Annotated in this window: 211 protein-coding genes, 1 tRNA gene, 7 pseudogenes and 1 riboswitch (2 of these 220 only partly in view); of the genes and pseudogenes, 140 read left to right on the top strand and 79 right to left on the bottom strand. The window is 57.7% G+C overall.

Annotation, left to right across the window (positions count from 1 at the left end):
- The 16 genes and pseudogenes from ACOYW2_RS14085 to ACOYW2_RS14010 all read right to left on the bottom strand — a co-directional run.
- On the bottom strand, positions 1-516 hold the 5' end (the start) of the coding sequence (locus ACOYW2_RS14085; protein ID WP_482415808.1) for a 2-isopropylmalate synthase. Its footprint begins 1,023 nt before the window's first position; 516 of the gene's 1,539 nt are visible here — the first part of the coding sequence; the start codon lies at positions 514-516; the stop codon falls past the left edge of the window.
- Between the two features lie 236 nt (positions 517-752).
- Complete coding sequence (gene cimA, locus ACOYW2_RS14080; RefSeq protein ID WP_482415809.1) at positions 753-2,333, bottom strand: citramalate synthase; 1,581 nt, start codon at positions 2,331-2,333, stop codon at positions 753-755.
- A 129-nt stretch (positions 2,334-2,462) separates the two neighbouring features.
- Complete coding sequence (gene ilvN, locus ACOYW2_RS14075) at positions 2,463-2,948, bottom strand: acetolactate synthase small subunit (protein ID WP_482415810.1); 486 nt, start codon at positions 2,946-2,948, stop codon at positions 2,463-2,465.
- Between the two features lie 113 nt (positions 2,949-3,061).
- Positions 3,062-4,216: a thiamine pyrophosphate-dependent enzyme gene (locus ACOYW2_RS14070; protein ID WP_482423455.1), complete on the bottom strand. Its 1,155-nt coding sequence runs from the start codon at positions 4,214-4,216 to the stop codon at positions 3,062-3,064.
- 235 nt (positions 4,217-4,451) lie between these two features.
- A pseudogene (locus ACOYW2_RS14065) lies at positions 4,452-4,718 on the bottom strand (thiamine pyrophosphate-binding protein); the annotation flags it as partial.
- Between the two features lie 152 nt (positions 4,719-4,870).
- On the bottom strand, positions 4,871-6,538 hold the full coding sequence (gene ilvD / locus ACOYW2_RS14060; protein ID WP_482770831.1) for a dihydroxy-acid dehydratase: 1,668 nt from the start codon (positions 6,536-6,538) through the stop codon (positions 4,871-4,873).
- 536 nt (positions 6,539-7,074) lie between these two features.
- A complete protein-coding gene (larB, locus tag ACOYW2_RS14055; RefSeq protein WP_482770830.1) occupies positions 7,075-7,839 on the bottom strand; it encodes a nickel pincer cofactor biosynthesis protein LarB in 765 nt (254 codons plus the stop codon).
- Between the two features lie 54 nt (positions 7,840-7,893).
- Entirely contained in the window at positions 7,894-8,934 is a 1,041-nt protein-coding gene (locus tag ACOYW2_RS14050) for a response regulator (protein WP_482770829.1), read from the bottom strand.
- A 34-nt stretch (positions 8,935-8,968) separates the two neighbouring features.
- The gene (locus ACOYW2_RS14045; RefSeq protein ID WP_482770828.1) at positions 8,969-12,313 is read right to left on the bottom strand and encodes a hybrid sensor histidine kinase/response regulator; all 3,345 of its coding nucleotides are present in this window, start codon (positions 12,311-12,313) and stop codon (positions 8,969-8,971) included.
- A gap of 223 nt (positions 12,314-12,536) precedes the next feature.
- On the bottom strand, positions 12,537-14,237 hold the full coding sequence (locus ACOYW2_RS14040; RefSeq protein ID WP_482770827.1) for an N-acetylmuramoyl-L-alanine amidase: 1,701 nt from the start codon (positions 14,235-14,237) through the stop codon (positions 12,537-12,539).
- 337 nt (positions 14,238-14,574) lie between these two features.
- Positions 14,575-16,926 carry a DNA mismatch repair protein MutS gene (mutS, locus tag ACOYW2_RS14035; protein WP_482770826.1) on the bottom strand — a complete coding sequence of 784 codons (2,352 nt, stop codon included), beginning with the start codon at positions 16,924-16,926 and terminating at the stop codon, positions 14,575-14,577.
- 185 nt (positions 16,927-17,111) lie between these two features.
- Entirely contained in the window at positions 17,112-17,513 is a 402-nt protein-coding gene (locus tag ACOYW2_RS14030) for a hypothetical protein (protein WP_482770825.1), read from the bottom strand.
- 221 nt (positions 17,514-17,734) lie between these two features.
- Positions 17,735-18,475, bottom strand: coding sequence for a UPF0280 family protein (locus ACOYW2_RS14025; RefSeq protein ID WP_482770824.1), 741 nt, complete (start codon positions 18,473-18,475; stop codon positions 17,735-17,737).
- Between the two features lie 7 nt (positions 18,476-18,482).
- Positions 18,483-19,646: a deoxyguanosinetriphosphate triphosphohydrolase family protein gene (locus tag ACOYW2_RS14020; protein WP_482770823.1), complete on the bottom strand. Its 1,164-nt coding sequence runs from the start codon at positions 19,644-19,646 to the stop codon at positions 18,483-18,485.
- Between the two features lie 77 nt (positions 19,647-19,723).
- Entirely contained in the window at positions 19,724-20,572 is an 849-nt protein-coding gene (locus tag ACOYW2_RS14015) for a P-loop NTPase (RefSeq protein ID WP_482423445.1), read from the bottom strand.
- A 209-nt stretch (positions 20,573-20,781) separates the two neighbouring features.
- On the bottom strand, positions 20,782-20,997 hold the full coding sequence (locus ACOYW2_RS14010) for a hypothetical protein (protein WP_482770822.1): 216 nt from the start codon (positions 20,995-20,997) through the stop codon (positions 20,782-20,784).
- Positions 20,998-21,045: 48 nt separating this feature from the next.
- On the opposite strand from ACOYW2_RS14010, the gene ACOYW2_RS14005 reads away from it, so the two are divergent.
- From ACOYW2_RS14005 to ACOYW2_RS13995, 3 genes are read left to right on the top strand one after another with little or no spacing between them, the layout of a single operon-like run.
- A complete protein-coding gene (locus ACOYW2_RS14005; RefSeq protein WP_482770821.1) occupies positions 21,046-21,558 on the top strand; it encodes a hypothetical protein in 513 nt (170 codons plus the stop codon).
- Positions 21,491-22,231, top strand: a complete 741-nt coding sequence (locus ACOYW2_RS14000; protein ID WP_482770820.1) for a tRNA nucleotidyltransferase/poly(A) polymerase-related protein — start codon at positions 21,491-21,493, stop codon at positions 22,229-22,231. The genes ACOYW2_RS14005 and ACOYW2_RS14000 overlap by 68 nt, the downstream gene beginning before the upstream one ends.
- 12 nt (positions 22,232-22,243) lie before the next feature.
- Positions 22,244-22,384 carry a hypothetical protein gene (locus ACOYW2_RS13995; protein ID WP_482423442.1) on the top strand — a complete coding sequence of 47 codons (141 nt, stop codon included), beginning with the start codon at positions 22,244-22,246 and terminating at the stop codon, positions 22,382-22,384.
- A 480-nt stretch (positions 22,385-22,864) separates the two neighbouring features.
- Here ACOYW2_RS13995 and ACOYW2_RS13990 read toward each other — a convergent pair whose 3' ends face one another.
- The 3 genes and pseudogenes from ACOYW2_RS13990 to ACOYW2_RS13980 all read right to left on the bottom strand — a co-directional run.
- Positions 22,865-23,311 carry a methyltransferase family protein gene (locus ACOYW2_RS13990; RefSeq protein WP_482770819.1) on the bottom strand — a complete coding sequence of 149 codons (447 nt, stop codon included), beginning with the start codon at positions 23,309-23,311 and terminating at the stop codon, positions 22,865-22,867.
- Positions 23,312-23,707: 396 nt separating this feature from the next.
- Positions 23,708-24,703, bottom strand: a complete 996-nt coding sequence (locus ACOYW2_RS13985) for a P-loop domain-containing protein (RefSeq protein WP_482770818.1) — start codon at positions 24,701-24,703, stop codon at positions 23,708-23,710.
- 5 nt (positions 24,704-24,708) lie between these two features.
- Positions 24,709-25,077, bottom strand: a pseudogene (locus ACOYW2_RS13980) (ABC-ATPase domain-containing protein); the annotation flags it as partial.
- Positions 25,078-25,622: 545 nt separating this feature from the next.
- Here ACOYW2_RS13980 and ACOYW2_RS13975 point away from each other — a divergent pair.
- From ACOYW2_RS13975 to ACOYW2_RS13955, 5 genes are all read left to right on the top strand, one after another.
- Positions 25,623-27,911, top strand: coding sequence for an efflux RND transporter permease subunit (locus tag ACOYW2_RS13975; RefSeq protein ID WP_482771029.1), 2,289 nt, complete (start codon positions 25,623-25,625; stop codon positions 27,909-27,911).
- The gene (locus tag ACOYW2_RS13970) at positions 27,911-29,323 is read left to right on the top strand and encodes a DUF1302 family protein (RefSeq protein ID WP_482770817.1); all 1,413 of its coding nucleotides are present in this window, start codon (positions 27,911-27,913) and stop codon (positions 29,321-29,323) included. Before ACOYW2_RS13975 ends, ACOYW2_RS13970 begins: the two co-directional genes overlap by 1 nt.
- 143 nt (positions 29,324-29,466) lie before the next feature.
- Positions 29,467-30,213 (top strand): outer membrane lipoprotein-sorting protein, encoded by a 747-nt coding sequence (locus ACOYW2_RS13965; RefSeq protein WP_482770816.1) that lies wholly within the window; start codon positions 29,467-29,469, stop codon positions 30,211-30,213.
- Between the two features lie 129 nt (positions 30,214-30,342).
- Positions 30,343-31,014 carry a TetR/AcrR family transcriptional regulator gene (locus tag ACOYW2_RS13960; RefSeq protein WP_180142099.1) on the top strand — a complete coding sequence of 224 codons (672 nt, stop codon included), beginning with the start codon at positions 30,343-30,345 and terminating at the stop codon, positions 31,012-31,014.
- A 135-nt stretch (positions 31,015-31,149) separates the two neighbouring features.
- Positions 31,150-31,785 (top strand): YkgJ family cysteine cluster protein, encoded by a 636-nt coding sequence (locus ACOYW2_RS13955; protein ID WP_482770815.1) that lies wholly within the window; start codon positions 31,150-31,152, stop codon positions 31,783-31,785.
- An 81-nt stretch (positions 31,786-31,866) separates the two neighbouring features.
- Here ACOYW2_RS13955 and ACOYW2_RS13950 read toward each other — a convergent pair whose 3' ends face one another.
- Positions 31,867-32,406, bottom strand: coding sequence for a Pycsar system effector family protein (locus ACOYW2_RS13950; RefSeq protein WP_482770814.1), 540 nt, complete (start codon positions 32,404-32,406; stop codon positions 31,867-31,869).
- A 323-nt stretch (positions 32,407-32,729) separates the two neighbouring features.
- Between ACOYW2_RS13950 and ACOYW2_RS13945 the strand changes: the two genes are divergently transcribed.
- The 3 genes from ACOYW2_RS13945 (at position 32,730) to ACOYW2_RS13935 (ending at position 37,355) form a co-directional block, all read left to right on the top strand.
- Positions 32,730-34,139, top strand: coding sequence for a mannose-1-phosphate guanylyltransferase/mannose-6-phosphate isomerase (locus ACOYW2_RS13945; RefSeq protein ID WP_482770813.1), 1,410 nt, complete (start codon positions 32,730-32,732; stop codon positions 34,137-34,139).
- A 77-nt stretch (positions 34,140-34,216) separates the two neighbouring features.
- Positions 34,217-34,786, top strand: coding sequence for a YqgE/AlgH family protein (locus ACOYW2_RS13940; protein ID WP_482415831.1), 570 nt, complete (start codon positions 34,217-34,219; stop codon positions 34,784-34,786).
- Between the two features lie 523 nt (positions 34,787-35,309).
- Positions 35,310-37,355: a methyl-accepting chemotaxis protein gene (locus ACOYW2_RS13935; RefSeq protein WP_482770812.1), complete on the top strand. Its 2,046-nt coding sequence runs from the start codon at positions 35,310-35,312 to the stop codon at positions 37,353-37,355.
- Between the two features lie 180 nt (positions 37,356-37,535).
- Here the strand turns inward: ACOYW2_RS13935 and ACOYW2_RS13930 are convergent, their stop codons facing one another.
- Positions 37,536-38,117: a TetR/AcrR family transcriptional regulator gene (locus ACOYW2_RS13930; RefSeq protein WP_482423430.1), complete on the bottom strand. Its 582-nt coding sequence runs from the start codon at positions 38,115-38,117 to the stop codon at positions 37,536-37,538.
- A 186-nt stretch (positions 38,118-38,303) separates the two neighbouring features.
- Here ACOYW2_RS13930 and ACOYW2_RS13925 point away from each other — a divergent pair, with 186 nt between their 5' ends.
- The 5 genes from ACOYW2_RS13925 to ACOYW2_RS13905 all read left to right on the top strand — a co-directional run bounded on the left by ACOYW2_RS13925 (position 38,304) and on the right by ACOYW2_RS13905 (position 43,542).
- Positions 38,304-38,756 carry a pyridoxamine 5'-phosphate oxidase family protein gene (locus ACOYW2_RS13925; RefSeq protein WP_482770811.1) on the top strand — a complete coding sequence of 151 codons (453 nt, stop codon included), beginning with the start codon at positions 38,304-38,306 and terminating at the stop codon, positions 38,754-38,756.
- Complete coding sequence (locus ACOYW2_RS13920; protein WP_482770810.1) at positions 38,753-40,258, top strand: PEP/pyruvate-binding domain-containing protein; 1,506 nt, start codon at positions 38,753-38,755, stop codon at positions 40,256-40,258. Before ACOYW2_RS13925 ends, ACOYW2_RS13920 begins: the two co-directional genes overlap by 4 nt.
- Positions 40,158-40,964 (top strand): PEP-utilizing enzyme, encoded by an 807-nt coding sequence (locus tag ACOYW2_RS13915; protein ID WP_482770809.1) that lies wholly within the window; start codon positions 40,158-40,160, stop codon positions 40,962-40,964. The genes ACOYW2_RS13920 and ACOYW2_RS13915 overlap by 101 nt, the downstream gene beginning before the upstream one ends.
- 91 nt (positions 40,965-41,055) lie before the next feature.
- A complete protein-coding gene (locus tag ACOYW2_RS13910) occupies positions 41,056-42,693 on the top strand; it encodes an ABC-F family ATP-binding cassette domain-containing protein (protein ID WP_482770808.1) in 1,638 nt (545 codons plus the stop codon).
- 120 nt (positions 42,694-42,813) lie between these two features.
- Positions 42,814-43,542, top strand: coding sequence for a ParB/RepB/Spo0J family partition protein (locus tag ACOYW2_RS13905; protein WP_180142080.1), 729 nt, complete (start codon positions 42,814-42,816; stop codon positions 43,540-43,542).
- Positions 43,543-43,756: 214 nt separating this feature from the next.
- Here the strand turns inward: ACOYW2_RS13905 and ACOYW2_RS13900 are convergent, their stop codons facing one another.
- The 4 genes from ACOYW2_RS13900 to ACOYW2_RS13885 form a co-directional block, all read right to left on the bottom strand.
- The gene (locus tag ACOYW2_RS13900; RefSeq protein ID WP_482770807.1) at positions 43,757-44,368 is read right to left on the bottom strand and encodes a hypothetical protein; all 612 of its coding nucleotides are present in this window, start codon (positions 44,366-44,368) and stop codon (positions 43,757-43,759) included.
- Between the two features lie 384 nt (positions 44,369-44,752).
- On the bottom strand, positions 44,753-45,289 hold the full coding sequence (locus ACOYW2_RS13895) for a tetratricopeptide repeat protein (RefSeq protein ID WP_482771028.1): 537 nt from the start codon (positions 45,287-45,289) through the stop codon (positions 44,753-44,755).
- Positions 45,235-46,611, bottom strand: coding sequence for a tetratricopeptide repeat protein (locus tag ACOYW2_RS13890; protein ID WP_482770806.1), 1,377 nt, complete (start codon positions 46,609-46,611; stop codon positions 45,235-45,237). Before ACOYW2_RS13890 ends, ACOYW2_RS13895 begins: the two co-directional genes overlap by 55 nt.
- 31 nt (positions 46,612-46,642) lie before the next feature.
- Positions 46,643-47,602, bottom strand: a complete 960-nt coding sequence (locus ACOYW2_RS13885) for a sigma-70 family RNA polymerase sigma factor (protein WP_482770805.1) — start codon at positions 47,600-47,602, stop codon at positions 46,643-46,645.
- A 545-nt stretch (positions 47,603-48,147) separates the two neighbouring features.
- Between ACOYW2_RS13885 and ACOYW2_RS13880 the strand changes: the two genes are divergently transcribed.
- Positions 48,148-48,224 (top strand) — tRNA-Arg (locus tag ACOYW2_RS13880).
- A 351-nt stretch (positions 48,225-48,575) separates the two neighbouring features.
- On the opposite strand, the gene ACOYW2_RS13875 is transcribed toward ACOYW2_RS13880, so the two are convergent.
- From ACOYW2_RS13875 to ACOYW2_RS13860, 4 genes are all read right to left on the bottom strand, one after another.
- On the bottom strand, positions 48,576-49,691 hold the full coding sequence (locus tag ACOYW2_RS13875; protein WP_482770804.1) for a hypothetical protein: 1,116 nt from the start codon (positions 49,689-49,691) through the stop codon (positions 48,576-48,578).
- A 465-nt stretch (positions 49,692-50,156) separates the two neighbouring features.
- Positions 50,157-50,918, bottom strand: coding sequence for a hypothetical protein (locus tag ACOYW2_RS13870; protein WP_482770803.1), 762 nt, complete (start codon positions 50,916-50,918; stop codon positions 50,157-50,159).
- 253 nt (positions 50,919-51,171) lie between these two features.
- A complete protein-coding gene (locus ACOYW2_RS13865; RefSeq protein WP_482770802.1) occupies positions 51,172-52,095 on the bottom strand; it encodes a DMT family transporter in 924 nt (307 codons plus the stop codon).
- A gap of 99 nt (positions 52,096-52,194) precedes the next feature.
- Complete coding sequence (locus tag ACOYW2_RS13860) at positions 52,195-53,019, bottom strand: helix-turn-helix domain-containing protein (protein ID WP_482770801.1); 825 nt, start codon at positions 53,017-53,019, stop codon at positions 52,195-52,197.
- A 278-nt stretch (positions 53,020-53,297) separates the two neighbouring features.
- On the opposite strand from ACOYW2_RS13860, the gene ACOYW2_RS13855 reads away from it, so the two are divergent.
- The 13 genes and pseudogenes from ACOYW2_RS13855 to tsaA all read left to right on the top strand — a co-directional run bounded on the left by ACOYW2_RS13855 (position 53,298) and on the right by tsaA (position 69,957).
- The gene (locus ACOYW2_RS13855; protein ID WP_482423417.1) at positions 53,298-53,855 is read left to right on the top strand and encodes a DUF4136 domain-containing protein; all 558 of its coding nucleotides are present in this window, start codon (positions 53,298-53,300) and stop codon (positions 53,853-53,855) included.
- Positions 53,856-54,325: 470 nt separating this feature from the next.
- On the top strand, positions 54,326-54,883 hold the full coding sequence (locus tag ACOYW2_RS13850; protein ID WP_482770800.1) for an acetate uptake transporter: 558 nt from the start codon (positions 54,326-54,328) through the stop codon (positions 54,881-54,883).
- Between the two features lie 243 nt (positions 54,884-55,126).
- Positions 55,127-56,503, top strand: a complete 1,377-nt coding sequence (locus tag ACOYW2_RS13845; RefSeq protein WP_482415846.1) for an aspartate kinase — start codon at positions 55,127-55,129, stop codon at positions 56,501-56,503.
- A 342-nt stretch (positions 56,504-56,845) separates the two neighbouring features.
- A pseudogene (locus tag ACOYW2_RS13840) lies at positions 56,846-57,496 on the top strand (tetratricopeptide repeat protein); the annotation flags it as partial.
- Positions 57,497-58,163: 667 nt separating this feature from the next.
- Positions 58,164-62,948 carry an alpha-2-macroglobulin family protein gene (locus ACOYW2_RS13835; RefSeq protein WP_482770799.1) on the top strand — a complete coding sequence of 1,595 codons (4,785 nt, stop codon included), beginning with the start codon at positions 58,164-58,166 and terminating at the stop codon, positions 62,946-62,948.
- Between the two features lie 593 nt (positions 62,949-63,541).
- Positions 63,542-64,042, top strand: a complete 501-nt coding sequence (locus ACOYW2_RS13830; RefSeq protein ID WP_482415849.1) for a GspH/FimT family pseudopilin — start codon at positions 63,542-63,544, stop codon at positions 64,040-64,042.
- A 22-nt stretch (positions 64,043-64,064) separates the two neighbouring features.
- Positions 64,065-64,760 (top strand): prepilin-type N-terminal cleavage/methylation domain-containing protein, encoded by a 696-nt coding sequence (locus tag ACOYW2_RS13825; RefSeq protein WP_482770798.1) that lies wholly within the window; start codon positions 64,065-64,067, stop codon positions 64,758-64,760.
- 4 nt (positions 64,761-64,764) lie between these two features.
- Complete coding sequence (locus ACOYW2_RS13820) at positions 64,765-65,154, top strand: prepilin-type N-terminal cleavage/methylation domain-containing protein (RefSeq protein WP_482770797.1); 390 nt, start codon at positions 64,765-64,767, stop codon at positions 65,152-65,154.
- A gap of 68 nt (positions 65,155-65,222) precedes the next feature.
- Positions 65,223-65,864: a pilus assembly PilX N-terminal domain-containing protein gene (locus ACOYW2_RS13815; protein ID WP_482770796.1), complete on the top strand. Its 642-nt coding sequence runs from the start codon at positions 65,223-65,225 to the stop codon at positions 65,862-65,864.
- A gap of 90 nt (positions 65,865-65,954) precedes the next feature.
- Positions 65,955-66,248 (top strand): hypothetical protein, encoded by a 294-nt coding sequence (locus tag ACOYW2_RS13810; RefSeq protein ID WP_482770795.1) that lies wholly within the window; start codon positions 65,955-65,957, stop codon positions 66,246-66,248.
- A gap of 163 nt (positions 66,249-66,411) precedes the next feature.
- Entirely contained in the window at positions 66,412-68,811 is a 2,400-nt protein-coding gene (locus ACOYW2_RS13805; RefSeq protein ID WP_482770794.1) for a pilus assembly protein, read from the top strand.
- A gap of 17 nt (positions 68,812-68,828) precedes the next feature.
- Positions 68,829-69,182, top strand: a complete 354-nt coding sequence (locus tag ACOYW2_RS13800) for a hypothetical protein (protein ID WP_180142010.1) — start codon at positions 68,829-68,831, stop codon at positions 69,180-69,182.
- A 202-nt stretch (positions 69,183-69,384) separates the two neighbouring features.
- The gene (gene tsaA, locus ACOYW2_RS13795) at positions 69,385-69,957 is read left to right on the top strand and encodes a tRNA (N6-threonylcarbamoyladenosine(37)-N6)-methyltransferase TrmO (protein WP_482770793.1); all 573 of its coding nucleotides are present in this window, start codon (positions 69,385-69,387) and stop codon (positions 69,955-69,957) included.
- Between the two features lie 351 nt (positions 69,958-70,308).
- Here tsaA and ACOYW2_RS13790 read toward each other — a convergent pair whose 3' ends face one another.
- The 9 genes from ACOYW2_RS13790 to ACOYW2_RS13750 form a co-directional block, all read right to left on the bottom strand.
- Complete coding sequence (locus ACOYW2_RS13790; RefSeq protein WP_482415856.1) at positions 70,309-70,944, bottom strand: ABC transporter ATP-binding protein; 636 nt, start codon at positions 70,942-70,944, stop codon at positions 70,309-70,311.
- On the bottom strand, positions 70,941-71,708 hold the full coding sequence (locus tag ACOYW2_RS13785) for an ABC transporter permease (RefSeq protein WP_180142006.1): 768 nt from the start codon (positions 71,706-71,708) through the stop codon (positions 70,941-70,943). The genes ACOYW2_RS13790 and ACOYW2_RS13785 overlap by 4 nt, the downstream gene beginning before the upstream one ends.
- The gene (locus tag ACOYW2_RS13780; RefSeq protein WP_482770792.1) at positions 71,705-72,724 is read right to left on the bottom strand and encodes an ABC transporter substrate-binding protein; all 1,020 of its coding nucleotides are present in this window, start codon (positions 72,722-72,724) and stop codon (positions 71,705-71,707) included. Before ACOYW2_RS13780 ends, ACOYW2_RS13785 begins: the two co-directional genes overlap by 4 nt.
- A 3-nt stretch (positions 72,725-72,727) precedes the next feature.
- Positions 72,728-73,765, bottom strand: a complete 1,038-nt coding sequence (locus ACOYW2_RS13775; protein ID WP_482770791.1) for a methyltransferase domain-containing protein — start codon at positions 73,763-73,765, stop codon at positions 72,728-72,730.
- Between the two features lies 1 nt (position 73,766).
- Complete coding sequence (locus ACOYW2_RS13770; protein WP_482771027.1) at positions 73,767-75,842, bottom strand: TonB-dependent receptor; 2,076 nt, start codon at positions 75,840-75,842, stop codon at positions 73,767-73,769.
- Between the two features lie 5 nt (positions 75,843-75,847).
- Positions 75,848-76,990 carry a hypothetical protein gene (locus ACOYW2_RS13765; RefSeq protein WP_482770790.1) on the bottom strand — a complete coding sequence of 381 codons (1,143 nt, stop codon included), beginning with the start codon at positions 76,988-76,990 and terminating at the stop codon, positions 75,848-75,850.
- Positions 76,991-77,073: 83 nt separating this feature from the next.
- On the bottom strand, positions 77,074-78,387 hold the full coding sequence (locus tag ACOYW2_RS13760) for an FAD-dependent oxidoreductase (protein ID WP_482770789.1): 1,314 nt from the start codon (positions 78,385-78,387) through the stop codon (positions 77,074-77,076).
- Between the two features lie 31 nt (positions 78,388-78,418).
- The gene (locus tag ACOYW2_RS13755) at positions 78,419-79,372 is read right to left on the bottom strand and encodes a hypothetical protein (protein WP_482770788.1); all 954 of its coding nucleotides are present in this window, start codon (positions 79,370-79,372) and stop codon (positions 78,419-78,421) included.
- Positions 79,359-80,015: a DUF6064 family protein gene (locus ACOYW2_RS13750; RefSeq protein ID WP_482423394.1), complete on the bottom strand. Its 657-nt coding sequence runs from the start codon at positions 80,013-80,015 to the stop codon at positions 79,359-79,361. Before ACOYW2_RS13750 ends, ACOYW2_RS13755 begins: the two co-directional genes overlap by 14 nt.
- A gap of 656 nt (positions 80,016-80,671) precedes the next feature.
- Here ACOYW2_RS13750 and ACOYW2_RS13745 point away from each other — a divergent pair.
- Both ACOYW2_RS13745 and ACOYW2_RS13740 read left to right on the top strand, forming a co-directional pair.
- The gene (locus tag ACOYW2_RS13745; protein WP_482770787.1) at positions 80,672-81,421 is read left to right on the top strand and encodes a DUF4197 domain-containing protein; all 750 of its coding nucleotides are present in this window, start codon (positions 80,672-80,674) and stop codon (positions 81,419-81,421) included.
- Between the two features lie 125 nt (positions 81,422-81,546).
- Positions 81,547-82,029 (top strand): hypothetical protein, encoded by a 483-nt coding sequence (locus ACOYW2_RS13740; RefSeq protein WP_482770786.1) that lies wholly within the window; start codon positions 81,547-81,549, stop codon positions 82,027-82,029.
- A gap of 72 nt (positions 82,030-82,101) precedes the next feature.
- Here ACOYW2_RS13740 and ACOYW2_RS13735 read toward each other — a convergent pair whose 3' ends face one another.
- Together ACOYW2_RS13735 and ACOYW2_RS13730 are read right to left on the bottom strand one after the other, a co-directional pair.
- Positions 82,102-82,647 carry a phosphoribosyltransferase family protein gene (locus ACOYW2_RS13735; protein WP_482770785.1) on the bottom strand — a complete coding sequence of 182 codons (546 nt, stop codon included), beginning with the start codon at positions 82,645-82,647 and terminating at the stop codon, positions 82,102-82,104.
- Between the two features lie 278 nt (positions 82,648-82,925).
- Complete coding sequence (locus ACOYW2_RS13730) at positions 82,926-83,975, bottom strand: hypothetical protein (RefSeq protein ID WP_482770784.1); 1,050 nt, start codon at positions 83,973-83,975, stop codon at positions 82,926-82,928.
- A gap of 112 nt (positions 83,976-84,087) precedes the next feature.
- Positions 84,088-84,186: riboswitch (purine riboswitch) on the bottom strand.
- A 334-nt stretch (positions 84,187-84,520) separates the two neighbouring features.
- Between ACOYW2_RS13730 and pbpC the strand changes: the two genes are divergently transcribed.
- The 5 genes from pbpC to ACOYW2_RS13705 all read left to right on the top strand — a co-directional run bounded on the left by pbpC (position 84,521) and on the right by ACOYW2_RS13705 (position 89,546).
- The gene (pbpC, locus tag ACOYW2_RS13725) at positions 84,521-86,626 is read left to right on the top strand and encodes a penicillin-binding protein 1C (RefSeq protein WP_482770783.1); all 2,106 of its coding nucleotides are present in this window, start codon (positions 84,521-84,523) and stop codon (positions 86,624-86,626) included.
- Positions 86,623-86,883 carry a hypothetical protein gene (locus tag ACOYW2_RS13720; protein ID WP_482770782.1) on the top strand — a complete coding sequence of 87 codons (261 nt, stop codon included), beginning with the start codon at positions 86,623-86,625 and terminating at the stop codon, positions 86,881-86,883. The genes pbpC and ACOYW2_RS13720 overlap by 4 nt, the downstream gene beginning before the upstream one ends.
- A 126-nt stretch (positions 86,884-87,009) precedes the next feature.
- Positions 87,010-88,227 carry an alkaline phosphatase gene (locus tag ACOYW2_RS13715; protein WP_482770781.1) on the top strand — a complete coding sequence of 406 codons (1,218 nt, stop codon included), beginning with the start codon at positions 87,010-87,012 and terminating at the stop codon, positions 88,225-88,227.
- Positions 88,193-88,456 carry a hypothetical protein gene (locus ACOYW2_RS13710; RefSeq protein ID WP_482770780.1) on the top strand — a complete coding sequence of 88 codons (264 nt, stop codon included), beginning with the start codon at positions 88,193-88,195 and terminating at the stop codon, positions 88,454-88,456. Before ACOYW2_RS13715 ends, ACOYW2_RS13710 begins: the two co-directional genes overlap by 35 nt.
- Before the next feature lie 43 nt (positions 88,457-88,499).
- A complete protein-coding gene (locus ACOYW2_RS13705) occupies positions 88,500-89,546 on the top strand; it encodes a CehA/McbA family metallohydrolase (protein ID WP_482770779.1) in 1,047 nt (348 codons plus the stop codon).
- Here the strand turns inward: ACOYW2_RS13705 and ACOYW2_RS13700 are convergent.
- Both ACOYW2_RS13700 and ACOYW2_RS13695 read right to left on the bottom strand, forming a co-directional pair.
- A complete protein-coding gene (locus ACOYW2_RS13700; RefSeq protein ID WP_482771026.1) occupies positions 89,509-90,519 on the bottom strand; it encodes an MATE family efflux transporter in 1,011 nt (336 codons plus the stop codon). The genes ACOYW2_RS13705 and ACOYW2_RS13700 overlap by 38 nt on opposite strands.
- 11 nt (positions 90,520-90,530) lie before the next feature.
- Positions 90,531-90,854, bottom strand: a complete 324-nt coding sequence (locus tag ACOYW2_RS13695; RefSeq protein WP_482770778.1) for an MATE family efflux transporter — start codon at positions 90,852-90,854, stop codon at positions 90,531-90,533.
- A 618-nt stretch (positions 90,855-91,472) separates the two neighbouring features.
- Here ACOYW2_RS13695 and ACOYW2_RS13690 point away from each other — a divergent pair.
- From ACOYW2_RS13690 to ACOYW2_RS13680, 3 genes and pseudogenes are all read left to right on the top strand, one after another.
- Positions 91,473-92,782: pseudogene (locus ACOYW2_RS13690) on the top strand ((Fe-S)-binding protein).
- A gap of 439 nt (positions 92,783-93,221) precedes the next feature.
- A complete protein-coding gene (locus ACOYW2_RS13685) occupies positions 93,222-93,659 on the top strand; it encodes a DsrE family protein (protein ID WP_482770777.1) in 438 nt (145 codons plus the stop codon).
- A 52-nt stretch (positions 93,660-93,711) separates the two neighbouring features.
- Positions 93,712-94,620: an Ntn hydrolase family protein gene (locus ACOYW2_RS13680; RefSeq protein WP_482770776.1), complete on the top strand. Its 909-nt coding sequence runs from the start codon at positions 93,712-93,714 to the stop codon at positions 94,618-94,620.
- A gap of 128 nt (positions 94,621-94,748) precedes the next feature.
- Here the strand turns inward: ACOYW2_RS13680 and ACOYW2_RS13675 are convergent, their stop codons facing one another.
- The 3 genes from ACOYW2_RS13675 to ACOYW2_RS13665 form a co-directional block, all read right to left on the bottom strand.
- On the bottom strand, positions 94,749-97,568 hold the full coding sequence (locus ACOYW2_RS13675) for a hypothetical protein (protein ID WP_482770775.1): 2,820 nt from the start codon (positions 97,566-97,568) through the stop codon (positions 94,749-94,751).
- Between the two features lies 1 nt (position 97,569).
- Positions 97,570-98,697, bottom strand: coding sequence for a hypothetical protein (locus ACOYW2_RS13670; protein WP_482770774.1), 1,128 nt, complete (start codon positions 98,695-98,697; stop codon positions 97,570-97,572).
- Positions 98,698-99,523: 826 nt separating this feature from the next.
- The gene (locus ACOYW2_RS13665; RefSeq protein ID WP_482770773.1) at positions 99,524-101,041 is read right to left on the bottom strand and encodes a hypothetical protein; all 1,518 of its coding nucleotides are present in this window, start codon (positions 101,039-101,041) and stop codon (positions 99,524-99,526) included.
- Positions 101,042-101,880: 839 nt separating this feature from the next.
- Between ACOYW2_RS13665 and ACOYW2_RS13660 the strand changes: the two genes are divergently transcribed.
- Positions 101,881-102,510 carry a methyltransferase family protein gene (locus tag ACOYW2_RS13660; RefSeq protein WP_482770772.1) on the top strand — a complete coding sequence of 210 codons (630 nt, stop codon included), beginning with the start codon at positions 101,881-101,883 and terminating at the stop codon, positions 102,508-102,510.
- A gap of 128 nt (positions 102,511-102,638) precedes the next feature.
- Entirely contained in the window at positions 102,639-103,277 is a 639-nt protein-coding gene (locus tag ACOYW2_RS13655) for a DUF6125 family protein (RefSeq protein ID WP_482770771.1), read from the top strand.
- Here the strand turns inward: ACOYW2_RS13655 and ACOYW2_RS13650 are convergent.
- Positions 103,188-104,129, bottom strand: coding sequence for a YceI family protein (locus ACOYW2_RS13650; RefSeq protein WP_482770770.1), 942 nt, complete (start codon positions 104,127-104,129; stop codon positions 103,188-103,190). The two genes, ACOYW2_RS13655 and ACOYW2_RS13650, sit on opposite strands and share 90 nt — an antisense overlap.
- A 617-nt stretch (positions 104,130-104,746) precedes the next feature.
- Here ACOYW2_RS13650 and ACOYW2_RS13645 point away from each other — a divergent pair.
- The 5 genes from ACOYW2_RS13645 (at position 104,747) to ACOYW2_RS13625 (ending at position 113,152) form a co-directional block, all read left to right on the top strand.
- Positions 104,747-105,916: an efflux RND transporter periplasmic adaptor subunit gene (locus tag ACOYW2_RS13645; protein ID WP_482770769.1), complete on the top strand. Its 1,170-nt coding sequence runs from the start codon at positions 104,747-104,749 to the stop codon at positions 105,914-105,916.
- Between the two features lie 176 nt (positions 105,917-106,092).
- Positions 106,093-109,146, top strand: a complete 3,054-nt coding sequence (locus tag ACOYW2_RS13640) for an efflux RND transporter permease subunit (protein WP_482770768.1) — start codon at positions 106,093-106,095, stop codon at positions 109,144-109,146.
- Between the two features lie 24 nt (positions 109,147-109,170).
- Positions 109,171-111,150, top strand: a complete 1,980-nt coding sequence (locus tag ACOYW2_RS13635; RefSeq protein WP_482770767.1) for a TolC family protein — start codon at positions 109,171-109,173, stop codon at positions 111,148-111,150.
- Entirely contained in the window at positions 111,093-111,533 is a 441-nt protein-coding gene (locus ACOYW2_RS13630) for a TolC family protein (RefSeq protein ID WP_482423372.1), read from the top strand. The genes ACOYW2_RS13635 and ACOYW2_RS13630 overlap by 58 nt, the downstream gene beginning before the upstream one ends.
- Before the next feature lie 23 nt (positions 111,534-111,556).
- Positions 111,557-113,152 carry a cation:proton antiporter domain-containing protein gene (locus ACOYW2_RS13625; RefSeq protein WP_482415882.1) on the top strand — a complete coding sequence of 532 codons (1,596 nt, stop codon included), beginning with the start codon at positions 111,557-111,559 and terminating at the stop codon, positions 113,150-113,152.
- Positions 113,153-113,204: 52 nt separating this feature from the next.
- Here the strand turns inward: ACOYW2_RS13625 and ACOYW2_RS13620 are convergent, their stop codons facing one another.
- The gene (locus tag ACOYW2_RS13620; RefSeq protein ID WP_482415883.1) at positions 113,205-113,618 is read right to left on the bottom strand and encodes a winged helix-turn-helix transcriptional regulator; all 414 of its coding nucleotides are present in this window, start codon (positions 113,616-113,618) and stop codon (positions 113,205-113,207) included.
- 161 nt (positions 113,619-113,779) lie between these two features.
- Between ACOYW2_RS13620 and ACOYW2_RS13615 the strand changes: the two genes are divergently transcribed.
- Positions 113,780-114,418, top strand: a complete 639-nt coding sequence (locus tag ACOYW2_RS13615) for a flavodoxin family protein (protein ID WP_482770766.1) — start codon at positions 113,780-113,782, stop codon at positions 114,416-114,418.
- Positions 114,419-114,676: 258 nt separating this feature from the next.
- On the opposite strand, the gene ACOYW2_RS13610 is transcribed toward ACOYW2_RS13615, so the two are convergent.
- The 9 genes from ACOYW2_RS13610 to ACOYW2_RS13570 form a co-directional block, all read right to left on the bottom strand.
- Entirely contained in the window at positions 114,677-115,546 is an 870-nt protein-coding gene (locus tag ACOYW2_RS13610; protein ID WP_482415885.1) for a DMT family transporter, read from the bottom strand.
- A 251-nt stretch (positions 115,547-115,797) separates the two neighbouring features.
- Positions 115,798-116,118, bottom strand: coding sequence for a DoxX family protein (locus tag ACOYW2_RS13605; protein ID WP_482770765.1), 321 nt, complete (start codon positions 116,116-116,118; stop codon positions 115,798-115,800).
- Positions 116,119-116,153: 35 nt separating this feature from the next.
- Positions 116,154-116,372, bottom strand: a complete 219-nt coding sequence (locus ACOYW2_RS13600; protein WP_482423369.1) for a hypothetical protein — start codon at positions 116,370-116,372, stop codon at positions 116,154-116,156.
- The gene (locus tag ACOYW2_RS13595; RefSeq protein ID WP_482770764.1) at positions 116,369-116,890 is read right to left on the bottom strand and encodes a 4Fe-4S binding protein; all 522 of its coding nucleotides are present in this window, start codon (positions 116,888-116,890) and stop codon (positions 116,369-116,371) included. The genes ACOYW2_RS13600 and ACOYW2_RS13595 overlap by 4 nt, the downstream gene beginning before the upstream one ends.
- A gap of 39 nt (positions 116,891-116,929) precedes the next feature.
- Positions 116,930-117,532 (bottom strand): FMN-binding protein, encoded by a 603-nt coding sequence (locus ACOYW2_RS13590; RefSeq protein WP_482770763.1) that lies wholly within the window; start codon positions 117,530-117,532, stop codon positions 116,930-116,932.
- A gap of 13 nt (positions 117,533-117,545) precedes the next feature.
- A complete protein-coding gene (locus ACOYW2_RS13585; protein ID WP_482770762.1) occupies positions 117,546-117,842 on the bottom strand; it encodes a hypothetical protein in 297 nt (98 codons plus the stop codon).
- Positions 117,843-117,899: 57 nt separating this feature from the next.
- On the bottom strand, positions 117,900-118,673 hold the full coding sequence (locus ACOYW2_RS13580) for a 4Fe-4S dicluster domain-containing protein (RefSeq protein ID WP_482770761.1): 774 nt from the start codon (positions 118,671-118,673) through the stop codon (positions 117,900-117,902).
- The gene (locus ACOYW2_RS13575) at positions 118,624-119,616 is read right to left on the bottom strand and encodes a hypothetical protein (RefSeq protein WP_482770760.1); all 993 of its coding nucleotides are present in this window, start codon (positions 119,614-119,616) and stop codon (positions 118,624-118,626) included. Before ACOYW2_RS13575 ends, ACOYW2_RS13580 begins: the two co-directional genes overlap by 50 nt.
- Complete coding sequence (locus tag ACOYW2_RS13570) at positions 119,606-120,406, bottom strand: tetratricopeptide repeat protein (RefSeq protein ID WP_482770759.1); 801 nt, start codon at positions 120,404-120,406, stop codon at positions 119,606-119,608. The genes ACOYW2_RS13575 and ACOYW2_RS13570 overlap by 11 nt, the downstream gene beginning before the upstream one ends.
- Positions 120,407-120,780: 374 nt before the next feature.
- Here ACOYW2_RS13570 and ACOYW2_RS13565 point away from each other — a divergent pair, with 374 nt between their 5' ends.
- The 13 genes and pseudogenes from ACOYW2_RS13565 (at position 120,781) to ACOYW2_RS13505 (ending at position 134,618) form a co-directional block, all read left to right on the top strand.
- Positions 120,781-122,430: a sigma-54 interaction domain-containing protein gene (locus tag ACOYW2_RS13565; protein WP_482770758.1), complete on the top strand. Its 1,650-nt coding sequence runs from the start codon at positions 120,781-120,783 to the stop codon at positions 122,428-122,430.
- 292 nt (positions 122,431-122,722) lie between these two features.
- On the top strand, positions 122,723-123,442 hold the full coding sequence (locus ACOYW2_RS13560; RefSeq protein WP_482770757.1) for a TetR/AcrR family transcriptional regulator: 720 nt from the start codon (positions 122,723-122,725) through the stop codon (positions 123,440-123,442).
- Positions 123,439-124,599 carry an ADP-forming succinate--CoA ligase subunit beta gene (gene sucC, locus ACOYW2_RS13555; RefSeq protein ID WP_482770756.1) on the top strand — a complete coding sequence of 387 codons (1,161 nt, stop codon included), beginning with the start codon at positions 123,439-123,441 and terminating at the stop codon, positions 124,597-124,599. Before ACOYW2_RS13560 ends, sucC begins: the two co-directional genes overlap by 4 nt.
- Before the next feature lie 27 nt (positions 124,600-124,626).
- A complete protein-coding gene (gene sucD / locus ACOYW2_RS13550) occupies positions 124,627-125,499 on the top strand; it encodes a succinate--CoA ligase subunit alpha (RefSeq protein WP_482415895.1) in 873 nt (290 codons plus the stop codon).
- 55 nt (positions 125,500-125,554) lie between these two features.
- On the top strand, positions 125,555-125,836 hold the full coding sequence (locus ACOYW2_RS13545; protein ID WP_482423361.1) for a succinate dehydrogenase/fumarate reductase transmembrane subunit: 282 nt from the start codon (positions 125,555-125,557) through the stop codon (positions 125,834-125,836).
- A gap of 38 nt (positions 125,837-125,874) precedes the next feature.
- The gene (locus ACOYW2_RS13540; RefSeq protein WP_482423360.1) at positions 125,875-126,189 is read left to right on the top strand and encodes a succinate dehydrogenase/fumarate reductase transmembrane subunit; all 315 of its coding nucleotides are present in this window, start codon (positions 125,875-125,877) and stop codon (positions 126,187-126,189) included.
- 361 nt (positions 126,190-126,550) lie between these two features.
- A complete protein-coding gene (locus ACOYW2_RS13535) occupies positions 126,551-128,464 on the top strand; it encodes a fumarate reductase/succinate dehydrogenase flavoprotein subunit (RefSeq protein WP_482770755.1) in 1,914 nt (637 codons plus the stop codon).
- Positions 128,461-129,210 carry a succinate dehydrogenase/fumarate reductase iron-sulfur subunit gene (locus ACOYW2_RS13530; protein ID WP_482770754.1) on the top strand — a complete coding sequence of 250 codons (750 nt, stop codon included), beginning with the start codon at positions 128,461-128,463 and terminating at the stop codon, positions 129,208-129,210. Before ACOYW2_RS13535 ends, ACOYW2_RS13530 begins: the two co-directional genes overlap by 4 nt.
- 160 nt (positions 129,211-129,370) lie before the next feature.
- A pseudogene (locus ACOYW2_RS13525) lies at positions 129,371-130,093 on the top strand (NAD-dependent malic enzyme); the annotation flags it as partial.
- A 70-nt stretch (positions 130,094-130,163) separates the two neighbouring features.
- Entirely contained in the window at positions 130,164-131,093 is a 930-nt protein-coding gene (maeA, locus tag ACOYW2_RS13520; RefSeq protein ID WP_482770753.1) for an oxaloacetate-decarboxylating malate dehydrogenase, read from the top strand.
- Between the two features lie 404 nt (positions 131,094-131,497).
- Entirely contained in the window at positions 131,498-132,400 is a 903-nt protein-coding gene (locus tag ACOYW2_RS13515; RefSeq protein ID WP_482770752.1) for a DMT family transporter, read from the top strand.
- Positions 132,401-132,926: 526 nt separating this feature from the next.
- On the top strand, positions 132,927-133,997 hold the full coding sequence (gene mutY / locus ACOYW2_RS13510) for an A/G-specific adenine glycosylase (RefSeq protein WP_482770751.1): 1,071 nt from the start codon (positions 132,927-132,929) through the stop codon (positions 133,995-133,997).
- A 36-nt stretch (positions 133,998-134,033) separates the two neighbouring features.
- Entirely contained in the window at positions 134,034-134,618 is a 585-nt protein-coding gene (locus tag ACOYW2_RS13505; protein ID WP_482770750.1) for a DNA-3-methyladenine glycosylase I, read from the top strand.
- Positions 134,619-135,048: 430 nt separating this feature from the next.
- Here ACOYW2_RS13505 and ACOYW2_RS13500 read toward each other — a convergent pair whose 3' ends face one another.
- Positions 135,049-136,476, bottom strand: a complete 1,428-nt coding sequence (locus tag ACOYW2_RS13500; RefSeq protein ID WP_482770749.1) for a deoxyribodipyrimidine photo-lyase — start codon at positions 136,474-136,476, stop codon at positions 135,049-135,051.
- 251 nt (positions 136,477-136,727) lie between these two features.
- Here ACOYW2_RS13500 and ACOYW2_RS13495 point away from each other — a divergent pair, with 251 nt between their 5' ends.
- The 4 genes from ACOYW2_RS13495 to ACOYW2_RS13480 all read left to right on the top strand — a co-directional run bounded on the left by ACOYW2_RS13495 (position 136,728) and on the right by ACOYW2_RS13480 (position 140,808).
- On the top strand, positions 136,728-136,895 hold the full coding sequence (locus ACOYW2_RS13495; RefSeq protein WP_482415904.1) for a hypothetical protein: 168 nt from the start codon (positions 136,728-136,730) through the stop codon (positions 136,893-136,895).
- Positions 136,892-138,142, top strand: a complete 1,251-nt coding sequence (locus ACOYW2_RS13490) for a glycosyltransferase family 4 protein (RefSeq protein WP_482770748.1) — start codon at positions 136,892-136,894, stop codon at positions 138,140-138,142. Before ACOYW2_RS13495 ends, ACOYW2_RS13490 begins: the two co-directional genes overlap by 4 nt.
- Before the next feature lie 549 nt (positions 138,143-138,691).
- On the top strand, positions 138,692-139,336 hold the full coding sequence (locus tag ACOYW2_RS13485; RefSeq protein WP_482770747.1) for a hypothetical protein: 645 nt from the start codon (positions 138,692-138,694) through the stop codon (positions 139,334-139,336).
- A complete protein-coding gene (locus ACOYW2_RS13480; RefSeq protein WP_482423350.1) occupies positions 139,333-140,808 on the top strand; it encodes an acetyl-CoA hydrolase/transferase C-terminal domain-containing protein in 1,476 nt (491 codons plus the stop codon). The genes ACOYW2_RS13485 and ACOYW2_RS13480 overlap by 4 nt, the downstream gene beginning before the upstream one ends.
- 81 nt (positions 140,809-140,889) lie before the next feature.
- Here ACOYW2_RS13480 and ACOYW2_RS13475 read toward each other — a convergent pair whose 3' ends face one another.
- From ACOYW2_RS13475 to ACOYW2_RS13465, 3 genes are all read right to left on the bottom strand, one after another.
- A complete protein-coding gene (locus ACOYW2_RS13475) occupies positions 140,890-142,623 on the bottom strand; it encodes an Ig-like domain-containing protein (RefSeq protein ID WP_482770746.1) in 1,734 nt (577 codons plus the stop codon).
- A 10-nt stretch (positions 142,624-142,633) separates the two neighbouring features.
- Positions 142,634-143,218, bottom strand: a complete 585-nt coding sequence (locus tag ACOYW2_RS13470; RefSeq protein ID WP_482770745.1) for a hypothetical protein — start codon at positions 143,216-143,218, stop codon at positions 142,634-142,636.
- A gap of 140 nt (positions 143,219-143,358) precedes the next feature.
- The gene (locus ACOYW2_RS13465; RefSeq protein WP_482770744.1) at positions 143,359-144,669 is read right to left on the bottom strand and encodes a M20/M25/M40 family metallo-hydrolase; all 1,311 of its coding nucleotides are present in this window, start codon (positions 144,667-144,669) and stop codon (positions 143,359-143,361) included.
- 358 nt (positions 144,670-145,027) lie between these two features.
- Between ACOYW2_RS13465 and ACOYW2_RS13460 the strand changes: the two genes are divergently transcribed.
- The 6 genes and pseudogenes from ACOYW2_RS13460 to meaB all read left to right on the top strand — a co-directional run bounded on the left by ACOYW2_RS13460 (position 145,028) and on the right by meaB (position 151,295).
- A complete protein-coding gene (locus ACOYW2_RS13460; protein WP_482415910.1) occupies positions 145,028-145,576 on the top strand; it encodes a bacterioferritin in 549 nt (182 codons plus the stop codon).
- 213 nt (positions 145,577-145,789) lie between these two features.
- The gene (locus ACOYW2_RS13455) at positions 145,790-146,611 is read left to right on the top strand and encodes an OmpA/MotB family protein (RefSeq protein ID WP_482770743.1); all 822 of its coding nucleotides are present in this window, start codon (positions 145,790-145,792) and stop codon (positions 146,609-146,611) included.
- A 752-nt stretch (positions 146,612-147,363) separates the two neighbouring features.
- On the top strand, positions 147,364-147,765 hold the full coding sequence (gene mce / locus ACOYW2_RS13450) for a methylmalonyl-CoA epimerase (protein ID WP_482770742.1): 402 nt from the start codon (positions 147,364-147,366) through the stop codon (positions 147,763-147,765).
- 160 nt (positions 147,766-147,925) lie between these two features.
- A pseudogene (locus ACOYW2_RS13445) lies at positions 147,926-149,441 on the top strand (methylmalonyl-CoA mutase family protein).
- On the top strand, positions 149,375-150,022 hold the full coding sequence (locus ACOYW2_RS13440) for a methylmalonyl-CoA mutase family protein (RefSeq protein WP_482770741.1): 648 nt from the start codon (positions 149,375-149,377) through the stop codon (positions 150,020-150,022). The pseudogene ACOYW2_RS13445 and the gene ACOYW2_RS13440 overlap by 67 nt, the downstream one beginning before the upstream one ends.
- A 286-nt stretch (positions 150,023-150,308) precedes the next feature.
- Complete coding sequence (meaB, locus tag ACOYW2_RS13435) at positions 150,309-151,295, top strand: methylmalonyl Co-A mutase-associated GTPase MeaB (RefSeq protein ID WP_482770740.1); 987 nt, start codon at positions 150,309-150,311, stop codon at positions 151,293-151,295.
- Between the two features lie 145 nt (positions 151,296-151,440).
- Here the strand turns inward: meaB and ACOYW2_RS13430 are convergent, their stop codons facing one another.
- A complete protein-coding gene (locus tag ACOYW2_RS13430; RefSeq protein WP_482770739.1) occupies positions 151,441-151,887 on the bottom strand; it encodes a methanogen output domain 1-containing protein in 447 nt (148 codons plus the stop codon).
- 1,113 nt (positions 151,888-153,000) lie between these two features.
- On the opposite strand from ACOYW2_RS13430, the pseudogene ACOYW2_RS13425 reads away from it, so the two are divergent.
- From ACOYW2_RS13425 to ACOYW2_RS13415, 3 genes and pseudogenes are all read left to right on the top strand, one after another.
- Positions 153,001-154,104 (top strand): annotated as a pseudogene (locus ACOYW2_RS13425) (putative Na+/H+ antiporter).
- Positions 154,037-154,387, top strand: a complete 351-nt coding sequence (locus ACOYW2_RS13420; RefSeq protein WP_482770738.1) for a putative Na+/H+ antiporter — start codon at positions 154,037-154,039, stop codon at positions 154,385-154,387. The pseudogene ACOYW2_RS13425 and the gene ACOYW2_RS13420 overlap by 68 nt, the downstream one beginning before the upstream one ends.
- Positions 154,302-154,793, top strand: coding sequence for a putative Na+/H+ antiporter (locus ACOYW2_RS13415; protein ID WP_482770737.1), 492 nt, complete (start codon positions 154,302-154,304; stop codon positions 154,791-154,793). The genes ACOYW2_RS13420 and ACOYW2_RS13415 overlap by 86 nt, the downstream gene beginning before the upstream one ends.
- Positions 154,794-155,180: 387 nt before the next feature.
- Here the strand turns inward: ACOYW2_RS13415 and ACOYW2_RS13410 are convergent, their stop codons facing one another.
- Positions 155,181-155,444 (bottom strand): DUF4282 domain-containing protein, encoded by a 264-nt coding sequence (locus tag ACOYW2_RS13410; RefSeq protein ID WP_482415916.1) that lies wholly within the window; start codon positions 155,442-155,444, stop codon positions 155,181-155,183.
- Positions 155,445-156,012: 568 nt separating this feature from the next.
- A complete protein-coding gene (locus ACOYW2_RS13405; protein WP_482770736.1) occupies positions 156,013-156,330 on the bottom strand; it encodes a hypothetical protein in 318 nt (105 codons plus the stop codon).
- Between the two features lie 867 nt (positions 156,331-157,197).
- Here ACOYW2_RS13405 and ACOYW2_RS13400 point away from each other — a divergent pair.
- Positions 157,198-157,491, top strand: coding sequence for a hypothetical protein (locus ACOYW2_RS13400; RefSeq protein WP_482770735.1), 294 nt, complete (start codon positions 157,198-157,200; stop codon positions 157,489-157,491).
- Between the two features lie 393 nt (positions 157,492-157,884).
- On the opposite strand, the gene ACOYW2_RS13395 is transcribed toward ACOYW2_RS13400, so the two are convergent.
- The 15 genes from ACOYW2_RS13395 to ACOYW2_RS13325 all read right to left on the bottom strand — a co-directional run bounded on the left by ACOYW2_RS13395 (position 157,885) and on the right by ACOYW2_RS13325 (position 172,183).
- Positions 157,885-158,379, bottom strand: a complete 495-nt coding sequence (locus ACOYW2_RS13395; protein WP_482770734.1) for a hypothetical protein — start codon at positions 158,377-158,379, stop codon at positions 157,885-157,887.
- A complete protein-coding gene (locus tag ACOYW2_RS13390) occupies positions 158,358-158,732 on the bottom strand; it encodes a hypothetical protein (protein WP_482415919.1) in 375 nt (124 codons plus the stop codon). The genes ACOYW2_RS13395 and ACOYW2_RS13390 overlap by 22 nt, the downstream gene beginning before the upstream one ends.
- Entirely contained in the window at positions 158,729-159,049 is a 321-nt protein-coding gene (locus tag ACOYW2_RS13385) for a monooxygenase (RefSeq protein WP_482770733.1), read from the bottom strand. The genes ACOYW2_RS13390 and ACOYW2_RS13385 overlap by 4 nt, the downstream gene beginning before the upstream one ends.
- Positions 159,050-159,962: 913 nt before the next feature.
- Positions 159,963-160,412 (bottom strand): hypothetical protein, encoded by a 450-nt coding sequence (locus ACOYW2_RS13380; RefSeq protein WP_482770732.1) that lies wholly within the window; start codon positions 160,410-160,412, stop codon positions 159,963-159,965.
- A gap of 238 nt (positions 160,413-160,650) precedes the next feature.
- Positions 160,651-161,289: a DUF1877 family protein gene (locus tag ACOYW2_RS13375; RefSeq protein ID WP_482770731.1), complete on the bottom strand. Its 639-nt coding sequence runs from the start codon at positions 161,287-161,289 to the stop codon at positions 160,651-160,653.
- 124 nt (positions 161,290-161,413) lie between these two features.
- A complete protein-coding gene (locus tag ACOYW2_RS13370) occupies positions 161,414-161,971 on the bottom strand; it encodes a hypothetical protein (protein WP_482770730.1) in 558 nt (185 codons plus the stop codon).
- 969 nt (positions 161,972-162,940) lie between these two features.
- Positions 162,941-163,480 (bottom strand): hypothetical protein, encoded by a 540-nt coding sequence (locus ACOYW2_RS13365; protein ID WP_482770729.1) that lies wholly within the window; start codon positions 163,478-163,480, stop codon positions 162,941-162,943.
- Positions 163,481-164,089: 609 nt separating this feature from the next.
- Positions 164,090-164,584, bottom strand: a complete 495-nt coding sequence (locus ACOYW2_RS13360) for a hypothetical protein (protein ID WP_482770728.1) — start codon at positions 164,582-164,584, stop codon at positions 164,090-164,092.
- A gap of 436 nt (positions 164,585-165,020) precedes the next feature.
- Entirely contained in the window at positions 165,021-165,356 is a 336-nt protein-coding gene (locus ACOYW2_RS13355) for a transposase (protein WP_482771025.1), read from the bottom strand.
- 257 nt (positions 165,357-165,613) lie between these two features.
- Positions 165,614-166,003 carry a hypothetical protein gene (locus ACOYW2_RS13350; RefSeq protein WP_482770727.1) on the bottom strand — a complete coding sequence of 130 codons (390 nt, stop codon included), beginning with the start codon at positions 166,001-166,003 and terminating at the stop codon, positions 165,614-165,616.
- Positions 166,004-166,130: 127 nt separating this feature from the next.
- Positions 166,131-166,502, bottom strand: a complete 372-nt coding sequence (locus tag ACOYW2_RS13345; RefSeq protein WP_482770726.1) for a transposase — start codon at positions 166,500-166,502, stop codon at positions 166,131-166,133.
- Between the two features lie 244 nt (positions 166,503-166,746).
- The gene (locus tag ACOYW2_RS13340; protein ID WP_482770725.1) at positions 166,747-167,172 is read right to left on the bottom strand and encodes a heavy metal-binding domain-containing protein; all 426 of its coding nucleotides are present in this window, start codon (positions 167,170-167,172) and stop codon (positions 166,747-166,749) included.
- Between the two features lie 245 nt (positions 167,173-167,417).
- Complete coding sequence (locus ACOYW2_RS13335; protein ID WP_482770724.1) at positions 167,418-167,876, bottom strand: GNAT family N-acetyltransferase; 459 nt, start codon at positions 167,874-167,876, stop codon at positions 167,418-167,420.
- Between the two features lie 873 nt (positions 167,877-168,749).
- Positions 168,750-170,462 carry an FAD-binding oxidoreductase gene (locus ACOYW2_RS13330; protein WP_482423324.1) on the bottom strand — a complete coding sequence of 571 codons (1,713 nt, stop codon included), beginning with the start codon at positions 170,460-170,462 and terminating at the stop codon, positions 168,750-168,752.
- 173 nt (positions 170,463-170,635) lie between these two features.
- Positions 170,636-172,183 carry an FGGY-family carbohydrate kinase gene (locus tag ACOYW2_RS13325; RefSeq protein WP_482770723.1) on the bottom strand — a complete coding sequence of 516 codons (1,548 nt, stop codon included), beginning with the start codon at positions 172,181-172,183 and terminating at the stop codon, positions 170,636-170,638.
- A 249-nt stretch (positions 172,184-172,432) separates the two neighbouring features.
- Here ACOYW2_RS13325 and ACOYW2_RS13320 point away from each other — a divergent pair, with 249 nt between their 5' ends.
- Together ACOYW2_RS13320 and ACOYW2_RS13315 are read left to right on the top strand one after the other, a co-directional pair.
- Positions 172,433-173,128 (top strand): GntR family transcriptional regulator, encoded by a 696-nt coding sequence (locus ACOYW2_RS13320; protein ID WP_482770722.1) that lies wholly within the window; start codon positions 172,433-172,435, stop codon positions 173,126-173,128.
- A gap of 25 nt (positions 173,129-173,153) precedes the next feature.
- The gene (locus ACOYW2_RS13315) at positions 173,154-174,713 is read left to right on the top strand and encodes a glycerol-3-phosphate dehydrogenase/oxidase (protein ID WP_482770721.1); all 1,560 of its coding nucleotides are present in this window, start codon (positions 173,154-173,156) and stop codon (positions 174,711-174,713) included.
- A gap of 393 nt (positions 174,714-175,106) precedes the next feature.
- On the opposite strand, the gene ACOYW2_RS13310 is transcribed toward ACOYW2_RS13315, so the two are convergent.
- Positions 175,107-175,436 carry a hypothetical protein gene (locus tag ACOYW2_RS13310; protein WP_482770720.1) on the bottom strand — a complete coding sequence of 110 codons (330 nt, stop codon included), beginning with the start codon at positions 175,434-175,436 and terminating at the stop codon, positions 175,107-175,109.
- A 40-nt stretch (positions 175,437-175,476) separates the two neighbouring features.
- On the opposite strand from ACOYW2_RS13310, the gene ACOYW2_RS13305 reads away from it, so the two are divergent.
- From ACOYW2_RS13305 to ACOYW2_RS12995, 63 genes are all read left to right on the top strand, one after another.
- Positions 175,477-177,399, top strand: a complete 1,923-nt coding sequence (locus ACOYW2_RS13305; RefSeq protein ID WP_482770719.1) for a protein kinase family protein — start codon at positions 175,477-175,479, stop codon at positions 177,397-177,399.
- Positions 177,400-177,898: 499 nt separating this feature from the next.
- Entirely contained in the window at positions 177,899-179,044 is a 1,146-nt protein-coding gene (locus ACOYW2_RS13300; RefSeq protein WP_482770718.1) for an endonuclease/exonuclease/phosphatase family protein, read from the top strand.
- A 74-nt stretch (positions 179,045-179,118) separates the two neighbouring features.
- The gene (locus tag ACOYW2_RS13295; protein WP_482770717.1) at positions 179,119-180,000 is read left to right on the top strand and encodes an RluA family pseudouridine synthase; all 882 of its coding nucleotides are present in this window, start codon (positions 179,119-179,121) and stop codon (positions 179,998-180,000) included.
- A gap of 479 nt (positions 180,001-180,479) precedes the next feature.
- Positions 180,480-180,920 carry a sigma 54-interacting transcriptional regulator gene (locus ACOYW2_RS13290; RefSeq protein ID WP_482423316.1) on the top strand — a complete coding sequence of 147 codons (441 nt, stop codon included), beginning with the start codon at positions 180,480-180,482 and terminating at the stop codon, positions 180,918-180,920.
- Positions 180,812-181,411 (top strand): AAA-type ATPase lid domain-containing protein, encoded by a 600-nt coding sequence (locus ACOYW2_RS13285; protein ID WP_482423725.1) that lies wholly within the window; start codon positions 180,812-180,814, stop codon positions 181,409-181,411. The genes ACOYW2_RS13290 and ACOYW2_RS13285 overlap by 109 nt, the downstream gene beginning before the upstream one ends.
- Positions 181,412-181,724: 313 nt before the next feature.
- Positions 181,725-181,940 carry a RebB family R body protein gene (locus ACOYW2_RS13280; protein ID WP_180141848.1) on the top strand — a complete coding sequence of 72 codons (216 nt, stop codon included), beginning with the start codon at positions 181,725-181,727 and terminating at the stop codon, positions 181,938-181,940.
- Between the two features lie 19 nt (positions 181,941-181,959).
- Positions 181,960-182,313 (top strand): hypothetical protein, encoded by a 354-nt coding sequence (locus ACOYW2_RS13275; protein ID WP_482415937.1) that lies wholly within the window; start codon positions 181,960-181,962, stop codon positions 182,311-182,313.
- 24 nt (positions 182,314-182,337) lie between these two features.
- Positions 182,338-182,790, top strand: a complete 453-nt coding sequence (locus tag ACOYW2_RS13270; protein ID WP_482415938.1) for a hypothetical protein — start codon at positions 182,338-182,340, stop codon at positions 182,788-182,790.
- A 64-nt stretch (positions 182,791-182,854) separates the two neighbouring features.
- Positions 182,855-183,079, top strand: a complete 225-nt coding sequence (locus tag ACOYW2_RS13265; protein WP_482415939.1) for a RebB family R body protein — start codon at positions 182,855-182,857, stop codon at positions 183,077-183,079.
- A gap of 170 nt (positions 183,080-183,249) precedes the next feature.
- Positions 183,250-183,477: a RebB family R body protein gene (locus ACOYW2_RS13260; protein ID WP_180141840.1), complete on the top strand. Its 228-nt coding sequence runs from the start codon at positions 183,250-183,252 to the stop codon at positions 183,475-183,477.
- Between the two features lie 113 nt (positions 183,478-183,590).
- On the top strand, positions 183,591-183,815 hold the full coding sequence (locus tag ACOYW2_RS13255) for a RebB family R body protein (protein WP_180141838.1): 225 nt from the start codon (positions 183,591-183,593) through the stop codon (positions 183,813-183,815).
- A gap of 27 nt (positions 183,816-183,842) precedes the next feature.
- Positions 183,843-184,070, top strand: coding sequence for a RebB family R body protein (locus ACOYW2_RS13250; RefSeq protein ID WP_092210099.1), 228 nt, complete (start codon positions 183,843-183,845; stop codon positions 184,068-184,070).
- Between the two features lie 152 nt (positions 184,071-184,222).
- The gene (locus tag ACOYW2_RS13245) at positions 184,223-184,450 is read left to right on the top strand and encodes a RebB family R body protein (RefSeq protein ID WP_092210098.1); all 228 of its coding nucleotides are present in this window, start codon (positions 184,223-184,225) and stop codon (positions 184,448-184,450) included.
- 78 nt (positions 184,451-184,528) lie between these two features.
- A complete protein-coding gene (locus tag ACOYW2_RS13240; protein ID WP_218951047.1) occupies positions 184,529-184,795 on the top strand; it encodes a RebB family R body protein in 267 nt (88 codons plus the stop codon).
- A gap of 80 nt (positions 184,796-184,875) precedes the next feature.
- Positions 184,876-185,235: a hypothetical protein gene (locus ACOYW2_RS13235; protein WP_482415940.1), complete on the top strand. Its 360-nt coding sequence runs from the start codon at positions 184,876-184,878 to the stop codon at positions 185,233-185,235.
- An 85-nt stretch (positions 185,236-185,320) separates the two neighbouring features.
- The gene (locus ACOYW2_RS13230) at positions 185,321-187,453 is read left to right on the top strand and encodes a hypothetical protein (RefSeq protein ID WP_482770716.1); all 2,133 of its coding nucleotides are present in this window, start codon (positions 185,321-185,323) and stop codon (positions 187,451-187,453) included.
- A 110-nt stretch (positions 187,454-187,563) separates the two neighbouring features.
- On the top strand, positions 187,564-188,229 hold the full coding sequence (locus ACOYW2_RS13225) for a hypothetical protein (protein ID WP_482770715.1): 666 nt from the start codon (positions 187,564-187,566) through the stop codon (positions 188,227-188,229).
- Positions 188,230-188,317: 88 nt separating this feature from the next.
- Positions 188,318-189,121, top strand: coding sequence for a peptidoglycan-binding protein (locus tag ACOYW2_RS13220; protein ID WP_482415943.1), 804 nt, complete (start codon positions 188,318-188,320; stop codon positions 189,119-189,121).
- 159 nt (positions 189,122-189,280) lie between these two features.
- Positions 189,281-190,771 (top strand): DUF6765 family protein, encoded by a 1,491-nt coding sequence (locus ACOYW2_RS13215; RefSeq protein ID WP_482770714.1) that lies wholly within the window; start codon positions 189,281-189,283, stop codon positions 190,769-190,771.
- A gap of 209 nt (positions 190,772-190,980) precedes the next feature.
- A complete protein-coding gene (locus tag ACOYW2_RS13210; protein ID WP_482770713.1) occupies positions 190,981-191,562 on the top strand; it encodes a Pvc16 family protein in 582 nt (193 codons plus the stop codon).
- Positions 191,559-192,428, top strand: coding sequence for a hypothetical protein (locus tag ACOYW2_RS13205; RefSeq protein ID WP_482770712.1), 870 nt, complete (start codon positions 191,559-191,561; stop codon positions 192,426-192,428). The genes ACOYW2_RS13210 and ACOYW2_RS13205 overlap by 4 nt, the downstream gene beginning before the upstream one ends.
- Positions 192,429-192,430: 2 nt before the next feature.
- Entirely contained in the window at positions 192,431-194,020 is a 1,590-nt protein-coding gene (locus ACOYW2_RS13200; protein WP_482415947.1) for a phage tail sheath family protein, read from the top strand.
- 72 nt (positions 194,021-194,092) lie between these two features.
- Entirely contained in the window at positions 194,093-194,551 is a 459-nt protein-coding gene (locus ACOYW2_RS13195) for a phage tail protein (protein ID WP_092210079.1), read from the top strand.
- Positions 194,552-194,585: 34 nt separating this feature from the next.
- Positions 194,586-195,086, top strand: coding sequence for a phage tail protein (locus ACOYW2_RS13190; protein WP_482415948.1), 501 nt, complete (start codon positions 194,586-194,588; stop codon positions 195,084-195,086).
- Positions 195,087-195,100: 14 nt separating this feature from the next.
- Complete coding sequence (locus ACOYW2_RS13185) at positions 195,101-195,271, top strand: DUF5908 family protein (protein ID WP_180141817.1); 171 nt, start codon at positions 195,101-195,103, stop codon at positions 195,269-195,271.
- Positions 195,272-195,958 carry a CIS tube protein gene (locus ACOYW2_RS13180; RefSeq protein ID WP_482415949.1) on the top strand — a complete coding sequence of 229 codons (687 nt, stop codon included), beginning with the start codon at positions 195,272-195,274 and terminating at the stop codon, positions 195,956-195,958.
- 3 nt (positions 195,959-195,961) lie between these two features.
- The gene (vgrG, locus tag ACOYW2_RS13175; RefSeq protein WP_482770711.1) at positions 195,962-197,752 is read left to right on the top strand and encodes a type VI secretion system tip protein VgrG; all 1,791 of its coding nucleotides are present in this window, start codon (positions 195,962-195,964) and stop codon (positions 197,750-197,752) included.
- Positions 197,752-198,054: a PAAR domain-containing protein gene (locus ACOYW2_RS13170; RefSeq protein ID WP_180141811.1), complete on the top strand. Its 303-nt coding sequence runs from the start codon at positions 197,752-197,754 to the stop codon at positions 198,052-198,054. Before vgrG ends, ACOYW2_RS13170 begins: the two co-directional genes overlap by 1 nt.
- Before the next feature lie 3 nt (positions 198,055-198,057).
- Positions 198,058-198,468 (top strand): GPW/gp25 family protein, encoded by a 411-nt coding sequence (locus ACOYW2_RS13165; protein WP_482415951.1) that lies wholly within the window; start codon positions 198,058-198,060, stop codon positions 198,466-198,468.
- Positions 198,469-200,916 carry a hypothetical protein gene (locus ACOYW2_RS13160; RefSeq protein ID WP_482770710.1) on the top strand — a complete coding sequence of 816 codons (2,448 nt, stop codon included), beginning with the start codon at positions 198,469-198,471 and terminating at the stop codon, positions 200,914-200,916.
- Positions 200,910-202,169: a hypothetical protein gene (locus ACOYW2_RS13155; RefSeq protein ID WP_482770709.1), complete on the top strand. Its 1,260-nt coding sequence runs from the start codon at positions 200,910-200,912 to the stop codon at positions 202,167-202,169. Before ACOYW2_RS13160 ends, ACOYW2_RS13155 begins: the two co-directional genes overlap by 7 nt.
- An 18-nt stretch (positions 202,170-202,187) precedes the next feature.
- Positions 202,188-202,937, top strand: a complete 750-nt coding sequence (locus ACOYW2_RS13150) for a hypothetical protein (RefSeq protein WP_482423306.1) — start codon at positions 202,188-202,190, stop codon at positions 202,935-202,937.
- A gap of 1 nt (position 202,938) precedes the next feature.
- Positions 202,939-204,420, top strand: coding sequence for a hypothetical protein (locus ACOYW2_RS13145; RefSeq protein WP_482770708.1), 1,482 nt, complete (start codon positions 202,939-202,941; stop codon positions 204,418-204,420).
- Positions 204,365-204,607: a hypothetical protein gene (locus ACOYW2_RS13140; protein ID WP_482423304.1), complete on the top strand. Its 243-nt coding sequence runs from the start codon at positions 204,365-204,367 to the stop codon at positions 204,605-204,607. Before ACOYW2_RS13145 ends, ACOYW2_RS13140 begins: the two co-directional genes overlap by 56 nt.
- Before the next feature lie 27 nt (positions 204,608-204,634).
- Positions 204,635-204,895 carry a hypothetical protein gene (locus ACOYW2_RS13135; RefSeq protein WP_482770707.1) on the top strand — a complete coding sequence of 87 codons (261 nt, stop codon included), beginning with the start codon at positions 204,635-204,637 and terminating at the stop codon, positions 204,893-204,895.
- The gene (locus tag ACOYW2_RS13130) at positions 204,879-205,340 is read left to right on the top strand and encodes a hypothetical protein (protein ID WP_482770706.1); all 462 of its coding nucleotides are present in this window, start codon (positions 204,879-204,881) and stop codon (positions 205,338-205,340) included. Before ACOYW2_RS13135 ends, ACOYW2_RS13130 begins: the two co-directional genes overlap by 17 nt.
- A gap of 39 nt (positions 205,341-205,379) precedes the next feature.
- Complete coding sequence (locus ACOYW2_RS13125; RefSeq protein ID WP_482415955.1) at positions 205,380-205,778, top strand: hypothetical protein; 399 nt, start codon at positions 205,380-205,382, stop codon at positions 205,776-205,778.
- A gap of 15 nt (positions 205,779-205,793) precedes the next feature.
- Positions 205,794-206,279 (top strand): hypothetical protein, encoded by a 486-nt coding sequence (locus tag ACOYW2_RS13120; protein WP_482770705.1) that lies wholly within the window; start codon positions 205,794-205,796, stop codon positions 206,277-206,279.
- A gap of 129 nt (positions 206,280-206,408) precedes the next feature.
- Positions 206,409-208,529, top strand: coding sequence for a hypothetical protein (locus tag ACOYW2_RS13115; protein ID WP_482770704.1), 2,121 nt, complete (start codon positions 206,409-206,411; stop codon positions 208,527-208,529).
- Positions 208,530-208,573: 44 nt separating this feature from the next.
- Positions 208,574-209,623, top strand: a complete 1,050-nt coding sequence (locus ACOYW2_RS13110) for a hypothetical protein (RefSeq protein ID WP_482770703.1) — start codon at positions 208,574-208,576, stop codon at positions 209,621-209,623.
- Between the two features lie 41 nt (positions 209,624-209,664).
- Entirely contained in the window at positions 209,665-211,140 is a 1,476-nt protein-coding gene (locus ACOYW2_RS13105; protein ID WP_482415959.1) for a hypothetical protein, read from the top strand.
- Positions 211,141-211,164: 24 nt separating this feature from the next.
- Positions 211,165-211,407, top strand: coding sequence for a hypothetical protein (locus ACOYW2_RS13100; RefSeq protein WP_482770702.1), 243 nt, complete (start codon positions 211,165-211,167; stop codon positions 211,405-211,407).
- 70 nt (positions 211,408-211,477) lie between these two features.
- Positions 211,478-211,801 carry a hypothetical protein gene (locus tag ACOYW2_RS13095; RefSeq protein ID WP_482770701.1) on the top strand — a complete coding sequence of 108 codons (324 nt, stop codon included), beginning with the start codon at positions 211,478-211,480 and terminating at the stop codon, positions 211,799-211,801.
- A 61-nt stretch (positions 211,802-211,862) separates the two neighbouring features.
- Positions 211,863-213,086 (top strand): chitinase, encoded by a 1,224-nt coding sequence (locus ACOYW2_RS13090; RefSeq protein ID WP_482770700.1) that lies wholly within the window; start codon positions 211,863-211,865, stop codon positions 213,084-213,086.
- 32 nt (positions 213,087-213,118) lie between these two features.
- Positions 213,119-213,544, top strand: a complete 426-nt coding sequence (locus ACOYW2_RS13085) for a hypothetical protein (RefSeq protein WP_482770699.1) — start codon at positions 213,119-213,121, stop codon at positions 213,542-213,544.
- Positions 213,545-213,622: 78 nt separating this feature from the next.
- Entirely contained in the window at positions 213,623-214,852 is a 1,230-nt protein-coding gene (locus tag ACOYW2_RS13080; RefSeq protein WP_482770698.1) for a hypothetical protein, read from the top strand.
- Positions 214,853-214,888: 36 nt separating this feature from the next.
- Positions 214,889-215,404 (top strand): hypothetical protein, encoded by a 516-nt coding sequence (locus ACOYW2_RS13075; protein WP_482770697.1) that lies wholly within the window; start codon positions 214,889-214,891, stop codon positions 215,402-215,404.
- A 260-nt stretch (positions 215,405-215,664) separates the two neighbouring features.
- The gene (locus ACOYW2_RS13070; protein WP_482770696.1) at positions 215,665-216,204 is read left to right on the top strand and encodes a hypothetical protein; all 540 of its coding nucleotides are present in this window, start codon (positions 215,665-215,667) and stop codon (positions 216,202-216,204) included.
- Between the two features lie 46 nt (positions 216,205-216,250).
- A complete protein-coding gene (locus ACOYW2_RS13065) occupies positions 216,251-216,448 on the top strand; it encodes an RING finger domain-containing protein (RefSeq protein WP_180141788.1) in 198 nt (65 codons plus the stop codon).
- A gap of 317 nt (positions 216,449-216,765) precedes the next feature.
- On the top strand, positions 216,766-218,895 hold the full coding sequence (locus tag ACOYW2_RS13060; protein ID WP_482770695.1) for a DUF6765 family protein: 2,130 nt from the start codon (positions 216,766-216,768) through the stop codon (positions 218,893-218,895).
- Positions 218,896-219,049: 154 nt separating this feature from the next.
- Entirely contained in the window at positions 219,050-219,619 is a 570-nt protein-coding gene (locus ACOYW2_RS13055; protein WP_482770694.1) for a M35 family metallo-endopeptidase, read from the top strand.
- A 149-nt stretch (positions 219,620-219,768) separates the two neighbouring features.
- Positions 219,769-220,242, top strand: a complete 474-nt coding sequence (locus ACOYW2_RS13050; protein WP_482770693.1) for a hypothetical protein — start codon at positions 219,769-219,771, stop codon at positions 220,240-220,242.
- Positions 220,243-221,247: 1,005 nt separating this feature from the next.
- Positions 221,248-221,793 (top strand): cytidine/deoxycytidylate deaminase family protein, encoded by a 546-nt coding sequence (locus ACOYW2_RS13045; protein WP_482770692.1) that lies wholly within the window; start codon positions 221,248-221,250, stop codon positions 221,791-221,793.
- Positions 221,794-222,263: 470 nt separating this feature from the next.
- Complete coding sequence (locus ACOYW2_RS13040; RefSeq protein WP_482770691.1) at positions 222,264-222,551, top strand: hypothetical protein; 288 nt, start codon at positions 222,264-222,266, stop codon at positions 222,549-222,551.
- Positions 222,508-223,161, top strand: a complete 654-nt coding sequence (locus tag ACOYW2_RS13035; RefSeq protein WP_482770690.1) for a hypothetical protein — start codon at positions 222,508-222,510, stop codon at positions 223,159-223,161. The genes ACOYW2_RS13040 and ACOYW2_RS13035 overlap by 44 nt, the downstream gene beginning before the upstream one ends.
- A 19-nt stretch (positions 223,162-223,180) precedes the next feature.
- On the top strand, positions 223,181-224,329 hold the full coding sequence (locus tag ACOYW2_RS13030; protein WP_482770689.1) for a hypothetical protein: 1,149 nt from the start codon (positions 223,181-223,183) through the stop codon (positions 224,327-224,329).
- Between the two features lie 587 nt (positions 224,330-224,916).
- Entirely contained in the window at positions 224,917-225,342 is a 426-nt protein-coding gene (locus tag ACOYW2_RS13025; protein ID WP_482770688.1) for a hypothetical protein, read from the top strand.
- Positions 225,343-225,372: 30 nt separating this feature from the next.
- Positions 225,373-226,605: a C2 family cysteine protease gene (locus ACOYW2_RS13020; RefSeq protein ID WP_482770687.1), complete on the top strand. Its 1,233-nt coding sequence runs from the start codon at positions 225,373-225,375 to the stop codon at positions 226,603-226,605.
- Positions 226,606-226,773: 168 nt separating this feature from the next.
- Positions 226,774-227,169, top strand: coding sequence for a transposase (locus tag ACOYW2_RS13015; RefSeq protein ID WP_482770686.1), 396 nt, complete (start codon positions 226,774-226,776; stop codon positions 227,167-227,169).
- A 624-nt stretch (positions 227,170-227,793) separates the two neighbouring features.
- Positions 227,794-228,231 carry a transposase gene (locus tag ACOYW2_RS13010; RefSeq protein ID WP_482770685.1) on the top strand — a complete coding sequence of 146 codons (438 nt, stop codon included), beginning with the start codon at positions 227,794-227,796 and terminating at the stop codon, positions 228,229-228,231.
- An 822-nt stretch (positions 228,232-229,053) separates the two neighbouring features.
- The gene (locus ACOYW2_RS13005) at positions 229,054-229,758 is read left to right on the top strand and encodes a hypothetical protein (RefSeq protein WP_482770684.1); all 705 of its coding nucleotides are present in this window, start codon (positions 229,054-229,056) and stop codon (positions 229,756-229,758) included.
- Positions 229,755-230,420 (top strand): hypothetical protein, encoded by a 666-nt coding sequence (locus tag ACOYW2_RS13000; protein WP_482770683.1) that lies wholly within the window; start codon positions 229,755-229,757, stop codon positions 230,418-230,420. Before ACOYW2_RS13005 ends, ACOYW2_RS13000 begins: the two co-directional genes overlap by 4 nt.
- Before the next feature lie 123 nt (positions 230,421-230,543).
- Positions 230,544-230,686, top strand: the start of a protein-coding gene (locus ACOYW2_RS12995; protein WP_482770682.1) for an ABC transporter substrate-binding protein. 2,767 nt of this gene lie beyond the right edge of the window; the window shows 143 of its 2,910 coding nt (coding positions 1-143); the start codon lies at positions 230,544-230,546; the stop codon falls past the right edge of the window.

The raw sequence follows: 230,686 nt of genomic DNA, 5'->3' as shown, positions 1-230,686 counted from the left end.
CACGGTGTCGGGGAGGTTCACGGTGGTGGCCCCGGCCTCGATGACCGCCCCGAAGATGCGGCAGAGAAAGTCGGGGTCGGTGCGGGAGCCGTCTTCGGCGGAGAACTCAATGTTGTCCGTGTACTGCCGTGCGTGGGAAACCGCTGCCACGGCCCGCTCCACCACTTCGTCACGGCCCATGCGGAGCTTGTACTCCAGATGGATGTCCGAGGTGGCGATGAATGTGTGGATCCGGGGTTTTACCGCGTCCTTGATGGCTTCCCAGGCCCGGTCGATGTCCCCGGCGGTGGCCCTGCACAAGGCGGCCACTTCCGCGTTTTTTACGGTCTCCGAGATGCGGGAGACCGCCTCGAAATCACCGGGGGAAGATGCGGGAAACCCCGCTTCGATGACGTCCACGCCCAGAGCGTCCAGATGGGTGGCGATGCGCAGTTTTTCCGCGGTGTTCATGCTTGCGCCGGGTGACTGTTCGCCGTCTCGTAAGGTGGTGTCAAATATGGTGATGGTTCTGTTCATGGTTTTGTGCTCCGAAAATTGGGTCTGCAAGTTTGTCTTGTGGTTCTAACGATGTGTCGTTTGAATTCAGGCAAACCCAGTGAGCATGGACCGCAGGATGCCTGCGGCGTCTCCTGCGGTCATTGTCACCTCTTTCATGGTACGGGGCCTCCTGGTCCCCTGTTGGTGGTATGGCGGCCATTGAAGACCGCCGTGTGTATGTGGCCTGCTGGACGTGCCGCAAAGGATGCGTCCGGCTATTTTTTCTTGGCCAGCTTGTACTGAAAGCTGTCGGCCAGTGCCTCGAAGCTCGCTTCGATGATGTCCTCGGAGACGCCGATGGTGCTCCAGATGTCGTCGCCGTCCCGGGATTCGATGAGGACGCGGACCTTGGCTTCGGTGCCGCCCCGACCGTCCATGACGCGGACCTTGAAGTCCACGAGGTGCATGGTCTCCAGCTCTTTGTAGAATCGGCTCAGGGCCTTGCGCAGGGCGTTGTCCAGGGCGCTCACCGGGCCGTGGCCTTCGGCTGCGGTGATCTCGCTTACGCCGCCTACGTTCACCTTGACGATGGCGTGGGAGGTGCAGGGGCGGTCCTTGTCCTTTTCAATGGTGACCCGGAACGACTCCAGGTCGAAGACGGGCTCGTATTGTAGCAGGAACTTGTCCATGAGGACCTTGAAGGAGCCGTCGGCCACCTCGTACTGGTAGCCCTCCTGTTCCAGCATCTTGATCTCGCTGACGATGCGCTTGGAGTCGAACTCCGGGGCCTCAAGGTCGATGCCCATCTCCTTGGCCTTGTATTCGATGTTGCTCCGGCCCGCCTGGTCCGAGACCAGCACCCGCCGCCTGTTGCCCACATCCTCGGGATCGATGTGCTCGTAGGATAGGGGCTCTTTCATGACGGCGCTCACATGGACTCCGCCCTTGTGGGCAAAGGCGCTCTTGCCCACAAAGGGGCGGGAGGCCAGGGGGATCATGTTGGAGGTCTCGCTCACGAAGCGGGACAGCGGTTTCAGTTTTTTCAGGTTCGCCTCGGAGACGCAGGGGCGTTTTAATTTTAAGTTCAGGATGGGGATCACCGAGGTGAGATCGGTGTTGCCGCAGCGTTCCCCGTACCCGTTGATGGTGCCCTGGACCATGATGGCTCCTGCCTGGACGGCAGCGATGGAGTTTGCAACGGCCAGGTTGCAGTCGTTGTGGGCGTGGATGCCCATGCGGACATTGCGGCCGGTCTCGGCATCGAGGGCGGCCTTGACCGTTTCAAGGATCTCCGTTACCTCGTGGGGCAAGGTGCCTCCGTTGGTGTCGCACAGCACCACCACATCCGCTCCCCCGGCAAGGGCGGCGGACAGGGTTTTCACCGCGTATTCCGGGTTGGCCTTGTACCCGTCGAAGAAGTGCTCGGCGTCGTAGAGGACCTCACGGCCGTGGCTTTTGAGAAAGGCGACGCTCTCTTCGATCATGGCCAGGTTCTCAGACAGGGTGTTGCCCATGATGTCCACCACATGGAGATCCCAGGTCTTGCCGAAGATGGTGATGGCCGGAGAACCGCAGCCCACCAGGGCCTTTAAGTTGGCGTCTTCTTCGGCGGGGATCCCCTGCCGCCTGGTGGAGCCGAAGGCTGTGATGCGCGCGGTGGCGAAGGTTTCGCCTTTGGCCAGCTCAAAGAAGCGATCGGCGGCAGGGTTGGAGCCGGGCCATCCGCCTTCGATGTAGTGGATGCCCATGTCGTCCAGGCGCTGGGCCACTTTGAGTTTGTCCTCCGGCGAAAAGGAGATGTTCTCCCCCTGGGCGCCGTCGCGAAGGGTGGTGTCGAATATCAGGACCGGTTCCATGTCATCTTGCTCCGGGTGTTGTCTTGAAAAATGATAACCAGATGGCTCTTGTGCGTCTGTTTTTCTCTTATACGCACCGGCCATGGGGTTGCCCCGGCCTCTTTAAGGCCGGGGATGTCTGTTTTGTGATCAGTTACCGCGGTAAAGGGCAATACTGCCGGTGCGGACGATCTCTTTGATCCCCATGGGGGTGACCAGCTCGATAAAGGCCTTGAGCTTGTCTTCCGTGGCCGTGGCCTGGACGGTGACGTGCTCGGGGCCCACATCCACGATCTTGTAACGGAAGATATCGATGATGTTGATGAGGTCACCGCGGTTTTCCGCCTTGGCGTGGACCTTGATAAGGGCCAGCTCCCTCTGGACGTAGTCCGATTCGGTGAGGTCGTGGACCGTCACCACGTTGATGAGCTTGTGGAGCTGTTTTTTGATCTGCTCCATGATGCCGGGGTCTGCCGTGGTCACCATGGTGATGCGGGAGATCTCGGGCTCGTTGGTGGCTGCCACGTTGAGGCTCTCGATGTTGTAGCCGCGGCCGGAGAAGAGGCCGACAATGCGGGAGAGGACGCCGGGCTCGTTGTCCACCTGGATGGAGAGGATGTGTCGTTTTTCGCTCATGGGTCGATTTCCTTCGTATCTATAAGGGGGGCCGGATTTCGGCCGCCCGTATCGGTTCAGGGTGCGATGGCGTTAAACGGCGGCCCTGCAGCAACGCAGGGCCGGTCCACGGATCAGACAAGGAGCATGTCGGTGATGGCCTTGCCCGCAGGGACCATGGGGTAGACGTTCTCTTCCCGGTCCACCATGAACTCCATGATCACAGCCCCTTCGGTTTCGAGGCCCTCTTTGAGGACGGCTTCCACCTCTTCGGGCTTGGTGGCCCGGAGTCCTTTGGCGCCGTAGGCCTCGGCAAGCTTCACGAAGTCGGGGTTGTGGTCCAGGGTGGTGGCGGAGTAGCACTTGTCGTAGAAGAGGTCCTGCCACTGGCGCACCATGCCCAGGTATCGGTTGTTGAGGATGATGACCTTGATGGGCAGCTTGTGCTCCACGGCCGTTGCCATCTCCTGCATGTTCATCTGGATGCTGCCGTCACCGGCAACGTCCACCACGAGTTTGTCCGGGCAGGCCATCTGGGCGCCGATGGCCGCAGGCAGGCCGAAGCCCATGGTGCCCAGGCCTCCGGAGGTGATGAACTGGTGGGGCCGGTTGAAGTGGTAGTACTGGGCAGCCCACATCTGGTTCTGGCCCACCTCGGTGGTGACGATGGCCTCGCCCTTGGTCATCTTGAAGAAGGTGTCGATGACGTATTGGGGCTTGATGGTCTCCTGCTGGTCGTAGGCCAGGGGCGTGGTGTTTTTCCAGGCCTCGATCTGGCTCTCCCATTCGGTTCGATCCGGGGCGTTTTCGGAGACCGCCTCTTTTTCCAGGAGCTCGTTGAGCTTCTCCAGGGCGATCTTGCAGTCCCCCACGATGGGCACGTCCACCTCGATGTTCTTGTGGATGCTGGTGGGGTCGATGTCGATCTGGATGATGGTGGCGTTGGGGGCGAAGTCGTCGGTTCGTCCCGTGACGCGGTCGTCAAAGCGGACCCCCACGGCCAGCATCAGGTCGCACTGGCTGATGGCCATGTTGGCACGGAAGGTGCCGTGCATCCCCGGCATGCCCAGCCACAGCGGATCGGTACCGGGAAAGGCGCCCAAGCCCATGAGGGTGCTGGTAACGGAGATGTTGGTGTTTTTTGCCAACTGGGTCAGGGCCTCGGAAGCCCCTGAGAGCACCACGCCGCCGCCGGAAAAGATCAAGGGGCGCTTGGCGTTCTTGATGAGCCCGGCCACCCGTGAGAGCTGCTTGACGTTGGGCTTGTACGTGGGCTTGTAGGTCCGCATGGAGATCCTGGGGACCGTTGACTTTGGCCTTCAGGGACTGCACGTTTTTGGGGATGTCCACCAGGACCGGACCGGGGCGACCGGACCGGGCCAGGAAGAAGGCTTCCCTCAAGATGCGCTCCAGGCTGTCGATGTCCTTGACCAGGTAGTTGTGCTTGGTGCAGGGACGGGTGATCCCCACGATGTCCACCTCCTGGAAGGCGTCGTTGCCGATGAGCTGGGTGGGGACCTGGCCGGTGATGATCACCATGGGGATGGAGTCCATGTAAGCCGTGGCGATGCCGGTGACGGTGTTGGTGGCACCGGGGCCGGAAGTGGCCAGGCAGACGCCTGTGCGGCCCGTGGCCCTGGCAAATCCGTCCGCTGCGTGCACAGCGCCCTGTTCGTGGCGTGCAAGGATATGTCTGATATCCGTCCTGGCAAGTTCGTCGTAGATATCGATGACCGCACCACCCGGGTATCCGAAGATGGTGTCAACCCCCTCTTCCTTCAACACTTTCATCAGGATTTCAGTTCCTGTGAGTTCCATTGCAGACATTCCTTGATCCTTTGCTTGTTTGGCGACGGGGAAAGGCCGCGTCCCGTCGCCGTAGTCATCGTCAAAATTCATTTAAAACGGAGTAAACGGCCGCCGAAGCGGCCGGTAAGTCCATGCTATTTCACCACAGCCCCTTGGCTGGCCGAAGAGACCATGCGGGCGTAACGGGCCATGTAGCCCTTGGTGATGCGGGGGGCGGGTGCCTCCCATTCGGCTTTGCGCTTTTCAATGGCCATCTCGGGGATCATCAGCTCGATGCTCTTGGTGGCGATGTTGATGGCGATGAGGTCCCCTTCGCGGATGAGACCGATGGGACCACCCGAGGCCGCCTCGGGTGAGACGTGGCCGATGGCCGCGCCGCGTGTGCCGCCGGAGAAGCGGCCGTCGGTGATAAGGGCCACGGAGCCGTCCAGACCCATGCCCGCGATGGCGGAGGTGGGGGTGAGCATTTCGCGCATGCCCGGGCCGCCTTTGGGGCCTTCGTTGCGGATGACCACCACGTCGCCTTTGTTGATCTTGCCGGCCATGATGGCCGCAGAAGCCTCTTCTTCGGATTCAAAGACACGGGCCGGGCCCTTGTGCTGCATCATCTCGGGGAGGACGGCGGACTGCTTGACCACGCAGCCCTCCGGGGCGATGTTGCCGAAGAGGACGGCAAGGCCCCCTTCCTCATGATAGGGGTTGTCCCAGGGGCGGATGACGTCGGCGTCCAGGACGCCAGCGTTTTTGATGTTGTCACCCACGGTGGACCCGGTGACGGTGATGCACTCGGTGTTGAGGCGTCCCTGGTCGGCCAGGATCTTCAGGATGGCCTGGATACCGCCTGCGCGGTTCAAATCTTCGATGTGGTCCTTGCCGCCGGGGGAGAGGGAGCAGAGGTGCGGGGTGACCTTGCTGACCTCGTTGATGAGGGAAAGGGGCACCTCAACGCCCGCTTCATGGGCGATGGCTTTTAAATGGAGCACGGTGTTGGTGGAGCAGCCCAGGACCATGTCCACGGCCAGGGCGTTGGCAAAGGCCTCCTCGGTGAGGATCTGGCTGGGGGTGATGTTCTTCTCCACGAGTTCCAGGATCTTCATGCCCGCCAGTTTGGCCAGGCGCTCCCGAGCGGCCATGACCGCGGGGATGGTGCCGTTGCCGGGCAGGCCCAGGCCGATGGCTTCGGTGAGGCAGTTCATGGAATTGGCCGTGAACATGCCGGAGCAGGAGCCGCAGGTGGGGCAGGCCGAGTCTTCCATGGCGGTGAGCTCTTCCTCGGTCATCTTCCCGGAGAGAACCGCGCCCACGGATTCAAAGACGCTGATGAGGTCCACCTTTTCATTGGGGCGCTCGGGGTGGCGACCGGCCAGCATGGGGCCTCCGCTGATAAAGATGGAGGGGATATCGAGGCGCGCGGCGGCCATGAGCATGCCGGGGACGATCTTGTCGCAGTTGGGGATCAGAACCAGGCCGTCCAGGGCGTGGGCCGTTGCCACAACTTCAACGGAGTCGGCGATGAGCTCCCGGCTGCCCAGGGAGTAGCTCATGCCGGTATGGTTCATGGCGATGCCGTCGCAGACGCCGATGGTCCCGAACTCAACAGGCATGCCGCCTGCCATGTAGATCCCTGCCTTGACCGCTTCGGTGATGCGGTTCAGGTGGGTGTGACCCGGAATGATGGTGTTGGCCGAGTTGGCGATGCCGATGATGGGGCGCTCAATTTCGGTGTCGGTGTAGCCCATGGCCTTGAAGAGGGATCGGTGCGGGGCTCTCTCTACGCCCTTCTTGACATTGTTGCTTTTCATGACGTGCTCCATAAAAAAAAGCCGTTACCAGCGAGGGCTGATAACGGCTTTTTTTTTGTGTGATATTTATGTTAAGCCATTACCAGTCGCCTTTATGTAGACGAATCCCAATCACGGGCACAATGCCCACTACAAGAATGAGAATCACAATAATAAGGTTGGTAATCGCTTTGGCGTCGTACATGAGTCCGGGTTTCCTAAATAGATTCATTTGATCGTCACTTGATATCCTCTTCATCCCCCTTTGTCAAGGAGTTCGTATCGGATGTGGAAAAAAGTCGGGGGGAATCTTTTATATATGTTAAGCGTGCGGCCGGTTTGCTTTAGGAAAATCGTGTTTCTTTCGGTAGAATCAATTTTGCGTGCACGTATAACGTTCTGATATGATAGGGGTGTTTTGAATATTTCTCTTCGGGTGGGGCAGGGCGGGGATAAAATCACGCCCATGGTTGACCACGGGCGTTTTTACAGGCTTTTTTCGCCGATGGCGAAGGGCCGAAGGCCCGGAATGCGGCCCGGTTCCCCGGCAGGATGGCTTACGATGCGGGCAGGGGAATGTGGTTGATGGCCGAGGCCATGTATCCGGCGCCGAAGCCGTTGTCGATGTTTACGGCGGCCACGTTGGAGCTGCAGCTGCTCAGCATGCCGAACAGGGCGGTCATGCCGCCGAAGCTGACCCCGTAGCCCACGCTGGTGGGTACGGCGATGACAGGGGCCTTCACCATGCCGGCCACCACGCTGGGCAGGGCGCCCTCCATGCCGGCCACCACGATGATCACTGTCGCCTTTTCCATGGCTTCCCGGTGGCGCATGAGGCGGTGAATACCGGCAACCCCCACGTCAAAGACCGACTGCACGCGGTTTCCCATGTATCGCGCGGTGAGCAGGGCTTCCCGGGCCACGGGGATGTCCGAGGTCCCGGCCGAGAGCACCAGCACGGTGCCGTGGCCGGTGGGTTCCGGTTCGTTTGTGGCACAGATGACCATGCGTGCGTCCGCCTCGTACCGGCAGGTGGGAATGGCTTCAATGATGCGCCGGGCCTTTTCTTCGTCCACGCGGGTGGTGAGGATGACGTTTTCCTGGTGCATCATCCTTTCCATGATGCCGATGATCTGCTCGCTGGTCTTGCCCTCTCCGAAGATCACCTCGGGAAAGCCTTTGCGCAGGCTCCTGTGATGGTCGATGTTGGCAAAGTCCAGGTCTTCGTTGACCACGTGGGTGAGCTTACCCGCGGCCTCGTCCACGGAGAGGTCTCCGTTTTTGAGGGTTTCGAGAATCTGTGTGAGGCGTTGTTTGTCCATGGGGGTCCGTCACGGGTTGGGGGGTGAGTTCTTGGGGTACCTGTCGGACCTGTTCTAATCGTTTTTTGCGATGAGGTCAACGACGGCCTCGCGCATCTCCATGAAGAGCTCCACCAGCCGGGGATCGAAATGGGAACCGCTGCAATCCTGAATTTCCCGGAAGGCTTTGTCCACGGACCAGGGGGCCTTGTGGGGGCGCTCGGAGATGAGGGCGTCAAAGACATCGCAGATGGCCACGATGCGACCGATGAGGGGGATCTCTTCGCCTTTGAGTCCCTGGTTGTAGCCGGTGCCGTCCCACCGCTCATGGTGGGTGAGGGCGATGGTGCGGGCGTCCTGCATGAGCGGAGAGTTGCTTCCGGCCAGGAGGCGGGCGCCGATGGTGGTGTGCCCTTTCATCTGCTCCCATTCGGCGTCGGTGAGTTTCCCTTTTTTCATGAGAATTTCGTCCGGGATGCCGATCTTTCCGGCGTCGTGCAGGGTGCTGGAGAGGGCCAGGCGCTCGGTCTCCTCTTCGGAAAGCCCTGCCTTGCTGCCGAGCATCTCGGCCAGCTTGCTGATGCGCAGCACGTTCTGGCCGGTGCCGCAGTCCCGAAACTTGGAGGCCAGGCTCAGGCGGTTGACGATCTCCACCTGGGTCTCCTTGAGTTCCCGGGTGCGCTGCCTCACCTTTTCTTCAAGGATGAGGTTTTTGTTTTTGAGGCTCTCCTGGGTCACCTTGAGGGTGAGGTGGGTTTTCACCCGGGCCCTGACCTCGGAGATGTCGAAGGGTTTGGTGATGTAGTCCACGGCGCCGATGGAGAGTCCCTTGCGCTTGTGGGCGGGGTCGTCCATGGCCGTGATGAAGATGATGGGGATGTCCCGGGTGGCCGGTGACTCCTTGAGCCGACCGCAGACCTCAAAGCCGTCCATGCCCGGCATGAGGATATCCAGGAGGATGAGGTCCAGATGATTGGCGTGGGCGTACTCAATGGCCTTTTGGCCGCCTAAGGCCACCCCGAGCTTGTAGTCCTCCCTGAGGGCCTGGACGAGGATGTCGATGTTGGCCTTGGTATCGTCAACGAGGAGGATTCTCCTGTTGGCATGTTCTGTCATGGGGTCGGTCCTTGTGCCAGGCTTCAATGGCCTCTTATTCGTTGGGGCGCGACGACGGGCTTGTGCCTGTCGGGGCTGGCCCGCCGGTGTGTTTGAGATGGCGCGAGAGGGTGTCCGTAAGGGAGGCGGCCCCCTCGAAATCGTATGCCAGGATCGCTTTTTCCATGGCGGTGATCAGCTGCGTCATGTCGGAACCCGGCCGGGGGATTCGGGCCAGGTTTTCCTGGACCTTCCGGAAACACCCCTCTGAGGCCACGGGATCGAATTGTGCCAGGTGGCCGGCCAGCTCAGGCAGCAGGGTCAGGGCTGTTTCCGTGGGCGAGGACGGACGGGGGCGCGTGACGGGTGTGGCGTTGCCCGGGGCTGTGGTGTTGCCGATTTTTCCGGCGGAGTCCAGCACCACGGCAAGGGAGGCTTCCACCAGGTGGAAACTCTCTGCGATATGGTCCTTTTCCTCTTTTTGGATGGCTGTCTCAAGGGATTTTGCGGCCAGCATGAGCTCCCCTGCGGAGATGTTTCCGGCCACGCCCTTCAGGGCGTGGACGCTTCGGCCGGCCTCTTCGAGGTCTCCTGCGGCCATGAGCTTTCTGAACTCCGTGAAAAACGGTGTGTACTGGGCTTTGAATTCCTGAAGGATCCGGACATAGGTGTCCCAGGAGCCCCCCAGCCGGTGGACCCCTTCCTCCAGATTGAGGCCGGGAAGGGTAAAGGAGAACTCCCGGCGGGAGGGTGCCTGGCCGGACCGGCGGGCGTATCGGGCCCCCAGCTTCAGGGCTTCTGTAAGGCGGATATTTTTTCGGATGACCGAATAGAGGCGGGTTCGGTCGATGGGCTTGGATATGTAATCGTTCATGCCTGCGGCCAGGCATTTTTCCCGGTCCCCGTACATGGCGTGGGCGGTCATGGCGATGATGGGCAGGCCGATGCGTTTCAGCTCGTTGCGGATGACCCGGGTAGCCTGGTAACCGTCCATCTGGGGCATCTGGATGTCCATGAGCACCACGTCGTAATTTTGTGTCTTTATCTTTTCAACGGCCTCGGTACCGCACTCGGCCGTGTCGATGAGGGCCCCGGAGCCCTGGAGCATCTCGGTGGCCACCATGCGGTTGATGGGGTTGTCCTCCACCAGGAGAATGGAGACACCGGAAAATTCGTCGCTGGGGGAGGGGTGCCGGGCGGTGTCGTTTTTTTGCGTGGACTCGTAGCCGAAGATCTCCATGATGGAGTCAAAGAGCAGGGACTGCTTGATGGGCTTGAGCAGGAAGCTTTCCACCCCGAGCTGCTTGGCCCGCTTGATCTCAAACTCATTGCCCAGGGCGCTGATAATGATGATGGGGGGCGCATCCGATCGTTTTGTCTCTTTGATCTGCCGGGCCACCTCGATGCCGTCCATGCCCGGAAGCCGGACGTCCAGGACCACCAGGTCGTAGGAACGGCCCTGGTCGGCTCCCCGGCAGAGGCCAAGGGCCTGCTCGCCGGACTCGGCCAGGTCCGTGCGAAACCCGAAGGACTCCATGTACCGCTTGATGACCATAAGGGTGGAGGGGTTGTCGTCCACGATGAGGGCGCACATCTCGCCCATGGTGGGCGGCAGGGTGGGGGTGGCCGTGACGCTTTCGGGCACCACCTTGAACCGGGCGGTGAAGGAGAAGAGGCTGCCCTTGCCCCGCTCACTTTTCACCCAGATGTCCCCTCCCATGATGCGGACGATGTTTCGGCAGATGGCAAGGCCCAGGCCCGTGCCACCGTATTTACGGGTGGTGGAGCCGTCTGCCTGGGCAAAGGCGTTGAAGATATCGTCCGTGCCGCTTTCAAGGAGGGCCGGGTCGATGCCGATGCCGGTGTCCCGGATTTCAAATAGGAGGGTGGCCCCGGATCCCTCCATCTCTTTTAAGGAAACCCGGATGCAGATCTCTCCTTCTTCGGTGAACTTAAAGGCGTTGCTGATGAGATTGGAGAGCACTTGCCGCAGACGCAAGGGGTCGGCGATGAGCTGCCGGGGGATCCTGGGATCGATGTCGATGATGAGCTCCAGTTGCTTTGCCATGTTCTTTTCAAGGAACATGTCGGTGCTCTCGTCGATGAGTTCGTGCAGGGAAAAGGGGATGCTTTCAAAGGTGAGCTTTCCCGCATCGATTTTGGAAAAATCGAGGATGTCGTTGATGAGCTCCAGAAGGGAGAGGGAGGAGCTGCGGATGATGCCTATATACTCCAGGCGTTTTTCCGTGTCGATCTGCTTTGTGAGCAGATCGGACATGCCAACGATGGCGTTCAGCGGGGTTCGGATTTCGTGGCTCATGTTGGCCAGGAACTCGCTCTTGGCCCGGGTGGACTTGTCCGCCTCCTCCTTGGCCCGTGTGAGGCGTTCGTTGGCCCGGATCAGCTCGGCGGTCCGCTCCTCCACCCGTTTTTCCAGGTCGTTTCGTGCCTGGGCAAGGGCCTCTTCAGCCCGCTTCCGGTCGGTGATGTCCCGGGCCACGCCCCGGAAGCCCGTGGGTTCCCCGAGCTGGTTCCGGATGAGGGTGGCGGAGATGGAGAGGACAGCGGATTTGTTTTTGCCTACCATTTCATAGTCGCTGATCTTTCCGGGGATGCCGGTTGTGTAGATGGTGCTGAAGACGTTGAAGAGTTCGGCGGCGGTTTTTTTGCTGGTGTACGCCTTGTAGTGGAGGCCCATGAGCTCCTGGCGCGTGTAGCCGGAGATGTCGCACATGGAGTTGTTGAAGAAGATGAGCTTGCCGGCCAGGTTCACCTCGAAGAACCCCTCCTGGATGCTGTCCAGGATCGTCTGATAGGAGCTTCGGCTCTTGATGAGCTCCTCTTCGTAGGTTTTGCGCTTGGCGATCTCTTCCCGGAGCTTCCGGTTGGCCGCCACCATCTCGGCGGTTCGGTTCTCTACTTTCTCTTCCAGCTTGTCCCGGTACTCTTCCAGTTCGGCCTGGCTGGTGATCTGCCGGGTGATGTCCCGGAGAAAGGTGAGAGTCGCGGGGCGCCCGTTCCACAGGATGCCGGAGGAGCGCAGGCGAACCACACCGAAGCTGTCGTCGGCTTTGACGGTGCGGAAGGTGTACTCGGAGAACCCTTCCCCTGAGGCATCTCCAATGGTGAGACGGTAGCTGTCAAGGACCCTCAGGGTGTCGTCGTGGTGGATGAATTCGGCGATGGGGTGGCCGATGATCTCCCGGGCCGGAAGGCCCAGGTGCTGTTGCACCTTGCTGTTGGCAAAGACAAAGCACTCGTCCTGAATGACCACCACGCCGTCGCTGGCGTGTTCGACCATGGCGTCTTTGACGGCAAGGGAGGTACGGGCCTGGTTCAGTTCCGCCTCAAGGCGCAGAATCATCTCTTCCGGTGTCTCATGTCGCGTGGGGTCTGGCAACGGATAGCCCTCCGGTGAACGCCTGCCCATTCACCTTGATTTCATCATCGAAGCAGCCGGGAGACAGAAAGCGTCGGTGCTTCCCCGGGGATAAGGACAAACAGGCGTGAGCAATGTTTATTTTTACAGCACTGCGTTTATCGTTACCGTACCTTTTCTCCAATTACAATGGCCCGTTTTTTGCGGACTGTTCCCTCTCTGCGGACAGGAACTCTTGCCTGATTTATTGCCCTTTGCGGGCTAAAGACGAGGGGTGGGTGGACTCGATGTAGCGCTTGACTCCCTTGACGATGCCGTCGCAGATTTTTTCCTGATAGGCGGAGTTGCCAAGGCGCTTGCACTCCCGTTTGTTGCTGATAAAGCCTGTCTCCACAAGGATGGCCGGCATGCGGGCACCCAGGAGCACATAAAACGGAGCCTGCTTGACGCCTTTGTTTTTGATGTTGCTGTAACTTCCCTTGAGGTTGGCAACCAGGGAACTCTGGACGTACTGGGCGAGCCTGCTGGATTCGTTGATCTTGGCGTTTTTCATCAGGCTGTTCAAGATGGTGTGCAGGTCGCTGATGTTTTTTTCACTGGTGGCGTTTTCCCGGGCGGCCACGTTGATGGAGGCCCGGTCCTTGGCCAGGTTGAGGAAATAGGTCTCCACCCCGTAGGCCTTTCTGTTTCGGGAGGCGTTGGCGTGGATGGAGATGAACAGGTCGGCCCGCTTGCGGTTGGCAAAGGTGGTGCGTTCGTCCAGGCTCAGGTAACGGTCGGTGCTCCGTGTGAGGATCACCTCGCATTTGAGCTCCTTGCGGAGCTTCACGGCCAGGCGTTTGGCAAGGGACAGGACAATGTCCTTTTCGGCAACCCCCTTGTAATACCCCGGGGCTCCGTGGTCCTTGCCGCCGTGACCGGCGTCGATGACGATACGCCGGACGCCCAGGGCCAGCTGGCGCGCCAGGTCGTCGGGGGTGATGAGATCCCCTGGATCTTTTCTCGGTGCCCGTGGCGAGGGGGCAGGGGTCGAGGGTTTGCTGCTCCAGATGTCCACCACAATGCGGTCCGGCTTTTTCAGGGAGAACACCTTGTAGTGGCTGAAATTAACCGCGTCCACCACCACCCGGACAGTGCCGGGTTTGAAAAGGCCGGAACGGACCTGTTTGACCCTGGGATCGTTGGGAAGGGTGATGCTCGTTTCCAGCTTTTTCTCCGCGTGCCCCTTGATATCGATCCAGATGCGCTTGGGGCGCTTGTTTTTCGGGTCGTGACGCAGCATGCCGTGGGTAAAGGCCAGGGACCCCTTGGTGTCCAGCACGATGCGGGTGCGTGAGGGAAGGGAGCCGTAGCGGATGTGGGTGACGGCGCCGTCGGTGGCTTTTTGAGGGGCAGGCGAAACCACGGGTTTGTTGGCTTTCCGTGTCTCGGAGGCCTTGACGGAAACGGGCGGGGCCTTGGGTTTGGCCGGTCTGGCCGCGGGTTTGGGAAGGCGCCTCAGGAGCTTGGTGGCCTCATGGCTGTAGCGGCTGGAGCTGAAGGCCCTCGCCTGGGTCAGGAGGCTCCGGGCGCGTTCGAGGTCGGAGCGCTTGCCGGAGTATTTTTCCAGTTCAATGTAGAGTTTGCCGGCCTGGTAGAGGCCTGCCGGGGCCCAGGGCCCTCGGGTGTCCTTTCGCCAGGCGTCGAGGTATTTGTTGGCGCAGGTTTCCCATTTATCACGCCTGTTTTTCCAGGAGGGGGTCTTCAGGAGTTTGCGGTGATAGGATTCTGCAGCGTGGTATGCTTTTTTTGCCTCGTCCCGTGGGGCCGCCCCGGCCAGGGGGGCGGCAAACAGCATCGGCAAAAGAAACAAGAGCAGGAGACAGGCCACGGCAACGGCCCGAGGAGTGCCCAGGGACCGTATGGGGGCATCTGTTTTTTTGTGGATCTCTCTGGTCTGCTGCACCCGATCTCCCACTTCAGCTCTTTGATTCCTCTTCGGACAGGGTTTTCAGTTCGTTGAGCAGGGCCAGGGCCTGCAAGGGGGTGGTGGCGTTGATGTCCACCGACCGGAGTTTCTCAAGGACCGGATTTTCCCGTGACGGGAAAAGGGCCAGCTGGACAAATCCGCTCTCTTTTTTTCTGGCTTTCCCGCTCTTCTTGGGCGGCTTTGCCTTTTTTTCCGGGAGGCCTTCCCCCAGTCGCCGTCCGAGGTTTTTCTGGTCGCCGTTTTCATCGCTTTCGATGACGGAGAGTACTTTTTTGGCCCGTTTGATGACGGTCTGGGGAACACCGGCAAGGCCTCACCCGATACATAACTCTCTGAATACTACGCCTTCAACCAGTTTTCGCAAAAAAATGATGTTTTCGTTCCACTCTTTCACCGCAATGTTGAAGTTTTTGACCCGGGGCTTGAGCCCTTCGAGTTCCGTCAACTCATGGTAATGGGTGGCAAACAGGGTTTTGACACCGGCTCCCGAGAGGTCGTGGAGGTACTCGGCCACGGCCCAGGCAATGCTGAGGCCGTCGTAGGTGCTGGTGCCCCTGCCGATTTCATCCATGATGATGAGGCTGTCGGAGGTGGCGTTGTTGAGAATGTTGGCCGTCTCCTCCATCTCCACCATAAAGGTGCTCTGCCCCTGGGAGAGGTTGTCCAGGGCGCCCACGCGGGTGAAGATGCGGTCGGTGACGCTGATAACCGCTTTTGCCGCCGGGACAAAGGAGCCCAGTTGAGCCATAAGGGTGATGAGGGCCACCTGCCGGAGGACCGTTGATTTACCGGCCATGTTGGGGCCGGTGATGAGGATCACCTGGTTGTCCGTGTTGTCCAGTCGGATGGAGTTGGGGACGTATCGCTCGGCGGTGATCATCTTTTCCACCACGGGGTGGCGTCCGTCCCGGATGTCGATGATGCCGTCGGTGGTGATGGCGGGTCGTGTGTAGCCGTTGTGGTCCGCAATCTCGGCCAGGGCCAGGAGCACGTCCACCCGGGCGATGAAGCGCGCGGCCGAGGCAAGGTCTGCGTTTTTCTGGGTCACGGAATCCCGCAGGGAGCAGAATATCTGGTACTCCAGGGTGCTGCGCCGCTCTTCGGCATGGAGGACCTTGGTCTCGAACTCCTTGAGCTCTTCGGTGATGTAGCGCTCGGCGTTGACCAGGGTCTGTTTTCGGATGTAGCTGTCGGGCACCTGGGCGGACTGGGCTTTGGAGACCTCGATGAAGTAGCCGAAGACCTTGTTGTACTTCACCTTGAGAGAAGAAAGACCGGTCTTTTCCCGTTCCGTCACCTCCAGCTCGGCGATCCAGCTCTTGCCGTCGGTGGTGAGGCGGATGAGCTCGTCGAGCTCTTCGTTGAACCCTTCCTTGATGATGCCGCCCTCCTGAAGGGTCAGGGGGGCGTCTTCCCGGACGGCTCGCTGGAGCAGTTCGGCGAGCTCGGCAAGGCCAGCTGCGTTGCCGTCGAAGCGGTAAAGCTCAGAGCCGAAGTCCGTGAGCTGTTCCAGAAGGCGGGGCAGGGCCACAAGGGAGTTCTTCAGGGCGGTGAGGTCCCTTGCGTTGCCCTGGTTCATGGCGATACGCCCGGCAAGTCGCTCCAGGTCAAAGACCCCGCTTAAGTCCTCCCGGGCCAGGCTGCGGCGCGTCATGTGCTCCTTGGCCTCGGAGACGGCGTCCAGTCGCGCTTCGATGGCCTTGGGTGCCAGCAGGGGCGAGCGTACCCAATTTTTGAGGAGGCGGCCCCCCATGGCGGTGACGGTCTTGTCGATGGTGCCCACAAGGGTCCCTTTTCGGGAGCCGTCCCGTAAGTTGGCGATGAGCTCCAGATTCCTGAGGCTGGAGTCGTCCATGACAAGGTAGTCGTCCAGGCCGTAGGTCTCAATGCGGTCGAGGTGTTCGATTTTCCTGAGCTGGGTTTCGCTGACATAGGAGAGGATGGCCCCGGCGGCCCCCACCCCGGCTTTGAGCCCTTCGCACCCGAATCCTTCAAGAGAGCGGGTGTTGAACTGATCCGTCAGGCGGCTCTTGGCGCCCCTGTGGTCGAACTCCCGGTCTTCCAGGTAGGTGAAGGAGCTGGTTTGCAGGGCGTCTTTCAGGGGCTCCATGTCCCGGTCAATGCGAAGGGATTCGGGAAGCAGGACCTCCGAGGGGGAGAGCTTCACCGATTCATCAAAAAGGGCGGACAGGTCCGAGGTCTCGCAGAGGCGAAAGGTGCCGGTGGAGATGTCCAGGCAGGCCAGCCCGGCAGCCCCGTTGTTTCGGTGGATGGAGAGGATGAAGTTGTTGCTCTTCTCATCGAGAAGGGCCGAGTCCAGGATCATGCCCGGGGTGACAATACGGGTGACGTCCCGTTTGACGAGTCCCTTGGCCGCCTTGGGGTCCTCCACCTGTTCACAGACCGCCACCTTGAGCCCGGCGTTGATAAGGCGGGCAATGTAACTGTCCGCTGCCTTGGCCGGGACCCCGCACATGGGGATGGGGTTCTCGGACTTTTTGTCCCGGGAGGTGAGGGCAATCTCAAGGACTTTGGACGCTTTTTCCGCGTCTTCGAAGAACATCTCAAAAAAGTCACCCATACGGTAAAAAAGGATCGCGTCCGGGTGGTTGGACTTGATCTCAAGATACTGGGCCATCATGGGTGTGGGTTTGTTTTGCGTCATGGTTGTCTTGTTTGGGTGCCGCTCCCCGCGAAAGCAAACGCCGCGCTCAGTGGCGCGGCGTACATGGCTTTGGGACGGATTACTACAGGGCATCTCCGGGACGGAAGGCTTTATGGCGACGGTACGCCGATGCCTCTTCTGCCGGGTGATTTCCCGTGGGGTTCTGGTTAAATCTGGGCGAATAATCAGCTCTGTGAGGACTCGGATTCCAGAGCTTCGGGGGCCTCTTCAACGGCTACTTCTGCCTGGGGCTCGGGGGCTTCCACGGGGCGGCGCTTCAGCAGGTCCATCTCACCGCGGAGGGTGGAGATCTTCTCCTGCTGGGAATCGATGACCGCGTTGAGTTCCTTGACCATCTTGCTGGACCGGAAACGGGCCATGAGGCCGGAGGTGTAGGCCAAAAGGAAGCCCACGAGGAAAAAACCGAGGAAGTAGAGGCCGTGGGCGATGGCCGGTGACTGGTAGCCCCACAGTTTGAGGTCCACGGAAAGAGCCTCTGTGGCAAGCAGAAAGACCCGATTCTGGTAGGCTACGACAAACAGTGCGACAAGTATCAAGAATATCAGAGCAAATTTAAGTTTTTTCATGGTTTTCTCCTGGTGTCGTGCCCGGTTTTTTTCCGTCGGCAGGTTTTTTGAGCCTGCGTTTGGGGCGCGGTCCGGCACAATGTGGCGGACGGGTTCGGCGAATCGGCAGGCAATTCGAGAAAGATACTGTTGGATTCACATAAACTTTTTGATTGAAAAGTTCAACCTTTTTTTCTCCTGAAGAGCTTGGGCGGCGGGCTTTTTGGGCCGCAAGCCATGGCTCAGAGCCGCACGAGGTCCAGGGCTCCCCAGAACCCGATACGGGAACCTGCCACAACCACAAGCCCTTCCACTCCGGGGATGGTTTTTCCAAATTCGACGGCCCCGTCGATGTCTTTTTCACCTGTAACCCTGTTCCCGATGGACGTGGCCGCCGCATCGGCCAGGGCGCCGGATGGGGAGACTACGCATACGGCGTCGCTATTCCCGAAGCTCAGGGAGTGGCCCACGGTGCCGGAGGAGGTGCAGACGGCAAAGGGCGCTTGCACATCCTTGAAGGCCAGGCCCACCTTCATGGAGAAGGGGGAATCCCCTGCGTGGAGGGCCACGGTGGTGTCTCCTTTGACGGCAATGAAGGTGTCCCCGCCGTTTTCAACGATTACCTCGGAAGAGTAGGGGAGCAGGGCCCTTGCCACAGCCTCGGAGAGGGCGCCTGCCACGGCGGCCATGGGGCCGACCCCTGCCTTTTGGCATGCATCGGCCATGGTGCGGACCAGGGACGGGGCCGGGCCGGTGACCGGTACGGGGACCAGGGAGGTGGCAAAGTCCGGGTGGGTTTCGAGCCATGTCTCCAAAGGGGTGCGGGCATCCAGGATGGCCCGGACAGCTTCGGCGGTGAGGTCACGGCAGGCGGAAATGGCCAGGTCGGTCTCCTTGACCGTGGCCCGAAAGGTGGTGAGGCTCTCCCGAGTGCAGAGCTTGCGATAGGTTCGGTTTTGATAAAGGGGGTTTTCGTTGCTCATGGGATCTCTATGGTGACGGGGTGAGATGAATGACCTTCGGGCGGAGTTCCTCCGGGCAGAGGCGCAGGAAGTAGGTATCGGTCATGCCCGAGATAAAGTCCCGGACCACCATTTCGGCCGGGGTGGTTTCCAGGTAGGCCGCGGGCATGGTGCGGACAAAGCCCTCCATGATGAGGGAGCCTTTGCGCTTGCTGCGCAGGTCGTCCAGGCAGGTGTCAAAGACCAGGGCAAAGAGCTGGGAGAGGTTTCCCAGGTGCGCCTTGATGGCCGGGCTTCGGTAGATGCGCTTGAGGTTGAATGTCTTTAGGGCCTTTATGGCCTCTGCTGCCTCGTCGGAGTAACGGATCTCCCCTTCGGTGCTGTGGGTGATGACGTCGGTGACCAGGCTGTAGACGATGGTGCCGTTGGTCTCTCCCAGAATCCGGGTGCAGGGCTTGGGCAGGTCGCTGCGCCTGATGATGCCCAGGCGGATGGCGTCTTCGATGTCCCGGCCGATGTAGCTGATGGTGTCCGCAAATTTGACCACGCACCCTTCAAGGGTCAATGGTGCCGGGGCAAACCGTTCGCCCTGGCCCAGTCGGTGCATTTCGTCGTCCAGCTGGGCAAAGGTCTTGTGCCGGTCCGGGGAAAGGGGAAGGTCATGGCTTTCGCCGTTGTGGCAGAAGATCCCGTCCAGGGTCTGGAGGGTGAGGTTCCAGCCTTTCCCCTCTTTCTCCAAGGTGTCAAGGCATCGGACGCTCTGGATGTTGTGGCGGAAGGGACCCAGACCCGCCTGTCTGGAAAGCTCCGAAAGGATCTTTTCCCCCTGGTGGCCGAAGGGGGCGTGGCCGATGTCGTGGCCCAGGGCGATGGCTTCAATGAGGTCTTCGTTGAGCCCCATGGCCCGTCCCACGGTGCGCGCAATGCGGGAGGCCAGCTGCACGTGGAGCACCCGGTGGGTGAGGTGATCGTTCTGGATCAGGGAGAAAACCTGGGTTTTGTCGATGTATCGGGTGTAGGCCTGGGAGTTGATGATCCGGTCCACATCCACGGCGTAGGCGGGGCGGTAGCCGGATGCCTCGGCGGAATCGGGCTGGCGGCGCAGGGCGTTGGTGGACCTGGCGGCAAGGGGAGACAGGGTCTCTTCCACGCGTTCTAAACGGCGTCGGATTGTGGTGCCGGATGGGTCCATGGGTTGCAACCGTTGGTGTGTGGGCTGACAAGCGGGCGTACCGGCCCGGAAACAAACCGGTCCGGTACGCGTCGATTTTACAGCTGCTTGACGATTTTTGCGATCACGCCGTCAAGGGCTTTGGAGAATTCGTTGGACTTGTTCTTGGTGAAAATGGGGGTGCCTGCATCCGAGGCTTCCACCACCTCCGGGTCAAAGGGGAGGGTGCCCAGGAAGGGAATGCCCATCTGGGTGGCCGTGGTCTGGCCGCCGCCGCTCTTGAACAGGGAGATCTTGGTGTTGCAGCCGGGGCAGGAGAAGGGGCCCATGTTCTCCACAAGGCCCACCACGTCAAGCTTCACGGTCTGGCAGAAGTTGATGGACTTGCGCACATCGGCAAGGGCCACTTCCTGGGGCGTGGTGACCACGATGGCCTTGGACTCAGGGATGGTCTGAACCACGGTGAGGGGCTCGTCGCCGGTTCCCGGAGGGGCATCGATGACGAGGAAGTCAAGATCACCCCACTCCACCTGGCTGACAAACTGCTGGATCATGCCCGCTTTGGCCGGTCCCCTCCAGATAACGGCCTGGTCAGCTTCGCGCATCAGGCACTGCATGGTGATGACCTTGAGGTTCTCACCCTTCTGGGCGGGGATGAGTTTTCGCTCTTCGTTGATGTCGAGGAGCTCGCTTAAGCCCATGATCTGGGCAATACTGGGGCCGTGGAGGTCCACATCCATGAGGCCTACCTTGAAGCCCTTGTCGGCAAGGCCCACGGCGAGGTTGGCGGAGATGGAGCTTTTACCCACACCACCTTTGCCGCTCATGACAAAGAGTTTGTTCTTGATCTTGGAGAGGGTACCCTTGATCATTCTTTCCTGTTCCTGGGCGGCATCGGTTTTTCCGCCTTTGGCTTTTTTAGCCGCATCCACACTGTCGTGAATCATGGTGCTCAACACTCCTTGTGAGTTCAGTCTGCGGGCTTGCATGTGGTGCTGGTGTTCGGCCCGCGGGTCATGAGGTCACCGGACTGATCGTCCGGGCTTTCACACTCTCCACGAGCGACACATGGAATGCACACGCCGTTTCGTGGGGACTGTAAAAACAGGGTCGCCTCCCCTGCCGTCCATCAGGGGAAGACTCAATATAATGCAAATCAGGATTTCTTCAAGGTGTAATGGGCGAGATATTTTTTTACCTGATCTGTTTTGGGGTGGCTAACTTGTTTTGTTTTCTTTAGTCTCTGTTGATCGTGTTCCTTGTATTTGTGAGCGATCCCCTGTAAATCAAAGACAAAGGAAGGGTGCCGGACCGTCATGTTCACGGCGCTTTTTTTTATCGCCATTTCCGGCTCGCCTTTGGCAAGCCGCATATATGTTCCGGTTGTATGCCGACTCTTCGTTTCTTTTTTTAGGTGCAGATGCTGACTATGGATAAAAAGACCATCGAACCGGGTGCCTTTGCGGCACACTCCATGGCGTTGACGGTGTTGGGCCGTCTCAGGGATAAGGGCTTCCAGGCCCTTGTGGCAGGCGGGGCTGTAAGGGATTGCCTCCTGGGGTGCCCCGTACGTGAACTCGACATTGCCACCAACGCCTCCGCCCTGGAGGTGACGGCGCTTTTTAACGGTGCGCGGGTGGAAAAGGTGGGCCGCAGTTTTCCCCTGGTCCTTGTGAATGGGGTGGAGGTGGCCACGTTCCGCGGGGAGAGCCTTGAAGAGGACCTTTTTCGGCGGGACCTTACCTTCAATGCCATGGCCTGGTGCCCGGATACCCATCGGGTCATCGACCCCGGGGGTTGGGGATCTGTCGAAGCGCATCGTTCGCTTTACAGGCAACCCTGTGGAACGAATCCGGGAGGATCCCTTGCGTCTGTTGAGGGCGGCGCGGTTTGTGGCGGAGCTTTCCGGGGAGATGGCAGAAGAGAGTCTTGATGCCATGGCAGCCGAGGCAGGCCTTATGGCCGACGTGGCTTCCGAGCGGATTCACCATGAAATCCTCAAGGCCATGGCAGGAGAGACGCCGTCCCTGTTTTTCGAGACCCTGAGGCAAGGCGGGCTTCTTCCGTATCTCTTCCCCGAGATGGAAAAGAGCGTGGGCCACGACGGGGGCATACATCACGACGAGACCGTCTGGGAGCACATGATGATGGCCACCGACGCCATCTCGCCAAAATTCCCCTTGCTGCGCCTTGCCATGGCCCTGCACGACGTGGCCAAACCACAGTGCGCGGACACGGGCAAGAACGGTATCCGGTTCCATGGTCACGAAAAGGCGGGCGAGCCCCTGGTGGACGCATACCTGGAGCGCCTGGGGTTCAGCAACCAGCAACGGGCCTATGTCTCCAAGATCGTGCGCCATCATATGCGGCGCATCGATGCCGATTCCACCCCCAAGGCCGTGCGCCGCATCCTGCGGGACCTGGACGAGAGCAGCCTGCCCTGGCAGGACTGGATGCGCGGGGTCTTTGCCGACGGCAAGGCCAACAAAAAGAAGCGGGGCGGATACTCCCTTGCTGAAATGCGGTTGATGGTGGGCGCCGTGTACGCCGAAACCTCCCCCAAAAAACAGGGCGCCTTTTCCCTGGCCCACCTGGCCGTCGGCTGACCCCGACCACCCATGGGGCGGGGCATTCCCCAGGGTCCCTGCGTGGGCAGGGTCCTCAAGGCCCTCCTTGACAAGGTGATCGAATCCCCGGAGCTCAACACCAAAGAGACCCTGCTTAAAGAAGCAGCATTGTTGGCCGGGAAGCAGGCATAGCCTTGGATGGCTAAAAGCAGCCTTCTTATGGTCAACGTGAGTGGAGAAAGCAAGCCTCCGGCGGCCAGGTGGGGGCACCTGGAAACCCTATGGCGAATGCATGGAGGAATCCATTATGCCATCTTTCTCTGGGCATTCGCATGATGTGTGACATCTGGCAACCGTCTTTGCAGGAAAGGCCGATTTCATTCTTCTAAAAATACGATGAAGAACTTTGGGATTCGCTTGATTTTAACCGGAATAACTCCGGCGGTTAAGGTATTGCCTGAAATCATAAAGTTGGGTTTGACAAACAGGCCTTCATGCCTCGTCCGCCTTGGTAAAATCAAAACTTTGGGTAACTTGGACACGGTGCACAGAGTGCACCCTACGGGCTGCCGGGTTTTTGGGACAGTGTCAGCAATAAAATCGTCATGGTCCAAACGATGACCAAGACGCATCCGAAACCTGCTTTCAAGGTGGCAAACCTTGCCGCATTTCTTAAACCCACCGAGGAACCTTTTGGCAATAGGCCCGGTAGCTCTCCCCGAACAGCTCTTCCATCAGTTTTTCTTCCCCGGAAATGACAAATCGGTACAGGACCACTTTAAGGGCCCAGATAAAGGGCAGGGTGGCGAGGTTTCCCAGGACCGCGCACCAGCCGGTCATGGTCATGAGAGCCACCACGTACATGGGGTTCCTGCTCTGGCGGTAAGGGCCCCGGACGACAAACGCCCTGGGGCGGGTAAAGGGGTGGGTGGGGGTATGTGCCCGCCGGAACTTTTGGACGGCATGCCAGAAGATCCAGAGGGCAGGCACCCAGAAGATGGGACCGGTAAGGTAAAAAGGGCTTTCCGGAAGCCTGAGGACCGGGAGCAGCCGATCCGTAAGAAAAGCCAGGCCGGCCATGAGGGTGAGCCAGACCGGAGGCCAGATTCGCAGTTGCATTTTAGGTGGTTCCTTTCTTTTGTGGGCGGAGTGTTTGCACATAGTGAGTAGTGAGTGGTGAATAGTGAATAGTGAATGGCACGGTTTCGTAAGGCGTGCCACCCACGGGCGAGCGCCGGAGAATGTGAAGGGGCGAAGCCCCGTAGCATTTGCGAATCTGGGTTCCAAGGGGTGGCTAAGCCACACTAAGATAGAGGCTCTTGGCTGCTGGAGGCAGTGCGGTTAAACCGAATAATGGACAAGTTACGATAGCGTACCCTGACCCTTAAAGGATATGTGAAACAGCTTGTACAAACCACCAGCTTTGGTATCGGGCGAAGCCCGAGTCGAAGGCCCTTGCGCTTTGACCTGAGGAACGAAGGGCAAAGCGCAAGGGCAATCAGCTTTCGAGGTGGCTCACCTCGCTGCCGGAGGCCTGCCTTTCCCAGCGACTTTGAATGTCCGGGCGCGGTTGATGACGGCGGCCAGTTCGAGTTTTCGAAAGGCGGCCAGGTCGCCCCTCAGGATGTCGGAGAGGGATTCGAGGCCCTTTGCTTCAACTGTGTCCATGACCTGGTCCAGAATGTCTGCCAGGGTGCGGGAGCCGTCCATGAGGGGGGCGGCCATGGCCACGGCCTGGGCAAGGGCTCGGGTCTGGGAGGCTTCCACGATCTGTTCCACGTCGTCAAAGGTGATGCGGGTGGTGCCCAGGACCATTTCGTGGCGTCCGTAGGTGGTTATCTTGACCCGTCCCCGTCGCTCCTCAAGGGGGATGCTTTGGGGGTGCGGGGTGCGTTGGGCCACGGGGCGCAGGGGGCCGGTGGTTTCCTTCACGCGGCCGTCGGCATGCTCTTTGGCGATGGCGTGGGCTTTGGCTGTGACATCTTCCGGGGCGTAGTCCGTCATCTGGATGACATGGTCTGCCGTGGCAAAGTAGTCGCCGGAGCCGCCCATGACAAGGATGGTGGAGACGCCCTGGCGCGTGCGAAGTTCTGTGACCCGGTCAATGAAGGGGGTGATGGGTTCGTTTTCCGAGGCCACCAGGCGCTGCATTTTTTCATCGCGGATCATGAAGTTGGTGGCCGAGGTGTCTTCATCCAAAAGGAGGAGCCGGGCTCCAGCCTCGATCCCTTCGCAGATTCCCGCGGCCTGGGAGGTGCTTCCGCTGGCGTTTTGGGTGTGGAAGGCTGCGGTGCTGCGTCCGAAGGGGAGGTTGTTGATAAAAGGCGAAATATCGGTGCCCGAGATGCTTCGGCCGTCGGCGGCCCGGATCTTGAGGGCATCGGGCCGGGTGATCACCAGCTCCCGGCGGATGCGGTCGTAGACCCCCAGCTCCAGGGCATTTAACAGGGTGGACACTTGTGTGGGAACCCGCCGCCGACGATGAGGGGCGACCCCTTCGGGGATGCCCATGCCCGTTACCGTGGGCAGTCCCACTTCGCACGCGCAGGGAGGCCCTGGGGAAGAGAGGGAACGGTCCCTTTGCCCAGGGGCCTCGGGTCGATGCCGCTTGCCGGGGGGGGGAGCGGCGCCCTGGGGCCATAAAGGCCACCCGCCCGAGGCCTGGAAGCTGTGCCCTCAGGGCATCGGCATTCGCAGCATGTCACGTGGGCGGTGAGGGCGGCTCGTCTGTTCTCTTTGAAGAAGAGAGCTTCGGTGGCAATGGCCGGAAGCTCGGAGAGGAGCATCTCCATGGCGTCCCGCCCGGCGATGCGTCTCCCAAAGGCGGGAAGCCCGAGGAAGAAACGGGCCTCGAGGTCGTCCGTGACGGACATGGCCGTGCGGGAGAGGACATCCCTGGGGGTGCTCGATGAGGATGAGCCCCCCCTTTGCCTGGTACCCGGATTCCTTTGGTTGTGCTCCGTGCGGTGCGGGGGCGAAGAGCCGGGTCAGGTAGTCGGCTGCGGCTTCGGCTCCAGGTGAAGCTGTTGTCAAAAACCGGAGGTGTCGCGGGTCGGACACGGACACGGAGGCGCGAGGGCTGCGGCAAAGGGATCCTGGACATGGTTTTTTTGGATATGAATGCCTTGAAGGCATAGGTGCCTGAAGCTCTTTGTAAGCTTTGTATCCGGCTGTGGATATGCGCAGGATGGTTTGAAGTGTCTGCGTCTTTCATGGGGGATCCGTTGTGTTGTCGGGCCTGTTTGGCGCCTGATTGACCGCGAGGCGGGCTGAGGCCTCTCCTGATTCGGTTACGTGTCAGGATACCCCAGGGGGATCCAACGCGCACGCAGGTTGCTGTTTGATTTGCACTGTGAACGTTGTTAATAAATCCGTTGACAGGCCAGGGGGGACACGGTACCACCCTGTAACGTTCTCCCTGTCATAACGTCTGTCATTCGGCCATCTCTCTCTCTCTCTCTCTCTCTTTCTCTGGTTTTACGCACACCAGAGCTTCCGCAATCACATCAATGAGTTCTTTGATGCCGACGACCCGGATATCGCCTACTACACAGCGTTTCAGGAGGTGTTCGGAAACGACGAGGTGATGGCTGTGGTCTTCAGGGACACGGATATCTTCACCCCGGAGAATCTCTCCTTTATCCGGCACCTCACCGATATCATGGAGCGGCATGCCGGGGTGCAGCGGGTGCTTTCCCTCACAAACGCCGAGGTGGCTGTGGGTGAAGAGGATACGGTCTCCTTCGACCCGGTCCTGCCCGACGGGGAGGTCACCCTCGAGGTGGCGGAGGCCTCCCGGGGGATGGCACTGTCCCATGAGATCCTTACCGGCCAGGTCATCTCCGCCGACGGCACCACCACCTGCCTTCTTGTGGAGCTGCTTCCCTTTGACTCCAATGAGGAGAAAGGCAAAGCGATTCGGTCCCTTCAGGCCGCAGCGGACGCGGTCTCCGGGGGGCGGCACCTGCGGTACTCGGGAGGCCCCTGTGTGGAGGTGGAGATCAACGCGTTGACAAGGCGCGACAACATGCTCTTTACTCCTGTGACCTTTCTGATTATCATGGTCATCGTTTATCTCATGCTGAGAAATGCGGCTTTGTCGCTTCTCGGCCAGGTGAACATACTGATCATTGTTTTATGGGGTGTCGGGCTTCTGGTGATGTGCGGAGAGGTGGTCAACACGGTGACGGTGGTGATCGCACCGGTGCTTCTGGCCATCTCCATTGCCGACTCCATCCATATCCTTTCCCACTACCGCACCCTGTACAACCGCAACGGCCGTGATCATCGGGCTGCGGTGAGGGAGGCGGCCCGCAACCTCTGGCGACCCTGTCTGTTTACCAGTCTCACCACCGGCATGGGCTATCTCTCCTTTGTGACCACAACGGTGAGGCCTGTGAAGATCGTGGGGGTGTTCACCGCCGTCGGCGTCATGATCGCTTTTTTCATGTCCGTGTTTGTCCTGCCTGCGTTTTTGATGGCGTGCCGCGCGGCTGTGGAAAAACGCCATGGGGACCGATCCCCCCTTGGCAAGGGGGCCCAGGATCCCGTGATCGGGATGTTGACGCGCCTGGGCCGCTGGGTGGTGGCCCGCAGCGGGGTGGTGGTGCTTGTCTTTGTTGTGGCGGCGGCGGGGGTGGGGTACGGCATGACCCGCCTTCGGTTTGATACGGACTTTGCCGCGTACCTCAAGGACGGCAACCGGGTAAAAAAGGATATTCGGTTTGTGGAGGGCAATATCAGGGGCACCGTCCCCGTTGAGATGGTGATCGAGGCGGTGGGCCCGGAAAGTGATTTTACCCACCCCGAGAGCATGAAGGTGCTTTCCGAGGTGGCGGAGGAGGTGATGGCCCATATGGCCGGGCAGTACACCCATGTGTTCTCTGCGGCAGATTATTTCGCTGAGATCCATGGCGCTTTTACCGGCGGAGACGGTGGAAAAGGGGCGCTTCCGGAGAGTCGCACAGACCTTCTGGATTATTACGAGCTGGCTGACCCCGAGGTGCTGGAGCGGACCTTGTCTCCTGATTACCGGATGGCGCGCATCTCCTTTGCCTCTCGGTTCGGGTCCAACGCCAATGCCGAAAAGGTCCGGGCCTTTGCCGAGGCAAGGGTGGGGCAGATTCTGGGAAGTAACTACCGGTATCGGTTTACAGGGCTCTCGTCCCTTTACAACACCATGGACAAGAACCTGAAGATCAGCCAGATCAGAAGCTTCGGCACCGCCTTTGTCCTGATCTTCGTGATGATGTTTTTTGTGTGCAAGAGCCCGCTTCTTGCCCTCATCAGCATGGTGCCCAACCTGTTTCCCATCTGCACCACCCTGGGCATCATGGGGTGGGTCGGCATCCCCCTGGACACCTCCACCATCATGATCGCAAGCGTTACCATCGGCATTGCCGTGGATGATACCATCCATTTCATCACCTGGTTTCGGCGGAATTGCGAGGCCGGGCTTTGCATCCGGGAGGCCCTGGTGAAAACCTTTGGGGATACGGGCAAGCCCATCGTGATGACGTCTATGGTGCTGTGCACGGCCTATTTTGTGTTTATGACCGGGTCGGTGAAGCCCGTCATTGCCTTTGGGGCGCTGGCGGGGCTGTCCATGTTTTTTGCGTTGCTGGGGGATCTCCTGATCCTGCCGGCGTTGATTTACCTGATAAAGCCTGCGCTGTGCAGGGACGAGGCTCAAGGTGATGCCCCGGGGAGATGTGTCTGATGTGTTGTAGGGTTGTGGCCTGTGTTGTGCTGATCTGGGCCGTGTGTGTTGGGTGGGTGTTTCCGGTGTGTGCCTGGCTGCCGGAGGGTGTGGAGGCCGAGTGGACCCTCGGGGCCAAGAGCATGGCACCCTTGAACAATACGGATTATGTCGAAGACAGCATGATCAGCAACGAGGTGAGGCTGGAGGGGGCGCTTTTCTGGGCGGGGGAGGGGTTTTCAGTGTATGGGACCCCTGAGCTGCGGATCAACGATGCCGTGTTTAGTGATTCTCCGGGCGGGGAGATCCGCTACAGCGACAGCGGGACCACCCTGAGGCGGAACCTCACGTTGTCGTCGCGGGGAGTCGAGCTCTCGTTCCGGGAGCTTTATGTGGAAAAGGAGACGGATACAAGCCGCTGGCGGGTGGGCAATCAGGTTTTTGCCTGGGGCACCGCCGACTTCATCAACCCCACCAGTTACTTCAACCCCGAAGATCTCCGGGAACTTTTCCTGAAAGAGGAGGACGGTCTGCTGCAGGGGGTGCCTGCGGTCTCCATGCTGCGCTTTATCGGGGACTACTCCGTGGAGGCGGTTTTCATGCCCATGGGCGTTGGGCGGCTCAATGCCTGGGAGGGAGACTATTTTTACATCGATCCCGACAACTTCTCCCTGCCCGTGAAACGTACGGACAACGAAGAGCCCGATGTAAGCGTGGACAATGCGGGGGTGGGGATCAAGGCGTCCCGGAGCGTGGGCAGCTGCGATCTCTCGTTGAGTGCCTACCACGGCCCCGACCGTGAGCCCCTCATCACACCGGACCGGGTGATTATGGAACCGGGGGAGCCGGTGTCTGTGGTGGCCCGCTCCTTCCACGGGGATGTCACCTCTGTGGGGGCAGACGTCTCCGCCGACCTGGGGCAGTGCGTGGTGCAGGCGGAAGGGGCGTGGAGCTTTGACAAGCAGGCGTATGTCACCCAGGACACGAGTAATCCGGCTGCCATGGCGTTTCCCTATGAGATTGTGGACTCCGGTTTCTGGTCGGTGTCGGCCGGGCTGAACTGGTTCCTTCCGGTGGTGGACTGGTTCCCCGCCCACGAGGGGGAGTCGGTGGTGACCCTGGAGGCTCATCGGTCGGGCTACACCCGCAATGGCCTTGGGGACCCGTTTTACGACGAAACCCTTGCCTTCCGATACCAGGACAGCTTTTTAAGCAGCCGGATTCCCGTCTCCCTTTTCTGGGTGATGGACGGGGAGGACGAAGGGCAGATGACCTGGGCCAAGGTGGGGTACGATTTTCAAAACGGCCTGGTGGTGGAGGGCTCCCTGGTGTTTTATGACGGATCTGCCCCGGAGCTGAACGAGGTGGGATCCCCGTTCTGGTACCTGAGGGACCGGGACCTGTTCATGGTGACTTTAGAGTATCAATTTTAACCCAATCGGCTGTGTCCGTGTTGGGCCCGGGCGGAGCTTGGGCGGCGGCGCGGCACAGGTGTTTTTATGACATTGAGGTGACGGTCCGGCTTCTTTCTGCCAGAGGCATGGGGAGGCGAATGGTCACCGGAAGAGAGGAATAGATGGTAAAAATGCGAAAAATCATGATTCTTGCGGTTGTCGGTGTGATGATCCATGCCGGGGCCTTTGCCCTTACGGGGCGCGAGGTGGTGGACCGGTCCGAGGAGATCGCCAGCCCGGATACGGCCACCAGCGAGGTGGTCATGGAGATTGAAAAACGGGGCAAGGTGACGGAAAAGATCTTCACCCTCACGGCCATGGACACCGAAGACGGTGAAGACCGGGCCCTCATTGCGTTTCACAAGCCGTCCCGAATCAAGCTGCTGACCCACGCCCACAAGGGCAGGGATGACGATCAGTGGCTCCAGATGTCCTCGGGCCGGGTCAAGCGCATCAGCCAGTCTTCGAAAAAGAAGGCCTTTGTGAACTCCCACTTCACCTATGAGGATATCGCGTCACGGGATGTGGACGATTACGCCTACACCCTTTTGGGCAAGGAGACCGTGGCCGGAGAGCCCTGCTACATGGTGGAGAGCCTGCGGATCAGGGGCAAGAAGGTGTATGACAAGACCGTTCTTTACATCAGCGAGAAGGACTGGTTCCTGAGGAAGATGGACTACTATTCCAAGGGCAAGTTGTTAAAAATTCTTGAGAACAAGGATATCCGGACCGTCGATGGGATCCTGACTCCCTATGAGGTGGTGATGAGCCGGGCGGGAAACGGGGGAAAGACACGTCTCCTTCTCCAGGAGATCCGGTATAACCTGCCCATGAAGGCCACGGATTTTCGAAAAGAGTCCCTGCGGTAAACCGGGTGTGGCCGGTTTCGCTTTGATAATTCCTGAACGTGTGGTAAAAAAGTTGATCTCTCCTTCGGTGAAGGAGGCTTCCACGAATTGTTGTTTATCATGCCAATGACCATGAACCCGATGGAGACTATGGATACATCCAAAGCAACAGGGACGAACGCACCCCGCAACCTGACCAAGGGCGAGGCCACCCGGCGGCGCATTCTGGATGCCGCCCGCAAGGTTTTTTCAGAGCATCCCTACCATGCGGCCAGTGTCCGGATGGTGGGAAAGGCTGGGGGATTTGATCACCCGATCATTCATTACTATTTCCCGAAAAAGGCCGGCTTGTTCGAGTGCGTCATGGAAGAGCATGTGGTGGAGTTCCGCGAGTTCATGGAACACTGGTTCGACGGCCTGGACGCTTACACCACCGACGAGGGGCTGGCTGTATTCATCGAGCGGGTCATTGATTTTCATCTCTCCAACAAGGACCTGTTCAGGACGCTCATGCAGAATACGGCCCACGTGGAAAACTTCGATCAGTTTCCCGCCTCGGCCCAGTACGCGGTGTTCCACGACAGCTTCCTCAAGACCTTTCGCCAGAAGGTGCACCACAACGCATCGGACGAGGAGGTGAGCAAGTTCGTTTACAGCTTTACCGTCCTGGCGGCCAACTACCTGGGGGCAAGCTCCACCTACGCCCGGTTCCTGGGCATGGACGGAGAGTGCGACGCCTACTGGGATTGGGTGAAAGAGACCATTCATTACCTGTTTTTACCGCGAATGGAAAAGATTATTTTCGATCATCAGGACAAGTAACAGGCCCCTCGGGGCTTTTCAAACCGATTCTTTCAGGCGGGGCAGACGGCGATGCAGTGACCCGGCACCGGATGCCCCGGCCACAGGATACGCAACTGTTTTTTTAAATAAATGCCGGGTTCCGTCAGGCATGGCATGGCCAAGAAGAAGAGATCAAGCAACTACCCCGAGCCGCAACGGCTCTCCTATCCCGAGGCGGAGAAGACCCATTCATGGCTTTCCATGCTTCTGGATGCCTACATCATCGCCGACAAAGGCATTTATGCCAGCGTGGAGGCCCAACTCAAGAAAGGACGACGGCTTGCATGCGCCAAAGGGTGCTCCACCTGCTGCTCCACCCACGTCACCATTCCTGTCTACCCCCTGGAACTTGCGGGGATCTACTGGTACGCCATTGAGAGCCTCAGCGGAGAGACCGCACAAACCATCCAGCATCAGCTCGCCCGGTTCCACCCCGGGGCCGGGTGTCCGTTCCTCGTGGACGGAGGCTGTGGCATTCATCCCATGCGCCCCCTGGCCTGCAGGCATTTTAACGTCTTCGACACCCCCTGCGCCGAAGGGGAGGACCCGTTTTTTACCCGCAGGGGCGATGTGCTGACCCCGGATGAGAAGGCCAAGGACAAGGCCCTCATGGCCATGCTCCCTTATCACGGCATCACGGACCGGGCCGAAAAGCGCGAGACCATCAAAAAGGGGCTTATTCACAACACCGTTCAGAATCTCCAGGAGATCGAGTGGGTGAAACTGGCCCAGAGGATGGGGGGGAAATAAATAGGAAATAGGAAACAGGAAATAGGTGATAGGTGATAGGGGAACAGGGGCTGGGAAGGTCCTCGTTTCATGACCCCTGGATTACATGATCTGAAATTGCCCGGCGAAGATGGCCGCAAGGGCCAGGGTGTAGCCGGCCAGAAAGCTGATGTAGCTGAGTTTGAGAAGCTTGAACTTCGGGGTGAGAATCACGGTGCTCATACGGTAGAGGTCCCGGGCCACCATGGTCCCGATGGTGGCTGAGTTTTCCAGCATTTCGGCCATTTTTTCGATATAGGCCTCTTCGGTGTACTCGGCAATGCTTGAAAAGTGGAGCAAAGGGGGCTTCGGGTCCCCTTTTTTCGTGTAGCGCCTTGGGATGAGGCTGAGGACGGCAAAGAAGATGCTGAGAACCGAGGCGGAGACGCCCAGGAGGATGCCCCAGTGCCACTGGGGGCGCCCCAGGCCCGAGAGGGCGATGGGGATGAGAAACGAGTTCACCGTGATGACCGTGGCCGCGCGCCGGTCGGCAAACCCCACGTAGTTGATCTGCTTTGAGATGACCGCGCCGAGGATGGAGGCGCGAAAGACCGGCGGCCAGATGGTTTGCTTTAAGGGGTCGTGATCGGTGGGGGCTGGCATACCGCTCCTTAATATCGTTTCTTCCGAGTTGTTGGTGTGTTAATGCCCGGCTTTTTTCGTCCCGACCCGGCATGGTGGGCCGGTGAGGAGGCAAACGGCCCAACAGGGCCGATGACAGGGGGCTCCGGCAGTTAAGGAAACCATGTTGTCATCCCATTGTCAACGCAGGGGAGCCCTCCCTTGACTTGCCTCTGCACCTGGCTTAGTCTGGAACAGGTACGGCATGTTGAAACCGGAGTGGCAACTGACAGCTGTTTTTCCGGTTTTTTTGTGCCATCGCTTGATGGACCATCGTTAACAATCGATATCAAAGAGGACTCACCATGGTGATACCCGTTATCCTTGCCGGGGGCTCAGGCACCCGGCTCTGGCCCCTATCCCGCGAACTTCACCCCAAGCAGCTCATCGGTCTCATCAACGAGTATACCATGTTGCAGAACACGGTGCTGCGCCTTTCCGGGTTCGAGGCCATGGGGCGTCCCATCGTGATATGCAACGAAAACCATCGGTTCATGGTGGCCGAGCAGCTTCGCAGCATCGGCATCGAGCCGTTGGCCATCATGCTGGAACCCGTGGGCAGGAACACGGCCCCGGCCCTGGCCGCCGCTGCGCTCAAGGCCCTTGAGGTCGACGAGAATCCCACCCTGCTCGTGCTCCCCGCGGATCACACCATCACCCATGCCGACAAGCTCCATGACGCCATGCGCGAGGGCCGAGACCTGGCCGAGACCGGGCGCCTCATCACCTTTGGCATCGTCCCGGAGTCTGCGGAGACCGGGTACGGCTATATCCGCAAAGGCGCATCCGTAAACGGGGGAAGCGCCGTGGTCATCGACCGGTTCGTGGAAAAGCCGGACCTTGAGACCGCCGAGTCCTACGTGGCATCCGGGGAGTATTGCTGGAACAGCGGCATGTTTATGTTCGGGTGCCGGGAGGTCCTCAGTGAGCTGGACCGGTTCGCCCCGGAGATCGTGGCGTCCTGCAGGGAGGCCGTGGAAAAAGGGGCATCGGACCTCGATTTTTTCCGCCTGGATTGTGATGCCTTTTCCGCCTGTCCCGAGGACTCCATCGACTATGCGGTGATGGAAAAGACCGACAAGGGGGTGATGATCGCCCTTGCCGCCGGGTGGAACGACGTGGGCTCCTGGGACGCCATCTGGCAGATCGGAAATAAAGATGAAAACGGCAACGTGGTCAAAGGGGACGTGGTGACCCACGACGTCTCTTCCTCCCTGCTCCAGGGGGAGAGCCGGATGATCGCGGCGGTGGGTATTGAAGACATGATCGTCGTGGAGACCAAGGATGCCGTTCTGGTGGCACCCCGGAGCCGCGGTCAGGACGTGAAGAAGATCGTCAGCCAACTCAAGGCCGACACCCGCTCCGAGGCCCAGCTCCACACCGTGGTCTACAGGCCCTGGGGATCCTATGAGGGCATTGACGTGGCCGATCGGTTCCAGGTGAAGCGCATCACCGTCAAGCCCGGTGCCGAGCTCTCTTTGCAGAAGCATTTTCACCGTGCAGAGCACTGGGTGGTGGTGCGGGGAACCGCCATCGTCACCCGGGACGACGAAAAGATCCTCCTTAAGGAGGACGAATCCACCTACATCTCCCTGGGACGCGTATCTTGGCTCCAAAATCCGGGGAAAATTCCCCTGGAACTCATTGAAGTACAGTCGGGAAGCTACCTCGGGGAAGACGATATTGTCCGCCTGGAAGACAACTACGGCCGATAGGCACGGTTCGACGAAAGGGGTTTAATGGTGAGCCGATCCGTGATGACACATGACCATTCAAAGGGTGGGGACCAACGATGAGCGGAGATGCGTTTCATTCCCTTAAGGGGCATTTTCTCCTGGCCATGCCGTCCATGAAGGATCCCAATTTTGCACGGTCCGTGGTGTACCTTTGCGAGCATACCGTGGACGGGGCCATGGGGTTTATCGTCAACCGTCCCAGTCACCTGATGGCGGCCCGTGACGTCTATCAGGAGTTCAAGCTCGAACATGTGGATGCCGCCGTGGATGTACCTGTGTACACGGGGGGGCCGGTTCAGCTGGATGAGATCTTTCTCCTGCACGGCCCCCCCTTTGACCATGAGGGTACCTTCCCCATGGGAGAGGACGTGGCCTTGTCAAACTCCATGGAGACCCTGTCGGCTGTTGCTCGGGGGGAAGGGCCTGAAAAAGTAGCTATTTTTCTCGGCAGCTCCGGGTGGGCCGCCGGGCAACTCGAAGGGGAGCTTGCGGGCAATGTGTGGTTGACCGTGGAATCCGGTATCGACTTGATCTTCGAGGTCCCGGCGGAGGTACGATGGGAAAAAGCCCTGGATCGTCTTGGTATTGATCCCGTGCTTCTTTCCGGAGATTTTGGGCGGGCCTGACGCCCGGTAAAGGCAACCCCTGCTTCCCGACAATTAAATGGGCGCGTTCCTTGTGGACGCGCCTTTTTTTTATCCTGCCTCAACGAGTGTTCCCCGATGTTGCTAAACGGTGTTCATTTCTGTATTGACATTCCAGAACTTTCATTTTAGAAAAAACCGCGCATTGAGTCCGTTGATGAATGACGACAGGCTCCCCTGGGCAGATACACCTCCTAACAATCGGTTTTTGAGGATGATATCCTGTTGAGGGGTTGATGATCGATGCGGCTGAAATCCTCAGAGGCCCGTGTTCCGGCATGGGACGACGGATTTTGGTGAAGGCCAGCCCACGGGGTGGCTGTTTTTTGAGAACTAAACAGAACAAGTGTTTTGATATAAGCCTGCGGTTGAGCTGAGGGATGTGCCCGGCGATGCCTCGTTCAAGGCGCGTGAGCCGAACGGCACATGTCTGGGTTCGAGCAGGCCCTGGTTTTCTTAATGTAAGGAATGTGACGTGTTGACTACAATGAAATTGAGAACCCGGATGCTGTTGAGCATCTGTTCGGTCATGGCCCTGGCTTTTACGGTGACCATCGGGATCGTTGCCGTGATGTCCGGCAACCTGGCAGAGACGGAAGCCCTGGAAAAGGCGGAGCAGATGGCCTACCGGTACGGCGGCGTTGTCAAAGCGGAAGTGGAGATCGCAGCGGACTCGGCCCGAACCCTGGCTCAGGTCTTCGGGGGCGTGGTGACCGGACTTGACAAGGAGGACGGCGACCTGTCCCGCCGGGATTTGTTGACGCACTTAATGAAACAGGTGATAGACAAAAACCCCGGTTTTTATGGTGTGTGGACGATCTGGGAGCCCAACGCCCTGGACGGCAGGGATGCCGATTTTGTGAACGCCGAGGGCCACGACGCCACCGGGCGGTTTGTGCCCATCTGGAGCCGCAGCTCGGGCAGCCTGAAGCTGCGGCCCAGTCTGAACTATCGGCGTGAAGGCGACGGGGACTACTACCTTGTGCCCCAGCGAACCGGCAGGGAGGTGCTTGCCGAACCCTATGCCGTCAACATCGGCGGTCGAAATCACCTGATGACAACGGTGAGCGTGCCCATTGTCATGGAGGGAAAAGTTCTGGGGGTGGTGGGTGTGGACATCGCCCTGAAAACCTTTCAGGATGCCTTTGCCGGCATTAAAATTTACGGGACGGGTTACCTCTCCATCGTCTCCAACGGGGGCGTGTATGTCTCCCACCCCGCAAACGGGCGGCCCGGTAAGAGTCTCTTTAAGGAGACCTCCTGGGGAAAAGGGTTTGAACAGGCCATCCGGGACGGAAGACCGTTTCATGGGACCAACCACTCTGCGATCCTGGGGTGTGAGGTGGTGCGCATGGGCGTTCCTATCTGCATCGGCAAGGCCGACACCCCCTGGGCAGCCATGATCAGCATCCCCACCGCAAAGATCCTGAAGAAGGCACACACCATCCGGTATGTCTGCCTTGGGGTGGCCCTGGTTGCCATGCTGCTGCTCGTGGCCACGGTTTATGTGATCACCGGGCGCGCCACCCGGCCCATCATACGGGCCGTGACCTTTGCCGAGGCCGTTGCCAAAGGTGATTTCAGCCGGACCCTCTCCACCCGGAGGCATGATGAGATCGGTACCCTTGTGGGGGCGCTGAACTCCATGGTGGGAACCCTGGGGGACATGTTTCGGGATATTTCGGCGGGCGTAAGCCAGCTCAACGCTTCCTCTTCCAATCTTTCGGCAGTCTCAGCCCAGATGTCCTCAGGCGCCCGGGAGACCATGGAGAGGACAAGTTCATCCACAGCGGCCGCCGAAGAGATGAGCACCAACATGGCCTCGGTGGCTGCCGCCGCCGAGCAGTCCTCCCAGAATATCGGTCGGGTTGCCGCGGCCACGGAACAGATTACCGGCACCATCGAAAAAATCGCAGGCAACTCCGAGGAAGCGCGCCACGTGAGCAAGGAGGCGGTCTCCAGTGCCAAGCGGTCTTCAGAAAAAGTCAAAGCCCTGGGCGCGGTTGCCCACGAGATCAATACGGTGACCGAGGCGATCACCGAGATCTCCGCCCAGACCAACCTGCTTGCCTTGAACGCCACCATTGAGGCGGCCAGGGCAGGGGAGGCGGGCAAGGGATTTGCCGTGGTGGCAAACGAGATCAAGCACCTGGCCCATCAGACCGCCGAGGCCACCCAGGAGATCAAGCAGAAGATCACCGGCATTCAGGTCTCCACCGATGAGACGGTCAAGGAGATCGAACACATCTCCGAGGTGATCTTCCAGACCAACGAGATCGTTTCGTCCATTGCAGAAGAGGTGGATGAGCAGTCCATGGCCACCCGTGACATTGCGGACAGCATCACCCAGGCCTCCCAGGGGATGGCTGAGGTGAGCGCCAGTGTGGCTGAAAGCACGGCTGTGGCTGCGGACATGGCGCAGGATATCGTCGGTGTCAACGAGGCGGCCGAGGAGATTGCCGAGAGCAGTGCCGGTGTCAAACAGAATGCGGGGGATCTCCACCATTTGTCGGATCAATTGAAAGGGATGGTGGAGCACTTTCAGCTTTAGCACGATGAGTGCAGCCCATATGTAAGGCACCAGATCTTCTGATGGTGTGTTTTTCGCTTGTGCCTCCGGCGGGATCTGCCGGGGGCATAAGCGTATGCCTGATTTAAAAAGTGCCTTGAGCAGGCAGGTTATAAAAAACACGATTGAATGAATGTTGTTTTAAAGGCGGATGTGATTTGCCTATTGCCGCGCGTGGGCCAGGGTCATGTCGATCATCTGTTCAATCTCCTGCCGACGGCTTCCCCCCTTGATCATGATGACCATGCCCATGAGCTGGCAGAAGAGGTGGTTGGCAAGGACTGCGGTGTCCTTTTCGGCCGGGATCTCTCCTTGCTCTTGTGCGGCGTCCAGGCAGAGCCTGAGGTCCGCTTTCTGCAGGGTCCAGTGGTGCTGGACACGGTTCAGGACCATCTTGTCCATCTGGTTTTTTTCGGCCACCGTGGTGAGCAGAAGACACCCGTTGCCTTTTCCTGAGTAGGCATAGTCGATGCGGTGGCGGAAAAAATCGGTGATATTCCCCAGGCCCAGGGGCTCGCGGCGGAGGATATGACCGACGTGCCGGTGAACGGCCCGGGTATAATGGTCGATACACGCACAGAACAGCCCTTCCTTGTTACCGAATTCCACATACATGCTGTGTTTGTTGAGCTTTGTCGCCTTGACCAGGTCGTTAACGGAGACGCCCTTGTAGCCTTTGTCAAGGAACTGCGAGGTGGCCGCGTTTAACACGTCCTGATGATTGTACTCTTTGTTGCGGGGCATGGTTCTGTCCTGTGGCGGGTTGGTGGTGAATTGGGTAAGCTAAAATGATCGTTCTGTTATGTCAAGGGGCAATGTCAGGCGCCCATGGTGCCGAGCAGATGGGTGTGGAATCTGTAGATATCTCTGATATAATGCAATATCCCGTCATGATTTCTTCCTTGTACCCCCATGAAAAGGCAGGTCCCCATGACCCATCACGCGGAAGTTGTCCGGATGATCCGATCCCTCCTTGACGCCCAGCGACTCGGGGTGCTCAGCACCCACTGCAGGGGACACCCCTATGCATCCCTCGTGGCCTATGGTGTCACCGACGACCTGTCCCGGCTTTTTTTCGTCACCCCCCGGTCCACGCGTAAATACGGAAACATAACCGAAGACGACCGGGTTGCCATGCTCATCGACAGCAGGTCCAACGCGGAAGCCGATTTTCATGAGGCCCGGGCCGTGACCATAACGGGCCGGGTGTCCGAACCCGGGGAAGACGACGCCGCTCCCCTAAAAGCCCTTTTTCTATCCCGCCACCCCTACCTCTGCGATTTTGTCGCGGCCCCCTCCTGTGCCTTTATGGTGGTGAAGGTTCGGCGCTGTATTTTCGTGGAGCGGTTTCAAAACGTCACCGAGATTGAGGTGAGCCCATGACCTTTCTTATGCCCCTGGCCCGTGCGGGAGCCCACGGCGAGTCGGTGGTGGGTGGCAAGGCCAGTGCCCTGGCCCGCATGGTTCAAAACGGTATTCTGGTCCCGGACGGGGTCTGCGTAACGTCCGAGGCGTATGGCGTCTTCGTCTCAGAGGCCGGACTCTTTGAGCGGATCCAGATGACGCTTCAGTGCAAGCCTTTTTCCGAGATGCGGTGGGAAGAGGTGTGGGACGCGGCTTTGAGGATCCGCAACCTGTTTCTGACGGCACCCTGGCCACCTGCGCTTTATGAGGCCCTTGCCACGGGGCTGGAACAGTTCGTTAAAGGCGGTCCCCTGGCGGTGCGATCGTCGTGTCCGGAGGAGGACTCAGAAGGGGCGTCTTTTGCAGGGCTGCATGACTCTTATGTGAATGTTCGCGGCCTGGAATCCACCCTGGATCACATCAAGCGGGTCTGGGCCTCCCTCTGGTCGGACGGCGCTCTTCTCTATCGGCGGGAGCGGGAGGCTGATTTCCGTGCGGGAACCATGGCCGTCCTTGTCCAGCGGCTGGTGAGGGGGGAGGTGTCGGGTGTGGCGTTCAGCAAGAGCCCCCTGGCTGCATCCGAGGGGGTGGTGGAGGCTGTGTACGGTCTTAATCAGGGGCTGGTGGACGGCACGGTGGAGCCGGATCACTGGCGGCTGGACCGCACCTCTGGGGCGATCCTTGCGCACAGGGCTCCTGAAGGCCGACCATCGTGCCTTGGCGCTGGCCCCTCCGGGGTCCGCACGGTGTTGCTCCCCGAGGCCAAGGCGGCCAGGCCTCCCCTGGAGGATGAAGAGGTGACATCGGTGTTTGCCCTGGCGCGTCGCATGGAGTCCCTGTTCGATTCTCCCCAGGACCTGGAGTGGACCTTGGACGGGGGGCGGGTGCATGTGCTTCAGTCCCGGCCCATCACCACCTTGGAAGCACAGGGTTCACCAGGGAATGACGCGCTGCACAAGCGTCTCCATCGCAGCTATGACAGCCTGTGTGCATTAAGGCAGAAAATCGAGACCCGGCTCCTGCCGGAGATGACCGAGGCGGCCGAGGAGATGGCCAGGGTCTGCCTGGAAACCCTGGACGATGGGGCGCTGGTCCGCGAGTTAAGGCATCGTCTTGAGATCAACGAAACGTGGGTCGGGGTTTACTGGTCGGAGTTTATTCCCTTTGCACACGGGGTTCGGCTCTTTGGCCAGGCATATAACGATGCTGTCAAGCCCGACGACCCCTTTGAGTTTACCCTTCTTCTGACCCATACCCCCCTTGTGGGCATGGCCCGAAACCGTCGCCTGGGAGACCTGGCAGCCCAAATGCGGGAGCACCCGGACTGGAATGGGGGCGCCGGCTTTGGTGCTTTAGCATCCCTGAGGGATCGAGGCTGCCGTGTCTGCGTTCATCGACGATTACGGAGAGCTCTCCTGGGCGGTGGCCGGGGGAGCTTCGAACCAGTCGCCCCGGCATACCCTGGTGGCCCTGGTCCTTGAGATGGCGGCCCACCCGCCCGCATCCGAGGCCACGGCCGGGGACGCATCCCGGCTGGAAGAGAGGTTTTTGGGGGCTTTCCCTGTGGAGTCCAGGGAGTACGCCCAGGGCGTCCTGGACCTGGGGCGCTCCAGCTACCGCCTCCGGGACGATGACAACGTTTACATGGGCGCCTTGGAGCGGGAGCTCTTTCGCGCTGTGGCCGAACGGCACGGTGAGCGGATCGGGACGGGGACCGTCCGGGGGCTTCGCCACGAGCTGGAACGCTTCGGGAGCCGTCCCACCATCCAAAGCGCTCCGGCCCGGGATGCGGAGGAGACCTCCGTGATCAAAGCCCGCCAGATCATGGGCCAGCCCGCCGGACAGGGGCTGGTTCGGGGAAGGGCCCGGGTGATCCGCAGCCCCGGAGACCTTGCAGGTCTGGCATACGGAGAGATCCTGGTGTGTGACGTGGTGGAACCCACCATGACCCATGTGGTGCCCCTGGCCGCAGGGATCGTGGAGCGACGCGGCGGGATGCTCATCCACGGTGCCATCATTGCCAGGGAGTACGGCCTGCCGTGCGTGACCGGCGTGCCCGATGCCACCACGCGTATCGCCACCGGGGATCTGCTCACCGTGGACGGGTACCTGGGCATCGTGACCCTGGGGGAAGCCGATGAGATCTTCGGGGAAGGGACGGCGGGCCGCGTGAAAAAAGATTGCTGATTTAAGTGCGATACGATATAAGCAGGCGTCGCATGAACCACGGGTTGCTACGACCCGTGGTTTTTTTATTGTTCAAACTGAGGAACCTTCTATGATCTGCGCAACCAACGTGGCGCTTGCCTACGGCAAACGCGTCCTGTTTAAAGACGTCAATATCAAGTTCACCCCCGGCAACTGCTACGGCCTTATCGGTGCCAACGGCGCCGGCAAATCAACTTTTCTCAAGATCCTTGCAGGGGAGATCGAGTCCGACAAGGGCGACATCAGCGTCGGACCCGGCGAGCGTATTGCTGTCTTGAGGCAGGATCACTTTGCCTTTGATGAAGAGACGGTCATCAACACCGTGATCATGGGCCACCAGCGGCTCTACGACATCATGGTGGAGCGGGACGCCATCTACTCCAAGGCGGAGTTCACCGAGGAGGACGGCATCCGTTCCGGTGAACTGGAGGCGGAGTTTGCCGAGATGAACGGCTACGAGGCCGAGTCCGAGGCTGCGGTTCTCCTGAACGGCCTGGGCATTCCCGAGGAGATGCGCCACCTGAAGATGAAGGAGCTGGAAGGGGGGGACAAGGTCCGGGTCCTTCTGGCCCAGGCCCTCTTCGGCAACCCCGACGTGCTCCTCCTTGACGAACCCACCAACCACCTGGACCTGAAGTCCATCGCCTGGCTGGATGACTTTCTGGCACGGTTCCAGAACACCGTCATCGTGGTCTCCCACGACCGCCACTTTCTCAACCAGGTGTGCACCCATATCGCCGACATCGACTACGGCAAGATCCAGGTTTTTGTGGGCAACTACGACTTCTGGTGCCAGGCGAGCCGCCTGATCCAGAAGCAGAAGCAGAACGAGAACAAGAAGACCGCGGACAAGGCCAAGGAGCTCACCTCCTTTATCCAGCGATTCAGCTCCAACGCCTCAAAAGCCAAGCAGGCCACCTCCCGAAAAAAGCTCCTGGAAAAACTGACCCTGGAAGACATGCCCGTCTCGTCCAGGCGATACCCTTGGGTGGCCTTCAAGCCGGAGCGTCCCTGCGGCAACGTCATCCTGGAGATCGAAAACCTGAGCAAGACCATCGACGGCCAGGAGGTGCTCCGCGACCTTAACCTGGTGGTCAACAACGGGGACAAGGTCGCCTTTGTGGGGGACAACGGTCTTGCCAAGAGCACCCTTTTTCAGATCCTGGCAGGGGAGATGGAGCCGGACTCCGGCAGCTTCCGCTGGGGTCAGACCATCACCCCCTCTTTTTTCCTTAAAGAGAACCGGCAATACTTTGAAACCGACATGACCCTGGTGCAGTGGCTGCTCCAGTACGCGCCCCCGGAAGAGGGAGAAAGCTTTGCCCGCGGTTTTCTGGGTCGCATGCTCTTCTCCGGTGAAGAGGCCATGAAAAAGACCGGGGTTCTCTCCGGTGGGGAGAAGGTGCGCTGCATGCTGTCGCGCATGATGCTCTCCGACGCCAACGTGCTGGTCATGGATGAGCCCACCAACCACCTGGACCTGGAGTCCATCACCTCGCTGAACGAAGGGCTCATGGCCTTTCCCGAGGTGGTTCTCTTTGCGTCCCACGACCACCAGTTTGTCTCCACCGTGGCCAACCGCATTGTGGAGCTTACCCCCCGGGGCAGCCTGGACCGGCTCATGAGCTTTGACGACTACCTGGCCAGCGCCGATGTCGCAAAGGAGAGGGAAGAGCACTACTGCGGCGAGAGCGCCCTGGCGCTGTAAGCTTTTAAAATTCTTTGGCGACCGGGCCATGCCCAGTGCGGCGCCCGTGCCTTGAACCGATGCGAAACCTCTGCGCCCGGCGACTGCCCCGGGGGCTCTTTGCCATGTGGGAGAGAGACCATGAACATCAGCACCATGCCCATCACCGATCTGAAGGTGGAAGAGCCCTTTTCAACCCTGTTTCCCGTGGGGGAGGATACCCTGGAGGGGATCCGCCTGGATATGGAGTCCAACGGGTACGACGACGCCTTTCCCATCATTGTATGGGAAGAAAAGGGCATCGTTGTGGACGGTCACACCCGGTATACCGCGGCCCTGGCCGTGGGGTTGGAGACCGTTCCCGTCCTGATCCGGAATTTTGAAAACGAGGACGACGCCATCCTCTACGCCTTTCATCTCCAGCGCAACAGGCGGAACCTGGCCGATGAGGACATCGTCCGCTGCCTGCAGCTCCTGGATTCCATTGACGAGGCCCGCGGGGACGACGGGGAGAAGCGCACCAAAAAAGAGATGGTCAAGGAGCGCGCCAACGAGCTGGGCACCAGCGAGAGCAAGGTGGACAAGGCCCGAAAGGTGATGGAACACGCCGATGATTCCATCCGCGAGGCCGTGGAATCCGGAGAAAAGTCCATCAACCAGGCCTTTAACGAGATGCAGGAGATGCGACGGGAGAGCGGCGAGCTCAAAGGGCGCACCACCTCATCACTGGCATGCGGCGCCCGCTACAACAAGACCCTGGGCAAGCTCATCGAAGAACTCACCCGGATCCGGGACGAAGGCTGGGAGCAGATCTCCATGGAGAAGGCCCTCCTGGATGTGGAGACCCTCAAAAACATTGTGGAGGGGTAATCCGGCGGCAAGGTGGGGGCACCTTGAAACCCTATGGCGAATGCATGGCGGCAGACATCATGCACCTATTTTGGGGTATTCGCGCGTTGTGTGATATGGCGCAGCCGTTTTTGCGGAACTTGTTAAGGCCCATTGGACCTCTGTAAAGCATATTGGATAGATGACAGGCGCGACTCCTTGGTGGATCGCGCCTGTTGTGTTTTCGGGAGATCGTTTATTGCGGGGGCTCAAGGGTGAACATGGTGCGGTCCACCGCAGGGTTCACGAAGGCGCGATCGATGCGGATGGTGGCTTTCACCCCTTTGGCGGTGGTGAGGGTGATGGTGCGGAACCGGTTGGTGCCGTCCGGGTCGGCCGTGGGGGAGAGGTGGAGGTCGTAGATCTCATCCCCGCCTTTGGACAAGGTGGTCCTGGTGGGGAGGCCCCGGGGGTCTATGTCGATGGTTTTGGTGTGACGCCTGTCGAGGCGAAGCACCAGGGCTCGGGCGCCCTCTTCGGGCAGGGGGTGGAGCCGTGCGGACTCAAAAGGCCCCACCATGATCTTGCCCGAGAGCAGGGCGTGGATTTCGGAGAGGGCAAGGGGGATACCCGTGGCAGAAGCCAGGGAGGGGTCTTCCACCTTTTTGACGTAGGGTTTGTGGCTGCCCATGTGGGAGCGGAGCCTGAGGCGCGTGCCGTCATAGGCAATGGACTCCACGGGGGTGGCCGCGGCCATGATCTCCAGTCTCAGGAGGTTGGGGGCATCACCGGCCCAGGCAAGGCGAAACCGTCGGGTTTCCCCGTCTTCGGTGGTGGTCACCGAGCCGATGCCTTTAAAGGAGGTCACCTCCGTCGCGTTAGGGCGACTGCGAGTCGACGGAGCTCCTCTTGGGCGCCGTCGGTCTCGAACCGGAGGGCAGGGGGGGAGAGGATGCTGCATGCTGAAAACAGGGGCAGGACACAAAGAACGATGAGGATCAGGACTGGGCGTTGCATGGATGATAACTTTCTTCCGGTAGTGTGAATAGGGGCGGACAACACCAGGCCCTGGAAAGGCAGCGTCTCCGGTAACGATTCGGCTTATGCCTCCGGCGGCCCTGCCGGGGGGCAAACTTTTGAAAAGTTTGACAAACAGGTCTTGATATTCCTGGCATGAATCCCAGCGATTTTGACTGCTCTAATCTTTCAAAAAAGCGACCCGCCGGAGGCAAGCTGAATAGTTACTTCGCTTTTAAGATGAAATACCTTGTTGCCGGAGGCGGGTTTTGGGCGCTGGGTCGTTACCGTCTCCGTACGTCAAGATAACATAAAATACCATGCTCACCATAGTGTCGCTCTCTTCTAAGGTGCGTATTTTTTCACGGATGGCCGGTGCGTCTTCATGGCCCAGCTTCAGGGATTCCCGATAGTAGTTCAGGGCCTCCTGGGTCAGGTTGTTCTGTACCAGGGCGTCCCCCAGGTGCTCCATGACCACCGGATCGTCGGGAAGCAGGGCCGCAGCCTCCCGCAGGGTGCTCAGGGCCTTGGAGTACTGGCCCTTCTGGTAGTAGACCCAGCCCAGGGAGTCGGTGATGTAGCCGTCTCCGGGCTTGTACTCCAGGGCCTTTTTGATGAGGCGTTCGGCATCTTCCAGGTGGATGCCCTGGCGTGCGTAGGTGTACCCCAGGTAGTTCAGGGCATTGGGGTCCTCGGGGTCCAGCTCAAGGGCCCGTTTCATGGCATTGGTGGAGGCCTCGCTTTTTCCCCATTTGTCGTAGAGAACCCCGATGCGGAAGTGGGATGGTCCGTGAAAGAGATGGCCTTGAGAAGACAGGCTTCCGCTTTGTCGTATGCCTTTTGCTCTTCGTAAAACGAGGCCAGGTAGTTCAGGATTTCGATGCTTTCGGGCTGCTGCTCCCGCGCCTCTTCAAGGGTTTGAATCGCTTCATCCTGTCTTCCCTGTTCCCAGAGCTGGACACTGACAAACAGGATGGCACGCTCGTAATAGTCCGATGCGGGGGAGATGCGGGTAAAGCACTGGATGGCCTCCTCAGAGTCTCCGAGCTTTTCACAGACGAACCCGAGCATGTAATTGAACTCGGAGTTGTCCTTGTAGGCGGTCATGACCCCGGTGAGGAGCCGGTGGGCTTCCGAGTACTTCCGGCGTTCGATGTACTGCTGGTTGATGAGGGTGTAGATCTCCGGCCATCGGTCCGCAGACGCGGTGATCTCGTCGTAGAGCTTCCGGGCCTGCTCCTCTTCTTCCAGTGTGTCGTGGAGCAGGGCCATGGCTAGGCTGGCGTGGAGATCGCCGGGGCTGTGGGTAAGGGCCAGGCGGTACTGGGCCTTGGCCTCGTCGTATTGTTTACGGCTGACGAGAATATCGGCCAGTTCCAGTCTTGCCTCGATGAACTCCGGCGCGATATCCAAGCTCTCTTTGAGGTGATGTACCGCCTTGTCCTCATCGCCTTTCTCCTTGTACAGAAGGGCGGCATAGTAATGGCCTGCGTAGGCGTAAGGGTACGCCTCAAGGAGTTTCAGGTAGGTCTCAAGGGCATTATCGCGTTTGCCGATGGTGGTCTGGAGCAGCCCCAGGCGAAAGTAAGCCTCTTCCCGTGTGGGGTCGGATTCAATGACCCGTTTCAGGAGCTTTTCCGCCTGTCCTGCCCGGCGTTCGGCCAGGCGGATACGGACCAGGAGCAGCAGGGAGTCGGCGTCATCGGGGTGGTCGGCGAGGATACCGTCGATGACCTCAAGGGCTTTCTCTTTTTCCCCGGCAAGAAGGTACACCACGGCAAGCTCCCGCTTGAGAATCAGGGCCGAGGGGTCTTTCTCGGACGCTGTGGTGAGGTACGCGGCAGAGGTGGCGTAGTCTTCAGCCTTGCGGGCCAGCATCGCCTCGATGTAAAGGCGGTAACCGGACCAGGTTTCCGGGCTGTCGGGCTCCTCAATGGACGATGCTCCAGGGACCATGGGGGTGGATGCGTTGGAGGTAAGGCCTTCCCGGGTGGAGGAGGCGCACCCGGAAAGGAGAAGCACCGACAGGGTCAGGGCCGATAGAAGGACCGGGGCGAGTCGAAGCCCCCGGATCGTGGCTGAGATAAGGTTCATACATTCCGTTCCATGTGGTTGAGGAAGGGAGTTATTCGGACCGGTCGGTGTACAGGTGAAAATCAGGAAGCTCGCTTTGAAAGAAATCCTTCATCCGTCGGGTGATGTTTTTTTCAATCTGACGGACCCGTTCCCGGGATATGTTGTACTTTTCACCGATCTCCTGAAGGGTCAGGGGGTCTTCAGAGAAGATGCGGGAGTTGAAGATCTCCAGTTCCCTTTCGGCCAGTTCCTTTTTGAATGCCTCCACTTTATTGTGAAGCAGCGATTCCAACTCCTTCCGTGCGACCTGGTCTTCCGCCGAGTCGGATTCGGAATTGAGAAACTCAATCCGTTCCGTGTCGGAATCCTCCTTCAGGGGAGCATCCAGAGAGACATCCCAGCCGTCCAGGCGCTGGTCCATGTCGATGATCTCCTTGGGAGAGACGCCGAGCCGCTCGGCAAGCAGCTTGGGCTTGGGGTCAAAGCCCTGTTCGATGAGCTTTTGTTTCTCCTTTTTCAGTTTGAAAAAGAGCTTTCTCTGCCCCTGGGTGGTCCCGATTTTGACCAGGCGCCAGTTGTCCATGATGAACTTCAGGATGTAGGCTTTGATCCAGAACGAGGCGTAGTAGGAAAATTTTACGTTTTTGTAAGGGTCGAACTTTCGCACGGCCTGCATCAGGCCGATGTTGCCTTCCTGAATAAGGTCCAGCAGGTTCTGCATCCAGACGCGCTGGAAATCCAGGGCGATTTTGACCACGAGCCTCAAGTTGGCAGTGACCAGCTGGTAAGCGGCATCGGGGTCTTCATGTTCCTGGATGCGTATACCCAGTTCCACCTCCTCTTCCCGGGTGAGCAGCTTGTACTGGCTGATCTCCGAAAGATAGCTCTGGAGCGGGTCAAACTTGGCGACAGCATTGCCGCCGGAGGATTTGACAGGCAGATGGGTATTTTTGGACGCAGGCTTCTTTTTTGGGGAAGCCTTGACGATGACCTCGGTTTCAGATGTCATAGGGTCTCTTTGTGAAGCGTTGTTGTCGTTTTTCTCGTTGTCTCTTTTAATTTTCATATGGAAACATGATCACTGAAGATGAAGGGGGCTGCGGTATTCTTCTCACCGCCTGTGCACAGGGCACCTCCCGTGAATATCGTCACAAAAATCGTTTTGCACCTCTTTGCGTAAAAACAAGGTGTCGTCTTATCTGAATGTATCATGAATCGCCGATTATGGGAAAAGTCTGCAATTCTCAGTCCCCGATATATCACAGTGGGGCGAATTGCCAACCTTGGAAACACCGGCCCCTTGAAGAGGTCGTGATTTCGACCTGTTGACCGGGCGATTTCTTTTAACGGACCGGATTTTAACGAAAGCGGGCATGCATGACCTCTCAAGGTACCTTTTCCCTGACCGGCAGCCCGTCAGGGAAACCTTTTCATCAGGGTTTCACCCGCACCAGTCGTGCCACCCGGGTCGGGAACCGCCTTTTTTATGGGGGCCCTTTTTTTGGGTGGACAAACGAAATACCGTCTGCTAAATAGCTTCTCGCATCAATCAATGCGCCTGTAGCTCAGTTGGATAGAGCATCCGCCTTCTAAGCGGATGGCCGCAGGTTCGAATCCTGCCAGGCGTACCATAAAAAAAAATAAAGGCATTCCTTGATTTCAAGGGGTGCCTTTTTTGTTTTATGGGGCACCGCCTTCCTGTTTGTGACTCACACGTCTCTGCATCTCTTTTATTCCTCGTATAACAACCGGTTTGCTGCCCTGTGTGCGGTATGGTGAAAATTTGTGTGCCATAGGGAAAAAGAAAGCAACTGTTGTGCCACGGGCAGGCGTTTTTCATAACTATCCGGGGGCGCAGCAATATCAGGGATGGAGGCGATGGGCGCAGACGGTATGGCCCTGTGGATTGTGTCTTTTGTAGGCACCCTGGACGAATGTGTATCAAAAAGATCCGTACAGGGGGCGACGTCCCGGCAAGGCCGTCAGCCCGCTGATCCTTCAACGCCCCGGACCAGGCGTCTCACGCCGTGGCAGACCACCGCACACTCCAGCCCGAAGGGGAGGTATCCCCCATACCCCAGCAGGGGCATTTCGAATACGTGGAACCGCCCCACATAGGGAATTGCGTAGGTCCAGCGTGCCAGGCTGAACATGTTCCACATCTCCCAGAAAAAGCCGCAGGCAAGGGCTGATATGGCCATGAGCCAGAGGTGCGACCAGTTTCCTGATTTCAAGGGGCTGAAGACCGTTTCATACCCTGCCACCTGTTGAACGGAGACGATGAGCAGAAGAGGGGAGAGCCACAGGAACGGATAGAGAAGGTCCGGGCGGATCCCGATGCCGACCAGGGCCACGGCCGAGATAAGCAGAAGGCACAACGGGGCCAGGGGCTTTGCACCAATGTCGATGCGTACAAACCGGCCCATGCCCGCCCAGAGGCGCGGAAAGGTGGCCAGGAGGTCGCAGGTGCTTGCCACCCCGGGGAGGACCGTTGCAAAGGCCAGGCTGGCCTGGCCGTTCAAGGCGAGCAGCTCGTCGTGGCCTGCGTGGTAGGACCAGTTTGCCGCAAAGCGGTTCAGGTACTCGAAAAACCACCAGAACACCGGGCTCGCCGCAAACAGGGCGATAAGGTAGACCGGCTCGTGGGTCAGCATGCACCGCCCTGTTCGTTTGTGGGTGATTCCGTTGACGACCAGGATAAAGGAGAGCCAGAGGGGCACGAAGGTCTGGTCCTGAAGGGGCTCGAACCAGGGGAACCGTGTCCAGGCAAGGGCCCAGGAGACCAGGAGCACCACCAGGCCGATTCGGCCCCACCAGGGAAGCCGTCTGGTCGAAACTCTTTTCGGGCGGGGTTGTGGCTCCTGGGACCGGATGAGGTGGCGGAAAAATGGGCCCATCACAAGGAGGATGGCGGCTGCAACAGCCACAAAAGCACCCCAGGAAAAGGGGGCCGGGGGCTGGAGGTCGGGTGTTGCGGTGAGGGTAAAAAAGGGCCGGAGCGGTTTGCCGTCGAGCCAGGCCCCCAAAAGGGGCAGCCCGATGAGCAGCAGGGCAATTCCGGCCGCGATAAGGGTTGGGGTCACGAATTTTTTTATCACGATACGCCTGTGCGGTTCTTGCCGTAGAGGCACGCATGCCAAAGGGTGGACGTCAGTCTTTTGAGTCTCAGGGGAGTGGGGAAAGCCGTGGGGCGATGAACGTGGACGGACGGGGCGCTGAGCCGCGCCCTGAATAAAGGGTCGATAGCCCGACGTCCCGTGGAGCGAAGAACCGGACGGGAAAAACATGTTTCAATACGTCATTATATAAATTTGGGACGTATTGATCAACAACAGCAACTACAGGGCCAACGCATTTAACAATTCCGTTGCCTCCGGCGGGTCGCGTTTTGAAAAAAAGCGTCGCAAAAACTTTCCGGTAATCAAGACACGTCTCTTGATAGAGGGGCTATGGCCGGTTGCGACGCATCCAAAAAATGAAACCTGTTTGTCAAATTTTTCAAAAGATTGGCCCCCGGCAGGGTCGCCGGAGGCAAAATCTAAATGCGTTTGCCCTGACGGCAACTATGCCCCGGAAGACGCCAGGTTGATTTCCAGTTCGGCCTTCAAGGGGGTGGCGGCGCTTCTGGATGAACCTCTGCCGCCCCGCCTGCCCTTGCCTCCGGCCCGTTTACCCGCTGACGCCTTGGGTGGGGTTGTCTCGGGAGATGTAATCTCAAGGGTTACGCTGGTCCCGGGGGTGGTGTTTGTCAGCAGGGCCATGGCCTTGAGGTTGAGTCTGGCCTCCAGTACCAGCCGGTCGAATCGGTCCTGGGCCAGCAGCATTTCAATGCCCTTTTTACGGGCTTCGGATGGCGTGAGGTCCGTGGGGTGGACGGAAGGGGGCACCGTGACGGCGATATCGGCAGGCGCGGTCATGGCGTTTTGGGGGTGCGGCTGGTCCCTGTTTTGACGTTCGCTTTTTTCCGGTCCGTCTCCTGGCTTGATGGTCAGAGCCACATCCTGGCCTTCGGTGTTATCAAAGCCGAGGGTGAGGGTCAGGCCGCTGTGCATCACCTTTCGTGCCATGTTTCTTGATCCCACGGTGAGACAGATAAAGAGGTCGTCCTCGTTGTTCATGGTTCGGACGGCAAGGCGGCTGTCCTCGTCATAATACTGGGGCCGTATGGTGTCCCATTCGTTCGTCTGGCCGTCGACCCGCAGGGTGTCAACGGGTTGCCAGGCGCTTTGGATTTTCTGGGTCGAGCTGCATCCCATGAGAAGGAGCGCTGTAAGAACGGTGAAGGGGACTGCAATGAGTGTGCGGATGCTTTGCGTTTGGTGCATGGAGGGTGGGTTCCTTTGCTGGGGTAAGGGTCACTCTGGACCGTCGATGACGATAATCTGCAGGGTGTACAGCAATGGGCATGCCAGCCGGGGGGATGCTTCCGGAACCGTTAGAAATTCAGGGAATGGGGCCGCCGGGGGCGGGCTATGTACCTCGTGGCGGCCCCGGAAAGTGGGGGATTTCGGGACACTGGGGTGGGGCTGTGGGTAAAAATCCCCCACATCTGTGGCGTTTCAGGTCAGGTGACAGCCGTTACGCGGCGCGTTGGCTGAACACCACACCCAGCAGTACGGCCCCGGCCATGAGGAGCTGCAGGGAGGTGAGGGATTCGCCCAGAAGGACCCATCCGATCAACACCGCATTGACGGGGACCAGGTTGATGAAAATGGAAGCCCTGGAGGCCGGTACATGGCTCATCCCCCAGTTGTAGAGGCCGAAGGCGCCAAGGGTCACAAAGAGTCCGAGAAACGCCATGGCAACCATGAGCTCCGGGGTCCACACGGCTGTGGGTGTTTGCAGGAGAAGGGGCAGGCCGGGGGTGAAGAAGAGGGCCCCTGCCAGCAGCTGCATGGCGGTGAGGCTCCAGGGGTTGTAGCGCTGGCACAGCTGCTTGACGATGACCATGTTAATGGCCGCGCTTACCATGGCGCAAAGCTCAAGCCCGTTTCCCAGAAGAGGGTTCTGGGCCTTGCTGCCCGGGGCGTCCAGGATCGTGAGGCAGATGACGCCTGCGATGGTGATCCCAAGGCCTGCCATGAGGTTGCGGTTGATCTTTTCCTTGAGGAAAAGCCAGGCCCCGAAGGCAACGAAGAGGGGAACCAGGGCCGAGATCACACCTGCCTGGGATGAGGTTGTGTAGGTGAGGGCATAGGATTCCAGCAGAAAATAGAGGCAGGGCTGAAACAGGACCATGGGGACAAGGAGTTTCCAGTCCCCTCTGCGATAGCTTGCAAAGGCGGATTTACCCACAAAGGGGGCCAGCAGGAGCAGTGCCGTGGTCATGCGGAGCCACATGACAGACCAGGGGTTTAAGACCGCAACGGCAATTCGCATGGCGGCAAAGGAGCCGCCCCAGAGCAGGACGGCCGCCAGGAGCGCCGCCACCGGCAGCAGGAGGCGCTGCGGGGAAGGGGTTGTGTGGTGTGCGGTGGGTAAAGGGGCCTGTGCTGTCTCCATGGATGATCTCCTCTGTGTCGGGTTGATACAGACCCTATCTCACCGGCGAAGGAGGGTATTGTATGAAATTGCGGTGGGGATGTTTTTTTGTCTGGCCCCTTATGCTTCCGCCATGTATTGCCTGGGCGTAGCCCCGGTGAACTGCTTGAAGCGCTTGGTGAAATGGCTTTGATCGCTGAACCCCGTTTCCAGGGCGACCTGGGAAAAGGGCATCCCTTGCCGCATGAGGCGCTGGGAGAGGTCAATGCGGCGCTGGGTGCGGAAGGCATGGGGCGCAATGCCCGTGGCGTGTTTGAAGACACGGAGGAAATGGTATCGGCTCAGGCCTACAGCCTCGGCCACTTCGTCCAGGGACATTTTGCGGCCCAGCTCCTCGGAGAGGTACTCCTTGGCCAGGCAGACACGGCGGGACTCGCCCTGAAACGTGTCGGGGCTTTGGGCATTGGCAAAGCGAATCAAGAGGTGCCCCAGGGATTCCATGAGGGCTGTTTCCAGGGCAAGCCGCCCTTCATGCATGGTCATTCGATGGAAAAAAAGCAGGAGGCGATCCTGAAGGCCTCTGTCGCGAACCACCATGCGTTGGAATTCCGGTGGTGCAGAGTCTTTTCCCGAAACATCCCTGAAGGATGCGGTCATCACATCAAGCATGATGTTGACAGACCAGTACGAGAGCTGCTCCCGGCCGATGGGAATACCGGAGTGGACCTGGCCCGGATTGATCAATGCAAGGCTTTGTCTGTCCACAACAGCCTCGTGTTCCTCCGGCCCCACGCAGTAACTTGCCCCCCTGTCCGCGAGAACGAGGGTGTAGGTGTTGTCATGGACATGCTTGGGGAAAATGTGATGGCTATCAATGACTCGCGTAACTTCGATATCTTTAAGCTCGCCATGGCGATAGAATGTCGTGTTTCCAGGTTTTTTCATGGTCCAATACCGGTCTTTTCTCGTGTTTGGCAAGAAGGATCGATTCTATCAGGTGTCTCTCCATATTTCTTGTAGAAAATTGCGGGGGCCGCTATCCGAATCTCCGTTCCCGGGTGGGTGCGGCCAGATCAGGGACTTGGGAAGGGCGATTGTTCTGTGGTAGAATAGCAACGTAACTTTGACGGGTTAGGCCGGTGTTTTCCCCAACGGGATACCGGCCCCTCTCCATAAAAACCCCACGGTGGTGTACCGGTTATCTTCGTGCCCAGGAGGTGTGCATGAAAAAGAGATGGCTTTGGATGGTTGCGATGGCCCTTGTCTTCAGCGGGTGCTCCGGAATCCGGGTCAATCAGGACTACGACCCGGCACAACAGTTCGGCGGGCTGAAGAGTTACGCCTGGCTCTCTGAATCCCAGCCTGTCACCGGGGACCCCCGTATCGACAGCTCGTTGCGGGACAGCCGGACCCGTTCGGCCGTGGAGCAACAACTCAGGGCAAAGGGAATCAAAAAGGTGGATGACGCAGACGCGGCCTTTTACCTCCGCTATGAGTTTGTTCTGAGAAAAAAGATCGAGTCCAGCGGAACCGGCGGAAGCGTCGGCTTCGGCAGGGCCAGCCACGGGCGCTACAGCGGTGTCGGTATCGGTACGGGGACCAGTGTGAGCGATTACGATGAAGAGTCCCTCATCATTGATTTTGTGGGGCGAGACTCGTCCACCCTTTACTGGCGGGGTACCGGGGCTCAGCGGTATTCCGAATACAAGGACCCCGATAAAGCCATCAAGTCCCTTAACAAACTGGTGAAAAAAGTGCTGGACCAGTTCCCCCCGAAGTGAGGTCCAGGGTTTCGCCCTGTCTCCCCGGACAACGGCACACACCGGCTGTTGTCGTGTTCCTGCCTTTCCCCTTATTTCAAAAAACGAGGGATAAATGCGCCCATTCGCGTCGGTATTCCGGCTTGAGCTTGTTTGATGAGGTTCCCTTTCCCGTGAATATCGTGTAAGACAGCCATCGCGCCAAAAGAGCACGGATGGAAAAGACGAGGGGGTTGTGCGGGTGGGAATGGTGAGCAGTAACGTGAACATTGGTCTGTTTTTGATTGCCGTCATGCGCAGCCGTCTGATATAACCCATCGTTATTTCCATAAAGAGACGGATGAAACGACAGGCGATGCCCGAAGTTCCGGCGCGCGGGTCGAAGCGTGTAGAAAGTTAGGGTGAGGTGGCTTGGCGGCAACCGGTTCGGCGGGGAAACGGTCAAGGTGCCTCAAAGAGAAATGGAGAAGCAGGTAAGGAGACACAGATTCATGAAGGACAATGTTTTGGCAAACCCGGGGCCCCTGGGATTGATGGGGTTTGGAATGACCACCGTTCTTTTGAACATTCACAACGCCGGTTTTTTTCCCATGAGCGCCATGATCCTGGCCATGGGCCTGTTTTACGGCGGCATGGCGCAGATCATCGCAGGGATTCTTGAGTTCAAGAAAGGCAACACCTTCGGGGTGACCGCCTTTATTTCGTACGGCCATTTCTGGCTGACCCTGGTGGGCCTGATCCTCATGCCGAAATTCGGATGGATCGAAGCCACGGAACATCATTTTATGGGGTGGTACCTCTTTATGTGGGGGCTTTTCACCTTTTTCATGTTCTTCGGGACCCTCAACGCCAACCGGGGCCTTCAGTTTGTGTTCGGTTCCCTCACCATCCTTTTTGTCCTTTTGGCCGCCCATCACTGGACCGGCTCCCACCTCATCGGCGTCATCGCAGGTTTTGAAGGCATTGTCTGCGGACTGAGCGCCATCTACCTGGCCATGGCCGAGGTACTTAACGAGCAGTACGGACGCGTGGTGCTTCCCATCGGATAGCCCTACGTTCGCGGCTTGAACCTTACAAGGTTACCTGAGGCCCTCCTCTGTCCCGGCGACGACAGGGGAGGGCTTTTTTTGTGCGAGCCGTCGCGCCTTGCGACACCCTGTGCGACAGGGCGCGTCGCATGCACACCCTTCACCCGTTGGGGATGGGCATTCTCCTTGTTTGCTACCGGATGAGTATGATAAGACAAACAAATTCTTATTGACGATGCAACCTCACGGAGAATCCCGAGCACCATGAAAGTGATTAAAATAGGCGGCGGCTGCCTCAAGGGCAAGAAGACCATTGAATCAATCCTGGACCTCCTGGCGGGTCGGGTGAAAGGCGACATCATCGTTGTTTCGGCGTTGAACGGCATCACCGACATGCTCATCGACGGCATGGCCGACGCCCTGGCCGATGAAGAGACGATTTCCACCCTCATGAGCCGCCTGCGGGCCAAACATATGTCCACGGCCCGGCACATCATCGCCGATGCAGACCTTCAGAAGACCTTTTCCAAGGCTTTCGGCAAAGGCCTGCAGCGCCTGGAACGGTACTATTACGGTCTGAGCTATACCGGGGAGAGCACGCCCAAGATGCGCGATCTCATCAGCAGCTATGGAGAGCGCTTCAGCGCGGAGCTGCTCACCTGCGCCATGAACGCGCGGGGTGTCCGGGCTGTCTGTCGCATGCCCCAGAACATCGGGATGATCACCGACGGAAAGTACGAGGACGCCACCGCGGATCTGGAGGTGACCCGGGCGAATTTTCGCGAGCACTTGGGGCCCCTGGTGGACGAAGGGACCCTGGTGTTCATGCCAGGATTTTACGGGATCAGCGAAGAGGGCAACATCACCACCTACGGCAGGGGGGGCACCGACTACTCCGCGGCCGTGGCCACCGTGGCCATGGAAGCCGAGGTCCTGGAGTTCTGGAAGGACGTGGCCGGGTTCATGAGCGCGGACCCGCGCATGGTACTCGATGCGGAGCTGATTCCCGTTCTCTCCTATGCCGAAGCCGCCGAGTTGTGCTATTTTGGGGCAAAGATTCTTCATCCCCGCGCCGTGGAACCGGTGCGCCGGTACGGCCTGGACATTGCCATTAAAAGTACCCTGGATCCCGATGCCGAGGGGAGCCTCATTACCACAAGCAGCCCCGAGGCGCCCCACGTGGTGAAAAGCGTCACCCAGAACACCGACGTGGGCATCATCAAGGTGTATGCCTCGGGTATGGGAGCCCGGCCGGGCATGCTCTCCGAGGTGACGGGCTGCGTCACGGACAGCGGCATCAACATCCGGTCCGTGGTCACCTCCCAGACCTGCATTTCCATCCTTCTGGATAAAAAAGACATGGATCGGGGCTACGAACTCCTGGAAAAACTGACCCCCAACCCCTTTCGCAAGGTGGAACGGGAAGACGACGTGGCCCTTATCAGCATGGTGGGGGAGGGGCTCAACACCCGCAAAGGGGTTGCCGCCCGCTGTTTTTCCGCCATGGACGACGCCGGGATCAACGTGGAGATGATCGCCTTTGGTCCCTCTCCGGTGGCCCTCTATTTCATTGTCCGGGAAGATGACCTCAAAGCCTCGGTCCGCGCCCTGCATGCAACCTTTTTCAACGGCGCGTCGTAAGGGGCGATGTTAACTATTCAGTTGTCTCCGGCGGGGCGCTTATTGAATAAAGCTCTCGCCATCGCCTCCACCTCTGTTACTCACCCAAATGGCATCAGGGGCTATGGCGCAGCAAGCCGCAAAAACATTCCGGCTGAATGTCCGATACGTTTAATACAGTCGGCTTGCAGATAACTTTCGGTCGGTCCGGGGCGCCCTTAAGACCTGTTTGTCAAACTTTCTTGTCGCGCCGTAGCCCTTGGGCGAAGGCGGATCAAAAGTTTGGCCCCCGGCAGGGCCGCCGGAGGCAACAACCGTGCTTTTTCTCTTTTTACCTCATTCTACTTGTGCGAAGGAGTCTCCATGGGGCTTTTCTCTCTTTTTGTCAAATCACCCGAAGACCTCGAAAAAAAAGGCGATGCCCTGGTTCTGTCCGAACATTACGGCCCTGCCCGTACCCAATATGCCAAGGCCCTGGAGAAGCTGGCCGGAAAAGAAGCGGGCCAGGAAGCCCTTGTTGCCCGCATTGAAGAGAAACACGCAGGCTGCGGGGAGTGCCTGGCCAAGGAGCACCTTGCCAACGCGGCGGAGCTCCATGAGTCGGGCATTGACGCCGAAGCCCATCACCTGCTGCACCTGGCGGACCAGCTGGCCCGGGAAGCCGAAACCAAAGAGGCCATCCAGGCCCTTGTGGGAACGCTGAAGAGCTCCATGGCCCGGGAGGGCGAGGAGTGGGACGACGACGAAGACGGGCCCGGGGTCGAGGTACCGTACACTGAGGCGGACCAGGCCTTCGAAGCCCTGTGCATGGCCCTTCCCGAAGAGCAGGGCGAGGCCTACATGGACTACGGCGATGCCTTCCGAAAGGGGTACAGCGCCTTGAACTCCGGTGCCTTTGCCGAGGCCGAAGAGGCACTGGACCAGGCCCTTGAGGAGGATGGCGATGACGGGTACGTGCCCCTGGAGCTTGCCTCCGCCTGCCTGAACCTTGGAAAACGGGACAAGGCAAAAAAACTGCTGGAGACGTTCTTGTCCGGCCACCCCTTGCACACCCACGGCGTGGAGCTTTTGTGCCATCTCCATCTGGACGAGGAAGAGCCGGAAACATCCCTCTCGATCCTGGATGACGCATTGAATGGCCTTGAGGAGTGCCCTGTGGAGCTGGGCCTGCTCAAGGGCCGCCTTCTTATGGCGTGCCGACGGGCCGCTGACGCCGAGGCGTTCCTTGCCCAGGAGCTGGAGGAACGCTGGGACGACAACCTCGCCTTTTTTCTGGCCAACCTGAAAAAAGACGGCGGAGACGCAGCAGCAGCCCGAACCCTCCTGGAGACCAGCATGGGCCGGTGCGCCGGGTGCGGAAAACGTCCCCCTTCTCATATCCAGCTCACCTACGCCAACCTTCTCAAAGAGGGGGGGGACACCTCGGTCCCTCTCATCGAACGGTACTTAAAGCTTGCCATGGAAGACCCCGCAACGGCCCCTTACGCCTACCAGGCCGTCAGCGACATCTATCGGAGCAAGGGAGACGTCTCCGAAGCAGACCGGTATGCCGCCATGGTGAATTGACGCTCTTGTGACGGAGAACATGTCGGCTTTGCCGTGTGTTGTGGTAGCCCTGAAAGCTGAGGAATCATTGAACCGACGTTTTTAAGCTGTTTACAACCCGTGTAAGGATCCCACCATGAAACGACTCGTATTTTTCCTGTTTGGTCTGGCTGTGGCGGTATCGGCTTCGGTTTCCCTGGCGGCCGACACCTTTCGTGTTCTGGACATCGGTGAACGGGAGTATGAGAACGGCCCGGCCCTGTCCGTCCTTTTTTCCGAGCCCCTTGCCCGGGATGTGCTCCAGGGCGGGTTTCTCCAGGTGACGGTGGGCGATGGCCCTGCCGACGGGGGCTGGGTGCTTTCAGAAGACGGGCGGAGGCTCTGGTACCCCCATGTGGAGGCCGAGACGTCGTATACGGTGACGGTCCTTCAAGGGGTGACCTCCGTTTCGGGCCAAGTCCTTGCCGAGCCGGTGGTGAGCCAGGTGGAGACGCGGAAGGTGGAGCCCATGGTGGGCTTTGCCCGCAGCGGGCTGGTGCTTCCCCGGGGGCTTTCCGGCGGGCTGCCCGTGGCCACGGTGAATGTGCCTGCCGTGGACCTGGAATTTTTCCGCATCAACGAAGAGGGCTTGAGGCGGTTCGCCCAGTGGCGGAACCCCACGGACAGCATGGGGCTCTACCGGCTGGAAGACATGCCGCAGTATGGTGATCTGGTTTATTCGGCCCGCTTTGACCTGGATCCTGTGAAAAACCGGCGGGTGGTGCGCCATATCCCCGTGCGGGAGATCAGCTCCCTGTCGCAGACCGGTCTCTATTTTGCGGTGATGAAGCGGCCGGGTACCTTTGGGTATGCGTACCAGAGCACCTTTTTCATGGTCACGGACATCGGCCTGTCCCTGCGTTCCTACAAACAGGAGACGGTTGTTACGGCCTCGTCCCTTGCAGACGGCACCGCCCTTGAAGGGCTCCGGGTCTCCCTTTTCGACGACAAGGGGCGAAAGCTGGCCGAAGGGCGCACCGATAAGCTGGGGTTGTTTCGGAGCCGCGATGCCCGCGTGAAAAAGACCGTCCTCATTCGCGGGGAGAGCGCGGGAGGGGACCTTGCCTTTCTCTCCACCCGGGCCCCCGGAAACGATCTCTCCGAGTTTGAGGTCACCGGGCGCAAGGACAGCCCCGTGGATGTGTTCGTCATGGCCCCGCGGGATCTTTATCGGCCCTCCGAGGCCGTCCCCCTCTCATTTCTGGTGCGGAACAACGATGGCAGGCCCGTGGACGTGAAAACCCTGTTCGTCCGCTGGGTCAAGCCCGGGGGCAAGGTGTTTGCCAACGTCAGCCTGGCGCCTTCGGGGTCCTCCGGGTATTTTGAGGCCCTTGCCACCCTTCCGGGCAACGGGCCCACCGGGCGGTGGCGAGCCGAGGTGCGGCTTCGTCCCGGCAAGGTGCGACCGGTTTCCACCTTTGAGTTTCTGGTGGAGGAGTTCCTGCCGGAGCGCATGGCCCTTGATCTCTCCTCCGACAAAACCGTTTTGGTCAAAGAAACAGACCACTCCCTGAAGGTGGCCGGTCGATACCTTTACGGGGCCCCTGCCTCGGGAAACCGGGCCGAGGCACGGCTCACCCTTCGAACCCGGCGCGCCTGTTTTCCGGACGGCCTGAAAGACTTTCTCTTCGGCCTGGAAGAGGATGCGGATTTTCTTTCCGTGTCAGACCTGGGAAGCCTCACCCTGGATGACCACGGCAAGGGCGCCTTTGCCGTGGATGAGGAGGCGGCAAAGAGCCGCTCGCCCCTTTCCGTTACCTCGGAGGTGAGCCTCTTTGAAAGCGGGGGGCGTCCGGTGACCCGGCGGTTTTCCCTGCTCTGGATGCCGGATTGGCGCATGCCTGGGATCCGGTATCGGGGAGGCCAGGGCGGCACCGGAGAGCTGGAGACGCACAGCCTGGATCTTGTGGTGGCCGATGGCACCGGAAAGCCTGTTGCCGTTAAGCGTCTCCACCTCAAGGTGATCCGCATCGATCGCAACAGCTACTGGGAGTTCAACGAAGGGGCCGGGTGGCAGCATCGGGTCACGGAAAAACGTTACACCTTTGCCGAATCCTTGATGGACCTGCCCGCCGGGGTGGTGACCCATGACTTGACCCTCCCATCAGGCGACTACATCGTCGAGGCCGTGGATCCCGGAACCGGTCTTTCCACCACCGTCTCTCTCTCCTCGGGCCGTGGCTATGGCGACGGCGCCCCCCATCCCGCCAAAGTGAACCTCCTTTTTGACAAAAAAACGTACCGACCGGGCGATGTGGCCCGGGTGACGGTGGTTCCCCCGAACGAGGGCGAGGCCCTGGTGATGGTGGAGGGAAAGGGCCTTCTCTGGGCCCGACGCACGGCCGTTGAACGGGACGGCACCGTGGTGGAGATCCCCGTTGCCGAGGCGTGGCAGAGCCACGACATCTATGTAAGCGCCGTGGTGCTGCGCAAGACGGCACCCAAAGACCCGGAGACCCCCTTGCGCGCCATCGGTGTGCAGCACCTTGCACTGGACCGGGAACCTCGGGCCATGGACGTGGAGGTTTTGGTGGCACGGACCTGGCAGGAGGAGGCGCCATTACCTGTAACGGTGACGGTGAAAAAAAAGGGGCAGGCCCACTACGGGCGGGTCTGGCTGGCTGCCGTGGATGTGGGGATCCTGGGGATTACCGATTTTGCCTCCCCGGATCCCTATGGCTGGTTTTTTGCCCGGCGCTGGTACGATGTGAAGGGCACGGACCTCTTCGGAAAGGTCATCGAAACCGACGCGTCCTTACGGGCCGCCATGCGCTTCGGCGGTGACGGGGACATCTCCCTGGGCGGTGGAAAGCCCCAGGCCGAGGTGACACTCTTTTCAAAGGTCCTCGGACCCTTTGAGACCGACCGCAGCGGAAAGATAACCGCAGAGATTCCCCTGGACGATTTTTCAGGGACCCTGCGTCTCATGGCCGTTGCCTTTGACGACACCTCCTTTGGAGCTTCGGAGTTCGAGACCACGGTGACCCCGCCCCTGGTGGTACAGCTCTCCGCCCCCAGGTTCCTTGCGCCCGGGGGATGCCAATCCCTCACCGGCGGAACCTCGACCCGGATGGTGACCGGGGAAGGCGACTACACCCTGGGCCTGGAAGCCGGGGGGCCGGTATGCATCGACGCCGAGACCGAAACGGTGAGGCTTGCCGAAGGAAAAAGGAAGATTCGCTCCTGGCCGGTGACGGCGGCCTGCGATGCGTCCCTGCCTCCTTATGGGGTGGGGGAGGTGGTCATGACCGTGCAGGGGGACGGGGTGACCAAACGCATCACCGCCCAATGGCCTGTTCGTCCCGGCTACCCCGGTGAGGCCCGGGAGACCCGTGTGCGCCTCAACCCCGGGGAGAGCCTCTCCCTTGACACCCAGTCCATGGCAGGCCTTATCCCGGCCACCGTGGGCGGTGCCGTTGCCGTCTCCACCAGGCTGCCGTTGCCTGGAGATGCCTATGTGCGCGGGTTGCTCGATTACCCCTATGGCTGCCTGGAGCAGGTCGTCAGCCGCGCCTTTCCCCAGCTTTGGCTCCTGCCCGAGCGGGCTCGGGCCATGGGCATCGAGCCCGTGCCTGTGGAGAAACGGCGTGAGATCCTGGACGACGCCGTGGCACGGGTTGCAGCCATGCAGCGTCACAACGGAGGGTTTGGCCTCTGGAGTGCCTCCGGCCCGGAGGACCCCTGGCTCTCATGCTATGCCGTGGATTTTCTCCTCACCGCACGTGAGATGGAGGTGAGGGTGCCCACGGAGGTCCTGCGCCGGGGATTGGAGCGTCAGCGCACCTGGCTGGTTAAGGGCCCCGGTGGAGATCTCCGCAACGACAGGGCCGCCTCCTTTGCGGTTCGCAGCTATGCCGCCCATAACCTGTCCAGGGTCCGAAAGGGGCACCTGGCGACCTTGCGTACCCTGTTTGACAATCATGTGGAGGATGCGGCCGATTCCCTGTCCGTGGCCCGTCTTGCCCTGGCCCTGAAAGCCTCCGGGGACAAGCGGCGAAGCAGGGGTGCTGCAGACAGGGCCCTGGTTCTTCGCCCGGACGAAGATCACTGGCGAAGGGATTACGGCAGCGCTCTGCGGGACCTGTCCATGACCGTGGCCCTTTTTACCGAGCAGAAAATCGCGGTGCCGACCATGACGGACATCCTCGACACCCTGGAGACGAACCTGAGGCAGACGAGGTGGCTGAGCACCCAGGAGCGGTTTGCCCTGTTCCGGCTGGCCCTGGCCTTTGCCGAGAACGACGATACCGTCTCCCTTTCGGTGGCAGAGGGCGGTGAGTCTCGGAAGGTAAAGGGCAAAGGCCCCTTTGCCATGAGCCTTTCTGCAAAGATGTTGGCCCGGGGAATCTCCCTGACGTCAACGGGAAAGGAGCCCCTGTTTGCTTCGGCCGTGGTCACGGGGTACGCCGAGACGCCTCCCGCTCCCACGGAGGAGCGTATCCGGGTGGCCCGTGAGTATTTTGACCTGGAGGGGCGCAGCCTGGATCCCGAGAGCGTGCCGTCGGGCACCCTCATGCTGGTGAACCTGCGGGTGACCGCTTCCGAGGAGGTTCCTGACGCCCTGGTGGTGGACCCGCTTCCTGCAGGGCTGGAAAAGCAACCCCAGTTGCAGCACAGCATCCGTGCCGATGAGGTTGTGATCCGCGGCAAGGCTGTCTGGCGTCATGCAGAAGAGAACCCCCTGACCCATGCAGAGTACCGTGAGGATCGATTGGCAGCGTCCGTCTACCTTCGCAGGGATCGTGAGTTCAGCCTGTTTTACGTGGTGCGTGCCGTAACTCCGGGGGTCTTTGTGGTGCCGCCGCCCTTTGCCGAGTCCATGTACCGTCCTGAAATTCGGGGGATCGGTGCCGGGGGACGGGTGATCCGGGTGGAAAGGTGACACAGGGGCCCGGGATACCAGGGCAGGGGACACACGCCTTTTTTGTGTCCCGCTGTTTTGGTGTGCTGCCGTTATTTTGCAGGAAAAAGGTGTTTTATGCCCCGGTCGAGGCATCCGTGTTTGTCTTGTTTGTTTCATGTAAGGAAACCCGTTGCTACGGCCAACGGGGCTGTTGACCTGCCGTGCGATGGGATGTTTAAAGAAAGATTTCCTGTTTATGGTCAGTAAATTTATGATATTTTTTTTGTTGATAAATCTGCTATAATACACCCACATATGGTTCCAGATTTACTCTGGACGAAATCATCCCGTATGGCTTTCCCACGACGGGCCGGACAAACAGCCTCATGACGCGCATTCTCTGAGCCGCTTCTCCTTACGACGCCCCTCCTCCTTCCGCGCACGATGTTCTGCGATATCTGATTTTGTCCGGGCATCACAGCTCCATATCTCCAGTTCACAAGATATCATTTTTTCAGCTGTTTTACGTTGGTAACGAAAAGGACTTCATTGCTTTTTTGCCATTCGCAGGTCGATTCGAGTCGCCATGGACGGTGGGCATCGGGGGACCTTGCAAGAATAAGGAAGGCATTATGACCAACAGCAGAGGCATGACCCTCCTTGAACTGATGGTGGCGGTGGCGATTCTGGCCGTCCTGGCGGGGATCGCCGTGCCGGAATTCAAGCAGTGGGCCGCAGGGCAGCGGCTCTCCTCTTCGGCCCGGGATGTGCACCTGGTGTTGCAGGCTGCCAGGGCCGAGGCCATCAAGAGGGGAGAGGACGTGGTGGTTGCCTTTACCGAAGGGACCGGGGCGGCCGGGCAGTACACGTCCTTTGTGGACGAGGACGGCGATCGCTCCCTGGATACGGATGAGACCACCCTGGAATCAGGCAGTTTTCCAGGCGGCATCGACATGTTCCATGCCCGGTTTGACCTCAATGGCTCCGGCACCCAGGACAAGGACCGGACCCACTTCGGCCGCCACGGATTGACCACCGGCCGCAATGGGGAGATCAAGTTCAAAAATACCTACGGAAAGGCAATGCGCGTGGTGCTCAACGGCGCCGGGACAAGCCGCGTGGAAACGATGTGACGGGGAGATGATGCTCATGAGGATGTACTCAAAACAACAGGGGTTTACCCTCTTGGAGATCATGGTGGCCGTGGCCCTTTCCTTTATCCTGATTTCGGCGGCCTACTTTTTCTACAACCACCAGGTTCAGACGCGGATCACCCAGGAACGGGTCACCGACATGCAGCAGAACCTGCGGGCCGCCATGCTCCTCATGGAGGACGACATCCGCATGGCTGGGTATGATCCCAACGGCACCACCGGTGCTGCCATCACCGTTGCCACCGCCTCCCGCCTGACTTTCAGCTACTCCATGGACGGGGATGCCAACGGCACCGACGACGACGGCGACGGCGACGTGGATGAAGCAGACGAAGCCCTTCTTACCGAGACGATTTCCTACGGCCTTTTTGACGACGGCAGCGACGGGGTCTCGGACCTGGGCCGGACCGTGGGCACCGGATCCCCGGTGGCGGTGTCCGAGAACGTGGAGGCCATGGAGCTATCCTACCTGCTGGAAGACGGCAGCGTCACGGGAACGCCGACGGACCTGACGCAGATCGTGGCGGTGCGTTTTGCCATCCTGGCCCGGACCCGGACGGGTGAGCAGGGGTTTTCCAACAGAGCCACCTATGCATACGACCCACTGGATTCCACCAAAGTATGGGGTCCTTACAACGATGAGCATCGGCGACGCCTCCTGCGTCATACGGTGCGGTGCAGGAATCGGGGGATATAGACGTATGGAAATGAATCGGAACACGCAGGAAGAGGGCATGACCCTCATTGAGGTGATGGTGGCCAGTGTGATTCTCCTGGTGGGGATTTTGGGCATCGCCGCCCTCCAGATCCATGCCATGAGAGCCAACGCCCAGGCCTTTGACATGACCGAAGGGGCCGTGGCCATCGGGGATCGCATTGAGCGGGTGCTGGCGGAGACATGGACGGACAAGGTCACGGGGGGGGACCTGGCCGAAGGCACCCATACCTCGACGGACGGGAGCTACACCGTCACCTGGGTCGTGGCCGACGCAACCGATGGCCGCAGCAAGACCGTGAATCTCACCGTGAGTTGGGGGAGCGGGGATGAGAGCCACTCCATCTCCCAGGTGATGGTTCGGACAAAACAGTGAGAAAACCCTTTTGGGGCTTTAACCAAGGCAACCTGCGGGTGGTCCTTTTTTCAACGAAGGAGAGACCCATGAAACGGTGGTGGCAAAAGACCAAAGGACAAAACGAAGAGGGGAACGTGCTTCTGGTGGTGATGGTGCTTCTTTTTCTGGTCACCATGATCGGCATCGCCTCCATGAACAACTCCGTGGTGGAGCTGCGCCTTGCAGGGAGCGACCGGGTGGTGAAGCGCAACTTTTACAACGCCGAAGCCGGGCTCTTTGAGGCCGTGGCCAATTTTGAGCGCATCTACGGCAATGAAGCCGATGACGATGGGAACCGGCTCTACACCCTGGACAGCACAAACCTTCCGCTGCGGGACCGAGACCCGGAAAACGGCGGGGTCTCCTTTGCCTCCCCGGTCCTTGACGGGGACGGAATCCCCGTGGCCTGGATCGAGGTGCGCGCCATTGTGCTCAAGGCCAACAGGCTTGCCAGCGGCCTTTCGGACGACGCCGACGAGGTGCCCTCCATCGCCCATATCGGGCCGGCACCCCCGGGATTTGACAAAGCCACCTACCGAACGCGGCGATACGCTGTGACGGCAACGGCCATCGATCCCACAACGTATGATGCGACAAACCCAACGGATTCCCTTACCGGGCCCACGATCCAGTGCGGCGTGGATATTGGGGAGGAGTTCGACAAAGTGGTTCATCTGGTGGGGCTCTGATCCCAAAGGGAGGTTGATATGCGAAGTCGACACACATGGTGGTTGGTGGCCATGGCTTTTCTGATGGTAAGCCCGGCCCTGGCCGATGACATGGCGGCCATCTACGGGACCCAGCCCGTGACCCTGGAGCCCAATGTGCTCATCATGTTTGATAATTCCGGGAGTATGTCCACGGAAGATGTTCCGGCGGAACCTTATAATTCGGCAACGGTTTACAGTGGCGCTTACGAGACCCATGCCGTGTACCATAAAAAAAAAGGTGAATGGAAAAAGCTGACGGATCATGTGGACAATATCGTTTGTGAACCCGTAAAAAACAATTTGAAAGAAAACGGTTTTGACAAGGATTATTTGCGCACAAAGGACCTGTCATGCGGTGGTTGAAGAAGGATGGTTAACTGGGAATGACATGAACTATGAGGGTAGCTCCTTTTCGGAAAACCGGTCCCGTTTATCTGTGGCAAAGGAGGTGGTGACAGGTCTTTTGAGCGATGTCACGAATGTGCGTTTCGGGTTGATGGTATTCCACTCCAGCCAGGGTGGGTACGTGATGGATACGTGTGGAACGACCAACAGCACCATATCTTCCCATGTTAACTCGCTGACAGCCGAAACCTGGACGCCTCTGGGGGAGACCCTGGCAGAGGCCGGGCTCTATTTTGCCGGAGCCACAAGTCATTTCAACAACGGTGTCGCCTACACCAGTCCCATCCAGCACAGTTGCCAGAAAAACTACGTTATCATCATCACCGACGGGCAGCCGACCAAGGATGACAACAGTATTCTTTACACGGCCAACTATTACGACAATAAAAAAATCGGGGATTACAACAACGACGGACGTGAACTTGATTCCGACGGAAATGTCAAATATCCCTATAGTTATAGTGGTACCGATTTTCTGGATGACGTGGCCGGATTTTTATACGACACGGACATGCACTCCATGGGGGCAGGAACCTCCTTTGAAAAGCAGAACATCATCACCCACACCATCGGTTTCAAGCTGGACCATGATCTGCTCTCCCGCACGGCCATCCTGGGCGGGGGAAGCTACCATACAGCCAACACCGCCTCCAGCCTCAAGGAGGCCTTTGTCCAGATCATCAGCACCATCGTGGAAGAGTCCACGGTGTTTGTGGCCCCAGTGGTGCCGGTGAACCGGGTGAAGCGCACCGCGGACGGGGGCTTCATCTACCTGGCCTTTTTCAAGCCCATTCAGATCGGGGAGTGGCTGGGCAACCTGAAGAAGTACGGTCTGGATTCGGTGGGGGATATCCTCGATTCCACGGGTGCTGCCGCAGTGAATGCCGACGGTACCATGAAGGACAACAGCCTCTCCTACTGGACCCAGCTGAGTACGGACGGAGCGGATGTGACCAAGGGCGGGGCCGGAGAGCGGATCCAGACCCAGGCCAGCCGCAACGTCTACACCTACACCGGTACCAGCAACGCCCTCACCGACGCCAGCAACAGCTTTGTGGAGACCAACACCGCCATTGGCGTGGATGCGGCCCTCATCACCGAGGTCCTGAACGGCATCAACGACTGGCCCATCGGCTCCATCATCCACTCCGAGCCCGCGGTGGTGCACTACTCCACCTCTGCCACGATGATTTACTTCGGGTCCAACGACGGGTTGTTCCGGTGCATCAACGACGCCAACGGCGAGGAGGTCTGGGCCTTTGTTCCTCCGGGCCAGCTGAATCGCCTCAACCTGCTCCAGGACAACAACAACGACTATTACGTGGACGGGCCTCCGGGGGTGGACTACGGGGTGCGTATCACGGGTACGGACCTTTTTACCCCGGAAACCGTGCTTGTGGGCGAGCGGCGGGGTGGCTCAACATATTACGCCCTGAACATCACCGATTACAACTCCCCGAGGTGGAAGTACGACATTGAAGAAACACACCTTGGTGCCGGGGCCGAGGTATTGGGGCAATCGTGGGGGACCCCCGAGGTGCGAACCATTAAGGTGTCCGCAGATACCACGGCGGACGTGTTTATCCTTCCCGGGGGCTACGACAACCAGCAGGATCTGGATGCGCCTGCCTCCACGGACAGTGTGGGGCGTGCCCTGTTTGCCGTGGTCGCTTCCTCCGGGGCCCTTACCCCCGTTAAGGTCCATGCCGGGAACTGGAGCAGCATGACCCACAGCATCGTTGATGTCGCTGCCGTGGACCACAACGCCGACGGCATCACCACCCGCATCTACGCCGGGGACATGGCCGGCCAGGTCTTCGTCCTTGCCGACGACGTGGCCATCACCGGTACCGGAGCAGACCAAAAGGCCGAAGAGGTGGCACCGGCTGGTACCTGGTCGTACAAGAACCGCCTGTTCCGCAGCGGCCTGGGCAAGATCTTCTACGCGCCCGTGGCCTCGGACATTGAGGGCAGCGTGGAGGTGCTCTACTTCGGCACCGGCAACCGGGCCGACCCCCTGGACACCACCGAGTCCAATCGGTTCTACGGCGTGTATAACTACTGGCTGGATACCGACCTGACCCCCGCCAACGACCTTCTGGATGTCTCGGACCCCACTGGTTCCTACGACGAAGCCCTCAAGGCCAAGAAGGGGTGGTACATGAACCTGCCCAACCCGGGGGAGAAGGTCGTCTCCCAGGCCCTGGTGGATTCGGGGGTGGTCTACTTCACCACCTATACCCCTGTGGTAACGGGGATTGCAGCGCCCATTGACGATCCGTGCGGAGGCACCGGCGCCCGCGGGACCGGTCGCCTGTATGCCGTGAGCATGCTTGATGCCACGCCTGTGACGGATTGGGGCAACTCCTCTTCAGGCAAGGTGCGGTCGACGATTCTGCCTGCTGACCTGCCCATTGCCGTGCCCATCATCAAGAACCGCAAGATCTACGTCGGGGCCAAGAGCTGGGATTTGCCCGAAAACGATCGGGTGGAATACTTTTACTGGAAGCAGACCCGTTAGGTTAGGAGGACGAGACGATGAAACGATTCATTCTGGCCGTTGTGTGCATGGTGTGGGCGATGGGAACGGCTGCCTGGGCCGGAGAGATGCTGAGCGAGGAGGAGTACGACGTCTTTGACTTTATCGAGATGCAGGCCCGGGTCCTGGAGGTGGCTGGGGACTGTACCTGGGTGGTGGTGGGTGAGACCCGTTTTTACGTTGGGTCTGCGGTCTATGACGGCAACAGGGTCCGGACCACCTGCCTGGATGCCAGTGGGAATCCTTTGAAAAATGCCTGCCTTATCAAGCCCCGTGACCGGGTGTACGCCAAGGGCGTGATCCTGGAGGACCGAACCATCATGGCGGTGACCATCAGGAAACGAGACCCGTAAACGTATCGTCCTGAAGGTGAAACGGCACGTCGGCTTTGAATGTCTTTTCGAGTACGGGCCACCCTGCGCCACCGAACACGGTGGACGAAGGGGTGGCCCGTTTTTTTGTGTGTTGCCTCTTTCTTTTTTCCAGTGGTATGGGTAGTTGAAGATAACTTGTGAGCTATTTTGAGAGTTAAATGATCCGAGCCGACATCCGGGCATGTTTCTACGAAACGGATGGGAAGGAAGAGACCATGGCGACAGAGACCAGCACAACCCGGGAGATGTGTCTCTACGCTGGGTTGTCCGAAGCAGCCTGACCAACCCGGAGCTTAAGGCCAGGAAAGACGGCATTGAACTGAAAAAAGGCGATGAGGATGTCAGGGCCCGTGTGAAAAAGATTTCCGAGCTCGTTTCAGAGATCGTCATCGACGATCGATTTGACGGCATCCTGGAAGGCATTGAGGAGTTTTCCCATATCCTCGTTCTCTACTGGCCCCACCTGGTCCCGGACGAGGGGCGCTCCGTCCTTCAGGTTCATCCCATGGGGCGAAAAGACGTTCCCCTGAAAGGCGTCTTTTCAACGTGCAGCCCGGCACGGCCGAACCCGGTCCTGGTGACCGCGGTGCCCCTTGTGTCCCGTAAGGGCAACGTCTTGAAGGTGCGGGGCCTGGAAGCCGTGGACGGCAGCCCCATCATCGACATAAAACCCTACATGACCCATTACTACCGCCCGGAAGGGGTGGAGATGGCGGGCTGGATGTGTCGGCTTTTGGAAGAGGTGGACGGGTAGAGAGACGTGGTTTGTGATTATCGTCGCGTTCCCGCGGGTCGCTTTTTGAAAAAAGCTCCGCAAAAACATTCCGGTTGAATGGCCGTTATGTTGAAACAATCGGCTCGCCAGAAGCTTTCGGCCAGCCCTCGTCATTCGTAAGACCTGTGTGTCAAACCCAAGTCATTAAATCGGGTAAAAGGTTGGCCCCCGGCAGGGCCGCCGGATGCAATTTTTGGAGCTGAAGAGTTACATGTAATGAAAATTTGCGCGAATGCTTTCACCCCGAGGAACGAGGGGGGGAAAGCATTCGCAATCTGGGGTCCAGGGGATTTATCTCCTGGCCGCCGGAGGCCTGTTTTATTCCCCTCGTTAACCTGCCAGGGGCAGTTGCTCAAGGGTATCCGGTGCGGTGAGGGTGTAGAGGCTGTCGGCGGTGTGGATCATGTTTTCCACGTCGTGGGTGACGTGGATGACGGTGGTGGTTTTTTTGGAGAGGGCCTCCTCCAGGTGCTCGCAGATGGAGTCCCGCAGGTCCGGGTCCAGGCCGGTAAAGGGTTCATCCAGGAGGAGGAGGTCCGGTTCGATGGCCAGGGCACGGGCAATGGAGACACGCTGCTTCATGCCCCCTGAAAGCTGGTTGGGGTAGCTGTGCTCGAACCCTGTAAGGCCCATGTCGGCCAGGCAGCTCATTCCGGCCTTCTGGGCCTCTTTCTTTTTTTCTCCCCTGGCGATAAGGGGCAGGGTGACGTTTTCCAGGGCCGTGTTCCAGGGCAGGAGGCGGGGTTCCTGAAAGACGTAGCCAGTTTTGCAGGTGTGGCGGACCACCCTGCCGGAGGTCGGGGTGACAAGCCCTGCGATGATCTTCAGGATGGTTGATTTTCCGGCCCCGCTGGGCCCGGTTACGGCCATGCGCTGCCCCTCCGTTATGGTCAGGTTGAGGCGACGCAACACCTCCCGGTTCTTGAAGGACATGGTCACATCAATGAGTTCAACGGCCGGTTTCATGATTCCCTCCACAGGTATTTCTCTTTTAACGGTTTCAGCAGGAAGAATTCGATCCCCCCGACAATGGACATGCTGATCAGGGCCAGGGCGTAGAGCTCCGGCGTGTCGAGGTTTGTCCGGGAGATGGCCAGGCAGTGGCCGAGGCCGTTGTTGGCCCCGAGTACCTCGGCCAGAACCACCACCCGGATCCCGTTGCCCACGGCAATGACCGCCGCCGAAAAGAAGGGGCCGGCCACGGTCATGGCATAGATGCGCCTCAGTTTCATGGACAGGGGAAACCGGTAGATCTCGGCCATCTCCAGAAGGGACCTGTCCACCGAACTCATGGCCTGGGAGACGTTGACATAGACCACCGGTGCGATGGTGCAGGCCGTGATGCTGATGACCATGAGGTTGCCCATGCCGAACCAGAGCATGAAGACCACCACGATGACCACCCCCGGGATGGTCATGAGCATCCACCTGAGGGGTTCGATCATCAGCCTGAAGGGGTCGAAGAACCCGGCCAGGAGGCCCAGGCTCCCGCCGACAAGAAGCCCGAACACCAGGGCCAGGCCCACCCGCTTCAGGCTCACGGCAAAGTGCCGGAGGATAAAGGTCGGGTCGCTCAGCAGCCTGGCTGCCGCAGAAAGGGTCTCCAGGGGTGAGGCCACCACCAGGCCCGAGTAGTGGCGCGCCACAATCTCCCAGGCCAGGACGAGCAGAAGGATGCCGGAGATGCGGAGGAGCAGGCGGGCTGTGGTGCCGTGGATGGTTCCCATCATTGCGTCACCAGAAAAAAGTCTTCCCCCGGAAGGTCGCCCCCCGTGGCCCTGGGCGCCTGTCTGGAGAGTTGATCAAGGAAGAAGAGGGTGTCGGAAAAGGCCTGTGTCTCGCTGGTTACACGGATGTCCACCCCGGGAAGGGTCCCGTCTTTTGACTGGGCCACCAGGGCCGGAAAGCTGTTTTCCGCCATGGCCAGGGCCTGTTCCGGGTTGGCCGTGATGCTCTCGACGCCCCTGCGGTACTCCTCCAGGATCCGGCGCACCATGGCGGGGTTGTCCAGGGTGTTGCCAAAGAGGGCAAAGCCGCTGACATAAAGGGGCTTGCCGTCAAACTTTTTTTTCCAGAGCGTCCTTAAGTCCAGGTGCCTTTCAAGGAGGGGCGCACCTTTGTCGGCCATCTCTTTGGATCGCATGACCGCCAGGGTGGCCGCAGGCTCGGCCAGCAGTGCATGGTGCCCTTTGCCAAGGAGCAGCAGGTTCACCGCCTCCAGGGCGCCACCTGTGTGGTGGCGTTTGATTTTCGGGGCCCCTTGCCCCAGAAGGGCGTTAAAGAGGAGCTCGGGCATCTCCTTGTGGCCGAAGGGGAAGAGAATGGTTCCGCTGAGATCTTCCAGGCCTGTTTCTGAGGCCTCCGCCGTGGAGACGATCCACAGGGGTGTCTCAAAAAGGGCGGCCAGTTTGGCGTGGACTCCCTTGTGGTAAAAAAGGGAAGCAGATGCCGTGGTAACAATGGCACCGTCCACCTGTCCCCCGGCGATCATGGCCCGGATCTGGTCCGGGGAGTGCCAGGGGGTGAATTCGATGGTCATGGCCGGGTCGTCAAAGGTCATGCCGGACATCATGGCAAAGGGGAGGCTTTCGGCCACAGGCGGGCCGGAGAGCCTTACGACAGGGCCTTCGGCGGCCTGGCTGTTTAGCGGCCGTGCGGCTGCCGCACAACAGAGGGCCAGCACAATCATCATGACACGGGTTAGAAACACCCCGGGTCTCCCCGGGGTGCGTACAGCGTGGGTCATTATTTATCCTTTCTGTTTCCGGGCGATGGTCAACTCCACCTCGCCCACGGGAAGGGTGAGGGGGGAGGTCTCCACCGAATGAAATCCCGCTCGGCGAAGGTGATCGGCGATCTCCCCTTTTTGAAAGACATAGTTCTGGCCTTCCAGGGCCAGGGACAGCCTTGAGAGCACCACATGCTCCGGTGCCGTGCCTTCGCCGGTGGTGCCTTCGTGGAGACTCACGAAAACCCCGCCGTCGTTTAAGGCCGTGTGGAGGCGGGAGAAAAAGTCAGAGGCCTCTTTGACGTAGTAGAGGTTGTGGCTGGCCCAGATGATATCGTAGCCGGTGCCGAAGTCCGTGGTGTTGTAGTCACCCTTGATGTACGAAATCCGTGATTCCATTCCCTCTTTTGCCACCTCTTTTTCCGCCAGGCCGATGATGGCCGGCAGGTCGCAGAGAACCCCTTCCATGGCAGGATGGCGTTTGAGGACCTCCATGCACATGAGGCCGGGGCCACACCCGATGTCCATGATCTTTGTGGCAGACGTGCACTCGGGAAGGGCATCGATGGTATCGGCGGCAAGGGCGGCAATGCCTGCCCGTTGGTAGGGTGCCAGGTGTTTGACCGATGCCTGCCACTTGCTCTCGTCTGCGAGGCGGTCCTCTTTTTTCACAGGTGGGGGGCCGCCTTGAACCAGCGCTTCGATTTTGCCAATGTTCCGGTGCTGCATGCGGGACAGGTTGAGAACCATATCTCCCAAGTAGACCGGGCTTTCCGTGCGCAGGGAGGTCTCGGCAAAGGGCGAGTTGAGGTAGTTGCCCTGGTGCTTCACGGCCAGGCCGATGCCCGCCATACTGTCCAGAAAGTGGGTGAGGTTCCCGAGGTCCGTCTCGCCGGGCAGGGCCGCTGCGATCTCCTCGGGGGTCGAGACCCTGGCCAGGATGTCGGCCATGCCCATCTCCACGGCTGCCTTGAGGATGGCCATGCGCACAGGCCCCTGGAGGGCTTCGAAGATCGGTGTCATGGGGTTTTTGCCGTTGATGTCGAACAGGGGTGTCATATTAAAGCCTCCAGTTGAGTGTCAGCCCAAAGGTGAGTGGATCGCCGTCTTCCACCATGGTGAATCCCTGCATGTTTTTGACTTTTTTGGTGGCGTACTCTTCGTCCAAGAGGTTTTTGCAGTAGACGGAGATATCAAAACGATCAAAGGCGTAGCCCAGCTTGAGGTTTACCAGGGCGTACCCGTTGTCTTTCAGGGTGTTGGCCGCGTCAAAATACTGCTTGCCCGCGCCTGTGACGTCGGCGATGCCGTAGAGGCCGTTGGTCATGTAGTAGGCCGCCCCGGCGTTCCAGGTGAATTCAGGGGCCCAGGGCAGGGAGTTGCCCGAGTAGTCGAAGGGCATGCCGCCGGAAGTGCCCTGCCAGGTATCGATCTCCGTGTCGGAGATGCCCACGCCTGCAAAGACTTCCAGGTTGCCCAGGGGCAGGGCGGTGAGGTCCAGTTCAACACCCTGGCTGTGGGCTTTGCCTGCGTTGGAAAATTTCCAGACGCCTTGGCCTCCCCCAGGCACTTCTTCCCTGACCTGTTTGTCGTCGATGTCGATGTAAAACAGGGAGAAGTCCGCCTTGAGTCGTCGGTCAAAGAAGGTGGCCTTAAGGCCTGTTTCGTAGTTTACGGTGTACTCGGGCTCATAGCCGAAGGTCTCTTCGGAGTTTGCCGAAAAGTAGTTGAAGCCCCCGGCAAGCCAGCCACGGGCACAGGTGGCGTAGGCCGTCAGGTTGTCGGCAATGTCGTAGGAGGCCGAGGCCATGGGGAGCCATTCTGTTTCGGAGAGTTTTTCGTCGAAGGTCACGGGCCCCGTGATGCTGGTGTAGGTCTGTGTTCCTTCGGCTGTGGCGTGCTCCCCTCGCAGGCCGCCGGTAAGCTTCAGCTTGTCTGTAAGCCGGTAGGTTGCCTGTCCGAAGATGGCGTAGCCGTCGTTTTCCGAATCTGTCACTCGGTTTTTGGCCATGGCGGGGGAGACATGGTTCAATGTCATGGTGGTGTCCAGGTCCTCGGTGAACCCGAAAAGTCCCATGACCCAGGAGAGGGGGGCCTCTCCTTCGGAGGCGACTCGGAATTCCTGGCTCCAGTTGTCCTGGTCGATATCTAAATCGGTGGTTCCCAGTTTAACCGGGGTCCGATCAAAATCGTGGGTGAACTCCCGTGTAAACTGGCGGTTGCTGGTGATGGACGTGAATTTGGCATTATCGGCCCGCCAGTTCATCTTGATGACTCCGCCCACTTCCTCTTCATCGGCGCGGTCCTCTTCACTGGAGCGGACCTTGTGCCTGTCCGAGGCCTGGGGACCGTCTTCAAAACGCAGGGTGCTGACGCCCTTGTCCTGGTCCAGGCCGTCCAGGGTGGCCACAAGCTCGAAGCGTTCTCCCGGGGTCCAGCGGAGGGTTCCCCGGGCTGCGGTGGTCTCTTCGTCGGCCACGTCGTCTTTGCCCGTGACTTCATTTTCTACGAAACCGTCTGATTTACGGCCTGTCACGGACAGCCCCAGGTAGAGGGTGTCCTTTACCACAGGGCCGCTCACCGAGGCTTCCCCGCACCAGGTGTTGTAGTTGCCGCCGGACAGGCTGGCCGTTGCCTTCAGTTTGTCTCCGGGCTCCTCCAGAACCACGTTGATGACCCCGGATTCGCTGTTCCTGCCGTAAAGGGTCCCCTGGGGCCCCCTGAGAACTTCCACCCGTTTTACGTCGGTGAGCAGCTGATTCTGCATAAAGCTCAAGGGGTAGGCGACGTCGTTGATGTAAAGGCCCATGGGGCTGAACAGCGAGGTGTCGATGGTGGAGATACCTCTGGAGACAAAGGCGTCCCCGGAGGTGGTCTTTTTAAAGAAGACGTTGGGGACAAACAGGGTCAGCTCGGAGAGGTCCTTGATCTCATGGTCCGTGATGAACTGACCGTCTTTGACGGTGATGCTCCCTGCAAAATCCTCCAGGGAGGATTCCCTTTTGCTTGCGGTGATGACCATGTCATCCAGGGCGCGCTGGGGCTCTTCGGTTGCAAAAACAGCGGGCGTTACCAACAGGACAGCCAGGCAGGCTGCAAGGGCGCCCCGTTTGAGAGGGGCTGAATACGATATCATCTTCACTAACACAACTCCTTTTCCTTCTTGGGGGATCGCCTGGTGAAGGCATGGTACTTTTCGGCATGCCTGAGCACCTGTTCAATGGTGTCGGCCATGCAGCGGTCCACCTGTTTAAAATTCATATGGGGGATGTAGTATTGCTCCAGTTTGCCGTGGGTATGGCCTGCGCGGACAAGGGCCTCCATGGCCGCATCAATCATGGCGTCGTAGTCGCGGTCATCGCCTTTCATCTCTCCCTGTTTCGTGCTGATGCCAGGCGTCAGGAAGGCATTCAGGTCGTGCTCCTGTTCCTTGGGGAGCCCCCTGAGGGCATCCGTTGAGATCACCACGTCCATGGCGGGGATGATGAGGTGGCTGATCCTGTGGTGGTCCAGGGGGTGGTGGCAGTATTCCACCTTGTAGCCCCGGCTCCTGGCCTTTGCGGCAAGCCGCGACAGCAGTGTGGATTTTCCGGTGCCCGGGGCGCCGTGGATGACCACCAGGCGAGTGGAGGGGCCAATCACCGTATCCATGAAACTGACCGTGCCCTCCGGGGTGATGGAGTTCATGAAGAGGTGTCTTTCCGGTCCCACGGTGTCGGCCAGGGGGTGGCCGGTGAAGAGGTCTGCACAAAGGGCCTCATACAGTGCATTGACCTTGGAAAAATCCTGATGTTCCGTGGCCAGGCCCGCCCTGTTCGTGCGAACGAGGTGGGCTGCGGCGAGGAAGCGGTACGCCCTGCCGAAGCATCGGTCGGATTCGGCGGTGATGGCCATGATCTCCTTTGCGTGGGGGCGAATACCCGCCTCATCCCAGTAGCGGCCCAGGTTGATGATTTCGTCGACGGCACCGGGGTGCTTGGGGTCAAAGACGTGGTGGCCGGTGGCGGCCGTGACCACCGCCTTGATCTCCGGGACGATGATGGCGTCCAGGGAGTTGGGGTCCAGGGAGCAGTGCTGCTGTTCCACAGCAAATCCCTGGCTGCGCATCTCATCGGCGATCTGCTTCAGGAAGGTTGATTTGCCTGTTCCCGGCCCACCTTTGATGATGGTGATTTTTGCGTCGGTAAGGTCGTGGAAAAAGTCAAAGAAGCAGTGAAATCCATGGGCGGAGTTGCATCCGAAAAAACTTTTTCGTACGAGGTGTTTTTCAGTGGGTGCAGTCATGGGTCCATCCTTAACGTATGTGTGGTTTCGTTATGTCCCGTGTATCGGGATCGTGCCTGTTGGGTTCGGGTAGTTGCCGACGCCTATGCCCGCATGGGGTGAAGCGCCTTCTCATTTTTTCCGTGGGCCGTCAGGAACACATGGTAGAGGCCGTGGGCCTTTACCCGTGCTTCGACGGCCTTGGGATCGGTGGTGTAAAGGTCGAGGCGCTTCATGCGGTTGAAGTAGTTGCCCCCTGAGAAGGTGTACCGGTCGGTGAGCCCTTCCTTGGTGGTGCTTGCCTGGTTTTCGTGTCGGATCAAATCGCCGATGGCCAGGCCATCGGGCAGGGAGAGCAACGGGAGGCCCGTGGCCTGCTGCACACCGTTCCAGCCCGCGAGGCTTCCTGTTGCCATGGCCTCGGTGTGTCCCACGAAGAGCCCTGCTTTTTCCCCGGCACAAAAGAGGTTGGAAACGTCCTGGGCCTGCAGTGCATTGTTCCGGTGCGTCCGTGCCAGGAAGCGTACCGAGTTGGAAGCACCTCCGGAAAATTCGTACATGGCCCGTTCAAGTCCCTTGATTTTCCGCAGCTTTTCCAGGGGAAAAAAGGGCATCATCATCTTGGCGCGGGATCCGGTGTCCAGGAGGATGAGGTTTTGCTTGAACTCAGGGATTGCATATTGTTTGCAGGCCTTGAGCTTGAGGATTCCCTCATCCACGAGGTGTTTCTCAAGGGGAAGGATGACCACCCCTTTGTCGTGCAGGCATTGCCGGATCTCCGGGCTCAGGGTAGCTTTGTTGAGTTCGCAGGAGCCGCTGAAGGACCCGTAGGCCTCACCGTCCCGGAGCCCGACGCTCTCTTCGCACCCTGCCATGTGGCTGAGGCTGACCCGTGGGCCGAAGGAGGGGCATCGGAGCACGCACATGGTGCATCCGTTTCCGTATCGGGCGCAATTTCCCATGGACCCGGCAGAGCCCGTGGTCTCGATGAAGACGTCTCCGTGGATGACGGACCCGTCGGCCAGGGAGACCGAGCGGATACGATCCGGTTCCTCCATGGAGACCCCCACGGCGCGGGCCACGAAGCGAAGCTCAACGCCTTTGTCTTTCAAGGCCTTCCGCACGGCAGGTTCGATTCGGGACGTGTCGTAGAGACTGGCATGGCAATGGCCCGGAAAATCAATGCCGACGTGTTGGGAGAGGGTATCGGTGAGATCAATGAGCTCCGGGGCGCCTAAGCACCTGAGCTCTTCTGCGGCGGTGAACCGTCCGTTGTTCCGCATGATTCCACCGGCGAGCCCGCACCCCAGGAGGAGGTCTGTTCGTTCCAACAGCACCACCTCGGCGCCGGCGTTCCGGGCGGCGATGGCCGCCGCGCATCCAGCCCACCCTCCACCGATGATAACTACCTTGGGCATAATACGATTCCTTTCCTCATTGAGTGCATTATCAAGGGCAGGCGGTTCCTTCTTCCGCGACCTGCCTCGGGTCGAACTGCACCTTGCAGGACCTTACGGATTTGTCGCCCATGGTGACCAGGCAGCTTCCGCAGATCCCTTCGCCGCAGCAGAAGGTATGATTGTTGGAGACCGCAAGGCCTGCCCCGGGACAGTGGCGGTCCATAAAAGCAGTGACGAGTTCATGCTGGGGCGTGCTTCCGGCGCTGAAGGCAAAGGCGATGGACTCCTTGTCCGGCAGCTGTCCCATGGTGGTCTGGCCCTGACTTCCGTGAAGGGGGCCTTTCCGGACGATCACATCCTCGGGGAGGTACTCCGAAATAAAAAACGGGCCGGGCGTGTTGACCAGCAGGGTCACCTTGTTTCCGTGGGCCAGAAGGCGTTTGACCACAAGGGGGACCGAGGCCTGGGACATACCGCCGGTGACCACGAGGCAGTGGGCGTCCCGGACGCTCTCCACAGACCTGTTGCCCTGGAGGCCGTTCCAGTAAGGGCCCCTCAGGAACAGGCGCATGGGGCTCCGTTCCAAAAGCCGCGTCTTCGGACCGGTGACATGGAAGGCCAGGGTCACCGTGCCTTCCATGATGTCCGACGCCACAATGGCCATGGGGGCATCGAAAAAGGAGCGTTCCGTCAGACCCCTGACAAAAACGTAGCTTCCCGGATGGTTGAGGGACCGCGCCATGGCACGGGAAACCGCGATTTTTTTCAGGTATATCCCGTTTTCAATACGCCGTGAGTCGGCGATATCGCAGAGCACGGTCTGCTTTCGCTTCACCGCCTTGGATCCGTTACGCAGGTATCTCTGGTAAATACACACCTTCGACCAGTTGCAGGCACACACCTCTTTGCCCTGGAGCAGGGTGCAGACCGTGCATTCACCCACTTCGGCCAGGTAGCAGGGGCAGAACTCCGTGCCTGCGTCGATGCATTCAAACGGGTTCATGAAGGGGCTCCATGGCTGTCTTGCGGGTGGTGGCGCGGGTTTTTACGACATAGAGGCTGTAAAACCCCGAAGCGCACAGGACGATCTCTTCGTAGCACCCGAAGAGACCAAAACATTTCGGGATGTTGACAAAGGCCCAGACCAGAAGAAGGATGAAGATATCTCTGTCCATCCGGGGGGCCGCCGAAAAGAGTATGAGGGCGAATCCGGCCAGGGGACAGGGGAACATAGGGAGCACCACAAATCCATGGCCCAGGGCCATCCCGGCGAAGGGGAAGAGGTAGACACAAAGCAGAAGCACTCCGACAAGGACTTGGTGCAGCGGTGTATCGGGCAGTCGGTAGGAACATTTTCCGGTGACCAGCAGGTCGATAAGAAAGAGAAAAGAGATCACCAGGTACAAGGGCCCTCCCACAAAGAGTGCCATGGGACTCTTTCCGCAGTAGAGAAGGAAACAGGCGATGCCGTTCCAGGCAAAGGCTGCGGCCAGAAAAGCCGTCATTCCCTTGTCCGATGCTTTTGACGGTTTCGCAAAAACTCCGTAAAGCGCGAAAAGGGAGAGCAGGATAAGAAGGATTTGCACGGGCAGTGTGTCTTCGTTGAATTTCCTCAAAATCGTCCAGAACATCTCAGTTTTGTTCACGTCTCCTCCGAATGCGTGGTGTGGCGGTTTCCGCAACCGGTGAGGGGGGCTGCGGGTGAGCATAATGAACCCGATGTGGTCATGTGCTGGGTGTTGTTACTTTATTCAGGAAGGCTTAGGTATTGCAGGCTCTCCTCAGGTGCACTGGATTACATGATCATCTTGTTTCATCATGCAGGCAATCCACCCAAAGGATCTGCTGCTGTTAAGGTTCGCGTGCCCGACGGCAGCGATGTGTCTGGATATTTACCCGTCGTACAATTTTATGTCAACCCATAACTTTGTCATTCCTAACATTTTTATAACTTCCATATGACTTCTCGCGATGCCAACAGAATGCCTGCCGGTCCAGGTCATTGTCGTGGCCGGTGTGCATCGTATCCTGTCATGCATTTGCGAATCCTTTGGTGATGTTTTGTCAAGGTTGTTAAAAATCAGGACCTTCCATTTTATTTGCATGTTCCAAAGGGTGGAGGTCGTGATATATTAACAGCGCTGCAACCGGCTTTCGCATTCCTTGAGACCGGTACATGGTGTGCTTGATTTTTTAGCCGTTTTTCTTTTGTCGTCCCGCCGCGAAAGCCTTTGTTCCTCATTTGGTGTGTATCGTCAATTCGCAGAAGGTTCTGGATACCTAAGATGAAAAGGAATGGCATATGAAAACACGTCGGATATCCATGGGAGTCGCCCTGTGCGTTGTTTTCGGGGCATTGGTCTGGGGGGACGCGGAAGGATCCTGGCTGGATAAGATCAATATCTTTAAGAAAGACAGTGGAGAAAATTCAGAGGTGGCTGAGGGCGCACCATCCACCGGTGAGATCGGCGATGCGTTCAAAGAGGCGCTTCGCATGGGCACCGAGAGTGTCGTGGGCCGTTTGGGCACCGTGGACGGGTTCAACGGGGATCCGGCTATCCATATCCCTTTGCCCACGGAGCTTCAGGCGGTGAAATCCATGTTGGACAAAGCGGACATGGGGCACCTGGCCGACGATCTCGAACTCAAGCTCAACCGTGCGGCCGAAGCAGCCACCCCCAAGGCGAAGGCCCTTTTCTTCGATGCCATCGCCCAGATGACCTTTGAGGATGTCAAGGCGATCTACGAGGGACCGGACAATTCAGCGACCCTCTACTTTCAGGAGAAAATGACCCCTTCCCTCAAAGAGGAGGTGGAGCCCGTGGTGGAGGAGACCCTGTCCCAGGTCGGCGCCATCCGGGCCTACGATCAGGTGATGGATCAATACACATCCATGCCGTATGTCCCGGATGTGAAAGCCGATCTCACCGACTATGCCCTGGATAAAGGCATCGACGGGATGTTTCACTACATTGCCATGGAAGAGGCTGAAATCAGGAAAGACCCGATGAAGCAGACCACCGCCTTATTGAAAAAGGTGTTCGGGGAGTGATGGTGATATCTGGTGAGATGTTTCTGTTTCGGTCGGTCTGTTTCATGGGTGAACGAGGTGCTCACCTGTGGTATGGTCGGAGTCGCGTTTTACCTCTTCCCGTGAACCCGAACAGGCAGGTGAGCATGATCGAAACAGACCACACAAGAAAACTTGATTCCGGTTTTGCCTTGATCCTGATCATTTGGGGGGCCATTCTGGCTTCCCTCGGTGTGTACCTGGGGGTAGGGCTGTTTATGGGGGATACCTTTACGGTGGCCCTCAGAGATGAGTTTCCCGTGGTGACCCTGCGCTATGTGCTGTTCGGCATGTCCGCAGCCACCCTTGCCGGGGTGCATGTGCTGCGCCGGTTTATGCTCGGGCACCCCGGGGGGAGCACCTCTTCGGTTTCATCGGGCCAGCACCCTGCAGTGGCCCGATATGCCGTCATCGTGATTCTCTCCTCAGCCCTCCTTGAGAGCATCGGCATTTATGGCCTTGTGCTGTTTCTCACCGCCGGTGATTCCCTTTCCCTTTACCAGCTCCTGGGCCTGTCGGCGGTGGCCATGCTGGTGTATCGCCCCAGGAAGGCGGAACTCCTGGACCTTGCCCGGCGTATGGGCACATGACGTGACCCATTCTGGAGAGAGCCTCCGGACGCGCCGCTACCGGCATGGTCCGGAGGCTTTTTATCGGCCGGGTTAGCCCACGGGAAACAACGGGAGTTTTTCCAAGAAGACGATATCCTCCCGGGATGCGGCATCGCCTTCGGCGAGGATGGCCGCTTTGACGGTGACGAGGCCCCCTGCTGCCTCCACGAGGCGGCTGATGGCCTCGATGGATTCCCCTGTGCTGATGACATCGTCGATGATGGCCACGCGTTTGCCTTTGATGGCCGCGGCATCCAGGGCGTCCAGACAGAGGAGCTGCTTGCCCGTGGTGGTGATGGACTGCACCTCATCGATGACCGGATTCTCCATGTAGGCTTTCACGCTTTTTCTCGCCACGAAAAACCGCTTCATCCCCATGAGACGCGATACCTCGAAGACAAGGGGAATGCCCTTGGCTTCGGCGGTGACAAGGACGTCTACCTCCGGGAGTTTTTCTATAAGAAGGGGCGCTGCAGCGCAGATGAGCTCGGTGTCGCCCAAAACCACAAAGCTTGCGATGTTGAGGGTCTCGCTGACGGGGACGATGGGAAGCTCGCGGGTTACACCGGCCACTTCCAGGGTGTATGTTGTGTTCATGGGATGTCCTTAAAAAGGCTTAAAAAAATGTAACTATTCAGGTCAAAAAAGCCTCCGGCGGCCCTGCCGGGGGCCAAACTTTTAAAAAGTTTGATAAACAGGTCTCAAGTAATCATTCATAGGCTCCGCCGAAACAATTCCGACATTTTTGCGGAGCTTTTTTTCAAAAAAGCGACCCGCCGGAGGCAAATGAATGGTTACAAAAAAATAAACGGCACGGGAAGCACGCTGGATAAGCCGGCCGTGCCGGAGCAGATGAAAAATCGGCAGCATCCGACTCAGCGGTGATAATACACTTCACAATGAGGCCCGCCATCATGCCCAGAAAAGGATCGGAGATGGCGGTGACCGTCATGGTCACCCCGCCCACGATGGCGTTTCCGCCGCCAAGGGCTGCGGAGGCGTTGATGGGTACGGTGACAATGGCTCCCAGCACAAAGAGGAATCCGGCGATGGATTCGCTGGGCACGTATTTCCCGATCTTGGGAAGAAACCCGGCAAAGAGGATCACAGCCATGAGGGTCATCATGAGCACCCCGGAAAAAACGGGGTGGGGGGCGCTGCCCGTGGCCGAGATGATGGCCTCCACCGGGCCGCCGCCGAACAGGGAAGACGCCATGTCCTGGCGAGGGGCCGCGCAAGATGGCCAGGTGGTCCACGTTGACGCTGGCGCCTGCAATGTTGCCGGTGATCTTGCCGAAGGCGATGTTGGCCCCGATGTTGAGGCAGACCATGGCCAGTGCACCCCGGGCCACGGAGAGGTTCATCATGGGCACTTGAAAGGTAAAGCCCTCTTTTTCAACGGCGTTCATGTCCGATTTCTGCTTCAGGGACAGGGCCACGACGCTTGAGAGCACCACGGAGATGGTGATGGTGTAGACCAGGTCCTTGGTCATCATGTACGTGAGAAACCCTGAGGCAATGGAGCTGAACCCTACGGCTTTGTTCTTGGTGGCCATGCCGAAGGCCACCCGGGCGAGCATGATGCCGACGCCGGCCATCATGCCGTTTGTGATGGCAGGTCCCACAAAGGTAACGATTTTCTCCAGAAAGCCGAACACGCCGATGGTGGCCATGGCCGCTGCACCAAAGAAGATCATGGAGAGGCGTTCCCGCATGTTGTTGCCCATGGTCCCGGCAAGGGTGATGGTCTCGGCCTGGAAGGAAATAGGGGCCACGCAGCCGAAGAGAAGGCAGCCTCCGGCACCCACGATAAAGGCCAGGGCCGTGGGGATGGAGGCAAAGCCGAAGGAGAGGGCGAGCAGGCCCTGGGGGAGGCCGTTGAGAATGACGCTCAAAGCGGCCAGGATATCTTTGACATATTCCATTTTAAGAGACTCCTTATGCGGTTGTCATGCTCCTGAAATACATGCCGAACAAGGGGTCTCGCGAGGGCGCAGAAATACGGAAACAGATCACCCGGGACAACAGGGAGACCTGCGGTTTTTCTTGCACTCCCATAGTCGGATGGACGGCCTTCCGGTAGAGACTCCTGACCCATGTCATCAGGATTATATGGGGTGGTTGGTTGTGAAAGAGTGTGGATAGCAGAGCCTTTCAAGGAATACAATGGGGATTACTATATTTTGAAATGGCTGTGATGCTACAGGGAACCATGCCATTCGTTATGAATTTGGATGTTGTTTATGGAACCAAGACCGGCCAACAAAATAGAAAAGAAGGATGGCCTGGCTGTTGAGAAATGTTCATTGATTATCGGTTTGGGAAGGCAAGGCCGGGATCCAGGGGACCCATGAAGGCGAATCCAACGGGTTGGGTCCCTGCCAAGGGAGGCTGACGGCAATGGCGGCGGCGGGCAGGGCCCGTCGCCCATGGAATTTATGGTGAAGATTCCATAAGGAAAGGGCAACCCATGTCACGTGTGCTTGGGATCATCAAGGGAAAGTGGGGGCTTGCTGTGCTGGGTTGCGCGGTGGCGCTGGTGGTCTGCCTGGACCTGGCCTTTCCGCCCGATATTCCGGCGCCCGGGGAGGGCATGGCCGTGACGGTGGTGGACCGGGAGGGGAATCCCTTGCGGGTGTTTCCCGATGCCCGGGGGATCTGGCGGTACCCGGTGACCCCGGACGAGGTCTCTCCCCTCTATATTGAGGCTCTGCTGGCATACGAGGATCGTTGGTTTTACCTCCACCCCGGCGTCAATCCACTGGCCATGGGCCGGGCCCTTGCCGATGCCCTCCGGCACGGGCGCATTGTCTCGGGGGGCTCCACACTCACCATGCAGGTGGCCCGGATCTTTCATCCCCACCGACGGACCGTTTTGGGCAAGATCGGTCAGATGCTTCGCGCCCTTCAGTTGGAGCGACGCCTCACCAAAGAAGAGATTCTTACTTTGTACCTGAACCATGCCCCCTTTGGCGGCACCGTGGAAGGGGTGCAGGCCGCGTGCCTGACCTACCTGGGCAAGCCCGCCGCAGAGTTGACCCACGCCGAGGCAGCCCTGCTTGCGGTGTTGCCCCAGGCTCCGTCCCGTTACCGGCCCGATCTTCATCCGGACCGGGCTGTGGCGGCCCGTAACAAGGTGGTCGGGCGTCTGGTGGGGTTCGGGCGCTGGGAAGCCTGGCAGGGGGACGAAGCCCGGGAAGAACCCCTGGCCGTTCATCCATGGAACCCTCCGTTTCGGGCGCCGCTTCTGGCCCGTCGCCTGAGGCGCGCCTTCCCCGGACAGGGCGTGATCCGAACCCCCATCGATCCCTGCCTTCAGGCCGGGTTGAGAGACCTTGCGGCCAACTTGAAGGGCGAACTGCCCTCCGGGACCTCCCTGGCCTTCCTGGTGGTGGAAAACGAGACCGGTCTGGTACGGGGGTACAAGGGCTCCATGGATTTTTTTGACGATGAGCGCTTCGGTCATGTGGACATGGTACGGGCTGTTCGGTCTCCGGGGTCCACCCTCAAGCCGTTTCTGTACGCCATGGCCCTTGACGACGGCCTGATCCATTCTGAAAGCCTGCTCATGGACAGCCCCCTGTCCATCGGCGGGTACACCCCTTTGAACTTTACCCGCCATTTTGCAGGGCCGGTGTCGGCCTCCGAGGCCCTGGTGCGGTCCCTGAACGTACCCGCCGTGGAGCTTCTCCATCGTGTGGGGCCGGCTCGTTTCGACAGCCTACTGCGCCAGGCGGGCATCCATTTGCGTTATCCCCCTGGCGGGGGGCCCAACCTCTCCATGGTATTGGGCGGGGTGGGTACCACCCTGGAAGAGCTGGTGGCAGGGTACTCGGCCTTTGGCCGGGGGGGCAGGGCCATCTACCCCGAGGGGCTCGCACTTGCCGGCAGCCAGGAGACCCAGGTGCTCTCGGAAGGGGCGGCCTGGATTGTCCGTCACGTTTTGGAAACACCAGAGCGAACGCGGAACAGAAGGGGGCGGTTCGGCATGCGGCGAGGCCGTAAGCTGGCCTGGAAAACCGGGACGAGCTACGGATTCCGAGATGCCTGGGCCGTGGGGATGACCGAGTCCCATACCCTGGGTGTCTGGGTGGGACGCCCGGACGGCACGCCTCTTCCCGGTCACTATGGCGCTGTTACGGCTGTTCCTGTCCTTTTTCAGGTGGCCGACCGGCTTCCCTCGGCAGCCCCCAGGGGGGCTTCCATGCCCGAGAGTGTGTCCCGGGAATCCGTTTGCTGGCCCCTGGGCATTTTGTCGTCGGACACCGAGCCTGGCCACTGCCATGTCAAGCGTACGGCCTGGGTCCTCAACGACACCATTCCCCCGACCTTTGGCCCCTGCCAGGACGAGGTGCTCATGGCCCCCAATCCCTTGATCGTCTCCGTGAATCCGGACACAGGAAAGGGGCTCTACGGGCCCTGCCTGGATCGCCGGCACATCCTACCCGGCACATTCCCACCCGCACCATTGCCAGGTGGCCTGCAGGAGCCCTGGCCTTTCTTCCCCCATGGATCCGGGATCGCAGCCGGTGCCCCGATCCCGATCTCTCCTGCCTTGAGGGGGAAGCCCCTTTGAGCGCGCCCATCATCATCCACGGTGCCAGGGACGGTGCTGTTTTCAAAGACCCCTTGAAACCCGGACGCCCCCTCACCGTGGAGCTCTGTGCCACAGGCGGCAGCGGCCCTCTGCACTGGATGGTCGATCACACCTGGGTCTCCCGAAGCCGCCCGGGCGCAGCGGCCCGCATCACCTTTTCCACTCCGGGCAGGCACACCCTGACGGTGATGGACGCCTCGGGACAATACGCGGACCTCTCCGTGGTGGTGCAATAACCCGGATATTCCATGGGAAAAACACAACACAAATGAAGATATGACTTTCATGTAACCCAGCCTTAACACCGGGCAGGTAAAGAAAGGCAGCTGTCAAACAACAACCCGTATGTTTCAGGAGGAACCATGAAAATCCTTGGAAAGCAGGGCTGTTTTTTGTGTATTGCGTGTTTCATGATCGGGCTTTTTATCCCACCGGCCTCGGCTGCAAAACATGTTATCCTGATGATCAGCGATGGTCAGGGCATCGGCACCGTCATGGCAACGGATTTTTACAACGGCAACCGGGCCGTGTACGAGTCCTTTGAGACCAAGTACGCCATGACCACCTACAGTGCCCTGGGCACCTACGAGCCCGACCTGGGCTGGCGGCTGTTCGGCTCTCATCTTTTAAACTCCACGGATTCCGCGGCGGCTGCCACGGCCATGGCCACAGGGGTCAAGACCTACCCCGGCATGCTGGGAAAATCCCCTCTTTTCATCGATGTAAAAAACATCGTGGAGACCGCCTCCACCCAGGGCCTGGCCACAGGGGTGGTGACCTCCGTGGAGGTGAGCCACGCCACACCGGCGGGCATGGTGGCCCACAACATCTCCCGCAACAACTACGAAGAGATCGCGGCCCAGATGATCTACGGCAGCGAACTCGACGTGATCATGGGGGCGGGCCACCCCATGTACGACAACAACGGGAACCTGAAGTCCCATGACTGGGACTACGCGTACGTGGGCGGGGAAGCGGTCTACGCAGATCTTACCGATGCGGACGGGGCCCGGGCCAAGGACGGGCGTTCCTGGGCCTTCATGGATGACAAATCTGATTTTGAAGCCCTGGCCCAGGGCTCCCTTTCTGCGGGCAAGGTGTTCGGGCTGGCCAAGGCCGCCACCACCCTTCAGCAAGGGCGCTCCGGCGATCCCCAGGTGGTGGACCAAAGCAACCGGAATCCTTCCGTTCCCAGCCTTTCGAATATGGCCCTGGGGGCGCTTCGGGCTTTGTCCAACGACCCGGACGGCTTTTTCCTCATGGTGGAGGGCGGGGCCGTGGACTGGGCCAACCACAGCAATGAAAAGGGCCGCATGATCGAAGAACAGACCGCCTTTAACGCGGCCGTGGTCGAGGTGGTGGCCTGGGTGGAGGAGAACAGCAACTGGGACGAAACCCTGCTCATCGTCACCGCCGACCATGAGTGCGGTTACCTCTGGGGGGCGGAAGAGAGGGCCTTTGTCCCGGTGGGGGACAACGGTGCGGGCAACCTGCCGACCATGGTTTTCCACGCCGACACCCAGCATAGGCCACCTGTTCCCTGTCATGGTGAAGGGCACCGATGCCGGGCTGTTCCTTGATGGCCTGGTGGGCGGCACGGACGCCTATTTTGCGGATCTCTTCTCCGGGTTCGATCCGGGATTCTCCGGCGACTTGATTGACAACACCGATCTGTTTCTCCTCATGAGCCGCTGGCTGGAGGGGGAGGATGAGGGCACCAACGGCACGGGGCAGTGGTTTAAGGGGATCTGCATGACCCGCACAGCGACGGCAATGCCAACGGGCTGCCGCGGTTCTGGAGAGCGTTGAGAACAAACACCATTTTTTTGCCCTCACCGAGCACGATTCGAACATGTTTGATCCCGAAGACCCCGGCCCGGTTATGCCCACCCATTGGGATGACCCGGATTACATCTCCGAGGAGACCGTGCTCCTCTACGGCGTGGAGTGGACCACCGGCAAGGGCCACGCCAATGCATGGGCCGCAGCGCCCTTTGACTACACGCCCCTCTGGCACGCCAACACCGACGAGGATGCCGTGGCCGCGGTGTACGGGGCCCATGACGGGGATGCTCTTTTCTCCATCAACCACCCTTCGGCCATCTTCTGCTGTCCTTGGGAGTATGATGTGGACAACGCCGTGGACACCATCGAGATCTGGAACAGCATGTACCGCATCCCCAACCTCAACGGCTGGTCCAGCCACCCGTTCTGGGATGCCGAACTCCTTAAAGGGCGCCGCATGACCGGTGTGGGGGGCTCGGACACCCACAAACTTGCCGAGTACGCCTCCGACCCCTTTGCAAAGATCGAGGCGGCCCTCTTCGGCCACGGAAACCCCACCACCTGGGTTTACGCCCAAGAGAAGTCGGGAGACGCCATCCTTCGCAGCCTGAAAAACGGCCATGTCTCCCTGAGCTACGCCCCGGACGCCGAGCGCCTGGACCTGGTGGCCGACCGGGACGGCGACGGACACTTCGAAACCATCATGGGGGACAATCTGGTCCAGGCACCGGGCCGGGAGCTCTCCTTTCAGATCGATATCCGCAACCCGGCCCCGCCGGGCTGGTTTGCCGTGCCAAGGGTCAAAGAACTCACGGCCGAGAACCTGGTGAAGCTCGTGGCAGGGGAGGTGGACCTTCCCTCGCTGCTGGGGCTTTTGGCCGGAAAAGACACCTACCTTGTGGGCGTTCTGAAAAACGGTATTCCCCACAGGGCCTGGATTGTCAGCGGGGGCGCAACCCGTGTGACCTTTACCGATACCCCGGCTTCAAGGGGCAGGACCTACTACCGCGCCGAACTCATGGGAACCCCCGACCTTCTTCTTTTTCAGCGCCTGCTCTACGGCCGGGTGAAGGCGGTCACCAACCCCATCTATGTGAACTTTCCGGCCCGGTAGGTGTTGCATCCGTGGCGGCGAACACCTGCCGCCGCAGGAGCAGCACACAGGACAAGCCTGCCGTGAGGTCCGAGAAGAGCTGGCTGGCGGCGATCCCGTTAATGCCGAGCCATCCGGGCAGGACCAGCAGCAACGGGATGAGGTAGATGCCCTGGCGGGCGAAAGAGACATACATGGCAAGCCTGCCGTTGCCCTTGGACTGCTCGAAGATCATGGCGATGAGTTGAACCGGGACCATGGCGAAAAAGCCCATGTAGAGGGCAAGGGAGCCGGACAGAATCGTTGTTACGGCAGCCTCCGTTGAAAAGAGGGCCGCGATGGGCCTGGAAAAGATCAAAAAGAGAAGGGATGCAAAGGTTCCGTATCCCGTACCTATTTTGATCAGGGCGGAGAGAAGGTCTTTGATTTTTGCGGGGTCTGTGTCCACCACACAGGCCCCGATCAATGACTGGGCGCCGTTGGCAAGGCCCATGACGGGCAGAGTGGATACCGTGTAGAGTCTCAGGGCGATGCCGACCCCCGCCACGGCCTCTGCTCCGAAAACGGCGGCCTGTCGGTTGACCAGGACCACTGCCAGGACATTGATCACAAAAGCCATGAAGGTGGGGATACCGATGCTCAGGATGGTTGCGAAGATGCGGCGGTTTACGGCCCGGAGGGCTGGGCGAATCCGGATTCGGCTTTTTTTGCTCGAAAAATACCAGATGTATGCTCCCACCGCGGGGATCTGGGCAAGCAAGGTGGCACAGGCTGCTCCGCGGATGCCCAGGTCCATCCAGAAAATGAATATCGGGTCGAAGAGGGCGTTGAGGGCAAAGGCAATGATCAACGTCACCATGGAAAACAGGGTGCCCCCCTGGCTTCGCGCGATGAAGCCGAAGATGGTGTTGGCAAGCACCAGGAGGAAGGCCGTCAGGATGAGCCTGCCGTACCTGTAAAACAGGCCAAACTCCGGGGACGGTTCCCATGACACGGGCCACAAGGTCAAATTTCCAGAATATCACCCCAAGGTAGACCCCTCCGGCCAGAAACCCCCAGCATCAGCCCGTTGGCAGCGGCTACATCTGCGTGGGCAAGGTCATTTCGCCCGATGCTTCGTGAGGTGATGGCCGCCGTGCCGATGCCGATGCTCTGGCCCAATGCGATGAGCACAAAGGTCAGGGGGTAGGTGAGGTTCACGGTTGCCAGCTCGGATACCCCCAGAAATCCCACGAAATACGCATTGAGGACCTGGTACATGGCCTGGATGATCAGGCCGAAGATGGTGGGGGCGGAGAGCACCAGAATTTTTGAGTAAAGACGATACATGGCTCGGGCCTTGGTTTTTGTTGGTTGAAACACCGGTTTTTTCTGCGATGAGAGGGCCTTTACAGGCAGGGATATGCGGTGAACGCATGTGTCGGGGTGAACTGGTTTGTTTATGTTCTCTCTGTATACCCTTGCCGGAAAGCCCCGTCCACAGGGGCTTTTGCTTATGTGGGCGTACGCGGGGTATCTTTCTGTCGCGGAGATGGGGGGCTGAACGGTGTTTGTCTGGGGGGGAGGGTCGTGGTCGCGAAAAAAGACTGTGGCCTTGGCGTTCAGAGCTCAATTCGGATATCTCCTTGGATTTTGTCGCTGGCAAACCTTCCGTATTTACAGGGGATGGCGGGTTTGATAGAGTTGGGGGTATGGCGTGTGTCTTTGGCATTTGGTGTATATCGGCTGCTTCTCTTCTCATTCTCTGTCCGTCTCTGCCTTCATTTTCTCTCCTTTCACCGATTCCTGACTCCAGGTGATACCTGTGCGTGTCATCTTGTTGTCGGTATTCCAGCAGGGAGCATGCCGTCTGCCGGTTCCGGCCATGATCATGTGTCGCGTCATCTCTTGTGATGCGGGCCGGGCCTTCGCCCTTGTGAAAAAGCCATCAAGAAAGGAATAGAACTTATGAGTGAGAAACCTGTTAAGTTGACAGGGGGGTCCAAGAGTCCCTTTAAGGACATGGTCATGAAGCTTCTCCCGAAGGGAGGCAATCTCAACTCCTGCCTGACCTGCGGGGTCTGCTCTTCGGGTTGCCCTGCCACGGGGCTGGATGACATGGATCCCAGGAAGTTTCTGCGCATGGCCGCCCTCGGCATGGATGAAGAGATCAAAGAGAGCCGATGGCCCTGGTTCTGCACCATGTGCATGCGGTGTGTGCATGCCTGCCCCATGGAGATCAATATCCCCCAGCTCGTCTTCAACGCGCGGAGGCTTCGTCCCCGGGAGGAGATGCCCAAGGGGATCCTGGGCTCCTGCGACATGGCCCTGGGCAAGCCCACCAACAGCGCCATGGGGTGCACCCAGGAGGATTTCGCCTTTGTGGTGGAGGATATCTTAGACGAGATCAAGGAGGAGTATCCCATCTGGGAAGAACGGAACCTTGAGGCCCCCATCGACAAGAAAGGGGCTGAGTATTTTATTAATCAGAACTCCAGGGAGCCCATGATCGAGCCCGAGGAGATGGGGCCCCTTTGGAAAATCCTGAACCTTGCCGGGGTGGACTGGACCTACGGCAGCTCCGGCTGGGCCGCGGAGAACTACTGCATGTTCATGGCCGACGACGCCGGGTGGAAAGAGCTCACCGAGCGCAGCGCCCGGCAGTGCGAGGAGCTGGGGTGCAAGACATTCTTGAACACAGAGTGAGGGCACATCACTTTTGCAGTCCTGGTAGGACTGGACAAATTCAAGATTCCTCACAACTTCAAGGTCGAGACCATGTACACCATGTATGCCCGGTGGATCCGGGAAGGAAAGCTCAAGCCGGATCCCAGCTGGAACGATGAGCTCAAGATTAAATTTACCCTTCAGGACCCTTGCCAGATCGTTCGGAAATCCTTTGGGGACCCTGCTGCCGATGACATGCGGTTTGTGGTGAAATCGTGCGTGGGGGAAGACAACTTTGTGGATATGTACCCCAATAAGTCCAACAACTTTTGTTGTGGCGGGGGCGGGGGGTTCCTGCAGTCGAGGAGCAGCGGCTTGCCTATGGCCAGATCAAGGACCTTCAGATCAAAAAGACACAGGCCACGTATTGCGTAACGGGCTGTCACAATTGCCACGCCCAGATTCATGAGCTGGGCGAGCACTTTGGGGGCGGGTATCACGCGGTCCATGCCTGGACCATCCTGGCCCTTGCCCTGGGCGTTCTCGGCAGCACCGAGCGGATCCATCTGGGCGAGGACCTGCAGGAGGTGAATCTTCCTGACCCGGGTTAGCCCGGCCGGGTTAGCTCGGATAGATAAGAAGTGAGAAGCACGCATGGCCGGGGGGATAACCTCCGGCCATGTTTTTTTGTGTCGGTTTTTTCTGGTTTTGTTTAAATGTCGCAGGGTGTTATGGGATATTGTCCTTTCTTTTTGCTTCGTGGGGTATTAGAATTGTTGCGACGATTACCCAATGCCGATCTGTCGTGATCCGGCCCGGGATAAATTCCAGCTTGCCTTGTTTATGAAATCATCACAATTCCCTGTTTTTCTTTTAAACCGTTGTGGCATGCACACCGGTTTCCTCTGTTGTTGCCTGCCCTTCGGACATGACGATCTGTTTCAGCCCGGATAGTTCATGAGAAATCGACCAGGCCCTGAATATGGGCGTTCTGGATGCGTGGAATATCCGGCTCAGACTGCCAGCTTCCAAAAAACAAAGGAGGAACACATGAAAAAGCTCAGCGTGCTTTTGTCCACACTTCTGTTTGTCGGGTTGGCCTGGTTCGGTGTTGCATGCCAGGGCGTGCTGAGCTGCAGCACGGTGCTTCTTCACATCAGCCATGGTGCGGACGATCCCCACAGGCTGCTGATGGCCTTGAACATGGCCAGCATCATGGCAGACGACAAGGATGTCCTTGTCTACTTCGACATCAAGGGCGTGGAGGCCGTTCTGCAGGATGCAGAAGAGGTCACTTTTTCCCATTTTCCGTCCTCGAAAGCTGCCCTGAAAACCCTCATGGACAAAAACGCGGTCCTCATGGCCTGCCCGGGGTGCCTCAAGGCGGCGGGCAAGAGCAAAGAGGACCTGCTCGACGGGGTCCGAGTTGCCGACAAGCAGACCTTTTTTACCTTTACCAAGGGGCGCATTGTGACCCTCGATTATTAGGAATGGCCGTTGCATCCTTTTGAAATGGGAGAAAACATGCGATGAAAGGGAGATGAAACTCAAAATCTCTCTTTTGTCGGTGTTGTTTGTTTTCTGCGGGGTGCCACTGGCGTGTGCGTGCACGGGGTTTGCCGTGTATGGCGAGCAGGTGGTTTTCGGCATGAATTTTGACTATTTTTCCGTCCCTTTGAAGTTTCTCATCGAATCCCGTGGAGGCATGAGCGTGTTTCACCTGGCTTTTCTCTATGAGAAAACCCAGAACGATCCCATGTTCAGGGATTACTTCGCCAAAACCTGCGGCATGAACGAGAAAGGCCTTTTCTGCTCCTGCCAGGAGATCGAACCCTATGTGACGGGGATCGAGAGCCTGGGGGAGGGGGAAGCGTACATCGGCGACCAATACGATACCTTGGGATCCTGCTCCCGGGTGGCTGAGGTCCGGCGCCTGATTCCGTCAAAAAGGTGGGTCCAGTTCACAGGGCCGTCGGTTCACAACCTTTTTGCCGATGTGGACGGTCATGCCATGGTTACGGAGACAGATAACAGAGAGCACGTCATCACCGAGATGGACGGGGATTTTCTGGTCATGGCCAATTTTTCAAATCACGCCATGGCCCGTAAGCCCCTTGCGGAGGTGGTGGGTGTCGGGGCGGACTGTTACCGCAGGGCCCATGCCTACCTGGCAGAGCATAAGCATGCCTTTGGCGTGTCCCGGGGCTTTGACCTGCTGAGGCAGACGGTGTGCGATGATCCGGGATGCAACACCCTGTGTTCCATGGTGTGCCTGCCCCGGGAAAAAACCATTTACCTGACCACGGACCCTGAGATGGAAAAGATCTGGAAGGTTTCCCTGGGACGCAATCTCATGGAAACGGAACGGGGATTCGACAGGTATATCTGTCACTCCCTAGGGGCCGAAGGGATTCTGGCTTCGGAACTGGAATCCGTTTCCGGTGCATGACACAGGCGCTGTCCTGCCCCGGATCTGTCACAACCGCTGCAATAATAATTTTGTTATTTTGTAATAAAATACACATGGCCCCGGGATGACTGTCCCGGGGCCATGTGTGTTTGTAAGGCATGGTCGGTTCAGGCAAAGGCGTAGTTGGTGCCGTGGAACTCGATGCGGGCCGCGCTGAGCCCCGAGAGGTCCAGGCCCGGGTTCAGGGCGGGGTCGATTTTGAACTGCCACTGGGTAAAGGGGCCAAGGGCAGCGTATTCGTTCGTTGCCTGGTCTGCACTTTGCTCCACGCCGAAGTTGGCGTCTTCAAAGATCTGTTTTGTTTTGAGGTTGTAGATGAACAGCTTGGTGACGGGTTCGTGGGTGAAGGTGAAACGGTTGTCGGCCTGGTCGTAGATCTCTTCCCCACCGGTGTGGGTGATGTGGATGCTCAAGGTGTCCTGATCTGTCTTGACGCCGTCGAGCCAGAGCCGCACCCGGGAGATGCGGACATCGCACATGCCCGCAAAGACGCTTTCGGCCTTGTCCGTGGTGAGGCTGGGGGCGGAAAGGGAGACCGTCATGAGGTTCAGGTATTGCAGCACCGAGCGTTCCCCCTGGCCCACCGTAACCACCAGCCCTTCCTGGCCGGGTTTGTCCGGGAAGTGCTGGGCGTTGGATCCGAAATGCTCCAGGGCCTTGTCGGTCTTGGTCAGCAGGTCGCTTTTGGCTGCCAGCAGGGCGGAGGCGTCCAGGGAGGGCAGGTTGCCTGAAAAGGTGCTGCTGATGATCTGGGCGTCGGAGAGGGACCAGAACCTGAAGGCTTGCTGCGTCAGGTCCATGAACTCCATGATCTGCTGGCGGGCCGTGTAATAGGTCCGGGACATGAAGCTGACCATGTCGGGCAGGGCAGGGTCCATGGTGGAGAGGACCTTGTCCGTGTAAGTGGCGTCTTCGGCGGTGAGGCTGTCGATGAGCTGGTGGTTTTTCAGGGCCACGATGACCTGGGCGTTGTACTGGAGGATGTGGTTGTTTCTCTCCTGGACTTTTTGCACATAGGCGTCAAAGGCTTTTTTCAGCTCTTTGAGGTCATCGGGGAACTGGTCCTTGAAGTCGTTGAAAAATGTCTGGAACTGCTGCTCTTCGGCCATGAGCTTTGCCCCGCCCGGGTCGTCGGGTTGCAGGGTGCCGTCGTCCAGGGCGTCGTAGCCCTCCTGCAACCCCGCGACGCTGGAGGTTACCGTCTGGATTTCGTCCACCAGGTAGGCCTTGTTCACCGCAATGCCCCGGCTGTCCGTGACCTTGGACAGGGAGTTGTGCAGGAATTCGGCGCCCTGGGTCAGGGCCATGAACTTGGACTCCGGGGCAAAGGCCACCATGCTCAGGTTCTGGAGGAAGCTGTCGAAGTTGAAATCAAAGTGGTCCTTGACCTTGGTTTCAAAGGCTTTCAGCAGGTCCGTTACCTTCTTTTTAAGCGTCGGCAGGATGCTCTGGTAGCTGTCGATGATTCCCGCCTGTTTGATAAGAAGGACTTTCAGCATCTGGATCTGGCTTTTGGCGTTGCTGACAAGGGCCTCGTTTTTCTGCCGGGTGGCAACCACGGATGAGATTTCCGCCTTTTTCTCTTTGAGCTTGGCAAAGTAGCCGTCGTAGGCGGTCTGGATGTGGCCGAAGTTGTCCATGAGCCCGTCCAGGGTCTGGAAGAGGCTGTCAAAGGAGACCAGGGGCACGTGGTCCGCGGCAAACCCGAAGAGGTCCTGGCCCTGCTTGATCTGCAACAGGGCGTTCACCGCCTGGGCATGGAGGCTCTGGAGCTGCTGCACCGACCCCAGGGCCCCGTATTCGGCCTCATGGGCCGTGTAATAGGCAACCAGGGCTTTGTTTTCCGGGCTGGTGTCGGCAAAGGGGGCAGTCTTTTCCTCAATCTGCTGAAAGAAAGTGTGCATGGTGTCGGTGACCCATAGAGGCGGGCCGCCGGGTCCATGGTCCAGTAGGTGAGCCTGGCCTTGTCCATGAGGCGGCTTACCTGGCTGGGGTGGACGAAGAAGCCCGGAGCGGTGTGGCCCTTTTCCCGGTGATTGGGAAGCTCGGGAGAGCTGACCGAAGGTGAAGAGGCTTTTGCTGCCCGGCTTGCCCGGATTGCCGTTGGACCCCGGGGTTTTGCCCTGCCCGTAGGTGCCGTAGGCCCCCCCGTTGACCAGGAGGCTGCCGTGCAGGGCGTTGTCGAACTGGGCGTCCATGGCGGCCAGCTGCTGGCCCACGGCTTCAAGGGCCTGGGTGGAGTCGTCCAGGCTCTTCGCCCGGGCCGCCTTTGCGAGCAGGGGAATCAGGGCAGCCCACTGGGAGTCGGTTTTGTAGGCACCGATGATGGGGGTCAGGGCCACATGGCGCTCGGTGAGGCTTTTCAATGCGGCGACGGTTCGGAGCCGGTCCAGCAGGTCGCAGCAGCTCAGCCCCACCAGGACCTCAGCGGTACCGCCGTTGCCGCCATTGCCCCCGTCTCCCCCGTCGGTGTTGATCTTTCCCTGCTGGCCGTCGCCTCCGGCCCCGCCCGCAACAGATACCCTGAAGTTCAACCGGTTGTCGGCCACGCTCTGGAGATAGAGGCGAAAGGTGCCTCCCGGCTCCCCCGGCCCTCCGGGTTGTCCTTTTTCATTGGGGTTCTGGTTCGGGGTGTCCGGGCTGGTACCGGACTTGCCGGAGAGGTCGAAGAGCCCCTGGCCGGTGGTGGTGAGGCTCTGCACGGAGACGAGGCTGTTTTTCAGCTTGACGGACTGGCTCAGGAGGCACCCCTGTCCGTAGAGATAGACATGGTCGTAGGCGGTGAGGTCGTCTCCGATGTCCGTGTCCTTGCCCAAGGTCACCTCGTCCAGCACGCTGATGATAAAGAGGTTGCCCCCCGACGCCAGGGTCTGGAAAGCCTCCTGGGGATTGGAGAGCAGGGTGGTGTCGGTTGTGGGATTGGTCATGTCATTTCCCCTCGAATACGTGGTCTTTAAGGGCCGCCTGACGCTCCGCCGCCTCCTTGCTTTTCTCCTCGGCCTCTTTCTGGGCGGCCTCGTTGGCTTTCTGCGCCTCTTCGGCCTTGGTATATTTATCGTCTTCGGCCTTGAGCTTGTCCGTCAGGTCAGCCAGCTCCTGGGTCAGCTCCTCTTGGGTCTTTTTCAGGGCCGGGTCGTCGGGCTTGGACTTGAGCTTTTCCTCCACCTCTTTGAGCTGCTGGTTTTTGGTCTCCATGGAGGCGCTCGTCTCCTGCCGGGCCGTGCCCGCTTCGGCGATGGTGGCCTGGATGGTTCCCGCCTCCTGGGAAAGAAGGTGCTGCTTTTTCTCCAGAAGCACCTGGTCGGTGACCGTCTGAAGGTAGCCCGGGCCGCCTGAGACCTCTTCGGTCAATTTTGCCAGGCGCTCCTTGACCATCTGGGACTGGAAGAGGGTGGCCACGCCCGAGACCTGAATCCGGGTGACCAGGTCCGTAAAGCCCGGTTCCGGGGCGATGAGGCTTACGCCGGTCTTGGTAAGGGCCGAGGCCACCGAGTCCATGACGCCGTCCTGCATGGTTTTGTTCAGGTCGGCAACCGAGGTGTCAAAGGGCGTGTCCATGGCCGACAACTGGCGGTTCACCGAGTCGGCAACGGCCTTGTCCACGGTGGTGGGCTCAAAGGACCAGTCCACTTTCGCGGACATGTCCCGAACCGTTTTTTCCAGGGGAGAGAGGACCTCCAGCTGTTCGGGCAGGGGCACGAGTTTTTTGCTCTCGGGCTGGTCGAACTGTGCGTTGTAGGTGAGGTCGTCCATGGTGTAGGCCTGGCGGACTACGGGGCTGCCGCCTTCCAGGATCTGGTAGCCCGAGGCCCGGCCCTGGGGCTCCACGTCCAGTACCATCTGGCCCTGGTCGCAGCGGAAAATCGTGTTGAACCCGCCGATCTCCCGTGCTGAGGAAACCTGGATGCACGGCAGGTCAAAGGTTTCGAAGGCGGCGTTGCCCACGGCCCGGGTAAAGCTGTAGTCTTCGCCCAGATAGAGGTCTTCCAGGCTGCGCCCCTTGACGATGTCCGCCCCTTCCTTGAGCATGTTTTTGTAGTAGGGCTGGAGATGCATGGATCTGGTGAACCGGAGGTCGAGCCGTCCTGGGGCTGGTTGAAGGTGTAGAGGAAGACGCTGCGGAGGTTCCCTGCTGTTTCCATCTTGGCTTCCGGGGCCTTACCCGCCTCGTAATGCATGTACTCCACCGGGGTCTGGGGATCCAGGGGCGTATCCGTGAGGGCCTGGGTCATGTAGTGCTTCATCTCGGCAAAGGTAAAGTCCTTGTCGAACAGGAACTCGTTGGAGGTATACAGGCCCTGGCTGCCGCCCCCTTTGCCGTCGGTGCCGGTCCAGCGGTTGTTGTCTTTGCTTAAGGGCTGCCAGACCTTGAGCACCTCGTTCCACAACTGGGGCCGGTCTGCGATGTAGCTGCCGTAGCGATAGACGGCATCGCCTTTGGTGAACGAGACCGTGCGACTCGTGAGCGGGGTTTGCTTGAAGACGGTTTTGGCCATGTTGAACGCCAGATCATACAGCAACACTTCAATGGGTTTGGGCATGGGAATTCTCCTTAGCCCGGACATTTCATGAGAAAACAGCTGTCTCAAAGGGAAATCATATGGTTTTAAGGCCTACAGCAAAAATGTCAGCTATTTTGAACGTGCAACATGTAAATCAGCGCTTGCTGTTTGATTTTCTCATCCTTCGGGCGAGCCGGGTGCACTCATCTGCTGCGTTATCAGAGTCTTGAGGTGGAAAACCACATCTACAGCTCTGATGCCTTGCACATGAGGGCACCCGACTCGTGAAATATCCGGGCAATGTTGGCGGCCCGGCATGTGCCGGGCCCGTTGGGTTGAAGCCGCGTCCCGCCTCTGTTGATCTGCGGGGATAAGCAGGGCTATTTTGCGTTGACCTGTCCCACAAGCAGAAAGTCCTTGGGGGTTTTGACACCGGCCGAGGCATCAAAGTTGATCATTGTCTCGCCGGGGGCCAGCAGGTTGGTCTCCATGAGAAAGTTCAATCCCTTGAGGTCCAGGGAGAGGCTTTTGGGCATCTCAAGGTGGTCGTCCAGGTTGTCGTAGAACGAGGGGTGGGATTCCATGCAGCCCACCAGGCGTTCCCAGAAGCTGCAGCTGTCGTTGCTCAGCCCGACGTGGATGTCTTTGGGTGTGATGGAGATGGAGGCGATGCTGATTTCGTCGGTGGTGGTGTCCAGGCTGATGGAGCCGCCGTTCTGTTCATAGGAGAGGGTTACGTCCACCCCGCCCCAGTGGTTGGAGGAGGACTGGCCGAAGGAAGAGTTTTCGGACCAGGAGGTGTCGGCCGAAGCCTGCCAGTTCAGGGAGACGCTGCCGTCTGCGATCTGCATGCGAATGGGGTGGTCCTTGAAGTTGATGTCAAAGCCTTTGTAGTAGTGGCTGCCGAAGAACCAGTGGCCCGAGTCGTTCTTGGCAAGGATCTCCAGGTCCTTGCTGACACTGCAGGCAATGCCCTTTGGCACCGATTCGTAGGCCACCGTAAAGCCCTCGTCCTGGAGCTGTTTGGTGATGTAGCTGGTGGTGAGGAGCTGGTAGCCCAGGATGAGGCTGGCGGTGAAGTTTTCCGGGATGGGGAGCATTTCTTTGGTGCCCGGCTGAAAGGAGGGGTTGCGGTTGCCCGGGGGGTTGCCGCTCTCCTTCACCTGGATGTAAAGGCTCAAAATGCCGGTTTCCCCGTCTCCTTCCGAGGCAAAGACAAAGGATTTGGGCGTGAGAAGCACGCTGCCCTGGGAGGCCTTGTCGTTGTTCACCTGGGCCAGGGCGTAGTCGATCTCCGTGACATGGTAGGTAAAGTAGCTCTCCACGGCGTCGACGAACTGCGGGTTGATGATGGCCTTCAGGGATGGATCGGGCTCGGGCATGATCTTGAACTGGGTGCCCTTTTCATTGGCAAAGTGGAGGATTACGTGGCTCTGGCTGGTTTTGTCGTCGTCGAAGGTGACGATGTCTCCCTTGGATGAGACCTTTCCGGTATCCCCCGTGACCGCAGCCAGGGGGACATAGGCGTCCACGCTGTACGTGTTTTTGGGGAAATCGGCTGTCCTGAAAGGTTTCTCCTGGCCCTTCAGGTAGATGCTGTACGTTCCGCCGGTGATAAGCATGGTGAGGTTGGCCTGGTCTGAGCGGCCGGCGATGAATTTCAGGGTGGGTTTGCCGAGAAAGAGGTCGTATTTCACCGTAAAGGGCTCCCCTGTCAGGGGATCGTCCTCCTGGACATCGAAGTGCATCTCCGTGACGAGTTTCTTTTTTGCGTAGGCTGTGGCGAGAAAGTCGTTGAGCTGTTTCGTGGTGTAGGAACAGACCATGTCCCAGTTGTTGGTTGAGGAGCTGCCGTTCATGGCGTTGACCAGGTTATCCATTGTCGGGTAGGTACTCATGGAGCCTCCTGAGGATTGTGAGTTGGTGTTACGTAATGAACGTTTTATGACGACGATATGGTGTTGATGAACTGTGCGATGTGGGTGCGTCTTGAATGGTAACTGTTTGTAACAGTATTTAATTTGGGCTTTTTAGAGCTGGGTATCTGCATCTGTGCGACGTCGTGTCGCGATTTTTATAACATGACTGAGATGTAGGGCAGGGCGCCCATGCATCAAGTCCGAAGGATGAGAAAATCGATCAGAAATCAGAGGATTACATTTTGCATTTTAGAAATGTATACACTCTTCGCGGTAACCATACGTAATGACATCTAAAATTAGTTTTGGCATGGTCGCTTATTCATGAAATATCCGAGTAAGGCGTGTTGCTATTGGATAACAGAGGGCTGAGGTGTCCGTGGGATGAGGACATTACGGTGAGCGTCTCAGCATTTTAATGCTTTGAACTATAGGGATTGTTTTGCTTTTTGCCAAGGGAAAAAAGTATCCTTGTCTTTCAGGCGACAAACGCTCCCGTTACCTTTCTTACCGTGTTTTTCCGACCCCACCGATTCGGCCTTTGAAGGCTCTGGCTTTAAGGGCCGTCTCCCACAGTGGTAAGCCCGGTTTTTTTGTTGAAACATGGCTGTGAATATCGTAATTTTATTCTCATATTTAAATACGTAGAATCAGTCTGTTGAGGTAGCCTATCAGGCCCCACAGGCTTGTCAGCTGGGGCGAAGTCCCCTTTTTTGATTTGGTGTGTTGTTTTTTTAGTAAGGAGACGGTTGTTGTCGCAAAAATTGAACAAAGATGGCGTAAAGTATCTGTTGGCACCCGTTCGATGGAACATTCTCATGGGTGTTGTTTTTTTTCTTGTGGCCGGGCGATGGGATATTGCCAGGGCCTGGTTGGCCTTCGGCATTCATATTGTCGGAGCCGTTTTCGGGGGGTATTTGATGTTGCGGTTCGCACCGGAGCTGGCCAACCAGAGGGCGGAAGCCAGGGAAGGGACCAAGGGCTGGGACAAACTGATCCTCCTTTCCTACTTCCTGCTGTTGATCGTCTGTATCCCCGTGGTGGCGGGGCTGGAGATCGGACGGTTCGGAGGCGTCCAGATGGAAGGGCTCAGTTGCGTTGCCGGGGTCGCATTGTACCTTGGCTTTTTTCTGCTGTTTTACTGGGCCATGCTGGTCAATAAACACTTTGAAGGAACGGTCCGTATCCAGACGGATCGGGATCATAAAGTGGTTACGCGAGGCCCCTATGGCGTTGTCCGGCATCCCGGGTATGTGGCCATGGTGCTGGTTTGTCTGGCCGACCCCTTTATTATCGGTTCGAAGCTGGCGCTGATCCCCGGTGTCGTTGCCATTGCGGTAACGGTGCTCCGCACCTTCCTGGAGGACAGGATGCTTCAGGAAGAACTGGATGGGTATGCCGAGTACGCAACCAGGGTAAGGTACCGGCTGATTCCCGGGGCCTGGTAAGTCACTTTCGCGTGGCGAACCCGGGCTTTTACATCACTTTTCGTTTTTCGGAACCCTGGGGCGCACCGGGTGCAGTCCCAGGCCGTTATCATCTTCCATAGGTTCGCTTCGGGGGCAAAGGAGGCCATGTGAGATCCCTTGACGAGGTGTCGACGAAGGAGACGGTGGAGCTGCTCAACAAGTGCTGGATGACCCACGACGGCATGTGGTTTTTTCATTGCCTCAACACATTTGGGATTGAGGCAACAAACAAGCTTAACAAAGAGGCGATCAGGTCCCTTTCATCCGTTGAAATTAACCGGCTCAAACAGGTCCTGGGCATCAATGGACCGCTGGATCGCTGCGATGACTTTTTAACGTTTTTTAAGCATCCTCATATGGTACGATCCCTGACTTTATGCAGGTCCGTTTTGGTTACCCCGGGTGAAAACACCCTCACATGGGCGTTTCCTCAAGGGGAGTGCTTTGCCTATAAGGGCGTAAAACGGCTCGGCGCCATCGACCCGGATGATGTGCTTTACAGAATCAAGTGCTGGCTTGACGAACTCGGCATTGCTACCGTCGTCGGCATCTGGAGCGCGGGTCGTCGACGCATCATCACGGATCATGCGCAGGGGAGATCCGGTTGTTTGTCTGAAGCGCTTGCAAGGTCTCCGACTGCAACTTCATTCCCCGACTTACGTCTGGCTTTTTTGTGCCACGATGCGGATCTCGAAGCTGATGGGATCGAAGACGAGGTGCATGCCCAGGTGCTCGAAAAATCGTGAAGAGCCGTAAAGAACATTCCACCGGGTTCTGTCCAGGTCGAAATGGGCCTCGGCAGCCAGGCGCCCCCCTTCCTCCGGAGTGACGGTGGCCGTAAAGGAGAGGGGGGCCGTGATTCCTTTCAGCTCGAGTTTTCCCTGGATGTCGCAGTTTGGGACGCTCAAGTACGGATCCGGCACAGGGGTCGCCTTTTCAATGGTAAACCGGGCCGAGGGAAAGCGGCTCGTGAAGAAGAAGTCATCGGACTTGAGGTGGGCCTCGAGGACCTCCTGCAGTTCGTCCCCTTCCAGATTGGTGTTGGCGATGGAGGCCATGTCGATCTCAAAGCTTCCTGTGACGGTCCCGCCTTCGGCCTTCAAGGTGCCCGAAGAAAGCCTCACCTCCCCGTGATGACGGTTTGACGGGTTCCTGCCGACCCACCGGATCGTGCTTTCGTCCGTGTCCACACCATAGGTCCCGTCGGCAATGAAAAGACGCGACTGCGGAGCATCTGCCATCTCCGGCGCCTCCCCCTCCAAAGGAAATCCTGCGGCGTTCCACGCCTCGATACCCCCGGACAGGACATGAAGGTTTCTGTACCCTTCGCTGTGAAGTTTTCGGGCGGCTGTGTCCGCGTCCAAGGAGCGGTGGCTGGAGCCGTAAAGGACGATAACGGCATCCGGGTCTTCGGTAAAGGTGCGAACTTGCTCCAGGAAATTCACCTCAAACACCGATGCCCGGGCAGCCCGGGGAAGGCGGACCTTTGCAAAGTGGTCTTCGGTGAGGGTGTGAAGCAGGCAAAACGGTTTCTCCTCATCCATCCAGCGGGAGAGCGTTTCCGGTGACAAAACCTCGTAAGGGCGGGTGTCGGTCATGACGTCTCCTTGTCTCTGTTTCGTTTGTTACGATTCAGGTCGCCTTCTGTCGGTCGAAGCAGGGGGCAACGAAGGGCTGAACCGTTACGTATGGTGTTTTACGGCAAGGCGGTGTTGTACCTGGGATGGGGGTGTAATTGCCTTGAAATACCTTAAATGTTTGTGAAAGTAAACCAGACACGTTGTTGATATATTCATCGCATGATCTCATGATTGGGTCATCAATCTCTACCAACCATGGCGCCCCATGACGTTCGTCGCAATTCGGGGAGGGGTGTCGGGCCCGCGAATCGGGCTGCGGGGATAATCAGAGCGCGTTTCGTGGCTTGCCGATTCGCGTAGGTACTGATCGTCACCGACTCCTAAACGGCCTGCGATAACCTGCACGTCGACTTCAGGAACTGTTTGAAATCCCATATGTATTTTATATATCACACCACCGGGGTCCCTGCACTCCGAAAAGGGTCTCTGCGGGTGGCGTGGTGCAGGTGCAGAGGGCCTGTTTCCGGGGCGTTTGATAAACGATGATTTTTACACCACATCGTTTACCTGTAGCGGATCCATCGTTTCGTTTTGAATAGCCGTTCGTAACTGATCAACATTAAAACGGGGACAATATGGAATCAAAAAAAAGAGACAGGGGCCTGGTATCTGGCCTGGCTCGGAGGGTGCCCCTGGGCACGGGGCTCATGGTTCTGGCGGCCGTTTTGTTGCTGTCCTGCGGCAGGAGGGGCGAGGAAGAGCCCGAGCCGGAGGTGGTGCGCCCGGCAAAACTCTTTCGCGTCTCGTCAGCTGTTGAGGAGAACCTTCGGGAGCTTCCGGGTAGGGTCAGGGCGAGCAGGCGGGCAGACCTTGCGTTTCAGGTGTCCGGTCCGTTGACCTCTTTTCCCGTTGAAGAAGGTGACCCCGTGAAAAGAGGTGCGGTGGTGGCGCGGATCCTTCCAAGGGATTTCAAGACAGCCCTTGCCACGGCCAAGGCCAACGAGCTGGAGGCCATGCATCAGTATAACCGTTACAAGGACCTCTACATCAAAAAGCAGGTCTCCAAGGCCGATTTTGACAGGGCCAAGCGGGAGTACGACGTGGCCAAGTCCGATGTGACCAACGCAGAGAACGCATTGAAGGATACCTATTTAAGGGCCCCCTTTACAGGGGTCATTGCCCGGCGGTACGTGGAGAATTTTCAGGAGGTTCGCGCCAAGGACCCCATTGTCAGCCTTCAGGACGTTTCGGAATTGGAGATTGTGGTGGATGTGCCCGAAACCCTCATGGCCAGGGTGCGGAACAAGTCCAAGGGGGCCGTTGTTGCCGAAGTGGAGTTTTCCGCCATGGCCGGTGTCAAGCATGACGTCACCCTCAAGGAATTTTCCACCGAAGCGGATGACCAGACCCAGACCTACCGTGTTGTCCTTGCCTTGCCGGCACCCAAGGGAGCCAACATTCTTCCCGGAATGACGGCCAAAGTGGTCGGAAAGAGTCAGTCCGCAGAAGAGGAAACAGAGGACAACGGCAGCGAGGAGGCGGTGGAGGGCCTGAAGGGCATAAAGGTGAAACAGGGCTTTCTCGTGCCTGTCAATTCCGTCTTCGCAGATGAAGCCGGTCGCGAATTCGTTTGGGTTGTCGCTTCGGGCAACATGACTGTGGAGATGCGTGAAGTGAAGGTCGGCAGCGTGTCGGGGAGCAGCATTATTGTCCTTGAAGGGCTTGAAGCCGGTGAAACGATTGTCTCCGCCGGTGTCAATTACCTTCAGCCCGGAATGAAAGTCAGGGAAATGAAGGCCAACTAACCCGGCTCGCCCGGAGGGTGAGAAAATCGAGTCGAGAACTGAGGGTTACATTCTAAATTTCTTGAATAACGAGGCTTTCCACACTGACGCGCCAATCACAGCCTGATTGCTTTGATGTGATCGTTTTCTCATGAAATATCCGCTCATGAAATATCCGGGACAGGAGGCTGGTATTTATGAACATCGCAGAACTCTCCATCGAAAAAAAGACCGTCACACTGGTGATCTGTTTTTGTATTGTTGTGGGAGGTATTCTTGCCTATTCCGGGTTGGGGCGCCTGGAAGATCCAGAGTTTACAGTGAAAAATGCCGTTGTCCTCACCCCGTACCCCGGGGCCACCCCCATGGAGGTGGCCGACGAGGTCACGGATCGTATTGAGACGGCCATCCAGCAGATGCCCCAGCTTGATTATGTGGAGTCCACCTCCCGGGCCGGAGGGTCCATCGTGACGGTGACCATCAAGGATCAGTACGACAAACATACCCTTCCCCAGGTCTGGGACGAGCTGCGGCGCAAGGTGGGGGATATTCAGTCCCAGTTGCCTCCGGGGACCCACCCCTCCATTGTCAACGACAGCTTTGGCGACGTCTACGGTGTTCTTCTTGCTGTTACCGGAGAGGGATACTCCTACGAGGAGCTCAAGGAGTACATGAAGTTTCTGAGAAAAGAGCTCCTGCTGGTGCCGGGTGTGGCCAAGATTACCCTCTGGGGGCTACAAGACGAGGCGGTCTTTGTGGAGATTTCCCGCGCGCGCATCGCCCGCCTTGGCATCGGGCTGGACAGCATCTATTCCGCCTTGAAGGATCAGAACCTTGTGGTGGAGTCGGGTTCGGTGAAGGTGGGGCCCGAGTATATCCGGATCAACCCCACGGGCAGCTTTGACTCGGTTGAGGATATCGCCAACCTCCAGGTGAGGGATCCCGAATCGGATCGGGTCATTTATCTCAAGGATGTTGCCGACGTGAAGCGAGGGTACGTTACGCCGCCGTCCAGGGTACTCCATTTCAACGGAGCCCCGGCCATCTCCATCGGCATCTCCGTGGTACCGGGGGGCAACGTGGTCAACATGGGAGAGGCGGTTAAGGCACGACTTGCGGAGCTTGAAGACCAGAGGCCGGTGGGCATGGAGATGGGTGTCGTCAACTTCCAGTCCGATGATGTCTCCAAGGCGGTGAACGGGTTTGTGAGCAATTTTATCCAGGCCGTCCTTATTGTGGTGGTGGTGCTCCTTCTCTTCATGGGGCTTCGGAGCGGTCTTCTCATCGGTGTGGTCCTGGCCCTGACGGTTCTTGCTACCCTGGTGATCATGAAAGTACTGGCCATCAATCTGGAGAGGATCTCCCTGGGGGCCCTTGTCATCGCCCTGGGCATGCTGGTGGACAACGCCATTGTTATCACCGAGGGGATGCTCATACGCATTGAGTCGGGGATGAATCGCATCAAGGCGGCAAAGGAGGTGGTGGACCAGAACCTCTGGCCCCTGTTCGGTGCCACGGTCATCGCGGTGCTGGCCTTTGCGGCCATCGGTGTCTCCCAGGACTCCACCGGGGAGTACTGCCGCTCCCTGTTTCAGGTGATGCTCATCTCCCTTATGAGCAGCTGGGTCATCGGCATCACCATTACCCCACTTTTCTGTACCATGTTTCTCAAGAGCAAGGTCAAGGATGGGGAAGAAAATACGGGAAAGGAACCGTATCAGGGCATCATTTTTGTGGGTTACAAAGCCTTTCTCACGTTATGCATCAGATGGCGATGGGTCACCATGGTGGTCATGACCGGCTTGCTGTTTCTGGCCATCACCGGGTTCGGCATGCTGAAGAATAGCTTTTTCCCGGAATCCACGCGGCCGCAGTTCATGATCAACTACTGGCTCCCGGCAGGGACCGATATTCGCCAGACCACGGAAGACATCGCCAAGATTGAAAAGCGTCTTCTGGAGGACGAACGGGTGGTCTCCACGGCGTCGTACATCGGCGAGGGGGCTCCCCGGTTCATGCTCACCTTTAACCCGGAGACCTCCAGGGACAAAGGCTTTGGCCTGATACTCGTTTCCGTTAATGACTACAAGGTAATCGGGGACCTTATCAAAGAGTACCTGGCCTATTTGAGCGATGAGTTTCCCGAGGCCCAGCCCATATTGGAGAAGTTCAAGCTCGGTCCGTCAAGCGGTGCCGTGGAGGTGCGGTTCAGCGGGCCGGACCCCGTTATTTTGAGGCAGCTTTCAAATCAGGCCAAGGATATCCTGCTGGCCCACCCCAACACCTATGCGGTGAGGGACGACTGGCGGCAGCGGGTGAAGACCATCCGGCCCCAGTTCGACGATACCCGGGCCCGGCTGGCGGGCATTTCGCGGTCCGATCTGGCCCGGGCCCTGGAGATGAACGTCATCGGGACCACCATGGGCATTTACCGGGAGGGTGATGAGCTGATTTCCATCATCGCGCGGCAGCCTGAAGAGGAGCGCCTGGACGTGGAAAATATCCGGAGCCTTCAGGTGTGGAGCCCGGCCACGCGGAAAACCGTTCCCGTGTATCAGGTGGTATCCGATTTTACGACGGACTGGGAAGACTCCATGATCTATCGTCGGGACCGGAAGATGACCATCACCACCAAATGCGAGAACAAGCCCGGGATCCTGGCAAGCTCCATCTTAGGGGACGTCAAGACCAAGATCGAGGCCATTGAGATCCCTCCGGGGTTCTCCATGGAGTGGGGCGGTGAATTCGAAGACTCTGCCAAGGCAAGGGAGAAACTGGCCGGTTCCATGCCCGTCACCTTCATGCTGATGGTGCTCATCGTGATTATGCTTTTCAATTGCCTGAGACAGCCCCTGATCATCTGGCTCACCGTACCCCTTGCCATTATCGGGGTCTCCATGGGGCTCCTTATATTTGACCTGCCATTTGACTTTATGGCCCTGCTGGGATTTTTGAGCCTTACGGGCATGATGATCAAGAGTGCCATTGTTCTCATTGATCAGATCAACATCGAGCTGGGCGGGGGCAAGGCCCCTTACATGGCAGTGGTGGACTCGGCGGTGAGCAGGATGAGGCCGGTGTGCATGGCTGCCATCACCACGGTTCTTGGCATGATTCCGCTGTTGCCGGATGTCTTCTTCAGGGCCATGGCCGTGACCATCATGGCCGGCCTCAGTTTTGCCACGCTTCTGACCCTCATCGTCGTTCCGGTTCTTTATGTCATCCTCTACAAGATCCCTTCCCAGGGATGAACCCTATATGCCGGGAGTTCAACCATGACACGTACATCCACCTGTTTCGCCATCATGCTGGTCACGCTGCTCACCCTGGCTTCCTCGGCAGTGGCCCTCACGGGGCTTCCCGTTGCCCGCATTGGGATCGTGACCGACGGGCCCTGGGCCAGGTATCCCGATTCTCTCGAGGTGTTCAAGGAGGAAATCATCACCCTGGCTGAAGGGGAGTTCGATATCCGCTTTCCGTCAAACCGAATCCTGGACGGGGGGTGGAACGCCGGGGCGGTTATCTCCGCCCTGGATACCCTCCTTGAGGCGCCGGACGTGGATCTGGTCGTGGCCCTGGGGGTTGTGGCCAGTAACGAAGCCTGTCGCCGCAGGAACCTGAAAAAACCTGTTATCGCTCCTTTCATTGTGGATGACAGGCTCCAGGAGCTTCCCTTCAAGGATGGGACCAGCGGTGTGCGAAACCTCAACTACATCAACGTGCAGAAGAGTATCTCCAAGGAGATGAAGACCTTTACGGACATCGCACCGTTCAAAACCCTCACGGTTATTGCCGATCAGTTTGAAATCAATGCGCTTCAGGACATCACAAAGCATATAACGGCCTATGAAGAGGAGCACGGCCTTGGGATCAAGCTTATCGCTTATGACGTCAGCGCCGAGAAAACCTTGGAAAAGCTAACCCCTTCAACCGAAGCGGTGTTTGTGACCTCCCTGCTTCGCATGCCCCCGGACGAGTTTGAAAAACTGGTGGCGGGGTTCATCGACAGGATGCTGCCCAGCTTTTCCTTCTGGGGCATGGCCGATGTGGAGACCGGGATCCTGGCGACCATGACCCCCAAATCGAATATTCAGCACCTCTCCCGAAGCGTTGCCGTTAATGTCATGGAGGTGCTTCGCGGGAAAAACGCCGGGGATCTCCCTGTCTTCTTCAGCCGTGGGCAGAGCCTGACCATCAACTGGGCCACGGCAAAGGCCATCGAAGTCTACCCGAAGTGGGACATCATCACCGGCGCGGAGCTTCTCAACAACACCGTCGAGGGCGTGGGAAGGCGTCTGACCCTTGAGGGGGCCGTCACCGAATCGGTGCGTGCCAACCTCGATTTGAAAGCACTGGACAGGGCCGTGGCCTCAGGCATGGAGGATGTTAAGAAATCACGGGCCGACCTGTTGCCGCAACTGGGGCTCGGATCAGAGGCCAGAATGATTGACGACGACAGGGCAAGGGCGGCCCAGGGCCAGAGGCCGGAAAAGACATGGTCCGGTTCCATAACCGGCAGCCAGGTCATTTATTCGGACAAGGCCTGGTCGGCCTATACGGTGTCGAAAGAAACCCAGAAAGCCCTTGAGGAAGATCGGGAGACCCTTAGGCTTGACATCATCAACAGCGCTGCCGTAGCCTACCTCAATGTGCTCAGGGCCGAGGCGGTCCTCAACATACAGACCGATAACCTCAAGCTGACCCGCGCCAACCTGGAGCGGGCCAAGGTCCGTGTTTCCGTGGGAGCAGCAGGCCCTGAAGAGGTGTACCGCTGGGAGAGTGAGCTGGCCAACCGTCTCCAGGACGCCTTGAATGCGGAATCCTCGCTTCTTGACGCCAGGAGTGAGATGAACCGCATCATGGACCGGCCTTTGACCGAGGGCTTTGCCCCTGCAGAGGCGGGGATCAGGGACCCGGTCTCCGTGGTGGGCGAACCCCGTATTTTTCCTTATCTCGAGACCCCCCGGAAGGTTCGTGTCCTGAGTGATTTTTTTCAGGAGGAGAGTCGGGTCAAGGCCCCGGAACTCAGGGCCATCGATGCCCAGATTGCCGCACGCATGCGGGTGCTGACTGCGGCCAAGAGAGAGTTCTGGCTCCCCACCTTTGAACTTGTCGGCAACGTCACCGAGGTCTTTGACAAAAGCGGTGACGGCGCTCGTCCCCCACCCCCGAAGTCCCGGATGATACCAACTGGACCGTGGGGGTCACAGCATCCCTGCCCCTGTTCAGCGGAGGCGAAAGATCGGCCGAATTGAGGCAGGCAAGGGAAGAGATCCAGCGACTCGGCAGGGAGCGCGAGGCTGCGGCTGCACGCATCAGCCAGAGGGCTGTTGTGGCCATGAACCGCGTCCGGGCTTCCTATCCGGGGATACGCCTTTCCAGGGACGCGGCCGCATCCGCGGCCAACAACCTGCAGTTGGTGACGGACTCCTATGTTCGGGGCGTGCTGTCCATCATCGATCTGCTCGACGCCCAGAACCTTGCCCTTGTGGCCGAGCAGCAGGCAGCCAATGCCGTTTATGATTTTCTCACGGACCTCATGGAAGTGCAGCGATCCGTGGGCTCTTTTTTTCTTTACGCCGACGAGACCGAGCGAGATGTCTGGTTCGACCTGATTGAATCCTATTTCTCCCAGTGACTGTAAGATAAGGATTGAACTCCATGGACCCTGTTGTCCTTACCGTGGCCTTTGCGTTGGGCTATCTGATGTATCGCCTGGGGCTGCCTCCCCTGGTGGGTTTTTTAATGGCCGGGCTGTGTCTCAGCGGCGTGGGGTATACCTCCACCCCCATGCTTGAGGCGGCCTCGGATGTGGGCGTGACCCTGCTTTTGTTTACCATCGGCCTGAAACTGAGGCTCAGGAACCTTGCAAAGCCGGAGGTGTGGGCCGGGGCGTCTCTGCACATGGCCCTCACCGTGGCGACCATGGGAGGGGCCCTGTTCTGCCTGGGGTACTCCGGGCTGCGTTTTTTCCTTGCAATCGACATGCAGACCGCGCTGCTCCTGGCCTTTGCCTTGAGCTTTTCCAGCACCGTCTTTGCCGTCAAGATCCTTGATGAGCAGGGGCGCATGGACTCCCTCAACGGCCGCACGGCCATCGGCGTGCTCGTGATTCAGGATATCCTGGCGGTCATCTACCTGACGGCGGCAACCGGTAAGGTCCCCTCTGTGATGGCCATTGGGGTCATTGCGCTTCTTCCCGTGGTGAGAAAGGCCTTTCTCCTGGTGATGGACCGCATCGGCCACGGGGAACTGATGGTGCTTTTCGGCCTGTTTGCCGCCCTCATCGCAGGGGCCCATACCTTTGACCTGGTTCGGTTGAAACCGGATTTAGGGGCCCTGATCCTGGGCATGCTCATGGCGCCGCACCCCCGGGCCAAGGAGATGGCAAACGCCTTGATGAGCATCAAGGACGTGTTGCTCGTGGGTTTTTTCCTTGATATCGGGCTGCGAGGCATTCCGGGGGCTGCGGGGTTTGCTGCCGTCGGCATCCTGGTGGCCCTGCTTCCCCTTAAGATGGCCCTCTATTTTCTGGTCTTCACCCGGTTTCGCCTAAAGGCCAGGACCTCCTTCATGACCATGGCAAACCTTTCCAATTACAGCGAGTTTGGCCTCATCGTCTGCTCCCTTGCCGCATCCGTGGGCAAGCTGGATCCCCGGTGGCTGGTGGTGATGGCCATTGCCCTGTCCGTCTCCTTTATCCTGGCATCGCCTTTGAATACTTACTCGGACCGGCTGTTTGACCGTCTGGCCGACATGTTGAAGAGGTGTGAAACCTGCGAGCGTCATCCCGAGGAAACCCCGTATGAGCGTAAATCGGCGGATATTGTCGTTATCGGTATGGGACGGACCGGGGTGGGGGCCTACGACTGGTTTCGGGGGAAGTACGGCGAGGTCGTTCTGGGGATCGATTACGACAAAGAGACCGTTGCAGGCCATGAAATGCAGGGGCGGAGTATCGTCCAGGCCGATGTAACCGATCTCGATTTCTGGCGGCGCCTTCCCACTCCGGACGGGCGGGTGAGGCTGGTGGTGCTGGCCTTGAATAATTTCGAATCCACCCTTTCCGCCATTCAGAGATTCAAGCAGTTCGGATACACAGGTGCTCTGGCGGCCGTGGCTCGCTATGACGACGAGGTGGAGAGGTTGAAGGAGGCCGGGGCTGATGTGGCATTGAATGTCTTTGCCGAGGCCGGGGCTGGCCTTGCAGCCCATGCCGTGGGAAGCCTCGGATCACCGGAGCAGGGACCGGCCTGATACGCTGAACGGCCCCTGTGACGACTTATCGGGTGTGCTGCCTTTTTTATTCCTACAGGGCGAGCAACTCCGGGGGCTTGGCGCATTCAAACCCTTCATCTTCAAACAGGCCTTCGCCACCCAGGTGCTTCTCGTAGTCCACGCCCCACTGCCGCATGTGCTGGAGGATGGGGATAATGGTGTATCCCAGGGCGGTCAGGGAGTACTCGACCCTGGGGGGAACCTCTCGGTAGACTTCGCGATGCACGAGGCCGTCGGCCTCAAGTTCTCGGAGCTGTTTGGTCAGCATGCGCTGGGTGATCTCCGGGATGCTGCGGGTCAGCTCCCCGAAGCGCATGATCTGCTCCAGGGCCAGGTGATTGAGAATGATGGGCTTCCACTTGCCTCCAATGACAGAAAGTGTCAACTCGAAGTAGCATCGGTATGATTTTCCCTTAAGCTCTTTGATCCTGCAGGGTTCGGGCATGGTCGGTCTCCAAAGGTATCTTTTTTGTAAGTATGGCACAATAAATACCGTACTTGCGAAAACTGTTTCCCTTATGGATAGTGCACCTGTCAGGAACGGTCAAGGGATGTATCCCTTGAAAACGTGAAACCATTGAGGAGGGCGCTTCGGTCGTCCCATCCATGAATCCACAAGGAGAGACAGCTATGTATGCTATTGCAGTCAACGGAAGCCCCAGAAAGGGTGGAAACACGGAAACGCTTTTAAATCATGCAATAGAGCCACTTAAAGCCGCGGGTTGGGAGACCGAGATGGTCCGTATCGGCGGGAAACCCATGCGGGGGTGCACCGCCTGCGGCTCCTGTTTTGAGAAGAAGGACGGCCTCTGCATCCTGAAAAAGGACAGCTTCAACGAGATCATGGCCAAAATGGTCCGGGCCGATGCCATTATCCTGGGCTCTCCCACCTATTTCACCGATGTGACGGCCGAACTCAAGGCTCTCCTTGATCGCTCCGGCATGGTGGCCCTGGCCAACGACAGGGCCTTCCGGGGAAAGATCGGGGCTGCGGTGGTGGCCGTACGACGGGGTGGCGCCACCCACGTCTTTGATACCATCAACCACATGTTCATGATGTCCCAGATGATCGTGCCCGGTTCCACCTACTGGAACCTTGGTCAGGGCCTGAACAAGGGGGATGTGCTGGAAGACGCCGAAGGGCTGGCCAACATGAAGAACCTGGGGGAGACCATTGCCTGGCTGGGGAAAGCGATGGCGCCTCATAAAGAGAGTTTTCCGCAGACCCTTGAATTTTTCGGGTAGGCAGTCCGCCTCTGAGTATTGGCCAACTTATCTGGAAACAGACGAAACTCCGAGACCTGCAGGGAGCACTCCGTGCACCAAAATGGCGGCCTTCCATCCTTCCCTGATACCCCATAACGCCAAGAGTTTTGGTTCCCCGGGCATGGTGCACAGAGTTCACCCTACGGGCTGAGGGCCTCACAGCACGATGTCATTGAGAATCGACCATGATCTGTTGAAACCATTCAGCTTTCTCGTCCCGTTTGACCCGCCACGCGTTTACCGCTCCGGCGCCAGGATGGTGAGGAGCACCCCGGTGAGGATGAGGACGCTGCCCCCGTAACCCAGGACCCCCAGGGTCTCGTTCCAGAGAAGCCAGGCAAAGAAGGTGGCCACCACCGGTTCCAGGGTGGCGGTGAGGACGGCCCGGGTGGGGGCCAGGGTGCGCAGCCCCAGGTAGTAGAAGCTGTTGGCGCTGTAGGAGAAGAAGGCCAGGAGCAGGAGCTGGAACCAGATGACGGGTGTTTTGGGGGTGAACTCCACAAAGGGAAGAAGGCCCAGGATACCCGTGGGAAGGATCCAGAAGAAGAGGGTATACGGGGCGTAGGTGCCCGAAAACATCTTGCCGATGATGTAGTAGAGGGAGTAGCAGATCCCTGCGGTGAGCCCCCAGAGCACGGCCGTGGCTATGGACTCACCTGCCATGGGGCCGCCGTCGAGACAGATACCCCAGACCCCTGCCACGGCAAGGGCCATGGCGATGCTCTTTATCAGGGTCATGCGTTCCCCGAAGAGAAAAAAGGAGAAGAGAGCGACCCAGAAGGGAGCGGTGTAGAGCAGCACCGAGGCCAGGGCTGCCCCGCCCTTGTCGATGGCCATCATGTTGGCGGCGTAGAAAAGGGAGATGCCCACGAAGCCGAAGGCAAAGAGGACGGGCAGGTCTTTTTTCTTTGCCGCCATCTGTCGTTTGGCGGCGGCATGGGTACCGAACATGATCCAGGTCAGAAGGGCTCGGAAAAAGCCCGCCTCAATGGGAGAGACCCCGGCGGCAAAAAGGTACCGGGAGACCGGGCCCAGGAGTCCCCAGAGGAGGGCGGCTCCAAAGATAAACAGATAGCCTTTGAGGCTGGGGGAGGTGAGCTTGGGCACGGGGGGCTCCTTTGTCTGGATCTGATGCGGACCCGCGTCAGCGGATAAGACCAACGTGTCGCCATGGGCAGAGCCGTGACGCGAGATCAAGCTTTACGGCCCTTTGTGTGCCATGTCAAGGGCTGTCCGGGAAAGACCCAGGGTTAACGCATTTAAAAATCAGTTGCCTCCGGCAGGGCCGCCGGAGGCAAAAATCTAAATGCGGTAACCCTGAAGGAAGACCCCCTGCAAAAGGGGAGCTGTCCTTATGGTTACAAGGTCCCGGCCATGATCACGGCGCCCAGGAGGAGCACCACCAGGGCAGGGGCGCTCTGGGTCGGCTTATGCCGGGCTTTGACGTGGGCGGCCACGGCACCGATCATGGTCACGACCAGAAGGGCCGAAGAACCGAGGGTGAGGGCCTCTATCTGAAGGCCCATGGCGAGGCACACCTCCAGGCCGCCGATGAGGGGCATGGCATGCTTGGGCAGGCCGAACTCTTTGAACTGATCGGCCAGGGGCTTTGCGCCCAGTAGTTTAGCAACACCGGCCATGAGGATCAGGGCGGAGGTGATGAGTTTGACGATGGTCATGGGTCGTCTCCTGTGACGGGGCGTGACGGATCCTGCTATCCGTCCTTGTTCCCTTCATTGGCCTTGAGAATGCTCTCAAGGCTGATCTGTTTTTTGTTGGTTTCCGGTTTGGCCTGTGTGTCGGTGCTTCGGACATAGAGCACGAAGCCCGCCTTTTTTCCTGCGGCCTCTTCCCATTTGGGAACCAGTTCCAGAAGGCTTGCGGCCAGAAAGGCCAGGAAGAGGATTGCCGTTGCAATGCGTCGAAAGGTCATGGGGCCTCCTTGGGGCGGACATCCTGTATGGCGCGACGGTGCCATTGGCTGCGGACAAACCCGATATAGTCAAACAGAGCAGTGACCGGGCAAAAGAGTCGGCACCAGGGGCGCTTGACCATGAGGGAGCCGATGACCACGGCCAGGGTCATGGCAAAGAGGGCATCGGAGCCGGTGAAGTTAAAGGCCATGCCAAAGGGCTCGAAGCTCGCCTGGGAAGGGTTCCGGAAAAAAAGGGCGGCGCAAAGGGCTGCAAGGGCCACAAGTCGTGCCGACCAGGTCATCCATGGGGTCCGCCTGGGTGGTGAGCAGCCCGTCATGCGTCCCAGCCCTTCCTGAACCGCGCCAAAGGGACAGAGGATGGCGCAGTAAAGGTTTTTGCGGGTGAGGAGAAAGACCGCAACCGCTAAGGCCAGGCAGACCAGGGCGGCGTAGGAGGCAAGGCCCTGCGCCCAGCCCCCGGAGATGAGCAGGTGCACGGTGGCAAGGGAAAACTGGGTGCTGTAGAGGACGCCCAAGAGCAGGGTCGAGACCGTCAGCAGGGCGGCGCGGCCGTACTAGGGGAAGCGGCGTCCGGCCAAGAAGAGGGCGCAGCCGAAGAGCAGCACGATCACCATGCTTTTTATGAGCTCTTTTGGGTTCACCGGGCCGGGGGCGCCTTGGGCGGTCATGGGCTTACCCGTGCGGGCGGCGGTAATGCGGGCTGCTGCTTCCCTGAGCCCTTCCAGGATCGCCGTGGAGGAGATGGTGGCCCCGGAGACAGCGTCGACGTCGGGGAGCGTGTCCAGCCTGCTGCCCGGAAAGGGATCGAGGAGCCCGCTTTCCACCACCTTGGCCAGGTAGGTGGTGGTGTCGGTGCTGTTGAGGATGGCTACATGCCGGATGGTTCCTTTCTCATCGGCTGCCAGGGCAACCTTCAGGGGGCCTCCGTAGCTTGGGCGGCTTGCCAGGGCGATATGCAAGGGGGCCTCCGGCGCGTTGCGCTGTTCAGCCTGATACAGCTGGTCGCTTACCTGGGAGATGTTTGTGAGTGTGTTCGAGATGTTCCGGATGTGCGCCGTGGCAGACTCCTGGAGCCTGGCCCTCCCCCCGGCCCAGGCCAGGATCAGGACCAGGAGGGAGAGGATGGCGGCTGCACGTTCCATGTGCTGTTTTTGCATGAACAGGTGTTCCTTATGCCTTTTTCTTGAAAACAAAGAGCTTGAGCATCACCGTGCCTGCGATGATGTGGGGGAGCCCCAGAAAGCCGATGAAATAAAAACCGGCTCTGCGTTCGTATTCTCCGGCCAGGGTGAAGCCGCCTGCAACCACGGCGCAGAAGGAGAGAAAGCAGCCGTACATGAGCAGGGTCTGCCACCAGGGGACCTGCCGTCCACTCTCTTTCAACCAGGTGTTTGCGCTTAAGATGATGATCACCTGCATGGCCCCCATGACCATCCAGGCAGTCGAGTATTGTTGATCCGGAAACATCGTTTTTTTCCTTTCAGGATTTTGGTGCGTCGTTTGGTTGCCTGCCGAAAGCAGCCCCTATGGAAAGGGGCCTGCCTTCGGTCGATGTTGACGTCCTTCGCGGCATTGCCAGGTCCGTTCGATTTCAAAGAAGTCGTCGCTTCGCATCCACCAGGGCGCTTTGTGGTAGTTGGCCTCTTTGCCGCCGTCCCAGTCCGACTTGAACTCTTCGGCTTCGGGGTACTTGAAGAAGTTGGTCTGCATGGCAAGGAGACCCTTGGAGACCAGATGGGTGGGGTCCCGGGGTTCCAGCTCCCTGGAGATGGTGTGTATCCAGGTGTTCTTGCGGGAGTAGGGGCACAGACCGATGCAGACCCGGCACCCGAGGCCGTCGCTGGTGGGACCGCTGCACCACTGGAGGTGGCACTTCTCTTCATCCAGGCGCCAGCGCTTGAAGCCCCGTATGACGGTTTCCGGCCTGTCGCTTTTGGAGATGGCCCCGGAGGGGCAGGCCTCCGCGCAGATTTTGCATTGCATGCAGAAGTCGGCCATGCGCACGCTGATGGGCTTGTCGTATTCAAACTCGATGTCGGTGATGACGGCGGCGGGTCGAAAGTTGGCCCCGAGCTCCGGCACCATGACCACACCGGCCCGGCTGTATTCGCCCAATCCCGCGAGCTGGACATACGGGCTCATCATCACCTCGTAGTGATGGCCCGGGAACTGGGCACGGGCGGGGTAGCCAAGCTCCTGGATAAACCGCTCCAGAAGGCCGGAGGCGCACCGGGACCGAAAATAGGCGTCAAAGGAGGTGGAGTACCCCACGGCGGCGTACGTGCTGTCCCAGTACATGGGGACTCCGAAGACGATGATGCTCTTCCAGTGCCCGGGGACCTTGTCGCCCCAGCTGTCGTGGCCCTGGTTGGGCATGCCGCGCATGAGTCCCTTGAACATGAAACGGGGGGTCCAGGTCTCCTGCCATCCCCACCAGGGACATGCCGTACATGTGGGCCATGCGCTTGATGAGCTTGGTGGCATGCTTGGGGGACTTGAACTTCAGGGGCTCTTTTCGCCAGATATGGCGGTAGTCCCACTCCTCCGGGGGCACGGGGACGCCGGTCTGCTCGTATTTTTCCGCGGGGTCTTCGGGAACCGTGGAGCCGTATCGGTTGTACATGCCGGTGTCCCTGAAGGACGCGTTGTAGGCATCGGCAATGGCGTAGCGCCTGTGCTTGCCCGCCTTCCACGCTTCGGCCCGGATGACGCTGTTTTCAAGGGCCTTCATCATGGTCTCGAACTCTTCCTTGGGCCGGCTGCGGTAGTAGTCTCCCACCGGGCCGGGCAGGGCTTTGAGGCCCTTGTCGGGCGTCCAGGTGCCCTCCTTGATGTAGCCCATGATGACCGCCTTACGCTGGAAGAGATACTCGGTCCAGTCGGGGCGCTCCACCTTGCCCACGGGCTTGAAGAAGGTGGGCAGGTCTGTTCTGAAGGGCTCGCGGTTGAAGAACATGTCACCGCCCTGGTAGGTGCGGTTGTAGCCTGTGTAGGCGTCGTCGGAGCGGCCGATGGCAAAACCGGCGGCACCGGCGCCCCCCACCGAAGCCACGGCTGCGGTGAGGCCGCCTATTTTAAGGAAGCCGCGGCGTGAAAAACCGCCCGGCTCTTTTTCGGACGGCTCCTTGCCTTTTGGGGGCGGGGCAGCTTCCTCGGTCTCTTCCGGCTCCAGGTAGTCCGGTTTGGCGGTGAAGTTGGCCGGATCGTTGATGATTTCAAGGGCATCTTTTTCATTGGGCATGGGATTGGCTCCTTCCGTCCTGTGGACGGTCTTTATGGAAAGGCTCCTGTGGATCCAGGGCGCTTTTGAAATCGGGAAAATGGTCGAGGACGCATCGGACATAGGGGGGCGCTTTGTCGGGCTCCGTTTCCATGAGGACTCTGGCCCGGTTCACCAGGAATTCCCGTGCGTCAAAGTCGATGAGGGCCATGTCGATATGGCTTTGGGCCGCCTCAACGGGTTGGCCCAGTGCCAGCAGGGCGTCTCCTTTCACCCGCAGGGCTGTGAGCTCCGGCCCGAAGGCTTCGAGCATGTGCTCGCACAGGCAGATGGCCTCTTCGTGCCGGCCTGCGTGGAACAGGCAGATGGCAAGCCCCCGGCTGGACTCCGGGTGGTCGGGGTTCAGGGCCGAGGCCTTGTGAAAGTAGGGGAGGGCAGCATCGGGTTTTTCCAGGTGGAGAAGGCATTCCCCTGCCCAGAAATGGGCCCCGGCATAGTCGGGGGACAGGACTACGGCCCGCTCAAACAGGGGCAGGGCTTCGGCCACCCGGCCGGTCAATGCATGGCAGAGGGCAGCGTTGTAGGTGGCTCCCCCATGGTCGGGCTCTTTTTTAAGGATGGCCTCATATCGTTCCAAGGCTGCTTCAAATTCTTCCTCATACAGGGCGATGTTGCCCCGGTTGTATGCGGCCCTGAGGTTTTCCGGGTCAAGGGAGACGGCGGTGTCAAGGTACGTGCGGGCTTTGCCCATCTCTTCCTTTTGAAGCCAGGACAGGCCCATCTCGTTGTGGAGCCTTGCCAGCAGGCGCATGCTGGCTGCTATTTGTCTGCGGGATCTCTAAATTAGTTTCTCCAGAAAAACCCGGAGCGACTCAGGGGGCTCTGTGCGTTTGAGTTTCCCTATGGCCTTTTCTATAGCCTCTTCCGACCATGGGGACGGCATCAGGGAAGGGCGGTTATGTTGCATGTCCGTTGACATGGGTGTCTCCTTGACTGGCGTGTGTGTGGAATGCGGCAACTCGACCGGCTTTTTAGGGATAGCAAGGGGTGTGCCAAAAGGCAGTGGCTTGAAATGACAGGGAATGTGGATTCGAGGGGGATGTTGCGTTGGTAAATAAGGTAATTTTGGTCTATATTTGTCTTATAAGATGAAAAATTACTTTATTCGGCAATATGAGGTGACCCATGCCCGCCCCTTCCCCCACAGATGATCTGCGCTTTTTTCAGGAGACCGTCTCCCATCTCTCCGGGAGCCTTGAACTGGCCGACTCCATGGTGTCGGTCTTCAATCACCTTGCGGACCATTTCCCCCTGGAAGGGATCTCCCTGCACCAGTACTCCCAGGGGCTCAATGCCTTAAAATTGCTTTTTCTCGTGCGTGAAGGCCGCTTCGATTACGTGGAGACCCTGGTGGACCTCACCCCCCGGGAAGGGGCGATGATGATCCATTTCGAGCAGGCCGGGGACGTCATCCTGGAACGGAAAATAAGCCGGGACGGGGGGGCCGCAAAGCACGCCCAGGCCCTGGGGCACCTGCTGCCCGTCAAGCCCCGGGCGTACCTTGTGGGGATCCTTACGTCCGGTAACGAAACCGTGGGGCATCTCTGCTTTATCGGTAAGGAGGGAAAACTGCTCTGCAGACGTGAGCGAGATTCCGCCTGCTTCTCCACCCCCTTGCCCTGGCCATGTGATCTGCTCCGGTTTCAGCGAGTGGCGTTTCAGGAACGGCTCAATGAGGAGAAGCGCGGGCTGGAAAGGGCCCTGGAGCAGCTTCGGGACAACCGCATCGTCGGGGGCCTCGGCGGCCTGGGCAGCGTTATGGAGGTGGTTCGACGCCTGGAAGGAAGGGAGGTGCCGGTGCTCATCTTGGGGGAGACCGGTACCGGCAAGGAGCTCATCGCCGAAGAGGTGCAGCGGATCTCACCGCGTCGAAACGCGCCCTTTGTGAAGGTCAACTGTGGTGCCATACCCGAGGGGCTCATGGACGGTGAGCTGTTCGGGTACGAAAAGGGGGCCTTTACCGGGGCCACCCGGAGTCGGCCCGGGTTTTTTGAGCAGGCCCACGGCGGCACCCTCTTTTTGGACGAGGTGGGCGAGCTGCCCCCTCAGGTTCAGGTGCGGCTCCTTCGGGTTCTCCAGAACGGGGTGGTGGAGCGGTTGGGGGGAAAGGACTCCATCTCTGTGGATGTGCGCATCATTGCCGCAACCCATCGCAATCTTGAGGCGATGATGAAGCAGGGGGCGTTCCGTGAGGACCTCTACTACCGCCTCTTTGTGTTTCCTGTTACGGTTCCTCCGCTGCGGGAGCGCAAACAGGACCTCGAAGCCCTGGTGTACCATTTTATCGAAAAGATACGCCGGAGGCTGAACTTGCCCCAGAGCCCCTCCCTTGCACCGCGGGCCGTGGATGCGTTGATGCAGTATGCCTGGCCGGGCAACGTGCGGGAGCTGGAAAATCTTGTGGAGCGGGCCATGACCCTGTGGCCCGTGGGGCCCCTCTACCTGGATCGGTTGTTGCCCCGGGAGCCGGCGTTGTACCAGGAAACGCGGGAGAACCTGTCGGAGCTGGAACGGTTGGTGGAGGAGAAGGTCGCCGCCTGCTTTGAAAAACAGAGGCCGGGTACACAGATTCGTGAAACGAAAAACGCTGCTTCGGCACATCCTCTCCAGACCCTTGATGAGTCGACACGAAAATGCATCGAGGCGGCCCTCTCCCACTGCAGGGGGCAAGTCCACGGCCCCGCAGGTGCCGCCGCCGTTCTGGGCATCAATCCCAGTACCCTGAGAAATAAAATGGCCAAGCTGGAAATCCGGGCCGACGCCTGGAAGCAGTAGGGCTTTCCGCTTACGGATCCATGGATGTTGAGCAGCGGGGAACTCTTGACGATTCGTTGCGGCTTAAGGTCTTGATTGTGCTGTTTATATTTGATTGTAAAAAGGTTGACATTGAAAAAACGCTCATGGTATCCATGACTGAGCGCTCGTTCAGGAAACCGGTCGTTGCTGCCCTCATTTCCTCTCCGTTTTATCCTGAATCCTCTGCCTGTTTGTCCCGGTTTTTCTTTGCAGTGCTGTTCTGAACGTTTATCACCCGCGAATATCCAACGTCTCCGATTCCGGAGGGAGCATGGCCCGTAAACGTCCCGATGAAGCCGGTGTGGTCTCCCAGGTGAAAAACCCGGAGCTGGTCCATACCCGCCGTCGCCAGATTGTGGATGCTTCCGTTCATCTTTTCATCGAAAAGGGGTTCCATAAAACCCCCACCCGCCGGATTGCAGAAGCCGTTGGCTTTTCCATCGGATCCCTCTACGAATACGTCTCATCCAAGGACGATGTCCTTTACCTTGTCTGTGACGCCATCCACGACGAAATAGAAACGGGCATCCATCGCGACATAGCGCGGGAGAAACGGGGAATCGACGGTCTTGAGGCCGCCATCGGGGTATACATCCGGGTATGCGATACCATGGCCGATCACCTTCAGCTGATCTACCAGGAGACCGCGTCCCTTTCCAAAAAGTGGCGGCGCCGCGTTCTGGAAAGCGAGGTGCGCATCACCAATATCTTTGTGGAGCGCATTGAGCAGGCCGTGGACGAGGGGACTCTGGCTCCCATGGAGCCCTCCTCCGTGGAGCTTCTGGCCCACACCATCATGGTCATTGGCCATATGTGGGCCTTCAGGCGATGGTTTTTAAAGGGGCGCTACACCCTTGAAGGGTACATCGCTTTTCAAACCCGCTTTATCCTGGCTGCGGCGCGAGAGGGCGGGGCGCCCTCGGCAGGGAGCGGCACAGGGCCTGACCAATATGCGGGCAACCCACCTTCTATGCATTGGAGACAACCATGAAGATCCATGAATACCAGGCAAAGGAACTCTTCAGGGCCCATGGCATCGCCGTCCCTGACGGGGCGGTGGCACGAACACCGGGAGAAGCGGCCTTCCGGGCGGTGAGCATGGGAGACTGGCCTGTGGTGGTCAAGGCGCAGATCCATGCGGGGGGGCGCGGCAAGGCCGGGGGGGTGAAGCTGGTGAACTCGGCCGACGAGGCGGAATCGGTGGCCAAGGGCCTTCTGGGCTCCACCCTGGTGACACACCAGACCGGCCCCGAGGGCAAGGAGGTGCACACCCTCCTGGTGGAAGAGGGTCTGGACATCGCCCGGGAGCTTTACCTGGGCATTGTGCCGGATCGTGCCACCGGCGACATCGTCATCATGGCAAGCTCCGAAGGGGGAATGGAGATCGAGGAGGTAGCGGAGAAGAGCCCGGAAAAGATCATCAAGGTGCGCGTGGGGCCCCTTGCCGGGCTGTGGCCCGGCCACCTGCGCCGGGTGACCTTTGGTCTGGGCCTGGAAGGGCGCGAAGCCAAAGCGGTGTCCGCCCTTGTTCAAAAACTGTTCGGATTTTTCGAGACCAAGGATTGCTCCCTGGTGGAGATCAATCCCCTGATCCTCACAGGAGACGGCGAGGCCGTGGCCCTGGACGCCAAGGTGGATTTTGACGACAACGCCCTGTATCGCCATGCAGAGATTTCTGCCTTAAGGGACGTCACCGAAGAGGCCCCCCTGGAGGTGGAGGCTTCCCGCCATCGCCTCAATTACATCAGCTTAGACGGCAACATCGGCAACATCGTCAACGGAGCCGGCCTTGCCATGGCCACCATGGACCTCATTAAGATGGCCGGGGCAGAGCCCGCCAACTTTCTTGACGTGGGGGGCGGGGCCACCAGCGAGATGGTGGAGAACGCCTTTCGCATCCTGTTGAAAGACGACAAGGTCAAAGGGGTCCTCATCAATATTTTCGGGGGCATCCTGCGTTGCGACATCTTTGCTCGGGGTGTGGTGGAGGCCGCATCCAAAACCGGCATCAGCGTCCCTGTGGTGGTACGCATGGAAGGGACGAATGTGGAGGAGGGCCGACGCATCCTTAAAGAATCCGGCCTCGACCTCCAGACTGCCGTTGACCTGAAAGACGCCACGGAGAAGATCGCCGCCATCGTGGCGTGATCGGATCCTGCGGGAAAGGAGTGAGCTGTGAGCATCTTCGTCGATAAATCCACGCGATTGCTGGTCCAGGGCATCACCGGGCGTGAGGGCAGTTTTCATACCGGTCAGTGCAAGGCTTACGGAACCCAGGTGGTGGCCGGGGTCACCCCGGGCAAGGGAGGGCAGACCCATGAGGGGACCCCGGTGTTCAACACCGTGACCGAGGCCATGGCGGAAACCGGTGCCAATGCAGGCATGATCTTTGTGCCCCCGCCCTTTGCCGCCGACGCCATCGTGGAGGCTGCCGAGGCAGGCCTGGAACTGATTGTCTGCATCACCGAAGGTATCCCCGTGCTGGACATGGCCCGGGTGAAAAAGGTGATTGATGGGACGGGCGTGCGCCTCATCGGTCCCAACTGCCCGGGTATCATCACCCCGGGGGAGTGCAAGATCGGCATCATGCCGGGGCCCATGCACCGGCCCGGTGGCCCGGCCGGGGTGGTGTCCCGCTCCGGGACCCTTACCTATGAGGTGGTCCATCAGCTTTCCAACCAGGGCATCGGCCAGACCACCTGTGTGGGCATCGGCGGGGACCCGGTGAACGGTACCTCCTTTGTGGATGTCCTCAAGGCCTTTGAGGCCGATCACGAGACAAAGGGAGTGGTCATGGTGGGCGAAATCGGCGGTACCGCCGAAGAGGAGGCCGCCGAGTTTATCCGGGACCACATGACCAAGCCCGTGGTGGGGTTCATCGCAGGGCTTACCGCGCCTCCGGGCAGGCGCATGGGCCACGCAGGGGCCATCATCAGCGGCAACAGCGGCACGGCCCAGGCCAAGGTGGAGGCCATGACCTCCTGCGGTGTCCACGTGTGCGAAAACCTGGGCCGCCTGGGGGAGACCTGCTGGGAAGTGTTCGGGTAGGGAGTTCCGCCTGCACGGCGGGTGGGCTCCATGGGAATCATAACCGGAGGCACACATGATGGATCTGATCGGACGAATCGCAACACCTGTGGGGAAAAAGATGCTCATGGGGATCACCGGGCTGGGGTTTTGCGGGTTCCTGGTGGTGCACCTGGCAGGCAACTTCACCCTGTTCCGGGGTGCAGATGCCTTTGCCGAGTACACGGAGAGGCTCCACTCCCTGGGATTCTTGCTCAAGGCGTCCGAGTTTGTACTGCTCGTGATGGCCCTGGCCCATGTTCTCACCGGGGTGGTGCTGGCCCTTGAGAACCGGCGGGCACGCCCTGGTATCAGGTAACCGCCCGTCACGGTGGCCGAACCCTGGGCTCGGCCACCATGATCTACACAGGCCTCTTGGCCCTGGCGTTCATTGTCCTTCACCTCATCGGATTCAAGTTCTCCCCTCCGTCCGGGGCGTCACGCTACCCCGTGGTGGTGGAGACCTTCTCCCGCCTTACCTACGTGGGGGCCTACCTTGTGGGTATTCTGGCCATTTCGTTTCATGTGAGCCACGGTTTCTGGAGCGCGTTCCAGAGCCTGGGGGCAAACGGCGAGGGCAGCACCCCCTGGCTGATGCGGTGCGCAACCTGGCTGGCCGTGGGGGTGGGGATAGGATTCGGGTCAATCCCTCTTGTGTTTTTTTTGTTGTAAGGGCGATGGAAGCAAAGCCCGTCATGCCAGAACGCCTGGGTAAAATCGTGAGGAAGACCCCTTCGAACGATGAAACCAGCTTCTATGGGAGATGGGTGCCCTTCACCGTGCAGCCGGAGCTATTCCGGTTAAAGTCAAACGAATCCCAGACGTTCTGCATCGTGTTTTAAGAAGAATGAAATGGGCTGCTCCTGCAAAGACGGTTGCCACATGTCGCACATCACGCGAATGCCCCCATAACGCAGGCAGAATGGTTGCCTTCATGCATTCGCCATAGGGTTTCCAGGTGCCCCCACCTGGCCGCCGGAGGCTGCTTTTTGTTGACTGAATAATGACCTTTTTTGACCCAAGGAGATGGTTTATGGCTCTTGACGCAAAGATTCCGGGCGGGCCTCTGGAGGAGAAGTGGGACCGGCATCGTTTTGAGATGAAGCTCGTGAACCCCGCCAACAAGCGCAAGTACAGTGTCATTGTGCTTGGCACCGGCCTTGCCGGTGCGTCGGCTTCTGCCACCCTGGCGGAGATGGGCTACCGGGTGAAGACCTTCTGCCTTCAGGACAGCCCGAGGCGGGCCCACAGCATCGCGGCCCAGGGGGGGATCAACGCGGCCAAGAACTACCAGAACGACGGGGACAGCGTGCGCCGTCTCTTCTACGACACCATCAAGGGCGGGGACTTCAGGGCCCGGGAGGCCAACGTCTACCGTCTGGCCCAGGTCAGCTGCAACATCATCGACCAGTGCGTGGCCCAGGGGGTTCCCTTCGCCCGCGAGTACGGGGGGCACCTGGCCAACCGCTCCTTTGGCGGGGCCCAAGTATCGCGAACCTTTTATGCCCGGGGCCAGACCGGCCAGCAGCTTCTTCTGGGGGCCTACGGCGCGTTGTCCCGGCAGGTGGCGGGCGGAGGCGTGACCCTCTTTACCCGGCGGGAGATGGTGGAGCTGGTGGTGGAGGACGGCCGTGCCGCAGGGATCATCGCCCGGAACCTTGTCACCGGGGAGCTGGAACGCCACGCCGCCGATGCTGTTGTCATGGCCACCGGGGGCTACGGAAATGTCTATTATCTTTCCACTAACGCCATGAGCTGCAACGTGTCGGCGGCCATGATCGCCTACCGCAAGGGGGCCGTGTTTGCCAACCCCTGCTTTACCCAGATCCATCCCACCTGCATTCCGGTCCACGGCCAGTGGCAGTCCAAGCTGACCCTCATGAGCGAGAGCCTGCGAAACGACGGCAGGGTGTGGGTGCCCAGGAAAAAAGGGGATACGCGCAGCCCCAGCTCCATCCCAGAATCGGATCGGGACTACTACCTGGAGCGCAAATATCCTGCCTTCGGGAACCTGGTGCCCAGGGACGTGGCCTCCAGAAGTGCAAAAGAACAGTGCGATGCGGGCCTGGGCGTCGGGGAGACGGGATACGCTGTCTACCTCGATTTCCGGGATGCCATAAAACGGGACGGAGAGGAGGTGATCAAGCGAAAGTACGGCAACCTCTTCTCCATGTACCAGCGCATCACCGACGAGGACCCGTACGGCACGCCCATGCGCATCTACCCGGCGTCCCACTACGCCATGGGCGGGCTCTGGGTGGATTACAACCTCATGAGCACCATCCCCGGCCTTTTTGTGCTGGGGGAGGCCAACTTTTCCGACCACGGGGCCAACCGGCTCGGGGCCAGTGCCCTGATGCAGGGACTGGCCGACGGGTATTTTATTATCCCCTACACCCTGGGGGGCTACCTGGCGGATCGTCCCTTCGGGGCCCACACGGAATCATCGGATGCCTTCATAGAGGCGGAATCCGCGGCAAAGGCCCGCATCGAGGGGCTTCTGGTATCCACGGGCAAGCGGACCTGCGATGACATCCACAGGGAGCTGGGTCGCATCGTCTGGGAGCATTGCGGCATGGCCCGCACCAACGAGGGCCTGGACGCGGCCCTTTCCGACGTGGAGGCCCTGGAGGCGGTTTTCCGGCAGGATCGCGCCATGGTGGGCACGGCGGATACCTTCAACCAGAACCTTGAAAAAGCCATGCGGGTCTCTGATTTCCTTTCCTTTTCCAAGGTAATGATTGCGGACGCCAGGGCCCGCCAGGAGTCCTGCGGCAGTCACTTCAACGAGGCCTTTCAGACCGAAGACCATGAGGCCCTGCGGGACGACACCTCTTATGCCCACGTGGCTGCCTGGCGACACCGCGGAGAGGATGAAGAGCCGGAGAAGGTGGTGGAGGATTTGAGCTTTGAAAACGTCACCCTGAGCCAAAGGAGCTACAAATGACGGACACCATCGGGTTGACCCTGAAGATCTGGAAGCAGGACGGTCCCGGTTCTGGCGGCCACCTGGAGACCCACGAGGTGAGGGACATCTCCACGGACGCATCCTTTCTTGAGATGCTCGATATCCTCAACGAGCGGCTGGTGAGGGCAGGGGAAGAGCCCGTGGCCTTTGACCACGACTGCCGGGAAGGGATCTGCGGCACCTGCGGGGCAGTGGTTAACGGCAAAGCCCACGGGCCCCTGAAGGAGACCACCCTGTGCCAGCTCCACATGCGCCACTTTGAAGACGGCGATGTGGTGGTTATCGAGCCCTGGCGTTCACGGGCTTTTACCGTCATTAAAGACCTGGTGGTGGACCGCGGGGCCCTGGACGCCATTATCCAGGCTGGGGGCTACATCTCGGTGAACACCGGGGGCGCCCCGGACGCCAACGCCGTGGCCGTCTCCCAGGAGCAGGCCGAGCTGGCCATGGATGCCGCCGAGTGCATCGGGTGGCAAGTGTCGCGGCTGCCTGCCCAGACGGCGCGGCCATGCTGTTCACCAGCGCCAGGGTCTCCCACTTCTGACCCCTCCCCCAGGGAAAGCCCGAGGCCAAAAAACGGGTGGAGTCCATGGTGGCCTGCATGTAGAGCGGGGTTCGGCAACTGCGGCAACGAGCGGGAGTGTGAGGCGGCCTGCCCCAAGGGCATCTCCATTTCCCATATCTCGAAGCTGAACCGCGAATTCTTGAAATCGTTTTTTAAGTGATTGATTGTGTGTGTCGTGCTCACCCTGACAACTGGTTGAAATTTAAGTCGAAGACTCTATTCATCCTGCAGGGTTCATGATATAGAGGTTCGGATGCGGCCAGAGAAACAAGGCAAACAAAGTCAGGGACTCGGATAGCAATGAAGGGGGTAGACGACACATGGGTATTTACGATTTACAGTTTGACGACTACGGCAACACCAGGGCCCTTAAGGTCAACGCCAAAGGCAACGCGGTTCTGTTCCACAACTACACCAACAAAGGGGTGGCCTTCTCCGATGAGGAGCGCGAATTATTTGAAATCAGCGGGCTGGTTCCCCCTGAAGTCAAAAGCCTCTCCCAGCAGGTATTGAACGCCCAGGATATCATCCGGGAGAAGATTAGCGACTTTGAGAAGTTCATCTACATCCGGTCCCTTTTCGACCGGAACGCCACCCTCGCCCACGCCCTCCTTGCAAGCGATATCACCCGATACATGTCCATTGTGTACACGCCCACGGTGGGGATCGTCTGCCAGCGGTTCTCCTCCATGTTCCGCCAGGGCAACGGCCTCCATTTCTATCCCGGCAACATCGACGATGCCGAAAAGATCCTGCGCCGTTACGAGCGTGCGGATATCCGTGTGGCTGTTGTTACCGACAACCAGGGCATCCTGGGCATTGGCGACCAGGGGGCAGGGGGCCAGGCCATCTGCCTCGGCAAACTCATGCTCTATACCCAGGGGGCCGGTATCGCGCCCTGGCACTGCCTGCCCATCTCCCTGGACGTGGGCACGGACAACGAGAAGCTCCTCAACGACCCCAAATACATCGGCTGGCACCACAAGCGCCTCACCGGGGACGAGTACTTCGCCTTTGTGGAGAAGTTCGCCAAAGCCTTTAAAAAAGTGTTCCCCAACGCCCTGTGCCAGTGGGAAGACTTCTCCAAGCAGAAAGCTTTCATGTGCAACCTATGTGAACGATCTTATCAGCTTCAACGACGACATCCAGGGCACCGGTTCCGTCACCCTGGCAGGCATCCTGGCTGCCATGAAGATCAAGAACGAGGGCTTAAAAGAACAAATTTACCTGATCCACGGCGCAGGGGCAGGCGGCGTGGGCATTGCCGAGCAGATCGAGGCGGCCTTGGTGGAAGAGGGCATGGCCGTTGCCGATGCCCGTGCCCGTATCTACACCCTGGACTCCCGCGGCCTGGTCACCACGGACCGCAGCCTCGACCCGTATAAAGAAAAATTCGCCAAGGACCCCGGGGCGCTCCCCTGGTTCAACAGCTCAGAAGACGGCGCCCTTGAAAACGTCATTGAAAAGGCGGGGGTCACCGTTCTTATTGGAACCTCCGGCCAGCACGGCTGCTTCACCCAAGAGGTGGTGACCAAGGTCCTGGCCAACACCGAGCGTCCCATCATCCTTCCTTTGAGCAACCCCACGGCCAATACCGAGGCCATTCCCGAGGACATCTACAACTGGACCGACGGCAAAGCCCTCGTGGCCACGGGCAGCCCCTTTGACCCGGTGAGTCACGGCGGCTCCGAATATCGCGTGGGCCAGTGCAACAACGTCTTCATCTTCCCCGGGGTGGGCCTGGGCGTCATCGCCTCCGGGGCCACCACGGTGCTCCCCAGCTTTTTCACGGCCGCCGCCCATGCCGCAGCAGACTGCGTCGGCAACGAAGACCTATCCCGCGGCGCCCTGTTCCCCACCGTGGACAGGCTCCAGGAGGTGACCCTCAAAGTGGCCAAAGCCGTGGGACGCGCCGCCATCCGCGAAGGCGTCGCCCGAAAATGCGCCTTCAGCTCCTTTGATCACGGCATGGATCCCGAACGCCTGGACGAAGCCGTGGACAACATGATCTGGAAACCGGTCTACCTTCCCTTGGAGGCCTAAAATTTAGGAAGCGTAAATATAGGAGAGGCCTTCTATGCTCAAAGTCGCCGGAAAAAGCAAGCCTCCGGCGGCGAGGTGGAGCCACCTCGAAAGCTTATTGCGCTTGCGCATTTTCCTTCGTTCCTCAGGAAAATGCGCAAGCGCCTTCGGTTCGGGCTTCGCCCGATACATAAGCTGATGGTTTGTACGAGTTGTCCCACAAACCTTGAAAATATAGGGCGCGTTGCTGTAACTCATTAATTATCGGGATTAATCGCTCTGGCTCTGCTTGTTGCGCCGTATCCCGATGACATGGGTTGAGCGTGATACCCAGACACGGGCGCAGCCCGTAAGCAAATGCGGAGGGCGAGGAACGAGCCCCGAAGCATTTGCGAAGGAGGGGCCGTGTCGGGTATAACAGGGCCATGAATGAAACCCACGCATCCAACGCAGGAAAGGAACTCATGGCTTCGGGCATGTCCCGGGATTATATGCTGATCCATACGGCCACGCTGCTCTTCGGACTGGCCGGGCTTTTTGGGAAGCTGGTGCACCTTTCCCCAGTGGCCATTGTGTTCGGACGGGTGTTTTTTGCCGCGCTCTTCCTGGGACCAGTGATTCTCCTGGCCGGACGTCCCCTGCGTCTTGCTTCCACGCGGGATTACCTGCTGATGGCCCTTCAGGGCCTTATCCTGGCGGTTCACTGGGGCACGTTTTTTCGGTCCATCCAGGTGTCGTCCGTTGCCGTCGGCTTGCTGACCTTTGCCACCTTTCCTGTGTTCACAACACTTCTGGAACCCCTTTTTGACAGTAACTCTTTTCGGTGGCGAACCCTTGCCCCGGCCTTGTGGACCCTTGCCGGGGTGTTTCTCGTGGTGCCCCGCTTTCATCCGGGAGAGCCTGTGTTCGAGGGGGCACTCTGGGGCCTGGCCTCGGGTCTGACCTTTGCCGTGCTCTCCCTTCTCAATCGCCGGTTTGGAAAGAGGTACCACGGCGCTGTGGTCTCCTTCTGGCAGGATGCCGCCGCTGTGCTGGTTCTCCTGCCCGTTCTCTTTCTTTTCCCTCAAATTCCCACGGCAATTGATCTCGGGTACCTCCTGCTTCTGGGCGTTCTGTTTACCGGGGTCTCCCACACCCTGTTTATCCAGGGCATGAAAACCGTCTCGGCCCGAAAGGCAAGCATTATCGCGTCCCTGGAGCCGGTGTACGGCATCGCCGCTGCCTGTCTCCTCCTGGGCGAAGTGCCCACGGCGCGGTCCCTTGCGGGCGGGGCCATGATCCTGGCCGCTGCCCTGTGGGTGACACTGTGCAAGGTGAAGGCACCTTGAAACCTTAGGGCGAATGCATGGGGGTTCACATCATGCGGACGTTTTCGAGGCATTCGCATGGAGTGTGACATATGGCAACCGCTTTTGCAGGAAAGGGCTGTTTCATTGGTCCTTCTTGGATGAAGTTTGGGCCGCCCCTTCAAAATAACAGAGATAAATCGACCGAAACGGAGCGCCGCACTCCGGTGCGGCATTTTAGTCCGTCGTTACCCGTGCCGCACAGGAGTGCGGCGCTCCAGGGGACAAGGGGGAATCCCCCACCCTTGCCGCCGGAGGCAGTGCGGTTAAATCGGCAATGGGCAAGTAGCGACAACGTACCCTCTGATTTCGAAGCTTGTGAGCCAGCCCGTACAAACCATTAGCGTTTATGTCGGGCGTAGCCCGAGCCGAAGGCCATTGCGCTTTGCCTTGAGGAACGAAGGGCAAAGCGCAATGGCAATCAGCTTTCGAGGTGGCTCACCTCGCCGCCGGAGGCTTGCTTTTTCACAGCAACGTTGACCATAGACCTGCAACATCAAGGACGCATATGACAGACATACTGGACGCGGGGCTTCTGCTCTCGTGGTACGACACCCACAAGCGGATCCTGCCGTGGAGGCAGAGCAGGGATCCTTACCGGATCTGGCTCTCCGAGGTGATGCTTCAGCAGACCCAGGTGGCCACGGTGATTCCCTATTACAATCGGTTCACCGATGTCTTTCCCGACGCCACGGCCCTTGCGGATGCCCAGGACGACCGGGTGCTCAAGATGTGGGAGGGGCTGGGATACTACAACCGCTGCCACAACCTGCTGAAGGCCATGCGGAAGGTGCGGGATGAGCATGGGGGCAGGGTGCCGGATACGCCGGAGGCTTTTTCCAGCTTGCCTGGAGTGGGGCCATACACCTGTGCGGCGGTCCAGAGCATTGCCTTCGGGCATTCCATGGCAGCCGTGGACGGCAACGTCAACCGGGTGGTGACCCGTCTTTTTGCCCTTGATGGGGTGGTGACATCCGCAGGTGTGAAACGGGCCATTCAGGATGCGGTGGACTCGGCTGTGTCGGAAACGCGGCCCGGTGATTTCAACCAGGCCATGATGGAGCTCGGGGCCACGGTCTGCACGCCCAGGCGACCCGATTGCTCCCGGTGCCCTTTGAAGTCCGGTTGCAAAGCACGGGCGTTGAGTAGGCAGGAGGCTTTTCCCGTCAAGGGAGCCAAAAAGGCGGTCCCTCTTTACCCTGTGGCCCTGGCCGTGGTGGTGAAGGACGGAAAAATCCTGGTGCAGAAGCGCCCGGCCAAAGGCCATCTTGCCGGGATGTGGGAGTTCCCCGGAGGGCGGGTCCTGACAGGGGAAACCCACGAAGATGCCCTGGGGCGATGCCTCATGGATGAGCTGGGGGTGGTTCCGACTGTGGGAAAACTGGTGGGAAGCGTGACCCACGCCTATTCGCATTTTCGGGTGCAGCTTTATCTCTATCTGGCAGAGGTTGGCGGCGGTTCCCCAACGTCGAAAAAGGGGCAGCCCGTAGACTGGATTACGACGGAGGACCTGGATCGCCTTGCCTTCCCCACAGCCAATAGAAAATTGTTTCCACTGCTGGTGGAGGCGTTGGGATAATCCTGGCAACATGAAACGTTTAAGGAAGGATAGTTGATGACAGACGAACGATGCCCCTGGTGCGGGGACAGCCCTATTTACGTGGCCTATCACGACGACGAGTGGGGCGTGCCAGAGCACGACAGCAGAAAACTTTTTGCCATGCTTTTGCTTGAAGGGTTTCAGGCCGGGCTCTCATGGATCACGGTGCTCAAAAAGCGGGCGCACTACATGGAGGTGATGGACGGGCTTGCCCCGGAGAAGATCGCCCTCTACGACGAGGCCAAGGTCGAGGCGCTCCTGGCCGATCCCGGGATCATTCGGAACAAGCTGAAGGTGAGGGGCGCGGTGAAAAACGCCAAGGCCTTCCTCGCCCTGGAAGAATCCCCGGGGGCCTTCTCCGAGCTTCTCTGGGGATTCACCGGCGGCGAGACCCTGGACAACGGTTTTCGAACCATGGGAGATGTGCCCCCCAGCACCCCGGAGTCCGATGCCATGAGCAAAGCCCTTAAAAAACTGGGGTTCACCTTTGTGGGTTCCACCATCTGCTACGCCTTTATGCAGGCCGTGGGCATGGTCAACGATCACCTGGTGACCTGCCCCCGATACCGCGAGCTGGGCGGCAAGGTGGGGGCACCTTGAAACCCCATGGCCAATGCATGAATGCAGCCATCATGCGACCGGTTTTACGCTTCGTTCCCAGGCTCCGCCTGGGAACGCGTTTCGGAGGCTCTGCCTCCATGTTGGGTAATGCCAATGCCTGTGCGTGAACCATGTACGGCCTTTGATATCGGCAAGGCGGAGCCTTGCTATGCACACTCCCAGGCAGAGCCTGGGAGCGAAGCAAATAAGTAGGGTATAATACCCCACATCGTTGATTTCGGGCGCAGCCCGTCAGCACATGTGACGTCCCTGAGGAACGAAGGGAAGAGCCTGTTAGCGGGGTGCGCTTCATTCCCAGGCTCCGCCTGGGAATGCTTTTCGGAGGATCTGCCTCCATCCCGCATAAGCCGTCAGTTTTATATCGGGCGAGGTCCGAGCCGAAGGCCAATATGCTTTCGAGGTGTTTTCGCTATTGTGGCCTCGCCACCCTCGCCGCCGAAGGCTTTTTTTTACCCTCTTTGTTAACCAACTCCTCCACCCGTTTTACATACCCTTCAATATTGCATTTCCGTTTCAGGCCGGATGCCTTCATGGAGCGCACTTTGCCGAAGCCCGGCTGCTGTGGCCAGGCGCGGTCGTGGAGGCCGAATGTCCAGCCCACTCCGGCATAGGAGTTGGGGTCCCGTCCGTCCAGAAAGTAGCGGTTGTTGAGGTAGAGGGCTGTTTCAAAGGCTTCTTTGGCATCGTGTGACCATTCCAGTATTTTTTTCCCCCAGTACATTCGCATGTAGTTGTGCATGAACCCGGTGTGGACCATTTCGGCCATGGCTGCGTTCCAGTAGGGGTCGTGGGTCTTGCAGGCCGTGAGTTCCTCTTGTGTGTAGAGGTTCTTTTGCATACCCCGGGCGGCAAGGGTTTCCTGCGCCCAGGCAGGGGCTGCAGCCTCGAAGGTGTCGTAGTCGGGTTCGAACCAGGCGTAGTTGATGGCCAGCTCCCGGCGGACGATGAGCTCTTCCAGGAAAACGGCCACGTCCTCGGGGCAGGATGTTCCCCCGTGGCTTGCGGCAAGGGCCGCTTCCAGGGGGGAGAGCTGCCCAAAGTGGAGGTAGGGGGAGATCTCGGAGATGGCGTTTTCCTCGGGTTTGTTTCGCAGGGACGCGTAGCGGGGAAGGGTCTCCGACACAAAGTGGGCCAGTTTTTTTTGGGCTTCGTCTTCCCCGCCTTTGAACCGGCTGACAGGCGCCACGCTTCGGTCCACGTTGAAATGGTCCGGTACCCCCTTGCTTGGATCGATAGCGCCTTTGGGAAGGAGGGCAGTAGGAAAGGGGACCTTTACAGGCGTGGGGGCGAGCCCTACCAGGTAGCGATCCAGGAGCCTCTCGATTTTGGGCCGGATGGTGCGGGCGGCGTATTCCCGCTTGGTGGATGCACACTCAACCGGCACCACGGCGTCGGATTCCACCTCCACCACCGGGCACGGTGACATGGCGGAAATTTTGATTCTCCAGCTGCGCTGGTGTCTGAGGTAGCCCCGGTCGCAGACGATAAGGGCTGCGTCACCCGAGAGCCCAAGGGCAACATCGGCCGGAACCCCGGGGAGGATGCAGAACCCGATGTCTCGTGCTTTCAGGTTTTTTTGGGCGTCGCAGAGCCCTTCCATCATGAAGTGGTAGTGGCGCCAGGTGGCCTCGGGGTAGCCCTCCATGAGGCCTGTGACCGTGAGCAGGGGAAGGCTCTCGTCGTTGGCCCGTTGTACAGCGTATTCCAGGGCGTGGTTGAACCGGGTGCGCTGGCTCTGCTGCATAAGGTAGAGAACGTAGCGGCCCCTGGTCGGACGTCGATTGTTGAGATGGTGGATACGCGTTGCATCGATAAACGGGTTGGCGGTGATAACCATGGGAACTCCGGTGCGGTTAGGTTGACGGGACAGGCTGTGGCTGAAACATGTGGCCTTCATTTTCTCACAGGCGGCGTCCCGGGACAAGGAGGATGGGGGTGACGTAACCGTCGGAGCAGGGCTCCTGACGTGATGCGTTGCCTTGAAATAAGGGTTTCAAGGCGGTTCACTGTGCGTTAGGTTGGTTTTTGTCCGGGCTTCCGGAAAGGAAAAGATGTGTTTAACAGTGACGATGGATCAGGTGACATGTGATGAAAGAGTTTAAGGCGTGGTGTCGGAATTATTTTGAAGTTGCCATTGTCCTGCTGCTCCCCGGTTTGGGGTATGTGGCGGGACTTTTTCTTTATATCTGGGAGTATGTGATCGAAGGGAGAAAGCCCCACCGGGTGCCGGGCCTTGAAAGGAGGTCCCTGCGATGAGTGATTCACAGCCTTCGTTGCGCATCTGTCTGGTGAGTTACCGGAGCAACCCGTATTGCGGTGGCCAGGGGGTGTACATTCGCCATCTGGCAAGGGCCCTGGCCGATCTGGGACATCGGGTCCACGTTCTTTCCGGGGAGCCTGCTCCCATCCTTGACGAGGACATCGGCCTTACTGTGTTGCCGGGTTTGGATCTCTACAGCCCCGAGACCATGGAGAATGGGGCAGGCTACAGCCAGTTGAAGGATCCCCTCAAGTTTACCGAATGGTGGCTCAACTCCACCCTTGGCTACCCCGAGCCCTTCTCTTTCGGGGTGCGCGCCCGGCGGTTTTTTGAGTCCGAGGGCCACCGGTTCGACATTATCCATGACAACCAGTCCCTCTCCTGGGGGCTTCTTTCGGTGAGCCGGAAGATCCCCACGGTCGCCACCATCCATCACCCCATGACCCGGGACCGGGACATCGCCGTGATGAGCACCCGGAATCTGTGGAAGCGGGCACGGGCCATGCGCTGGTACTCGTTTATCGGCATGCAGAAACGTGTGGCGCGAAAGCTCCCTGCCGTCATCACCGTTTCCCAGGTATCGAAAACGGATATCGCGGCAGATTTTGGCGTCTCTCCGAGCAAGCTGCACGTCATCCCCATAGGCATCGACACAGCCCGTTTTTATCCTTTGCCGGAGATTCCCAAAGACCCCCGCAGGATCATCGTGACCAACAGCGCGGACAGCCCCTTGAAGGGCCTCTACTATCTGATGCACGCGGTGGCCGCCATGAAGGACGAGGGCGATGTGAAGCTCACGGTTATTGGTCAGCCCAAGGAGGGCGGTATTGTGCAGCGTCTGGTGTCGTCCCTGGGGCTTTCCGGGGTGGTGGAGTTCACCGGCAGGGTTTCGGATCGGCGCCTGGTGGAAGAGTATGCCCGGGCGTCTGTGGCGGCGGTTCCCTCCCTGTACGAGGGGTTCGGCCTTCCCGTTGGCGAGGCCATGGCCTGCGGCGTGCCCGTGGTCTGCACGGACGGAGGTGCCTTGCCCGAGGTGGCGGGGGATGCGGCGCGCATTGTCCCGGCCGGTGATGTAACGGCCCTGAAGGATGGCTTGAAGGCGCTTCTGGCTGATGGGGATGCGGCCGCAGCCCTTGCTCGCAAAGGGGAGGACAGGGTCCACAGCCGGTTTGTCTGGAGGCGGACGGCCGAAGAGACCGTCGACGTGTATCGCCGGGTGATGAATTCCCACCGCTCCGCCTGACCCGTGAATTGTGCCATGTAAATCGCCTGTTATGCCTTCAGGGGAGCCGGTGATCTCATGGGGAACTAAGGTGTTTCCTGTTGGCTTATGTAAACCTCAGCATATTTGTATAGTGAAAGCGAACAGTGTTGACACGCTGTGACTATGTTTGTAGGCTATGTCTATTCTGGCGTACGGCTTTGTATCAAGCCCGTGTGTGGGGTTCCCACCGCAGCGTATTCCGTTGTGGTCCCGGACCCGGCAGCACGCAGAGGGCGCTTGCGGATCTTGGATCCCCCGATGCGGGGCCGTGGGAATAGTGTGGCAAAGGTGGTGGATCGTTTTTTTCTTGATGGCGGCTCATTGCGGTCAAACAATGAATACCGGTTCAGTGCCTTGCTGCATACGGCTTGTGAGGGAGAGCGGGAGTGCGTTTGCTCGACGCATCCGTTTGGATATAAATCAGGTTGATCTGCAGGGAGGTATTGTTGTGATTGAGCATAATGGACCGACGTATTACGCACAGATGTCACCGAGGTTGTCGACCATGTCGTTGCGGAGACTCGTTTTTTGATCGAGATAGCCTTCGGCATGCCCATTGCCTTAGGCAAATCCTATCAGATTGCCAACGAAATCTACCGCAGGGCCAAAAGCGATCCGACCATCGAGTTGACGATCATCACGGCCCTTTCCCTTGAGAAGCCCACCTGGTCGAATGATCTGGAGAGGCGCATGCTGCAGCCCCTCCGGGATCGTGTCTGGAAAGATATCCCCGATTTTGATTACATGCTGGACCTCCGAAAAGGGGCTCTGCCCCCCAACGTGAAGATGAAGGAGTTCTACTACAAGGCCGGATCCGTCAAGAACGATCCCATGGCTCAGCAGAATCACTACAGCTCCAACTATACCCACGTGGGTCGCGATATCATGAACGAGGACTGCAACGTTCTCTACTGCCATGCCGTGGCCAAAAAAGAGATCGACGGCAAGGTGTGCTACAGCGACAGCTGCAACGCAGACCTTTCCCTTGATATCAAAAAGTTTATCCCGGAAGCCAAGGCCGCCGGGAAGAAGTTCCTTCACGTGGGGCACGTCAACAACTCGCTGCCCTTCATGTACGGCGACGCCGTGGTGGGAGGAGTGACCCGGCGACCATCATCCTGGACAACCCCGAGTACGAAACCCCGCTTTTCTCCGTGCCCAAGGCGCCGGTGAATACGGCCGACCACATGATCGGCCTCCACGTCAGCTCTCTGGTCAAGGACGGCGGGTCCCTGCAGATCGGCATCGGGTCCCTGGGCGACGCCATTGCCTCGGCCCTGATCATGCGAAACACGGCCAACGCGGATTACAAGAAGGTGCTGGAAGACTTGGGCATCAACGCCAGGTACGGCACCCTCGTGGATCACATCGGGGGCCGGGAGCCTTTTGAAGAGGGCCTGTACGGCACCACGGAAATGCTGGTGGACGCCTTTATCGAGCTGTACAAGGGCGGGGTTATCAAGCGGCGGGTTTACGGGAATCTGGAGATCCAGCGCCTTATCAACGAAGGGGCCCTCTCTGAGACCCTGACCCGGGACTCTGTAAAGGCCCTGCTCTCCCAAGATGCCTTTCAGCCCATCATGAAACAGGCCGACTTTGAGAGCCTCCAGCACTTCGGGGTGTTCAAGCCGGGCCTGACCTGGGACGATTACGCCATTGTCAACGGCGAAGCCCGTTACTCCACGGACTTCCGGGACGGGGCCAACCTGGACGCCATCCTGGACAACTGCATCGGAGAGAGCCTTCTCAACGGCGTCATCGCCCATGGGGGCTTTTTCATCGGGCCCAATCAGTTCTACGACACCTTGCGGAACATGAGCGATGACGAGCGCAAGCTCTTTGAGATGACCGGGGTGGCCGTTCTCAACCAGCTCTACGGTGACGAAAAGCTCCGGACCCTCCAGAGAAAGGACGCACGTTTCGTCAACGCCGGGATGATTGTCTCCGTTGTGGGCAACATCGCCTCCGATGCCCTTGAAAACGGCACCGTCATCAGCGGGGTGGGCGGGCAGTACAACTTTGTCTCCATGGCCCACGCCATTGACGACGCCCGGCTGATCATGATGATCCGTGCGGTGAAGGAGACGGCAAACGGTCCGAAGTCCAACGTGGTCTTCAACTACGGGTACACCACCGTGCCCAGGCACCTCAAGGACATCGTGGTGACCGAGTACGGCATCGCCGACCTGCGCGGCAAGGTGGACCACGAGGTGGTGGCGGCCCTCATCAACGTGGCGGACTCCCGGTTCCAGGGCGAGCTGCTTGAAAAAGCGAAAAAGGCCAAGAAGCTGCCCCCCGACTACGAGATCCCGGCCGAGTATCGCAACAACTACCCCGAGGTCATCGCCAAGAAACTGCAACCCTTCCGGGCCATGGGCAAGAAGTACTTCGACACCTTCCCCTTCGGGTGCGAGTTCACCAAGGAGGAGCTGGTCCTCGGCCGTTCCCTGAGGGAGTTCAAGGCCAAGATGGACAAGCAGAAGATCAAGACCATCATGGGGCTTGCCAAGCAGATGATCTCTTCTGTTCCCGACGAAGCCAAGCCGTACCTCAAGCGGATGCAGCTTGACCGTCCCGGGGACTTCAAAGAGAAGATGACCCAGAAGCTGGTCACCTTTGCCCTGAAGGAGTCCGGTCAGATCTGATCAACCCCTTAGCAAACACGAAATGCAAAACGGCCGATGTGGACGCGCATGGGCCGTTTATATTTGGGGGTGCCCCTCCTTTTAGTCCAGGGACCGGATAAAGCATCCGCCGCCACCGCCCCCTCCGGATGACGAGGGTGCTGACTGGGTGGTGAAACTCCAGGTGACGGGTGAATCCAGGGCATTGCCGGCGGCATCCCGCACGTCCGTGGTGAGGGTGAAGGTGTAGGAGGTCTGGTAGGCAAGGGGGGACGCCGGGGTAAAGGAGGCGGTGCGACTGGCCGCGTCATAGGTGACGGTCCCAGAAAGGCCCTGGGCGCTGGTGAAGGTGGCAGTGGTGATGCTGGCCGGGTCCATGGGCTCGTCAAAGAGGACGGAGACTGTGCTGTTGACGCCGATCCCCGACGTGCCGGACGAGGGATAGGTCTGGGAGACCGTGGGCGGCACCACATCGAAGATGATGTCTATAACCTGGGTGGCTGTGTTGCCGGCGTCGGCGTTGTCCGTTGCCTTCACCGTGACGGTGTTGGTGCCCGGGGAGAGGGTGAGGTCAGACGACCAGGACGCGGTTGCGCTGCCCAGGGCGGAACCGCCGACGGCAGGCACCCCGTTAACCGTCACCTGCTGGACGCCGGAGTCGCCCCGTCCGGCGTCCGAAGCGGTGCCGGTGAGGGTGATGGTGTCGGTCCTGACAAAGTCACCTGTTGAATGGCTGGTGACGGTAAGCAGCGGGGCCACCAGGTCACCGATGGCTTCGGGCATGGTGAGGGTGAAGGTCGATGTTCCGTCCGCCACGGTGTGGGAGACGGTGTGGCTGAAGGCAGCAATGGATGCTCGCAGTTGAATGGAGCGGCGGGTGGGGTGGATGGCGTTGGTGAGCCCTGAGGCATTGGTGGTGTCAAAGGGTGTCTGGTTCAAATAACTGTCGCTTCGGACTTTATCCCCGGCAAGGACCGCGTTGTTGGTGACGTCTCCGTACACCCGCCCCCCCTGGAGGCTGTCTTGTCCGTCCACGGGAGCGGCCGCATCCAGAAGGTCCACGGTGACACCCACAATGGGCTGACCGATGCTGTTTTCCACCCTCACGGTCAGGGTGCTCCTGGGATACCCGTGAACCAGGGCGGCAATATCGTCAAGCTCCAGGCTGCCTTTGTCCCGGAAGCCAATGGCCCCTGCCGAGTAGTTCCAGTACATGGTCGCCTCTTCAAAGTTGGCACCGCATCCTTCGGAACCAGCGCTCTGGCACTGGGCCCCGGCGTGGCTGAGCCCAGCGCTGTGACCGCTTTCATGGGCCACCACTGCAGCGGTGTCGATGGTGCCGCCGCTGCCGTCTCCCCAGGTGTACTCCTCCCCATTGAAGGCGATGTCCGATTCAACGGCCCTGTAGGAACCGCCCACTCCCAGGGTCCAGGTGGTGCTGATGGCAAGGATCCCTTCACCGACCCGGCCGTTGCGGGTGGCAAACTGGGGGTCGATGCTGATGAGGTTGGTGCCGTCCCTGGATACGGTCGTGAGGGTTGAGGAGCCCTGGTATACAAAGGCGAAGGTGCTCATCTCAATGGCATTCCACGTGTTGACGCCGGCTTGCAGAGAGGGAATGAGGCCTGCCGGTGTGGTGTTGGAGATGGCATAGCCCATGGTGCCGCCGGACCATCTGCGCAGGTTGCCGTCGCAGCATCTTTCGACGTAGAGCAGTGCCCCGCACCCCTGATTGGTGCTGCCCGTGTCCCGAATCCAGCACCAGGCAAAGAGGGGGCCGGGCAAAAGGAGAAGCAACAGGCCGGATAAAAAAAGTTTCGACAGGGTTGATTTCATGTAAAAAAGCCTATGGTTGTCGCGTTTCATCGGCGGGCGGAAGAAGGTCCCGGACACGTTGGAAAAACAGGTCCAGGGCCTCGCCGTTGGGGGGCAGGGGGTTGAGGCTGAGGGCCTTGGTCTCCGCGCTTTGCGTGGTCCTGGCCCGGAATACGGGGCCGGTGACTCTCTGGGAGGCGTCGTCCGGGTCGGTTTCAATGCGGCAGAGGCCGTAGTAGAGCCCGTAGATGGTGTAATCCTCTTCGTGTTGCCGGAGAAAGAGGACCACCTCTTCATCGACATGGAGGTCCGGCACGCCGTGGACCTCCATGCGCATGTCGCCTATCTGGCCGCCCATGGTACGCACCACAATAGTCTCGGGGCGCTGGGCCGTGGGGTGTTTGAGAAACTCCATGGTCTCAAGGGTCACATCCGTGTAGATGCGGCCCTCGTCCCAGTACGCATGGGTATCCCGAACGACACCTGCAACGATGGTGTCGACCTTTTGCGTCAGTTGGGTCAGGCTGACGGGAATGACTGTTGTTGCGGAAGGGGAGGGGACGGAAAAGAAAAACAACAGGATGGACAAAAACGCTGCATAACGCACAGGAGCCATACAAGCCTCGACAGTGTATCTTACGTTACCATAAACGGTGTGAATGACATTTTATAAATGTACCACATCCGCTCACACAGGAGAACGGTTCAGTCGCGTTTATCTCAATTTAGGTGTGCCTTGTCAGGGAGCAGGGGGGCTCAAGTCCGGCTCTTATCGACCACACCCAGCTCCCTGAGGAGGTTGAAGAGGGTTGCCGTGGCCCGGATGCCGGTTTGTTTGTCGAATGTTTCATTTTTCCCATGGGTAAGGCGCTGGGGCGACACCCGGCGCTGGGACCGGGTTCCCGGGCCTGCGACCACGGGGAAAAAGCGGTCCCTGAGGGACGGGGCCATGGTGTTGACGATGGTGGAGGCATCCGAGATCCCGGTGTTGTGGTCCAGGGTGATCTCAAGGGGCTGGGGCCCCATGGCCTCCACGGCTCGCTGGAATGTGGATCCCGGCCACCGGTTCCGCATGTCCATGCCCGGGGAGATGGAAAAGTCTTTGAGCTCCCGGTAATGGATTCCTGTGAGTTGCCTTCGGACGGTGTCCAGACTGTCAAAGGTGCGGTTGCTCAGGACCAGGGTGTGGGCCGTGGGTACCGGGGCGTGCCCTCGCTTGATCTCCGTGGGGATGACCCCGAAGCTGTCCGGGGCTCCGGCGCAGAGCAGGTCCGAGTCCTTGGCGTTGAGGATGATTTCGGTGAGCATGTTCTGGTCCCGGGGTACGGAGCAGACGTGGCCCCCTTTTTGTGTGAGGACCTCGGCCCAGGCGTCCAGGGATGCTTCGGGATAGATGCAGACAGGGTTCCAGGCGGCAAGGCCGGAAAGGATGCGCCTCAGCTCGGCAAGGGGCCCGGTGACGTCGATGACAAAGTTGCTCCGTTCTGCCGTGTAGAGGCCCAGGCTGGGTGAGGCGCCTGCGGTCACCGTGTTTTCAAGGACCAGGAGCAGGGTCTCGTCTTGGCTGACGGGAAGGCTTTTTCCCAGGGCCCTGCCCATGTGGACGGCGCTTTTGTGCCCTGCGCCTTCTTCTTTAAAGGTGATGGTGAGGATGAGATTCTCAAGGTGGAGGAGCCCCTTTCCTGCCAGTTCTGCCAGGAAGAGCTGGAAGGCCACCCCGGCCTTACAGTCCGAGACCCCGCGGCCCACGATCTCGTGGTCGTCTTCATAGGGCACAAAGGGCGAGAAGGGGGCGTCCCATTCGGTGTGATCTGCGTCCACGGTGTCCACATGGGCGCTTAGGTACACAAGTTTTTTTTTGAGGTCGATGCTGCCGGGCAGGGCAATGAGATTTTGTCCCTCGTCTTCTATGACGGTGTAATCCGGGAGGGCCGACACAAGGACTTTTTTGCAGTACCCCATGGCTTTTTCCACGTCCCGGGGCCGGGTAAAGACCGACGGAAGGGCCGCCAGGTTGCGAAGATGGGCGAGATAACGGCTCGCATGGGTTGAGACAAAGGCTTCCATGATGGGCACTCCTTCCGGTGTAACCCGCAATGCGTGGGATTCATGACCCTTTTTGCGGGAAGGTGTTGTGGTCTCGGGATCCTTCCAATATCACAGCGGGGGTTGACTTGGGAAGGCAAGGTTTTTATTCTTGTAGACACGAACCAGGAGAAAGGGGCGCTTCTTGTCCCTTCATCTCCGGCCCTCACCGGGCCCACGGGTTCATGCCTCACCGACCCGACCTTTGTTGTTGATTTACCCGCAGACCGTACGAAAGCGCGAGAGCATCACGGTTGATGATGTTTCCTTGACCATGCCTTGCCCCATGCCCTTGCGCGTGTGCTTTTTTCCACAACCCCTAATAAAAAGGTGCAGACCCATGACACAGACTTCACGGGAAGAGAAGAAGGCAAAGGTGATTGAGGTGTTGAACAAGGCCAGGGCCATGGAACTTCACGCCATCGGCCAATACATGAATCAGCACTATGCCCTGGACGACATGGATTTCGGGGAGCTGGCAGCCCAGATGAAGCTCATCGCCATTGACGAGATGCGCCACGCCGAGATGTTCGCCGAGCGCGTCAAGGAGCTGGGGGGGGAACCCATCACCGAACCTGCCGATGCCGTGGAACGGGGGCAGGAGGTGTCCGTCATCTTTGGGTTTGATACGGAACTGGAAGATGGCACCCTGGCCGATTACAATGAATTCCTTGCGTTGTGCCTGGCCTGTGGAGACAGCCTGAGCGCCAAGATTTTCGATGATATCATCGACGAGGAGCAGGCCCACTACAATTACTTCGACAGCGTGGCCGGTCATATCAAGACCCTGGGGGCCGCCTACCTGGCCCAGAAGGCGGGGACCTCGTCCGCCACCGGGCTCAATACCCAGGGCTTTGTGGCCCGCAAATCCACACCACCCCCTGCCTGATTCGATGTTTTTTTATTCCCCGGCTTCAGGTTTGCCGAGATCCGGCGATATATGAGACAGGTACCCGGCTGCCGCAGAAAAGGCAGCCCGGTGCCGAGGCCTTTTTCAGGGCCATGGAAGACCCCGGACGCACGGATGCGCCGGGCCGGATTGCGGTGCGAAAGCACCGGGTACACCGTTGAATGACCAGGGAAGGTTATGGGACGAATGGTGATGTCAAAGATACGAGGCGCCGTGTGTGCGCTGGTCGTGTTGGGGTTCGCGTGTACGGCGGCCGGGGCCGACGGCGTCAACGGCTACGGTCCCGACGGGCTGAAACCCGATGCCGAGGCCATCGCTGTGGTGGCCAAGGCCGTTGAAGAGGTCTCTTCACGTCTCCTCGACGCCAAGGAGCGCCTTGTGGTGCTTGCCGTGGAAGGCCGGGACACCCGCAGGGTCCACCGGGAGATTGCCCACCTGGAGGAGGTCCTCCTCAACCACAAGCGTGAGTTTTCCGATATGGTCAAGGTGATGGCCGAAGCCGGGGGCGGTGAGATACCGGTCTGGCTCAAGGGCACCATGGCCGTGGTTCTGGAAGAAGAAGGGCTGATTTCCGACCCCGATTTCTCCGTGAAGAAAAAGCGGCGCGCCCTCCACGCCGACCTTGCCTCCCAAATCAAAAAAAGCGATGTGGCCTCTTGGCTCTCTCTGGACAAGACCACCTCCGAACTGGTGGTCCACCTGGATCTGCCCGTGTTTTTTTCCGCCAACGGGAGCCGGGTTTCCGGCGAGTACAGGGACACCCTTCAGCGCGTAGCCACAGTGCTGAAACCCTATCGGCCCGTGGTGGTGGTGACGGGGTTCACAGATGCCGAAGGGGCCAACGCCCGGTTTGCCCTGAGCGCCGAGCGGGCCGCCAATGTGGCCCGGGAGTTCCTGGACGCAGGCATGGCCTCGGATGCCCTTTCCATCCGCACCCGCGAAGAAGAGGCAGGCATGGATCGGGTGGAGGTCTCCTTCAGGATCTCGGACCCGGAAGAGGTGATTCCGGGGTAATTCTCTGGTTGTGCCGATTTCCGTCAAATGGCTTGAAACACGTTGCCGCACATTTTTGTGCGGCTTTTTTTGTACCTGTTCACCATACCTTTGCCTTGGGCGATCCTGTTGGAGCAACGTTTTTGCAGAGCCTTTTTACAACGACGTGACCGGTCGGAGGCGTGTGACCAGATCCACAATGGACAAGTGGCGACAACGTATCCCGTTAGGTCGACGCTTGTGAGCCAGTCCGTACAAACCATGAGTGTTTGTGAAGGGCGAAGCCCGAGGCAAAGGCAATCAGCTTTCGAGGTGTCTCACCTCGCCGCCGGAGGCCTGCTTTATCCACCCACTTAAACCACAGAAGGCACAACGGAATGGTTGCGTTTTTTTGCTGGTCCCGTCGTTGCATTTCCTATCGAGGTTCTCTCTCAAATCCCCTTGACAACCAAAAAAGCCGCGTGGTATTTCTTACCAGACTGAGCGATCGTTCAGGCCCTTAAACTTCGTTTCTTCTTGCGATATTCCTCCTGCGTCCTGTGCGTTTGCCCGAGAGCGCGATTCAACCGGAGACAATTCATACGTAGCCTTTCCTAACCCGGATATTTCACGAGGCGAGTGCACCGATACTCAAGGCATCAGAGCTTCAGATGTAGTGGTTTACCTCAATGCTCTGATAACCACCGGCAATGACCTTTCATTGAATTTATATAGTCGTTTTCTTGTGAAATATTCGGGCTAATGTGTCTTTATCATGCAGAGAGGAGGCCTCCATGAAGGTGCTTCACGTTGATCACATCGGTGTGGCGGTGCACGGTATCGACGCCGGGCGACGCTTCTGGGAAGAGGTTCTTGGGCTGTCTTTCGACGGCACGGAGACCGTATCCGAGCAGAAGGTGACCACCGCTTTTTTTCCGGTTGGGGAGAGCGAAGTGGAGCTCCTGGAGGCCATGGAGCCGGACAGCCCTGTAGGACGATACCTTGCAAAAAAAGGCGAAGGGGTGCACCACATTGCCTTTCGGGTTGCAGACATCGACGAGGCCCTGGCTGAGCTTAAGGCAAAGGGGATTCGTCTCATTGACGAGACGCCCCGTATGGGTGCCGGGGGGGCGCGCATTGCCTTTATCCATCCGAAAGAGACCCAAGGGGTGCTGGTGGAGTTGTGTGAAAGATAAAACAGGAAAATAAGGTCATAGGAAAAACAGGGGATAGGAAAAAGGGGACAGGGAATAGGGAATAGGGAATAGGGAATAGGGGTTACTTTGTTTGTGTAGCGCGGAGGTTGATCCGATTGTGGTTTTCTTCGGTGGTTTATCATCCATAAGGAGACTCGTCATGGGCAGTGGCAAAGGGCTTGAGATGTGGCGGAAGCTTGCAGAAAAGGAACTTCGGGGCAGGGCACTTGAAGAGCTGACCCGGGCCACGCCCGAGGGGATCTCCATCAAGCCCCTTTACACGGAAGACGACCTGAAGGGCCTGGAGTGGGCCGGTGCCATGCCGGGGCTGTCTCCCTATGTACGGGGGCCCAAGGCCACCATGTACGCCGGGCGCCCCTGGACCATTCGCCAGTACGCGGGCTTTTCCACAGCCAAAGAGTCCAACGCTTTTTACCGGCGCAATCTGGCGGCAGGGCAGAAGGGGCTTTCCGTTGCCTTTGACCTTGCCACCCACCGGGGCTACGACTCGGATCATCCCAGGGTGTCCGGGGACGTGGGCAAGGCAGGCGTGGCCGTGGATTCCGTGGAGGACATGAAGGTCCTTTTCGACGGGATTCCCCTGGACGCCATGAGTGTTTCCATGACCATGAACGGCGCGGTACATCGTGGCCGCGGAAGAGCAGGGCGTGCCCCACGACAAACTCACCGGCACCATCCAGAACGACATCTTAAAAGAGTACCTCACCCGCAACACCTACATCTATCCCCCGACCCCATCCATGCGCATCGTTTCGGACATCATCGGGTTTTGCTCCAGGGAGATGCCCCGGTACAACACGGTGAGCATCAGCGGGTATCACATGATGGAGGCCGGGGCCGACTCGGTGCTTCAGTGCGCCTTTACCCTTGCCGACGGCCTGGAGTACGTCAAGGCCGCCCTTGACGCGGGCCTGGATGTGGATGCCTTTGCCCCGCGCCTCTCCTTTTTCTTCGGCATCGGCATGAACTTTTTCATGGAGATCGCCATGCTCCGGGCAGCCCGGTTTCTGTGGGCGGAGATCATGGCCCGGTTCAATCCCAAGGACCCCCGGTCTTCCATGCTGCGTACCCATTGCCAGACCTCCGGGTGGAGCCTTACGCGTCAGGACCCCTACACCAATATCATCCGTACCACCCTGGAGTGCATGTCCGCCGTGCTGGGTGGTACTCAGTCCCTTCACACCAACGCCTTTGACGAAGCCGTGGGGCTTCCCACGGAGCTCTCCGCACGGGTGGCGAGGAATACGCAGATCGTGGTGCAGGAGGAGAGCGGGGTGTGTGGCGTGGTGGATCCCCTGGGAGGCTCGTACTACGTGGAGTCCCTGACCCGTGAGATTGTTGACAAGGTGCGTGGTGTCCTGGCCGAGGTGGAGGCCCTGGGCGGTATGGCCCGTGCCATTGAATCAGGCATGCCCAAGATGCGCATTGAGGAGGCCGCTGCCCGGCGTCAGGCGCGCATCGACCAGGGGCTGGATGTCATCGTTGGAGTCAACCGGTACCAGGTGGAGGAGGAAGAGGAGATGGAGGTTCTGGACGTGCCCGCTGCCATCCGGGAAGACCTCGCCGACGAAGCCGGGATGCAGCCGAGGTGGACCGATGCCTTGCGGCCATCACCCGCTGCGCTGAAGGGGATGGCAATCTTTTGGAGGTGGTGATCCCTGCCATGCGCGCCAGGGCCACCGTGGGGGAGGTCTCCGAAGCCATGGAGAAGGTTTTTGGACGCTTTACCGCCACCACCCGGTGCATCTCCGGTGTCTACGCCGGTGAGATGGGCGACAACGGGACCATGGCGACCCTGCGGAACCGCACAGATACCTTTGCCGAGCGTAACGGGCGCCGCCCGCGGATCCTTCTCACCAAGATGGGCCAGGACGGCCACGATCGGGGTATCAAAGTCATCGCCACTGCGTATGCCGATTTCGGCTTTGACGTGGACCTCTCCCCCATGTTCCAGACCCCGGAGGAGGCAGCGAAAATGGCCGTGGAAAATGATGTCCACGCCATCGGCGTCTCCTCCCTGGCTGCCGGGCACAACATCCTTATCCCGGAGCTGATCCGTCACCTTGCCGATCATGACGCCGACGATATCGTCGTTTTCGTGGGCGGCATCATCCCGCCGTCGGATTACGATCTTTTATCCACAATGGGCGTCAAAGACGTCTTCGGCCCCGGTACCCGCGTCACCGAATCCGCCAACCGGATTCTCAATGTGCTGATGGAAGAGCTACCAATGTAAAAAAACTGAATGATGCCAAGGGCGTTATGAATGTCCTTGACACACCATATATCAACTGTGACCCTTAGCCCTTAGCCCTTAGCCTGCCGCCCCAGCCCAGCCCTAGCCTTAGCCTGGGCCTCAGCCCCAGCCCTAGCCTGGGCCTGCCTCCCCTGGCCTCCCCCAGCCCTAGCCCTTAGCCCTTAGCCCTTAGCCCTTAGCCCTTAGCCCTTAGCCCTTAGCCCTTAGCCCTTAGCCCTTAGCCCTTAGCCCTTAGCCCCATTAACCCCTTACTATTCATTATCCCATGTCTTCTTTCTCCCACCCTCCAGATTATCTCATCCAGGGCGTCCTTGCCGGAAACCGCCGTGTCCTTGCCCGCACCATCACTCTGTTTGAAAGCCGAAATCCTGACCATCTCCGGTTGGCTGCCCAGGTTCTGCAAGGGCTGGCTCCCCATGGGGGCAATGCCCTGCGCCTGGGGATCACCGGCGTGCCGGGTGTGGGCAAATCCACCCTTATCGAGGGGCTCGGACTTCGTCTTGTTGAGCGGGGGCACCGGGTGGCCGTGCTGGCCGTGGATCCTTCCAGCCGCGTGAGCCGGGGGAGCATCATGGGGGACAAGACCCGCATGGAGGAGCTGTCGCGACGGACAGACGCCTTTGTGCGCCCCTCTCCTTCGGGTGGGACCCTGGGCGGTGTGGCCGCACGGACCCGGGAGGCCATGGTGGCCTGTGAGGCGGCCGGATTTGACGTCATTCTCGTGGAGACGGTGGGGGTGGGGCAGTCCGAAACAGCTGTCAAAGGCATGGTGGACTTTTTTCTCCTTCTCATGCTGGCAGGGGCCGGTGACGAGCTCCAGGGAATCAAGCGGGGCATCATGGAGCTGGCCGATGTGGTGGCCATCACCAAAGCCGACGGCGAGAACCGGGAACCCGCGGAAAGGGCCCGCAAAGCGTATGAAAACGCCCTGGCCCTGTTCCGTTTTGATCGAGAAGTCCCCGTTCTCACCACCAGCGCCCTGAACGGGGACGGGTTGGCGCCTCTGTTGGACAGTCTTTTTCGATTGTATGAGGCAGACAAGGCCACCGGGGCACTTTTTGACCGAAGAAAAGCGCAGCAGGTGGACTGGTTCTGGGAGCTGGTGGAAGAGGGTCTTCTGGATCGGTTCAGGCATGCCCCAAAGGTGGCATCCCTCATGGACGAGACCGTAGCAGGAGTCGAAAAAGGGGACATTTTTCCCGGCCATGCAGCCCGGAAACTTTTGGATCTATTTGCCGGGGAAAAAAGGTAAGGCAGCTGTGGGGTTATTCGGTGGGAGACAGATTTTGGTAAGGGGGGGGACACCGTTTTTGTGGCATCAACCCCTCCCTGGACTGCGTTGGCAACTGTTATTGTATAAGTGTGTCCCCTTCATCATGACGATGTGACTCTTCAATTCAATCGTCCCGGATCATTACCGTGAACTCACAAACATCATCACCGTTTCCAATGGATTGTTTGATGAGGACGTCAGCTTTTTTATGTGTAGCGTGTGAGAAAACCCTTTCAATCATGCCCCTGGAGCACAAACACTGAACAGGAGTAAGCTGAACAAATCCCGACCGAACCAATGGGCAGCCGCATTCATGGAATGTCCCCGTGATGCAATCACCATGTATGACCCACTTTCCCCAGAGATCTTTCGATTCCCTGACAGTGTTCCAGCCAGTAACGAGGTCCTCAAGAGAACCCACAGGATGATTCAACACGCTTTCACACAAAGCCAGAATGTCAGAGGAACATCCCACACCCGCCTCACGCATAACCATTAAACGGTCTTGTTCGCTGAGTTGATTTATGGCCGTCTGCAAGCTTCCAACCCAACGTCTATTCTTTTCAATCATTTTAAAATTATCCTTCATAATACTGACGAAAAAACAACCGGCATCACAACGCCGTATGGCGAGAAACGAGCGGAATCTTACGTGATGCCTGATAGCGTTTTGGTGCGTACGCCCGGTATGGAGTGACTTTGTGCGGCGATCCCTATGCTTAATGATGGGATAGCCTCTGGACAAGAAGAATCCAGGTGATCATCGAACGGCTTAACATACGAGCTTTTGCAGTGCAAGGATGGGGCCATGGCATCCACCGGCAAGGGCTTTGAGGTCGTTTGCCGAACGGTTTGGGCGGGCATTCCCTATGGCACTGTCGCTGTTGTGCTTTATGGGCGGTAGTAAGATGCTGAAGCCGTCATTACGTCAGAATAAACAGAGCAGATACCGACTACGCCGCAACGGGGTGTTGCTCCATCCTTATTAATAGCTGTAATGACAGTCGGGCCGGAAGGGAGAATACGTGCCAGGACTTTTTGACGGAGCACCTGCCTTGGCGTTTTCGGCTCCTGGCTAATCGAATATGGTGCATGAAATGTGGGCTGCAAGGGAATATTTGTCGTGTTTCTATACGTAGGAATGAGATAAATTATTTTGATGGAACTGTCCAATTTTTTTGGGCAAACGGCCGGGACTTTTCTTTCCCCTTTCGTGGATTTGGCGGCGCTTGGTGCTGTTGCTGGCGGAAAAGAACATTAAAATCCGGACATGAAACGTTGTTTTTATTTGGGCGCGTTTTTTGGAGCTTCCCGAAATCAGGAGGTTTTGTCGTATTTGCCCTTCAAGGCCCGGGAAAAAAGGTTCAGGAAGGGGCTTGCTTTTTTGGAAGATTCTTGAGAGTTCCAATAAGTCACGAGCCTCAGCACCTGCTATTTCAGGTGTTGCTGACAGTGATGGTAACTCTGCACTGTGCTCGTTCCCGGAGCAGTATGACTCGACGTGTTACAGGTTCAGGAAATAGATTTTCAAGACGCATGGACTGTCTTTTGCAAATAATAAAGGCGCTCCATGTTCTTTTTGAAGCCGAGGATTGTCATGGTCCAATGAGATCGGTCCTTTGGCGTGTTTAAGGTTTGTTTCCTCTTTTGAAATATTTTCGCAGTCTGTCGTGGAGTAAATGTTATGGAGAAAAGAAAGCTTTTAAGTATCGTTTTGTTTTCGCTTGGAATTGTGGCCATGGCCTCGCTGGTTTACGCCAGTGGGGGAGGGCATGGCGCATCAAGCGGCGAGGTTTTTCCAAGGGCCCTTGACTCTTACGGGGACGCTCATGCCTCTGGAATCTTAGAGATTCTAAAGGACCGAGTGGCCCAGGAACCCTTTAACCTGGTGGCGACTCTCATCTTCCTCTTTGCCATCATTCACACCTTTGTTGCCAACAAGTTTCTCGCCATAGCCCACAAGTGGAAACACGACACGACGCAAAAGATTGAGCGCGGCGTCGCGGATAAATATTCCGTGAGCCATGGTGCCGAGCTGTTTCACTTCCTGGGTGAAGTGGAGGCTATTTTCGGCATCTGGGCCATTGCCCTGGCTGTGGCCATTCTCGGGTTCTACGATTGGCACACCCTCCTGAACTACCTCGGTCACAAGGTCAACTTCACGGAGCCCATGTTCGTCGTGGTCATCATGACCCTGGCCTCCACGAGACCTATCCTGAAGCTGGCCGAAGGAGTCATGTGGAAGATCGCCAACCTTGCCGGTGGAACCCTCATCGCCTGGTGGTTCACCATCCTCACCTTCGGTCCCCTTCTTGGCTCTTTCATTACCGAGCCTGCCGCTGATGACCATCTCGGCGTTCTGTTGTAAATCTACGATCTGAACCCCAGCGAGAAGTTCAAGTATGCCACCATCGGCCTGCTGTTCGTGAACATCTCCGTGGGCGGCACCCTGACTCATTTTGCGGCGCCTCCGGTCCTCATGGTCGCCAGTCCCTGGGATTGGGGCATGATGCACATGCTGACCCATTTCGGATGGAAAGCCCTGACCGGTATTCTGGTTTCCAACGTGGTCTACTTCCTGCTTTTCAAAAAAGAGTTCAACAAGCTGCAGGAAAAATTTGAGCTTACGAGCCTCAAGGAGGAGATCGGTAAAAGATACTTTACCCGTGAAAACCTTGAGCAGGAGTTCAGCGACCTGGAACACATCATCAGCAACAAGCTTGGGTTCACCGATTCCTTCAACGAGGCGTGCAGCCGGATCAAGGAAAGGACCCGGACCCGTCCGTGAAGAGCTTGCAGAGCGCATTGAGCGCAGGGGCACCGATCCCGAACTGGTGAGGGAAGCCTTTAACGAGCGCTTTGAAGAGATCAAGCGCCGCGAGATGCGAAAGACCATTCCCGGCCTCATGCCCCACAACGAGCGTGCGAACTTCTACGACCCCGAGTGGGACAAGCGTGATGATCCCGTCCCCCGTTGGGTGGTTGTTGTCCACGTCCTCTTTATGGTCTGGACCATTCTCAACGCCCATTACCCGGCCCTGTTTATCTGCGCACGCTCTTCTGGGCTTTGAGGTCACCTCGCCCTTCCAGAACCGCATCGACCTGAAGCCCGCGCTTCTTGTTGGTTTCTTCCTCGGCGGCCTGGTTATCCACGGTGGCGTCCAGGGATGGTGGATCGCACCTGTTCTCGGCAACCTGGGTGAACTCACCCTGATGCTTTGCGCCACCGTCCTGACGGCGTTTAACGACAACGCGGCCATTACCTTCCTGAGTACGCTGGTACCCAACTTCACCGACCCGCTTAAGTACGCGGTGGTGGCAGGTGCTGTTGCCGGTGGTGGTATGACCGTTATCGCCAACGCCCCGAACCCCGCGGGTCAGGCCATTTTGAGCATTGAAAATGGCGCTAACCCCGGCAAACTCGCCATGGCGGCCTTCTTCCCCACGGTTGCGGTGGTCGCCTTCCTGCTTCTGTAGAAGCGGCGCAAGCGTTAAAAAGCCGTTCGCATGAAAGACGGGCCCTTTTCGAAGGGCTCGTACATAAAGATATGGAATTAAAAAAAGCGCTTTTCATCTTCGCGGATGAAGCGCTTTTTTTGTTCTTCTGTGAAGTGCAACCTTCTCGGTGCCCAGGAGAGGCGATGTGGCAGCGGCATTTATCGAAATCAGGTGCCGCGCAAGGCACAATGAACAACAAGTGGAATCCAAGGCAAGGGCTGGCTTCCATTGGAAACGAGTGGGTGAGAATTCATTTCCAGGCTACGGTGCGGTTATTTTGGTATAAGCCGCCCGGGACGGGACGCAAGGACGTAGCCGCTTTATTCTGATGCAGGTGCTGTGGGGCCGGGGGGTCCGGATATGTCGCTATAATATCTGTCTATCGCAAAGCTTTTTAAGGTTTTCATGGATTTTGAAAAGTACAATCATCAGTTCACACCAAATTCGTGCACTCAGTGCTCCAAAGATAATTATACAAATTCCTATCAGCATCATTCCGAAGGTTCCTTGATCATAGGCAGCACTTATTACGGCAATTCCTGCAATAGCAGCAAAGAATAATATTAGCCAATAAACAAAGGTGATAATCTTAGGGGTTAGCATTGAATCGAAAAAGAATATATTTCTCATGTGATGACCTCCGTATTCCATTTGGTATAACTCCAAATGTTGTACTGATAAGTCTTTCGGCAGTGCTCTTTTTTCCATTAATATGGGCATTATCTCAGGGAATGGTTTGAGAGTATAACAGGAACTGTTCGCAATTCCTGCTCAACCTGCAAATGCTGACAGGAAGGTACTAACAAGAGGCAAGATTTGCGTCTTTTTTTTGTCTGAAATGGATAAAGTGAAGGAGAATAACGAGTTTTAGTCTGGATGGTTCACGAGTCTCATTCTCTCATGTTCAGAGTATCAGAGCTGCAGATGTAGCGGTTTGACTCAATGGGCCGATGACGCCGGAGAGGGGGCTCTGCAGTAAATCTTCAAGCTGAGGGGAAGGTAAAACCACAGACGTTTCAATAGATATTGGCATCTTTGCCGTATTTTTCCGATGGGACAACGGGAAACGGTAAGGTGCGCGGACCGCACCGGCTTTTTGGTCCTGATATGGCTGCTTTAAGGCTCCTCTTTATTGCTTGGGAACCATAAGTTCAACATTTCAAAGGGTTGAGTTTGACTTTTCGCGTGGTGTTCTTTGCTATGAGGCCATTTCATTGTCGTCGGGGTCTTCGGGGTAGAAGGTGTATCCACGTCCAGGACTTCGCCTCAAATACTCAAACATTCCAACAGGGACAATTTCCTCTACGTAAATCATTGGAGGGTCATCCCTTTGGTTCAACGTTCTTTGTGTTAGATCAGGGCATTGTTTAATAAGGCCAATGGCACGTGTTTCAGCCTCATTTGCGTTAGTTGCTTTGACCCATCTTGTCGTGTAGAAACCGTATTTTTCCGGTGTCGATTCTTCAAAGTTGAAAAGGAAATTCGTTCCATTTAAAGAAATTCTGTATCTTTTCATTGTTCTTCCCTCTATATGTGCATGTAATTTTGGGACATTTTTTTGAAGGGTTCGGCTCCTGAGGGTCATAAATGGAATATCGATGGGCCGCCTGCAATGACAGAACCACTTACTCGTTATCTCCTTTGCCCTGGGTACTTAACTTTTAAGTCATACGACCAAAGCCTCCAATTTTCAATTCAAAAAAACCGTCTTCCCTCGATAGGAACGTGTCCAACACATGGCTCTTTTTGGCATATTGAGAGAGTCAGGATGGTCATAACGGGACTGGTTTCGATGGGCTCACGTCAAATACATCCATGAACTTTTGCAATCAGTTGGCTGCTGATACTGGGGAGTTCTGCGGGAAGGCTGATCTGTCGGGGTTCGCTAATAAGGCTTTATCGGAAATTATTCAGTAAAGATTGATGAATAACCCCATGATTTAGTGCTAAAAAAACTCATTGACACGCCATGGGGATGGCATTAGGGTGGAGCGTAATAACTAGTTATTGCGAAGTTTTTGGAATTCATGATGCGACCCGACAGGATGCGCCAACATCCTGCCAGGCCTGACCAAAACAACCTTGATAGGAGGTCGTCATGGCTACACGATTTTTTACACCACACACATCCCCATTTCAAGTCGTATTTTCCTCTATCCGCGCAACCTTGCGCCCCTTTCACCAACGCAACCGTCGTTACAAATGGCCAATGAACAGTGGGTACTAGGTTATAGGTCCCTACAGATTAGGTAATGGGTGATAGGGGATTGGCTATGGGCTAATTACACCCGGCGCGTTTCCTGTGTCTCCCTATTGCCTGTTTATCGCCATGGCACACTGAGTGCACCGATATTCCACACACAAAAATAAACGGGAGTTCCTCATGATCTCATCGGATAGCCAACCCGGCCGCCGCATGTTTTCAGGGTCGGAAATATCTGAACTCTGCGATGCCATCAAAGACGTACACCGTTTGCTTACATCCGTGGGAGCGTTCTTTTCAGAACTGGAAGATGCCGAAGCCCCGGGTGGAAACGGCCTTCAGATCGATTTTAAGAAATGGGGCCTTCGCACCATCACCGAAGACCTTCTGGATCGTCAATACCAGGCCGTGGATCGGATTGTGTCGTTTTACAGGGCAGAGCAGGAGAGGATGGCGGCGAAGAGGAGGGGATAAAGCCCACAGGGCTCAGGGCATTGCGGAGCGGGAGGCGCTATATGCTGGTGTGAGGGGGAGTGACGCGCCTGATAGGCTCGCTCCGCTTTGCCCATCCTACGAGGTTTGGTGTGTGCGGAATTGTTCGAATATAGGGTGTTGTGAACTTTTAGGGAGGCGCATCAGAATGTGTTACTGGAAGCAGTGGCCAGATGCCGTACCCGGGTTCGAAATCTCATAAGACTTGGTTGCCTGTTGGACGAATTAACCTCCGTGGGAATGGGTCGGAAAAGGCCGTGGCATTTATCGAAAACGTTTGCCACGCAACGCGAAACGAACAACAAGTGGTTTGTAAGCCAGGGGCTTGTCACCATTAGGGATGAGTGGCTGAAGATTCATTACCCGGCTACCCGACTATACATATTGCTGTACAATGTGTTTTATTGTTTTGTAGATATAAAACTCCAAAAATAGGGGGATTAATCCACTGATTGCGACAATGATTGATTTTTTAAAAAAGGTTAATTTTACGCCTGAGTCGATAAATTTCTCTAAAGTAGAAAAAAATAAATTCCACCCATATAAAAAAACGAGAATAGCTGAAAACACCCCAACGCAAAATAGAACGACCGATTTTGAACTTTGAGATAAAGCAATTATCGTTGCAGACAATGCTGTCCAGCCCACAATATTGAACCAACCACTTATGAGCTCATAATCGAAGAGCAACTTTGATTTGGATTGGATACTTGTACAAAAGTGATCAAAAGTGCTTAATATTCTCATAATATTAGTTTTTTTTATGTCGTAAACATTCACATCACCGGCAGCAAAAAGAAGAGCGAAGAACGAGCAGCATTTTTTGGTGCCTGAGTGTATGCCTGTTACTACTTTTTCCGCAAGCTCCACACACATAACCCCGCCATCAACGCAAAGAACGCTGGATCGGACCAGCCAAAACCGATAAAGACCTCGATTAAACAAGCATATAAAGTAACTCCAACGCCGAGCAAATTTGTCCAGAGCAACCCAGTAACAAGTATTCTTGTAGAGACACCATCTGACTCAGTACGACTAAACAATAGCGCTATAATGGCAATTCCACCAAGGAAGATACTGTTGTGTTGAGACAGAAAACGGGCATATTGATCGTTCACGCTCACACCATACAATGGCCAGAGGGTATCTGGAATAAAGAACAATACGATGGCAAACATAGCGTATATTACGGCGTGAATAACGAGTAGAGACTTCATGCTCATTCTTTTGTCTCCAACGGGGCGTGATTTATTCGTGAAAGGTCTTCTAATATGTCAAAGACATGCTCCGTGATGTCAGTGATGCCAATAGCGTTAAGCCGTTTGATGTGCATTTCCCGATATTTTTCAAGGTACTCTAAATTTTTAAATAGGTAAGTAGAGCCAAAGTGGTTCGTGCCGGCTTCGTGGGTCCATATTTTCCAGATGACGCCAGGCTCTTCAGCAATGCTCTCGGCCAACTTGCGGTTACCATCCATAAACTCATCCGTTATTTGTCCATCGTATTTCAAGTGAATATCCCATAGCTTTAAAGTGCTCATTTGACCTCCTTTAAGGCATAACATTTGAGCTAACCGGTTGCCAAAAGTTGCAGAGCGAAGCGGCGCGGCTTTTGGCAATTATAGTTTAGCGATTTGTGTACGCCTTGCATGGGTGTAATCTTATGAGGTGACCCGGAAGTTTAACCGGGAAGCCCTTTGTGGCTGAATTCTTCCTATTAAACAATGGTTTAGCATGAGCGCTATCCTAAGGCAAGGGCGGCATCGTGAGGTTCCGTCTGGAGGAGATGAAGCGTAGCGGAATCACGAGCGCCAGCGAGAAAGACCGGAGGGCGTGGTCACTCTACGTCAAACCTATGAGCCGACGAACTGAAACAGCATACAAGGCCAAGTCTCTGGATGAGTCAGCAGAACATGACGAAGTCCAGGATTCAAAGGGATATGGTAAATGCTGCGGTTGTGTAAAGAAAGATTACGTTCTTACACCCCTCAAGGGGGTACTAAACTGAGTCCGGGGAGGCCTGTTCGACTTTGCGGCCGTATGGCAGCGTTGATTGTGGTAACACAGGCAGTGATGGAACAGGACTCAACAGAGGTCATAGTAGGTGTAGGAATACGTCACTGACGGAGTGACGTTTGGAAACGAGCCGCGAGACACCCCGAGGTAATCGCTGGAGGACTCACCCTGCCGAAGGACCGAACATGAAGAGCAACGGTGCAACCATGTGCTCTGTTGCTCCAATAAATCCGACCAATGGAATATGGAACAGGCGCGGCGTGGGTTACGTGCCCTTGAAGGGTAAAGAGTGGAAACCGTCATCTTGGTATAAGATTCGCTCTTAACACTTTTTCCTGGCTACGGCCCAGATATCTTTGTGAACCGCCCGGTGCGGACCCGCATGCCGGGTGGTGTGGGGGCTGGGGGAGAAAAACGCCACTGAATTAGCCGATATTTTTAATAAATAATATATTGTAAACTTGGGGAAGAGGACCTTCTTGATGGGCCTTTTTTCTTAACTCGCGTAGATTGTTTGGCTACATAACATCTAAGAGAGGTTGAAGGCGTGGGTATGAGAGTTTCGGCTTTATTATAAGACGCAATAGCGTCATCATCCATGCCCATCCTTTCGCAAGAAACAGCGTATTTGAAACACGCAACAAAGTTGTCCGGAAAATCTTTTAGTGCGGCGGTTAATTTTGCATGGGCAGAGGCCGGGTCTCCCCATTTCAATTCTTGCCTCACTTTCTTTAGCCGAATCTTGAGTTCTTGATTCTCCTCTCCACGAAAAGCAGACCGCTCAAGGAACGAAAATTCAAATTCACCACGACGTTTACCCCAAAAATACGAAACAATATAAAACTGATAAATGACAACAAAGAATATTGGGAAGGACATTGGAGACATCAAGGATATGCCCACCCTAATTGCAAAAATTCCGAGAACAAGTCCAGTTCACATCATGGGTTCCAAGGCGAACGCCACACTTCGCCCGACGGGCGCGGGTACATGACGGTGTTTGATATTTGAAAACTATCGGCCAACGAACAGGGCCGAAAAGCAGCACTTGCGGCCGGTCGGCGTGCAAGTGTTTGTTCGGCTTTGCTCCTATATTCATGATATATAAATAATCATTGAATAATTATTATTTGCAGCTGATGTTGATGTTGAACAAGTTTCCCAAATCATCATTAAAAATAGGTTCGACAGAGCATTCTCCCCATTCGGTAAATTCGGGATAAATTTCATGGTTGTTAAAACTTAAAGGACTGTACACTCTTCGTATTTGCTCTACAGAAAACCGATTCAACTCTTCAGTGATATCTCGAACTTCTGAAGAATTTACTAGCATAGGTGGATCATACCCCATATTTTCACAAATGGGTTTCCCGCCTAAAACAAACTTTTCTAAAGGTGAATTGCCACCTTCAAATTTACTGTTAACTAAAAAGTGAATAGCTTGCCAGTACTGATCAACGGATAATTCCTTTGATTCACGAAGTTGGTCGATCATCGGAATATATGACTTCACCACACCAAATTTCACTTGTAATTCGAAATTAAGATCATTTATCAATTCTGAATTAGAGTTAACTTGGTTAAGGTCATTCTGGTATTTTGCATTCTGCCTTATTTGTTGATTCTCTAAATAACGTATGTATTGGTCAAGGGATGTTATGTCAGCTGAGATTGAACCAACTAAGTAGTTAACAAAAAAAGGATACTCCAAAAGGATTGGTACAATTTTTTGAGGAACAGCTTTGAAATGACCATGCATTCCCATGGTGTAGATCCTTGTGTTGTAGAAGCCGAACGCGTGGCTATGCCGACCCAAAAAGCTGATAGGGGTAGCGGGTGAAGTTACGAAAGACTTGGCCAGCTTTTTGGGGTCGGCCATGAGCCAATTGTTATGTTTTTTTAATGCTTTTGTCTACAGAGTGACAACGACCTAAGTACCAACCAAAAAGCCCCGGAGCACCCAGAAATAGAAAAATACCCAATGAAAAATTTGCCACTGCCCCAACAAGCCAGGGCACATAGCTCGAGGGACTCATTTGAATGTCAATATTTGAAGGTGTGAAATAATAAACAGAAAGATTCGTAGAGAGCGTTAAGAAATCGATGAAGCCACGAGAAATGTAATATAACCCCAAGATACAAAAGAGCACTCGGTATATTAGTATTTCTGTCGAGATAGAGCTAATAGAAAAATATTTTTGTGAAATTGATTCCGTCTTTTTTAGAATTGCGATTCCAAATATTAACATAAAAGCTGGCCCGATAAGGGAACTACACAGTACGATAATGCTATCGAAGACTAACTCGTGACCAAATTGACGATTTATTGTGTTGCCAATAATTCCAAAACTCTCACTCAAGAGATTGATACCACAAACGATAGCAGCCAAACCAACAGTAACAATTCCTGCGCGAGCCAATATCGCTGCCTTATTTTCCGTATCCATTATTCAGGTTCCTCAATATGGATTAACAATAGAGTGTACTGAAACATAACGCTGAATTAACCGCGCGGGCGACGAGTGCCGACACCGGTAAATGGTTTAAATTATGTAAAAACCGAAGGCGCTCGCCAAAGAGCAGCTGTAAGCCCTTCCGGTGAAATGGCTTGTGTACGCCCGGCATGGGCGTAATCTTATGAGATGACCCGGAAGTTTAAGCGGGAAGTCCTCTGTGCGTGAATCCTGCTTACCAAACAACGGTTTAGCATAAGCACTATCCTAAGACAAGGGCGGCCCCGTGAGGTTTCGTCTGGAGGAGATGGAGCGGAACGGAATCACGAGCGTCAGCGAGAACGACCGGGAGGGAAGCGGACCATAAGCCGCAAATCTATGAGCCGACGAACAGAAACAGCATATAAGGCCAAGTCGCTGGATGAGTCAGCACAGCATGACGAAGTCCAGGATTCGAGGGGATATGGTAAATGCTGCGGTTGTGTAAAGAAAGATTACGTTCTTACACCCCTCAAGGGGGTACTAAACTGAGTCCGGGGAGGCCTGTTCGACTTTTCGGCCTTATGGCAGCGCTGATTGTGGTAACACAGGGAGTGATGGAACAGGAATCAACAGAGGTCATAGTAGGTGTAGGAATACGTCATTGACTGAGTGACGTTTGGAAACGAGCCGCGAGACACCCCGAGGTAATCGCTGGAGGACTCACCCTGCCGAAGGACCGAACATGAAGAACAACGGTGCAACCATGTGCTCTGCTTCTACTATGAATCCGACTTGATGATTCTGAAACAGGCTCGGCGTGGGTTACGTGCCTTTGTAGGTCAAAAGGAGAACCGTCAACTTATTACAAGATCAACTCTTTTAACTACTCGTTGGCTACTCTCGGATATCTTCGTGAACCGCCCTCCGAGTGGTGTGGGGCTGGGGGAAGAGAAACCCCCGGCTACCAGAGTAGGCGCTAAATTAACGTTGATAAGTCTGAATTTGAATTTTCGTGTTGGGTGGCCAGGGCTTTGTTACTTTGTATGATTCTCTTGGTACTGGCTCTTCTAATAGTGGCGATTTCATCATTGTTATAAAACCCAATGTGCTTTTTTGGGGGAATTCGAATTGAAGCTCAATACGACCATCTTCATAAAATAGAATAACTTCACTATCATCCTCATCTCTCCAATATGGGACTCCAAAAAGTTTTATAATGTCCTTTTCACTTGAGTCAGTGCTGATAGGAAGGGCAATTCCATTTGCAAGAAATTTCCCATTAAATGCATTCAAAGAAATAAAAACGTAATCAAGTGACCTATGAGAAAGACCGAGTTCAACTCCATTATATTTGTCGTCAAAGACTTCATTCTTATCGAATGAATCACAAAAGTGCTCTTTCAAAGTGGGTTGTTCACCTAATGCGGTATTATTGCATTTGAAGTTGATGAGGTCAATAAAGTATTCATTTTCAGTGGGTTTCGTTTGCCTTTTGTTGAACAACCTATCGAAGATTTTCATTAGCTGGTCCTTGTATAGCGAGAAGAATACAATATACGCCTAACGAGTCTATAGAATAACCCCTATTTCAGGAATGCCTCTCTATGCTGATTCTAAAATGAACTTTCATCCGATAGTACAATTCAGTCACCGAAAATACTCATGCTATATCTGAACTTTATGCGACCTCGCTTGGCGGGGCAGGACCATATTTTGCTGCTATCAAGTGCCCATAGATAACTTCTCAAACAGCATTCTCTTGCTTAACAATGGACGGAGTGACGTTTGGAAACGAGTCGCGAGACACCCCGAGGTAATCGCTAAAGGACTCACCTTGCCGAAGGATCGAATATGAAGAACAACGGTCCAATCATGTGCTCTGTTGCTACAATAAATCCGACAGGAGGAATATGGAACAGGCGCAGCGTGGGTTACGTGCCCTTGCTGGGTTAAAAGTGGAAACCGTCATTTTGGTATAAGATTCGCTTTTAACACTTTTTCCTGGCTACGGCCCAGATATCTTTGTGAACCGCCCGGTGCGGACCCGCATGCTGGGTGGTGTGGGGGGGGGGGGCTGGGAGAGAGAAACCCCCGGCTACCCAATTAAGCTAAATTTTGGAAAAAGAAATTTTATTGCTCTCCTCTTGCATGTTTATATGCCTTTTCAGGGATATTTATCAGCTCGACAAATTTTAAACTTTTAATCGAATTTTCGCCCAATTGGCGTGGGACTACTGATAGGGTTGGGTTTACATAATTTATTCCAGATCTAATTCCGCCTTCTATATAATAAATTTCTTGAGGTCTTACAGAAAGTTGCACTGTGGCTTTATCTTCGGTTTCACACCAAAATATATGGGGGCCAGGTTCAGCAATGTAATAAAAAAATGAGCCATTTTGGAGGGCTCCAATTGGCACTGTACTATCATTGATATAGTAATTAGTTGGGCCGCCTATATATCCCTGTGGTCTATAAAAATAAATTAATGCCTTACTTTTACTAATCTGTGGTTGTGAGAACTCAACCTGCTTAAAATCTTGAATGAGTGGCATTGGTTTACCACAACAACCACTCATGGAAGCTGTTATTGTTAGAATTAATGCTGTAACAAACAGTTTTTTCAAAATTGTTCCTTTTAAATAAACGAGTTTCATGCTTTTTGAGCAAGAGATATGCTACCTAACAAATATACACTATTTATTTGTAAATTAATTTTGATGAAATCACAAATTCAAAAATATTTACTTAGCTAATAATTTATTTGTGGGATCAATATTTGTATAAATAAATAATAGCTTAACGAGCCTGTAGAATAAACCCTTTTTTCAGGAATGCATCTCCAGGCTGATTTTAAAGTAAAGTTTTCAGCCAACAACACAATTCAGCCAACGAAAATACTCACGCCATAACTGAACTTTATGTGACCACGCTTGGCGGGGCAGGATTATATTTTGCAGCCATCAAGTGCCACTGATGGCTTTTCAAACCGCATCTTCTTGCTCACCACCAAGCATATCGAGCCAGCTTCACTGTGTTGTGAACCATGGCAAAGAGTTTCCATTACGTATCGACCTTGCCCCGTCCTCTCAGGGTAAACCGATTCAGCCCGAGGGTGCCTCTTATGTTACCGAAGACCGGTTCTATGGTGCCCATACGCCTGCTGTACCAGAGCCTGCCCTTTGGTGTATCAAAGTGTTTAATCATGGGACTGACAGGCGTATCCGTCTGGTGCATGGTATTTGTAAAAACTGTCACATGCCTATGCTCGACTTTTTTCCCGCGAATGCACTTGGACCGAAGTTCACAGGCCCTGCAATCCGTCTTTTTTTGCCGCGTATGTAAATCCTTTAAGGCCTTTCTGGTCTCTGAAGTTGCTGTTTTCGACGTAGAGTTCATTTCCGGCCGGACAGATAAGCTTTTTCTTTTCAGGGTCGTACACAAACTCGTTGGTTTTAAACTATTTTGCCTTTTTGACAATTTTCCGTTTATCCGTGTGCCTTTTATGCCTGTCGGTCGTGGCAAAATTAGGATCTCGCTTTCGAAACAGTTTGTCCGGGACATACGCTTCGATTTTTTCATCTTCGATCCACTTGAGTCCATCGGATGAATGAAAGCCGGTATCCGCCGTTACAATGGTATCCTTGAGAGAGTCATTATTCCCCTTCAGCCTGGTTCATCGTCTTACGCGCACCATCAATCATATCCTTTAAAAAGAGGTGCTCTGTTGATGAACCATGGGCTTCGGCATGGGTAATAACCTGACGTAGGTCATCCACAATAGCAATGCCAGTATAGCCCTGAATCACACCATGCGACGTGGACATCTTTGCGCTTTCGTTATCAGTCAGGTTGCTTTGAATGGGCTTGCCTTGGACTCCGATTTTTTCCTTTCCCTCGTCCAACCAAGCCTGAATCTTGTCCGCTTTCTTTTTAAGGCTTTTGACGGCTTTTTTCTCTTTTGCCGTCATATAAGACCCTTCGTCATCACCTTTGTCTTGCGCCTGGTGCTTTTTGAGAATCAACTGAATAGATTTTTCGATCATTGCCTTTTAATCAAGAAATCTTCACGGGTTTCGCTACCATCTTTTTGAAGCGTTTGCAAGACTAACTTGCAGCCGTCAATTGCAAACACCTTTTTGCCCATTATCGCTTCCATGGAACAGATGGCGATCACTGGGTCAAAAGCATCGAAATTTCTTGCCCATATGAAGAAATGAATTTTGCAATGGTTGTGAAATGGGGCCGGGTATCACCGGCCAGGGCGATAAAAGTCACATGACACTCACAACAAGATGCAATCTTGCTGCTGGAGATAATGCCCAGGGAATAAGCATACAAAATGATTTTTAAAAGGACGGCAGGGTTATAGGTGGGAGCTCCCGTTTTGTCGTTGCTGTAATGCTTGTCAAAGATCGAAAGGTCAAGTTCGTTATCCACCAAATGGTCAATGGCATGAACGAACGTGCCGGGAATGAATTGCTCGTCGAACCGGGCGTCAATACACATCGACTGGGCTTGAAAATAACTTTTGTATCGAGCCATACTCACCTCGCTGATTTATTTGAAGAGAGCATAGCAAGCATTAAGCTGTAAATACATCTTGATATCTTAAAATTTTACTTATTCTACAGGCTCAACGCCCTGTTAAGGGGTGAGCAACGCAATACTGAGGCCACCGCACACCACCTTTAAACACTTAAGCCAACGCACAGTGAAAATGCCACGCGTTGCGAATTCCTCTTAAACAGTTTGTTATATACCTGTTTTCAGGGTTGAAAAAGCCAAATTAGATGTCTTCCAATAACACAGCTGTACCCGTGTATATTGATTGCGAAACTTGCCACCTTGAGCCTTGTTTTTCATACGTTCCAGTGTTTAGTTGAACATCTACAACGCCATTTGCCCCTAACTGCCGAGCTTCATTTAGGAGACTTAGTAGTGCTTCTTTTTCACTTAGTTCGAACTCCGCAGCCCCTGCAGCTTGCGTTTTAGAGATACCACGTACACCGCCAATAACACTTAGAACTTCACGCCCTTCAATCTGAGAGCCAGTAATAAAAACTATGTCCTTTCTAACTTGAATCAATTCCATTTCAATATTAGTTATACTTGTTATTACTGCTTTTTCGCGCTTTTTGTTCGTAGTAAACATGGAAACAAAAACAAAAACAAAAAAGATAAAAACCGATATGATAATTATAAGACCCACCACAAATTAGCTCCTTTTATTACAACTATGATTATACTAAGACCACAAACAGCACATTCCAATTTTATTAACAAGTTAATACTACATTCAAACGTTCCTATTGATCGAATACAGAGATTTAAAGACATATAACGCCACACTTCACCCGACGGGCGCCGAAGTACGACAGTGTTTGATATTTGAAAAATGCCGGGCAACGTGCAGGCACGAAAAGTTGCACTTGCGCCCGGTCGGCGTGCAAGTGTTTGTTAGCGAGGCAATTTTTGCATATGGAGCAGTCCAATGCCCTGTGGTGTTTCTGTTTGGGTATAAATCTTGTAGCCCAATTTTTCATAAAGATGGATGTTTCGACTACTTTTTATTCCGGTAAATAATTTGAAGGTAACTTTTTTATCAGCAATTTGCTCAACTCGTTTCATCAAGACTGTTCCAACGCCTTGATTCTGAAAATTTGGATCTACAATCAAACGTTCTATTTCAATTTCATTACCATCAATCGTGAAACGTACAGAACCTATTATTTTGCTATCGAATTCGGCTTTTAAAAATACCTTGCTTTCAAACTCATCTTTCAATGATTCTAAAGTTTGGACCAATGGTGGCAACTTGTAATTGTAGTAAATTTTTGCCTGCCCCTCAAATGCGGATTTTTGAATTCTCCAAATTTCAGGAGCATCCGATAACTTTGCCTTTGTAATCGAAATCATATCAATACTTCCATATCCAACTGAACGCTAACATATATTATGGTGCATTATCGCTCAATAAAACGATCAAATGCATCATAAACTGTCGTTAACGTGGGTTATTGTGCGTTTGTGCGCATATAATCGTTTAATCTGTCTTATGATACTTTTTTGCGCAATAAAGTTAGTATATCTGTGAAAAAGTGCATTTTCCAGTTTTATTGTTTTATAGGACTATTTTTTTGCGGTCGCAGTTGAATCAACTCCGAGTGTTCTATCCAAACATGGCAATGCCCGAAATTGACACTACATTTCGATTGATTAACGTTCTTAGTCATACGCCTGAAATCGTGAACATTCAATTTAAAAACGAGTTTTGAGTTTTGATTTTTGTGGTGTGTTGTCGGGGAATATTTGTGTTTGATTGTGACGTTGGGAGAAGGGCGGGGCGTTAGATGGGCACGCTTCGCTTTGCCCATCCTACGTGGGGTGGAGGGGTGTTGGTTTGGGGGGGGGAGATGAGTTGCCGACACCCTAAAAAGAAAACAGGCGGACTCTGGGAAAGTCCACCTGTTCTCTAAGGGGGAATGCTGTTGATGAGGGGATTTACTTCGGTATTTAATATAGGTGAAATCAAGGGAAGGGTCTATGAAGTAAAAGACTCAAATTTATGGGGTTTTCTCCTGGGGTGCTGGGGTGATGTGAAGGCATTGGGCTTGCGCAGAAAACGAACGGGCTCGTTGCCATAAAAAAACCGCCTTCCGGGTGTGGGGTTACCCGGGGAGGCGGTTTTTTGTTGGGAGCGGGGGCACAGGTCCCGATCTCCCTTAGCCCAGATATCTCATGGGGGCAAGCTGTAACTTACTGCTATTGCAATTCTTCGGGCGATTCGGGTCAGGGCTCGGTGGGCTCGTCCAGGCCCAGGGTGCCGCCGGGGTTCATGATGTTGTTGGGGTCGAAGTGTTTTTTTAAGGCTTTCAGGGTGTCCATCTGGCCCTTGCCCAGGTGTTTTTCCATGAGGGGGGCCATCATGCGGCCTACGCCGTGGTGGTGGGAGAGGGTGCCGCCGTTTTCTTCGATGCTTTGGATAATGCCCCGTTGAAAGGTCACGAACTCATCCCGGGTTTCGAATTTGCCGATGAAGATGAAGTAGAGGTTGGTCCCTTGGGGGTAGATGTGGGAGCAGTGGGTCATGCACAGGGTGTCCGGGCGGTTTTTGATAAACTGGCGCACGCCCATGTGGACCTTGTGCAGGTTGTCCCACTTGACGCCGGTCTCCAGGGTGTCGATGACCACACCGTAGTCGTTCAGGTCCTCCCGAAGATACGGGTCGCTGAAGCGGCCGTGCTGCCAGAGCTTGACGGGGTAGCCGGTGAGGCTCATGGCTCCGTTGGCCTTTGCTATACGTCTCACGTTTTTGCAGACGTTTTTGGAGAATCCCTTTTCCCCTTCGGTGTGGCCGAGGAGCAGGCAGCGCTGGCCGGATTTGTAGCCTCGAAACGTCATGAAGGTGTCTAACGGGGTGCCTTCGATGCCGTGTTGCTTTAGGCCGATATAGGTCTCTTCCGGGTCGGAGATGCGAAACACCGAGGGCATGCCGCATTCGGCCTGGGAGATCTCCCGGGTGGCGTTCACCGCGTCCTGCCAGGTGGGGAAGATGAAGCTGAAGCGTTTGCGGGTCTCGGGGGTGTGGCGGAACACCTTGAGGGTGGCACGCGTCAGGACCCCGTAAGCGCCTTCTCCTCCTTTGAGGATGTCGTTGACCATGGGGCCGGTGGCGGTGCTGGGAAAATCGAGGGTGGTGACCTTACCCGCAGGGGTGACGCAGGTCTGGCCCAAAACCAGGTCCACGGCGTCGCCGTAGTAGGAGGATTGCTGGCCAGAGCCCTTGGCCGCGATCCAGCCGCCCACGGTGGAGAACTCGAAGGACTGGGGAAAGTGGCCGCAGGTGTAGGTGTGGCGGGTGTTGAAGGTGTTGGGGGCGTTGTTGAGGAGCTCTTCCAGGGCCGGGCCCATGATGCCGCACTCCACGGTGATGGTCTGGTTGGTCTCGTTGAATTCCACCACCCGGGTCATGTGGGTGGCCATCACCAGGGTGACGCCCCCTTTTTTGGGTGTGAGGCCCAGGGTTACGGAACTGCCGCCGCCGAAGACGTGAAGGGGGATCTTTTTTTCGTGGCAGAGGGCCACGATGCGGGAGATCTCCTCTTCGGTGCGGGGGTGAACGATGAGATCCGCAACTTTTTCAGGGGTTCCATCTCGCAGGGCGTAGATCTCCTCCATGGTCTTGCCGGTGGAGTATTTCACCCGGTCGTAGTCGCTCACAGAAACGTTCTCCTCGCCGCTGATGGCGGTGAAGGCCTCCATGGTTTCTGGATCGATGGCAGGGGTGTTTTCACCTAAGGTGACAAGGTCGTCACCGGAGGAGACCGGGGCGGTAAAGGCGTCGTCCGAGAGGCCGAAGGTCTCCTTCAGCATGGCATACAGCTTGGCGTTGGGGTGCTTGAACCCGTCCGGGGCTCCCCATTTGAAGATGGATCGCCAGCTTCCGGGTTCCGGAGGGGTGGTTCGCCATTGGGGCTCAAAGGATGGCTTTTTTCGTTTCATGGCAGGTCTCCTTGGTGTGTTGATATCTGTGTGCGTGAGCATATTTTTGAAAGAACTTGTTAACGGTCCATTTTTTTACCCCGGGCAACGATGGGAAAAACAATCCTTTTTCTCGGGCGTAGCCCGTACGCAAATGCGGAGGGGCGAAGCCCCGGAGCATGTGCAATCCTCTGCTATTCTGGATATCCGGTGATCTCCCGGATCTCCTTGTAAATGGGGTCCAGGCGCGGGTAGATGCGTTTGTAGACCCGTTGGTAGAGTTTTCTGTAAAGGGCGGTGCGGTCGGGGCTCGGTTCGAAGGTGGTGTCGTAGTGCACCATGGCGTCGATGGCCCCCTGGAAGTCTTTGTAGATTCCTAAGCCAACGGCGGTGACGATGGCAGCGCCCAGGCCCGAGGTCTCCGTGGTTTTTCCCCGCACCAGGGGGCGGTTGAAGATATCGGCCGAGATCTGGCAGATCTGGTCGCTCCGGGAGGCCCCGCCGGACACGGCAAGGCGTTCCACCGGAATTTTTGTCTTTTTCTCCAGGCGTTCCAGCCCTTCCAGGAGCGCATAGCCCAGTCCTTCGATGACCGCTTTGTAGACGTGCTCTTTTTTGTGGACATCTCCGAATCCGATCATGGCCCCCTTGGCGTTGGGGTGCTCCAGGCCCGGCCCCCAGTAGGGCTGGACCATGAGGCCCATGGCCCCGGGAGGGGCTTTTTCCAGGAGCCGGTCCATCTCCGCTTCCGGGGCGATGCCTTTGACTTCCGCCTTGGCCACCTCTTTATGGGCGAACTCATTCTTGAACCAGGTGATCATCCAGTAGCCCCGGAAGATCTCAATTTCAGGGTTCCAGTGCCCGGGCACCGGGGCGGGGTAGGCGGGCATGAAGCGCAGCGGCTCGAAGTAGCGCCTGGAGGAGAGCTGCACCGTGGCCGTGGTGCCGAAGCTCAGGCTGGCGGTCTCTTCGGAGAGCACCCCCATGCCCAGGGTCTCGCACCCTTTGTCCGACCCGCAGGCGATGACGGGCAGGCCCTGGGCAAGGCCTGTCGCCGTCGCCGCCTCCGGGGTGATGTGGCCCAACACGTCGCCGGGGGGGACCACCTCGGGCAGCTTTTCCCTTTCCATGGGAAAGAGCAGGGACGAGGGGTCGAAGCGGGAGGCCCAGCAGCTTTTTTTGTAGTTGAAGGGGATGTGTCCTATCTGGGAGGCCGAGGAGTCGGCGAACCGTCCGGTGAGACGGTGATTCAGAAACCCGGATACCTGGAGATATTTGTGGGTCTTCTCCCAGATCTCGGGCTGGTTCTGGCGGATCCAGTTGCCCTTGCCTTCCTGTTGCACCTTGGTGAGGATGGAACCCACGCCCACGGCGGATAAAATGGGGCCCACGGGAAAGGGGGGCGTAAAGACCGGAGCGGCTTTTCTCTGGTCCAGCCAGGTGATGGCCGGTCGCAGGGGCATTCCCTGGGCGTTCACGTTAATCATGGTGGCCCGTTGGGTGGTGACACCCACCCCTTTGACCGCGGCTATGAGGTCGGGCTTGCGGGAACAAAGGGCTTTGCATCCGGCCACAAGGCTTTTCCAGAGGAGTTCCGGGTCCTGCTCGGCCCAGCCCGGCTGCTCGCTGTAGTAAGGGGCGTACTCCACCTGTTCGCTGTCAAGGAGGGTGCCCTCTCCGGAGAAGAGGAGGGTTCTCATGCTCTGGGTGCCGCAGTCAATGGAGAGGATCACAGGGGTCATGGGGGCTCCTTGGGGATCGGCTCGGTCAGGGGCAGGCGTTGCGGCCATACCCTCCGGTCTTTGCCATCGGGGCTGTGCCTGTGGTGCGAACATGGCTGATCAAGGCTATTCATGTTCACTTTGCGATGGCAATTGTTTTTAATCGGGTATTCAGACTGTTGTCGTCTTGACACAGAATGACGACTAGTGGTATGACCACTTACCAGATATCGGCTTCATTGCAAAGAAAAAAATGAAGGAGAGCGTGCGATGAACAACAGTGCCGGGCCTTTACGTCCTACAAAGTTTGCAGAACACAAGCTGGTCAGCTCCATCCTCGACGGAACCTACCCGCCGGGCTCCACACTGCCCGCGGAGCGGGCCCTGGCCGGAGAGCTCGGGGTCACCCGCCCGACCTTGCGGGAGACCTTGAAGCAGATGGAGACCGAAGGGTGGATCACCATTGCCCACGGCAAACCGACCCTGGTGAACGATTACCTGAAAACCGGGGGGCTGGGGATCCTATCCACCCTGACACGCCACAAAGGGTACGTTCCCAGTGACTTTGTCTCCCATTTCCTTGAGCTGAGGTCCGCCCTCATGCCCCGGATGGCCCTTTTTGCCGTGTGGGAGGAGAGGGACAGCCTTCTGGCCTATCTCAAGGAGGCCGAGGGGCTTGACGAGACCTCCGAGGCCTATGTGGCCTACGACTGGGGCTTGCACCTGATCCTGGCGGACCTGTCCGGGAATCCGTTTTACCGGATGATTTTAAACGATTTTGGAGAGATGTATCTTCATATGGGAGGCCTCTACTTCGAGGAGGATGCCCACCGCAGGGAGTCGTCGGCGTATTACGAGGCCCTCCTTGAGGCGGTGGAGGCAAAGGATTGCAACGGGGCGTCTGAGGTGGTGCGGCAGACCATGGAACAAGCATCCGCACTCTGGAAGTCCATGATGGGAACGTGACGAGACAGGCCGGGAAGGGGAACCAATGGAACGACAGCAGGAAGAGAACAGGGTGGATTTGATCATTGTCGGTGGCGGCGTCACCGGCGCGGGGGTGTTCCGGGAAGCAGTACGAAACGGGCTCCGGTGCCTCCTGGTGGAACAGAAAGACTTTGCCTGGGGAACCTCCAGCCGGTCCTCCAAGTTGATTCACGGGGGGCTCCGGTACTTAAAAGAGGCCCAGTTCAAGCTGACCCTGGAGTCGGTAAAGGAGAGGGAGAGACTCCTCACCGAAGCCGAGGGGCTTGTCTCGCCTGTTGACTTTCTCATGCCCCTTTACGAGTCTTCGGGGCCGGGCAGGGCGGCCATGGCAGCAGGGCTCACCGTGTACGACATCATCGCGGGGAAGTTTCGCCACCGGTATCTTCGCAGCAGCAAGGTGCAGGAGCTGGTTCCGGGGATCAACACCGGCAAGCTCAAAGGGGGGTACCTGTTCATGGACGCCCAGGTGGACGACGCCCGGCTGGTGCTTCGGCTCATCGGCGAGGGCACGCGCCAGGGGGGGCGCGCCCTGAACTACACCGAGGCCCAGACCGTCCTGCGGGACGAGAAAGGGGCCGTGCGCGGGGTATCTCTGCGGGACGTGGCCACCGGCAAGATCTGGGAGGTAGCGGCTCCGGCCGTTGTCAACGCCACCGGGGTCTGGGCCGAGACCCTGCACCCGTCACCGGAGTCCAAGGTTCACCTTCGGCCTCTGCGCGGGAGTCACCTTGTCTTCTCCAGGCAGACCCTCCCCGTGGACCAGGCCATCAGCTTCTTTCACCCCGTGGATAAGCGACCGCTTTTCATTATCCCCTGGGAAGGGGTGGTGCTTCTTGGCACCACGGACCTGGACCACGACGGGGACGTGAACTTGGAGCCCTTTATCTCCGATGACGAAGCCGATTACCTGCTGGCCGCTTTAAAGCGCGTGGTCCCCGATGCCCAGGTGACGCGGGACGACGCCCTGACCTCCTTTGCCGGGGTGCGGCCGGTGCTCAGCCAGGGCCGCAAGGAGGCCTCCCGGGAGTCTCGGGAACACGCCGTGTGGGTGGATCACGGGCTGGTAACGGTGACCGGGGGCAAGCTCACCACCTTCCGCAGGCTGGCCTGGGATACCCTCAAGGCGGCCCAGCCCTTTATCCGGGAAGATCCTCTCACCGGTGAGGGGGACGCGGTCTTTTCCGAACGCAGGGGGACCACCCCGGACGGTCTGGACAAGGAGACGTACAAGCGCCTCTGGAGCCGATACGGCAAAGGGACTCTGGACTTGCTCGCCCTGGACGTGCCCCACGGGCTGGAGCCCATCGCCGACTCGCCCTATATCTGGGCGGAGCTGGCCTACGCGGCTGAGCATGAGTCGGTGTGCCACCTTGACGATCTTCTGCTTCGGCGGGTGCGGATGGGGTTGATCATGAAAAACGGGGGGCTGGACCTCATGGAGACCATCCGGGAGGTGGTTCAACAGCCGTTGAAGTGGGACGATGAGCGCTGGGCGCGGGAGGCCGAGGCTTACGAGGCGGTGTGGACCCGTTGCTACAGCCCGCGGCCCGCCGATGCCCGGTGACCGGGCTGCCGCCTTTTCCTTAATCTTTTCCCATAGATCGTGTTGTGGCCCCGGTACAGAGACCTGGCCGGGGTACAACACCCCCTCCTCCTTTCCTTTCATTTCAAACGTATTTCAAGTCAATGGGTTGCTGCCTTTGGGGGATTCTGTTACATAAGGGAGGTGCCGGTTGGTTGCGTCAGGCACGGGTTCCAGAGCATATCAAGGCATGACGGCATCGTAGAAAATCAGAGATTTTTTAAGGCGATGCATCCGATGTCGGTCAGTTTCGTGCGATGGGCCAACGAATAAGGGGACAGCGCTGGTTTTGTCGCCTTCAGTGCGACGGTTCGATTACTTCTCCTACACCTCAGTGCGGACACCACCATGAAATCCTTTAAAAGGATCCTTTTTCTATTTGTTCTTGTTGCTGTCGCCGTCTCTTTTTTCCCTGAGAAGACAGACCACCTTTGGCGAGTGGCAGACCACTGGCTTCGTGCCGTTGCCGAATCCCTCACGTTTTTTGTCCTGTTCATATACAACGACGCCCCGGTTACGGAGGAGGGCATGGCCCTGTTCCTGGTGGCGGCCCTTGTTCTCCTGAGCCTCTGGGCGGTTGTGTCCATCAAGCCGGGGAAAAGGGGCAGAAGGAAAGGGTTTGCCGATAAGGCGGTCTCCGAATCGGGCCACGATGAGGCCGCGGAGATCGAGTATCGTTACGTGGAAGAGGATGTGGTCAAGCACTTCCTGGAGATCTACCGGGCCCAGGTGGGGGCGGGAAACGATGCCCCCTGTCGGTTTGAGCCCGTGGAAGGTCAGCGGGCCGCCTTGGCCCTGGATGCCCCCGCTGGGGGTCCTCAAAGACGGAGAGTGGCATACGCGCAGGCTCACCATCGGCCCTTTGGGCGAGGCCGGGACCCACAGGAGCCACACATGGTTCGTGATCTACGACCGCTACATCGTGGTGAAGATTCCCCCCAAACCCCTCACGGATTTCAACGTCTACATCAAAGAGCTGGTGTACGGCAACTCCCTTGCGGCCCGCCTTGCCCCCACCGAGTGTGTGGTACCCAACGTGTCGGTGATCATGGAGCTTCTGGCCCCGAACCGCACCCCCTCCCTGTCGGCCACCGAGATCGAAAAGGGGCACGTGGGGCGCCTCTCCGGCAACACGGCCTTCCAGAAACATCTCATGATCGGCCCCTCCTTTGCCTTTTTCATGGACCTGTCCCGGTACTATTTCCTGAGCCGGGTGCTGGATGATATCCATATTTCACGCGCTTCCATTGAGGAAGAGATCGTGGGGCATCCGCACATCTTGTGGGACCTCAATGATTTCGAAGGGCGATACGGCAAGGACCGGGCCTCGGCCTGCGGAAAGATCTCCGCGGTGTTCGACTTTTTCGAGGATGAGGTCAACCGCCTGCTCGTGCAGTTCGGGATCAGCTCTTCCCTGCCGATTTTCAGTGTCCGGTCCTGGTTTATCCAGTTCCTTGCGGGCCGGAACATTCCCACCACGGACCAGAACCTGTCCGCCGCCTTCATGGATGAACTCAACAGCCGGGCCACCCTGGCCATGGCTGAGCACACAGAGCCCATCACCGATTACCGGAAGATGATCCACGGCTACCTGTTCGAGAAGAACACGGTCAAGAGCCGGGCCATGATCGGCAGCATCGTGACGAACCTGCTGGATCTTCTGGCCGGTCTCAACAAGCGCTATATCGCCATCCGGGACATCAAGCCGGACAACCTGCTCATCGCGGGGGACCCGGAAAACTACCCCACCTTTCTCACCAGCCCCACGGAGTTCAAGGTCGGCATCATCGATGTGGAGACCGCCGCCTATCTCTCCATGGGGGAAAAGGGCCGCATTGAGCAGCCCCTTCTGGGGGGGACCCCAAAGTACGCCACCCCGAGCAATCTCTTCGGAAACGATGTAATTCGCGAACACTTTGGCGAGGTGGCCCGGATCCTGAGGCTTCAGGACTGGTATGCCACCGCGGCCCTGATATTCAAGGTGGTGACGGGCAAAGACCTGTTCGAGGAGTCGGCCCAGCTGATCCCCGAGGTGCTCCGGATCCTCACCGTGGCCGATGACGACTCCGGCCCTTCGGTCTACGAATACGTGAGTCGCATCTATTTCAAGAAGGCCCTGGAAGAGTTTGAAGAGAAGATCGCCGAGCATCGGGAGACGCTCTCGGAGTTTCAGGTCATCGTGCTTCGCAAAAACCAGAAGGTCCTCAAAACAGAGATCGACTTCTGCAAGATGGGCCTTGAAGCGCGGGTGGACCAGCTCGTGGAGGCCCAGACCTTTTTTCAAGGGGAGAAGAACACCGATACCCTCAAGCGGGCCAGCAGCGATCAGATTCATCGCCTTATCGCCTCCTGGAAGGCGAAAAACATCACCTCGGAGACCCACCGCAGCCGGGTGGCCGAAGCGGTTCGTTTTCTCAGGTTACTCCACGGGTTCAAGGTCCGCTACGAAGGGATCGCCCGTTTTTCCGATGGATTCAACGAAGAGGGCATGAAGGTATCGGCACAACACCTGATTCATGCCATGTTTCATACCGTCTGTTACTCCATGTACACCCGGGTCTGGGGAGAGCTGAGCGGGGCCGAGGGGTTTGAGGCCAGTCAGGATGTGGCCGATGAAACCCTGGAGCGGACCCTTGACTGCGAGAAAACCGTTCCTGTCGCCTACTGAGTCAACGATATCTCATTATTCAGGAGTTCCATGGTTCGCAAGGTTGTGACAACTGTCCGGCTCCTGGCCGGGCTCCTTGTTATTCTGTTGGGCGCATCCGCCCCGGTGGCGGCAGGATTTCGCCTTGTCTCCTACAATGTTGAAAATCTGTTTGATCTTACCTTGAGCGGCAGCGAATACCCCGACTACACTCCAGGTGCGGCCATGGGCTGGAATGAAGCCACGGCCCGGGTAAAATACGCCAATATCGCGTCGGTGCTGGCCGGTGCAGGGGCCGATGTGGCCGTGCTCTCCGAGATAGAGTCGCCCAAGGCCCTGGCGCGCCTCCAGCGGGAGCTTTTAAACGCGGGCCACCCCCTGGCCCACGGCGTTGTGGCAACGCATCCCTCCATCGTACGCTGTGCGGTGCTCTCCTGTTTTCCCGTGTCCGAGGTTCGGGACATCATCCCCGAGCCAGGCAGAGCTGCGGGTCACCCTGGATGTACTGGGGACACCGGTGGTGGTGTATGCCAACCACTGGAAGTCCAAACAGGGGCCGGAGAGCCAGCGCATGCTCTACGCCCGAGCCCTGGCAGCCGATATCGCCACGTTGCCTTCGGGCACCGATTACATCCTTGCCGGGGATTTCAATGCCCACTACAACGAGTGGCAGCGATTCCCGGAAGAACCCCGCCTCAACGACACCCACGGAAAAACCGGCATCAACCACCTGTTGGGAACCGTTTTTAACGACGCCATGGTCTCGGAAGAGGGCCTGAAAAAAGGGCGGGGGAAGCATTACGACCTCTGGATGGAGCTGTCTCCGGAGAACAGGTGGAGCTACATCTACCACGGCAGGAAAGGGAGCCTCGATCACATCCTTCTGCCCGCCGCCCTCTACGATGGCAACGGGATCAGCTATGTGGACGGCTCTTTTCATCGCTACGCCCCGAATCATCTTATGAAAAACGGCGAGATCTTTCGCTGGCAGCGCGGAGACAGAGGGCGGGGCAGGCACCAGGGCCGAGGGTATTCCGATCACCTTCCCGTTTACGCGGAGTTTCGCCTCAGCGCCTTTAGGCCCGTTCACAAGCCCGAGATCATCTCCCGTGAACCTTCCCCAAAACGGCTCCCCACCGACGTCTCGGTGGCGGATCTGTACAATCTGCCCGCCGGTTCGTCCAACTATCGCCTCCGGGGTGTTGTTGTGCTATACAAGGCGGGTTCAAACGCCGTGGTCAAGTCTCCGAAGGGCCGGGCCATCTATCTCTACAAGGCCGGGAAGGCCCTGGAAACGGGGTGGATCGTCGATATGACGGTGACGCGCTTAAAGGATTATTACGGCCTTCGTGAGATTACGTCCCTTACCGACCTGGAGGTGCGGGGCAAGGCTGACACAGGGGCTCACCTGCTCACCGTGGACGACGGCGTGAACCTGAGCGACGCCTCCCGGGTCAATGAGGTGGTGGCCGAGGTCTGCGGCCTGTATCATGGCGGCTGGCTTCACTACGGCAAGGGCCGCTCCATTCGCGTGTACACGGTCAAAGGGGTGGCGCGTCCGCCCGACGAGACCTTTGTCTGCCTTTCCGGTGTACGCATCGGCTACCACCGGAGCCCGGAATTGGTGGTGGACAGGGCGGGGCAGGTGAAACAGGTAAACAGGTAATAGGTTGCAGGTAATAGGCAATAGGGCATTGGGGTTATCGTTTTTTGCGTGAAATAGTGTGCGGGATGGATAGTATGGACGTGAGTCGAGGAAAGAAATGGCAGCATCGTGAAACGGTTACCGGCGATGCGGTCGAAGCAGGGGCCTGTCTGGCCGCCGCCACCGGGCTCTCCCGGGGGCGGGTGAAACTGGCCATGAAACAGGGGGCTGTCTGGCTGCGCCAGGGGAAAAAGAGGCGTCGCATTCGTCATGCCAAACGCACGGTTCAGCCCGGCCAGACCCTGGAAATCTATTATGACGAGGCCCTCCTCACCGCCACGGCTCCCGAGGCCTGGTGCCTGAAGGACGGGGAGCACTACAGCGTCTGGTTCAAGCCTGCCGGGCTCCTTACCCAGGGAACCCTCTACGGCGATCATTTTTCCCTTGAGAGAAAAGCAGAGCTGCATTTTGCCGGGGTCCGCCATATTCACCCCGTGCATCGGCTCGACCGCGAAACCGCCGGGCTGGTGATCCTTGCCCACGGGAGAAAAAGCGCGGCAGCCCTCTCCTCCCTATTTCGGGAAGGCAGGATCCAGAAAATCTACCGTGCCGAACTCCTCGGGGAGATCAAGGACGCCGGGGAGAGCCGCTTTATTGACGAACCCATCGAAGGCAAAGAGGCCAAAACGGAATTCGTCGTGGAAGGCGTTGACCCCGATGCCGGAACCTCGACGGCCCTTGTGCGCCTGCACACCGGGCGCATGCACCAGATTCGCCGCCATTTCGATATGATCGGTCACCCTGTCATGGGTGATCCCCGCTACGGCAAAGGGAACAAGAACCGTTTCGGTCTTCGCCTGGCCGCCGTACACCTCTCCTTTCTGTGTCCCTTCCTCCAACGACAGGTCGCTTTCACCACGGAAGAGACCCTGCCGGATCCCATATTCAGAACCGCCAATCTGTCGCTGTTTCGTTAAGCCCTGTACTAGTGGACGGCAGGCCCCGGGGGCCTGCCGTGCTCCACCTGTGATGTGCGGTGGCACGGAATATGTATACCAAAAGTGCACGTAGTGTCCCGGGGTTGCCTGGCTTTGTGGGAGAGCTGTGAGGTATTCTCCCTTGATATCAGTTGATTAGACCCGTCTGTATGCCTTTCGCGATAAGTTGTGGGCAGCGCATCAATCCGTGAAAACCTTTTTTGTGTCGTGAGCATGTTTGTTTTACCTTCATTTTCAATGGTTTGGTTGTGGGGGCAGACAGTGAAAATGGTGCTGGAATTTCCCGGATGGACACGACGGTGATTTTTCAGAAAAAGCCCCTTAACAAGCTGTATGTCTGCAGGCATTTATACGAGTCTTGCGAGGCCGCCTGAACTGATAAACTAGCTGTGTCATGCTTATATAAAGGGCCTTTGTCTATGGACTTGAAAGTCAATCAGGAGGTTGTACGAGATGCCATGGTGATCGGCAGTTCGGCAAAGATGGAGCACGTCATGGATATGGTCTGCAGAATTGCTCCTTCCTCACTGCCGGTATTGATCACCGGGCCGACGGGCTGCGGGAAGGAGGTTATCGCGTCCGTGATCCATCATATGCGGGGGGATCCTCGCCTCCCCTTTGTGGACATCAACTGCGCCGCCATACCGGAGACGCTGGTTGAAACCCTGCTGTTCGGCCACGAAAAAGGGATGTTTACAGGGGCGACGGGAAAGCACCAGGGGTATCTCTCCATCACCGGCAGTACGTCCTCGATGAGATCGGGGAACTCCCGCTTCCGCAGCAGGCCAAGCTGCTGCGTGTCATCGAGGCCAGGTCGTATCGGCCACTGGGGGGGGCCGTCAACCTCCCTTTTGAGGGGCGGATCATCGCGGCAACCCACGCGGATCTTGAGACGATGATCAAGCATCGCAGGTTTCGCGAAGATCTGTACTACCGCCTGAATGTCCTGAACCTGGAGGTGCCTTCCCTGCGGGAGCGGCGCCAGGATATCCCCGAACTGGTGAGGTTTTTTCTGCGTCGCGTGGAGCAGAACGTGGACTTTACCGAGGGCGCGCTCCGGGCGATGATGGCCCTGGACTGGCCGGGAAACATCAGGCAGTTGAAGAACACCATTGAAAAGATTTCCCTTCTCTCAGACGAAAAACCCATTACGGAAAAAAGCGTGGCAGCCTTTGCCCATCAGCAGGGGCTTTCCCTGGATGAGACCTTCGACAGCATGGCCGACCAGGTGATTGACCTCACCTGCGAGGACAAGGTGGAACGCATGGAAACCGCCCTGGTGCGCAGAGCCCTTGTGAGGGCCGAGGGGAACAAGAGCCAGGCCGCGCGGTTCCTGGGTGTTCATCGTAAATATATCGAGCGGAAGGTCAAGCTGTGTAACGGCGTCTGATCGCCGGAGACGATCGTCGGTGAATCTAAATGGTTGAACGTATCGCGTGTTTTGTCGCGATGGCAATGCGATGGCCGGAAGTGTCCAGTCCCTTTGTGGGCGATGGACGCATCCGGCCATTTTTTTTGGCATGGGGGGGAAGAAAAATCGTCGAATCGCATCAAATGGTGTTGGCACGAAGGTTGCTACATGGATACTCGTTCTCAGGATTAATCCGAAAAATTAGGGGGTTGTAACGTACGGGGCGGAGCTATGCGCTTCGGCCCGCAACACGGCAACGACCATGAACGGTTCATCTCAGAGGGAGGCTCTCATGTCGGATTTCAGCCAGGCTGTAACGGATGCGGTTTCACAGATCAATTCGCTTGTTGTCGGGTCTTCCCCGGCAATGTCTCTGGCCAGCCAGTACCAGACCCAGGGATTCAACATCGCCATGGCGTCCATGAACGCCGTGAATTCACAACAGCAGTCCTGCATTGTCCACCAAACAGCGACCGTTGAGAATGTCATTAAAATGCTTCGTTCATAACGCACCGCAAAGATGAAAAATGTCAAACAAGATAAAGAGTCTTGCCGATGCAAATAAGGAGATCGCCACCTCGGTCAAGGGGGGGGCATTTGACAAATCGCCTTTATCAAACGGGGCGGGGCAATCCGTTCAGTCGGTATCTCAATCCGTTGCCATTGCCGTGCAGGATGCAGGGGACACCATGCGGAACATCGCCCTTGTTCAATCCACTGCCCTGGGGGTCGCCACCCAGAAGTTCGTCGAAACAAAGGACCCGGAGTACATTCCCGTCATCAAGCAGTGCCAGGCCGTCATGAATGATTCCGTGACGTACTGGGAGACCATCGGGAAAAAAGGGGCCGAGATTCTAGAATCCTACAAGAAAATTTTCTAACCACGGGTCAGGGGGAGCAAGGACATGTCAGATGAGAATGCATTCAAGTTTACTCACCAGGATTTTGGCTCCTTTAAGAAAAACTACAGCTCGTTTCTGAAAAACTACACCTCCTCGTTGAGCGAGATGGTGAAGATGAACAATCAGTTCCTGGAGGACAAAACCAAAGAGATCGACAAGTTGATGAAGATCAACAACGTGATCTTTTCCCAGCCGGACGGTTCCGATGCGGAAGGGGAGGAGGGCGGTCCCGCAGCAAGCCAGGTCAATGCGTTCATGAAGATGTCGTCCCAGACGTCGGAGCAGGTCAATGAACAGTTCAAGCACGCAGACGCCATGCTGAAGAACGCGACAAAGCAGTTGGAATCGTTGACACAGAAAAGCAATGAGATGCTGAAAAAGATGCACCCTGAATTTCAGGCGAATCCGGCCCCGGAGGCACCGGCTTCTTCCGATGACCCGGCCCCGGAGTCATGATGTGGTGTGGCAGGAACAGTAACGCGTTTACCCGATGACTCATTAATCTAAAAAGGAGAAGACAATGGCTCAACTGCAGGAAGTCAGCCCAGCGATCACGGATGCTGTCACGGAATCGAACTTGAGTGTGTTGGGTGAATCCCCAGCCATGGCCCTCGGCAGTCTTTACCAGACCATCGGTAACTCTGTGGCGATGGCTGCTGCCAACGCGGTGTATGCCCAGCAGCAGGCCAACGTCACGTTTCAGGCAGCCACTACCTTGGCCGTGAAAAAATTGATGGAAGATTGATGATGCACTGGGCAAGGGGCCCGGGGTCAGCCCGAAGCCGGCAAGCGTCCCCAAGGGACGGGCTGATCGGATGTCTTTATATCGCATCGTGGGCCCTGGCTCGGTTTTTTACCGGTCCGTGTGGTGGGTGTAAAACGTTCCGTTAACCCTTAAGACGAAAGGAGATGAGAATGCCTCAATTACCAGAGTTGACGCCTGCGGTGACTGATGCGGTGACCCAGAGCAACGTCAGCGTGTTGGGTGAGTCCCCGGCCATGGCCCTGGGCAGCCTGTATCAAACCATCGGCAACTCCGTTGCCATGTCGGCCGCCAACTCGGTGTATGCCCAGCAGCAGGCCAACGTCACGTATCAGACGGCCACGACCATCGGGCTGACCAGGATGCTTAACGGTCAATAATCCGGGCGGTGTAAGCGCAGCCGCCGGTTACCGTTGCCGGGTCGGTCCACAGCCACCGGTGACGTCGTTACCAGGTTTCATGCCTGACAACCCAAAACCATTAGGAGGTTAACATGCCGCAACTCGCCGAAATCAGCCCTGCCGTAACCGACGCAGTCACCCAGACCAACGTCAAGGTCCTTTCCGAGTCTCCTGCCATGGCCCTTGGCAGCCTGTACCAGACCATCGGCAACTCCGTGGCCATGGCTGCAGCCAACGCCGTGTATGCTCAACAGCAGGCCAACGTGACTTACCAAACGGCAACCACGGTTGCCATCACCAAGCTGGTTAACGGTTAACAAGCAGGACCCAACAGGAGGTAACAAATGGCTCAACTTCCCGAACTTAGCCCCGCCGTCACGGATGCCGTGACCCAGACCAACGTCAAGGTTCTTTCCGAGTCTCCCGCCATGGCCCTTGGCAGCCTGTACCAGACCATCGGCAACTCCGTGGCCATGGCTGCCGCCAACGCGGTTTACGCCCAGCAGCAGGCCAACGTGACCTACCAGACGGCCACCACCGTCAGCCTGGATAAGATGATCAACAGCAAGTAGTGCTCGGCCTCATCGCCTTCTTTAAGGCAAGGGCATCGTTTCACCTCTGTGTGGTATCCGTGGGCCCTGTCGCCGCGTCGGCGAGCGATGCCTCCTTTTAAGGGGGCACCAAGGCAGAATACCAACACCATTAAGACAAGGAGTGCAAGCAAATGGCACAACTTCCCGAACTCAGCCCGGCCGTCACCGATGCCGTGACTCAGACCAACGTGAAGGTTCTTTCCGAAGCACCGGCCATGGCCATGGGCAGCCTTTACCAGACCATCGGCAACTCCGTTGCCATGGCCGCCGCCAACGCGGTTTACGCGCAGCAGCAGGCCAATGTGACGCATCAGACCGCCACCACCGTGGCGATCACCAAGATGATCAATCCCAAGTAAGCACCACTGAAGCGCTGAATTCACCGGCCTTCATCCCGGAGGCCGGTGTTTTCAGTCGCCAACCGATGAGGGGGTTCAATGGCTGAGATGAACAAACCGGGTACCGACGCCGGCAATTCCGATGAGAACAAGGTGGATCCCAAAGTCCTGGATGCCGTCACCAGCACCAACGTAGCCGCCATCGGGGTGGCCTCCGATGAAGCCATGGCTGTTGCCTATGAATCCCTGGCTCACTCCCTGAGCCTGGTGATGCAAAATGCAGGCTCTACGCAGTACGGGATGAAACAGATCGAGGCCGCGGCGGTGGCAAAAACCTGTCAGAAAATTCTTTCTCTAATCAAATAAACGGTGGGCTGCTGAAAAGGACCCTGGGGTCGTAATGTCTGTTCCCTCCACCGCAAACCGAGACCAACAAAGGAAATGACATGACAGACAAACATGTTCACATTGCCGGAGCCAACAAGGAGATCGCCGCGAACCTGCAAGGGGAGAAGAAGAACTTTACCCCTCTGACCCAGGGGGCGGGCCAGGCTGTCCAGTCCATTGCCCAGTCCATCGCCATTGCGGTGCAGGACTCCGTGGACACCATGCGGAGCATGGCCACCGTTCAATCGGCCACCATCGGTGTGGCCACCCAGAAGTACATCGAAACCAGGGATCACGACTACATTCCCATTACCGAGCACTGCAAGGGCAACCTGAACAACTCCGTTGAGTACTGGGAACGCGTGGGCCTGACCGGCGCCTCCATCTTGAAGTCCTACAAGGAAATTTTCCAGAAATAGGCCCGGAGCGGCCACGGGGCCCGGACACGTCGTGCCCGCCGGGTTTGTCGGATATTTTTTGACGCCACACAGACGAGGACCAACCATGCAGACAGTCGGAAATTTCAATTCCCAGTTCGGGCGGGAGTTGCCCACGGAGCGGTATCTGGAGGCGATCACGGAACTGGCGAAAACGGATGAAAGGTACGTGTTTACCTGCTACCTGGGGCTGGTGCAGCGGGTTCTGGAGAACGTGACCGGAACCCTGGACACCCTTGATGAAGAGGGTGATGCCGAGGCGCAGGTTGAAGAGGTGTGCCTGACCCCGGGCCTGAACCTGGCCCGGATGATGGTGATCCACTGCGTGGCCCTGGGGGCGTTGATTCGCCTGTTTACGACCACACGCAGCGCGGATGACGACAGCCAGAGGATCTTTGACTCCTTCGACGACCTTGTGGTGGTGCCGGGGGCCACGGGGCCCGTGAAAAAAACGGGGATCGTGTCGAACCTGAAGCGCTACTTCAACGAGGCCAAGTTCGAGGCCAGTCACCTGACGAAAAGGCGCATTGTCCTCACCGAGAGCATCAACGCCTATTGCCTGAGGAACATCAAAAAGGCCCTGCATGTGGGAACGAGCATCACGGCCGCGGATGCGGGCATGGCCATCGAGCACCTGCCCGAAGAGGTGATATTCAAGGCCTTCAGTCTCCAGTTCGGTGTTGATGTGGGGCCGGAGAACGTGGATACCCTGGAGCACCTGGAAGGGTTTGTCAAAACCAACGGGCGCCAGGTGTACGACAACTACTGGAAGCCCCGGGGCATTGAAGGGGACCGGTATTACGCGGAAGCCTTTGCTCCGGTGGAGGGGTTCATCACCGGCCTTGCCAGGGGGCCCTTTGCCAAAATGATGCAGGTGGTCTGGTACGCAACCCACAGGTTCGGCAACGGGGACTCTCCGGCAACGCAGGTGCGTTTTTTGCTGAAAGTGCCTGATGTCCGGCCCGAGGGAAGCGGCTCCACGTCCAAGGACCTTGTGGATATCCTCTCCCTGTATGATCAGTGGGTTGCCTCCGGGGAAGGCCTTCAGTCAAGGCTGGTGGGGGTGGATCTCACGGGGCCCGAGGACGATGCCGTGGACGTGGAGGCGGTGAAATCCTTTTTCAATGAGCTGCACAACAGGGTTTTTATCGAACGGGACGATCTGCTGGTGGTGCACGTGGCCATGGACACCCTTCGCCTCTCCCGGGACGAGCTCATGGAGACCAATCCCTGGGCGGGCAAATGGGAGGATATCAAGAACCCCTTCAAACGGTTGCACGGGTATGTGAGCAACGAGCTCCTGATGAATTACGGCAAAATCAAGCGGCTGGCCCTGGAGCTGGAAGAGGCCAGACTGATCCGGTTTTGCTACAGCGGTCTGGAGGGGCGCATCGGGGAGCGGGACCCGGCCTTTGCCGCCCCTGCCATGGTGCTGAAAAAAGAGAGCTTCGAGGCTGTCAAGGGGCGCAAGCTCACCGTGCTGTATCGGGTGGTTTCGGCTTACCTTGCCAGTATCTTCAACTTCAAAAACGCCAAGCTCAGGCTCGGCTCCCTCACCCAGGTTGACGATGAGGTCCTGGACCTCATGGCCGGCACTGAAAATATCTACGTGGATCTTCGTCCCGGATGGACCATCCGGGAGGCGATTCAGAATCTCAATATCACCCCCCGGCAGCTGACCATCGCCAAGGAGCTGCTTCTGGTGGAGAGCGGCGTCGGCGCAGGGCGTGACAGCCGAAAGCGCGGCGGGGACCTTGTGGTCATCGAAAAAGCGGTGGAGATCCATACCCGGGAAAAGGGGGGCACGGAGCCTCCGAGGCAGACGATTCTTGCCCACTCGCCCATGGGCCATATCGTCGAGACGATTCCGTCGCAGTTTGTCCTGGGCGACGGCGGGGGAGGGACCGAGCGCATCGGCATCGCCAAGGAGTACGAGCTGTACAACGACCTGGTGGGCCTGCCCCGCCTGCTGGATGAAAACGTCAGGCGATATGCCGATTTTGCCCTGAACACCCGGTTTGAAAAGGGCGACAACAGCCTGGCGGCACCGGAACCGGTGAAAAGCGGTGAGCCCGAACCGCCCGCGGCATTGCCCGCGGCCGCCGCTCTTCCTTCCGATGAGCCCCGTCGTTCAGGCGAGGGGGAAGCCCCCCTGGATGACGACCTGCTGCTAGGCCATCTGTTTTATGACGATTATTAGTCGGGCCACGGCTCGGCACCTGATGGGGGGGGCGCGGCGGGCGGGCCGCAGCAGACGAGTCGACCCGCCACGGGTAGGCCCTGTGCCGGGATCCCTGTCTGCGTGAGTGCATGGACTGGGTCGACCGGTGGCATCTCCACCGGTCCCCGGGGGCGTTGGAGGTCCTGACCCTTTTGTGTGAATGGTTTCCGGGGCACCACAGCTGGCATCGGTCCCTCAAGGAGGTCGTCCGGGGACAGGCCCCTTTTCACCGGGTCGGGGCCCCGCAGGTCCGCTGTGCCTCCGATGCCCTGCAGCTCCTGCTTTCGGAGACCTTCACCACCGTGGAGGAGGGATATGCCCTGAGGCGGTGGGTGGATCGTCTGCTGACAAAGTCACCTGGCAGGCTCCGCGAATTTTTCTCTTCCCTGGGGGTGCACAGCACCGGAGGGCGCAGGCTGGTATGCGTGATGTCCGAGCGCCAGCTGGAGAAGATGGTGGAACGGATTGCCCCCGGCCCCGCGGACCGAATCCTTGACCTGGTGGCGGAGCTGGTCTCCGACCTCCAGGGCTTCCGCAAAGTGCCCGGGGGCCAGGGGCGATTCTGGGTCCTTGACGACGCACACCATGCGGTGGCCCGTATCTCGACGCAAGGTTGGGACCCCTGGGGGCGCGAGGCAAGGGTTTCCTGCCCGTATCGTTCCTTTTTTGAGGCCGATTACCGTCAGGACCCGTTGCTGCTGGTCTGGTCGGCGGTGTTGGGGGATCTTGCAGGCGAGGACCGGCGGTGCGGCTGACCCGGAGGGTGGGGAAGGCGAGCAGAAAACCGTGAACAACATTTCTGCGCAACGGTAACCGACGTTAATACCAGCAGGGAGGATCACCATGAAGATTTTGAAACAAGGCGATGGCTTTGCCCGTCAATCCCCGGAGTTGCGGCCGGATGTGAAAGTGTTGCAGCAGGCTTTGGTCAAGGCCGGGTACCCTGTGACCGCCGACGGCCTGTTCGGCAAGGGCACCGAGGACGCCCTGAAGCGGTTTCAGGCGGATCGGGGGCTTCCCGTCACCGGTGTGACGGATGCGGCAACCTGGAAGGCCCTTGGGGAGGACGGGGGTGTGTTGCGGGGCTTTCGGGGGGACGCAGCATGGGTTCATGCCCGGGAAGGCTATGCCGGGAAAGCCTACTGGCCCGGCGGCGAGTCAGGCGTGACCCTGGACCCGGGCATCGACCTCGGGTATGCCGACCTGGCCCTGGTGGAAAAGCTCTACGGGAAGCTGTTTTCCAGAGAGCAACTCAACGCCGTCAAAGCCGTGGCCGGGATCAAGGGCGAGGCGGCCAAGAAGGCCCTGGCGGCCGACCCCGTGCTCCAGGGCATCCGGGTGACCCGGGAGCAGTCCGACGTCATCTTCCCCTATGCGGCCGACCCGTATTGGAAAAAGATTGCCGGCCGATTCGAGACCCTGGCCGATAAGGACACCTTCCCCCCGGTCCAGACGGTGATGCTCTCCCTGGCCTACAACAGGGGACCCTACAACAAAGGCCTGGAGGTGTTGCGACAGCCCATCAGGGAGAAAAACTGGGCAAAGGTGGCCGATGTGGTGGGGGCCATGCAACAGGACCATCCCTTAGAGGGGATCCGGAAGCGCAGGCGCATGGAAGCGGAGTTGATTCGGTCCCACCTGAAATAGGTGGCGGTGCCCCGGTGTGATTTCGGATCATGACGGATCGATCGCGTTTTACCCTGTCGGGAGAACGGGGGGCATGTCTCCTGCAGCAATGTGGGGGGCCCATGGCGTTCGAGGGCGCGCCATGCCCCGTTCTCCCGTCCATTTTTAAGGAGGCCTGTGGTGGATCGAGATTTTCATTTTTTCGGGACGTTTACGGCTTCTGCGCTGGCCGGGTTTTCCGGGGCCGAGGCGCTGACCATCGCCACAGCGGCACAGTTCGTGGACGACTGCACCGAGGGCGTCACCCACAAGCCTCCCCCTCTCCACAGGTGCCCCAGGCAGGTGTGGGTGCTCTCTAGGGGCGGGTATGTCTTTACCCCCATCATCACGGCGGTGGAGGATATCACGGCCTGGGCCGGGGCCTTTGAAGCCGATGAAACCCGCCAGATCTGGATGCCTTTTCATTACCTGCCGGGCAATACCCCCAGCAACCTCGACCCGGTGACGGTGCGCAGGGGCAGGGCGAGGGAGTCCCTGGACTGCCTGTGCCGCCCCGGAAGCGAAGCGGCCCGGGAGCTTGTGAATTTTGCCGTGGCCCGGTACGGCGAGCTTGCGGCCGTGGACCGGCGCCTTGCCCTGATGCTGGTGGGGATCTGCATGCATGTGCTTGCAGACACCTACGCCCACCAGGATTTTGCCGGGAGCGCCTCCTCGGAGCTCAACGCCCCGAGTCAGGGCATCTGGCGAAACACCGGCTCTTTCACCAACAAGGGGCGCTGGAAGGGGCGTCGCTGGATACCTCGGGGGAAGAGTTACAGAGAGATCGCCTGGCCCTGGCGGGTGGCACAGGTGCCGGACTCCCCTTTAACCGCCTATTCCGATGTCCCCACAGACGCCACCCGCCTGGGGCACTGCCACATGGGTCACCTTCCGGACATCTCCTCCATCGCCTATGAGTTCTATCCCTGCTGGGCCGACGGCCGGACCGACACCAACCGGAACAATCCCGAGATATTCCTGACCTGCTTCATGGAGATGGTGCGCGCCCTCCGCGCCGTGCGGGACGGAGAGCGGTTTGCTTTCCTCGCCTCCGAGGCCGAGGCGGATGAGGCCTATGACCGGGACGCCTCGTTTTTTAAGCGGGTGAAGAAGGTCATCAGCCCGTCGGACCATGATCCGTGTGACCGTGATCTCTACGGTACAGGAATGAACCTGGCCTCGGACACCTGGTTCCGGGCGTCGGAAGAGCGGTGGGGGCGGCTGGTGTCTGAAGCGATAGAGCCGAATGTCCGTGTGGATATGGCGGTGTATGACGCCACACGGGATGCCTGGGCGGATCAGGTCAAGAGCGCAGGTGGCAGGGAAATGGCTGTCCGTGAGTTTACGGAGCTGCCCTTTGTCAAATGGAACTGCGCGGCCAAGGCGGTGTTTGCCCACCTGTTTCAACGGCTCCAGACCCCGGGCAACAGGATGAAGGTGCTGCCCTTTGACAAGACCTCGGCCTGCATGCCGTCCCAGTTTCATCTCCTTGACGCACTGCTGAATTTGGGTTCCCAGGGAAGCAGAGGCGGTGACGCACCATTCAGTAACCAGAGGTGGCGATTAGTCAGGAACCGTGCCCTCCAGAGAGCCACCACCCCCTTTGAAATCGAGACCCTGTTTTTCTGTTGAACACCCATGAATCCGTATCTCAACCGCAAGGGAGCTTCCATGAGGTCATCACTTCTGAACCATGCCTTACTCTTCATCATCCTCGGCGGGTGTGTTTCTGTTTTTTTCTCGGGGTTTACGGGGTGTTGACCTACGGAAGCCTGCTGGGCTTCTTTTTGGCAGCAGCGGTTGTACGTCAACGATTCTGCGGTGTTTGAGAAGGGGAGAGCATGCTTCACCATGCCATGCAGCACATCACGGCCTCACTGAACCGGTACTTAAAGGGACGCTTTGACCTGCCCCAGGATGTGGCGGTCATGTCCGGTATCCTGGATCAGGACGGAGCGGTTGAAACCCAGATTCACAACAAGCTGGTGGTGAGCCTGGTCAACCTTGAGAAGGAGCAGGTCCCTGCGGCTTTTATCCGTCATGGATCCGAGGAGACGGGGCTGACGAGCATGGGGTTTCCGCCCATTCACCTCAACGCCTATCTCCTTGTCTCCGCCTATTTTCCCGGCAGCAATTATGCCGAAGCCTTGAAGTTCATCTCTTATGCGGCCCTTTTTTTCCAGGGGAACCCCGTCTTTACCCGGGAAAATTCACCGGATCTGGAAGGTGACATCGAAAAGATCGTCATGGACATCGAAAACCTCAACTTGCGGGACCTGAGCAGTTTGTGGTCGGTGGTGAGCGGCAGGTACCTGCCCTCCATAGTCTATAAAATGCGCATCATCACCCTGGACTCCAGAGGCATCGGCAAGCAGGTGACCGAATTGTCCGGTACGGACCCGTCGGTGAGGAGGGCCCCGTGAAGACACTGTTTCTCCTTGAGGGGGAACACGCCTATTTCGGAACGGGGGGCGGGGCCGGGGTGTGCTTTGTCCCTACGCGGAGCAGCCGGTACATCGCGGACAAGGCGGGGCTCCGGTTTATTCCCCGGGAGAGCGGGCTCCGGATCTGCTTTGACCCCAGGGACCTTCCCAAGCTCAACGCCTACACCGAAGACACGGTGGAGCCCTTGGTGCTGACGATCCTGGTGCGCCCCGCCGGGGAGGATTTCTGGAACTACACGGCATTTCCCGAGGTGCCCCAAGGATGGTTTCTCATGGGCGCCAACACCGACGGCGACCTCGATCCTTTACTGTTTACCCGGAGCCCGGCGTCACCGGATTCTCTTGTGGGTGGGGACGCCTTGACGGCGGACGGCACCTGTTCGGGGGCGGAGCTGGCAACCACGCCGGCTGGCCTGGTGCGCCTGGCCTGCCGGGGCGAAAAAGGGCGGGACGCGTTGCAAGGCGCCCTGGAGGGAACCCCTCAGGCGTGCCGGTTTGTTTTCAAGAATCGAAAGACCTTCTGGCGTTACTTCATTCCCTGTGACGGAAACCCGGAGGACCTGCGTATCGACGATCGCAGCGGGAGCGTTTCCTTCGGCCTGGCAGGGGGCTTAAGGACGCGGGGGCATCCGTACTACGCCCGTTTTGTGTCGGATCGTCCCCTCGGGCTTCACCGAAAAGGGGAGGCCCGGTTTCAACTGACGTGCACCGGGGGCGGTCGGGCCCGGACCCTTGTGAAGGCGTTGCCCAATGCCCCGTCGGATCCTCTGCATTGTATGGCCTTGGACAGCGGAAAGGTGTATGTTTCGGATATTTTCGTCAATAACTACGTCTACGGGAGGTGAACATGGGTCAAATGAAGACACCGGGTGTCTACATTGTCGAAAAAAGTGCGTTTCCAAATTCGGTGGTGGAAGTGGCAACGGCCGTACCGGCCTTTATCGGCCATACGGAGATGGCGGTGAACGGTGGGAAATCCCTTGCCGGAAAGGCGTGGCGCATTACCTCCATGGCGGAGTTCCACAGCTTTTTCGGCGGGGGGCCTTCCCCCAAGTTCACCCTGGCAGAGGCTGCGGGGGGCGGTGGCGAGGCGGCAACACCCCCTGAAGGCGGGGAAGGGGCTGCAGCGGCTCCGGCCGAGGGGGGGGCTGCACCGGCCGCACCGGCGGAATCGGATTTTACCTTCAAGGACAAGGCCTACACCCTGGAGCAGTCCGAGGGGCGTTACATTCTCTACGACTCCATGCGCCTCTTTTTCCAGAACGGCGGCGGGCCCTGCTACATCGTCTCCGTGGGGGACTACAAGGCGCCCGTTGAGGCGGATCGCTTTAAAAAGGGCATCGAAGAGCTCATCAAGGAACAGGAGCCCACCATGGTGGTGGTGCCCGAGGCGGTGCTTCTTGAGGCAGCCGACTGCACCGGCGTCCAGCAGGCGGCCCTTCAGCACTGCGGCGGCAAGATGCGGAACCGTGTGGCCATCCTCGATGTGTACGACGGTTTCAAGGACCGTCAGGACCCTTCCGGCGACTGCGTCGACAACTTCCGAAACGCTCTGGGCATCAACTACCTTGATTTTGCGGCGGCCTACTACCCCTGGGTGGACACCTCCATCGTCCAGGACAAGGAGCTGAACTACGAGAGCATCGGCAACACGGACATGGTCAAGACGCTGATCTCCGACGAACTCGGCCTGGGGGAAGACGCAGGGGACGATCCCAAGAAGGCCCAGCTCAAAGAGACCCTTGAGAAGATGACGGACACCTCCCTGCCCGAGGATGAAAAAGAGCTCCTCAACAAAACCCTGGTGCAGGTCAGCCCCCTGTTCAAGACCATTTGCAAGGAACTCAAGGCCAAGCTGAACCGCCTGCCCCCTTCGGCGGCCATGGCCGGGGTCTACACCATGGTGGACAATGCCAGGGGCGTCTGGAAAGCCCCGGCCAATGTGAGCCTCAGCGCGGTGGTGGCCCCGTCCGTCAACATCACCCACGATGATCAGGAAGACCTTAACGTTCCCACCAGCGGCAAGTCCATCAACGCCATCCGCTCCTTTATCGGCGAGGGCGTCCTCTGCTGGGGGGCCAGGACCCTGGACGGCAACAGCCTGGACTGGCGCTACATCAACGTGCGCCGCACCATGATCATGCTGGAAGAGTCCATCCGCCTGGCCAGCAAGGCCTATGTGTTCGAGCCCAACGACGCCAACACCTGGGTGACGGTCAAGAGCATGATCGCCAACTTCCTGACCGGCATCTGGAAACGCGGCGGCCTGGCCGGTGCCGTGCCTTCGGACGCCTTCAGCGTCCATGTGGGGCTGGGGGAGACCATGACGCCGGAAGACATCCTTGAGGGGATCCTTCGCGTGACGGTCCTCGTGGCTGTCTCCCGACCCGCGGAGTTCATCGAGATCACCTTCCAGCAGCAGATGCAAAAGTCTTGACAGGGCTCTGCGATGCTGTAAGACAGCTTATCCAGCTGTGATGACAACAATCCTTAAAGGAGGAATGATGCCATGAGTGATGACGGTTCCGCACAATCGACCACTGTCTGGCCGATGCCGAAATTTCATTTTGAGGTGAAATGGGACTCGGAGGTGATGTCGTTTCAGGAGGTTTCCGGCCTGGATATTGAGGCTCAACCCATTGAATACCGCCACGGGGACAGTCCGGAGTTCTCCACCATCAAGATGCCCGGGATCAAGAAGAGCGGCAACGTGACCATGAAAAAGGGTGTCTTCAAGTCCGACAACAAGTTCTGGGACTGGTTCAACCAGATCAAGATGAACACCATCAAACGCGTTCCGGTGACCATCAGCCTTCTGGATGAGACCGGGGCCCCCACCATGGTCTGGACCCTGGCCAACGCCTGGCCCACCAAGATCCAGGCCACGGACATGAAGTCCGACGGCAATGAAGTGGCCATTGAGTCCATTGAGATTGCCCATGAGGGGCTGGTGATCGCCAACGCGTAATCGCCTCAGTCAGACACTATAGGGAGTCCGTACCATGGTAGCCATACCGGATGCAGGCCTCATGTCCGCTGCCCTTGGCGCAATGCTCGGTGGGTCCCTGCCGGCGGCATTTCACTTCCGGGTGGTCTTCTCGGCCACCCAGGGAACCACAGACACCTCGTTTCAGGAGGTGTCCGGCATCGGCTCGGAGATGGAGCTCGAAGAGGTGGTGGAAGGGGGAGAGAACCGCTACGTCCACAGGCTTCCCAAGGGGGTCAGGCACCCCAGGCTCGTTCTGAAACGGGGGGTGGCCGACGCCTCCTCCCCGTTGGTGATCTGGTGCAAGTCCGTGTTCGAGTCGGGGTGCCATGTGGCCCTGGTGCCCATGCCCATTCTGGTTTTTCTGCTGGACGAGAACCGGCTCCCTGCCCGAGGGTGGTTCTTTGCCAACGCCTACCCGGTGAACTGGAAGATGGACCCCTTCAATGCCACCGGCAACGAGGTGGCCATCGAAGAGATTGAGCTGAGTTACAACCACATGTTTCGCATTGTCTGACAAAGGAGGCTTTCATGGCGGTTGAGATTCGCGAGATGGTGGTGCGGACCACCATCTCCTCAAGCCCTGCGAAGGAGCCGCGCGAGTCCCTTTCCTGCAGCGGCATGGAGCAGGTGAAGCGGGAGGTGGTGGCCGTCTGCATGGAGCGGCTCGCCGACTATCTTGCCAGGCAGAAGGAGCGATAGATGACGGCATCGGGGCTCAAGAAAAAGCTGAAGCTTACCACGGTTGCCGTGAGCAAGGGCAAGCTGGGGGCCGAGGGCGACAGCTTTGAGGTGATGATCAACCCGGCCGGTTTCTCAAGGACCCTGGGGATCTGCTTCAGCGAGGATCAGGCCCAGGGTGCCATCGGCAGCGAGCAGAAGTTTACCCGGGTCAGCCCGGACAAACTCTCCTTCGACATTGTCCTGGACGGCACCGGGGTGGTGGAGGTACCCGAGGGAGGGGACGGGGCAGACGACGTCAAGACCCAGGTGAAGAACCTGCGGACCGTGGTGAGCCGCTACGAGGGCAGCATCCACGATGTCAACGTGGTGAAGATCCTCTGGGGCACCACCCTGTTTTACGGCCGCCTGGATACCCTGGAACTCGAATACACCCTCTTCAAACCCGACGGGGACCCTTTGCGCGCCAAGGTAAAGATGAGCTTTACCGAGTTTCTCAGCAAAGAGGAGGAGGTGAAGAAAAAGGCCAACGAATCCCCGGACATGACCCATCTCATCGAGGTGATGGCCTTTGACACCCTGCCGGCCCTGTGCCGCAAAATCTACGGTGACGATGCGTACTACCCGGATGTGGCCCGCATCAACAACCTGGTCAATTTCAGGCGGATCGAACCCGGAACCCGCCTTCGGTTTCCCCCCTTGAGGTAACCTGTGCCCGACTCCCCGAAAAAAGAGGCCGACGGTGTCTTAAAGCTGGTGGTGAAGAGCGGCGGCAACGAGGTGGATGAAAAAAAGTGCCGGGTGATCTCAGCCATCGTGGACAAGAAGATCAACCGCATCCCCTGGGCCCAGCTGGTGCTCATCGACGGCGACATGAGCGACAAAACCTTTGAGGTGAGCAGCGATGCCGCCTTTAAGCCCGGCGCCGAGATCATCCTGGAGGTGGGCTACGGCAAGACGGCGGTGCCGGTGTTCAAGGGCGTGGTGATCACCCACGGTATCAACATCCACGAGGGGGGCTCCCACCTGGTGGTGGAGTGCCGGGACAAGGCCGTGGCCCTGTGTACCCTGAGGAAAAACACCAACCACACGGACAGCTCGGACAGCGATATCCTTTCTAAAATGATCAAGGCCTGCTCGGGCCTTTCCGCGGACGTGGCATCCACCCGCCCCGTGCATCCCCGCATGGTGCAGTACCAGGCCACGGACTGGGATTTCATGCTCACCCGTGCCGACGCCAACGGGCTTCTGGTGACGGTGGAGGACGCAAAGGTCTCGGTGAAGCCTCCCAAGACCGACGGAGAGGCGGTGCTCAAGGTCACCTGGGGGGACGATTTGGTACGGTTCCGTGCGGAGATGGACGCCCGCCAGCAGGTGGCGGCATCCCGGGGCGTCTCCTGGGACCCCAAGACCCTTGCCATTGCGGAAAAGACCGGCTCCAAACCCTCGCTTCAGGCCCAGGGGAACGTCACCACGGACCAGCTCGCCAAGGTGGTGAAGGCCGACAAGGCGGTGCTGCGAAGCGCCGTGCCCATGGAGGGGGATTCCCTCAAGGCCTGGGCCGACGCCAGGATGCTGAAGGCGGGCATGGCACGCATACGGGGGACCATGCGGTTCCAGGGCAGCGCCAAGGTCTCTCCCGGGGACCTGGTGGAGGTGGAAGGGGTGGGGGACCGGTTCAACGGCAAGGTCTTCGTGGCAACGGTCCATCACGACATCTCCCTGGGGGACTGGTACACCGACGTGGAGTTCGGCCTGTCCCCGGAGTGGTTTTCAGAACGGGAGGACATCTCCCCGCCCAAGGCGTCGGGGCAGCTCCCCGGGGTGGACGGGATCCAGGTGGGGCTGGTGACCAAGCTCGACGCAGACCCGGCCAAAGAGACCCGCATCCAGGTCTCCCTGCCCGTCATGGAGAACAGCACCCAGGGGATCTGGGCCCGGCTGTCCACCCTGTACGGCACCAACGGCGCCGGCACCTTTTTTATCCCGGAGGTGGGGGACGAGGTGGTGCTGGGCTTTTTCAACTCAGATCCCCGCCACCCTGTGATCCTCGGGTCCCTTCAGGGCAGCCGCCACAAGATGCCGAACCAGCCCGAAGCCAAGAACAACACCAAGGCCATCGTCACCCGGGAGAAGATGAAGATCACTTTTGACGAGGAGAAGAAGGTGATCACCGTGGAGACCCCGGGGGGCAACAAGATGACCATCAGCGACGACGCCAAGGGCATCACCCTGGAAGACCAGAACAAAAACACCCTGACCTTGAACGACAAGGGCATCACCCTGGACAGCCCCAAGGACATCAAGGTCACGGCCAAAGGCAAGATCACCCTGGATGCCATGGGCGCGGCAAGTGTTACCTCCAAATCGGACGTCAAGCTCAAAGGGATGAACGTCAACGCGGCCGCCGACGTTGGGCTGGTGGCCAAGGGAAACGCCAGCGCCGAGCTCTCGGCCTCGGGCCAGACCACGGTGAAGGGCGCCATGGTGATGATCAACTGATGCCTCCTGCAGCCCGCCTCACAGACATGCACACCTGCCCCATGCAGACCCCTGCCTTCCCCTCGCCCATCCCCCACGTGGGCGGTCCCGTGACAGGACCCGGAGTTCCCACCGTCCTCATCGGCAAGATGCCCGCCTCGGTGCTGGGGGACACCTGCGTTTGCGTCGGCCCCCCGGACGCGGTGGCCAAAGGATCGGCCACGGTGCTGATCGGCGGACGGCCTGCAGCCCGGGTGGGCGATACCACGGCCCACGGCGGCACCATCGCCATGGGCTGCCTGACGGTGATGATCGGAGGATAACCCATGGACGATACATCCCTGTTTCTCGGCTCGGGCTGGAGCTTTCCTCCCTCCTTTACGGGAAAAGGGCGCCAGGCCAGCATGGCCCAGGGAGAGACGGACATCAGGGAGAGCCTCCGCCTGCTTCTCTCCACGGTCCCCGGAGAGCGGGTGATGCAGCCGGAGTACGGGTGCAGCCTCTCCTCCATGGTGTTCGAGACCTTTGACCGGAGCACCCTCACCGATGTTGAGGACCGGGTGAAACGGGCGATCTTGTTCTTTGAGCCGCGCATCATCGTGGAGCGGGTGATGGTGGACCTCTCCAGGGAGCCGGAAGGCTACCTCTCCATTGTGGTCTCCTACCGCGTCCGTGCCACCAATAACCGCAGCAACATCGTCTATCCTTTCTACTTCCTCGAAGGAACCAACCTGTAGATGACCTCTGTCATTCACCGACAGTGCCACCCCCTCACCGACACCGACGGCACCGGGCGGGACGATCGCCTGAAAGGGCTGCCCGCTCCGTCGGACCTGGCCGTGGACGGCATGGACCTGACGCGTCGCCTGGCCCTTGCCGCCGCGTTTTCCGGCCAGGTGGCCTTCATCGGCGACACGAACCTTCCGGCTGGAAGCTGGAAAGGGCTCTTCACCTCCGATGCCACCATGCTGTTGTCCCTCATCGCCTGCTCGCCCCTGGAAGACGCCGAAAAGAAGATGCGGCGGTACAGGGGGCGTCACCGGGGTGAGGCGGCCTGGGATATGGGACGGGTGATCTACCGTGTGGCCCGGTTGCTCAACGACTGGTACCAGGCCCTTTCCGCATGCGACGGCCGTGAACCTTCGGAGCTGGGCAGGACCCTCTCCGAGCTGATCCGAAGCAGCCTGAGGGATGCCCTGGCCGCCCTGTGCCTTGCCGGTGAAGCCCTTGAGCAGGAGCTTGCCGACAAGCGCCCCTTTGTAAGCCCTTCAACCTTTCACACCGTGTGGGCCCTTAGAGAGCGCATGGCAGCCCTGGCAGCGGCTGAGGAGACCGGCAGGGGGGTGCACGCGGACCTGTTTTCGCCCTTTTACAACGCGGCCCTTCACATCCGGGAGAAGGCCCGGCAGCTGGTACCCCGCACCCTTTCCGACGGGGACCACGATCCGTCCGCCGGGCTCTTCATCGCCTTTCTCACGCTGTACCAGAGGGCCGCGGACCGCATCAACGAGATGCCCGGACGCCACAGGGACCTCTATTACGATGGCATCCTCGGCTTTTCCAAGAAGGCGGGGCGCTCGGACAGCCTCTACCTGGCCCTGTTCCCCGACGGGTCGCGACCGGTGGTCCCCGTTCCGTCGGATACCCTGTTTTTCGGAGGAAAAGAGAGCCTGGGCCATGATGTGGGTTGTCGGACGGCCCGCCCGCTCTCCGTCCATCAGGGGAGGGTGGCCAGGGTGGAGACCCTCTTTTTTGAACGGCACCCGCTGATTACCCCGGAGTGTGACCTGGGCCTGGTGAGCTCCGTGCACCATGCCGCACGGGCATTGGAGGATCCCGCCGAAGAGGACGCTTCCGGGGACGGCTCCGGGTGGAGCCTTTTCGGTGCCCATCACTGCGAGGGGGAGGATGGAAAGGAAGCGACCCTCGGGTTTGCCGTGGCCTCCCCGCTGCTCCTTCTTGCCGAGGGCCGTCGGCACATCGAGATGACGGTTCACACCCATGCCCTGGATGGCGAGACGTCCGACCTTTTCGAGCGAACCTTAAAGACCCTGGAGAAGAGCCGCAAAGAGGGGAGCACAGGGGCTCTCCGCCTTCTATTCGGCAACGCTTTTCACCTCTATATCTCGGCGGAAGGGGGCTGGTTTTCGGTGTCCGACTGCACCTTGTCCGTGTCGCTGTCCGGGCCGGGGCCGGTCCTCACCTTCCAGATGGAGCTGGAACCCCGGGATCCTGCCGTGGTGCCCTGCACCGGTGAGGACGGACCCGCCGGAGACATGAGTCTGGGCGAACCCGGGGTTCCCGTGCTCCGGGCCGTGTTGAACCCCAAGGCCCATGTGAATCCGTACACCCTTTTGTCCCGACTGAAGCTGACGCGTATCGGCCTCGAGGTGAAGGTGACCGGGGCCCGGAACCTGAGCCTGGCCAACAACCTGGGGATGCTGGACGTCAACACCCCCTTTGCCCCCTTCGGGCCCTTGCCCAGGTGCGGATCGTTTCTGGTCCTCGGTCATCGGGAGTCTGCGGGAAAAGAGATGACAAAGCTGGCCGTGGAGTTCGCCTGGTCAGACCTTCCCACCCTGTCCGGTGGGTTTGCCGAATACTACCGGACCTACGGGCGGCCCGTGGACAACGGCTCCTTCAAGGTGACCCTGGCGGTCCTCAAACAGGGGCAATGGGTGGAAGAGAGCGGGCATCCCGGGTACCGCCTGTTGACAATACAGGCCGGGGAGAAACCGGCGGCAGCGGGCAGGCTGGTCTGCACCAGCGAAAAGCTTCTGGATGCCGTACCCGATGAAGAGGGGGCCTTTGTCTTCGGCCCGGGCGTGCGCAACGGGTTTTTCAGGTTCCAGCTTTCTGCCCCGGAGATGGGCTTCGGGCACGGGATCTATCCGCAGCTTCTCACGCGTGGCCTGATGCAAGAGTCCAGGACCAAGGGAAAGCTGGCCGTGGACCTGCCCAACGCCCCTTACACGCCCATGGTCTCGGGGGTGAGTCTCTCCTACGACGCCGTGGAGACCCTGGATCTCTCCTGCGGTCAGGGTTCCGGACGCTTCTATCACCTCTACCCTTCGGGCTATGACCGGCTGGACGACCGTGAAGAGGGGGAGGAGATTCCCCTGATTCCCCATGCCGACGGGGGCGCAGCTTATCAGAATAGCGGCAACGCCTTTGCGGCATGGTGAACCTTCTCTTCTGTCTGGAGGGAGACGGCCTTCACTCTTTTCACCTCCCCCTGCCCGAGACCCGGTGGGCTTACCTTGAGGCAGACCGCTGGCAGGCACTCCCCGAACGCTCCGTGCTCCTGGACAGCACCCGGGGCTTCCTCACCTCAGGCCTGGTGGTCCTGGATCTGCCGCCCGAAGGGATCCCCAAAGAACACACAGTGATGCCCACCGGTCTCTTCTGGCTGAGGGCCGTGCCCACGGTGCCGTCCGGGGACCCGGCCACCCTCCAGCGGGTCATGGGTTCCCTGAGCCGCTGCCGGACCGTGGTGCTCAACGGTGTCCCTGCCCGCCTGGAACATGACACCGCAGCCGATGCCACCGTGCCTTGCGGAAGCCCTTTTCGGCCTGCCGCGCCCCTGGCCGGGGTGGGGACGGTGCGTCAGTTCATGGATTCCTTCGGGGGGAAGGGAGAAGAGACCGCCGAAGAGCGCATGGCCCGCATCGGTGAGCGGTTGCGCCACAAAGGGCGGGCCGTGACGCCCTGGGACGTGGAGCGGATTCTTCTGGAACGGGAACCCGGCATCCGAAAGATCAAGTGCTTCCCCGGCATGAGCCTTGAGCGCAGGCACCATCCGGGCCGGGTGCTGGTGGCGGTGCTGCCCGACCGGCAGGGAAGGGACAGCGGCCCCCCGCTCTTCACCATCCTGGAGCTGGGGCGCATGGCCGCAAGCCTCCGGGGCCTGCTTCCGGCCCATGCCGAGGTGGATGTGATCAACCCCGTCTATGAGAGGATCCAGGTGCGGTGCACCCTTGTCCTGAAAGAGGGGCAGGGGGACGCCCTGAAACGGGTCCATCGGTCCGTCAGCGATTTTCTTTCGCCCTGGGTGCCGGAGGTTGGGTATCCGGCCCGTTTCGGCTGGTGCGTCCGCGAGGTGGAGGTGGAAGCCCACATCGCCGCCCATCCGGACGTGGTGTCCGTCACCGATTTTTCCATGCTGCACCTGACCCGGTCCCCGGAAGAGGGCCACGCCATGATTGATACGGTGATCATGGAAGACAAGCGGGCCGATGAGGTGGCCCAGCGCCCCTGTGAGGGCATCGCCGATGAGGAGGTCTCCATCACCCGAAAGGAGATCGGCCCCAAGAACCCCTGGAGCATCGCGGTCCCGGCGGACGCACACTATTTTCAGACCATTCCCGAGCCCCGCCCCATTGCCCCCCAGCGCACAGGCATCGGGGAGCTCGAAGTGGGGCGGACATTCATTGTTTGACAAAGGGAGCGAACCTTAATGGCCCAGCAGAACCGCAACACCCTGAAAAAGTACTTTAAGAAGGGCGCCCTGCCGACGGAGAAGCAGTTTGCGGACTTGATCGATTCGGTGATCAACATCATCGACGACGGCTTTGAGAAGTCCGCGGAGCACGGCCTGAAGATCGCCGCCATCGGGGAGCGGGAGAAGCTGATCAGCTTTTTCCGGAAGATGGAGATGGTCTGCCCGGACTGGTCCATGGGGATCCATCCGGATACGGGGCGCTTTCACCTGCGCAACGGGGAGAACAAGAGCCTTTTGACCCTGACCCCGGAGGGAAAGGTGGGCCTCGGGTGCGACGACCCCCGGTCCGACCTCGACCTCCACGGCACCTTTGCCCTGGAAGGGTGCACAGGCCGCTTTCGCAACGGGGTGATCCCGGCGGATGGTCGCTGGCACACCCTGGTGAGCGGGCTTGACGGGTGCCAGGCCTTTGAGGTCATGGCCGGGGCCGGGAAAAAGAGGGAAGGGCGCTATTCACTGGTGCACGCCGTGGCCCTGAACACCTTCAGGGGACGGGGAAAGGTCGTTATGCACCAGGCTTACTTCGATGCCCGGCGCAACCGCATCCTGATTCGCTGGCGCGGGAAACGCCACGACTATCGCCTTGAGATGCGCACGTGCCGGGCCTACGGGGGCGATGCCGCCGTTCGGTACGGCCTCACGCGCCTCTGGGACGATCCGTTTATGGACACCTGCGTGCTGCCGTCCGATGAAGGGCAGGTGTGACATGGGCACCCTGGTCCTGAAAAAACGGGACTTCAGCCGGGACGACACCAGCTTTGAACGCCTTCGGGCAGAAGGACTCCGCCTGGTTCAGGAGCTCTGCAGCGAGGTGTGGACGGATTACAACCTCCACGATCCCGGGGTCACCATGCTGGAGCACCTCTGCTACGGCATCACCGACCTGGTCCATCGCACGGGATTTCCCACCGCAGACTATTTTACCGGAGAAGAGGGATTTGTCCCCGAGGCCGTGGGCATGTTCCGGCCCGAGGCGATCCTGCCCTGCGGGCCGGTTACGGGCGAGGATGTGGAAAAGCATCTTTTCGACCGGTTGGACGGGGTGGAGAATGTCTGGGCCGAAGCCCTGCCCGCCGGGCTGTGGCGGCTCCTTTTGCGGGCGGCACCCGGGGTGGACGCCTCTGCCCTGGCCGCAGAAGCGCGGGAGGCCTACCATGAGGTTCGCAACCTGGGGGAGGATCTTCAGGAGGTGGTGGTTCTCACCGAAGACCCCTACGCCCTGGAGGCGGAGATGGAACTGGACGGCTCCCGGCCTCCCTCCACGGTCATGGCCGAGGTCTACCACGTCTGCAACGGGCTCCTGGCCCCGGGGTTGCGGCCGGAGTCTCACCTGGCGGTGCTGGAGGATGGGATGGAGCCCGCCGACATATTCCATGGCCCCCTGACCCGTCACGGGATCCTGTCGCGGCGCGGGCGCTCCCAGGTGGCGGAGAGAGTGGCCGTCACCGAGGTGATCGGCGCGGTCCGCAAAGTCAAAGGAGTGGTGTCGGTGAAAAAACTCTGTTTTTTCAAAGGGGGGCTTCGTCACTTTGTCTGCATCCAGCGCGCGAGCCAGGGGTGCGTGCTCTCCCTTGATATTCCCGAGCGGGCCTCTGAAAACCGGGTGACGTTTTACCTCGACGGCAAGGGCCTTGCCGTGGACATCGATCAATTCAAGGGGCTCTATTCTGCCCTGGAGTACGGGGGCCGACGGCCCGCACCCCATGATCCTGCTTCCCTGTACACCCTGCCTGCGGCCACGTTTCGGAATTTCGGCGACTACACCTCCATCCAGGACCATTTCCCCAATGTCTACGGGATCAACGCCTTTGGCGTGCCCCCCACCTATTCTGCAGAGAGGAAAGCCGCCGCCCGGCAGCTTAAAGGGTACCTGGCCCTGATGGAGCAGTTCCTGGCCGACGGCATGGCCACCCTGGACGCTCTACTGCTCGGTATTCCTCTTCCCGGAACCCCGGGTGAGGCAGACCCGGTTCGGGGCGTTTCTGGGCCCCGACCACATCAGCGGCATGGACGAGCTCCGTACCAAAAAGGACCCGGAGGCTTCCCATACAGCCCTTTTGAGAAAACACGACGATTTTCACCGGCGCCGCAACGGGTTCCTCTCCCACCTCCTGGCCCTGTACGGGGAGGCCGTGGATGCCGAGCCCCTTCGTCGGGACGGCAGTTACTTCAGCGACACCGCCCTTGAGGAGTCCCTGATCCAGGTGCGCATCGCCCTGTTGAAGCGGCTCCCCGAGATCTCTGCCCACAGGTTCCGGGGGGCGTGCCTGACCACCCCTCCGGAAGGGCATCGAAACATCCCCCCGTTTCAAATGAAATGCGAGATCCTGCTGGGGTTTTACCACCACAAAAGCGACTTAGTTGTCTCCCTGTAGGCTGTCACCCGGGACAGCCTCCAACTTGTGTCCGATGACGACTACCTGAGTCGGTATGGCGGGGCCCTTGCCACGGATCCGGAGGCCGAAGATCCCGGGCAGATGGTGCCGGTCTCCCCCACACCCAGGGATCCCCGGCTCACCTGCGGGGCCGTGCGCGAACTCCTGGCGTCCGTGGAGCCCTTGGCCACCACCCCACTTCGATTCCCTTCTTCGGGGCGGGGGGCGCCTGGAGAGTTACCGGCTGATTCACCTCTCCGAGTGCGACGATGTGCAGATCGCCTTTAACGCGGGGGGCTCCTGGGTCTACCTGGGCAGCACCCGGACCATCTGGCGGGCCACCCACCTGGTGCACCTGCTGCGCCGCTACCTCATGTACCTCAACATGGCCACCGAAGGGATGCATGTGGTGGAGCACATCCTCCTCAGGCCCCGGCCACCGGACACGGCCCCGGATATCCCCGCAGACGAGTTTTACCCCCACCGTATCAGCATCCTGTTTCCGGACTGGAGTGACCGGTTTGCAAACCCGGTCTTCCGCGAGACCGCCATGGAAATGGTGGCCGGTCAGCTTCCGGCCCACCTGCTGCCCTCTTTTCTCTTTCTCTCCTTTGACGAGATGCTCCACTTCGAAACCCTTCGGACCCGCTGGCAGGAAGCCCTGGCACGCGGGGACGAGAGTCTTCAGGACGAGTTGGCCGAGGCCCTGAGGACGTTTCTGGAACGAGCCTGATACCCTGCCGCCTGCAAAAAAGAAACCAAAGGAAGACACATGGAAATCATTGTGCTGCTGGCCCATGGCGAGGCCTCGGACGGTTGTTTTTCGCATCCGAAGATACGGGTCATTGCCAGGGCGGGAGGTCCGCTGTGCGGAAGCGAAGTCCGGGACTACCTCCGCGGGGCCTCCGCCCCGGAGTGCGCCACGTGTTCTTCGGGTGCTTTTTCCGGGATCAGCGACGCAGAGTGCAGCCGGGATCTCGGGGTGATCCCCGGGGCCGGGCCCGGGTTCGTGGACAGCGGCAGGCGAAGCGGCGGCGCCCTGTCGGGAAACCGGGTGTTTGTGCTGCGGGGGACAACGGTGTCGTTCCATGAGATCGCTGAGTTTGCCCAACCCTATCGGAAGGTGATCCTGCTGCCCTGCAGCCGGGAACCGAGTCACATGACTTCATGACAACGGAGGAGAATCATGCCTGCAAACTGTTTGGCCTACGCCTGCGGCAGAGAAGAGATCCCCATGGCCGTCGAGCATTGTCCGGGATGGGAAGTGTGGTGCAAAAACAACGAGAAAAAAAAGGCCCTGACCTGGGGCTACCTGGCCTGTGCCGTTGTGTACCTGGCCACGGTGACCGGGGGGCGGCCCGATAAAAAGAACGTGTTCCGAAGCAAAGAGACCATCAACGGGTACGGCCTGGAACTTCTCAGGATCCTTACGGGAAAGAACGACGGGCAATACCTCAGCGCCCGGGGCCGGATCCCGGAGGAGGGGGACCTGCTCATCTGCGGAACCCCGGCGGATCCTCACTACGTGCGGTACGCCGACGGGACCTTCACCGGGCAACCGGCGGCTGCGGATATCCAGTTCGAGGCCGTGGTTACCGGGGAGACCCTGATGCAGTACACGGACATCGCCGGGGGACGCCGGAACTACGGGATACGGGGGACCTTTCGATGAACGGCTGATGTTTGGGACAGGTAACAGCGGCGGTTTTGCCCCGGCCGTGTGTCGGGCGGCACCCGCCTCGTATACATTCGGTGCCGCAACGGCACACAAACAGAACCCACCTGGGGAGGACAACAACGCATGAAACGGATGAAGGTTGCAACCAAACGTGAAATCGACAGTGAAATCACCGGGCAGCTCTTGAAAATCGATGCCATCCGAGGGGAGCTGATGGCCTATGCCAACCGGTTCATGGAAAAGTACCACACCGACAACCGCCCGCTGCTCGATGCCCTTCCCCTCCATGAGCTCTGTTCCCTGAGCGTCAAGGGCGGCCTGGGCCTGAGCAACCTCAAGGCCCAGATCAGCCCCAACCCTCCGGATACCCTTGTCTGGGACGGGTACGCCGGGGATTGCGACCTGAACCTCATCGTGAAACACGACAAGATCCCCAAGGGTAAAACCGTGGGAGAGGTTATGGCCGCCGTGGCCCAGCGCATCAAGATCCTTCTGGTGGAGAGCATCGAAGACACCCGGTACAGCACCCTCCTTGAACATCTGCCCCATGGCGCCCTGGGCGGGGACAAGCTCTATCGGTGCTCCCAGCTGGAGGCCCTGGCAAAGCTCATTGATTTTGCTTCAAAGAAACTGGACATGCCCCTTCAGGTCCCTGTGGAGATGGCAGGGGCCAAGACCATCGTCAACGTGTTCAAGGACCTTATCCCTGTTCTCACCGCCGTGGGCGGTGCCAACCTGAAAAGGGTGTTTGATCTGATCACCACGGCCGATTCCAAGGACTGGCTGGTGTACTGCACCGATACGGTGTTTTTCGTCTCTGACCTCAACCGGGTGAACTCTGCCTGGAACGATGTGGACCACAGCTTTTTCCCCTACGCCCCGGGCCGCATAGATGCCCTGGGCCATGAGGTCTCGGAGCTGGCCATCGAGCAGCAGAAGGCGCGCCAGAAAGAGGCGGAGGGCCATCAGCCCTACGGCGTGTTCAAGGTCATCACCTCGGACTTCAGGTACAGCCGCAGGGACATCTCCGAAGGGTCTGTCTCCGATGACGAGGACACCCTCTTTGAACCTGAGGAGAGCTACAACCTCTCCATGTACGCCAACAACCTCATCGATGACTTTACCCTGATCCGGACGGCTTTGAAATTTCTCGGATACTCCGTGGAGTACCGGGACGTGCCGGAAAACTCTCCCGAGGCGGAAAAGCTCGATGTGCGGAACGGCGCGGCCAAGTGCGAGTTCGTGGATGTGGCCGTGCCCCACATCACTTCTCCGGAATGGTATTTCTGCCAGGACCGTACCTACTACCACCAGATCCCAGATCCCGTCCCCGACGGCCAGTGGGGCTTCAAGGTCTGTGATTTTGACTACCAGCTGGAGGAGAACGTCAACCTCATCATCGAGAACTCCTGCGGTCTCAGCCACAGCGCCCACAAGCTGGGCAAGCGCATCGCCCGCATGAAAGAAACCTGGGTGCATTGTGACCATGTGCAGGTGTTTCCCAGGAAGCACGGCGGGCCCAGCCCTGCCAGCATCAGGGATCCCTTTGACGCCCCCAAGGCCCTTGTGGACTCTTTTTGCCGGGATTATGAGTTGCTCTACTCCATCCATACGCTTCCGGACTGGCTCTACGACGGGATGTTCCTTTCCCTTAAAGAGTTAAAGGACAAGGCGGATGACGGGTCGGCGGAGGATGTGGTGGGGGCTGCGAAAAAACTCGGTGAAACCGGCATCTTTGAAATGATGTGCATGGCAGATGTGGTGGACGGCCCGGCCATCGCAGAGCTCAGGGCCTTGCTGGAAGACGGGCATATCAAGGTCAACTGGGTGGTGGCCGCCTACCTTCTTCTCAAGGCGAGTCGGGTGTCCGACGTGATCTGGTTTCCCACCTTCGGGATTATCCAGGTGGAAAATCCTGAACAGGTCCAGAAGGCCCTTGCCGTAACGAACAACAGCAATGTTCCCATGGCTGCGGGGGATTTGATCAAGGTGGACTGGGATGCCAGGCCCGGGGTGCCGCCCCTGACCTACTTTACCCTTCTGGCCCAGGACATCATGGGGCCTTCCCCCGATCACCCCACGCCCTTTTTCGGCCCCGGCCTGGATGCCTCCCGCCGTGCGATTTATCGCGAAATCCGGTTCCGGCTTCGACGCGCCAACAACCAGATGCTGCGCATTGCCTACGGACGCATGCTCAACGCCTTGATGCGGGGTGCCGCAGAGAGCTTCTCCCTGGAAAAATAGTCGATTTCTCATATACCAACTCGAACAGGTGAAAGGATGGACCCATGGATACCTTGCACATGGTGTGGATCGGAGACCCGGTTCAACATGAAGAAAATGCCCTGATGCTGCTGACCTCCATCGTCAACGACCCCGGCCTTGCCGCGGACAAGTCCCTGAAGATCAAATTCTGGTGCAACGGGGACAAGGTCGAGGACTTGACCCAGATGGTCAGGAAACTGGAGGCAGCCGGTGAAGAAAAGAAAGCCCTTCAACCGACCGAGGTGGTGAATGTCGATACCATCCTGGAAGGCGATATGAAAAACGGATTCCGTTTGACCTATGAGAATTTCGACGGCCAGGTCTTTGTGGAAAAAGAGGGGGCCGTCAAGGAGGCGGCGATGGGCGTCAAGCGGGTGTACGACAAGCTTAAAACCGTGGCACCGGTGTCGGCGAAGGACCTCATCGCCCAGTACATCATGTGGAGGGAAGGTGGGCTTTTTCTGGACACGACCATGGAACTGGCCGACGGAAAGGCACTGCTTGCAACCCTGAGCCATGGGGAGAGCTTAAGCACCGTGCCTGTTTTACTCGATGTTTCCCAGAATTATCCTGATTTTCTTCAGACCAAGATGGATACCGATGAGGAAGACCAGGGGATCGCCTATGAATGGAGCTGGATGAATATTGGCCTCTACAGCTCTGACTTTGGGCGTTACGTTCATGAGTACAAAAATAATCTCGAGTGCTGGGCGTTGCGCGCCACCGTTTCAAACCGTCGGATTTTTTCCGTGACGCTGGGGCGTCTTCTCAGGTTTTGGGAGACCGTCTATTTTCTTGATCCTCCGGTGAAAGGGACGGAAGAGGAGGTGGAGGACTTAAAACAAGCCATGGCGGCCGGAAAGGGCAATGAAACCCGTGCCACGATGATCGGGGGCTCTATTACCTACAGCCTGTACGAGGGCATGAAAAATGCCACAAAAAAGGGATTTGATATTGAGCGCGGGCTCCCTTACTGGGTGGAGGACTACTGCTGGACCGGGAAAAAGGAGTCGGGAAAGGTGACCATTGATGCCCTGGGCGTCACCAAATGCTACCAGGGCAGCTGGCGGTAGCAAACGTGAATTGAAACGTTTCATAACATGGAGGAAACACCATGCCTACGAGCATTCCCTATGATCCGTCCCTTGTGTTGGGCAACATCGTCAAACCCGAAAAAATAAAGGCCCTTGAGCACATCGCCACCCTTCAGAAACCCGTGGACGATGCTCAGCGGGAGCTCAATGCCCTCATCCTTGCAAAGCGAAGCATGGACATGACGATCCAGGAAATGATGAACATGAACGTGGATGCCAAGGATCTGGATAAAGTGGCCAAGGAGGTCGAATCCCTGAAAACCTCCATGGCCAATGCGGCCGTGGATCTGGCCAAAAAAACCATCGACGCCCAGAACAACATCAAATCTGCACGGGACAGCCAGAAGGAAGACAAGATAAGCGCCAGCGTTGAAAGTCCCATTGATTACAACAAGTCCGCCATCAAGCAGATGCCCCTGTCGTCGGACTCCATGATCATGGATGCCCAGTACTTTCGATTTGAGTCCAACAAGCAGAGCTCGGACGCCCATTCGAGTTCCATCGCCACCTACGTTTCGGCCCAGACGTCAGGTTTTCTTGAGCCCTCCTACGGAGCCTCCGTGGGGTCGTCGGCCAAGAGCGCCATGGAGAGCCAGCATGCCAACCACAAGCTCGAAGGCACCCTGGTGATTACCGCCAACTGCACCCACAAGATCTGCGATATCTTCGCCCCCTTTGTCCTGGACCCGGAAAAGGGGATCCGAGCATGGAATGTCTACTGCCCGGACCGGAAAATCAATACCGACGACAACACCTCTATGGACCAGGCCATCGAGGGCAAAGACGCCGACACCCCGGGCATGCAGCTCCTCTCCGGTGCCTCCTACGGGTCGAGTTTTGTGGGCCTGGTTCATCTGCTCAAGGACGAGAAGAGCGACTCCTCCCAGTCGGCAAGTTCCCTGGCCGAGTCCCTCAGCACCTCCATCAGCGAAAACCTGTGTCTCTCCAACTACAGCGGGAAGTTCGGCCTGGATTCCTCCTTTGCCGACAGCGTCAAGAGCCTTTTGAGCACCTCCAACCTCCAGACCCATGCCAGCGTCATCACCATGGGTCTGATTCCCTCCATTGTTTCCAACAAGATCGAGACTTCGGTGCAGAACCTGAAGCCGGATCCCAAGGAGGTGATGTCCCAGCTCGCCGCCATCCAGGGCTCCAGCGATTCGGAGGTGAACACCATGGGCTCTGCCGCGGACAAGGCCAAGGCCGGTGAGAGCTTTATGCAGTTGAACAATTCCTACGTCAAAAACGTGGTCTCCAGCCTCGGGGCTTACGACGACAAGAACAACAAAGTCATCGACACCAACTCCCTCATGACGGCCTTTGAGGACTACGTGAAAAAAGCCATCGCGGGCAAATGCGGCGTTCCCATCAACTTTTTCCTGAAGCCCATCACCTCCCGGCAGCTGGCCGAGGCCTGGCTCAACAAGTTCTACCCGGGACAGTTCATCGGGGAGAGCTCCGGTGACGACCAGTCCAAAGGCCCGGCCAAGAAGTAACAGATCCGTCAAGGAGCACAGCATATGTTTGTTTTGAAAAGCAGCGATGGGCAGCACACCCGGCTTGGGACGTCCACAGGCAACCGGCGGGATAACCCGGACGGAAGCTTTTGGGTCTCCGGCTGGGGCCCGATGACCCAGGGTAGTGTCGGTGTGGGCGGTTTCTATTTTTTGAGCGATTCAGACGCCGCGAAGTTCATGCCCGTGAAGGTGACACAGATCGGCGGACGGGGCATTGGCGGTATCTGCTTTGAACACACCGGGTAAGGGCAGAACGAGGCGCTGATCGAAGACACCTGGTCAGCCATGAGATGAAAAGACCTTGGAGGGCAATGCAATGAAAACATGGATTGTGTTTCTGATGTGTCTCTGGTTGCCCCTGGGGGCATCGGCTCGGATGATCTCCTTTGACCAGCATGTCTGCGACACCTCCACGGTGTCCTGCTCCTTTATCAAGGAAGATGCCGATCATGTCAGGCTGACCATATGGTGGGGCACCGGAAAAGGCCAGTATACCACTTCGTATCTCTGCAAAAAAGTCGTCATGGAAGGAGCTAACCTGGCCAAAGGATTCGCCCTTTACGTGGGCACCACGGATCACATCAACATCAACGAGATCCTACCGAAACTGGGCCTGCCCGATTTCACGGAAGACAATTGAGCGCTCAGCCCGGTTTTTTTCATGAAAGGTGGTTTATCTTTATTTAACCCAAGGAGCCATTATGGTGACATTTATTTCATCGGAAGGCACGCAATGGTACGTCAAGATGACGCTGGTCTCGGAGGAGAAAACAAGGACTCTTAACCTTGACTGCTCGGACAACGTCGCCTTTGATACCCGGTCCGGCGGGTCCGTGGACGGGGCGTGGAGCGAGGTGGCGGTCTTCGGGCACAGCCTGCGTTTTGCAAAGGAGGGAAAAACCTTCACCATCTCGGCCAACATCACGGACGGCAAGGCTTTCACCGTGTGCGGAGAGACCGTGGGCACGCCCGAGGTATCGTCCGGGGAGTCGGATCAGCCCCATGAAGGGGGCAGCGTCGACCCGGTAGAGATCTCTGATGGGGAAAAGGGCGAGCCCCTTGCGTTTCATCCCCTGGAATCCTGGTTCACACCCAGCGTCTGGGACGAGCTCTTTCCCCATGCCAACCATCAGTGCTTTGAAGGCGTCAAACCCTACAGCTATGCGTCCTTTGTGAAAAACGTTCGCTATTTTCCGGGGTTTGCCTCAGGCGAGGAAAAAGAGCAGAAAAAAGAGCTCGCCGCCCTTTTCGGCATGGCCCTTCAGGAGGTGGGGGGCAAGTCCCTTCGTGACGGAGGCCCCATTGTCCTTAAGGGGCTGACACAGACAAAGGCCTACGGCTTTTCCGAAGCCTCCTGGACCAACGAGCCCAGCCACAAGTGGAATCTTGCCTTCTCCAGCGAGCAGGGTCACGAACGAAGCCGGGTTTACGATACCGGTTACCCCCTGAAACCCAACCAGAAGTACTTCTCCGGAGCAGGAATCCTCCAGCTCAGCTATCCCGTCAACTACGCCCGCTTCAGCCAGTTTTACTACGGAGACAAGGAGGTCCTCCTTAACGATTCGGACCGGGTGAGGAAAGACCCCGACCTGGTGGTGGCCTCGGCCCTGTTCTACTGGATGGCCCAGGCCGGGACCCGCCCCTCCTGCCACTGCTGCTTTACCGGCAACCCGGTTAACGACACGGACAAAGCCTGCTACGAGCGCATCACCAACCTGGGCTACAAAAAAGGCCTGGCCATGGCCATCGCTGCGGTGAACGGCATCGAGTGTGCCATCCCCGCCGATTACCGGGTAGGCACCCGGGTGAACGGTTATTTTGAATACGGCAAAGCCTTTGGCCTTACGGAGGACGAATTGCTGGAGGATTGCTTTGTGGAGACGGCGGAGATGGCGGGGAACCTGCATACCGCCGGGATTGCCTGATGCCCTGCAATCATTGACAAGGGGAGAATACCATGAACCGGAAAACATGTTTCAGGCCGTCTGTTGTGTGGTGCCTCATTTTGTTCATCAACGTACTCATCCTGGCGGGAATCGGGTGGGCTGCCTTCGGGAACACCGGGGTGAACGACCCCACGGAGACCACGGGCCGGATCATCGCGGAGCTGAAGAAAGTCAGGGTAAAGGCAGAGGCCGACCCGGGCGGGGCATGGGACCTGACCCACGGGGAGTACAGCAAGCTGTTGACCTCCATGATCGATGAGGCCACCAAGGCCTCACGGGATCAGCAGTCCTTTGCCGCCCACTCCTTTCACATTGTCCTGGGGGCCATCCTCGGCTTTCTTTCGGCGTCGGCGACCATGGTTTTCCAGGGAACAGGGGAGAAGCCCCATGAGGATTCCCCTCCATCCGGGGCGGACGAGGCCGATGGGGGGACATAACGGCCTTGTGACCATGGGATGCGGCGTTTTGAGCGCAGGGCTCATTGGATGGGGAGGGCAGACATCCTCGGAATCGGTGTGCTGACGAAGGAGGCCATCATGAAGGTCCGGAGGGCGTATTTCAAAACCTGTGACGACATTCCGGATATCCGGAACCTGCAAGGCGACTTCAAACCCATCGATGAATATGGGTTCGAAACCTATCTGGATCTGTGGTCCGAGCGGTTTTTCGGCAAGGATCGCTTTGATTTTGCCGTGTGGGGGGCTTACGAAGAAAACACGTGGAACTACACCGCCTATCACAGGGACGGGTTCAGGCTCAGGGCTTCCCAGACCAAGGGGGATATTGAGTTTACCCACCGGGTCACCGGCGGCTCCCACGGCAACGTGCCGTTCCAGGCATACCGGGATACCTTTCTTGGGGGGCCCATGTTCAAGGAAAACCGGCCCATTCTGACGGATATCGCCAATCCACTTTTTTCCGTTGTGGATCACAACAGCGCCCATCACATGGCCTACATTCTTGCCAACAAGGGCTTTCGAGGCCACGAGGACAAGGCGTGGCGCCGGGTGGTCATTAACTTCGACAATCACAAGGACTATGAAGCCTTCAATCCGGATGCAGACTCCATCTGCTGCCAGAATTGGGGCCAGGCCTTGCGACCGCGCCCGGACGACAAGACCCTTCATCGGGATCATCCCGTGTCTCGGTACGTGGTCCTGGGCCTGGGCAGCACCATCGCCAACGTGGTCTCCTGGGGGCTCGGCGGCATTCGGTATCAGGACAAGGTGGATCTTTCCCAGGAGATTTTACTTGCCAACGCCCTGCGCAAAAGCCTTGAACTCGGGGAACCCCTGGAAAATTACCTGTTCCATGTCACCGTGGACCGCGATTTCATGAAAGGCAGCTACACCCCCTATGGCGACGGCCCCCATTACCCGCATGAAGGCCGCAACATGGTGCTTCAATGCCTTCATTTTCTCAAGCAGCGCGGGGCCACACTCGGCGGGTTCGACGTCACCGGACTTCCCTGTGGTTCCAGCGTCTGGTTCAACACCATCGTCCCTGTTATCTACGCGCGGTGGGTCGCCGACAACCCCATGTCTGAATCGTTTATGAGGGAACACTGCATTCCCGTGGAATACGTTGCCAAGGTCCATCGGATCTGCGATCGGCTGAGCCTTCCCCGTCGTCCCCTGGACGAAGAGCCCCAAGCCCGGGTGCTGATGAAAATTCAGACAGCCCTGGCCTTTGATCAGCTGTGCGACGACGTCAGATGCTTTTACGATGCGATTCTGGCCTATTGATGCCGTTTCTTTAATCAACCAATTAAGGAGAACACCATGATTGTTGAGCAGAAGAGTGAAAACAGTGTGAATGCCTTCGGGGTGTCCTGGGGACACTACTCAGAAAACCAGATGCCGGTAACGGTATCCTTGGGCACGGACAGCCTGGGGAGCTGCTTTGCCTTTATCCGCGTAGACGAAGCACAAATGCTAAGAGTGATCTTCGCCCATGTCTCCAGCGACGGGGAGACCGATACCCTTTTGAACAGGAATTTTGCCGTCTCAGGTCTTTTGACCCCCGCCAATAAGGAGATCCAGTACCTCTACGTGAAGGGCAAGGAGCCCAATGACAACACGGAGCGGCGGATCGAAAGCCTTAAAGACAAGTACGGTGGCGCCGTTTACCAGAAAGCGGACTATGCCGGAGTGGCCCTGTCTCCCTTCAAAAAGGCGGACGGCAAGATTGTGATCACCCACTGCAAATCCATTACGGCAAGCAACAACAACACCTATGTCACCAACACGGAAACCGCCAAATTATGGGCGGGCACCCATGGGCTTGAGTCCATGTAAGTGGCTGGTGGTGAATGGCCAGGAGTGAATAGTGAGTAGAACCGTCTGAACCGCAGCGAATTTACGATACCCCGCAGGGCGCGCCGTGCGCACCGCCATAGCAACATCCCACACCACACCGAATCCTCTCCAGCCTGTAGGGTGCACTTCGTGCACCAGATTGCTCCCGCCTCAGAACCGTTGTCGCGATGTCGATCATGCAACGAATCACCATCCATGCCCCCTGACTTTTCCCAAACCCAAAAATGGAGGTAACAACCATGCCGATGTGTGGTGCAAGACCCGCTTATCCTTTCAATGACATTTTACCCGGTGCTGTCGGCCAGAACGCAAGGCACCATCTTATCCCTTGGGCCCAGGTGTGTGCGGTGGGGCGGGATTACATCATCAATGAGCAGGCCAGAATCCAGGCTGTTTTTGACCACTATGATGCCGCCAGCCTGCTGGCAGCAAATCTGGGGGGATGGGGAGGGACCGGGCAGGCAAAGGTTCTTGCCGGTGGCGACGGGCTGATCAACCAGATCCTTGTACGAAATGGCGAAGCCTTGGAAGTGTTTGCCGGTTTGTTGTCATGGCTGCCCGGAAACCTTGTGGTTGGACCCACCGTCAGGCCCCTGCACCCGGATCCCGGTGAGGCGTTCGATGATTTTGCCTGTGAAAGGAGAAGCGCTACCGATGGTGAGTATGCCGGCCTGAGGGTGGAGTGGGAAAATGCGGACGATCAACAAAAATTTGAATTGATCAAAGACCTGGCGGGAAAAACCATGCTCAATGACAGCGCCAATGCCGGACTGTGGTGATTCCAATCCATGTACTTTTTAGTAAACCCCACAAAAGGAGATTCCCATGACAACCTGCACGATATGCCTGAAAAAATTCCAGAAGGGCGACAACATCAGAACCCATGACTCCGACGCCACCGGGGAGACAGTGGCCCATCCGTTCCACGAAGAGTGCCTTCGGGAGTGGTATAAAACCCGGGACACATGCCCCATATGCCGGGATCGCATCGATTGGGATGACTGGATCATCGTGGAGATATGACGGGGATTCAACGAAAAAAGAACGTACCTGGCGGTCTGCGCTGGCTTATTCGGTGGGGAGAACGCAACCGCCAGTCTTGATGTGGGCCGGTGTGGAATGTTTCGTCTATTTATCTCTCTCCCTGTGACCAAAAATTGCTTTCATTGCCATGTAGGATTGGCAAAGCGGAGCGTGCCCATCTTTTATCTGAATCACCCCACCGGCAATTTTCATGCGCTACATATGGGCACTCGATTCGTGAAATATTCGAGCTGCCAGAAGTAAAATGCAAGGACGACAAATCGTTTTCGTGACGTCTACCAAGAAGGAGACGAGATATGAATATCGATTTTCATTACTACGCAACATACACCGCTGCACGCATTGCCGGTTACAGCTTTTCAGAAGCCCAGACCATCGCCCACGCCGCACAGTATGTGGACGAGTCCGACCGTTCGTTGTTGCAGAGTGAGGCCGGACAACCCCATATAGGTGATTTTGAGATGGTTCCCACCGTGCAGACCAATGAGGAGATCGTCAAATACAATACCATTGCCTGGTCGGGTACTCACCTGGACGAAACCATGAGCGTCTGGATTCCGTTTCATTTTCTACCCGGCAACTACGGGCATGACCACACGGTTGGGTATACCGGGCCCATGGAGGATCACGGTTGGACCAACCACTGGGTGTTCAACCGGGAGTCGGAGCAGAAGTTTAAGCTGATATGTCTGCCCAACAGCCTGCTCCTTGGAGAGATGATCAACAACGTGGTGGAGGCGCACGCCGACAATCTGCAGATGCTCGGCCTGCGTATGCATATTTTGTGCGACACCTGGGCCCATTGCTATTATGCGGGTATTCCTGCCTGGTTCATGAACAATGCAGGTGAAACGGTGATAAGCATCGCTCCCGACGGATCCGAGCAGGAGGTTGCCTGGAAACGTGTCTGGCCTCTGGGGGATCTGTTCAACCCGGAGATCGCCACCCCGGCTCTCCCGGCGTACAACTCCTACGCCTATCTCGGCCACGGGCGCATGGGGCACCTGCCGGACTATCCCTACATGGCGTACCGTTACCAGCCCCAATGGTCCGGGCAACCCATCATCAAGGACAATCGCGACTTTTTTATGCAGGCGTTCAAGCAGATGGTCCAGGCCATGACCTGCGTCCGCAACCGCACCCCCTTTACTGTGGAGACCTACGCCCCGTTGGACAGCGCCACCGAACAGGTGATCCGCGAGATCCTGGACACCCGTGAGCCCGATCAGTGTGAGGCCTGGAGAAAAAACATCGGTCGCATCCTGGTGAACGGGCAGGCGCTGGATGTACCTGAAACCTTTGAGCGCATGCAGTGGTTGAATGAATACCTCGCCAGCAGCGACAAAACCGGAACGTCGTATTACCGGTTCAATCGGGCGGCTGTGGACCATCTGGGACTGGTCCATGGCCATCTGGAGAGCCAGGGGCTTTTCTTTCTGTCCGGCGACGAGGGGCCCAACACCGTCAGCATGCGGTTTCGCAACCGGGACGGCGCCTGCATCGGTAAGATGTCCGAAAGCGCCTATGGCATAGGCAGTTCCCAGTACTATCCCCGCATGAGCAATATCGGCCTGACCCACAAGATGATCAAACCGGACGGTGGCCCGCTACGCTCCGGGGCGGTGACGGAGATCAAAACCACCGAAGATGCTGTCGGTGAATACGCCTTCTTGGGCGCCTGGGAGACGCCGGCCCTCTACTATTACACCAAGGATTATTCGGTCAACAAGCAGCGCTGGATCATCGAAAAGAGCGATCTCAGCCAGGACGACGTGATCCGCCCCGGTGATCGGGTATACGTCAAGAACCAGAATTTTACCGACAAGCCCTACCTGGCCGCCTATCAGTATGGCGACGGCTACCAGTACCTGACCACCATCGCCACCCAGGTGGAGTGGGATCTGGAAGAGGGCCCCATGCCCGGCGGGGTACCCGTCCAATACCGCACCAGCGATGTGACCCTGCAAGGTGGCAACGGCCAGTTCATCGGCGCCATGCAGGAGGAATCCCTTTTTCCCTCCACGCAGTATTTCCCCAAAATGCGCACAGCCGCCATCACCGTCTCGCTTATCCATGCCGACAACGAAGACTCACGGGATGTAGCCCGGCATGGTGCATCCATCAAGATCAAAACCAACGAATCAGCAACCGGTAATTACTGTTTCCTCGGCGCCTGGTCCACCCCGTCTCTTTACTACTACACCAAAGACTACGACACCTCCAAACAGGGCTGGACCCTGGAGAAGGTCAACCTGGAAGATGGGGAAGAGATCCGAGCCGGTGACCGGGTGCGGATCAAAAACCATCACTACACCGACAAACCTTACCTCGCCTGGCACCGAACCGCAGGTGACAATTACCTGACGACCATCGCCGATGCCAACAGCGACGAGGCGATATGGGTTGTGGGTGTCAAGATGGTTTAGAAGCAAAATTTTATGGGATTGGGTAGGGCTATTTATTTTATATGTGGAGGCTTTCCCCTTTTTCCAATGGAACCTGGCAACGGTCGAATGTTAGCTAAGGAACAGGTCATCCTATAACACAATACAACACAAAAAAAGATGAGGAGGAGTAAACATGGCAGTGACGTATGAAGACTTTAGTGTGTCAGAGCGGGTGAAACTTGTGAACGCCGTCACCAAGGCATTGGAATTGTCGGATAAAGCATGGAAAGACAACATCAAAGATAAAAAATGGGACCAGGCTTTAACTCCAGCCTATGCCAAGTGGTTCGGGGCGGTGACGAAAGATCGGTTCACCAAGGTATGGACGGTCGTAAATATTGTTAATTACGCGCTTCATTCCCAAAAGATAACTTGGAAGAGGGTGTCCGGAGACCCCAATAATTATGGCGCAGCACTCAGGCCTCCCGGAGGCTGGAGTATTCAGAGTGTCAAACAGATCATTGACTCAGGGTATACTGTTAAAATTGGCGATGCTTTTTTTAACGGCAATACGGATGAACAGTACAATACAATTATTCATGAAGTATCCCATATTGTGGCAGATACGGAGGATGAGAAAAATCCCGATACCAATGTCGTGGCCTACGGCACGGTGAAGTGCACCACCCTTAAGACAGATCACCCGAATAAAGCCGTTACGAATGCCGACAACTACGGGTATTTTCACCTTGAATTTAAGTAGTAGAGAGTTGTTTTGAGATTCAAAGGAGGGGTTACTCCAACCCCTTCAACCAAAATATGGATGAGAAAACCGCAAAATCAGGCAACGCTTACCTCCCATTGATTTGGGAACAGGGTGTGCTGTCAATTTAATTAATCATGGAGGCTAAAATGGCTAAACTTTTTTTGTATGACGATGCTTCAACAACAAGAGATACGTTAAGAGTCATGGAAAGGAAAGGGTATACATGCACAGCATTAACTGAAGATCCAGATGTTTTTTGGAATTCGATGACGGATTTAGAAGAAAATAGCACTTTCGTATTGCTGAGTCATGGAGATAAAGATGGCCCTTTGGCTGTGGCAGGTACTGTAGGAGACGACATTGACCTTGATCGGTTTGCTGATATTATTTCGGATAATAATTTAACATTATATCTGCTCTCCTGCCATACTGGACTCGATCCCTGTGGGACGACCTTAAATGGTAAAAATCTCAGTTTTGTTGCGCCTAAAGGAACTGCTGTATTCCAAACAGTTGGTGATGAAGTAATAACCGTATTGTCCAAAGATGATCAAACATACCCCGGATGGACTGGTCCGCTTAGTCCGAATAGGGCAAGCAAAGCGCTTTCTCTTCCATAATGCATTGTGAGAAGTGAGATGGGGTCGCGTGTTGACATTGGACAAGTTACCTATGATAGTCTTCCACTGGCATTTCAGAATCTTCATGAACGGCAATTATGACGGCATTTCTCTTAATGACAAATCAAATCCGTATCACCCAATCCAATCAATTAACACACAGACTGTTATTCTCTAATCCCGCCGATGCAGCAATATCCTGTTGGGTGCGCTCTGCGCACCAACGGCCGAGCATGAACCGAATGGACCACATTTTGAGATGGCGATTGCGGGGTAATGGTTGAGAGAGAGGCCGTTGGTCTGCGTGATGACTGATGGTACGGGGACCGTACCCTATGATTTCGCTTGGGGATTTTGACTTTGAAGACTTTTGTCTACATTTTGTTAAACATCAAGACGCGACCTCTGTTCACAGGTTTTTTTGGTTTTGGTCCTGTGGATTAGGTCTCTTGATTACTCTGTTTACTTACGTACGGCTCAAGGGAGATGTGAGTTATGTTTGCGCTCTTGAAAAGGGACGACAGCATGGGGGCACGAATGTCTCCTGCTCAAATGGTCGGGACAAGGAGGGCGAGTGGGGGGATGAGAGTGACGTCCGCGGCCTCTTCTTCAAAATGGGGAGTTCAAGGTTGCAGAAGAACCCGTCAATCCACTTTACCTATTCAATACAAAGTTTCCTTTAACGGTAATATGTATGAGTCAGAAGATCGGTTTCGTCTGTTTCGGGATTTGAAATGGGACGAGAATGAAGACAACGGTCACTCAGGTCAGACAGCCAGAGGGGTCCAGATTGCTGAGTTAAAGGCACTTCTTAAAGAGTTGACAGCAAGTACTGAAACGTACAGACTTTGGAAATGATCACGTGGCGCAGAACGATCCCATTACCCAATGAAGGGGACCTTTGGTCTGAGCGGTTCTCGGGAGCAGGATCTGGCATTACTGGGAGAGTTGAAGCAAGAGGCTGGGGATGTTAAGGGGCTCATTGGGGGGCAGGAATTTCAGAGCATGAAAGCAGGGGACTATATTTTTACGACCGGCAACACCGACCAGTACCAGAACAGGGCGCCTGATCTGGGGGGGCGGAAAAAAATCAATTTCAATCAAGGCGTCGATGGGGAACACACGAAGTATATCGTAAATCCGACGCCCTTTTCCGCTCACTCCCATGCCGAGATTATCCTGTTGGCACGGTTTATTCGTCAGGTTCTTTCAAAAGGATTTACCCAGCGCCACCTCTCCTTAGCCGGACGTCGTCTTCCCTGCGGTCATTGTCAGCAGGTCATCAATCGGTTCCTTGTTGCTAATCAGGGTGAGATTACTTTGGATTATGTAAAGGCACAGCAGTTGGGGACTCTGGATATCGATAATAACCAGGTCAAAGATCCACAGAATTATTCCAATGCATTGCAACATATTGAAGGTGACGTTACCACTGCGGCTATTGAAGCGGCTTATGAAGATAAGGATTCTCCTGTAGATTTCCGCACCAAGGCGTGGTTGAGCCGTATGATCGAATCCGTGATTCCCTATGCTACCCGGCAGGTGGGGTGACTGGGCATTCCAAGGGGAAAGCGTAGCCTCTCCGCTTCTGAGAAGGTGAGAAGGGGTCGCGTCTTGACATTAGACAAATCGCCTAAGTGAATTTTACTGCCTTAAGGGGATTCTTCCATAAACGGTGAAAATGAAGGCATTTTTGTTGACGATAAACCAAACTTATATCACCTATCCCTATCGATAACATGCCGATAGTTTGTCTTATACAGATCGAATCAGTAGCCTTTTGTAGGGTGCGCTCTGCGCACTACTGACCCTCCATGAGTCGTTTTTACCACATGTTGATATGGCGGTTGCGGAGAAATGGTTGAGGTAAAGAGCTGGCGGTTTGCGTTGGCTTTAAAGGTGCGCGTCATGATGATTTTGCTTGAGATGTGATTCATGTTGAAGACTTTTTGTCTTGTTTTTGTTAGATGCCAAGGCACGACCTCTATTTATTGGGGCAGCTTTACCAAGGGGGGGACGCGATGAAAAGAGCGGTATACAAAAGTCCGGGGAGCAGTGTGCAGCCGGTGGCCCAGCGAAAGCTGATCACCTTCAAAACACCCAAGGCGCCCCTTTCGACGGACACGGCAAACATTATAAATGACGCCAAGGCCCTCAACACGGCAACTGAGACCGCCTATCAGAACACTTGGAAGCGGCTCAGTGATTCGGTAAAACCCGTAGGGGCGGTGGCCCTTAACCAGGCGAACTTTCCCGGGGTGAGCAATGGCAACTTCGCCAATTTGGATAACGGACGGCTGGGGCGATAGAGCTGAAGCGACGGCCACCGGCTATGTCATCGAAGATCAAGTCACCGCGGCAAAGCCCGCTGCGGCAACCTCCCAGGTTGTTTCCGGGAGCGCGCGGCCCGATTTTGTCATCACCCACGGAGCTGATAAGGGTATCGTCGACATCACATCCTCTAAGCAGACCGGCCATGTCCTAAACAAGACGTTCCCCAAGTCCTCTTTCTGTTATATCTCCGAGGCAATCTATCCCTCCTTCGATTTTACAAAGCTCGGCGGTGTGATGCCTGCTATGGCAGGGGCCGCGGCGACCCTTGCCAAAAATGCGCAGAAGGTCAATGCCAACAATCATGTCCGCAGCAAGCTGAGCCAGATCAAACGCTCCCTCGATAATTACAAGACGGGCATTATGCAGGACGACGATGACTTCGCGGCCAAGGCAAAGCTCGTCGTCAAGGGGATCAACGAACTTCCCAACCGGGCGTGGTCGGTAAGCGAGGTGGGCAGGGTCAACAGGCGCATCGCCAAGGTGAACGCATTGCTGGGAGACGATTTCAAGGTCAAGGATCTCAGCTTCATAATCAAGAGTGCACGCGCAAACTATCTGCTGACGGGCAACCCCTTGTGGGCCTGACGGCGGAAGCCAGGAGGCGATGATGTACAGGGTACAAGAGAAGGACGATCAGGAGAGTAAGCCTGCTTCAGCGCAGCGAAAAGAGGGCTTGGCCATAGCGGACCGGCGGCGTCCGCCCCGAAGTGCGGAGATGTTGGCGATGGCAGGGGAGCCGGTGGCCCAGCGGCGGGTGGTTTTGACGGCCGACAACCCCCGGAAGACCGACACGGTGGAGTACAACTCAATTGCCTTTGGTCGCCAAGTTGCCGGAGGGGATTTTCAGGAATTCAAAAACGCCGACTTCAGCAACCTTGGAGGTGGTGAAACTATTGCCTTTGTGGGGCACGGCAAGCCGGGGCACTCCGGCTCCTACACAGGACGGCAGATCGCCGACAAGCTGACGATCGCTCCACAGAGGATGTCGGACGGAGGCCATAACATAGTTTTCACTTCCTGCTACGCGGGGAGCAAGGAGAGCCCCGGTGGGAATTACGCTGCCGTGGACAAATCGGTGATGACCGAGGTCGCCCAGTCCATCAAGAAGGCGTGGCCCGGTGCGGCCTTTACCGTCCGGGGCGCCCAGGGGCCGAGCGTGAAGAAAACCGAGGGGGCTGGGGAGGCGTGGGCTGTGATCAACGACACCCATATCGGGTTGGCGGGTAAACTCCAAACGATGCTTGAGGGGTTTTACGGCATCAACGTGACGGCGCTGGTGGCAAAGCAGCCCGGGGAGTCAGAGTTTGATACAGCCGACCGGGTAGCCGCCGACGCAGATAACGCTGATTTCTTTAACGACTTCATTGCCCTGATCAACCGCAACTGGGCCAAGGTGAGCGCAGGATTTAAGGCTGGCTACGCAGCATTTGCGATGGTACCGGATGTGAGGGCGTATGTGGATGCGGTCGCCGGAGGAGGGGGGGAGGATATCACCAACCCCATGGCGGAGATCGCCATGGAAGCGGGGCACCGTGTCGGTGTGATGAACGCGGCGGGGGCCTTGCGGCGGGATAACGCCAGGCACTCCAAGATCCGGGACCTGGCCCGGGACACAACGCTCACCGTTCTCGATGAAAACAGGGCAGGCAACCGATTTAAGCGCAAGCTCCTCACAAAATCCCACCACTGGGTTCGCACCGATGACGGGCAGGAGGGGTGGGTCCGGCAGGGCGCTGTGGATGTAACGCGGTAGGAGATAGTCGCCTTCAGGTGATCTGTTATCGGCAAGTGGTGTAGAGGAAACAACAGGCTATGGATACATCTCAGTATATGAAAAATTGTCTAACTAAACTTTCTGCGGACGTTTATATAGTCCTAATCAATACTAATAAAAAAGACTTTTCTCTTAACGATAAATTGAACCCGTATCAATCAACCCAATCACCTAACATACGAACTGTTTTCCTCTAATCCCACCGATGCAGCCAGATCCTTCAGGACGAGTTCTGCGCACTATTGCTTGTGAATCAAATGATGTGGAGACATATTGAGATGACGACTGCAGGGAAATGTTTGAAGTCAGGCGGCCTGCGTGGGTTTGGCGGCCGGATTGTCAATACGGGACAGACATTCATTGTTCTTGGAATGAAAAATATTGATGAGAAACCGGAAAATTAGTCAACGTTGCCCCCATCGCTTTGGTTTTGTCAAATGTCAAGACGCGATCCCTTCTCAACCCCTTCGCACTCTCATAAAATCCATTGGGGGAGCTGTTGTTGTTATAGGCAATGAAGGGGAACCCTATAGCAATCTTCGAAAAAAAAATAAAAGGTTTGAAATATGTATGTACAAGAAAATAAAACGAAAGAGAATAAAAGTAGGGCGGTCGCTAATTCTGTTGGTCAGAATAAAAGATATCACATGCCAGTGATTCGAGTGGTGGGTAGTAGAAGTGCATCAGTAATAAAACAAAAACAGGGTGAGCAAATAAAGCTACAAGAATTAGCTAAAAACAGCCCACAAAACCAGCAACCAACTCAATTCCAAAAATCTGTACATCAACATACAGGCAATCAGAAAACCTTTTCCCTCTTGGAAACTGGACCTGGAATCGCCGATAAAAAAGAGCAGTTCGCTAATAAGGTAAGTCTTGTAACCACTGCCCCCATTCAAATGATGCCTTTAGAGGAGTTTCATGAGAAAGTAAAAGAGCGGTACGGAGAGCATTATGGGGATTTCCTGATCCACTTCAGAAAGTCATCATGACGTCATGGTGGATTTACAGCAGAGGGGGAGATGTACAAAGGAGACTGGAAGCTGTACGTTCAAGACGAAGCTTTCGGCGACAAATACCTGTCATATGCTTTCGAGTCTTTCGAAGGGCATAGAGCGGCAATGAACCAAGAGAAGTATAAGGGACGTTACGATGGGGAGATCCAAGGTGATGAGGAGCCCATTAAAGATAAGATTAAAATTTCGACAAATACTATAAAACCAGAAGAGATAGAATTCCAAAGGTTTGAGTCAAAGCCTTTATTTCCAAGGGCGTTGGGGCGATTGGATCTTCCCATTGAACAACAAGCCAATATACTGGAAATAAACCAGGGCTACCTGGGAGATTGCTGGCTGGTCGCCACCATAGGGGCTATTGCTATCAAATCCCCTGAGGACCTAATGAAAACCATAACCGAAATAAAGGCAGGAAACCCATCCACCAGCAGGACTTTCTCTGTCAGGGTATACACAAAGTCCAATAAAGCACCAAGGCAAGTATTGGTGAATAGCGCTTTGCCTAGCAGGAAAGGTAAGTTAATCTATGGCAACAAGGGGAAGCAAGTAGGTGATGACTTTTCTTTATACCTACCCCTAATCGAAAAAGCCCTTGCCAGTACAGCAGCTGGTTATGGCGGATTGGGCACCGGTGGTGCCAAAGATGCCATGACAAAACTCACGGGCAAAACGCCTGTAGAGATCTCCATCATGAATCTAAAGGACGATGAAAAAAAACGTAAAATGGTGCTCGATCAAAGGGCTGCTCCTATGACAATAAGTGGCCTTCGTATCACTAAGGAAACTGAAAAAGCAGAGCAACATGATATGATTGTGCTCGCCACCGACGGATTCAACTTCACCATATTTGACCAAAGCTCATCTGCGAAGAATAAAGTAGTAAAAACCAATCTTGGTGAAATGACGAAGATAGAAGAATCCATCTATGGTGACGTCACAAAAGAGGCAGAAGTAGATCATGATCGATACCAATACAAATTCGGAAAGGTCTCGTTCGTTCCCAGTGAAACACGTCCGCACTACTATGCCGAGGAGACAGACATTATCCAGGACTTTTTACGCGAACAGGAACTATATGTAATCAACAGGTTAACTGCTTATCCGGCAGCTGAAGAGTTGCTAAAACGTTTATACGCGCTTGAAAGTAAGATCGAATCATTCTCTGAAACCATGAATCTACGTTTCGGCGTACTTGAAGAAAAACTGAAGAAGCTTGAACAGCTGATCCACAAAAAGTAGTAACCTCTGCTTAGAAGCGTTGGTATGGCTCCCCCCCGCTCTTCGTAGCGTGATCTTGACCATAGCATTACCGTTGAGTCTGTAGAATAAGTAAAATTTTAAGATATCAAACTGTATTTACATCTTAATATTTGCTATGCTCTCTTCAAATAAATCAGCGAGGTGAGTATGGCTCGATACAAAAGTTATTCTCAAGCCCAGTCGATGTTTATTCCAGTCCGGTTCGACGAGCAAATCATTCCCGGCACGTTCGTTCATGCCTATAACCCTGCCGTCCTTTTAACAGTCATTTTGTATGCTTATTCCCTGGGCATTATCTCCAGCCGCAGGATTGCATCTTGTTGTGAGTGTCATGTGACTTTTATCGCCCTGGCCGGTGATACCCGGCCCCATTTCACAACCATTGCAAAATTCATTTCTTTATATGGGCAAGAGATTTCGGTTCTTTTGACCCGAGTGATTGCCATCTGTTCCATGGAAGGGCTAATCGGCAAAAAGATGTTTGCAATTGACGGCTGTAAGCTCAGCTCGAATGCTTCAAAAGAGTGGAGCGGCAACCCGTGAGAATTTCGATCGCAAAAAGGCAAAGATCGAAAAATCTATTCAGTTGATTCTCAAAAAGCACCAGGCGCAGGATAAAGGTGGTGACGAAGGGTCTGATATAACGGCAAAAGAGAAAAAAGCTGTCAAAAGTCTTAAAAAGAAAGCGGACAAGATTCAGGCTTGGTTGGACGAGGGAAAGGAAAAAATCGGAGTCCAAGGCAAGCCCATTCAAAGCAACCTGACTGATAACGAAAGCGCAAAGATGTCCACGTCACATGGTGTGATTCAGGGCTATACTGGTATTGCTGTTGCGGATGACCTACATCAGGTTATTACCCATGCCGAAGCCCATGGTTCATCAACAGAGCACCTTTATTTAAAGGATATGATTGATGGTGCGCGTAAGACGATGAACCAGGCTGAAGGGGATAACGATTCTCTCAAGGATACCATTGTAACGGCGGATACCGGCTTTCATTCATCCGATGGCCTCAAGTGGATCGAAGATGAAAAAATCGAAGCGTATATCCCGGACAAACTGTTTCGAAAGCGAGATCCTAATTTTGCCACGGCCGACAGGCATAAAAGACCACGGATAAACGGAAAACCGTCAAAAAGGCAAAATATTTTAAAGCCAGCGAGTTTGTGTACGACCCGGAAAAGAAGAAGCTTATCTGTCCGGCCGGAAATGAATTCTACGTCGAAAACAGCAACTTCAAAGACCAGAAAGGTCTTAAAGGAATCACATACGCGGCAAAAAAGACGGATTGCAGAGCCTGTGAACTTCGGTCCAAGTGCATTCGCGGGAAAAAAGTCGAGCATAGGCATGTGACCGTTTTTACAAATACCATGCGCCAGACGGATACGCCTGTCAGTCGCATGATTAAACACTTTGATACACCAAAGGGCAAGTTCTGGTACAGCAGGCGTATGGGCACCATAGAACCAGTCTTCGCCAACATTAGGAGTACACTGGGGTTGAATCGGTTTACCCTGAGAGGGCGGGCCAAGGTCGATACGCAATGGAAACTCTTTGCCATGGTTCACAACATAGGGAAGTTGGCTCGATATGCTTGGTGTTGAGCAAGAGCATGCTGTTTGAGAAGCTATCTGTGGGTACTTGATGGCAGCAAAATATGGTCCTACCCCGCCAAGCGGCGTCACATAATGTTCTGATATGGCGTGAGTATTTTCGTTCGCTAAATTGTGCTATCGGCTGAAAAGTTTACTTTAAAATCAGCCTGGAGAGACATTCCTGAAAATGGGGTTATTCTACAGGCTCGTTGGACGAAGACTTTGGCAACGCCTTGAAGCATCACTTGAACTTACAGTGATTCGACGAAGCCCATAACAAAATCTAAAAGCCATTAAAAACGTCTTTTAGCCCAATTGTTCAAGAAAGCCGCTACGCGGCAAATCATTCCTCATCCTTCATAGCAAGCTCATAGAACCCGAAACGCAACCATTTTATTTTAAAAAAGATACATCGTAGCCTGCCGAAGAACACATTGATAATGGGTCGCATCTTGACATGTGACACCCATCCTTCAAACCGCCCTCACACCAAAAAAACATTTTCCCCTCCTCACCCACTACCATCCACCCACTTCATTCCTTCACAAGGTCATGCCCCCTAAACCAACAAACCACATCAGAAATATCCAGGTCGTCCTCCTGACTCTTTCCCTTCTCTTTTCGGGCGTAATGATCTGGCACTAACGGGCCGACAAGGCGGCGTGTGTTCGGGAGACGCTTGATATGGCCAGGGCAAAGGTGGGAAGGTCCATCGGGCGTAGGGCTTTTGACGGTGCGGATGCCGCACCCTACAGCTCGTATAGCTGTAGATAGCATTCCATACTGCAATGCTCTATTTTGACGATATTTTTATACTTTGGGGGTAAGAGCATGTATGCATGCGCAGATGACGCCAGGGAACCAGTCAAAAAGGCATGTGCCTATTCTACTTCGGGGCAAAGGAAGCTGGAAGACGAGTCTTTGCCGGCTCGTAATGGCATTGTGTCGCAAAGCCAACGCGGGGGGCTGGGCCGGAAGGGCGCCTCGCCCTCGCGGGTCGTTCAGCGGGTGATAATCGGCTACTCGATAACAAGGCTCGGGCACAAACAGCTTCGAAAAGAATTACGGGACGTACACCATCTCACTGATCGGGAAATTGACTATGTGATGATGCTTCATGAGCAAAAAAGACGGTATAAGATCGAAACAGCGGTTGAAAAAGCCAGGAAAAAGAAGTTTCCAGAAGATGCTTCAGTGGATGGGGATGATGCTGACAGCATGAGTTACCTTGCATTGTTGAATCTCTTGGCAGGGGATAAAGATCCAAAAGACATGACGTTGGAAGAGATCCACACCGAACTGGTCGATGATGAAGAGTATATTCCCGGGGATCCGTTCAAGAGTTTCTTTACCGAAAAGACAACCGGAAGTTCAAAGGCCATCGGGTTTCGTAAACGAAGGTTTGATAAAGCAAAGGGGCCGAGGGACAAAATGCTGACGCCCAAAGAACATTTCAATTTTCAGACGTATACTTTGGCCTTATCCAAACAACAAAGATTAATCATCTGTATCGCTCCTTGGATCAAAAGGCTTTGAAAAAACTGAAAGCAAAGTATGGCGAAGAGAACTTTCTTGACATCAGCACCTACACACCTCAGTTCTCACGGGGGTTTATCGCGGGGGGGATACATTCAAACAAGACGTTTCAGATACATGAACAGTTGAAAAAGAACAGTGCCTTTCTTGGCCGGGCCAAAGAGACGAAAAAGAACCCGGAATCAACGGCTGTTCTCGGGCGAGAGATGCTCAGCTTGTTTGAATCCGGGTATAAGCCTAAAAATAAAGGCGGTGAGTTTTTCATGGAACCGCCGAGAACCGAAAAAACCGGTGAACCGATCATAGCAAATTACAAGGACATGTTGCGGGACCGTGAGACGCTTCCGTCAAAAGTTGCTCCGATGACCAAAGCGAAAAGACAGAAAATTGAAGATGACTACACGAAGAGTTTGAGCCTCAGTATGCCCGAGGATAAGTTGCCTGTATTCACCAATCGTGATGTTGAGCCCGACGAAGAACTTAAAGGGAAGCACGCCTGGGATATGGTGGGTTCCATGGCAAAAATTTGGGACATGGACACACCCAACCCCTCCATCGATTACAAAGGTAAGACCCTCTTTGCGACAGCCCCTGAAAAGAAAAAGAAAGACACGACATCCCTTTCCAGCATTTTTGCCAGCCTTCCAAAAAGCAAGAAATGATGTCACCGGGCTGACATCAACCCTGTGATGCATATCTAACTATATAATTGATAAAAAATGGCATTCACAAGCAACTGAATGTGATTCAAGTCGGTTGTTGAGTCACATTTGGTCGTTTTCCAAGTGAAAAATGTAATTCACCGTTTTCTGCTCGATTTTCTCATCCACCAGACCAACCCCCACCCCATGAGGCCCCCCATCAAAACAATCCGCTGCATGATCCTTTCGACCCTGTTCGTGGCCGCTTTTGCCCCCTGTCTTCTGTT

It is taken from the genome of Desulfoluna sp. CLI2B, from assembly GCF_056847375.1.
Note: the sequence above shows the minus strand (reverse complement) of the source record. Positions and strands in the feature narration are given on the sequence as shown.

Coding starts and splice junctions, on each gene's coding strand:
- ACOYW2_RS13230 (WP_482770716.1), top strand. CDS start 185,321: ATGCAGACAGTCGGAAATTTCAATTCCCAGTTCGGGCGGGAGTTGCCC.
- ACOYW2_RS13365 (WP_482770729.1), bottom strand. CDS start 163,480: ATGAAAATCTTCGATAGGTTGTTCAACAAAAGGCAAACGAAACCCACT.
- ACOYW2_RS13775 (WP_482770791.1), bottom strand. CDS start 73,765: ATGACACCCCTGTTCGACATCAACGGCAAAAACCCCATGACACCGATC.
- ACOYW2_RS13350 (WP_482770727.1), bottom strand. CDS start 166,003: ATGATCGAAAAATCTATTCAGTTGATTCTCAAAAAGCACCAGGCGCAA.
- ACOYW2_RS13785 (WP_180142006.1), bottom strand. CDS start 71,708: ATGATGGGAACCATCCACGGCACCACAGCCCGCCTGCTCCTCCGCATC.
- ACOYW2_RS13675 (WP_482770775.1), bottom strand. CDS start 97,568: ATGACCAATCCCACAACCGACACCACCCTGCTCTCCAATCCCCAGGAG.
- ACOYW2_RS13950 (WP_482770814.1), bottom strand. CDS start 32,406: ATGCCAGCCCCCACCGATCACGACCCCTTAAAGCAAACCATCTGGCCG.
- ACOYW2_RS13580 (WP_482770761.1), bottom strand. CDS start 118,673: ATGTACTGGGACAGCACGTACGCCGCCGTGGGGTACTCCACCTCCTTT.
- ACOYW2_RS13280 (WP_180141848.1), top strand. CDS start 181,725: ATGTCGGATTTCAGCCAGGCTGTAACGGATGCGGTTTCACAGATCAAT.
- ACOYW2_RS13565 (WP_482770758.1), top strand. CDS start 120,781: ATGCCCGCCCCTTCCCCCACAGATGATCTGCGCTTTTTTCAGGAGACC.
- ACOYW2_RS13120 (WP_482770705.1), top strand. CDS start 205,794: ATGCCTGCAAACTGTTTGGCCTACGCCTGCGGCAGAGAAGAGATCCCC.
- ACOYW2_RS13190 (WP_482415948.1), top strand. CDS start 194,586: ATGGTAGCCATACCGGATGCAGGCCTCATGTCCGCTGCCCTTGGCGCA.
- ACOYW2_RS13695 (WP_482770778.1), bottom strand. CDS start 90,854: ATGTATCGTCTTTACTCAAAAATTCTGGTGCTCTCCGCCCCCACCATC.
- ACOYW2_RS13605 (WP_482770765.1), bottom strand. CDS start 116,118: ATGACCATCGTCAAACTCATCACCTCCGCCCTGATCCTCATGGCCGGT.
- ACOYW2_RS13160 (WP_482770710.1), top strand. CDS start 198,469: ATGACCTCTGTCATTCACCGACAGTGCCACCCCCTCACCGACACCGAC.
- ACOYW2_RS13055 (WP_482770694.1), top strand. CDS start 219,050: ATGGCAGTGACGTATGAAGACTTTAGTGTGTCAGAGCGGGTGAAACTT.
- meaB (WP_482770740.1), top strand. CDS start 150,309: ATGTCTTCTTTCTCCCACCCTCCAGATTATCTCATCCAGGGCGTCCTT.
- ACOYW2_RS13865 (WP_482770802.1), bottom strand. CDS start 52,095: ATGGAGACAGCACAGGCCCCTTTACCCACCGCACACCACACAACCCCT.
- ACOYW2_RS13705 (WP_482770779.1), top strand. CDS start 88,500: ATGTTTGATCCCGAAGACCCCGGCCCGGTTATGCCCACCCATTGGGAT.
- ACOYW2_RS13910 (WP_482770808.1), top strand. CDS start 41,056: ATGATCTGCGCAACCAACGTGGCGCTTGCCTACGGCAAACGCGTCCTG.
- ACOYW2_RS13755 (WP_482770788.1), bottom strand. CDS start 79,372: ATGAACCCGTTTGAATGCATCGACGCAGGCACGGAGTTCTGCCCCTGC.
- ACOYW2_RS13405 (WP_482770736.1), bottom strand. CDS start 156,330: ATGAAAAGATACAGAATTTCTTTAAATGGAACGAATTTCCTTTTCAAC.
- sucC (WP_482770756.1), top strand. CDS start 123,439: ATGAAGATCCATGAATACCAGGCAAAGGAACTCTTCAGGGCCCATGGC.
- cimA (WP_482415809.1), bottom strand. CDS start 2,333: ATGGAACCGGTCCTGATATTCGACACCACCCTTCGCGACGGCGCCCAG.
- ACOYW2_RS13045 (WP_482770692.1), top strand. CDS start 221,248: ATGAAAGCAGGGGACTATATTTTTACGACCGGCAACACCGACCAGTAC.
- ACOYW2_RS13095 (WP_482770701.1), top strand. CDS start 211,478: ATGAAAACATGGATTGTGTTTCTGATGTGTCTCTGGTTGCCCCTGGGG.
- ACOYW2_RS13170 (WP_180141811.1), top strand. CDS start 197,752: ATGCCTCCTGCAGCCCGCCTCACAGACATGCACACCTGCCCCATGCAG.
- ACOYW2_RS13330 (WP_482423324.1), bottom strand. CDS start 170,462: ATGAAACGAAAAAAGCCATCCTTTGAGCCCCAATGGCGAACCACCCCT.
- ACOYW2_RS13825 (WP_482770798.1), top strand. CDS start 64,065: ATGTACTCAAAACAACAGGGGTTTACCCTCTTGGAGATCATGGTGGCC.
- ACOYW2_RS13815 (WP_482770796.1), top strand. CDS start 65,223: ATGAAACGGTGGTGGCAAAAGACCAAAGGACAAAACGAAGAGGGGAAC.
- ACOYW2_RS13270 (WP_482415938.1), top strand. CDS start 182,338: ATGTCAGATGAGAATGCATTCAAGTTTACTCACCAGGATTTTGGCTCC.
- ACOYW2_RS13465 (WP_482770744.1), bottom strand. CDS start 144,669: ATGGAAGCCTTTGTCTCAACCCATGCGAGCCGTTATCTCGCCCATCTT.
- ACOYW2_RS13235 (WP_482415940.1), top strand. CDS start 184,876: ATGACAGACAAACATGTTCACATTGCCGGAGCCAACAAGGAGATCGCC.
- ACOYW2_RS13715 (WP_482770781.1), top strand. CDS start 87,010: ATGAAAATCCTTGGAAAGCAGGGCTGTTTTTTGTGTATTGCGTGTTTC.
- ACOYW2_RS13505 (WP_482770750.1), top strand. CDS start 134,034: ATGACAGACGAACGATGCCCCTGGTGCGGGGACAGCCCTATTTACGTG.
- ACOYW2_RS13070 (WP_482770696.1), top strand. CDS start 215,665: ATGCCGATGTGTGGTGCAAGACCCGCTTATCCTTTCAATGACATTTTA.
- ACOYW2_RS13065 (WP_180141788.1), top strand. CDS start 216,251: ATGACAACCTGCACGATATGCCTGAAAAAATTCCAGAAGGGCGACAAC.
- ACOYW2_RS13970 (WP_482770817.1), top strand. CDS start 27,911: ATGTGTTGTAGGGTTGTGGCCTGTGTTGTGCTGATCTGGGCCGTGTGT.
- ilvN (WP_482415810.1), bottom strand. CDS start 2,948: ATGAGCGAAAAACGACACATCCTCTCCATCCAGGTGGACAACGAGCCC.
- ACOYW2_RS13870 (WP_482770803.1), bottom strand. CDS start 50,918: ATGCACCAAACGCAAAGCATCCGCACACTCATTGCAGTCCCCTTCACC.
- ACOYW2_RS13075 (WP_482770697.1), top strand. CDS start 214,889: ATGATTGTTGAGCAGAAGAGTGAAAACAGTGTGAATGCCTTCGGGGTG.
- ACOYW2_RS14070 (WP_482423455.1), bottom strand. CDS start 4,216: ATGCGGACCTACAAGCCCACGTACAAGCCCAACGTCAAGCAGCTCTCA.
- ACOYW2_RS13320 (WP_482770722.1), top strand. CDS start 172,433: ATGAACAACAGTGCCGGGCCTTTACGTCCTACAAAGTTTGCAGAACAC.
- ACOYW2_RS13475 (WP_482770746.1), bottom strand. CDS start 142,623: ATGAAATCAACCCTGTCGAAACTTTTTTTATCCGGCCTGTTGCTTCTC.
- ACOYW2_RS14025 (WP_482770824.1), bottom strand. CDS start 18,475: ATGAGCAACGAAAACCCCCTTTATCAAAACCGAACCTATCGCAAGCTC.
- ACOYW2_RS13500 (WP_482770749.1), bottom strand. CDS start 136,476: ATGGTTATCACCGCCAACCCGTTTATCGATGCAACGCGTATCCACCAT.
- ACOYW2_RS13570 (WP_482770759.1), bottom strand. CDS start 120,406: ATGCGCCTGCTGGCAAGGCTCCACAACGAGATGGGCCTGTCCTGGCTT.
- ilvD (WP_482770831.1), bottom strand. CDS start 6,538: ATGAAAAGCAACAATGTCAAGAAGGGCGTAGAGAGAGCCCCGCACCGA.
- ACOYW2_RS13470 (WP_482770745.1), bottom strand. CDS start 143,218: ATGGCTCCTGTGCGTTATGCAGCGTTTTTGTCCATCCTGTTGTTTTTC.
- ACOYW2_RS14015 (WP_482423445.1), bottom strand. CDS start 20,572: ATGATTCACGACAGTGTGGATGCGGCTAAAAAAGCCAAAGGCGGAAAA.
- ACOYW2_RS13410 (WP_482415916.1), bottom strand. CDS start 155,444: ATGAGAAATATATTCTTTTTCGATTCAATGCTAACCCCTAAGATTATC.
- ACOYW2_RS13800 (WP_180142010.1), top strand. CDS start 68,829: ATGAAACGATTCATTCTGGCCGTTGTGTGCATGGTGTGGGCGATGGGA.
- ACOYW2_RS13030 (WP_482770689.1), top strand. CDS start 223,181: ATGATGTACAGGGTACAAGAGAAGGACGATCAGGAGAGTAAGCCTGCT.
- ACOYW2_RS13830 (WP_482415849.1), top strand. CDS start 63,542: ATGACCAACAGCAGAGGCATGACCCTCCTTGAACTGATGGTGGCGGTG.
- ACOYW2_RS14050 (WP_482770829.1), bottom strand. CDS start 8,934: ATGACAGAACATGCCAACAGGAGAATCCTCCTCGTTGACGATACCAAG.
- ACOYW2_RS13905 (WP_180142080.1), top strand. CDS start 42,814: ATGAACATCAGCACCATGCCCATCACCGATCTGAAGGTGGAAGAGCCC.
- ACOYW2_RS13180 (WP_482415949.1), top strand. CDS start 195,272: ATGACGGCATCGGGGCTCAAGAAAAAGCTGAAGCTTACCACGGTTGCC.
- ACOYW2_RS13025 (WP_482770688.1), top strand. CDS start 224,917: ATGTATGTACAAGAAAATAAAACGAAAGAGAATAAAAGTAGGGCGGTC.
- ACOYW2_RS13530 (WP_482770754.1), top strand. CDS start 128,461: ATGACGGACACCATCGGGTTGACCCTGAAGATCTGGAAGCAGGACGGT.
- ACOYW2_RS14030 (WP_482770825.1), bottom strand. CDS start 17,513: ATGAAAAAACTTAAATTTGCTCTGATATTCTTGATACTTGTCGCACTG.
- ACOYW2_RS13625 (WP_482415882.1), top strand. CDS start 111,557: ATGGACCCTGTTGTCCTTACCGTGGCCTTTGCGTTGGGCTATCTGATG.
- ACOYW2_RS13660 (WP_482770772.1), top strand. CDS start 101,881: ATGGGTGTTGTTTTTTTTCTTGTGGCCGGGCGATGGGATATTGCCAGG.
- ACOYW2_RS13540 (WP_482423360.1), top strand. CDS start 125,875: ATGATCTACACAGGCCTCTTGGCCCTGGCGTTCATTGTCCTTCACCTC.
- ACOYW2_RS13115 (WP_482770704.1), top strand. CDS start 206,409: ATGAAACGGATGAAGGTTGCAACCAAACGTGAAATCGACAGTGAAATC.
- ACOYW2_RS13810 (WP_482770795.1), top strand. CDS start 65,955: ATGGCGGCCATCTACGGGACCCAGCCCGTGACCCTGGAGCCCAATGTG.
- ACOYW2_RS13050 (WP_482770693.1), top strand. CDS start 219,769: ATGGCTAAACTTTTTTTGTATGACGATGCTTCAACAACAAGAGATACG.
- ACOYW2_RS13535 (WP_482770755.1), top strand. CDS start 126,551: ATGGCTCTTGACGCAAAGATTCCGGGCGGGCCTCTGGAGGAGAAGTGG.
- ACOYW2_RS13920 (WP_482770810.1), top strand. CDS start 38,753: ATGACCTTTCTTATGCCCCTGGCCCGTGCGGGAGCCCACGGCGAGTCG.
- ACOYW2_RS14020 (WP_482770823.1), bottom strand. CDS start 19,646: ATGGACCCATCCGGCACCACAATCCGACGCCGTTTAGAACGCGTGGAA.
- ACOYW2_RS13370 (WP_482770730.1), bottom strand. CDS start 161,971: ATGGATACGGAAAATAAGGCAGCGATATTGGCTCGCGCAGGAATTGTT.
- ACOYW2_RS13665 (WP_482770773.1), bottom strand. CDS start 101,041: ATGAGTACCTACCCGACAATGGATAACCTGGTCAACGCCATGAACGGC.
- ACOYW2_RS13940 (WP_482415831.1), top strand. CDS start 34,217: ATGAGCGGAGATGCGTTTCATTCCCTTAAGGGGCATTTTCTCCTGGCC.
- ACOYW2_RS13355 (WP_482771025.1), bottom strand. CDS start 165,356: ATGAACTCTACGTCGAAAACAGCAACTTCAGAGACCAGAAAGGCCTTA.
- ACOYW2_RS13315 (WP_482770721.1), top strand. CDS start 173,154: ATGGAACGACAGCAGGAAGAGAACAGGGTGGATTTGATCATTGTCGGT.
- ACOYW2_RS13685 (WP_482770777.1), top strand. CDS start 93,222: ATGAAAAAGCTCAGCGTGCTTTTGTCCACACTTCTGTTTGTCGGGTTG.
- ACOYW2_RS13040 (WP_482770691.1), top strand. CDS start 222,264: ATGAAAAGAGCGGTATACAAAAGTCCGGGGAGCAGTGTGCAGCCGGTG.
- ACOYW2_RS13335 (WP_482770724.1), bottom strand. CDS start 167,876: ATGATTTCGATTACAAAGGCAAAGTTATCGGATGCTCCTGAAATTTGG.
- ACOYW2_RS13515 (WP_482770752.1), top strand. CDS start 131,498: ATGAATGAAACCCACGCATCCAACGCAGGAAAGGAACTCATGGCTTCG.
- mutY (WP_482770751.1), top strand. CDS start 132,927: ATGACAGACATACTGGACGCGGGGCTTCTGCTCTCGTGGTACGACACC.
- ACOYW2_RS13305 (WP_482770719.1), top strand. CDS start 175,477: ATGCCCCCTGTCGGTTTGAGCCCGTGGAAGGTCAGCGGGCCGCCTTGG.
- ACOYW2_RS13155 (WP_482770709.1), top strand. CDS start 200,910: ATGGTGAACCTTCTCTTCTGTCTGGAGGGAGACGGCCTTCACTCTTTT.
- ACOYW2_RS13985 (WP_482770818.1), bottom strand. CDS start 24,703: ATGGGCATCCCCGAAGGGGTCGCCCCTCATCGTCGGCGGCGGGTTCCC.
- ACOYW2_RS13390 (WP_482415919.1), bottom strand. CDS start 158,732: ATGAGCATGAAGTCTCTACTCGTTATTCACGCCGTAATATACGCTATG.
- ACOYW2_RS13925 (WP_482770811.1), top strand. CDS start 38,304: ATGACCCATCACGCGGAAGTTGTCCGGATGATCCGATCCCTCCTTGAC.
- ACOYW2_RS13430 (WP_482770739.1), bottom strand. CDS start 151,887: ATGATTGAAAAGAATAGACGTTGGGTTGGAAGCTTGCAGACGGCCATA.
- tsaA (WP_482770793.1), top strand. CDS start 69,385: ATGTTTCTACGAAACGGATGGGAAGGAAGAGACCATGGCGACAGAGAC.
- ACOYW2_RS13770 (WP_482771027.1), bottom strand. CDS start 75,842: ATGATATCGTATTCAGCCCCTCTCAAACGGGGCGCCCTTGCAGCCTGC.
- ACOYW2_RS13615 (WP_482770766.1), top strand. CDS start 113,780: ATGAATCCACAAGGAGAGACAGCTATGTATGCTATTGCAGTCAACGGA.
- mutS (WP_482770826.1), bottom strand. CDS start 16,926: ATGACGCAAAACAAACCCACACCCATGATGGCCCAGTATCTTGAGATC.
- ACOYW2_RS13890 (WP_482770806.1), bottom strand. CDS start 46,611: ATGAACCTTATCTCAGCCACGATCCGGGGGCTTCGACTCGCCCCGGTC.
- ACOYW2_RS13635 (WP_482770767.1), top strand. CDS start 109,171: ATGACACGTACATCCACCTGTTTCGCCATCATGCTGGTCACGCTGCTC.
- ACOYW2_RS13560 (WP_482770757.1), top strand. CDS start 122,723: ATGGCCCGTAAACGTCCCGATGAAGCCGGTGTGGTCTCCCAGGTGAAA.
- ACOYW2_RS13210 (WP_482770713.1), top strand. CDS start 190,981: ATGCTTCACCATGCCATGCAGCACATCACGGCCTCACTGAACCGGTAC.
- ACOYW2_RS13955 (WP_482770815.1), top strand. CDS start 31,150: ATGGCCAAGAAGAAGAGATCAAGCAACTACCCCGAGCCGCAACGGCTC.
- ACOYW2_RS13670 (WP_482770774.1), bottom strand. CDS start 98,697: ATGCATCTCCAGCCCTACTACAAAAACATGCTCAAGGAAGGGGCGGAC.
- ACOYW2_RS13275 (WP_482415937.1), top strand. CDS start 181,960: ATGTCAAACAAGATAAAGAGTCTTGCCGATGCAAATAAGGAGATCGCC.
- ACOYW2_RS13200 (WP_482415947.1), top strand. CDS start 192,431: ATGGGTCAAATGAAGACACCGGGTGTCTACATTGTCGAAAAAAGTGCG.
- ACOYW2_RS13035 (WP_482770690.1), top strand. CDS start 222,508: ATGGCAACTTCGCCAATTTGGATAACGGACGGCTGGGGCGATAGAGCT.
- ACOYW2_RS13260 (WP_180141840.1), top strand. CDS start 183,250: ATGCCTCAATTACCAGAGTTGACGCCTGCGGTGACTGATGCGGTGACC.
- ACOYW2_RS13380 (WP_482770732.1), bottom strand. CDS start 160,412: ATGTCTCCAATGTCCTTCCCAATATTCTTTGTTGTCATTTATCAGTTT.
- ACOYW2_RS13790 (WP_482415856.1), bottom strand. CDS start 70,944: ATGAAACCGGCCGTTGAACTCATTGATGTGACCATGTCCTTCAAGAAC.
- ACOYW2_RS13845 (WP_482415846.1), top strand. CDS start 55,127: ATGAAAGTGATTAAAATAGGCGGCGGCTGCCTCAAGGGCAAGAAGACC.
- ACOYW2_RS13885 (WP_482770805.1), bottom strand. CDS start 47,602: ATGACATCTGAAACCGAGGTCATCGTCAAGGCTTCCCCAAAAAAGAAG.
- ACOYW2_RS13820 (WP_482770797.1), top strand. CDS start 64,765: ATGGAAATGAATCGGAACACGCAGGAAGAGGGCATGACCCTCATTGAG.
- ACOYW2_RS13145 (WP_482770708.1), top strand. CDS start 202,939: ATGGGCACCCTGGTCCTGAAAAAACGGGACTTCAGCCGGGACGACACC.
- ACOYW2_RS13225 (WP_482770715.1), top strand. CDS start 187,564: ATGGACTGGGTCGACCGGTGGCATCTCCACCGGTCCCCGGGGGCGTTG.
- ACOYW2_RS13620 (WP_482415883.1), bottom strand. CDS start 113,618: ATGCCCGAACCCTGCAGGATCAAAGAGCTTAAGGGAAAATCATACCGA.
- ACOYW2_RS13460 (WP_482415910.1), top strand. CDS start 145,028: ATGACACAGACTTCACGGGAAGAGAAGAAGGCAAAGGTGATTGAGGTG.
- ACOYW2_RS13110 (WP_482770703.1), top strand. CDS start 208,574: ATGGATACCTTGCACATGGTGTGGATCGGAGACCCGGTTCAACATGAA.
- ACOYW2_RS13990 (WP_482770819.1), bottom strand. CDS start 23,311: ATGCAACTGCGAATCTGGCCTCCGGTCTGGCTCACCCTCATGGCCGGC.
- ACOYW2_RS13100 (WP_482770702.1), top strand. CDS start 211,165: ATGTTTGTTTTGAAAAGCAGCGATGGGCAGCACACCCGGCTTGGGACG.
- ACOYW2_RS13575 (WP_482770760.1), bottom strand. CDS start 119,616: ATGCCCAATGAAAAAGATGCCCTTGAAATCATCAACGATCCGGCCAAC.
- ACOYW2_RS13730 (WP_482770784.1), bottom strand. CDS start 83,975: ATGGAATATGTCAAAGATATCCTGGCCGCTTTGAGCGTCATTCTCAAC.
- ACOYW2_RS13345 (WP_482770726.1), bottom strand. CDS start 166,502: ATGGCTCGATACAAAAGTTATTTTCAAGCCCAGTCGATGTGTATTGAC.
- ACOYW2_RS13375 (WP_482770731.1), bottom strand. CDS start 161,289: ATGGGAATGCATGGTCATTTCAAAGCTGTTCCTCAAAAAATTGTACCA.
- ACOYW2_RS14010 (WP_482770822.1), bottom strand. CDS start 20,997: ATGCGGCTTGCCAAAGGCGAGCCGGAAATGGCGATAAAAAAAAGCGCC.
- ACOYW2_RS13995 (WP_482423442.1), top strand. CDS start 22,244: ATGGGGCGGGGCATTCCCCAGGGTCCCTGCGTGGGCAGGGTCCTCAAG.
- ACOYW2_RS13255 (WP_180141838.1), top strand. CDS start 183,591: ATGCCGCAACTCGCCGAAATCAGCCCTGCCGTAACCGACGCAGTCACC.
- ACOYW2_RS13545 (WP_482423361.1), top strand. CDS start 125,555: ATGATGGATCTGATCGGACGAATCGCAACACCTGTGGGGAAAAAGATG.
- ACOYW2_RS14005 (WP_482770821.1), top strand. CDS start 21,046: ATGCTGACTATGGATAAAAAGACCATCGAACCGGGTGCCTTTGCGGCA.
- ACOYW2_RS13765 (WP_482770790.1), bottom strand. CDS start 76,990: ATGACTGCACCCACTGAAAAACACCTCGTACGAAAAAGTTTTTTCGGA.
- ACOYW2_RS13455 (WP_482770743.1), top strand. CDS start 145,790: ATGTCAAAGATACGAGGCGCCGTGTGTGCGCTGGTCGTGTTGGGGTTC.
- ACOYW2_RS13930 (WP_482423430.1), bottom strand. CDS start 38,117: ATGCCCCGCAACAAAGAGTACAATCATCAGGACGTGTTAAACGCGGCC.
- ACOYW2_RS13835 (WP_482770799.1), top strand. CDS start 58,164: ATGAAACGACTCGTATTTTTCCTGTTTGGTCTGGCTGTGGCGGTATCG.
- ACOYW2_RS13650 (WP_482770770.1), bottom strand. CDS start 104,129: ATGACCGACACCCGCCCTTACGAGGTTTTGTCACCGGAAACGCTCTCC.
- ACOYW2_RS13710 (WP_482770780.1), top strand. CDS start 88,193: ATGGTGAAGGGCACCGATGCCGGGCTGTTCCTTGATGGCCTGGTGGGC.
- ACOYW2_RS13495 (WP_482415904.1), top strand. CDS start 136,728: ATGAAAGAGTTTAAGGCGTGGTGTCGGAATTATTTTGAAGTTGCCATT.
- ACOYW2_RS13780 (WP_482770792.1), bottom strand. CDS start 72,724: ATGACCCACGCTGTACGCACCCCGGGGAGACCCGGGGTGTTTCTAACC.
- mce (WP_482770742.1), top strand. CDS start 147,364: ATGAAGGTGCTTCACGTTGATCACATCGGTGTGGCGGTGCACGGTATC.
- ACOYW2_RS13150 (WP_482423306.1), top strand. CDS start 202,188: ATGGCCCAGCAGAACCGCAACACCCTGAAAAAGTACTTTAAGAAGGGC.
- ACOYW2_RS13740 (WP_482770786.1), top strand. CDS start 81,547: ATGATCGAAACAGACCACACAAGAAAACTTGATTCCGGTTTTGCCTTG.
- ACOYW2_RS13295 (WP_482770717.1), top strand. CDS start 179,119: ATGGACGTGAGTCGAGGAAAGAAATGGCAGCATCGTGAAACGGTTACC.
- ACOYW2_RS13020 (WP_482770687.1), top strand. CDS start 225,373: ATGTACAAAGGAGACTGGAAGCTGTACGTTCAAGACGAAGCTTTCGGC.
- ACOYW2_RS13090 (WP_482770700.1), top strand. CDS start 211,863: ATGGTGACATTTATTTCATCGGAAGGCACGCAATGGTACGTCAAGATG.
- ACOYW2_RS13060 (WP_482770695.1), top strand. CDS start 216,766: ATGAATATCGATTTTCATTACTACGCAACATACACCGCTGCACGCATT.
- ACOYW2_RS13290 (WP_482423316.1), top strand. CDS start 180,480: ATGGTGATCGGCAGTTCGGCAAAGATGGAGCACGTCATGGATATGGTC.
- ACOYW2_RS13935 (WP_482770812.1), top strand. CDS start 35,310: ATGCTGTTGAGCATCTGTTCGGTCATGGCCCTGGCTTTTACGGTGACC.
- ACOYW2_RS13735 (WP_482770785.1), bottom strand. CDS start 82,647: ATGAACACAACATACACCCTGGAAGTGGCCGGTGTAACCCGCGAGCTT.
- ACOYW2_RS13860 (WP_482770801.1), bottom strand. CDS start 53,019: ATGAAAAAACCTGGAAACACGACATTCTATCGCCATGGCGAGCTTAAA.
- ACOYW2_RS13965 (WP_482770816.1), top strand. CDS start 29,467: ATGGTAAAAATGCGAAAAATCATGATTCTTGCGGTTGTCGGTGTGATG.
- ACOYW2_RS13640 (WP_482770768.1), top strand. CDS start 106,093: ATGAACATCGCAGAACTCTCCATCGAAAAAAAGACCGTCACACTGGTG.
- ACOYW2_RS13105 (WP_482415959.1), top strand. CDS start 209,665: ATGCCTACGAGCATTCCCTATGATCCGTCCCTTGTGTTGGGCAACATC.
- ACOYW2_RS13850 (WP_482770800.1), top strand. CDS start 54,326: ATGAAGGACAATGTTTTGGCAAACCCGGGGCCCCTGGGATTGATGGGG.
- pbpC (WP_482770783.1), top strand. CDS start 84,521: ATGTCACGTGTGCTTGGGATCATCAAGGGAAAGTGGGGGCTTGCTGTG.
- ACOYW2_RS13240 (WP_218951047.1), top strand. CDS start 184,529: ATGGCTGAGATGAACAAACCGGGTACCGACGCCGGCAATTCCGATGAG.
- ACOYW2_RS13165 (WP_482415951.1), top strand. CDS start 198,058: ATGGACGATACATCCCTGTTTCTCGGCTCGGGCTGGAGCTTTCCTCCC.
- ACOYW2_RS13590 (WP_482770763.1), bottom strand. CDS start 117,532: ATGCAAAAACAGCACATGGAACGTGCAGCCGCCATCCTCTCCCTCCTG.
- ACOYW2_RS13195 (WP_092210079.1), top strand. CDS start 194,093: ATGAGTGATGACGGTTCCGCACAATCGACCACTGTCTGGCCGATGCCG.
- ACOYW2_RS13745 (WP_482770787.1), top strand. CDS start 80,672: ATGAAAACACGTCGGATATCCATGGGAGTCGCCCTGTGCGTTGTTTTC.
- ACOYW2_RS13400 (WP_482770735.1), top strand. CDS start 157,198: ATGATCTCATCGGATAGCCAACCCGGCCGCCGCATGTTTTCAGGGTCG.
- ACOYW2_RS13585 (WP_482770762.1), bottom strand. CDS start 117,842: ATGTTTCCGGATCAACAATACTCGACTGCCTGGATGGTCATGGGGGCC.
- ACOYW2_RS13125 (WP_482415955.1), top strand. CDS start 205,380: ATGGAAATCATTGTGCTGCTGGCCCATGGCGAGGCCTCGGACGGTTGT.
- ACOYW2_RS13490 (WP_482770748.1), top strand. CDS start 136,892: ATGAGTGATTCACAGCCTTCGTTGCGCATCTGTCTGGTGAGTTACCGG.
- ACOYW2_RS13645 (WP_482770769.1), top strand. CDS start 104,747: ATGGAATCAAAAAAAAGAGACAGGGGCCTGGTATCTGGCCTGGCTCGG.
- ACOYW2_RS13220 (WP_482415943.1), top strand. CDS start 188,318: ATGAAGATTTTGAAACAAGGCGATGGCTTTGCCCGTCAATCCCCGGAG.
- ACOYW2_RS13085 (WP_482770699.1), top strand. CDS start 213,119: ATGAACCGGAAAACATGTTTCAGGCCGTCTGTTGTGTGGTGCCTCATT.
- ACOYW2_RS13185 (WP_180141817.1), top strand. CDS start 195,101: ATGGCGGTTGAGATTCGCGAGATGGTGGTGCGGACCACCATCTCCTCA.
- ACOYW2_RS13265 (WP_482415939.1), top strand. CDS start 182,855: ATGGCTCAACTGCAGGAAGTCAGCCCAGCGATCACGGATGCTGTCACG.
- ACOYW2_RS13945 (WP_482770813.1), top strand. CDS start 32,730: ATGGTGATACCCGTTATCCTTGCCGGGGGCTCAGGCACCCGGCTCTGG.
- ACOYW2_RS13245 (WP_092210098.1), top strand. CDS start 184,223: ATGGCACAACTTCCCGAACTCAGCCCGGCCGTCACCGATGCCGTGACT.
- larB (WP_482770830.1), bottom strand. CDS start 7,839: ATGGACAAACAACGCCTCACACAGATTCTCGAAACCCTCAAAAACGGA.
- ACOYW2_RS13760 (WP_482770789.1), bottom strand. CDS start 78,387: ATGCCCAAGGTAGTTATCATCGGTGGAGGGTGGGCTGGATGCGCGGCG.
- ACOYW2_RS13855 (WP_482423417.1), top strand. CDS start 53,298: ATGAAAAAGAGATGGCTTTGGATGGTTGCGATGGCCCTTGTCTTCAGC.
- ACOYW2_RS13325 (WP_482770723.1), bottom strand. CDS start 172,183: ATGACCCCTGTGATCCTCTCCATTGACTGCGGCACCCAGAGCATGAGA.
- ACOYW2_RS13680 (WP_482770776.1), top strand. CDS start 93,712: ATGAAACTCAAAATCTCTCTTTTGTCGGTGTTGTTTGTTTTCTGCGGG.
- ACOYW2_RS13600 (WP_482423369.1), bottom strand. CDS start 116,372: ATGACCTTTCGACGCATTGCAACGGCAATCCTCTTCCTGGCCTTTCTG.
- ACOYW2_RS13005 (WP_482770684.1), top strand. CDS start 229,054: ATGTATGCATGCGCAGATGACGCCAGGGAACCAGTCAAAAAGGCATGT.
- ACOYW2_RS13250 (WP_092210099.1), top strand. CDS start 183,843: ATGGCTCAACTTCCCGAACTTAGCCCCGCCGTCACGGATGCCGTGACC.
- ACOYW2_RS13960 (WP_180142099.1), top strand. CDS start 30,343: ATGGATACATCCAAAGCAACAGGGACGAACGCACCCCGCAACCTGACC.
- ACOYW2_RS13385 (WP_482770733.1), bottom strand. CDS start 159,049: ATGAGCACTTTAAAGCTATGGGATATTCACTTGAAATACGATGGACAA.
- ACOYW2_RS13015 (WP_482770686.1), top strand. CDS start 226,774: ATGGCTCGATACAAAAGTTATTCTCAAGCCCAGTCGATGTTTATTCCA.